167 protein-coding genes, 3 tRNA genes, 2 pseudogenes and 1 riboswitch are annotated in these 182054 nt (G+C 64.1%); of the genes and pseudogenes, 95 read left to right on the plus strand and 77 right to left on the minus strand.

From position 1 onward, the window contains the following. Nucleotides 1-108 precede the first annotated feature (108 nt). From JEQ47_RS18275 to JEQ47_RS18315, 10 genes are all read left to right on the plus strand, one after another. Nucleotides 109-615, plus strand: a complete 507-nt coding sequence (locus JEQ47_RS18275) for a hypothetical protein (protein WP_198877885.1) — start codon at nucleotides 109-111, stop codon at nucleotides 613-615. A gap of 61 nt (nucleotides 616-676) precedes the next feature. Then, the gene (locus JEQ47_RS18280) at nucleotides 677-2965 is read left to right on the plus strand and encodes a mechanosensitive ion channel domain-containing protein (protein ID WP_198877886.1); all 2289 of its coding nucleotides are present in this window, start codon (nucleotides 677-679) and stop codon (nucleotides 2963-2965) included. Between the two features lie 236 nt (nucleotides 2966-3201). Beyond that, complete coding sequence (locus JEQ47_RS18285; protein ID WP_236020968.1) at nucleotides 3202-4368, plus strand: lytic murein transglycosylase; 1167 nt, start codon at nucleotides 3202-3204, stop codon at nucleotides 4366-4368. A 178-nt stretch (nucleotides 4369-4546) separates the two neighbouring features. Continuing rightward, nucleotides 4547-5545 carry an alpha/beta hydrolase gene (locus JEQ47_RS18290; protein ID WP_236020969.1) on the plus strand — a complete coding sequence of 333 codons (999 nt, stop codon included), beginning with the start codon at nucleotides 4547-4549 and terminating at the stop codon, nucleotides 5543-5545. A gap of 218 nt (nucleotides 5546-5763) precedes the next feature. Next, the gene (locus JEQ47_RS21220) at nucleotides 5764-5847 is read left to right on the plus strand and encodes a potassium-transporting ATPase subunit F (protein ID WP_407931794.1); all 84 of its coding nucleotides are present in this window, start codon (nucleotides 5764-5766) and stop codon (nucleotides 5845-5847) included. A gap of 13 nt (nucleotides 5848-5860) precedes the next feature. Next, entirely contained in the window at nucleotides 5861-7567 is a 1707-nt protein-coding gene (kdpA, locus tag JEQ47_RS18295) for a potassium-transporting ATPase subunit KdpA (protein ID WP_198877888.1), read from the plus strand. Nucleotides 7568-7586: 19 nt separating this feature from the next. Next, nucleotides 7587-9641, plus strand: coding sequence for a potassium-transporting ATPase subunit KdpB (kdpB, locus tag JEQ47_RS18300; RefSeq protein ID WP_198878041.1), 2055 nt, complete (start codon nucleotides 7587-7589; stop codon nucleotides 9639-9641). A 13-nt stretch (nucleotides 9642-9654) separates the two neighbouring features. After that, nucleotides 9655-10239, plus strand: coding sequence for a potassium-transporting ATPase subunit KdpC (gene kdpC / locus JEQ47_RS18305; RefSeq protein ID WP_198877889.1), 585 nt, complete (start codon nucleotides 9655-9657; stop codon nucleotides 10237-10239). Between the two features lie 8 nt (nucleotides 10240-10247). Continuing rightward, a complete protein-coding gene (locus tag JEQ47_RS18310) occupies nucleotides 10248-12926 on the plus strand; it encodes a DUF4118 domain-containing protein (RefSeq protein ID WP_198877890.1) in 2679 nt (892 codons plus the stop codon). Beyond that, the gene (locus tag JEQ47_RS18315; RefSeq protein WP_198877891.1) at nucleotides 12923-13612 is read left to right on the plus strand and encodes a response regulator; all 690 of its coding nucleotides are present in this window, start codon (nucleotides 12923-12925) and stop codon (nucleotides 13610-13612) included. Before JEQ47_RS18310 ends, JEQ47_RS18315 begins: the two co-directional genes overlap by 4 nt. A gap of 14 nt (nucleotides 13613-13626) precedes the next feature. On the opposite strand, the gene JEQ47_RS18320 is transcribed toward JEQ47_RS18315, so the two are convergent. The 3 genes from JEQ47_RS18320 to JEQ47_RS20835 form a co-directional block, all read right to left on the minus strand. Then, nucleotides 13627-14040 (minus strand): VOC family protein, encoded by a 414-nt coding sequence (locus JEQ47_RS18320; protein ID WP_198877892.1) that lies wholly within the window; start codon nucleotides 14038-14040, stop codon nucleotides 13627-13629. Nucleotides 14041-14121: 81 nt separating this feature from the next. After that, nucleotides 14122-14607, minus strand: coding sequence for a bacterioferritin (gene bfr, locus JEQ47_RS18325; protein WP_198877893.1), 486 nt, complete (start codon nucleotides 14605-14607; stop codon nucleotides 14122-14124). Next, on the minus strand, nucleotides 14573-14833 hold the full coding sequence (locus JEQ47_RS20835) for a (2Fe-2S)-binding protein (protein ID WP_407931793.1): 261 nt from the start codon (nucleotides 14831-14833) through the stop codon (nucleotides 14573-14575). The genes bfr and JEQ47_RS20835 overlap by 35 nt, the downstream gene beginning before the upstream one ends. Before the next feature lie 184 nt (nucleotides 14834-15017). On the opposite strand from JEQ47_RS20835, the gene JEQ47_RS18335 reads away from it, so the two are divergent. Next, a complete protein-coding gene (locus tag JEQ47_RS18335) occupies nucleotides 15018-15896 on the plus strand; it encodes an alpha/beta hydrolase (protein WP_198877895.1) in 879 nt (292 codons plus the stop codon). Here the strand turns inward: JEQ47_RS18335 and JEQ47_RS18340 are convergent. Continuing rightward, nucleotides 15838-16551 (minus strand): DUF599 domain-containing protein, encoded by a 714-nt coding sequence (locus JEQ47_RS18340; protein ID WP_198877896.1) that lies wholly within the window; start codon nucleotides 16549-16551, stop codon nucleotides 15838-15840. The genes JEQ47_RS18335 and JEQ47_RS18340 overlap by 59 nt on opposite strands. 110 nt (nucleotides 16552-16661) lie before the next feature. Beyond that, nucleotides 16662-17699, minus strand: a complete 1038-nt coding sequence (locus JEQ47_RS18345) for an aldo/keto reductase (RefSeq protein WP_198877897.1) — start codon at nucleotides 17697-17699, stop codon at nucleotides 16662-16664. 244 nt (nucleotides 17700-17943) lie between these two features. Here JEQ47_RS18345 and JEQ47_RS18350 point away from each other — a divergent pair. After that, nucleotides 17944-18020 (plus strand) — tRNA-Met (locus JEQ47_RS18350). A gap of 44 nt (nucleotides 18021-18064) precedes the next feature. Here the strand turns inward: JEQ47_RS18350 and JEQ47_RS18355 are convergent. Continuing rightward, entirely contained in the window at nucleotides 18065-19459 is a 1395-nt protein-coding gene (locus tag JEQ47_RS18355) for an L-serine ammonia-lyase (RefSeq protein WP_198877898.1), read from the minus strand. A 140-nt stretch (nucleotides 19460-19599) separates the two neighbouring features. On the opposite strand from JEQ47_RS18355, the gene JEQ47_RS18360 reads away from it, so the two are divergent. From JEQ47_RS18360 to JEQ47_RS18370, 3 genes are all read left to right on the plus strand, one after another. Then, nucleotides 19600-20187 (plus strand): alpha/beta hydrolase, encoded by a 588-nt coding sequence (locus JEQ47_RS18360; protein ID WP_198877899.1) that lies wholly within the window; start codon nucleotides 19600-19602, stop codon nucleotides 20185-20187. 135 nt (nucleotides 20188-20322) lie between these two features. Further along, entirely contained in the window at nucleotides 20323-22020 is a 1698-nt protein-coding gene (locus JEQ47_RS18365) for a sensor domain-containing diguanylate cyclase (protein WP_198877900.1), read from the plus strand. 60 nt (nucleotides 22021-22080) lie between these two features. After that, complete coding sequence (locus JEQ47_RS18370; protein ID WP_198877901.1) at nucleotides 22081-23139, plus strand: DUF3298 domain-containing protein; 1059 nt, start codon at nucleotides 22081-22083, stop codon at nucleotides 23137-23139. On the opposite strand, the gene JEQ47_RS18375 is transcribed toward JEQ47_RS18370, so the two are convergent. Together JEQ47_RS18375 and JEQ47_RS18380 are read right to left on the minus strand one after the other, a co-directional pair. Further along, the gene (locus JEQ47_RS18375; protein WP_198877902.1) at nucleotides 23136-23432 is read right to left on the minus strand and encodes a GNAT family N-acetyltransferase; all 297 of its coding nucleotides are present in this window, start codon (nucleotides 23430-23432) and stop codon (nucleotides 23136-23138) included. The two genes, JEQ47_RS18370 and JEQ47_RS18375, sit on opposite strands and share 4 nt — an antisense overlap. Nucleotides 23433-23454: 22 nt before the next feature. After that, nucleotides 23455-24024 carry a tetratricopeptide repeat protein gene (locus JEQ47_RS18380; RefSeq protein WP_198877903.1) on the minus strand — a complete coding sequence of 190 codons (570 nt, stop codon included), beginning with the start codon at nucleotides 24022-24024 and terminating at the stop codon, nucleotides 23455-23457. Between the two features lie 139 nt (nucleotides 24025-24163). Here JEQ47_RS18380 and JEQ47_RS18385 point away from each other — a divergent pair, with 139 nt between their 5' ends. Beyond that, nucleotides 24164-24538: a RidA family protein gene (locus JEQ47_RS18385; RefSeq protein WP_211201587.1), complete on the plus strand. Its 375-nt coding sequence runs from the start codon at nucleotides 24164-24166 to the stop codon at nucleotides 24536-24538. 268 nt (nucleotides 24539-24806) lie between these two features. Here JEQ47_RS18385 and nadA read toward each other — a convergent pair whose 3' ends face one another. Next, the gene (nadA, locus tag JEQ47_RS18390) at nucleotides 24807-25874 is read right to left on the minus strand and encodes a quinolinate synthase NadA (protein ID WP_198877904.1); all 1068 of its coding nucleotides are present in this window, start codon (nucleotides 25872-25874) and stop codon (nucleotides 24807-24809) included. A 123-nt stretch (nucleotides 25875-25997) separates the two neighbouring features. Here nadA and eda point away from each other — a divergent pair, with 123 nt between their 5' ends. From eda to JEQ47_RS18420, 6 genes are all read left to right on the plus strand, one after another. After that, entirely contained in the window at nucleotides 25998-26633 is a 636-nt protein-coding gene (gene eda, locus JEQ47_RS18395) for a bifunctional 4-hydroxy-2-oxoglutarate aldolase/2-dehydro-3-deoxy-phosphogluconate aldolase (protein ID WP_198877905.1), read from the plus strand. A 160-nt stretch (nucleotides 26634-26793) separates the two neighbouring features. Beyond that, nucleotides 26794-27222: an endonuclease domain-containing protein gene (locus tag JEQ47_RS18400; RefSeq protein ID WP_198877906.1), complete on the plus strand. Its 429-nt coding sequence runs from the start codon at nucleotides 26794-26796 to the stop codon at nucleotides 27220-27222. Further along, nucleotides 27219-27587 (plus strand): winged helix-turn-helix domain-containing protein, encoded by a 369-nt coding sequence (locus tag JEQ47_RS18405; RefSeq protein WP_198877907.1) that lies wholly within the window; start codon nucleotides 27219-27221, stop codon nucleotides 27585-27587. The genes JEQ47_RS18400 and JEQ47_RS18405 overlap by 4 nt, the downstream gene beginning before the upstream one ends. A gap of 67 nt (nucleotides 27588-27654) precedes the next feature. Then, nucleotides 27655-28383, plus strand: coding sequence for a molybdate ABC transporter substrate-binding protein (modA, locus tag JEQ47_RS18410; protein ID WP_198877908.1), 729 nt, complete (start codon nucleotides 27655-27657; stop codon nucleotides 28381-28383). A 215-nt stretch (nucleotides 28384-28598) separates the two neighbouring features. After that, nucleotides 28599-29270, plus strand: a complete 672-nt coding sequence (modB, locus tag JEQ47_RS18415; protein WP_198877909.1) for a molybdate ABC transporter permease subunit — start codon at nucleotides 28599-28601, stop codon at nucleotides 29268-29270. Between the two features lie 157 nt (nucleotides 29271-29427). Continuing rightward, on the plus strand, nucleotides 29428-30609 hold the full coding sequence (locus JEQ47_RS18420; protein WP_198877910.1) for an alpha-hydroxy acid oxidase: 1182 nt from the start codon (nucleotides 29428-29430) through the stop codon (nucleotides 30607-30609). 9 nt (nucleotides 30610-30618) lie between these two features. Here JEQ47_RS18420 and JEQ47_RS18425 read toward each other — a convergent pair whose 3' ends face one another. The 3 genes from JEQ47_RS18425 to JEQ47_RS18435 are packed head-to-tail and all read right to left on the minus strand — an operon-like array spanning nucleotide 30619 to nucleotide 32341. Beyond that, nucleotides 30619-31419, minus strand: coding sequence for an anti-sigma factor family protein (locus tag JEQ47_RS18425; protein WP_198877911.1), 801 nt, complete (start codon nucleotides 31417-31419; stop codon nucleotides 30619-30621). After that, nucleotides 31416-31922 carry a sigma-70 family RNA polymerase sigma factor gene (locus JEQ47_RS18430; protein ID WP_198877912.1) on the minus strand — a complete coding sequence of 169 codons (507 nt, stop codon included), beginning with the start codon at nucleotides 31920-31922 and terminating at the stop codon, nucleotides 31416-31418. Before JEQ47_RS18430 ends, JEQ47_RS18425 begins: the two co-directional genes overlap by 4 nt. Before the next feature lie 26 nt (nucleotides 31923-31948). Further along, nucleotides 31949-32341, minus strand: coding sequence for a COG4315 family predicted lipoprotein (locus JEQ47_RS18435; protein ID WP_198877913.1), 393 nt, complete (start codon nucleotides 32339-32341; stop codon nucleotides 31949-31951). A gap of 250 nt (nucleotides 32342-32591) precedes the next feature. Here JEQ47_RS18435 and JEQ47_RS18440 point away from each other — a divergent pair, with 250 nt between their 5' ends. Next, on the plus strand, nucleotides 32592-33695 hold the full coding sequence (locus JEQ47_RS18440) for a TRAP transporter substrate-binding protein (RefSeq protein ID WP_198877914.1): 1104 nt from the start codon (nucleotides 32592-32594) through the stop codon (nucleotides 33693-33695). A gap of 169 nt (nucleotides 33696-33864) precedes the next feature. On the opposite strand, the gene JEQ47_RS18445 is transcribed toward JEQ47_RS18440, so the two are convergent. Then, nucleotides 33865-35253 (minus strand): TRAP transporter large permease, encoded by a 1389-nt coding sequence (locus tag JEQ47_RS18445; protein ID WP_198877915.1) that lies wholly within the window; start codon nucleotides 35251-35253, stop codon nucleotides 33865-33867. Beyond that, nucleotides 35253-35816, minus strand: a complete 564-nt coding sequence (locus JEQ47_RS18450) for a TRAP transporter small permease subunit (protein ID WP_198877916.1) — start codon at nucleotides 35814-35816, stop codon at nucleotides 35253-35255. Before JEQ47_RS18450 ends, JEQ47_RS18445 begins: the two co-directional genes overlap by 1 nt. Before the next feature lie 327 nt (nucleotides 35817-36143). On the opposite strand from JEQ47_RS18450, the gene JEQ47_RS21115 reads away from it, so the two are divergent. The 9 genes from JEQ47_RS21115 to JEQ47_RS18495 all read left to right on the plus strand — a co-directional run bounded on the left by JEQ47_RS21115 (nucleotide 36144) and on the right by JEQ47_RS18495 (nucleotide 45819). Beyond that, nucleotides 36144-36758: a LuxR C-terminal-related transcriptional regulator gene (locus tag JEQ47_RS21115; protein ID WP_198877917.1), complete on the plus strand. Its 615-nt coding sequence runs from the start codon at nucleotides 36144-36146 to the stop codon at nucleotides 36756-36758. 176 nt (nucleotides 36759-36934) lie between these two features. Further along, a complete protein-coding gene (locus JEQ47_RS20850) occupies nucleotides 36935-37561 on the plus strand; it encodes a response regulator transcription factor (RefSeq protein ID WP_236020971.1) in 627 nt (208 codons plus the stop codon). Nucleotides 37562-37654: 93 nt separating this feature from the next. Beyond that, nucleotides 37655-38251, plus strand: coding sequence for an ArsR/SmtB family transcription factor (locus JEQ47_RS18465; RefSeq protein WP_198877918.1), 597 nt, complete (start codon nucleotides 37655-37657; stop codon nucleotides 38249-38251). An 11-nt stretch (nucleotides 38252-38262) separates the two neighbouring features. Then, nucleotides 38263-39009 carry an SRPBCC family protein gene (locus JEQ47_RS18470; protein WP_198877919.1) on the plus strand — a complete coding sequence of 249 codons (747 nt, stop codon included), beginning with the start codon at nucleotides 38263-38265 and terminating at the stop codon, nucleotides 39007-39009. A 495-nt stretch (nucleotides 39010-39504) separates the two neighbouring features. Further along, a complete protein-coding gene (locus JEQ47_RS18475; RefSeq protein WP_198877920.1) occupies nucleotides 39505-41127 on the plus strand; it encodes an ABC-F family ATP-binding cassette domain-containing protein in 1623 nt (540 codons plus the stop codon). Nucleotides 41128-41191: 64 nt separating this feature from the next. Continuing rightward, nucleotides 41192-41566: a YbaN family protein gene (locus JEQ47_RS18480; protein ID WP_198878044.1), complete on the plus strand. Its 375-nt coding sequence runs from the start codon at nucleotides 41192-41194 to the stop codon at nucleotides 41564-41566. A 122-nt stretch (nucleotides 41567-41688) separates the two neighbouring features. Then, a complete protein-coding gene (locus tag JEQ47_RS18485; protein ID WP_198877921.1) occupies nucleotides 41689-43824 on the plus strand; it encodes a histidine kinase dimerization/phosphoacceptor domain -containing protein in 2136 nt (711 codons plus the stop codon). Nucleotides 43825-43914: 90 nt separating this feature from the next. Beyond that, nucleotides 43915-44859: a carbohydrate kinase family protein gene (locus tag JEQ47_RS18490; protein WP_198877922.1), complete on the plus strand. Its 945-nt coding sequence runs from the start codon at nucleotides 43915-43917 to the stop codon at nucleotides 44857-44859. Nucleotides 44860-44943: 84 nt separating this feature from the next. Next, a complete protein-coding gene (locus tag JEQ47_RS18495; protein WP_198877923.1) occupies nucleotides 44944-45819 on the plus strand; it encodes a c-type cytochrome in 876 nt (291 codons plus the stop codon). On the opposite strand, the gene JEQ47_RS18500 is transcribed toward JEQ47_RS18495, so the two are convergent. The 4 genes from JEQ47_RS18500 to JEQ47_RS18515 all read right to left on the minus strand — a co-directional run bounded on the left by JEQ47_RS18500 (nucleotide 45820) and on the right by JEQ47_RS18515 (nucleotide 49695). After that, on the minus strand, nucleotides 45820-47406 hold the full coding sequence (locus JEQ47_RS18500) for an L-aspartate oxidase (protein ID WP_198877924.1): 1587 nt from the start codon (nucleotides 47404-47406) through the stop codon (nucleotides 45820-45822). A 153-nt stretch (nucleotides 47407-47559) separates the two neighbouring features. Further along, nucleotides 47560-48411 carry a fumarylacetoacetate hydrolase family protein gene (locus JEQ47_RS18505; protein WP_198877925.1) on the minus strand — a complete coding sequence of 284 codons (852 nt, stop codon included), beginning with the start codon at nucleotides 48409-48411 and terminating at the stop codon, nucleotides 47560-47562. A gap of 17 nt (nucleotides 48412-48428) precedes the next feature. Continuing rightward, a complete protein-coding gene (locus JEQ47_RS18510) occupies nucleotides 48429-48866 on the minus strand; it encodes an RbsD/FucU family protein (protein ID WP_198877926.1) in 438 nt (145 codons plus the stop codon). A 79-nt stretch (nucleotides 48867-48945) separates the two neighbouring features. After that, the gene (locus tag JEQ47_RS18515; protein ID WP_198877927.1) at nucleotides 48946-49695 is read right to left on the minus strand and encodes a GntR family transcriptional regulator; all 750 of its coding nucleotides are present in this window, start codon (nucleotides 49693-49695) and stop codon (nucleotides 48946-48948) included. Between the two features lie 118 nt (nucleotides 49696-49813). Between JEQ47_RS18515 and JEQ47_RS18520 the strand changes: the two genes are divergently transcribed. Next, nucleotides 49814-51364 (plus strand): UxaA family hydrolase, encoded by a 1551-nt coding sequence (locus JEQ47_RS18520; protein ID WP_198877928.1) that lies wholly within the window; start codon nucleotides 49814-49816, stop codon nucleotides 51362-51364. Between the two features lie 191 nt (nucleotides 51365-51555). Here the strand turns inward: JEQ47_RS18520 and hpt are convergent, their stop codons facing one another. Next, the gene (gene hpt, locus JEQ47_RS18525; protein WP_198877929.1) at nucleotides 51556-52098 is read right to left on the minus strand and encodes a hypoxanthine phosphoribosyltransferase; all 543 of its coding nucleotides are present in this window, start codon (nucleotides 52096-52098) and stop codon (nucleotides 51556-51558) included. A 146-nt stretch (nucleotides 52099-52244) separates the two neighbouring features. Between hpt and JEQ47_RS18530 the strand changes: the two genes are divergently transcribed. Then, a complete protein-coding gene (locus tag JEQ47_RS18530) occupies nucleotides 52245-52487 on the plus strand; it encodes a DUF982 domain-containing protein (protein WP_198877930.1) in 243 nt (80 codons plus the stop codon). Nucleotides 52488-52841: 354 nt separating this feature from the next. Here JEQ47_RS18530 and JEQ47_RS18535 read toward each other — a convergent pair whose 3' ends face one another. After that, nucleotides 52842-54269, minus strand: a complete 1428-nt coding sequence (locus JEQ47_RS18535) for a glutamate synthase subunit beta (protein WP_198877931.1) — start codon at nucleotides 54267-54269, stop codon at nucleotides 52842-52844. A 171-nt stretch (nucleotides 54270-54440) separates the two neighbouring features. After that, a complete protein-coding gene (gltB, locus tag JEQ47_RS18540; protein ID WP_503489117.1) occupies nucleotides 54441-59150 on the minus strand; it encodes a glutamate synthase large subunit in 4710 nt (1569 codons plus the stop codon). Nucleotides 59151-59767: 617 nt separating this feature from the next. Between gltB and JEQ47_RS18545 the strand changes: the two genes are divergently transcribed. Next, the gene (locus tag JEQ47_RS18545; RefSeq protein WP_198877933.1) at nucleotides 59768-60145 is read left to right on the plus strand and encodes a VOC family protein; all 378 of its coding nucleotides are present in this window, start codon (nucleotides 59768-59770) and stop codon (nucleotides 60143-60145) included. A 163-nt stretch (nucleotides 60146-60308) separates the two neighbouring features. On the opposite strand, the gene JEQ47_RS18550 is transcribed toward JEQ47_RS18545, so the two are convergent. Continuing rightward, nucleotides 60309-60767, minus strand: a complete 459-nt coding sequence (locus JEQ47_RS18550; protein WP_198877934.1) for an Hsp20 family protein — start codon at nucleotides 60765-60767, stop codon at nucleotides 60309-60311. Nucleotides 60768-61167: 400 nt separating this feature from the next. On the opposite strand from JEQ47_RS18550, the gene JEQ47_RS18555 reads away from it, so the two are divergent. The 4 genes from JEQ47_RS18555 (at nucleotide 61168) to JEQ47_RS18570 (ending at nucleotide 64648) form a co-directional block, all read left to right on the plus strand. Next, the gene (locus JEQ47_RS18555; RefSeq protein WP_198877935.1) at nucleotides 61168-62142 is read left to right on the plus strand and encodes an alpha/beta fold hydrolase; all 975 of its coding nucleotides are present in this window, start codon (nucleotides 61168-61170) and stop codon (nucleotides 62140-62142) included. A gap of 99 nt (nucleotides 62143-62241) precedes the next feature. Continuing rightward, nucleotides 62242-63594, plus strand: a complete 1353-nt coding sequence (locus JEQ47_RS18560) for a pilus assembly protein TadG-related protein (protein WP_198877936.1) — start codon at nucleotides 62242-62244, stop codon at nucleotides 63592-63594. Beyond that, the gene (locus JEQ47_RS18565) at nucleotides 63591-64124 is read left to right on the plus strand and encodes a TadE/TadG family type IV pilus assembly protein (RefSeq protein ID WP_198877937.1); all 534 of its coding nucleotides are present in this window, start codon (nucleotides 63591-63593) and stop codon (nucleotides 64122-64124) included. Before JEQ47_RS18560 ends, JEQ47_RS18565 begins: the two co-directional genes overlap by 4 nt. Further along, on the plus strand, nucleotides 64124-64648 hold the full coding sequence (locus tag JEQ47_RS18570) for a TadE/TadG family type IV pilus assembly protein (RefSeq protein ID WP_198877938.1): 525 nt from the start codon (nucleotides 64124-64126) through the stop codon (nucleotides 64646-64648). The genes JEQ47_RS18565 and JEQ47_RS18570 overlap by 1 nt, the downstream gene beginning before the upstream one ends. 3 nt (nucleotides 64649-64651) lie before the next feature. Here the strand turns inward: JEQ47_RS18570 and JEQ47_RS18575 are convergent, their stop codons facing one another. Both JEQ47_RS18575 and JEQ47_RS18580 read right to left on the minus strand, forming a co-directional pair. Next, the gene (locus JEQ47_RS18575) at nucleotides 64652-65446 is read right to left on the minus strand and encodes an inositol monophosphatase family protein (protein WP_198877939.1); all 795 of its coding nucleotides are present in this window, start codon (nucleotides 65444-65446) and stop codon (nucleotides 64652-64654) included. 316 nt (nucleotides 65447-65762) lie between these two features. Beyond that, nucleotides 65763-66659, minus strand: coding sequence for an N-formylglutamate amidohydrolase (locus tag JEQ47_RS18580; protein WP_328769593.1), 897 nt, complete (start codon nucleotides 66657-66659; stop codon nucleotides 65763-65765). 258 nt (nucleotides 66660-66917) lie between these two features. On the opposite strand from JEQ47_RS18580, the gene cpdR reads away from it, so the two are divergent. From cpdR to JEQ47_RS18595, 3 genes are all read left to right on the plus strand, one after another. Then, nucleotides 66918-67277, plus strand: coding sequence for a cell cycle two-component system response regulator CpdR (gene cpdR / locus JEQ47_RS18585; protein ID WP_046105558.1), 360 nt, complete (start codon nucleotides 66918-66920; stop codon nucleotides 67275-67277). Between the two features lie 140 nt (nucleotides 67278-67417). Beyond that, nucleotides 67418-67492: transfer RNA gene (locus tag JEQ47_RS18590), tRNA-Val, on the plus strand. Between the two features lie 28 nt (nucleotides 67493-67520). Further along, nucleotides 67521-67595: transfer RNA gene (locus JEQ47_RS18595), tRNA-Val, on the plus strand. A gap of 54 nt (nucleotides 67596-67649) precedes the next feature. On the opposite strand, the gene JEQ47_RS18600 is transcribed toward JEQ47_RS18595, so the two are convergent. After that, nucleotides 67650-67883, minus strand: coding sequence for a hypothetical protein (locus JEQ47_RS18600; protein WP_198877940.1), 234 nt, complete (start codon nucleotides 67881-67883; stop codon nucleotides 67650-67652). Nucleotides 67884-68072: 189 nt separating this feature from the next. Here JEQ47_RS18600 and JEQ47_RS18605 point away from each other — a divergent pair, with 189 nt between their 5' ends. Continuing rightward, nucleotides 68073-70028: a hybrid sensor histidine kinase/response regulator gene (locus JEQ47_RS18605; RefSeq protein ID WP_198877941.1), complete on the plus strand. Its 1956-nt coding sequence runs from the start codon at nucleotides 68073-68075 to the stop codon at nucleotides 70026-70028. Nucleotides 70029-70035: 7 nt separating this feature from the next. Here the strand turns inward: JEQ47_RS18605 and JEQ47_RS18610 are convergent, their stop codons facing one another. Further along, nucleotides 70036-70662 carry a pyridoxamine 5'-phosphate oxidase family protein gene (locus tag JEQ47_RS18610; protein ID WP_198877942.1) on the minus strand — a complete coding sequence of 209 codons (627 nt, stop codon included), beginning with the start codon at nucleotides 70660-70662 and terminating at the stop codon, nucleotides 70036-70038. Between the two features lie 136 nt (nucleotides 70663-70798). Here JEQ47_RS18610 and msrB point away from each other — a divergent pair, with 136 nt between their 5' ends. Next, nucleotides 70799-71203, plus strand: a complete 405-nt coding sequence (gene msrB / locus JEQ47_RS18615) for a peptide-methionine (R)-S-oxide reductase MsrB (protein ID WP_198877943.1) — start codon at nucleotides 70799-70801, stop codon at nucleotides 71201-71203. Between the two features lie 211 nt (nucleotides 71204-71414). Here the strand turns inward: msrB and hrpB are convergent, their stop codons facing one another. Beyond that, nucleotides 71415-73859, minus strand: a complete 2445-nt coding sequence (gene hrpB, locus JEQ47_RS18620) for an ATP-dependent helicase HrpB (protein WP_198877944.1) — start codon at nucleotides 73857-73859, stop codon at nucleotides 71415-71417. Between the two features lie 77 nt (nucleotides 73860-73936). On the opposite strand from hrpB, the gene JEQ47_RS18625 reads away from it, so the two are divergent. Then, nucleotides 73937-74836, plus strand: coding sequence for a DUF72 domain-containing protein (locus JEQ47_RS18625; protein WP_198877945.1), 900 nt, complete (start codon nucleotides 73937-73939; stop codon nucleotides 74834-74836). Nucleotides 74837-74932: 96 nt separating this feature from the next. Then, complete coding sequence (locus tag JEQ47_RS18630) at nucleotides 74933-75799, plus strand: aldose 1-epimerase family protein (protein ID WP_198877946.1); 867 nt, start codon at nucleotides 74933-74935, stop codon at nucleotides 75797-75799. A 145-nt stretch (nucleotides 75800-75944) separates the two neighbouring features. Here the strand turns inward: JEQ47_RS18630 and JEQ47_RS18635 are convergent, their stop codons facing one another. Then, nucleotides 75945-77468: a helicase HerA domain-containing protein gene (locus JEQ47_RS18635; protein WP_198877947.1), complete on the minus strand. Its 1524-nt coding sequence runs from the start codon at nucleotides 77466-77468 to the stop codon at nucleotides 75945-75947. Between the two features lie 126 nt (nucleotides 77469-77594). Further along, the gene (locus JEQ47_RS18640) at nucleotides 77595-78218 is read right to left on the minus strand and encodes a class I SAM-dependent methyltransferase (RefSeq protein ID WP_198877948.1); all 624 of its coding nucleotides are present in this window, start codon (nucleotides 78216-78218) and stop codon (nucleotides 77595-77597) included. Nucleotides 78219-78327: 109 nt separating this feature from the next. Here JEQ47_RS18640 and JEQ47_RS18645 point away from each other — a divergent pair, with 109 nt between their 5' ends. Further along, a complete protein-coding gene (locus JEQ47_RS18645; RefSeq protein ID WP_198877949.1) occupies nucleotides 78328-79200 on the plus strand; it encodes a LysR family transcriptional regulator in 873 nt (290 codons plus the stop codon). 292 nt (nucleotides 79201-79492) lie between these two features. Here JEQ47_RS18645 and JEQ47_RS18650 read toward each other — a convergent pair whose 3' ends face one another. Both JEQ47_RS18650 and JEQ47_RS18655 read right to left on the minus strand, forming a co-directional pair. After that, complete coding sequence (locus tag JEQ47_RS18650; RefSeq protein WP_198877950.1) at nucleotides 79493-82042, minus strand: ABC transporter permease; 2550 nt, start codon at nucleotides 82040-82042, stop codon at nucleotides 79493-79495. Beyond that, nucleotides 82042-82758, minus strand: a complete 717-nt coding sequence (locus JEQ47_RS18655) for an ABC transporter ATP-binding protein (protein ID WP_198877951.1) — start codon at nucleotides 82756-82758, stop codon at nucleotides 82042-82044. The genes JEQ47_RS18650 and JEQ47_RS18655 overlap by 1 nt, the downstream gene beginning before the upstream one ends. Before the next feature lie 175 nt (nucleotides 82759-82933). Here JEQ47_RS18655 and JEQ47_RS18660 point away from each other — a divergent pair, with 175 nt between their 5' ends. After that, on the plus strand, nucleotides 82934-83446 hold the full coding sequence (locus JEQ47_RS18660) for a hypothetical protein (protein WP_198877952.1): 513 nt from the start codon (nucleotides 82934-82936) through the stop codon (nucleotides 83444-83446). 149 nt (nucleotides 83447-83595) lie between these two features. Beyond that, complete coding sequence (locus JEQ47_RS18665; RefSeq protein ID WP_198877953.1) at nucleotides 83596-83940, plus strand: endonuclease domain-containing protein; 345 nt, start codon at nucleotides 83596-83598, stop codon at nucleotides 83938-83940. A 73-nt stretch (nucleotides 83941-84013) separates the two neighbouring features. Here JEQ47_RS18665 and JEQ47_RS18670 read toward each other — a convergent pair whose 3' ends face one another. Then, entirely contained in the window at nucleotides 84014-85294 is a 1281-nt protein-coding gene (locus tag JEQ47_RS18670; RefSeq protein ID WP_198877954.1) for a Gfo/Idh/MocA family protein, read from the minus strand. A 252-nt stretch (nucleotides 85295-85546) separates the two neighbouring features. On the opposite strand from JEQ47_RS18670, the gene JEQ47_RS18675 reads away from it, so the two are divergent. From JEQ47_RS18675 to JEQ47_RS18685, 3 genes are all read left to right on the plus strand, one after another. Beyond that, nucleotides 85547-86212, plus strand: coding sequence for a GntR family transcriptional regulator (locus JEQ47_RS18675; RefSeq protein ID WP_198877955.1), 666 nt, complete (start codon nucleotides 85547-85549; stop codon nucleotides 86210-86212). Nucleotides 86213-86332: 120 nt separating this feature from the next. Then, a complete protein-coding gene (locus JEQ47_RS18680) occupies nucleotides 86333-87307 on the plus strand; it encodes an aldo/keto reductase (RefSeq protein WP_198877956.1) in 975 nt (324 codons plus the stop codon). Between the two features lie 169 nt (nucleotides 87308-87476). Next, complete coding sequence (locus JEQ47_RS18685) at nucleotides 87477-90383, plus strand: insulinase family protein (RefSeq protein WP_198877957.1); 2907 nt, start codon at nucleotides 87477-87479, stop codon at nucleotides 90381-90383. Between the two features lie 110 nt (nucleotides 90384-90493). Here the strand turns inward: JEQ47_RS18685 and JEQ47_RS18690 are convergent, their stop codons facing one another. Beyond that, the gene (locus JEQ47_RS18690) at nucleotides 90494-91501 is read right to left on the minus strand and encodes an alpha/beta hydrolase (protein WP_198877958.1); all 1008 of its coding nucleotides are present in this window, start codon (nucleotides 91499-91501) and stop codon (nucleotides 90494-90496) included. A gap of 197 nt (nucleotides 91502-91698) precedes the next feature. On the opposite strand from JEQ47_RS18690, the gene JEQ47_RS18695 reads away from it, so the two are divergent. From JEQ47_RS18695 to JEQ47_RS21225, 3 genes and pseudogenes are all read left to right on the plus strand, one after another. Continuing rightward, nucleotides 91699-92703: a ligase-associated DNA damage response exonuclease gene (locus JEQ47_RS18695; RefSeq protein WP_198877959.1), complete on the plus strand. Its 1005-nt coding sequence runs from the start codon at nucleotides 91699-91701 to the stop codon at nucleotides 92701-92703. Continuing rightward, nucleotides 92700-94265: a cisplatin damage response ATP-dependent DNA ligase gene (locus tag JEQ47_RS18700; RefSeq protein ID WP_198877960.1), complete on the plus strand. Its 1566-nt coding sequence runs from the start codon at nucleotides 92700-92702 to the stop codon at nucleotides 94263-94265. The genes JEQ47_RS18695 and JEQ47_RS18700 overlap by 4 nt, the downstream gene beginning before the upstream one ends. Nucleotides 94266-94462: 197 nt before the next feature. Then, nucleotides 94463-94555, plus strand: a pseudogene (locus JEQ47_RS21225) (UvrB/UvrC motif-containing protein); the annotation flags it as partial. A 188-nt stretch (nucleotides 94556-94743) separates the two neighbouring features. Here JEQ47_RS21225 and JEQ47_RS18710 read toward each other — a convergent pair. The 4 genes from JEQ47_RS18710 to JEQ47_RS18725 all read right to left on the minus strand — a co-directional run bounded on the left by JEQ47_RS18710 (nucleotide 94744) and on the right by JEQ47_RS18725 (nucleotide 97526). Then, nucleotides 94744-95013, minus strand: coding sequence for a Txe/YoeB family addiction module toxin (locus JEQ47_RS18710; RefSeq protein ID WP_198877962.1), 270 nt, complete (start codon nucleotides 95011-95013; stop codon nucleotides 94744-94746). Next, nucleotides 95006-95260, minus strand: coding sequence for a type II toxin-antitoxin system Phd/YefM family antitoxin (locus JEQ47_RS18715; RefSeq protein WP_198877963.1), 255 nt, complete (start codon nucleotides 95258-95260; stop codon nucleotides 95006-95008). The genes JEQ47_RS18710 and JEQ47_RS18715 overlap by 8 nt, the downstream gene beginning before the upstream one ends. Nucleotides 95261-95418: 158 nt before the next feature. Further along, the gene (locus JEQ47_RS18720) at nucleotides 95419-95814 is read right to left on the minus strand and encodes a MerR family transcriptional regulator (RefSeq protein WP_198877964.1); all 396 of its coding nucleotides are present in this window, start codon (nucleotides 95812-95814) and stop codon (nucleotides 95419-95421) included. Then, nucleotides 95811-97526, minus strand: coding sequence for a long-chain-fatty-acid--CoA ligase (locus tag JEQ47_RS18725; protein WP_198877965.1), 1716 nt, complete (start codon nucleotides 97524-97526; stop codon nucleotides 95811-95813). The genes JEQ47_RS18720 and JEQ47_RS18725 overlap by 4 nt, the downstream gene beginning before the upstream one ends. A 388-nt stretch (nucleotides 97527-97914) precedes the next feature. Here JEQ47_RS18725 and JEQ47_RS18730 point away from each other — a divergent pair, with 388 nt between their 5' ends. The 9 genes from JEQ47_RS18730 (at nucleotide 97915) to JEQ47_RS18770 (ending at nucleotide 109720) form a co-directional block, all read left to right on the plus strand. Continuing rightward, on the plus strand, nucleotides 97915-100377 hold the full coding sequence (locus tag JEQ47_RS18730) for an acyl-CoA dehydrogenase (protein WP_198877966.1): 2463 nt from the start codon (nucleotides 97915-97917) through the stop codon (nucleotides 100375-100377). 159 nt (nucleotides 100378-100536) lie between these two features. Continuing rightward, nucleotides 100537-102498 carry a 3-hydroxyacyl-CoA dehydrogenase NAD-binding domain-containing protein gene (locus JEQ47_RS18735; RefSeq protein WP_198877967.1) on the plus strand — a complete coding sequence of 654 codons (1962 nt, stop codon included), beginning with the start codon at nucleotides 100537-100539 and terminating at the stop codon, nucleotides 102496-102498. Nucleotides 102499-102688: 190 nt separating this feature from the next. Continuing rightward, on the plus strand, nucleotides 102689-103975 hold the full coding sequence (locus JEQ47_RS18740; protein WP_198877968.1) for an acetyl-CoA C-acetyltransferase: 1287 nt from the start codon (nucleotides 102689-102691) through the stop codon (nucleotides 103973-103975). Continuing rightward, nucleotides 103972-104133, plus strand: coding sequence for a hypothetical protein (locus tag JEQ47_RS18745; protein WP_198877969.1), 162 nt, complete (start codon nucleotides 103972-103974; stop codon nucleotides 104131-104133). Before JEQ47_RS18740 ends, JEQ47_RS18745 begins: the two co-directional genes overlap by 4 nt. Before the next feature lie 308 nt (nucleotides 104134-104441). Further along, nucleotides 104442-106058 carry a peptide ABC transporter substrate-binding protein gene (locus JEQ47_RS18750; protein WP_198877970.1) on the plus strand — a complete coding sequence of 539 codons (1617 nt, stop codon included), beginning with the start codon at nucleotides 104442-104444 and terminating at the stop codon, nucleotides 106056-106058. 110 nt (nucleotides 106059-106168) lie between these two features. Continuing rightward, nucleotides 106169-107092 (plus strand): ABC transporter permease, encoded by a 924-nt coding sequence (locus JEQ47_RS18755; RefSeq protein ID WP_198877971.1) that lies wholly within the window; start codon nucleotides 106169-106171, stop codon nucleotides 107090-107092. After that, nucleotides 107092-108012 (plus strand): ABC transporter permease, encoded by a 921-nt coding sequence (locus tag JEQ47_RS18760; RefSeq protein WP_198877972.1) that lies wholly within the window; start codon nucleotides 107092-107094, stop codon nucleotides 108010-108012. Before JEQ47_RS18755 ends, JEQ47_RS18760 begins: the two co-directional genes overlap by 1 nt. Nucleotides 108013-108014: 2 nt before the next feature. Next, entirely contained in the window at nucleotides 108015-108857 is an 843-nt protein-coding gene (locus JEQ47_RS18765; RefSeq protein ID WP_198877973.1) for an ATP-binding cassette domain-containing protein, read from the plus strand. Beyond that, nucleotides 108854-109720, plus strand: coding sequence for an ABC transporter ATP-binding protein (locus JEQ47_RS18770; protein ID WP_198877974.1), 867 nt, complete (start codon nucleotides 108854-108856; stop codon nucleotides 109718-109720). The genes JEQ47_RS18765 and JEQ47_RS18770 overlap by 4 nt, the downstream gene beginning before the upstream one ends. 114 nt (nucleotides 109721-109834) lie before the next feature. Here the strand turns inward: JEQ47_RS18770 and JEQ47_RS18775 are convergent, their stop codons facing one another. Further along, a complete protein-coding gene (locus JEQ47_RS18775) occupies nucleotides 109835-110335 on the minus strand; it encodes a response regulator (RefSeq protein WP_198877975.1) in 501 nt (166 codons plus the stop codon). A 181-nt stretch (nucleotides 110336-110516) separates the two neighbouring features. Between JEQ47_RS18775 and ykgO the strand changes: the two genes are divergently transcribed. After that, nucleotides 110517-110642, plus strand: a complete 126-nt coding sequence (ykgO, locus tag JEQ47_RS18780) for a type B 50S ribosomal protein L36 (RefSeq protein ID WP_046105532.1) — start codon at nucleotides 110517-110519, stop codon at nucleotides 110640-110642. 64 nt (nucleotides 110643-110706) lie between these two features. Here the strand turns inward: ykgO and yddG are convergent, their stop codons facing one another. The 4 genes from yddG to JEQ47_RS18800 all read right to left on the minus strand — a co-directional run bounded on the left by yddG (nucleotide 110707) and on the right by JEQ47_RS18800 (nucleotide 114464). Next, complete coding sequence (yddG, locus tag JEQ47_RS18785; protein ID WP_198877976.1) at nucleotides 110707-111603, minus strand: aromatic amino acid DMT transporter YddG; 897 nt, start codon at nucleotides 111601-111603, stop codon at nucleotides 110707-110709. A 65-nt stretch (nucleotides 111604-111668) separates the two neighbouring features. Next, nucleotides 111669-112361: a L,D-transpeptidase gene (locus tag JEQ47_RS18790; protein ID WP_198877977.1), complete on the minus strand. Its 693-nt coding sequence runs from the start codon at nucleotides 112359-112361 to the stop codon at nucleotides 111669-111671. A gap of 127 nt (nucleotides 112362-112488) precedes the next feature. Further along, a complete protein-coding gene (pyk, locus tag JEQ47_RS18795; protein ID WP_198877978.1) occupies nucleotides 112489-113928 on the minus strand; it encodes a pyruvate kinase in 1440 nt (479 codons plus the stop codon). Beyond that, nucleotides 113925-114464, minus strand: coding sequence for a DUF1036 domain-containing protein (locus tag JEQ47_RS18800; protein ID WP_198877979.1), 540 nt, complete (start codon nucleotides 114462-114464; stop codon nucleotides 113925-113927). Before JEQ47_RS18800 ends, pyk begins: the two co-directional genes overlap by 4 nt. Nucleotides 114465-114761: 297 nt before the next feature. Between JEQ47_RS18800 and JEQ47_RS18805 the strand changes: the two genes are divergently transcribed. Continuing rightward, a complete protein-coding gene (locus tag JEQ47_RS18805) occupies nucleotides 114762-115025 on the plus strand; it encodes a DUF2312 domain-containing protein (RefSeq protein ID WP_198877980.1) in 264 nt (87 codons plus the stop codon). A 182-nt stretch (nucleotides 115026-115207) separates the two neighbouring features. Here the strand turns inward: JEQ47_RS18805 and JEQ47_RS18810 are convergent, their stop codons facing one another. Then, nucleotides 115208-115435, minus strand: a complete 228-nt coding sequence (locus JEQ47_RS18810; protein WP_198877981.1) for a flagellar basal body rod C-terminal domain-containing protein — start codon at nucleotides 115433-115435, stop codon at nucleotides 115208-115210. Between the two features lie 86 nt (nucleotides 115436-115521). Next, nucleotides 115522-116232 (minus strand): aspartate/glutamate racemase family protein, encoded by a 711-nt coding sequence (locus JEQ47_RS18815; RefSeq protein ID WP_198877982.1) that lies wholly within the window; start codon nucleotides 116230-116232, stop codon nucleotides 115522-115524. A gap of 143 nt (nucleotides 116233-116375) precedes the next feature. On the opposite strand from JEQ47_RS18815, the gene JEQ47_RS18820 reads away from it, so the two are divergent. After that, nucleotides 116376-116837: an Lrp/AsnC family transcriptional regulator gene (locus JEQ47_RS18820; RefSeq protein ID WP_198877983.1), complete on the plus strand. Its 462-nt coding sequence runs from the start codon at nucleotides 116376-116378 to the stop codon at nucleotides 116835-116837. 138 nt (nucleotides 116838-116975) lie between these two features. Here the strand turns inward: JEQ47_RS18820 and dxs are convergent, their stop codons facing one another. The 6 genes from dxs to JEQ47_RS18850 form a co-directional block, all read right to left on the minus strand. Next, entirely contained in the window at nucleotides 116976-118904 is a 1929-nt protein-coding gene (gene dxs, locus JEQ47_RS18825) for a 1-deoxy-D-xylulose-5-phosphate synthase (protein WP_236020972.1), read from the minus strand. 168 nt (nucleotides 118905-119072) lie between these two features. Beyond that, complete coding sequence (gene mepK / locus JEQ47_RS18830; RefSeq protein ID WP_236020973.1) at nucleotides 119073-120695, minus strand: peptidoglycan L,D-endopeptidase MepK; 1623 nt, start codon at nucleotides 120693-120695, stop codon at nucleotides 119073-119075. 277 nt (nucleotides 120696-120972) lie between these two features. Continuing rightward, nucleotides 120973-122670 (minus strand): L,D-transpeptidase family protein, encoded by a 1698-nt coding sequence (locus tag JEQ47_RS18835; RefSeq protein ID WP_198877985.1) that lies wholly within the window; start codon nucleotides 122668-122670, stop codon nucleotides 120973-120975. Between the two features lie 277 nt (nucleotides 122671-122947). After that, nucleotides 122948-123628, minus strand: coding sequence for an outer membrane protein (locus JEQ47_RS18840; protein WP_198877986.1), 681 nt, complete (start codon nucleotides 123626-123628; stop codon nucleotides 122948-122950). A gap of 103 nt (nucleotides 123629-123731) precedes the next feature. Then, the gene (locus tag JEQ47_RS18845) at nucleotides 123732-125216 is read right to left on the minus strand and encodes a sigma-54-dependent transcriptional regulator (RefSeq protein ID WP_198877987.1); all 1485 of its coding nucleotides are present in this window, start codon (nucleotides 125214-125216) and stop codon (nucleotides 123732-123734) included. A gap of 191 nt (nucleotides 125217-125407) precedes the next feature. Further along, on the minus strand, nucleotides 125408-125584 hold the full coding sequence (locus JEQ47_RS18850) for a YdcH family protein (RefSeq protein ID WP_198877988.1): 177 nt from the start codon (nucleotides 125582-125584) through the stop codon (nucleotides 125408-125410). Between the two features lie 152 nt (nucleotides 125585-125736). On the opposite strand from JEQ47_RS18850, the gene JEQ47_RS18855 reads away from it, so the two are divergent. The 3 genes from JEQ47_RS18855 to JEQ47_RS18865 all read left to right on the plus strand — a co-directional run bounded on the left by JEQ47_RS18855 (nucleotide 125737) and on the right by JEQ47_RS18865 (nucleotide 127706). Next, on the plus strand, nucleotides 125737-125952 hold the full coding sequence (locus JEQ47_RS18855; RefSeq protein WP_198877989.1) for a YdcH family protein: 216 nt from the start codon (nucleotides 125737-125739) through the stop codon (nucleotides 125950-125952). A 172-nt stretch (nucleotides 125953-126124) separates the two neighbouring features. Further along, on the plus strand, nucleotides 126125-126616 hold the full coding sequence (gene purE / locus JEQ47_RS18860; RefSeq protein WP_198877990.1) for a 5-(carboxyamino)imidazole ribonucleotide mutase: 492 nt from the start codon (nucleotides 126125-126127) through the stop codon (nucleotides 126614-126616). A gap of 4 nt (nucleotides 126617-126620) precedes the next feature. After that, nucleotides 126621-127706, plus strand: a complete 1086-nt coding sequence (locus tag JEQ47_RS18865; RefSeq protein ID WP_236020974.1) for a 5-(carboxyamino)imidazole ribonucleotide synthase — start codon at nucleotides 126621-126623, stop codon at nucleotides 127704-127706. A 159-nt stretch (nucleotides 127707-127865) separates the two neighbouring features. Here JEQ47_RS18865 and JEQ47_RS18870 read toward each other — a convergent pair whose 3' ends face one another. Beyond that, complete coding sequence (locus tag JEQ47_RS18870; RefSeq protein ID WP_198877992.1) at nucleotides 127866-128558, minus strand: alpha/beta fold hydrolase; 693 nt, start codon at nucleotides 128556-128558, stop codon at nucleotides 127866-127868. Between the two features lie 214 nt (nucleotides 128559-128772). Between JEQ47_RS18870 and rpsU the strand changes: the two genes are divergently transcribed. Beyond that, nucleotides 128773-129003: a 30S ribosomal protein S21 gene (gene rpsU / locus JEQ47_RS18875; RefSeq protein WP_086470604.1), complete on the plus strand. Its 231-nt coding sequence runs from the start codon at nucleotides 128773-128775 to the stop codon at nucleotides 129001-129003. A 68-nt stretch (nucleotides 129004-129071) separates the two neighbouring features. On the opposite strand, the gene JEQ47_RS18880 is transcribed toward rpsU, so the two are convergent. The 4 genes from JEQ47_RS18880 to JEQ47_RS18895 all read right to left on the minus strand — a co-directional run bounded on the left by JEQ47_RS18880 (nucleotide 129072) and on the right by JEQ47_RS18895 (nucleotide 132404). After that, nucleotides 129072-130271, minus strand: a complete 1200-nt coding sequence (locus tag JEQ47_RS18880) for a multidrug effflux MFS transporter (protein ID WP_198877993.1) — start codon at nucleotides 130269-130271, stop codon at nucleotides 129072-129074. Then, the gene (locus JEQ47_RS18885; protein WP_198877994.1) at nucleotides 130268-131080 is read right to left on the minus strand and encodes an alpha/beta hydrolase; all 813 of its coding nucleotides are present in this window, start codon (nucleotides 131078-131080) and stop codon (nucleotides 130268-130270) included. Before JEQ47_RS18885 ends, JEQ47_RS18880 begins: the two co-directional genes overlap by 4 nt. A gap of 51 nt (nucleotides 131081-131131) precedes the next feature. Further along, nucleotides 131132-131770 carry a DsbA family oxidoreductase gene (locus JEQ47_RS18890; RefSeq protein ID WP_198877995.1) on the minus strand — a complete coding sequence of 213 codons (639 nt, stop codon included), beginning with the start codon at nucleotides 131768-131770 and terminating at the stop codon, nucleotides 131132-131134. 79 nt (nucleotides 131771-131849) lie between these two features. Continuing rightward, nucleotides 131850-132404, minus strand: coding sequence for a hypothetical protein (locus JEQ47_RS18895; RefSeq protein WP_198877996.1), 555 nt, complete (start codon nucleotides 132402-132404; stop codon nucleotides 131850-131852). Between the two features lie 144 nt (nucleotides 132405-132548). Here JEQ47_RS18895 and JEQ47_RS18900 point away from each other — a divergent pair, with 144 nt between their 5' ends. Next, the gene (locus JEQ47_RS18900; RefSeq protein ID WP_198877997.1) at nucleotides 132549-132767 is read left to right on the plus strand and encodes a SlyX family protein; all 219 of its coding nucleotides are present in this window, start codon (nucleotides 132549-132551) and stop codon (nucleotides 132765-132767) included. 6 nt (nucleotides 132768-132773) lie between these two features. Here JEQ47_RS18900 and JEQ47_RS21125 read toward each other — a convergent pair whose 3' ends face one another. After that, the gene (locus JEQ47_RS21125) at nucleotides 132774-133826 is read right to left on the minus strand and encodes a helix-turn-helix transcriptional regulator (RefSeq protein ID WP_198877998.1); all 1053 of its coding nucleotides are present in this window, start codon (nucleotides 133824-133826) and stop codon (nucleotides 132774-132776) included. 218 nt (nucleotides 133827-134044) lie between these two features. Between JEQ47_RS21125 and JEQ47_RS18910 the strand changes: the two genes are divergently transcribed. Further along, the gene (locus JEQ47_RS18910) at nucleotides 134045-135496 is read left to right on the plus strand and encodes an alginate lyase family protein (RefSeq protein WP_198877999.1); all 1452 of its coding nucleotides are present in this window, start codon (nucleotides 134045-134047) and stop codon (nucleotides 135494-135496) included. A 60-nt stretch (nucleotides 135497-135556) separates the two neighbouring features. Continuing rightward, nucleotides 135557-135754, plus strand: coding sequence for a hypothetical protein (locus tag JEQ47_RS18915; protein ID WP_198878000.1), 198 nt, complete (start codon nucleotides 135557-135559; stop codon nucleotides 135752-135754). Nucleotides 135755-135881: 127 nt separating this feature from the next. Here the strand turns inward: JEQ47_RS18915 and JEQ47_RS18920 are convergent, their stop codons facing one another. From JEQ47_RS18920 to JEQ47_RS18955, 8 genes and pseudogenes are all read right to left on the minus strand, one after another. Continuing rightward, nucleotides 135882-137285 (minus strand): NAD(P)(+) transhydrogenase (Re/Si-specific) subunit beta, encoded by a 1404-nt coding sequence (locus JEQ47_RS18920; RefSeq protein WP_198878047.1) that lies wholly within the window; start codon nucleotides 137283-137285, stop codon nucleotides 135882-135884. Nucleotides 137286-137295: 10 nt separating this feature from the next. Continuing rightward, entirely contained in the window at nucleotides 137296-137598 is a 303-nt protein-coding gene (locus JEQ47_RS18925; RefSeq protein ID WP_198878001.1) for a proton-translocating transhydrogenase family protein, read from the minus strand. A 279-nt stretch (nucleotides 137599-137877) separates the two neighbouring features. After that, nucleotides 137878-139167 (minus strand): annotated as a pseudogene (locus JEQ47_RS18930) (Re/Si-specific NAD(P)(+) transhydrogenase subunit alpha); the annotation flags it as partial. A gap of 64 nt (nucleotides 139168-139231) precedes the next feature. Continuing rightward, nucleotides 139232-139396, minus strand: a complete 165-nt coding sequence (locus JEQ47_RS18935) for an aa3-type cytochrome c oxidase subunit IV (RefSeq protein WP_198878003.1) — start codon at nucleotides 139394-139396, stop codon at nucleotides 139232-139234. Between the two features lie 50 nt (nucleotides 139397-139446). Next, the gene (locus tag JEQ47_RS18940) at nucleotides 139447-141249 is read right to left on the minus strand and encodes a M3 family oligoendopeptidase (RefSeq protein ID WP_198878004.1); all 1803 of its coding nucleotides are present in this window, start codon (nucleotides 141247-141249) and stop codon (nucleotides 139447-139449) included. Between the two features lie 82 nt (nucleotides 141250-141331). Then, complete coding sequence (locus JEQ47_RS18945; RefSeq protein WP_198878005.1) at nucleotides 141332-142093, minus strand: sulfite exporter TauE/SafE family protein; 762 nt, start codon at nucleotides 142091-142093, stop codon at nucleotides 141332-141334. Nucleotides 142094-142271: 178 nt separating this feature from the next. Next, entirely contained in the window at nucleotides 142272-143003 is a 732-nt protein-coding gene (locus tag JEQ47_RS18950; protein ID WP_198878006.1) for a DUF1013 domain-containing protein, read from the minus strand. Nucleotides 143004-143119: 116 nt separating this feature from the next. Beyond that, the gene (locus JEQ47_RS18955; protein ID WP_236020976.1) at nucleotides 143120-144142 is read right to left on the minus strand and encodes an NAD(P)H-quinone oxidoreductase; all 1023 of its coding nucleotides are present in this window, start codon (nucleotides 144140-144142) and stop codon (nucleotides 143120-143122) included. A gap of 79 nt (nucleotides 144143-144221) precedes the next feature. Between JEQ47_RS18955 and JEQ47_RS18960 the strand changes: the two genes are divergently transcribed. From JEQ47_RS18960 to rcdA, 4 genes are all read left to right on the plus strand, one after another. Next, the gene (locus JEQ47_RS18960; protein WP_198878007.1) at nucleotides 144222-144404 is read left to right on the plus strand and encodes a DUF1192 domain-containing protein; all 183 of its coding nucleotides are present in this window, start codon (nucleotides 144222-144224) and stop codon (nucleotides 144402-144404) included. Nucleotides 144405-144504: 100 nt separating this feature from the next. Next, nucleotides 144505-144741: a hypothetical protein gene (locus JEQ47_RS18965; RefSeq protein ID WP_198878008.1), complete on the plus strand. Its 237-nt coding sequence runs from the start codon at nucleotides 144505-144507 to the stop codon at nucleotides 144739-144741. A gap of 38 nt (nucleotides 144742-144779) precedes the next feature. After that, nucleotides 144780-144974: a hypothetical protein gene (locus tag JEQ47_RS18970; protein ID WP_198878009.1), complete on the plus strand. Its 195-nt coding sequence runs from the start codon at nucleotides 144780-144782 to the stop codon at nucleotides 144972-144974. A 290-nt stretch (nucleotides 144975-145264) separates the two neighbouring features. Further along, a complete protein-coding gene (gene rcdA / locus JEQ47_RS18975; protein WP_236020977.1) occupies nucleotides 145265-145786 on the plus strand; it encodes a protease adaptor protein RcdA in 522 nt (173 codons plus the stop codon). Between the two features lie 6 nt (nucleotides 145787-145792). On the opposite strand, the gene JEQ47_RS18980 is transcribed toward rcdA, so the two are convergent. Both JEQ47_RS18980 and rpmE read right to left on the minus strand, forming a co-directional pair. Continuing rightward, on the minus strand, nucleotides 145793-146113 hold the full coding sequence (locus JEQ47_RS18980; RefSeq protein ID WP_198878010.1) for a YnfA family protein: 321 nt from the start codon (nucleotides 146111-146113) through the stop codon (nucleotides 145793-145795). Between the two features lie 66 nt (nucleotides 146114-146179). Next, entirely contained in the window at nucleotides 146180-146401 is a 222-nt protein-coding gene (gene rpmE, locus JEQ47_RS18985) for a 50S ribosomal protein L31 (RefSeq protein WP_198878011.1), read from the minus strand. A gap of 233 nt (nucleotides 146402-146634) precedes the next feature. Between rpmE and JEQ47_RS18990 the strand changes: the two genes are divergently transcribed. Next, a complete protein-coding gene (locus JEQ47_RS18990; RefSeq protein WP_198878012.1) occupies nucleotides 146635-148452 on the plus strand; it encodes an ABC transporter ATP-binding protein in 1818 nt (605 codons plus the stop codon). A gap of 47 nt (nucleotides 148453-148499) precedes the next feature. Here the strand turns inward: JEQ47_RS18990 and JEQ47_RS18995 are convergent, their stop codons facing one another. Next, nucleotides 148500-149207 carry a thiamine diphosphokinase gene (locus JEQ47_RS18995; protein ID WP_198878013.1) on the minus strand — a complete coding sequence of 236 codons (708 nt, stop codon included), beginning with the start codon at nucleotides 149205-149207 and terminating at the stop codon, nucleotides 148500-148502. Between the two features lie 27 nt (nucleotides 149208-149234). Then, a riboswitch (TPP riboswitch) is annotated at nucleotides 149235-149333 on the plus strand. Between the two features lie 74 nt (nucleotides 149334-149407). On the opposite strand from JEQ47_RS18995, the gene thiB reads away from it, so the two are divergent. From thiB to JEQ47_RS19010, 3 genes are all read left to right on the plus strand, one after another. Next, complete coding sequence (thiB, locus tag JEQ47_RS19000) at nucleotides 149408-150412, plus strand: thiamine ABC transporter substrate binding subunit (RefSeq protein WP_198878014.1); 1005 nt, start codon at nucleotides 149408-149410, stop codon at nucleotides 150410-150412. A 165-nt stretch (nucleotides 150413-150577) separates the two neighbouring features. After that, nucleotides 150578-152170 (plus strand): ABC transporter permease family protein, encoded by a 1593-nt coding sequence (locus tag JEQ47_RS19005; RefSeq protein WP_198878015.1) that lies wholly within the window; start codon nucleotides 150578-150580, stop codon nucleotides 152168-152170. After that, nucleotides 152154-152792, plus strand: a complete 639-nt coding sequence (locus tag JEQ47_RS19010; RefSeq protein ID WP_198878016.1) for an ATP-binding cassette domain-containing protein — start codon at nucleotides 152154-152156, stop codon at nucleotides 152790-152792. Before JEQ47_RS19005 ends, JEQ47_RS19010 begins: the two co-directional genes overlap by 17 nt. Nucleotides 152793-152804: 12 nt before the next feature. Here JEQ47_RS19010 and JEQ47_RS19015 read toward each other — a convergent pair whose 3' ends face one another. Both JEQ47_RS19015 and JEQ47_RS19020 read right to left on the minus strand, forming a co-directional pair. After that, complete coding sequence (locus tag JEQ47_RS19015; protein ID WP_198878017.1) at nucleotides 152805-154823, minus strand: hypothetical protein; 2019 nt, start codon at nucleotides 154821-154823, stop codon at nucleotides 152805-152807. Nucleotides 154824-154871: 48 nt separating this feature from the next. Next, nucleotides 154872-156161, minus strand: a complete 1290-nt coding sequence (locus tag JEQ47_RS19020; protein WP_198878018.1) for an adenylosuccinate synthase — start codon at nucleotides 156159-156161, stop codon at nucleotides 154872-154874. Nucleotides 156162-156315: 154 nt separating this feature from the next. Between JEQ47_RS19020 and JEQ47_RS19025 the strand changes: the two genes are divergently transcribed. Continuing rightward, the gene (locus tag JEQ47_RS19025) at nucleotides 156316-157266 is read left to right on the plus strand and encodes a DMT family transporter (protein WP_198878019.1); all 951 of its coding nucleotides are present in this window, start codon (nucleotides 156316-156318) and stop codon (nucleotides 157264-157266) included. Here JEQ47_RS19025 and JEQ47_RS19030 read toward each other — a convergent pair. The 3 genes from JEQ47_RS19030 to JEQ47_RS19040 all read right to left on the minus strand — a co-directional run bounded on the left by JEQ47_RS19030 (nucleotide 157263) and on the right by JEQ47_RS19040 (nucleotide 161244). Further along, a complete protein-coding gene (locus JEQ47_RS19030) occupies nucleotides 157263-158192 on the minus strand; it encodes an aldo/keto reductase (protein ID WP_198878020.1) in 930 nt (309 codons plus the stop codon). The genes JEQ47_RS19025 and JEQ47_RS19030 overlap by 4 nt on opposite strands. Nucleotides 158193-158325: 133 nt before the next feature. Continuing rightward, a complete protein-coding gene (serA, locus tag JEQ47_RS19035) occupies nucleotides 158326-159909 on the minus strand; it encodes a phosphoglycerate dehydrogenase (RefSeq protein WP_198878021.1) in 1584 nt (527 codons plus the stop codon). Between the two features lie 153 nt (nucleotides 159910-160062). Continuing rightward, on the minus strand, nucleotides 160063-161244 hold the full coding sequence (locus JEQ47_RS19040; protein WP_198878022.1) for a phosphoserine transaminase: 1182 nt from the start codon (nucleotides 161242-161244) through the stop codon (nucleotides 160063-160065). A gap of 232 nt (nucleotides 161245-161476) precedes the next feature. Between JEQ47_RS19040 and JEQ47_RS19045 the strand changes: the two genes are divergently transcribed. The 7 genes from JEQ47_RS19045 (at nucleotide 161477) to nrdF (ending at nucleotide 168442) form a co-directional block, all read left to right on the plus strand. Continuing rightward, nucleotides 161477-162313 (plus strand): N-acetylmuramoyl-L-alanine amidase, encoded by an 837-nt coding sequence (locus JEQ47_RS19045; RefSeq protein ID WP_198878023.1) that lies wholly within the window; start codon nucleotides 161477-161479, stop codon nucleotides 162311-162313. A 1-nt stretch (nucleotide 162314) separates the two neighbouring features. Then, the gene (locus JEQ47_RS19050) at nucleotides 162315-162959 is read left to right on the plus strand and encodes a hypothetical protein (RefSeq protein ID WP_198878024.1); all 645 of its coding nucleotides are present in this window, start codon (nucleotides 162315-162317) and stop codon (nucleotides 162957-162959) included. Further along, nucleotides 162956-163801: a hypothetical protein gene (locus tag JEQ47_RS19055; protein ID WP_198878025.1), complete on the plus strand. Its 846-nt coding sequence runs from the start codon at nucleotides 162956-162958 to the stop codon at nucleotides 163799-163801. The genes JEQ47_RS19050 and JEQ47_RS19055 overlap by 4 nt, the downstream gene beginning before the upstream one ends. 836 nt (nucleotides 163802-164637) lie before the next feature. After that, nucleotides 164638-164859 (plus strand): glutaredoxin-like protein NrdH, encoded by a 222-nt coding sequence (gene nrdH, locus JEQ47_RS19060; RefSeq protein WP_198878026.1) that lies wholly within the window; start codon nucleotides 164638-164640, stop codon nucleotides 164857-164859. A gap of 22 nt (nucleotides 164860-164881) precedes the next feature. Next, nucleotides 164882-165286 carry a class Ib ribonucleoside-diphosphate reductase assembly flavoprotein NrdI gene (gene nrdI, locus JEQ47_RS19065; protein ID WP_198878027.1) on the plus strand — a complete coding sequence of 135 codons (405 nt, stop codon included), beginning with the start codon at nucleotides 164882-164884 and terminating at the stop codon, nucleotides 165284-165286. Further along, nucleotides 165268-167448 carry a class 1b ribonucleoside-diphosphate reductase subunit alpha gene (nrdE, locus tag JEQ47_RS19070; protein ID WP_198878028.1) on the plus strand — a complete coding sequence of 727 codons (2181 nt, stop codon included), beginning with the start codon at nucleotides 165268-165270 and terminating at the stop codon, nucleotides 167446-167448. The genes nrdI and nrdE overlap by 19 nt, the downstream gene beginning before the upstream one ends. A 19-nt stretch (nucleotides 167449-167467) precedes the next feature. Further along, complete coding sequence (gene nrdF / locus JEQ47_RS19075; RefSeq protein WP_198878029.1) at nucleotides 167468-168442, plus strand: class 1b ribonucleoside-diphosphate reductase subunit beta; 975 nt, start codon at nucleotides 167468-167470, stop codon at nucleotides 168440-168442. Between the two features lie 45 nt (nucleotides 168443-168487). On the opposite strand, the gene JEQ47_RS21130 is transcribed toward nrdF, so the two are convergent. Then, nucleotides 168488-169594: a helix-turn-helix transcriptional regulator gene (locus tag JEQ47_RS21130; RefSeq protein WP_198878030.1), complete on the minus strand. Its 1107-nt coding sequence runs from the start codon at nucleotides 169592-169594 to the stop codon at nucleotides 168488-168490. A 276-nt stretch (nucleotides 169595-169870) separates the two neighbouring features. Between JEQ47_RS21130 and JEQ47_RS19085 the strand changes: the two genes are divergently transcribed. From JEQ47_RS19085 to JEQ47_RS19105, 5 genes are all read left to right on the plus strand, one after another. Further along, nucleotides 169871-171076 (plus strand): NAD-dependent epimerase/dehydratase family protein, encoded by a 1206-nt coding sequence (locus JEQ47_RS19085; RefSeq protein WP_198878031.1) that lies wholly within the window; start codon nucleotides 169871-169873, stop codon nucleotides 171074-171076. 44 nt (nucleotides 171077-171120) lie between these two features. Next, entirely contained in the window at nucleotides 171121-171942 is an 822-nt protein-coding gene (locus tag JEQ47_RS19090) for an N-formylglutamate amidohydrolase (protein ID WP_198878032.1), read from the plus strand. Further along, nucleotides 171939-173795, plus strand: coding sequence for a flavohemoglobin expression-modulating QEGLA motif protein (locus JEQ47_RS19095; RefSeq protein WP_198878033.1), 1857 nt, complete (start codon nucleotides 171939-171941; stop codon nucleotides 173793-173795). Before JEQ47_RS19090 ends, JEQ47_RS19095 begins: the two co-directional genes overlap by 4 nt. Before the next feature lie 9 nt (nucleotides 173796-173804). Then, complete coding sequence (locus JEQ47_RS19100) at nucleotides 173805-174848, plus strand: glutathione synthetase (RefSeq protein WP_198878034.1); 1044 nt, start codon at nucleotides 173805-173807, stop codon at nucleotides 174846-174848. A gap of 129 nt (nucleotides 174849-174977) precedes the next feature. Further along, nucleotides 174978-176279: a PQQ-dependent sugar dehydrogenase gene (locus JEQ47_RS19105; protein WP_198878035.1), complete on the plus strand. Its 1302-nt coding sequence runs from the start codon at nucleotides 174978-174980 to the stop codon at nucleotides 176277-176279. Between the two features lie 6 nt (nucleotides 176280-176285). Here JEQ47_RS19105 and denD read toward each other — a convergent pair whose 3' ends face one another. The 4 genes from denD to ftsH all read right to left on the minus strand — a co-directional run bounded on the left by denD (nucleotide 176286) and on the right by ftsH (nucleotide 181706). After that, nucleotides 176286-177275 (minus strand): D-erythronate dehydrogenase, encoded by a 990-nt coding sequence (gene denD / locus JEQ47_RS19110; protein WP_198878036.1) that lies wholly within the window; start codon nucleotides 177273-177275, stop codon nucleotides 176286-176288. A gap of 136 nt (nucleotides 177276-177411) precedes the next feature. Then, nucleotides 177412-178137, minus strand: a complete 726-nt coding sequence (locus JEQ47_RS19115) for an outer membrane protein (protein ID WP_198878037.1) — start codon at nucleotides 178135-178137, stop codon at nucleotides 177412-177414. A 172-nt stretch (nucleotides 178138-178309) separates the two neighbouring features. Beyond that, nucleotides 178310-179653 (minus strand): phosphoglucosamine mutase, encoded by a 1344-nt coding sequence (gene glmM / locus JEQ47_RS19120; RefSeq protein WP_198878038.1) that lies wholly within the window; start codon nucleotides 179651-179653, stop codon nucleotides 178310-178312. Between the two features lie 121 nt (nucleotides 179654-179774). Beyond that, nucleotides 179775-181706, minus strand: coding sequence for an ATP-dependent zinc metalloprotease FtsH (gene ftsH / locus JEQ47_RS19125; protein WP_198878039.1), 1932 nt, complete (start codon nucleotides 181704-181706; stop codon nucleotides 179775-179777). Nucleotides 181707-182054 lie beyond the last annotated feature (348 nt).

Below are 182054 nucleotides of genomic sequence, written 5' to 3' on the forward strand. Positions count from 1 at the left end.
GTCTGCCAAAAACACCCAATCTCTCAACGATAACCAAACCATCAAAAGCCCCGATCAATCGATCGGGGCTTTCGTGCATTCGGACACTGCCAGCGGGCGGAGCGCAGGTTGGACGACGTCATCTTCACCGCTGATTGCGAAAAGTGTTTCGGGCTCTGCTGTACCGCCCTGTCGTTCGAGCGCTCCAGCCAGTTCGGTCACGACAAGCTTGGCGGCGAACCCTGCCAGTACCTCGCGTCTGACTTTCGCTGCCGCATCCACGAGCGGCGGGAAGACCTCGGCTATGGCGGATGCGAGGCCTTCGATTGCATGGGTGCCGGACAAAGGGTGAGCGCTGCCTTCGCGCCGCTGAACTGGCGGCAGGATAGCGGCATTGCACGGCGGCTTCATGCGCGGTTTTCCCAGTTGCTCGCGCTGCAGGAGCTTCGCCAGGCTCTGGAGACGGCGACCAGGCTGGACCTGCCCAGCGATCTCCACACCCGCCGCCTGGCGCTGCTCCGTGACGTTGCCGAGGATGCAGACAGTCTCACAGTGGATGTGACGGCGACCGGCCAGGCCGTCCTCAACGAGGGTAGGACTTTTCTCCGGGGCCTTGCCGGTAGCGTCATCGCGTAATGCCTGCGCGACGATTGCCAGGGGTTGACCTCAACCGAGCAAACGCCATGCTTGCGGCACAATGTTTCGCCATCTCATGGGCCTCATGTTGCTGATCCGCACCCTTTTTCTCGCCCTTGTGATGCTCCTTCCTGCCTGGGCACAGGAGGCACCACCCAGTGTTGCGGCCGGTGACAGTTTGGCCGGGAGTTCGTCCGAACCGAGCGCCAACGCCGGCTCGGACGCGGCGATCCAGGATCTGATCGGAATTCTCGAAGACGATCAGGCGCGGGCGCGGCTGATCGAAACGCTCAAGCAATCTGCAGGAACCGAAGGCGCGACCGCGCCGACCGAGGCGCCGGCGGAAGCCGTCGCTCCTGCCGATGCAAGCTCGGACGTGACCATAGCGCCGCAACTGGCCGAGTACACGCAAGGGGTGGCCGAAGGCGCGGCGACAAACATAAGGGCGCTCGGCGTGGCGCTCGACAACATGCTCGATGTGCTGACCGGGCAAACGCCCGTCAACTGGGCAAAGCTGGGCGATTTCGCCATCAATATCGGTCTCGTCGTGGCCGGTCTCTTCGGCACCTATATCGTGCTGCGACTGCTCAGCGAGGCCATTGCGCGCCGCATGGTTGCCAAGTCCGACGCGGACGGGCTGTCCTGGCCGCGCAAGGTCCGGGGGCTCTTGCCACTTTTCCTCATGGATCTCGCCAGCGTCGGCATTGCTCTCGTCGTCGGGGGGCTCCTGGCCCTGTATACCGGCACCACGCCGGATGGACAGATGACCCCGAATGAAGCGCTGCTGCTCGGGGCTTTCCTCATCGTGGAAACAAGCCAGCTCGTGTTCCGCATGCTGCTGGTGCCCCGCAATCCGGCGCTGCGGCTGCTGCCGATCACCGATTACAATGCGGCCTACTGGTCGTTCTGGATGGAGCGGCTGATCTCGCTGGTGGGCTATACGTTCCTGTTCGTGGCGCCGATGCTGGCTCAGGTTTTTTCGCCGGCCGCAGGGATTGCGGCGCAGGTGCTGATCATGGGCACGGCGCTGACCGTCGTGATCGTCATCATCCTCCAGAATCGGGACGAAGTGCGAGCCTGGCTCAATGACGCTGCGATCAGGAGCAAGGGTGATGGCCTCGCGCGGTTCCTAGGCATTCTGGGAGCGCAATGGCATGTGCTGGCCATTGTCTACCTGCTGGTCCTCTTCGTTGTCTGGTTCGCCAATCCCTACGGCACGCTGCCCTTCATGCTCGGGGCGACGGTGCAATCTTTGATCGCGGTCGGCGTGGGCTCACTGGTTCTGTGGTTCATTGGCCGGTTCGTCACCGCCGGTCTCAGCCTGCCCCCGGATGTAAAGGAGCGGCTGCCATCGCTCGAAACGCGGCTCAAGTCGTTCGTGCCCGGCGTCATGATGGCCATTCGCTGGTTTGTCATGGCCGGCGTCGTCATCGCCGTCGGGCAGGCCTGGGGTCTGCTTGATTTCGTGGGCTGGCTCAGCACGGACGAGGGCATCTCGGTTTCCGGGTCAATCGTCTCGGCGGCCCTCATCATCCTCATCACCATCGTGCTCTACGTGGTGGTGGCATCGTGGGTGGAGTATCGGCTGAAGTCGCGCGAGGGCAAGGCGCCGACGGCGCGCGAAAAGACCCTGCTCAATCTCTTCAAGAACGCCTTCACCATCGTGCTGGCCGGGTTCGGCCTGATGCTGGCCTTGGCCCAGATCGGGGTCAACATCGCCCCGCTCCTGGCCGGTGCCGGCGTTGTCGGCCTTGCCATCGGCTTTGGCGCGCAGAAGCTCGTGCAGGACATCATTACCGGCATCTTCATCCAGTTCGAGAACATCATGAACGAAGGTGACGTGGTCGAGGTGGCGGGCAAGTCGGGCGTGGTGGAAAAGCTCACCATCCGCTCGGTGACCATTCGCGACATGTCGGGCACCGTGCACCTCATCCCGTTTTCCTCCGCCGATCAGGTCAGCAACATGATGCGCGGCTTCTCCTTCTATGTGTCGGAGGTCGAGATCGACTATGACAGCGATATCGAAGCGGCCAAACAGGCCATGCGCGACGCCTTCGCCAAGGTGATGGAAAACCAGGAATTCAGCGACGTCATCCTCGACGACCTCGACCTGCAGGGCTTGACGGCCATCACGCCGACCTCGGTGACGCTCCGCTCCCGCATCAAAACGCTGGCCGGCAAGCAATGGGGGCCGGGGCGTTTCTACAGCGAACTGCTGATGCATCTTTTCGCCGAGCGCGGCATCGATACGCCGACATCCAAGGTCCGCTATGTGCCGGGCAGGGGCGAAGCCAAGGGTCCGGAGCCGCTGCCTCCACCGTCGCCGCCTCCTCCTCCTGCCGGTGCCTGACGGCGATGTGATCGGGGCGCACCCCGGTGCCTTAAGGCCATCTTAATCGAATGCCTTAATGCTTTGATACGAACGCAGTCGCTCGCTGGACCAGTTCCGCCCCTCCCTGGGGACGGATCGATGATCGTCCGCAGGGAGCGGCATTTCGCGATCGTGACTTTCATGTGGTGCGTATCACGAGGCCCGAGATGATCCGAACCGGTGGTTCTTTGCCCCGAACCAAGACTTTTGCAGCCATGGTCCTGGCGATACTTGCAGGCATTGGCATGGCGGCGCCGGCCCAGGCCAACAGCGCCGATTTCGTGCGCGGCCTATGGCCCGAAGCGGAACGCGCCGGCGTCAGCCGGCAGGCCTTCGAGGCGGCTTTTGCCAGCTACAGCCCTATTCCGCAGGTGATCGAGCTCACGCGCAAGCAGCCCGAATTCACCCAGACGGTTCAGCAATATGTCGACAAGCGGGTCACTGCGGCGCAGGCCGGCAAGGGCCAGGCTATGCGCAGCGAATGGGCGCAGACGTTGGCCGGCGCTCAGCAGCGCTATGGTGTGCAGCCCGAGATCGTCCTTGCCATCTGGGGCATGGAGACCAATTTCGGCGGCTATATGGGTGGCAACAACACCATCCATGCCCTGGCCACCCTCACCGAGAACGGGTATCGCGAAAGCTTCTTCCGCAAGGAACTGGTGACGGCCCTTCGCATCGTGTCCGACGGCCATATCTCGCCGGGCTCGATGGTCGGCTCCTGGGCCGGCGCCATGGGGCATACCCAGTTCATGCCCTCGAGCTTCATGAGTTACGCCGTCGACTATAATGGCGACGGGCGCAAGGACATCTGGAACTCGGTGCCCGACGCCCTGGGCTCCACCGCCAACTATCTCAAGAGCTTCAATTGGCGCCCGGGCGAGACTTGGGGCTATGAGGTCAAGATCCCTGCCGGCTTCGATTTCGCGGCTGCCCGCGGCATGGAAAAGGCGCCGCTCAGCCAATGGCAGGCCATGGGCATTACGCGCATCTCGGGAAGCGCTTTTCCGCGCCCGACCGACATTGGCCGGCTCTACATGCCGGCCGGCGCGGCCGGCCCGGCTTTCCTGCTGCTGCCCAATTTCGATGTGATCAAGCGATACAACAATTCCGACAGCTATGCCTTGGCCGTCGGCCACCTGGCCGACCGGATCCTCGGTGGCGGTAGCTTCGTGACGCCCTGGCCCGCCGGCGACTATGCTCTCACCAAGGCGCAGCGGGGCGAGCTGCAGGCGCTGCTCGGCCGCGCCGGGTTCGACGTTGGTACACCCGATGGCGTCATCGGACCCAAGACCCGCGCCGGCATCGTCGCCTACCAGCAGGCCCGGGGCCTTGCCGCTGACGGACATGTGTCCGGCCTCTTGCTCGAACGTCTCAAGCGGTAGGAAACCGTTAACCCTCTGTTAACAAACTCGGTTCAAAATTTTCGGGCTTAAGTAGAGGGCAGGTCAGCGACCGAGATTTTGGCGCACCTGCCCTCGCCCATTTCGGCGCCTCAAAATCCCCGCCTTCCTCGTTCAAGACGCTCGCTCCCGCGCCGTCTCAACCATCAGATTTTCCGCCATGTTCGCTGCACGCTCCATCATTTCTGCCTTGCTCGCTCTGGTGCTGATCCTGCCCGCGCCGGCCTTTGCCGTCTCGATGATGGACCCATTCAACCTGCCGGCCGCGATGGATGCCGGAACGTCGAAGGTTGCCGATGGGGTGGCCTATGCCGACGGGCCGCGACATAAGCTGGACGTCTACGCGCCCGAGCAGCGCGGTGAGGCGGCGCCGGTGGTGTTCTTCATCTATGGCGGCGGCTGGAGTCGCGGCGACCGGGCCGACTACCAGTTCGTGGGCCGGGCCCTGGCCTCGCGCGGCTTCGTCGCTGTCATCGCCGACTATCGGCTGGTGCCGGAAGTGCGCTATCCGGATTTTTTGACCGACAGCGCCAATGCGCTGCGCTGGGTGCAGGACAATATCGCCAATTACGGCGGCGATCCCAACCGCCTGTTCCTCGCGGGGCATTCGGCAGGCGCCTATAATGCCGTGATGCTGGCACTCGACCCGTCCTTCCGCATGGAATACGGCGTGACTATGCCGATCCTGGCCGTGGCGGCGCTGTCGGGCCCCTATGATTTCTATCCGTTTGAATATTTCGAGGTGCAGGAAGCGTTTGGGCAGGCGCCGAACCCGCAGGGAACGCAGCCGATCAACCTGATTACCGCCAGCGCGCCGCCCATGTATCTGGCGACCGGCACCAGCGATCCGATCGTGCGGATGCAGAATACCGAGAATTTTGCCGGCCGCTTGCGGGCCCAGGGCGTGTGGGTGACGACCCAATATTACGAGGGCTTCGGGCATATGGAGCCGGTGATTGCCATGGGCGCTATGTGGCGCTGGCGTATGCCGGTGCTCGACGACATGGTGGGTTTCTTTCAGCGCTTCGGCGCCTTCCCCAGTGGCGTGCCCTATCTTGCCGTAGCGCCCGAGGCACCCGAAATGCTGCCCGACTCTGTGGCGCCGACCGAGGAAGTCATCGACAAGCTCAACGCCATGTTCCAGCCCATCGAGGAATAGGCGCCTGGCTATGCCCGCTGCCGGACTGACACCACCCTTTATGCGGGCTTTATGTCGGGCGTGATCTTCCGTATGGATATTTTACGCCGGTAAGGTGGATTGTCCGGGCCTCACTTCTGGAGGCTCGACAATGTTCGACATCTTCTTCCTGGCGCTGGGCGTCGGGTTTTTCATCCTGACTTTTGCCCTTACGCGTCTGCTGGCCCGGGTCTAGCGTCATGCTGACCCTTGTCTGGGGGCTCGGCGCCCTCGTCATCGCCGTCTACATGGGCGTAGCCCTGTTCCGGCCCGACAAATTCTAGCGGACATCCTAAAATGAACTGGCAAGGCTGGGCGGAAATCGCCCTGACCCTGGGCCTGGCCCTCGCTCTGGGCTGGCCCCTGGGTATTTTCATGTCGCGCGTCTGGAACGGAGAAACCACCTGGCTCGACCCGGTGGTGAAGCCAGTCGAGCGTGCTTTCTACGCTGCGTCGGGCGTCGATCCCAGGAAGTCGCAGACCTGGCTCGGCTATGGCGCGTCGCTTATCGCCTTCAATCTTGCAGGCTTCCTCCTGCTCTATGCCATGCTGCGGATGCAGGGCGTGCTGCCCCTCAACCCACAGGGCTTTTCCGGTGTCTCGCCCGATCTCGCCTTCAATACGGCGGTGAGCTTCGTCACCAATACCAATTGGCAGAGCTATGGCGGCGAAACCACCATGAGCCACTTCACCCAGATGGTGGGGCTGACCGTCCAAAACTTCGTCTCGGCAGCGACCGGCGCGGCTATCGCGGCGGCGCTCGCCCGCGCCTTTGCCGGTAACAGGCTCATCGGCATCGGCAATTTCTGGGCCGACCTCATTCGCACCACGCTCTATGTGCTGCTGCCGCTCTCCATCGTTCTTGCCATCGCGCTGATGGGCATGGGCGTGGTGCAGTCGCTGCAGGCTTCGGTGACGGCCACGACGCTCGAGGGCGCGAGCCAGACGATTTCGGTGGCGCCGACCGCCAGCCAGTTGGCCATCAAGCAGCTCGGCATCAATGGCGGCGGCATTTTCAATGCCAATTCCGCGCATCCCTTCGAGAACCCGACGCCGCTCAGCAACCTGGTAACGGCCGTAGCCATCAACGTGCTTGGCTGGGCCGCTTTCTTCGCCTTCGGGCGAACTGCGATTGCCCGAAAGGATATTCGCGCGCTGGCGACGGCGGCCATCGTCATCCTGGCGGCCGGTGCTGCGATCATTTACGTGTCCGAGGCTCAGCCGGCTCCGGCGCTTGTCGCGGCAGGCATCGAGAACCCGGTCAACATGGAAGGCAAGGAAACACGCTTCGGCCTCGCCTCCTCCGCTGCCTGGGCCGCGCAGACAACCGGCGCCTCCAATGGTTCGGTCAATGGCATGCTGGACAGCTTCTCACCCCTGGGTGGCGGCATGACCATGCTGCTGATGATGCTGGGCGAAATCCTGCCCGGTGGCGTCGGTTCGGGGATTGCCATCATGGTCGTCATGGCGGTGCTCGCGGTCTTCGTGGCCGGGCTCATGGTCGGGCGGACGCCCGAATATCTGGGCAAGAAGATCGAGGCGCGCGAAATCCAGTTCGCTATGGTGGCGCTGCTGATCGTGCCGCTCTCGACGCTGGGTTGGGCGGCGCTGACCGTCGCCGTGCCTGGTGGGCTCGCCAGCCTCTTCAATCCCGGCGCCCATGGCCTCAGCGAGCTGCTCTACGCCTTCACCTCGGCCACCGCCAACAATGGTTCGGCCTTTGGCGGCATCTCGGCGAACGTGCCGTGGTGGAATGGCGCTCTGGGCATGGCCATGCTGATGGGGCGCTTCGTGCCCATCGTCGCGGTTCTCGCCATTGCCGGCTCAATCGCCGCTAAACCCAAACTGGCGCCGAGCGCCGGCACCCTGCCAACCTCAGGAACGCTCTTCGTCGGCCTCCTGATCGGCATCATCATCATCCTGGGCGCGCTGCAATACTTCCCGGCGCTCGCCCTCGGCCCTGTTGTCGAGCACTTCCAGGTGCTCGAGGCACTGGCCAAGTGAGGTACGCATCATGACCACAATGGACTTCTACGCCGAGGGAAACCGCCCCAGGCGGCTGGCCGAGAGCTTTTCCCCGGCCATGCTGGGCCGGGCGCTGGGCGAGGCCTTTATCAAGCTCAATCCGCAAAAGCTGCTCGGCAATCCGGTCATCCTCGCCACGGAACTTGTGGCGGCGCTGGCCACCATCTCTGCAGCGGTGAACGTCGCCAATGGGGAAGGGGGTGGCTTTGCCGTGGCCGTGGCTCTCTGGCTCTGGGCCACTGTGCTGTTCGCCAATTTTGCCGAAAGTATTGCGGAAGGGCGGGGTAAGGCGGCGGCGGACAGCCTCCGTGCCACCCGCACCACGACCAAGGCCAAGCTGATCGTTGACGAAAAGCAGGGCCTCATCGTGCCGACACCGGCGCATGAACTGGGCCTCAACCAGGTTATTCTGGTCGAGGCAGGCGACGTCATCCCGGTCGATGGCGAGATCATCGAAGGCGTGGCCTCGGTCAACGAGGCAGCCATAACAGGGGAAAGCGCTCCGGTCATCCGGGAGTCGGGTGGCGACCGCTCGGCGGTCACCGGCGGCACAACCGTGGTCTCGGACTGGATCAAGGTGCGCGTCACCGCCCAGCCTGGCTCGACCTTCCTTGATCGCATGATCGCCATGGTGGAAGGCGCCGACCGGCGCAAGACGCCCAACGAGATCGCTCTGGCCGTGCTGCTGGCCGGCCTGACGCTGATCTTCCTGATCGCCGCCGTGACCCTCCTGGCCTTTGCCGCCTATTCAGGCATCGCGCTCGATCCGGTGGTGCTCGGCGCGCTCTTTGTGTGTCTCATCCCGACCACGATTGGCGGCCTCCTTTCGGCCGTTGGCATTGCCGGCATGGATCGGCTCTTGAAGGTCAATGTGCTTGCTACTTCGGGCCGCGCCGTGGAAGCCGCAGGCGACGTTGATACGCTGCTGCTCGACAAGACCGGCACCATCACCTTCGGCAATCGCATGGCGACAGAAGTCGTGCCGGTGTCAGGTGTGCGCGACGAGGTGGCCCTGCGCGCCGCCATCATGGCCTCGCTCGGCGACGAAACGCCGGAAGGCCGCTCGATCATTGAGCTCGGCCGCAACACGGGCATCGCCGCAGAAGCGCCTGTGGGCGGCACGGTGATCCCATTCTCCGCGACGACGCGTCTTTCTGGTCTCGACGCCGATGGCAAGAGCTGGCGCAAGGGTTCCGTCGATGCGGTGCTGAAACTCATCGGTCGCCCTGAAACCGAGCTGCCCGCGCAGTTTCGCCAGGCAGTGGACCGCATTGCCCGCTCCGGCGGCACGCCGCTGGCGGTCACCGAAGGGGGTAACCTTGTCGGGGTCATTCACCTCAAGGACGTTGTGAAGCCCGGCGTCGCGGCGCGTTTTGCAGAACTTAGGAAAATGGGTCTGCGCACGGTGATGATCACCGGCGACAATCCAGTGACCGCCGCTGCCATTGCCGCCGAGGCCGGGGTGGACGACTTCCTCGCCGAAGCCACGCCCGAGGACAAGCTGCGCCTGATCCGCGAGGAACAGGGCAAAGGCCGGTTGGTCGCCATGTGTGGCGACGGCGCCAATGACGCACCCGCACTGGCGCAGGCCGATGTCGGCGTTGCCATGCAGACCGGTGCCCAGGCCGCCCGCGAGGCGGGAAACATGGTCGATCTCGACAGCGACCCGACCAAGGTCATCGAGATCGTCGAGGTGGGCAAGCAGATGCTGATCACCCGTGGGGCGCTGACCACCTTCTCCATCGCCAATGATGTAGCCAAGTACTTTGCCATCATCCCGGCTTTGTTCATGACAGTGCTGCCGCAATTGGGGGCGCTCAATGTCATGGGCCTGTCGAGCCCGGAAAGCGCAATCCTCTCGGCGGTGATCTTCAACGCGCTCGTCATCGTGGCGCTGATCCCGCTGGCCCTGCGCGGCGTCAAATACCGGGCCGTTGGGGCAGGGGCGCTACTCTCGCGCAACCTCCTGATCTACGGCCTCGGCGGGCACGTGGCGCCGTTCATCGGCATCAAGATCATCGACATGATCCTCGTCGCCCTCGGGCTGACGTAAGAAAGGACAGAACATGCTCAACCAAACAAGACCGGCAGTGGTCTCCATGCTGCTCTTCACCCTGCTGCTCGGCGGCGTCTACCCGGCCGTGGTGACCGGGGCCGGCGGGCTGCTGTTCCCCGCCCAGGCCGAGGGATCGCTGCTGCGAGACGATGCAGGGAGGGTGGTGGGATCGCGGCTCATCGGCCAGGTCACGACGACGCCGGAATATCTCTGGCCGCGGCCCTCCGCGGCCGGCGATGGCTACAATGCGGCCGGCTCCTCCGGCTCCAATCTCGGGCCGCTCAATCCCGCACTGGCCGAACGCGTGACTGCCGATGCGGACGCGATTCGGGCCTATGCCCCGGACGGAGCTATTCCGTCCGATGCGGTGACGACCTCGGGCTCCGGCCTCGATCCGGAAATCTCGCCCGAATTCGCCGCGCTGCAGGTGGATCGTATCGCCGAGGCGCGCAGAATCGCGGCGGACGAGGTGCGAGCTGTGATCGCTGAAAATACCGAGCAGCCACTGCTTGGGTTTATCGGCCAGCCGCGTGTAAATGTGCTGCTGACAAATGTCGCGCTGGATCGGCTCCATCCGGTGGCAGCCGCGGAGTAGACTAAGGCATGGAAGAGATCCGGCGCCCTGACCCCGACAGCCTTCTGGCGGCGACGCAGAAGGCGCAGCGTGGCCGTCTCAAGGTGTTCCTCGGCATGGCGCCGGGCGTCGGCAAGACCTATGAAATGCTGCGTCAGGCCCGCCGCCGCAAGGCCGACGGGCTCGATGTCGTGATCGGTCTCGTCGAAACGCATGGGCGCAAGGAAACCGAGAGCCTGCTGCGCGGCATGGATGTGCTGCCGCGCCAGCCCATCGAACATCGGGGCCGGACCCTTCTCGAATTCGATCTCGATGCTGCTCTCGCGCGAAAGCCGGAATTGCTGGTCGTCGATGAATATGCCCATTCCAACGCGCCGGGCTCGCGCCATCCGAAGCGGTGGCAGGATGTCGAGGAACTCCTCGACGCCGGGATCGACGTCTGGACGACACTCAACGTCCAGCACCTCGAAAGCCTCGTCGATGTGGTCCTGAGGATCACCGGCGTGCGCCAGCGCGAAACGGTGCCCGACAGCGCTCTGTCGCGGGCCGACGACATCGAAGTCATCGACATAACCCCGGACGAGTTGCGCGAGCGCATGGCGGCCGGCAAGGTCTATGTCCCCGAGACAGCGCGGCTGGCGGCCGACAATTTCTTCAAGCCTGAAAATCTTACGGCCCTGCGTGAACTGGCGCTGCGCCGCGCCGCGCAGACGGTGGACGACCAGCTCAACGCGGCCATGCGGGTCAAAGGGCTCGAAGGCCCGTGGGCCGCTGGCGACCGCATTCTCGTGTTGGTGGCCGACGACGCCATGGCCTCGGCGCTGGTGCGGCAGGGTCGACGCCTTTCCGACACCATGAAGGATGCGCCCTGGATCGTCGCGCATGTGGCGCGAAGCAGGGGTGAAGACGAGGCCGCGACGACCTCCCAACTTACCGACGCTCTGAAGCTTGCCGAGCAACTGGGCGCGACGACGCTGGTGCTCAACGGCAGCGACCTCGTCGCCGCCGTGTTGCGCTATGCGGGGCAGAACAACGTCACCCAGATCGTCATCGGCAAGGGCCGGGACAGCCGGTTGCGCGAAATGCTGGGCCTGTCACTGGCCTCCGAACTACTGCGCGCCGCGCGCGGCGTCGCCATCCATGTGGTGACCGAGGGCGGCCAGTCGGCCACCCCGGCGCGGCGACGCCCGTGGCTGGGCGGCTTGCGGCGCGGCTGGCAATCCCATCTCGTCGGGCTTGTCTATGTGGGCATGGCGACGGGCATCGCCTATCTCCTCGACTTGCAATTCGAACGTGCCGACCTCGGCATGATCTATCTCGCGGCGATCCTCGCGGCCGCCATTCTCCATGGCCTGGCGCCGGGTCTTGTTGCTGCGGTCTGCGCTTTCCTGCTCTACAACCTGTTGTTCCTCAGTCCGCGCTATAGCTTCGCCATTGGCTCCCCCACCGACATCCTGACGCTGCTGGTCTTTCTCGCGGTGGCTTTGGCCACGGGCATTCTTGCCGGCCGTTCGCGCGACCGCGCGCGTGATGCGCAGCGCCGCGCCGCAGATGTCGCGTCCCTGCTGGTGGCCACGCGGGCCTTTTCACGCGCGCCGACCCGTGCCGATGCGGCCAGGGCGCTTGCTGAACAGGCCACCGCGACGACGGGAGCAAAGTCGATGGTGCTTCTGCCGCGCGAGGGTGACCTCGAGCCGGTCGCCGGCGCCCCTGAGCTGGCCCAGCTCGGCGCCGGGGCGATGGCGGCGGCACGCTGGGCCTGGGAACGGGGTGAGCCGGCGGGCGAGGGCACCGGCACCCTGCCGCAGACCAGTTGGACCTTCCGGCCGCTGCAGGGCGTGCGCAGCCGCACCGGCGTGCTCGGCGTCGAACATCTGTCCGCCCTGCCGGGTTCGGACCAGGAAAAGCTGGTAACGGCGCTGGCCGATGGTGGCGGCGTCGCGATCGAGCGGGCAGAACTGGCGCTGCAATCGGTGGAGGCCGAGGCGCTGCGCCGCTCCGACCGCTTCCGGACAACACTGCTGAACTCGGTCAGCCATGACCTGCGGACGCCGCTCTCCACGGTCCTGGGTGCATCGTCCACCCTGATCGAACTCGGCGATCGACTTGCCCCAGAGGTCAAGGACGACCTCGTCGTCTCCATCCGCGAGGAGGCCGAGCGGCTCAACCACTATATCGGCAACCTGCTCGATATGAGCCGGCTCGAAGGCGGCGGGGTAAAGCTCCGGCTCGAACCGGCCAGTGTGGAAACCATTCTGCGCACCGCCGCCAGTCGGCTCAGCCGGCGCCTCGGCGAGCATTCGGTGGCCTATGATTTCCCCGCGGCCCTGCCCGACGTCGTGGTAGATCCGGGGCTTTTGGAGCAGGCGGTGGTCAACATCCTTGAAAACGCCATAGCCTATTCGCCCGACAATACCGAGATCAGCATCGCGGCCTATGAGGACCGTGCCAAGGTGGTGATCAGCATCGAGGACGAGGGCAAAGGCATTCCCACTGCCGAGCTGGAGCGCGTCTTCGACAAGTTCCGGCGGCTTGAAGAACCGACGGATCGCGGCAAGGGTGTGGGCTTGGGCCTCTCCATCACCAGAGGCTTTATCGAGGCGATGGGCGGCACGATCGTCGCGGCCAGCCCTATTCACGGTGACAAGGGCACGCGTATGCTGATCGCCCTCAACAAGTCCGATGCCGACATCTGGAAGCCCGCGTGAACCAACCCCTTGGCCGTATTCTCGTCATCGACGACGAACCGCAGATTCATCGCTTTCTCGGCCCTGCCCTGGATGCGGCAGGGTACCAGCATCACCGCGCCGACAATGGCGTGCAGGGCCTGCGCGAAATTGCCACCTGGAGCCCGGATGTCGTGATCCTGGATCTGGGGCTTCCAGACATGGACGGCAAGGACGTGCTCGTCAAGGCACGTGCCTTCTATGATGGACCGCTCCTCGTCCTTTCGGCGCGCGACAAGGAAGGCGAAAAGATCGAAGCCTTCGAGCGCGGAGCCGATGATTATGTCGAAAAGCCCTTCGGCATCGGCGAACTGCTCGCCCGGATCAAAGCGGCCCTCCGTCACCGGTCCGGGCCTCAGCCAGTGCAATCGAAAGTTTCCTTCGGCGGTGTCGAGGTCGATCTCGATCTTCGCTACGTGACGCGAGACGGCGAGCCGGTTCGATTGCCGCCCAAGGAATATGCCCTCCTAACGCGCCTCATTTCAGGCAATGGCAAGGTGCTCACCCACAAGGATCTGCTGGTCGCAGTATGGGGGCCGGCGCATGCGGAGGACACTCAATACCTCCGCGTCGCCATCGGGCAATTGCGCCAGAAGCTCGAGGCCGACCCCGCAGCGCCTGCCCATATCGTCACCGAACCCGGCATCGGGTACCGGCTGCGGCGCTGATTGCGGCTGCGGGCCTATCTTTGCGGGGTGACGACGACCGATTCTGCCGAGCGCTTGCTGGGCCCGTGGAACACCGCCTCGATATTGTTGCCGTCCGGGTCAAGGACGAAACAGCCATAATAGCCGGGGTGATAATCCCGGGGACCGGGCGCGCCATTGTCGACGCCGCCTGCCGCCAGCGCGGCCTTGTGGAAGGCGTCGACTGTGGCCTGGTCCTTGGCCTGAAAGGCCAGGTGCACGTGGCTGGGCGTGGTCTTTGCGTCCGCCGCATCGACGAAAAGTTCATCGGCCTGGAACCAGCCCTCTCCCTTGGCGGTGATGGGAATGCCGAGCACGGCCAGCACCTTCTCATAGAAGAAGCGGGTATTGGCGAGATTGCGGGCGCGCAGATGCACATGATCGATCAGGCGGCCGGTGTGATATTGCATCGTATCTTTCCTCGGATCGGACAAGGCAAGGCCGCCCGGCATGACGACCGGGCGGCCTGGTATCGCTGAACGAACGGCGCCTTACTCGGCTTCGTCGGCCGGGGCGGAATTGAGCTGGCCGTACTTTTCCGGCCCGATCTTTTCGAGCAGTTCGAGTTGGGTTTCGAGGAAGTCGATATGACCTTCCTCGTCGGTCAGCAGTTCCTCGAAGAGGTTCTTGGAGACGTAGTCGCCCAGTTCCTCGCAGAGTTCGCGGCTGGCCTTGTAAGCCTTGCGGGCGTCGTATTCACCGGCGAGGTCGGCTTCGAGCACTTCCTTGATGGTCTGGCCGATCCGGAGCGGCGCGACGCGCTGCAGGTTGGGATGGCCTTCGAGGAAAATGATGCGTTCGATCAGCCGGTCGGCGTGATGCATTTCTTCAATCGACTCGGCGCGTTCCTTGGCGGCGAGGCGCTTGTAGCCCCAGTCGTCCAGGAGGCGGTAGTGCACCCAATACTGATTGACTGCGCCGAGCTCGAGGAAAAGGGCCTCGTTAAGCCGCTCGATGACTTGTGCTTCGCCTTTCACGACGTACTCCGTTCCGTTGCTTTTTGAGCTTTTCCAGCCCCGTCTGGAGCTCGACGAGCTCCGCTGGCTGATGGGCTTGCTGTGCTTGGTAATTTTCGGTGACGCGGACGATAATGTCCACCACATTCGGCACGCAACCCGAGCATTTCGCACGGCGGTTGAGTTCGGCGTAGACCTTGGCGGGAACCACGAGCTGCCAGGGATCGGCCTTGAGCAGGTCGAGCACGATATCCTCGATCTCCTTCGAGGTAATCATGTTGCATTGGCAGACGAGCATGGCAGGGGCCAGGAATGAGGTCTCAACGCGCCGTATAAACGCCCCTCATTCCTGAATGTCAACGTCATAAAATGCCGCAATGGGTGCTGCATGGCCATGCGAGAGGAAACCTGGGAGGAAGCCGGCTCGTTGCTTGGACAATAGCAGGGGACCGATCATCACTTTCTTCGATTTCATCAGCGCGGCTGTGCCCAAAGATCGGAGCGTGGAGCGCGTAGCCAGCGGTTTGGCCTATGGCAGTATCGAGCGGCAAAAGCTCGATATCTACCGGCCACGGCACACCGGCGGCACACCGCTGCCGGTGATAGTGTTCTTCTATGGCGGCGCCTGGAGCGATGGCACGCGACGCCACTATGGCTTTGCCGCCCATGCGCTGGCTAGTCTCGGCTACGTGGTCGTGGTGCCCGACTATCGGCTGGTGCCCAATGTCGAGTATCCCGAATTCCTGCGCGACTGCGCATCGGCCGTTCACTGGGTGAGCCGCGAAATCGCGGCCCATGGCGGGGACCCGAGACGGCTGGTGCTCGCCGGTCATTCGGCCGGCGCCTTCAATGCAGCGAGCCTGGCGCTGGACCCGCGCTGGCTCGCCGATGCAGCCGTGCAGAAGTGCATCGTGGGCGCCATCGGCCTTTCCGGGCCGTACGATTTCTTCCCCTTCGACGGTCCGATCTCGATCCGGGTCTTCGGCCAGGCGGAAGATCCCGAGAGCACGCAGCCGATCAATCACGTCGATGTCCAGTCGCCGCCCATGCTGTTGGTTTCGGGTGGGCGGGACGAGCTTGTCCTGCCCAAGAACAGTCTCAACCTGGGAGCGAAGCTGACGGCTGCCGGAGTGTCTGCGCGGGTCAGGATCTATCCCCGCCTGCGCCATGCAGGGACGCTGTTTGCGCTCAGCCTGCCGCTGCGCTGGCTGGCGCCGGTGCGGCAGGACTGCTCGGACTTTCTGGCCGAGGTTACAGCTCCCCGGATCGCGGCGAGACCGGAGCCTGCTGGCGCTGTCGCGCCGCGATGACGGCGGCCGAGGCCGCTGTGCGGTGCGAGGACGAGAAGAATTCGCGATGTGCCAGGATCAGAACCGTGACCAGGCAGGTGGCCAGGGCCAGCCATTCGGAGACGAACCAGGCGACGGTGGCAACCGAGAAATAGTAGGCGCGGATCCCGGAATTGAAATTGCGTGCGCCCAGCGCATTCATCTGGGCGATGGCTTCGATTTCCTCTTCGGTGGTGACCCGGTCGCGGTCGATGGCGCCGAGCATGATGCAGAAGTGGTTGAACTGGCGCAGCGACAGGGTGAAGGCGAAAAAGGCCATGACGAACATGGCCAGCATGACGCCGAGATGGATCTGCACGTCGAGCACGGAATACTGGCGTTCGAGCGAGAGCGATTCCAGCGCATCCATCAGCGCCGGCAATTGCCCGAAGACGGCGAACACGGCCAGCACGAGTAGTACTGAGGTGGAGGCCAGGAAGCTCACCGACCCCATGATATTGCCCGAAAGGATGGCGTCGAACGGGGATTCACGGCGTGTCGCGTTCGCCACCCAGCGCCGCCGCTGCATGTTCATGATGACCGAGAGCGACGGGCGCCGCTTTTCCACGAGCGGGACGACGATGTTGTAGGCGAAATAGGCGAGGAGCGGGAAAATGGAGATGAGCAGGGTGTTCACGCAAGGGCTCCGGGCGGCGCTGCAGGCCTCGACTATAGCGCGTGGTCAGGCGTTCGCCATGGTCATTTGCGGCCCGGCGGCTGGGTGATCGCAGCCAGGCCAAGCGACGCTCATATCGGGCGGGGATGGGCGCGAAAGGTGGCGTCGATATCGGCCAGGACTTCGGGCGCCAGGGTCAGGTCACGGGCGGCGAGGACATGGGCGAGCTGGTCCGTGCTGGTGGCGCCGATAATGGTCGAGGTCATGAAGGGGCGGCTGCGGCAAAAGGCGATGGCCATGTGCACCGGATCGAGACCGTGACGCGCAGCGACGGCGTGATAGGCGCGGGTGGCGGCTTCGCTGTACGCGTTGATGCGCCAAAAACCCTTCTGGTAGTCCTTGCGGCTGCCCTTGGGCGTGGCGCCGTCGAAATACTTGCCGGTCAGCAGGCCGCCGGCGAGCGGCGAATAAGCGAGCAGGCCCACGTCCTCATGGTGGCTCAGTTCGGCCAGGTCATGGTCGAAAATGCGGCGCAGGAGGCTATATTCGTTCTGCACCGAGACGACGCGCGGCAGGTCGAGCTGTTCCGAGAGCTTCAACCACTGGGCAATGCCCCAGGTCGATTCGTTGGAGAGACCGAATTGGCGGATCTTGCCCTCGCGCACCATGTCACCCATGGCGCCGAGCACCTCTTCCATATTGGCACGAGCGGCAGCGCGGTCCTGCTTTTCCGGGCTGAAAGTCCAGTAATTCTCGAAATTGTAGTGGCCGCGGCTGGCCCAGTGGATCTGATAGAGGTCGATATAGTCGGTCTGGAGCCGCCTGAGGCTGCCTTCGACGGCCTCGCGCACGGAGGCGGCGTCCGGCTTTCGGCCCCCGCGGATGTGGGCATTGCCGCCACCGACGATTTTTGTGGCGAGCACCCACTTGTCGCGGTCACCCTCCCGCGCGAACCAGTTGCCGATGATCTCTTCGGTGCGGCCGCTGGTCTCCGGACTGCCCGGTACTGCATAGACTTCGGCCGTATCCATGAAGGTGATGCCGGCGTCGCGCGCCATGGCGATCTGGGCGTGGCCCTCGGCCTCGGTGTTCTGGCTGCCCCAGGTCATTGTGCCGAGGCAGATGTCGGTGACCGCGATGTCGGTGCGGCCGAGGGTCTTGAATTGCATAGGAAATTATCCGTCCGGGGTGCGGGGTCCAGGTTCGGCGCGGACACTAGACGAGCGGGCGCTGGTATGGAAGACCGGCAGAGGCCCTTGCCTAGAGAGAGGCTTTTCCACAGGTCGGCACCCGGTTTGGCGCGGCAATGTGCGCAACGTTCAAAAAACCGTCACGGAGTGGGAATGAGGGGTTGAGGTCTGGGCGCGCTGCCCCTATATAGCCCTCACACCGCGCCGCAAGGCACGTGTTTGACGCGGGATGGAGCAGCCCGGTAGCTCGTCAGGCTCATAACCTGAAGGTCGCAGGTTCAAATCCTGCTCCCGCAACCAAAAAAGCCCAGTGAACCAGCCGGTTCGCTGGGCTTTTCCTTTGATCAGCACGCCACGACGTTCACAGCCAGGCCGCCGAGGCTGGTTTCCTTGTATTTTGCGTTCATGTCATGGCCGGTCTGGCGCATGGTCTCGATGCAGGCGTCGAGGGGAACGGCGTGGGTGCCGTCGCCCTTGAGGGCAAGCGAGGCGGCGGTGACGGCCTTGACCGCACCGAAAGCATTGCGCTCGATGCAGGGGATCTGGACAAGCCCGCCGACCGGGTCGCAGGTCATGCCGAGGTGATGTTCGAGCGCGATTTCAGCGGCATTTTCCACCTGTTCTGGCGTGCCGCCCATGATGGCGCAAAGGCCGGCGGCCGCCATGGCCGCGGCGGAACCGACTTCGCCCTGGCAGCCGACTTCGGCGCCTGAGATCGAGGCGCGGTGCTTGATGATGCCGCCAATGGCGGCTGCGGTCAGCAGGAAGTCGCGGATGGCGGCGTCGCCGGTGCCCGCATTGAACTGAGTGGCATAACGCAGGACAGCAGGAATGACCCCGGCGGCGCCATTGGTGGGCGCGGTGACGACGCGACCGCCTGCAGCATTCTCCTCGTTGACCGCCATGGCAAAGACCGAGAGCCAGTCATTGGCCATCAGCGGGTCGATCTCGTTGCGCTGCCAACGCTCGGCCAATTGCGCATGGATGGCAGCGGCGCGGCGCTTGACCTTGAGCCCGCCGGGCAATTCGCCGCGCTGGTCGAGGCCGCGGTCGATGCAGCCGGACATGACCGACCAGACCGTGTCGAGCCGGCGATTGAGTTCGCTGCGGGACAGACGAACTTCCTCGTTGGCGCGCTTCATGGCGGCGATGGAAAGGCCAGAGCGCTTGGCCATGTCCAGCATTTCGCGCGCATCGGCAAAAGGCCAGGGCACATCGGCTTCGGCCGGCGAGGCGGTGCGCAGAGCGTCGAGTTCTTCCGACGTGACGACGAAGCCGCCGCCGATGGAATAGTAGACGCGGCGCAACAGCAATTGACCGTCGGTATCGAAGGCCGAGAAGGTCATGCCATTGGGATGACCGGGCAGGGGCGTTTGTTTGTCGAGCACGAGGTCGACGGCGGGGCGGAAGCGATAGGTCGGATGCCCAGGGGGGGCGACGGTGCCGGTCTCGCGCACGCGGCCGATAATGTCCTCCATGGCGTCAGGGTCGACGGTCTGCGGGTCCTCGCCCGCCAGCCCGAGGATGACGGCGCGGTCGCTGCCATGGCCGATGCCGGTAAAGGCCAGTGACCCGTGGAGGCTCGCCGTGATGGCGGCGGGCCTGGCGCGGGCGGCGCGCGGCCAGGTGCCGGCAGCGAGGTCATCGAGAAAGCGACGGGCTGCCGTCATCGGTCCCATCGTGTGGGAACTCGAAGGGCCGATGCCGATCTTGAACACGTCGAATACGGACAGAAACATCGCCCCATCATAGCGACGAGGTCGCCGGACGCAATCTTGCTCCGGCCTGCCACTGTTTCCGAACGGGCAACAGTGCGTGACGTGCCCGGCGCATTGCCGGAACGGCGAAATCGTCCAATATCGGGGCAAAGGAGTTCGCCATGTCCAGCTATCAGTTCCGCGCCGACAAGACAGCCGACCCGACCGCGCCGGTTTTTTTCCTGTTTCATGGCACGGGCGGGGACGAGAGCCAGTTCTTCGACCTGGCCGGCCAGTTGCTGCCAGAAGCGCGCCGGGTGGCGCCGCGGGGCGATGTCAGCGAGCACGGGGCCCTGCGGTATTTCCGGCGCGCCGGTGAAGGCGTCTACGACATGGACGACCTCAAGCTGCGCACCGCCGCCATGGCGGAATTCGTGCGCGCCGAGAAGGGCGCGGCGTCACGGGTGATCGGCCTTGGCTATTCCAATGGCGCCAATATCCTTGCATCGGTGCAGTTCGCGGCGCCCGAACTGTTCGACGCCACGATCCTCATGCATCCGCTCATTCCGTTCTCACCGCCCGGTGCCGACTTTGCCGGACGCAAGGTGCTGATCACCGCCGGACGGCGCGATCCCATTGCTCCCGCTGCCGCAACGCAGGCCCTCGCCGACTATTTTTCGGCCCATGGCGCGGCGACGACCCTTGCCTGGCACGAGGGCGGGCACGAGCTGCGCAACGAAGAACTGGCCGCCATCCAGAGCTTCATTTGAGCGCAGAAACTGGTCGAGCGTTAACAGGATGTTGAGGCGTTCTGGCCAGAGTCTAAGGGTGAACTTCGCGGTCAGGAAGGTTCAGTCATTCCCGGGATTGGACGTAGCATCGGCGATACCCTGTCGCTGAGGGTTTTGCTCTTCGTACTGCTCGGCTTTGCCGCCGTAGCGGTGCCGGCCTTCTTCGCCTTCAACTGGGTCGTCACCTCCACCGTCATCCAGCTCGGAACGCTGTTTGCCGAAAAGCAGGTTCTCTACGACCGCCATCGTGGCCTCGGCGCGCTGGTGCGCGAAGTTTCGCTGGCCGAGACGCTGGCCGGCAGCCAGGCGATCCGCGATTGGGCGCGCGACGAGGACAATGCGATGCTGCGCCGACGCGGCATTGCCGAGCTCGAGCACTATCGGCAGAATTTTGCCGATCGTTCGTACTTCTTCGTCATCGACGCTTCGGGCAATTACTATTTCAACGACCAGGCCAATGCCTATGCCGGCGACCAGCTTCGCTACGCGGTGGAAGAGAGCAATCCACGCGACGCTTGGTATTTTTTCACCAAGGCTCTGGGCGAGGGTTGCCACCTCAATGTCGACAATGACGCCAACCTGCGCGTCACCAAGGTGTGGATGAACTGCGTCATCCGCGAAGGCAACCGCGTCCTGGGTGTGCTCGGCACAGGCATCGATCTCAGCCAATTCATCCAGGAAGTGGTCAACGTCCCGCAGCGCGGCATCACCTCGATGTTCGTGGACCGGCAGGGGCTGGTGCAGGCGCATCGCGACGAAAACCTCGTCAACCTCGCCAGCCTCTCGGCCGAAATGCGGGACAAGCGTACGGTGTTCTCGCTGGTCGACAGCGAGGCCGACCGGCAGACCCTCCATGACCTGCTCGACAGGGTAACGACCGGCGAGGCGCTGGCGCAATCGGCCTTTGTCAGCGTCGCCGGCAAGCAGACACTGGTGGGCGTGGGCTATCTCGATCGCCTGGGCTGGTACAATGTGACGCTCATGGATCTCGATGCCATCATTGATCGGCGCCTGTTCATACCCATCGGCCTGTTGCTGCTGGCGGTGATGGTGATGGTCACCGGGCTAGCCACCTGGGTGTTCAAGCGCGCCGTGCTCGACCGGCTTGCTGCGTTGGACGGGGTAGTGCGACAGGCTCGCGCCGGCCACTTTGGGCCGGCCCTGGGCCTGGAAGGCGGCCGGCAGGACGAAATCGGGCGCCTTGCCGCCTCCTTTGCCCAATTGGCGACAGCGGTGGACGACAACACCAAAATGCTGGAATCGCGGGTGCGGGAGCGGACACGCGAACTCGAGCAACTCGCCTTCAAGGACGGGCAGACGGGCATACTCAATCGGCGGGGGCTCGCCGCCGCCCATGCGGCGCTGGCTCCGGCCGGTGGATATGGCCTGCTGCTGGTCGATATCGACCGCTTCAAATCCATCAACGACCGCTTCGGCCATGCGACCGGAGATGCTGTCGTGCTCGATGTGGTCCACCGCATCCGCCAGGCGCTGGGGCCAAAGGATAGTTGCGCGCGCTGGGGTGGAGACGAGTTCGTCGTGCTGCTGCCGGAGAGCACGCCGGAAAGCCTCCGGTCGGTCGCGGCTCGCGTCATGGCGGCGATGGATGACCGCGCGGTCACCATGGGTGAGGCCGGCGCAGTTGCCGTCTCGGTCAGCGCCGGTGCATGCCTTGCCGAGCCGGGCGACAGCCTCGACGTAGTGATCGATATGGCCGACACCGCACTCTACATGGCCAAGGCCCAGGGCCGCGGCAGGGTGGTGGTGTTCGACGCCGACCTGATGATGCCGTCGCGCACAGCTCTTGGCTGATGACGCGGGCATAAGTGCAGGCTAGTCTGCCGGCCGGTTTCAAGAATTCCGAGGTCTTGTATGGTTCGCGGTTTGGTTTGCGCGGCGCTGATGGCCAGCGCGCTGTCGTCTTACTCGTCTATGGCGGTAAAGGCGGCCAGTTTCGACTGCGCCAAGGCTTCAACGCCCTTCGAACAGGCGATCTGCGGTGACGACGATCTTTCGACGGCCGATGAGCGGCTTGCCAAGACCTATGCCACGGCCATCGGCGGGCTCTCGGAATTCGCCCTCACGGAAATGCGCACCAGCCAGCGCGCATGGCTCGACTATGCGCAGCGCGCCTGCACGCGCGATGCCGAGCCCATGGCCTCGGGCACCTATGACGAGTGGGGGTTGCGCTGCCTGAGGGACGTGTTCAACGGCCGCAGCCGGGCCCTCGAGATGAGCCGGATGATCGATGGCGATCGCTACTATCCGCTTGCCCAATTTTCTGTGCAGCAGGACCCGGACGAAGCCGACAATCCCGACAGCAACTGGCCGGTGGCGCAACATGAACTCACAATGGTGCAGATTGATGGCGAAGAACCCTACGCCCGGACCTTCAATCAACTGGTGCAGGAAGAAGGCGCGCTGATCTCGACCCCGTTTGCCGCCCAGGGTGGGCCGGAAACGATGACTGACGACACCAGCAGCGACACGAGCAATTCCATCGCTGTAGAGCGGGTGGCAGGGCGCAACCTCATATCGCTGGAGGTCAACACCTATTGGTATGGTCATGGGGCGGCGCATGGCAATTATGCGATCTACTACAAGCACTTCCTCAAGGAGCAGGAGCGGTTCCTCGAGGCTGGCGACATGTTCCAGGGCAAGGGCTGGCAAAGGGCCCTGCTGGGTCTCGTGGTCGAGGCGGCCAAGGCCGAGCATGGCGACAACCTGATGCTCGACGACACGACCTATATCGCTGAATCCGTTATCGACCCGAGCCGTTGGAACCTGTCGGACCCCTATGGCCTCGTCATCCAGTTCCAGCCCTACGAGATCTCGGCCTATGCCTATGGCGCCCCGACGACGCGCGTGACCTGGGAAGCGCTGGCGCCTTATCTGACCGAGAACGCCGATCGCATCCGTCGCGGCTACTAGGCCCGCAGGTCTGCCCATTCCGGGTGGCGGCGGAACTGGGCGACGACGTATGAGCAGATCGGGGTGATCTTGAATCCCTCATTGCGCGCATCCGATATGGCTGCGTTGACCAGCTTCGCGGCGATGCCTCGGCCTTCGAATTCCGGGGGCACCCCGGTGTGATCGATGACCATGGGGCCGTCGCCGCTCCTGCGATAGGTCATTTCAGCCTCGGCGCCGGGCGCGAGACGGATAAAGTACCGGCCCCGCGTCGGGCCTTCCTCGCGGTGCACGGTCAGTTCGCCATCGATCATCGTTCTGCTGTCCTTGGTCTTTTTAACTGCGGATGGGTGGGTCGCCCAGTTCGGGGAAAAGGTTGCGCTCGGGCAGGAATGGGTGAACCTCCAACGCCTTTTCGATGGCCTCCAGCGCCTCGTCACGCTTGCCTTGGCTTTCGAGGATGAGCGCTCGCCCGGACAGGGCGCCGAAATGGCGCGGCTCGCGCTTGAGGGTTTCCTCGATATCGGCAAGCGATTTTGGGTATTCGCCGCGCATGAAATGGGCAGTGGCGCGGAGGTTCCAAGCCTCTGAATAATCAGGATAATCAGCGATGAGCTCGTCGATCAGCGGCAACTGGCTGGCCGGGCCGGCAAAGCCGCCGGCCGTGAAGATTTCCTCGACGCGAGCGGCAAGCTCAGGGTCATCGGGCGATATCCAGATGTCCCAGATCTGGTCGGCAAGGCCGCGCGCCTGGGCCTCGCTGGTCGCGGCGGATAGCTTTTGGAACAGGTCGTCGAGCGCGGCGGATTGCTTGGCGCTGACGGTATAGGGCTCGGCAAGGGCAATGGAGGCTGGCGCGGCGGACAGCAGCAGGGCGGCGATCGTGAGGCGGGTCAGGATGCGCATTTGCCTGTGAGTGTGCTCCCATGGTGCCGCATTCGCAAGCATGGGTAATTTGCTAGCAGACTGCTAACGCTTGCGGGCACATTTAGGATGCCGAAGCGAACCCAACGGGAAAACAGCCATGTCCGACCTGCTCCACTACATGATTTCATCGGGACCGCGTCCGGTCGCTCCGTTCAGTCACGCGGTCGAAGCCAATGGCTTCGTGTTCATCACCGGGCAGATGCCGACCAATCCCGATGCCCCGGACGCGCCGCTGCCCGATGGCGTCGAGGCACAGACGCGGCGGGTGATGGAGAACTTGCGGATCGTGCTCGATGGGGTCGGGCTGGGGTTTGAGCATGTGGCCATGGCGCGGATCTATCTTACGCAGTTCGAGCGCGACTATGCGGCCTTCAATGCGATCTGGCCCGGCTATTTCGAAGCCGGGAAGTTGCCGGCCCGGACCACGGTGGGCGTGACGGCTCTGGCGGTGGGGGCGCTGGTGGAGATCGATCTGGTGGCGAGACGGGGGTAGTCCCTGATCCTTTCGCGAACTCGATCCAGCACCCTCCCCTTGACGGGGAGGGTTGGGGAGGGGTGCTCCCGCACTCGAAGTCGTGGGTGTAGGCACCCCCTTCCGAGCTTCGCTAAGGCCCCTTGGGCCAAGCTTCGCTAGAACCCCGCCAAGCCAGCATAGCTGCCTTGGCCTTCTCGCCCTCAAATCTCTCCACTGGAGAGATTTGCCCTTCGGGACGGCTCAAAGCCCGTCAAGGGGGAGGTGCCGCACCGAGTGTGTTGATGGCTCAATCGCCCTTGCGGCTCAGCTCGATCATGCGTTCGACCGCCAGCCGGGCGGGAGGGATGATGTCCGCAGGGATCGTCACTTCCTCGCTCATGGTATGGAGCGACCAGAGAACGTTTTCGAGGTTGATGCGCTTCATGTGCGGGCAGATGTTGCAGCCGCGCAGGAAGTCGACGCCGGTGGTTTCGCTCGCGACATTGTCGGACATGGAGCATTCGGTGACCATGACGACGCGCGGCGGCTTGGTGGATTTGACCCAGTCGATCATGGCGGCGGTGGAGCCGGCGAAATCGACCGCGTCGATCACCTCGGGCGGGCATTCGGGATGGGCGATGATCTTGGCCGTGGGATAGGCGTGCCGCAGCTCGGAAATATCCTCGGCAGTAAAGGTCTCGTGCACCTCACAGGCGCCGGCCCAGGTGATGATCTTCTTGTGGGTCTTCTTGGCAGTATTGGCCGCCAGATACTGATCGGGGATCATGATGACGGTGTCGCCCTCGACGCGATTGACGATGTCGAGCGCGTTGGACGAGGTGCAGCAGACGTCGGTCACGGCCTTCACTGCCGCAGAGGTGTTCACATAGGTGACGACAGGGGCGCCCGGATACTGGGCGCGCATGGCCAGCACATCCTCGGCGGTGATGCTTTCGCTGAGCGAACAGCCGGCGCGGCTGTCGGGGATCAGCACGGTCTTGTCGGGGTTGAGCAGTTTCGAGGTCTCGGCCATGAAATGCACGCCGCACTGGACGATGACCGACTGCTTGACCTTGGTCGCCTCGATGGCGAGCTGCAGGCTGTCGCCCACCACGTCGGCAACGCCGTGATAGATCTGCGGCGTCTGGTAATTGTGGGCGAGGATGACGGCGTCCCTTTCCTTCTTCAGCCGGTTGATCTGGAAGATCAGTGGCGCATAGAAGGGCCATTCCACCTCCGGGATTTTGTCTCGGACGCGGTCGAAGATCTTGTCGGTGGCCATCTCCACCGAGCGCGAGAATTTCAGGTCAAAACTCTGCGCCAGAATGGCGCGCGCCTCGGCCAGCGGGGTGATCGCATTGATCGTCTGCACCATTGGGGCCTCCTCCCGGCTGACCGGGCGGAACCTAGGTATTTTCGCTCGCAATTTCAATGAATGGTCTTGCAGTAAAAACAATGGACGCCTAACGCTGTGGCCAATTCAGCCGAGGACATTTCCATGCCGCAGGACGCCAACGCCATCCGTTCCATCCTTTCGCTTGCCCCGGTCGTGCCCGTCATCATCCTCGATGACGTGGCCCAGGCTCGGCCCTTGGCCGAGGCGCTGGTGGCGGGCGGCCTGCCGGTGCTGGAGGTGACGCTGCGCACGCCCAACGCGCTCAAGGTCATGGAAGAAATGGCCAAGGTCACCGGTGCCATTGTCGGCTCGGGCACAGTGCGCAACGCTGCCCACATGAAGGCATCGGTCGATGCCGGCGGCCGCTTCATGGTCTCGCCCGGCGCCTCGCCGCGCCTGCTCGACGCCGCCGAGGACGTGGCCATCCCGCTCTTGCCGGGCATCGGCACGCCAACCGAAGCCATGGCGGCAGCGGAACGCGGATATTCGTTCCTCAAGTTCTTCCCGGCCGAGGCGCTGGGGGGCGCCCCCGTGCTCAAGGCCTTTGCTTCGCCGCTGCCCGACATCACCTTCTGCCCCACAGGCGGCATCGATCCGGAAAAGGCCAAGACCTATCTCAGCCTGCCCAATGTCATCTGCGTGGGTGGCTCCTGGATCATGCCGGCGGATGCGCTGGCCAGCGGCGATTTCGCGCGGGTGGAAGCGCTGGCTCGGGAAGCCAGCGCGCTGAGGGGTTAGGGCCAAGTCTACGCTCCCTACTTCTGGAACTGAGTGTGTTGGCACCCCCTCCCAACCTCCCCCGTTGAGGGGGAGGTGCTGGCCCGGTGTCTGCCGTGATAGTGTGCCATACACGATGCGGTACCCTCCCCCTTGCGGGGAGGGTTGGGGAGGGGGACTGGTGAGCAAGCAGCTTCGACGCAAACTGCGCGCAAACCCGACCGTGGCCGAGCGTGTGTTCTGGCAGAGCATCTATTCCCTGCGCACGAATGGCTGGCATTTCCGCAAGCAGGTTGAGCTTGGTCCCTACTATGTGGATTTCGCCTGTCTGCATGCAGGTCTTGTCATCGAGATTGATGGCCATACACACGGGCAGCGGATCGTAGAGGGCAACGATGCGACCCGCGACCGCTACCTCCCGGACCGGGGATTTCAAGTTCTGCGCTTTTCCAATGACGATGTGTTGCTGAATCGCGAAGGTGTTTACGACGCAGTTGTCGCTGCCTTGGAGACACGCCGCGCCAATCGACGCGCGAGCCCCCCTCCCCAACCCTCCCCGCAGGGGGGAGGGTGTTCGGCCGGTGGCTGTGGGGAGGGCGAGGTCGAATGACCAAACCCATTCCTCAGCACGGCCTTGGTCATCTCCGCATCGTGCTCAGTGACACCGCCTATATCGGTCCGGGCCGCGCGGACCTCCTGGAGGGAATCGCCCGGACGGGATCCATTGCGGCGGCGGGCAAGGCGATGGGGATGAGCTACAAGCGCGCCTGGGGGCTGGTGCAGGCGCTCAATGACGGATTTGGGCAGGCGCTGGTGATTTCCAGCCGGGGCGGGGCCGCGCAGGGTGGGGCCAGCCTCACGCCGCTTGGTGAAGTGGTGCTGGCGCGCTATCGGGCCATGCAGAAAAAGACCGAAGCTGCCATTGCCGAGGATGTTGCGGCGCTGCGCGCGCAGATCTCCGATATTTCCCACTGAACATATCGCTTGCATGGCGCTCCCGTAGCAGGCATCGATATGTCCCGCTGGATATATCGGAGCTATCATGACCCGCCTTGTTGTTGTCGCCCTCCTTCTTGCGGGAAGTTCGGTTTCCACCTTGGCCGAAACCGCCCATGTGGCGGTGGCTGCCAATTTCACGGCTGTCGCCGAGGAACTCGAGGCTCTGTTCGAGGCCAAAGGCGAGCATCAGCTTGAGTTGAGCTTCGGAGCCACGGGGCAGCTTTATACCCAGATCAGCCAGGCGGCGCCATTTGCGGTGTTCCTCGCGGCCGATACCGAGCGTCCGGAAAAGGCCGTGGCCGAAGGTCTTGCGGTGGATGGGAGCTTCTTCGTCTATGCCGAGGGGCGGCTGGTGCTTTATGCGCCGGGGCGCGATGTGAGCGATGGCGAGGCTGCGCTTGCCGGCGATTTTACCAAGCTCGCCATCGCCGATCCGGAAGCGGCGCCCTATGGCAAGGCGGCGGTCGAGACGCTGACAGCGCTGGGGCTTTATGATGCCATAGAACCCAAGCTGGTCATGGGCGAGACCATTTCGCAGACGCTGCAATTCATCGAAAGCGGCAATGCCGAACTGGGATTTGTCGCGGCGAGCCAGGTGCTCGACAAACCTGACCAGTGGCTGGTACCGGCAGACTTGCACACGCCGATTTCCCAAGGCGCGGTGCTGCTCAAGGAAGGTGAGAGCAATCCGGCCGCGATAGCTTTCCTCGACTTCCTGCGCAGTGATGAGGCGGTGGCGGTGATCGAGGCGGCGGGATATTCGGTGCCTTGAGTGGCAAACTCGGTGCGGCATCCTCCCCCCGACGGGGAGGGTTGAGGAGGGGTCGTCACGCAACCGAACCGAGTGCGTTGGCACCCCCACATAGCTTTGCTAGGCCCTTTGGGCCAAGCGCCGCTGCCTCCCCCGTCAAGGGGGAGGTGTGCAGGAGTCGACAGGTCCGCAATCAGGGGGCAGCGCCGAACTGACCCGGTGGATATGAACAGATCATGGACCTTGCCCCGCTCCTTTCTCCCATCCTCCTGACCCTTGCATTGGCGCTGTGCGTCACCGTGATCCTTGTGGTCGCGGCGACGCCCCTGAGCTGGTGGCTGGCGCGCGGCGCGGGCGGGGGACGCGAGGTGGTCGGAGCGGTGGTGACGCTGCCGCTGGTGCTGCCGCCAACCGTGCTGGGATTTTACCTGCTGCTGGCGCTGGGGCCGAACGGACCGGGCGGCTGGGTTGCCGGCCTATGGGGGGGGCGCACGCTGGCCTTTTCCTTTGCGGGCCTCGTCATCGGCGGCGTGATTGCCTCGCTGCCCTTCATGGTGCAGCCGCTGCGCAATGCCTTTGCCGCCATCGAAAGCGAAGTGCTCGAAGTTGCCGATACGCTGGGCGCGTCGCCTGGGCAGCGGTTCTGGCGCGTGGCCCTGCCCCTGGCGCGGCCGGGCTATCTGGTCGGGGCGATCATGGCTTTCGCCCATACGATGGGGGAATTCGGCGTGGTGCTGATGATCGGCGGCAACATTCCGGGCCAGACCAAGGTGCTGTCCATCGCCATCTACGACTTTGTCGAGCGGCTCGAATGGGACAAGGCGCATGTGCTGGCTGCGGGCATGGTGGTTTTTGGGTTTGTGGTGGTGTTTGCCACGTTGGTGGTCGGGCGACGGGCGGAGCGGTGAGGTCTTCCCGGCAGGCATCGAGCATGCCACTCGACCGTAGGTCTCGTGGCCTTCGCGGCTCAAATCGGTCCACTGGACCGATTTGCCCTACGGGACGCCTTGAAGACTAACATGTTAGTTGGTAGAGCATGCCGGACTGCATCCGGAGCGCCCGAAAATGACCGCCATCGACAAGGTTCTGACCGTTGAGGAAATGATGCGGCTGGCGCAGCGGCGCGTGCCCAAGATGTTCTTCGACTATGCCGATAGCGGCTCCTATACCGAAGGCACTTATCGCGAGAACGAGAGCGATTTTGCAAAGATCAAGCTCAACCAGAAGGTGGCCGTGAACCTCGAGGGGCGCAACCTCAAGGTGAAGATGCTGGGCAAGGAGATCACCATGCCCGTCGCCATCGCCCCGGCTGCCACTGGCGGCATGCAGACCGCCGACGGTGAGATCAAGGCGGCCAAGGCCGCCGAAAAGTTCGGCATTCCGTTTTCGCTTTCGACCATGAGCGTCTGCTCGATCGAGGACGTGGCCGAGAACACCACGGCGCCGTTCTGGTTCCAGCTCTATGTGATGCGCGACCGGGACTTCATCAACCGCCTCATAGATCGGGCCAAGGCGGCCAAGTGCTCGGCGCTGGTGCTGACCATGGACCTGCAGATCCTCGGGCAGCGGCACAAGGATATCCGCAACGGACTGTCGACGCCGCCAAAGTTCACGCCCTATTCGGTCTGGCAGATGATGCAGCACCCGCTCTGGTGCATGCGCATGCTGGGCACGCAGCGCCGCACCTTCCGCAATATCGTGGGCCATGTCGGGGGCGACCATGACCTGGCCTCGCTCTCGGCCTGGACGGCATCGCAGTTCGACCCGACGCTCAACTGGGGCGACGTGCGCTGGATCAAGGAGCGGTTCGGCGGCCCGGTCATCGTCAAGGGCGTGCTCGACGCCGACGACGCGCAGGCGGCGGTCGACAATGGCGCCGATGCCATCGTCGTTTCCAACCATGGCGGCCGGCAACTCGATGGCGCGCCGTCCACCATCCGCGTGCTGCCCGAAATCGTCGATCGGGTCGGGCATCGCACCGAAGTCTATCTCGATAGCGGCATCCGCATGGGCCAGGACGTGATCAAGGCGCTGGCCTATGGCGCCAAGTCCACTTTTATCGGGCGGCCCATGCTCTATGGCCTCGGTGCCGGTGGCGAGGCGGGAGTGACGCGCGTACTCGAAATCATCCGCAAGGAAATCGACACGACCATGGCGCTGTGCGGCGAGCGCGACATTCTCAATGTCGGGCTGCACAATATCTATTCCAACGATATTCCGCCGCGGAACGCGCCGAAGCGGGGGTAGTCGCCTGTTTCAGAGCTCACGATACTCCACGGCAGGCGCGCTGGGCGTGAGCTGGGCAAAGACGCTGTCGGCGAGGGCCTGCAGGCGTTGCGGATCCTGCGGGCCGACAATGGTGCAGGTGACGAAGTCATTGGCCCAGTAGAGGACGTTGTCGTCGCCCAGACGCAGGGTTTCGAGGGTGGGGCCGTCGATGCCCGAAGACGGGGTGATGTAGAGCGTCACCCTTTCGCCGGTGCTGTCTTCATACATCAATTGCGCCGCGCGACCGCCCGGAACGGCGGGGGCCGGCAGCAGGCGGCCGCCCAGAAAGGCCAGGCCGGAGCCGGCCAGGTCCGGCATAGCCAGATCGGTGGCGAGCCGGTTGGAAAGCCAGGTGGACAGGTGTTCCGCCTCGGCGCCGGGCACTTCCACGGCGTGGCGATTTTCCGAAACATAGACGGTGTGGGCGCTGACGGCGTCGGCGATGAGCCGGTTGTACAGCGCGGGGGCTTCGCTGGCCGGACGTACGAGCCAGCCCGCGGCCATGCCGATGCCGAGGAGGGCGACGATCATGGCGGCGCGCGCAACACCGCGCCACTGGCGTCGGGACTGCTCGAGGGCGATGCGATGAGGTGACAGGCGCGCCGGTACCGGCTCGCTGGCGACAGGGCCATACAGCGTGCGGATGGCATCGGACTGGCGCTGCAATTGGGCAAGGTCCTGGGCCAGATCGGGATCGGCGACAAGGCGGGCGTCGACCTCGGCGCGGGCCTCGGCGTCGAGCTGTCCGTCGAGATAGGCCATCAGCACATCCTGGGTGATCCCGCTCATTTGACGGTCCTCAGATGCGGTTCGTGGCTGGCGCCGGTCAGGCTGCGCAGGCTGGCGCGGGCGCGGCCGAGGCGGCTCATCAGCGTGCCGGTGGGAATGCCGAGAATGGCGGCGGCTTCGGCATAGGCGAGGCCTTCAATTGTAACCAGCAGCAGGGCCTCCTTCTGGTCGAGCGGCAAGGTGCCGATGGCGCGGTCGAGCTCGACCAGGGCCAGATGGCCCGGTTGCGACGCGGGAGTGCCGATTTCGGGAATGATGTCGATGTTCACCGCGTCGCCCCGGCGCCGGGCGGTGCGGCGGGCGTTGCGGTGGAGGTTGGTGAGGATGGTGAAAAGCCAGGGGCGCAGCGGCCCGCGCGGCCGGAAGAGGCCACGACGCGCAATGGCGCGTTCGAGGCAATCCTGCACCAGGTCATCGGCGTGGTCGGCATCGCGGGTGAGCGCGCGGGCATAGCGGCGCAGGGCCGGAATGCAGGCTTCGAGCTCATCGAGAAAATCGACCACGCCGTCTGTCCCTCAAGCGTCAGGCCTTACTCTAGTGCAAGATGCCAGACGCCGCCGACGCCGTCACCGGTGATGTCGCCCGGCGCCATATCCTCGACCCAGAAATAGAGCGGCATGCCCTTATAGGCCCACATCTGGGTGCCGTCGGTGCGGTCCACCAGGGTGAAATCGCCTTCGGGCTCGGCGCCCTCGTCGGCAAACAGCGGTGGCCACTTTTCGGCGCAGGTGTCGTAGCAGTTGGTGACGCCGGCCGTGTCCTTGTCGAAGATGTAGAGGGTCATGTCATTGGAGCCGGTCAGGACCATCTTGCCGTCGATATCGACGGACTTGACGGCACCGTCGAGATATTCGGCGGCAAAGGTCGGGGTCACGAGCATAGCCAGCGCGGTGGCGCCGGCAAGAAGCGAGGGCAGATGCATGGGAAATCCTCCAGTTGCGGGACCGCTCAGGCGGCCTCCACCGACATCAACACCGGGCGACGCGGTTTAATCCATCCCGCAAGCACGCGATTTCGGTGGAACGACGTGCACTGAGCAATTTGCTATGGCTCACAACAACCTGCTGGACAGGATCAGTTGGGATTGCTTTGTTAGCCGGGACTGATGCGTTGACCCGGGAGAGGGCGCACAGGGCTGGGCGCGGATGGCGCCTCAAAGGGAGAGACTACTTATGAAGAGACGCGAATTCTTCAAGCAGGCGTCGGTTGCCACGATCGGCGCCGCGGCCGCTGCCACCACGCTGGCCACGCCCGCGATCGCCCAGGGCAATATCACCTGGCGCATGGTGACCACCTGGCCGAAGAATTTTCCGGGCCTCGGCGTCGGTGCACAGAACCTGGCCGACCGGATCACCAAGGCCTCGGGCGGCCGGCTGACCGTGCAGGTTTTTGCTGCCGGCGAAATGGTGCCGGGACTGCAGGCTCTGGACGCCGTCATCGACGGTTCGGCCGAAATGAGCCACGGCACCCCCTATTACTGGCAGAACAAGAGCCAGGGCCTCAGCTTCTTCACTGGCGTGCCCTATGGCATGACCAGCCGCGAACTCACTGCCTGGGTGCGCTATCTCGGCGGCCAGGAACTGTGGGACAAGATCTATGACCAGTTCGGCCTCCAGGGTTTCCTGTCGGGCGATACCGGCACCCAGGCCGGCGGCTGGTTCCGCAACGAACTGACCGGGCTCTCGGACATCCAGGGTCTGCGCTTCCGCACCCCGGGCCTCGGCGGCCAGGTCTGGGCCAAGCTCGGCGCCTCGGTGACCAATCTCGCCGCGGGCGAAATCTTCGCCGCGCTGCAGTCGGGCACGCTCGACGCCGCCGAGTTCGTCGGCCCCTATAACGACCTGGCGCTGGGCTTCTACCAGATCGCCAAGAACTACTACTTCCCGAGCTTCGTCGAGCCGGGCCTCGCCACCGAAATCGTGGTCGACAAGGCCAAGTATGCGGAGTTGCCCGAGGACCTGCAGGAGATCGTCAAGGTCTGCGCCCAAGCATCCTATGACGACGTGGCCTCGGACATGTATGCCAACGATCCGCGCGCGCTCAATGCGCTGGTCACCGAGCATGGCGTCAATGTCCGCCAGTTCCCCGAGGAAATCCTCGAAGCCGGCGCCACGGCGTCGATGGAACTGATCGCCGAAATCCGCGAAGGCGGCGATGCGCTGACCAAGGAAGTGGCTGAGAGCTTCGTCTCGGCCTTCAACCTGCTGCGCCAGCGCACCGAGGGCACCGACATGCCGTTCCTCGCCGCCCGCCAGAAGTACATCAAGTACGACTGAGCGCAGGCACATCGCGAATGGCAAAGCCCGGGCTTCGGCCCGGGCTTTTTTGTTGGGTAGAAGGTCTTGCCGGCGAGTCTGGCGCTCGTGCCACCCGAGCGTAGCTCTCATGGCCTTCTCGCCTCAAATCACGCCACCGGCGTGATTTGTCCTTCGGAACGGCTCGAAGTCAGTACAGCATGTCGGGCAGCCAGGTGATGAGCTGCGGGAAGAAGAACAGGCTGATCAGCGCGATGATCTGGAGGATCACGAAGGGCACGACACCGCGATAGATCATGCCCGTGGTGACGCGCGAGGGTGCGACGCCGCGCAGGTAGAAGAGGGCAAAGCCGAAGGGCGGGGTCAGGAAGCTGGTCTGCAGGTTCACGCCCACCATGACGCCGAGCCAGATCGGATCGACGTCGAGCGCCAGCAGCACCGGCGCGGTGATCGGGATGACGATGAAGATGATCTCGAACGTGTCGAGGATGAACCCGAGGAGGAACATCACCAGCATGACGATGATGATGGCGCCCACAGCGCCGCCCGGCATGGACGAGAGGAATTCGTGCACCAGGTTGTCGCCGCCCATCATGCGGAAGACGATGGAGAACACCGCCGCGCCAAAGAGGATGATGAACACCATAGAGGTGATGGTGGCGGTGGAAATGACGGCCTGCTTGAGGATGCCGAAATTGAGCTTGCCGCGCAGCAAAGCGAGGAGCAGGGCGCCGACCGAGCCGACCGAGGCGGCTTCGGTGGGGGTGGCGATGCCGGCCAGGATCGAGCCGAGCACGGCGACGATCAGCAGCAGCGGCGGGATCAGCGCGACGACGACTTCGCGCCAGAGATGCGCCTTTTCGCTTTCCGGCACCGGGGTGGCGGGAGCGGACGTCGGGTCCAGCCAGGCCTTGACGATGACATAGGCTGCATAGATCGCCACAAGCAGCAGGCCGGGGATGATGGCGCCGGCAAAGAGCGCGCCGACCGAAACCGGCTCAGGGGCAAAATTGCCCTTTTCCATCTGGACCTGGGCGTTGATGCCCGACAGCATGTCGCCCATGAAGATCAAGACGGTCGAGGGCGGAATGATCTGGCCCAAAGTGCCCGAGGCGCAGATGACGCCGGTGGCGAGCTTGGGGTCGTAGCCGGCGCGCAGCATGGCGGGCAGCGAGATCAGGCCCATGGTGACCACGGTGGCGCCCACCACGCCGGTCGATGCGGCAAGCAGGGCGCCCACCACGATCACCGAGAGGGCGAGGCCGCCGCGCAGGTTGCCGAACAGCTTGCCCATGGTGAGCAGCAATTGCTCGGCAATGCCGGAGCGTTCGAGCATGACGCCCATGAAGACGAAGAGCGGCACTGCGACCAGCACTTCATTGGTCATGAGGCCGATATAGCGGCCAGCCAGCGAGCCATAGTTGGACGGGTCATAGACGCCCAGCCACCAGCCGACGAGGCCGAAGAGAATGGCGGTGCCGGCCAGCGAGAAGGCGACCGGAAATCCGAGCATGAGGACGCCGATGACGCCCACGAACATAAGGGCGGCGAGGATCTCGCCGATAAGGACGGGATCCATCAGTGAACTTCCCTCGTGTCTTCAGTGGGGTAGCGCAGGCCGGGCGGCAGCAGTTCTTCGCGGTTGGCGAGAACCAGGATGGCGCGGCAGGCCATGGCTATGCCCTGGAGACCGACGAGAACCGCAAAGACGATGATGAAGCTCTTGAGAACGAAGAGCCCCGGCATGCCGCCGATATTGGCCGAGCCCTCGTGATAGCCCCAGGAGCGGGCCACGGCAGGGTAGCAATAGTGGAAGACGACATACATGAAGGGCAGGAGGAAGACGACGACACCGAAGAGGTCGGCCATGGCCTTCCGCCGGATCGGGGCCGGGCGGTAGAAAATGTCGACGCGGACATGATCGTCGCGCAGCAGCGCAAAACCGGCGACGCCCGTGAACATGGCGCCGGCGACCCAGACGTAGAGGTCCTGAACCCAGAGGGTGGACGTGTTGAAGAAATAGCGCTGCACCACAACGGTGAAGCACACCAGCACGCAAACCAATGCGAGCCACGACAAAACCTGTCCGACGAGCCAGTTGATGGCACTGATCCCGCGGACCAGGAATGCAAGTCCCTGCAACGGAATTCCCCCTATTTCCCCTAGCGCCGCGCCTTGCCGGCGCTGGCGGTGTACTCCAGTTGCGATTGAACACCATCCAGCAAACCGGTCAACACGATATCGGCGCGCTTCGACAGGAGGGAGGCGGAGCTGGCGGGGCAGCAGAATATTCCGGCGGTGCCCACGCTCTACAAAAACTGCGGGGTCGGAAGCAATAACGCGCGTTAATCGGGGGCGCGGAATGTAATGGGGAATAACAGTAATATTATTTTGTCGGTGGCTGCGTTCAGGGTATCTCGCCTGTCAAGGACACCACTCTAACTGCCAGAATGGCCGCGCCACCCCCATATGATCGAAAGCGACACCTGGACGCCTGAACGCGCTTTGTTCAAGGCCGTCACTGCCAATGCCAATATTCTTGCCTGGGCCACCCAGGCAGATGGCTCCTGTTACTATCTCAGCCCGCAATGGTACCAGTTCACCGGGCGCATTCCGGGGGAATCCGAGGGCTTCAACTGGCTCATGTCCCTGCATCCCGGAGAGGTCATGCGCGTCAGCCAGGCCTTCTTCGATGCCAATGAACGGCAGGTCGCCTATGTGGTTGCCTATAGGCTGCAATGCGCGGACGGCAGTTTTCAGCCGGTATCGGCTGTCGGCCTGCCCAAGTTCAACCTGGCAGGGGTGTTCGAAGGGTTCTTCGGCATCGTCTGTCCTCTGTCGCAGTCCATGGCCGAGGGTGGCATGGTCATCCACCATTCGCGACCCGCGCAACCGGCACTCACACCGCGGGAACGCGAAGTGCTCCGGCTGATCGCTGAGGGCCAGACGACCGAAGTGATCGCCGTTTCGCTCGGTATCGCATCCAGAACGGTCGAGGCGCATGTGAGCAATGCGGGCCTCAAGCTGGGCGGTGTCAACCGGGCGCACACGGTCGCCAAGGCTATACGCTTTCAGGAGATCTAAGGCCCGCAAAGCGGTCGATTCGTCGAGCAAACGGGTCGTGTTTTGGCCTTGCGGATTTCCGCAAGGGCGCGAAGGTCGAGGCCGCCAGGATGCAGAGGACTTCTAGTCCAAATCCACAATAGTTCAGGGGTCTTCCTTCCGCCACGATACTTACGCGGAAAAGAAGGGGGGCGACATTGAACAAGTACACACTCAAGCAGAACAGACATCGTCTGGTACATGTCATCGACACAGACCGGGCCAGGCGCGAGAACCTGACCCTGCTCTTCCGGCTCGAAGGCTACGAGGCCATGTCGTCGTCTTCGGAAGCGCAGTTCGTCGAGCGGAGGGACAGGCGACCACCCGATGTCGTCGTGATCAACATGCGATTGGGCGTGGATAACGGGCTGACGCTGCTCCGGCACGTCAAGGCCAGCTATCGCGGCACAATGGCGGTGATGATCGGCGACGCACCCAGCACCGACACAGTGGTGGCGGCGATGAAACTGGGAGCGGTCGATGTGCTGGCCATCCCGGTCGACCACGAAAACCTGCTAAGGGTCGTGCGCGAGGGGTTGCAGGCGGATGTTCACTTCCATGCCGCCAAAGGCGGACGCCGCGCGGTCGACGTGCTGGGCTTCAGCGAGTTGACCTCGCGCGAGCGCGAGGTGCTGCAGATGGTGGCCGACGGCCAGTCCAACAAGGAAACCGGACGGGCGCTCAAGATTTCGCCGCGCACCGTGGAAGTGCACCGGGCACGGGTCATGGCCAAACTTGGAGCGCGGAACGCGGCCGACCTGATGCGGATCGTGCTCACCACCTGATCTCTCCTCCGTTTCGGCGAACCGGCAGGACCCTATGCACATCCTGATTTGACAAATTGATTTGTCTATTGGAGTGTGGGGCCGGGAGTGGTCATGGCCGGTACTGAGCAGACAGCACTGATCGAGGATGCGGACCGGGCGCTGCTGGCGCTGTCGCCGGTCAAGCGCCGCCTGCTCGAAGCGCTGCGCGAGCCGGGTTCGGCGGCCAGTCTTGCCAAGCGCCTGGATATGCCGCGCCAGCAACTGGGCTATCACCTGCGGGCGCTGGAAGCGGCTGGCCTGGTCAGGCTGGTTGAGGAGCGGCGCCGGCGCGGGTTCACCGAGCGGGTCCTGGTTGCGGCGGCCGGTGCCTTCGTGCTCGATCCGGCCCTCCTGGGCGGTGCAAGGCACGCGGCGCAGGACCGTCATGCCGCCGAGCACCTGGTGGAAGCCGCCGGCACGGTGGTGCGCGAAGTGACGCGGATGCGCGGCGCGGCCGAGGCCGCGGGCCAGCGCCTTCTCACCCTCACCATGGAAGCCGAGCTCGGCTTCGAGAGGCCACAGGATTTCGAGGATTTCGCCAAGGCCCTGGGCGAGGCCGTCGCGGAAGTGGCGACGCGCTACCGGCCCGGCCAGGGCAAGAAGGGCTATCACCTGATGCTGGGGGTCCATCCTGCGGTCGCCGGCACCTCAACCAAACCGATCAACTAGGGACTGTCCGAATGAGCGAGAAATCCGATGCCCGTCAGGTCGTGGTCGACATCACCATTGCGGCGCCCATCGAAGCCGTCTGGGAAGCGTTGCGCGACCCCAAACTGATCAAGACCTGGTTCGGCTGGGACGCGCCGAGCCTGGCCGACGAAATCAAGTTCATCTTCATCGACCATGCCACGCCGGACGAGGCGCGGCGCGTGGTGCAGTTCGGGGAGTGGGAAGGGTCGAGCGACGCCATCGAACTCACCCAGACCGGTGGGGGCACGCGGCTGCGGCTGATGCGCTCCGGCGGCGCACCGCTCGATTGGGACGGCGTCTACGAGGACATTCGCGAGGGCTGGGTCAACTTCTTCCAGCAGTTGCGGCTGGCGCTGGAGCTGCATGAGGGCGAGGGGCGGAGGACCATCTATCTGTCCGGCGCGGCAAAGCCAGGCGTGGGTGAACCAAGTGCAGAACTGGGTCTTGATGGGCCCATCGCCTACAAGGCCGGGCGGCCCTATACCGCGTCGCTGGCGCCTGGCCTCAACGCCCGCGGCCTCGTCTGGTACACAACGCATTACCAGACCGGCCTCGTGGTCGAGCAGTTCGGCAACGGGCTGATCGTGGTGTCCGACATGGGCGTGTCGCCCAAACGGCCCAATGGCGGGGGCTCGGTGCTGATTACCACCTATGGCCTGTCGGATAGCGAGTTCGCGACGCTGGAAACGCAGTGGAAGGGCTGGTGGGACGAGCGCTATGGCAAGGCGGAGGAGTAGAAGCTCATCCCCCACCATTGTTGCCAAACTTGAGCCAGCCGGCCACCACGCTCACCAAAGCCATCAGAGTTTTGGGCCAGTGGCTGGATGGAGGTGCAGGTGGAGGCGGGTTGTTGATAACGACCACAATCGGACGTTGCAGGCGACGGACACGGCGGCTGTTGGTTCCCATTCTTGGGCTCCGAAACGTTGCGATGCTTAGGGCTTGAACTATTTTTGGTGCAGGAGTCTCGGACCAACTACGCCGGCGTGTAATGAGCGTGGTTGTTTGCTGTGAACACTGTGAACTACGGGGAATGAGGTTTTCCTCACTCGACGCCACCTGGCGCTGATTCTCCTGGATCACGCATAGCTGACGTTATCGTGGTGGGCTTGCCGGGATAGGCGCGGGATGCTTTAGGAGCGCAGACTTTCTCCGCAGTGTCGGACCCCCACCCAACCTCCCCTTGAAGAAGGGGAGGGCGACGGGCCGATTGTTCAGTTCAGGCCGCCTCCATGATCCGTCTCGAATCCATTTCCAAGCAGAACGGCAAGCAGATCGTCTTCATCGAAGCGTCGGCGTCGCTGCAAAAGGGCGAGAAGATCGGGCTGGTGGGCCCCAATGGCGCGGGCAAGACGACGCTTTTTCGCATGGTCACCGGCGAGGAAGCGCCGGATGAAGGCCAGGTCTCGGTCGATCGCGGCGTCTCCATCGGCTATTTCAGCCAGGATGTCGGCGACATGGAGGGCAAGCCTGTCGTTGCCGAGGTGATGAACGGGGCCGGGCCGGTCAGCGAGCTGATGGCAGAAATGGCCGTACTGGAAGCCGACATGGCCGATCCGGACAAGGCCGACGAGATGGACGCCATCATTGAACGCTATGGTGAGGTGCAGGGGCGATTCCAGGAACTGGACGGCTATTCGCTCGATGGCCGCGCCCGCGAAGTGCTCGCCGGCCTCGGCTTTTCCAATGAGATGATGGATGGCGATGTCGGCGCGCTCAGTGGGGGCTGGAAGATGCGCGTGGCTTTGGCCCGCATCCTTCTCATGAAGCCCGACGTGCTGCTGCTCGACGAACCCTCCAACCACCTCGATCTCGAAAGCCTGATCTGGCTCGAGAACTTCCTCAAGGGCTACACCGGCGCGCTGCTGATGACCTCGCATGACCGCGAGTTCATGAACCGCATCGTCAACAAGGTGCTCGAGATCGATGCCGGCACGCTGACGAGCTATACCGGCGACTACGATTTCTACCAGGCCCAGCGCGAGATCGCCGACCGGAACCAGCAGGCGCAGTTCGAGCGGCAGCAGGCCATGCTAGCCAAGGAAATCGCCTTTATCGAGCGGTTCAAGGCGCGCGCCAGCCATGCGGCGCAAGTGCAGAGCCGGGTGAAGAAGCTCGACAAGATCGACCGTGTCGAGCCGCCCAAGCGGCGGCAGGTCATTGCCTTCGAATTCCGCCCGGCACCGCGTTCGGGCGAGGACATCGTGCGTGTCGAAGGGGTCAAGAAAGCCTATGGCAGCCGGACTATCTATGACGGGCTCGACTTCCATGTGCGGCGGCGCGAGCGCTGGTGCATCCTCGGGGTCAATGGCGCGGGCAAGTCGACGCTGCTCAAGCTCGTGGCCGGCGCCTCGGACCCGGATGCCGGCTCGGTATCGCGAGGCCCGAGCGTGAAGCTGGGGTATTTCGCCCAGCACGCCATGGATGTCATCGATGGCGACATGACGATTTTCCAAACGCTGGAAGCTGCCTTTCCCCAGGCCGGACAGGCGCCGCTGCGGGCATTGGCGGGATGCTTCGGCTTTTCGGGCGACGATATCGAGAAGAAATGCCGCGTGCTGTCGGGCGGCGAAAGAGCGCGCCTGGCCATGGCTCTCATCCTGTTTGACCCGCCGAACTTCCTCGTGCTCGACGAGCCGACCAACCACCTCGACATCCAGACCAAGCAGATGCTGATCGAGGCGCTGAGCAATTTCGAGGGGACGATGCTGTTTGTCAGCCACGACCGACATTTCCTCGCCGCGCTTTCCAACCGCGTGCTGGAGCTGACGCCGGAAGGCGTCCATGCCTATGGCGGCGGCTATAGCGAATATGTCGAGGCCACCGGCCAGGAAGCGCCGGGCCTGAGGAGCTGAGGCAACTCGACGGCGGCGGAAGAAACCTGATAGACAGGCGCAACTCCAAGCGCAGGTCAGCCAAATTCTCCGTCCCGCCTATTTCGTCCTCGGCTGCCTCCTCGTCGCGCTCGGCATTATCGGGGCCTTTGTGCCGCTGATGCCGACGACGTCGTTCCTGATCCTGGCTGCATGGTGTTTTGCCCGCTCGTCGCGGCGGGCGGAGGCATGGCTGCTCAATCACAAGCGGTTCGGCCCGGCCATTCGCGCCTGGCGCGAAAGCGGGGCGATCGCCCGGCGGCACAAGCTTTATTCGCTGGGTGGCATGACGCTGGGCTTTGCCATGTTCTGGTTTACGGCCAAGCCCGACTGGTGGCTCGCGCTTCTGGTCGCGGCCGTGTTGCTGGCCATTGCGGCCTTTGTGGTGACCCGGCCGGAGCCCGTTCAGCCGCAAAGCTGATCACTTTTTGCCCGCGGGGCCGTTTCGAGAACGATTGCAGTGCCTTGCCCGGTTGACCGCACGGGGGCAGATGGTCACGGTGCGCAAAAGCACCGGCAGAAGCGCGGGCAGGAGACCAGGACATGGACGACTTTTCCGCCGCGCTGACCAGTTGTGACCGCGAGCCCATCCATATTCCCGGCGCCATCCAGCCCTTCGGAGTGATGCTGATTGTCGACGATCAGGATGTGGTCGTGGGCGAAGCAGGCAGTCCCGTTGCCGTGCTCGGGGAAAGTCTCGAACGCCTGATCGGCAAGCCGGGCAGCGCGATCGCGCCGGGACTGCCGGCATCCGGTATCCTGGTTGTGGGTGAAGTCTCGTTCAACGGCGGGATCAAGGACTGCGTGGCCTATCGCAGCGGCGCGCACCTGGTGGTCGAGCTCACCGACAAGACGCCGGGCGAAATGCTCGATGCCGCATTTCTCGCCCAGATCGAGACACTGGGCGGCTGGCTGGAACAATCCACCAATCTTGAAGACCTCAGCACCCAGGCGGCCAAGGTGTTCCAGGAGCTGACCGGCTATAGCCGGGTAATGGTCTATCGCTTCATCGATGGCGATGCCGGCGTCGTGCTGGGCGAGAGCATTTCGGACGACTCATCGAGCTTTCTCAACCATCACTTTCCTGCTTCGGACATCCCCAAGCAGGCGCGGGCGCTCTATGTGCGCAACAAGGTGCGGGTGATCGCCGATGTGCATTATACGCCCGCGCCGGTGCGCAGCGCCTCGACCGACCTCAGTGAGATCGACATGAGCGATTCCACCGTGCGCAGCGTATCGCCGGTGCATCTGCAATATCTCAAGAATATGGGTGTCGGGGCCTCTGCCTCGATGTCGATCGTCAATGACAACATGCTCTGGGGCCTCATCGCCTGCCATCACCACGAGCCCCGGCCGATGTCGCTGACGACGCGGCTGGCCTGCCAGGCGGTGGCGTCGGCGCTGGCGCGTCAGGTCAAGGCACGCGACGACCGGCAACTGTTCCGCGAACGCATTCGCCTGCGTGGACAGGAAGACGTGGTCGTGGCGCGGCTCGGCTCGGACGAGCGACTGGTGGATTTTTTCGCCGGCTCGGGCAATGAACTGGCCGGCCTGCTGCAGGCCGACGGCTTTGCGGCCGTGCAGGGCAAGGATCTTTTCTGCATCGGCAAATGCCCGGCGGAGGCGCAAGTGCGCGCTGTCGCCGAATTTGTGCGTGAGCCGGGCGCCATCCGGCCGATCGTGACCAGCAGCCTCGGCGGCATGCTGCCCGAAGCCAAGGTTTATGCCGATGTGGCCAGTGGCCTTCTAGCCGTTACCATGTCGACCGAAGTGCCCACCATTCTCATGTGGTTCCGCGCCGAACAGTTGCAGGTGGTGAAATGGGCCGGCAACCCGCACAAGGACGTCGCCCACTCGCCCGATGCGCAATTGCAGCCGCGTACGTCGTTCGAGGCCTGGTCCGAAAGCGTCAAGGGTCGCTCGAGCGAATGGACGCATGCCGAGGTGGAATCGGCGCAGCGCATCGTCCGGCTCATGCTCGAGGCGCGCAACAACCGGCGCATGCGCCAGCTCAATCGCGAACTGACCACGAGCCTGCGGGAAAACCAGATCCTGGTCGAGCAGAAGGACTATCTGCTCAAGGAAGTGAACCACCGCGTGCAGAACAGCCTGTCGCTGGTGGCGGCCTTCCTGAGAATGCAGGGCCGCACCGCCGGCCCCGAGGCGCGCGAGCAACTTGAAGCCGCCGAACAGCGGCTCATGGCGGTCGGGCTCGTCCATCGCCGGCTCTACCAGGATGACAGCGTGCGGGTGGTGGACCTGTCGCGCTATCTGACGGAACTGGTGGCCGAACTGCAGACCAGCCTCGATGATGGCTGGAGCGACACTCTCGAAACCGATCTGGCGCCGGTGCTGATCAGCACGGACAGAGCTGTGCGGGTGGGTCTCGTGGTCAACGAACTCATCACCAACGCCACGAAATACGCCTATGACGGACGGCCAGGACCGCTCCATATCAGGCTCGACCAATTCCGCGACAGTCTGCGCCTCGTCGTGTCCGACCGTGGCAAGGGGCCGGCCGCCGAGACGCAGGGGACCGGGTTCGGGTCGCGCATGCTGGCGTCGCTGGTGCAGACCCTGAGCGGTACGATCGAGCGCGAGGACAACCGGCCCGGGCTCAAGGTGTCGCTGACGGCGCCGGTCATGGAACCCATGCCGGTAACGCCCGACCCGGACTAGGCTCACCTTCGCGGAACCGTCGTCCCTCTGGCGGCGGCTCGGGCGAAGGTGCTATGCAGCCGCCCGAATGAGTGCTCGGGGAGGAATGGCATGTTCGTGGTGGGTGGCGAAAGCCTGATTGATCTGGTGCCGGTTTCGGCCGCCGAGAATGCTGAGCGCATGGCGCTGGCCGGCGGGTCACCGTTCAACTGTGCCATTGCGCTGAGCAAGCTGGGCAATGACACCGGCTTTCTCTGCCCCATCAGCCAGGACGAGTATGGCGACCTGCTGCTCAGGCCGCTTGCCGAGGCGGGTGTCGAGGTTCTTCTCAAGGACAGGGTGCCCGAGCCGACGACCAAGGCTATCGTCAGCTTCAACCAGAAGATGCAGGCGAGCTACGTGTTCGAGCGCCATGCCGACCGCGCCTTTACCCGCGAGGGGCTGCTGGCGGCGCTGCCGCAGACCGTCGAGCTCTACCAGATCGGTGGCTTTTCGCCGATCCGGGCCGACGATGCCGCCATCTGGATGGCCGTGGTCGAAGCCGTGGCGGCGCGCGGCGCCGCCATCTCCATCGACATCAATGTCCGGGACAAGCTGATCGACGATGAGGCCGGATATCGGACCCGTCTCAGTGCCTTCCTCGATACGGCGCACCTGGTCAAGCTTTCTGAGGAAGATCATGACTGGCTGATGCCTGATATGAGCATCGAGGACCATGCGGCGCAATTGCTGGCGCGGCAGAACTGCGAACTTGTGGTGGTGACGCTGGGCGAACACGGCAGCCGGGCCTTTACCCAGGCGGGCAGCGCGACGGCGCCGATCTATGCGCCGCCGGTCTTCGGCGACACGGTGGGCGCGGGCGACAGCCTGATGGCGGGCATTCTCACCTGGCTGAATGAAGCGGGCGCGCTGAAGCCGGGCGCCTTGGGCGGGCTCGATGGTGCGCAGCTTGAACAGATGCTGCGCTTTGGCGCCGTGGTGGCCGGGATCAATTGCGGCCGCAAGGGCTGCCAGCCGCCCAACCGAGCCGAAGTCGACGCCGTGCTCGGCGTTTAATCCCGGGAAAAGCGCTAACATTTCCGTCAGTTGCCAGCCGCATGCGGCTCTGCTCTGATCCCGCGCAAGGCAGAGGGCGTCGACATGCGGAAAAGCTGGTTTGCATTGTTAGCACTCACGGTGCTGGGTGCGGCAGGGGCGGTGTATTTCCTCAAGCCTGTCACGGGACCCGCGCGCGACCTGACGCTGACCGGCGATGCAGAGCGCGGCGCCTATCTCATGCGCCTTGGCGGCTGCGTCGCCTGCCACACCAATGCCGCAGCCGGTGGCGCGGAACTGGCGGGTGGCGTCGGGCTCGTCACCCAGTTCGGCACCTTCGTGCCGCCCAATATCACGTCGGATCCGGATGCGGGCATCGGTGGCTGGACCGTGCAGCAGTTCTCCGATGCTATGAGCAATGGCATGGGGCCGCAGGGGCACCTCTACCCGACCTTTCCCTATGAAAACTACACGCTGATGAGCGATCAGGAGATCGTCGATCTCTATGCGGCGCTGATGGCAACCGAGCCGGTGCCGACGCCCGCGGCGGCAAGCGACATCCCGTTCCCCTTCAACATCCGGCTGGCCATGGCGGGCTGGCAGAACCTCTTCTTCCGTCCGGCGCGGTTCGAGCCGGAGGCCGGACGGGACGAGATCTACAATCGCGGCAAGTATCTGGCCTATGGCCCGGCCCATTGCGTTGCCTGCCATACGCCGCGCAATGCGCTCGGCGCCCTGGAATGGGATCAGGCCCTGACCGGGTCCCCCGGTGGCACCGGCGGACGCGCTCCCGCGCTGGCCGCAGCCGCGCTGACCGACGAGGGTTATGACGTGCCGACGCTGGTGCAGACGCTCAAGGACGGGTTCACGCCTGGCTTTGACGTGCTGGGCGGGTCGATGGCCGAGGTGATCACCGATTCCACGTCGCATTGGACCGACGAGGACCTGACGGCGCTGGCCACCTTCCTCCTGACGGAGTGATCAGGCCCCGGCGCGGATGGCGAGGGCTTCCCCCAAAGTCATTTCCGTGTGGTGTTCCCAAGCCTCGCTTGGCTCAGGAAAATCGGTGCGGAAATGGCCGCCGCGGCTTTCCGTGCGTTTGAGGGCGGCAGCGGCGACCAGGGTGGCCGAAGTGGTCATGTTGAGATAGGCCGACGTGACCTGTTCGGCCGTGATTTCGAGATGGGCGATGCGGCGAAGGGCTTGTTTCAGTCCATCGGCATCGCGCTCAACGCCGACGAGGTCGGTCATCACCTGGCGCAGGTCCTGCACGGCCACGGTATTGCGCAGCACCGTCTCGGCCCGGTTGCCCTCTTTCTCGTCCCATTCGATGCCCTTGAACGGCGCCAGGTCGCGCTGTGGCTCGAGCCCGCCAATGTCCTCGGCGATGCGGGCGCCATAGACCACGGCTTCGAGCAAGGAGTTGGAGGCCAGGCGATTGGCGCCATGGAGGCCGGTGCAACTAGCCTCGCCGCAGACCCAGAGGCCGGGTAGGGAGGAGCGGCCGCGCTCGTCGACCTTGACGCCGCCCATGTGGAAATGCGCGGCCGGGGTCACCGGGATCATCCCTGCCACCGGGTCGATGCCGGCATCGTGGCAGTATTTTGAAACGGTGGGGAAGCGGGTGAGAATGCTCTCGCCAAGGGCTGCGCGGGTATCGAGGAAGACTTGGCGGCCCGACTGGATCTGGCGGAAATTGGCGCGGGCGACAACGTCGCGGGGGGCCAGTTCCGCGTCGGGGTGGATGGCGGGCATGAAGCGCTCGCCGAGGTCATTGACGAGAATGGCGCCTTCGCCGCGCAGGGCTTCGGTGGCCAGCGGGGCCGGATCGGCATTGGTCAGAATGGCGGTGGGGTGAAACTGCACGAATTCGGGATCGGCGATGACGGCGCCGGCCCGTGCCGCCATGCCCATGGCGTGGCCGCGCACGCCGGGCGGATTGGTGGTGACGGCATAAAGCCCGCCCAGCCCGCCGGCCGCGAGCACGGTGGCGCGGGCGCGGATGAAGATAGGCTCGGAATAGCGATCACCGAGCCTGCGGCAGTAGACGCCGACGATGCGGCCATTATCACGGGCGAGGCTGAGGGCCGTAATGCCCTCGACGACGCGGATCGACGGCGTCCTGCGCACCTGGGCGATGATGGCCTGCATGATGGCCCAGCCGGCGCGATCGCCCTCGACCTTGACGATACGATTGGCCGAGTGGGCGGCTTCGCGGCCAAGCTCGAAATTGCCGAAATCGTCGCGGTCGAAAGGCGTGCCCCAGCGCGCCAGGTCCTCGATGCGCGCCACGGCTTCAGCGGTGACGCTTTCGGCTATGCCATGATCGACAATGCCCGCCCCCGCCATTTCGGTGTCTACGGCATGGGCATGGGACGAGTCGCCCTTGCCGATGGCAGCGGCGACGCCACCTTGCGCCCAGGCGGACGAAGCGCCCGTGCCGAGCGGCTTGGGTGAGAGCACGGTGACCGGTCGCGGCGCGAGCTTGAGCGCGGTGAAGAGGCCGGCAAGGCCAGCGCCGACGATGAGGGCACCATCGGCGTTCAGCGTGTTGTCAAAGGTGGTCACAGGCTCCTCCCTGGGATGGGAGGGGCATACAAGGCAAGCCAGTGGCTTGCAACATCCGACACCCCTCCCCAGCTTTGCTACGGCCCATTCGGGCCAAGGGTCGCTACCCTCCCCTCAAGGGGGAGGGTGACGAAGGAGCCGTGTCATCGAAGATCAGGCCGAGTAGGCCTTGACGTTCTGGCGCTGTTCGCCGAGGCCTTCGATGCCCAGATGCATGACATTGCCGGGCTGGAGCCAGACGGGATTGGGCTTGATGCCCATGCCGACGCCGGGCGGGGTGCCCGTGGTGATGACGTCGCCGGGCTGCAGGCTCATGAAATGGCTGACATAGGAAACGATCTTGGCGACGCCGAAGATCATCGTCCGGGTCGAGCCGTTCTGGTAGCGGTGCCCGTCGACTTCAAGCCACATGGCGAGGTTCTGCGGGTCGGGTACTTCGTCCCTGGTCACGAGCCATGGGCCGATGGGACCAAAGGTGTCGGCGCCCTTGCCCTTGTCCCAGGTGCCGCCGCGCTCGGTCTGGAAATGCCGCTCGGAGACGTCATTGCAGACGCAATAGCCGGCTACATGATCCATGGCATCGGCTTCCTCGACATAGCGGGCTTCCTTGCCGATGACGATGGCCAGCTCGACTTCCCAATCGGGCTTGATGGCGTTCTTGGGGATGATGACATCGTCATTGGGGCCGATAATGGCGCTGGTCGCCTTCATAAAGATGATCGGCTCTTCCGGGATCTTGGCGCCGGTTTCGGCGGCATGGTCGGCATAGTTGAGGCCGATGCAGATGAATTTTCCCACGTTTGCCACGCAGGGGCCGATGCGCTCGGCGGCGGAGAGGGCGGGGAGAGCGTTGAGGTCGGTGGCGGCGATTTTCGCGAGACCCTCGGGCAGGAGGGTGGCGCCGCCGATATCGGAGACGACGCCGGAGAGGTCGCGGATCGTGCCGTCAGAGGCGAGAATGGCGGGCTTTTCAGCGCCCTTGGCGCCGACGCGAAGCAGTTTCATTGCGGTCTCTCCCTGGTTCAGGCCGATGCGGGGCGGATGACGCCCTTCTTGAGAATGATATTGCCATAAAGGCGCGCTTCGCCGGTCTGGATGACGGCGGCGGCCTTGCGGGCGCGGTCGTAAAAGGCGAAGCGCTCGATGGTGGAAAAGCCCTGGCCGGGTTCGTGGCGGGCCAGGAGGGCCTTGAACTCCCCAAAGATCGGCGGTTCCGCAGTCAGGTCGCCGACCACGGCCATGCTGATGGCGGCTTCGTCGACAAAATCGTCGAGCGGCATGACGGTGAGGATCGCGTCCACGATATCGGTGGCGGAAATGCCGTCGGCGCGGATCACCAGCGGCCCCAGAAATTCAGCCGGAAAATTGGCGTCGGCAATGACGATCTCGTCACCATGGCCCATGGCGCGGAGCGTGGAGAGCAGTTCGGGGCCAAGGAGGGGCGGGATGTTTTTCAGCATGTTTGGTCTCTATGTTCTCTTGTTCTCGCGTTGCCGAAGCGCAAAACCGTTGCCACTTTTGCTGGCAACGCTCGGTGTGTCAGCCGAAGGGAAAGTCGTTGTCTTCGGCGGTGAAGTCATGGCCATCGGCAAAGAGCGAAGGACGCTCCTGGGCGAAGGCAAAGAGCTCGATCATGACCGCGTCGATATGGGCGCGGATGGCGCGGGCCGCCTGGGCCTGATCCTGCGCCAGGATGCCGTCGAAGATCGCCTGGTGCTCGGCAATGGTGTCGGCGAGGCGGCGCGGGGTGATGATCAGGCGGCGGGCGCGGTCGAGATTGGCGCGGGCCTTGTCGATGATCGCCTTGACCTTGGTCAGCCGCATGGAGCGGAAGATGATGTCGTGGAATTCGACGTCAATCTGGTGAAAGGTTTCGGCATCGTCGCGTGAGGCGGCTTCGCGCTGCGCTGCCATATTTGCGTGGAGCGCGGCGATGACATCGGCGTCGCGCTTGCCGATCAATACGCGCAGGGCCTCGCTTTCGAGGCCTTTGCGGATCAGCATGTATTCGCGGACGTCGGCGATCTTCACGAGGGAAACGGTGGAGCCGCGCTGGGGGGCGATGTACACCAGACCTTCATCGGCCAGGCGCGCCAGGGCTTCGCTGACCGGGAAGCGGGAGACGCCGAGCTGGGCACAGATGGCCGACTTATCGAGCGTAGTGCCGGGCGGCAAAGCCAGGGTGACAATGCCGTGGCGCAGGGCATTGGTGACGTCCACGGTGACCGTGCCACGCGAGAAATCGCCCGATTGGCCGAGAAATTGGTAGGGACTGGCTTCCGTTTTCATGCTAACATGTTAGTTAGTGTGGCGTTGAATGACAATGCCGGTCCTCCCGTTTGCGGCTGCAATCTGGAGAGAAAAACCGGCGGCGTAAAGCGCCCGAACCACTGCCAGGACCCCCTTGATGAACGAACATGTCATCCAGCCGCAAGGCAAAACGCTCGTGCTCAATGCCGCCGACAATATCGGCGTGGCGCTGGCCAATCTCGACGTCGGCACCGAGACCGCGCAGGGCGTGAGCATCGTCCGCCGCGTGCCGCGCGGGCACAAATTCGCGGTCCGTCCCATAGCGGCGGGCGAGGCGGTGATGAAGTTCGGGCAGATCATCGGTTTTGCCAAGGAAGGCATTCCCGCCGGCGACTGGGTGCACGAGCACAATTGCGGCATGGGCGGCGCCGATGGCTCGCTGACGCATGACTATGCCTTTGCCGAAGGCGCGGTGCCGGTCGAGATGCTGGCCCCCGCCCAGCGCGCGACCTTCGAGGGCTATCGCCGCGCCAATGGCGATGTGGGGACGCGCAACTATGTGGGCATCCTCACCTCGGTGAATTGCTCCGCGACGGTCGCAAAATTCATGGCCGAGGCCATCAACAAGTCGGGCATTCTCGACGACTATCCGGAAATCGACGGCGTCATTCCCTTCGTGCACGGCACGGGCTGCGCCATGGATCTGACGGGCGAGGGCTACCAGATCTTCCGCCGCACGCAGTGGGGCTATACGTCAAACCCGAACCTGGGCGCGGCGCTGCTAGTGGGCCTGGGCTGCGAGGCCTTCCAGATCGACAAGATGAAGGAAGCCTACAATCTCAAGGAAACCGACACCTTCCAGACCATGACGATCCAGGAGATCGGCGGGACGCGGAAGATGATCGATTGGGGTGTCGAGAAGATCAAGGACATGCTGCCGATCGCTGCCAAGGCGCGGCGCGAAACGGTAGACGCATCGCACCTGACGCTGGCGCTGCAATGCGGTGGCTCGGATGGCTATTCTGGCATCACCGCCAACCCGGCATTGGGCGTGGCGGCCGATATCCTGGTCGAGAATGGCGGCACGGCCATTCTTTCGGAAACGCCGGAAATCTACGGCGCCGAACACCTGCTCACCCGCCGCGCCGTCAACCGCGACGTGGGCGAAAAGCTCATCGAGCGCATCAAGTGGTGGGAAGACTATACGGGCCGCAATGGCGGCGAGATGAACAACAATCCCTCTCCGGGCAACAAGCTGGGCGGTCTCACCACCATTCTGGAAAAGTCGCTGGGCGCAGCGGCCAAGGGCGGCACCACGCCGCTGACGGCAGTTTATGAATATGCCGAAAAGGTCACCGAGAAGGGCTTCGTGTTCATGGACACGCCCGGCTTCGATCCGGTCTCGGCCACGGGCCAGGTGGCGGGTGGCGCGAACATCCTCGCCTTCACCACGGGCCGTGGTTCGGCCTATGGCTGCAAGCCGGTGCCGTCGATCAAGCTGGCCACCAATTCGGACATGTATGCGCGCATGACCGAGGACATGGACATCAACTGCGGCGATATCGTCGAAGGGGTGAGCATCGAGGCCAAGGGTCGCGAGATTTTTGATCTCATGCTGCGGGTGGCGTCCGGCGAGGAGACCAAGTCGGAAGCCTTGGGTTATGGCGACAATGAATTTGTGCCGTGGCAGGTCGGGGCGGTGATGTAGTTCCGGGCCGAGCGCTTTGCGCAAAATCTCTCCGGTGGAGAGATTTTAGGCGAGGAGGCCATGAGAGCTGCGCTCGAATGGCGGTCGGCAGATAGCGCGACACCCCCACCCTGCTCGATAACGGACTTAGCAAACGCTAAGTCCTATCTCGCTTCCCTCCCCTCAAGGGGGAGGGTGGCAGGAGCCGATGGTCAGCTTTCCACGAACCGCACCTTGCCGATATGGGGTAGGTTGCGGTTGCGCTGGGCGTAGTCGATGCCGTAGCCGACGACGAATTCGTCGGGGATGTCGAAGCCGATCCAGCGGGCGGGGACTTGGGCCTCGCGGCGGCTGGGCTTGTTGAGCAGGGCGCAGACTTCCATGCGGCGCGGATGGCGCGTCTCGAGGATTTCGAGCACGTGCTTGAGCGTGTGGCCGGTGTCGATGATGTCTTCCACCACCAGCACGTCGCGGCCGGCAATCTCGCCGCGCAGGTCCTTCAGAATGCGCACTTCGCGGCTCGATTCCATGCCGTCGCCGTAGGACGAGGCTGCGAGGAAATCGACCTCGACCGGCAGATCGATCTCGCGCACAAGGTCGGCGATGAAGATGAACGAGCCGCGCAGGAGGCCGACGACCACGAGCTTGTCGGTATCCCTGAAGGTCTCGGTGATTTCGGCGGCCAGTGCCTCGACGCGGGCGGCAATGGCCTTGGCGGAGATCAACTGGTCCACGATGTAGGGCGCTTGGGGCATGGGCAACTCGTCCGGAACGTTCAGGCGCAGTTGAAGCATCGCTGGATTGCCCGGACAAGCCGGGCAATGAGGTAGACCCGAAATATCGGGGGAACTCCGTCGCTGAGGCCACCGTTGGCGGCGGGCAGTTGCTTTGGAGTTTACCCATGCTCGACGCAATCCACACCTGGGACAGGCCGATCACCATCACGCTCGGCGGCGAACAGCTCGTGGTCCACACCCCGACGCAGGCCCGCAATATCCTGCTGATGGACTGGCCGACGGAGCGCACCGACAAGCACAAGATCGCCAGCGACCTGTGCCTGGCGGCCATGGAGGGGGCGGCGCCAGAGGCATCGTGGCTGGCCTTCATGGACGTGGCGCTGGAGGCGGGGATTTTCGTGGAGTGAGGGGTGAGGCGCTGACCTCCCCTAACCTTCCCCTGAAGAAGGGGGAGGGACTGATCGAGTGCGTCGATAATGCGCGCAATCCTGGTGAAAGTCAGGGCCCAGCTTGGGACGCCTGAAGCAGGAATGCGGACCAACCAGGCGCTGGCATGATCCCTCAGCGCTCGTCACCACCCGGCTTGTCCGGGTGGTCCATTCTTCCGCAAGATGGATTGCCCGGACAAGCCGGGCAATGACGGCTTCTGGAAGAACAGAGGTTCCCCGCTTTCGCGGGGGTGACACTGGATGGTGTGGTGAGGTCGGCGGACTTTGGCTTGCCCTCGGGTCAAGCCCGAGGGCGGGCCGAGCGTGTGGCTACTACCTCGGCAGATCTGTCTTGCCCATGAGATCGAAATCGATCGAGCGGGCGGCCTGGCGGCCTTCGCGGATGGCCCAGACGACGAGGGACTGGCCGCGGCGCATGTCGCCGGCGGCGTAGACCTTGTCGACGGTGGTCTTGTAGCTCATCGTATCGGCAAAGAGATTGCCGCGCTTGTCGTACTGGGCGCCGAGCTCGGTGAGCATCCCCTCCTGCACCGGACCGGCAAAGCCGATGGCGAGCAGGACGAGATCGGCCTTGATGATGAATTCGGTGCCCGGAATGGCCTGACGCTTGCGATCGACGCGGGCGCATTCGACGCCGGTGACGTGACCCTTGTCGTCGCTGATGATCTTCATCGTGCCGGCGGAAAATTCGCGGATGGCGCCTTCGGCCTGCGAGGACGAGGTGCGCATCTTGACCGCCCAGTTTGGCCAATTGCTGAGCTTGTTTTCCAGTTCCGGCGGCATGGGGCGCACGTCGAGCTGGGTGACGGCAATGGCGCCCTGGCGGAAGCTGGTGCCCACGCAGTCCGACGCAGTGTCGCCGCCGCCCACGACCACGACATGCTTGCCGGCAGCCGAAAGCTGGAATTCGCCCGAGACATCCTCTCCGCCGACGCGGCGGTTCTGCTGCACGAGGAAGGGCATGGCGAAGTGGACGCCAGCAAAGGTCTTGCCCTCGACATCGACATCGCGCGGCTTTTCGGCGCCACCGGCCAGCAGCACTGCGTCATGGTCGCGCTGCAGATCGGACAGCGGCGTGGTGACGCCGACATTGACGCCATAGTGGAAGGTGACGCCCTCGGCTTCCATCTGCTCGACGCGGAAGTCGATATGGTCCTTTTCCATCTTGAAGTCGGGAATGCCATAGCGCATGAGGCCGCCCGCCTTGGGCTCGCGCTCATAGACGTGGACATCGTGGCCGGCGCGGGCGAGCTGCTGGGCGGCAGCAAGGCCGGCCGGGCCGGAGCCGACCACCGCAACGCGCTTGCCGGTCTTCGTCGCCGGCACCTGCGGCTTGATCCAGCCGGACTTGATGGCCCGGTCGGCAATGGCCTGCTCGACGGTCTTGATGGCGACCGGCGTGTCCTCGAGGTTCAGCGTACAGGCTTCCTCGCAGGGAGCGGGGCAGATGCGGCCGGTGAATTCGGGGAAATTGTTGGTGGAATGGAGGTTGCGGGCAGCCTCTTCCCAGTCGCCGTTATAGACGAGGTCATTCCAGTCGGGGATCTGGTTGTGCACCGGGCAGCCGGTATCGCCATGGCAGAACGGAATGCCGCAATCCATGCAGCGCGCCGCCTGGTCGACCACCTGCGCCTCGCGCAGCGGAATGGTGAATTCGCCGAAATGGCGGATGCGATCGGAGGCCGGCTCGTAGCGGGGCTCTTCGCGTTCGATTTCGAGAAAGCCGGTAACCTTACCCATGGCTCTGCTCCTTGGAATTCTGGATCGGAGCCTGTGGCTCCTGCGCACCCTCCCCCTTGAGGGGAGGGCTGGGGAGGGGGTGGTCTTGTGGTCCGCTGACGGACCCCCACCCTCGGTCCCTCCCCTCAAGGGGGAGGAAGGCGACGGAGCCGCCGGACGGGTGAAGCATCATCATTCTGCCGCCGCCATGCCCATGCCCGCACGCTTCTTTTCCATCTCCTTGATGGCGCGGCGGTATTCGAGCGGCATGACCTTGACGAATTTGGGTCGCATCTCGGCCCAGTTGTCGAGGATCTGCTTGGCCTTGGTCGAACCGGTATAGTGCAGGTGGTTCGAGATGAGTTGGTGCAGGCGCTCGTCGTCATGCTTGGTCATGTCGCCGGAAATGTCGACGCGGCCATGCCATTCGAGATCGCCACCATGGTGGTGGATCTTGCGCATGAGGTCTTCTTCCTCCTGCACCGGTTCGAGATCGACCATGGCGAGGTTGCAGCGCGACCGGAAGGTCTCGTCCTCGTCGAGCACATAGGCGACGCCGCCCGACATGCCCGCCGCGAAGTTGCGGCCGGTCTTGCCGATGACGACGACGAGGCCGCCGGTCATGTATTCGCAGCCATGGTCACCCGTGCCCTCGACCACGGCAATTGCGCCCGAATTGCGCACCGCGAAGCGTTCGCCGGCGACGCCGCGGGCATAGAGTTCGCCGGCGGTAGCGCCATAGAGCACCGTGTTGCCGACGATGATCGAGTTTTCGGGGACGAAAGTCACCTTCTCGGAGGGGCGCACGACGATGCGGCCGCCGGAAAGGCCCTTGCCGACATAGTCATTGGCGTCGCCGATCATGTCGATGGAGATGCCCTTGGCGAGGAAGGCGCCGAAGGCTTGGCCGGCCGTGCCGCGGAGGGTGATCGAGACCGTGTCCTCGGGGAGGCCATTGTGGCCGTACTTCTTGGCCAGGGCACCCGAGAGCATGGCTCCGGCCGAGCGGTCGCGGCTGCGGATGGGCAGCTCGATCTGCACGGCCTTGCCGCCTTCGAGAGCAGGCGCGGCCAGTTCGACCAGCTTGCGATCGAGCACGGCTTCGAGGTGATGGTTCTGCGTTTCCGAGTGGTAGAGCGTGTCGCCGCCCAGCGGCTCGGGCTTGTAGAACACCTTGGAGAGGTCGATGCCTTCGCTCTTCCAGTGGTCTTCGGCGCGACGCTGATCGAGCAGGTCGGAGCGGCCGATCAGTTCGTTGAGCGTCCGCGCGCCAAGCTGGGCAAGGAGGCCCCGCAGCTCTTCGGCGACATAGAAGAAGTAGTTGATGACGTGCTCGGGCGTGCCCTTGAAGCGCTTGCGCAGCACCGGGTCCTGGGTGGCGACGCCAACCGGGCAGGTGTTGAGATGGCACTTGCGCATCATGATGCAGCCGGCCGCGATCAGGGGGGCAGTCGAGAAGCCGAACTCGTCGGCGCCGAGCAGGGCACCGATGAGGACGTCGCGGCCGGTCTTGAGGCCACCATCGACCTGGAGGCGGACGCGCGAGCGGAGACGGTTGAGCACCAGGGTCTGGTGCGTTTCGGCGAGGCCGATTTCCCAGGGTCCGCCGGCATGCTTGAGCGAGGTCAGCGGCGAGGCGCCGGTGCCACCGTCATAGCCCGAGATGACGATATGGTCGGCGCGCGCCTTGGCGACGCCGGCGGCAACCGTGCCGACACCGACTTCGGACACGAGCTTGACCGAGATGTCGGCCGCTTCATTGACGTTCTTGAGGTCGTAAATGAGCTGGGCGAGATCTTCGATCGAGTAGATGTCGTGATGCGGCGGCGGGGAGATGAGGCCCACGCCGGGCGTCGAGTGACGGGTCTTGGCGACGATCCAGTCGACCTTGTGGCCGGGCAACTGGCCGCCTTCGCCGGGCTTGGCGCCCTGCGCGACCTTGATCTGGATCTGGTCGGAATTGACCAGGTATTCGGTGGTGACGCCGAAGCGGCCGGACGCCACCTGCTTGATGGCAGAGCGCAGCGGGTTCTGCGAGCCATCGGCCAGGGGCTTGTAGCGATCGGGCTCTTCGCCGCCTTCGCCGGTGTTGGACTTGCCGCCAATCCGGTTCATGGCGATCGCCAGGGTCGTGTGCGCCTCGCGGCTGATCGAGCCGAAGCTCATGGCGCCGGTGACGAAACGGCGGACGATCTCGGCCGCGCTCTCGACCTCGTCGAGGGCGACGGGCGCGCCGACGGGCTTGATGTCGAAGAGGTGGCGGATGGCGAGATAGCCGTTTTCGCCCGAGTTCACGCGGGCAGCAAAGCTGTCATAGCGCTCCTGGGCGGTTTCCGGGCTTTCCTCGGCCGTGCGCACGGCGTGCTGCAGGTCGGCCACGACATCGGGCGACCAGGCATGCTTTTCGCCACGGATGCGGTAGGCGTATTCGCCGCCCACATCGAGCGCCTTCCTCAGCACCGCATCGTCGCCAAAGGCGTCGGCGTGGCGGCGGACGGTTTCCTCCGAGACTTCGGCCAGGCCTACGCCCTCGATCGAGGTGGCGGTGCCGAAGAAGTACTTCTTCACGAAATCGGTGTTGAGGCCGATGGCGTCGAAGATCTGCGCGCCGCAATAGGACTGGTAGGTCGAAATGCCCATCTTGGACATGACCTTGAGAAGGCCCTTACCCACCGACTTGATGTAGCGGTAGACCACTTCGTCGGCCGAGACTTCGGGCGGATATTCACCTTCGGCGTGGAGCGCGGCGAGCGCCTCGAAGGCGAGATAGGGGTTGATCGCTTCGGCGCCATAGCCGGCGAGCATGGCGAAATGGTGCATTTCGCGGGCTTCGCCGGTTTCCACCACGAGACCCGAGGAGGTGCGCAGACCCTTGCGGATCAGGTGGTGATGGACGGCGGCCGTCGCCAGCAGCGCCGGGATGGCGATACGGTCGGCGGCGACGAGGCGGTCGGACAGGATGATGATGTTGTATTCGCCGGCAATGGCGGCCTCGGCCTGCTGGCTGATGCTTTCCAAAGCGGCTTCCATGCCTGCCGCGCCGGTATCAGCGGGGTAGGTGATGTCGATGGTCAGCGTCTTGAACTGGTTGGTGTCCATGTCACCAATGGCGCGGATCTTTTCGAGATCCTCGTTGGTGAGAATGGGCTGACGCACTTCGAGGCGCTTTTCGCGGCTCGAGCCTTCGAGATCGAGAATGTTCGGACGCGGGCCGATGAAGCTCACCAGCGACATGACCGATTCCTCGCGGATCGGATCGATCGGCGGGTTGGTGACCTGCGCGAAGTTCTGCTTGAAATAGGTGTAGAGGAGCTTGGACTTGTTGGAGAGCGCCGAGATCGGCGTGTCCGTGCCCATCGAGCCGACGGCTTCCTGGCCGGTCGTGGCCATGGGCGCCATCAGGAGCTTGATGTCTTCCTGGGTATAGCCAAAGGCCTGCATGCGATCGAGCAGCGATTCCGAGCTCTTGGGGGCCTGCGGCTCGGTGGGCGGCAGGTCTTCGAGCACGATCTGCGAGCGGGCGAGCCATTCGGCATAGGGGTTCTTCGTCGCGAGCGCCTTCTTCACTTCCTCGTCGGAAATGATGCGGCCTTCTTCGAGGTCGATCAGCAGCATGCGGCCCGGCTGCAGGCGCCAGCGCTCGACAATGTCCTCGTCGGGAATATCGAGCACGCCGGACTCGGAGGCGAGGACCACGTGGCCTTCCTTGGTGACAAGGTAGCGTGCGGGCCGGAGGCCGTTACGGTCGAGGGTCGCCACGACATAGCGGCCATCGGACAGCGACATGGCGGCCGGACCGTCCCAGGGCTCCATGAGGGCCGCGTGATACTGGTAGAAGGCGCGACGCTCTTCATCCATCAGAGGATTGCCAGCCCAGGCTTCGGGGATCAGCATCATCGCGGCATGGGGCAGCGAATAGCCGCCGCGCACGAGGAATTCGAGCGCGTTATCGAAGCAGGCAGTGTCCGACTGGCCTTCATAGGAAATCGGCCAGATCTTGGTGATGTCGTCGCCGAACTTGGGCGAGGAGACTGAAGCCTGGCGGGCGGCCATCCAGTTGACGTTGCCACGGATGGTGTTGATCTCACCATTGTGGGTGGTCATGCGATAGGGGTGCGCCAGCTTCCAGGACGGGAAGGTATTGGTCGAGAAGCGCTGGTGCACCAGGGCAATGGCGCTTTCGAAGCTCTCGTCGTGGAGGTCGGTATAGAAGGCGCCGAGTTGGTCGGCGAGGAACATGCCCTTATAGACGAGCGTGCGCGCCGACATGGACACGACATAGAAGCCGTTGTCGCTGTCGCTCTCGGGAACTTCCTTATAGACGGTGTTGGAAATCACCTTGCGCACGATGAGGAGCTTGCGCTCGAACTCGTCGAGGCTGAGGCCATCGGGACGGGCAATGATCATCTGTTCGATGGCCGGCTGAGTGGCGATGACGCCTTCGGAAAGCTTGCTGTTATCGGTCGGGACGACGCGCTCGCCGAGCAGTTCGAGGCCTTCCTGCTCGAGGCAGCGGCGCACCACGGCCGCACAGCGATCGCGCAAAGCCGGGATGTTGGGATAAAAGATCATCGCCACGGCATAGGCGTGCTTTTCGGGCAGCGCGAAGGGTAGGACCTTGGCGAAGAAAGCGTGCGGGGTCTGCACCAGGATGCCGGCGCCATCACCCATCAGCGGGTCGGCGCCCACGGCACCGCGGTGTTCGAGGTTCTCGAGGATTTCGAGACCCTTCTCGACCACTTCGTGGCTGGGCTTGTTCTTGATGTTGGCGATCATGCCGATGCCGCAGGCGTCGTGCTCGTGCGCCGGGTCATAGAGACCCTGAGCTGCGGGGCGGCCAGTAACTCGCTTGCCATCCAGAATCAGGGTTTTGCGATTGGCTTGTTCCGTCTGGGCGGGAATTCCGGTCCGTACGTTTGCCATGGCTCAACCTCGTTCTGTTCGCGCCCGCATTGGGGGCTCAATGGTTCGTTTGCGCATCCTGGTGTTGCCGGTGGGGCCGGCCGGGCGGATGCATAGGTCCTCTTCGGGCGCAGTACTCAGCCGGGTCGTACTACACAGTACGGCTCGAATGAGCAATCGCGTCCATGCGTGGGGAGCGGCACTGCATCCAAATGGCCGCTCATAATTCGGGCTGGATTGTGCATCTCCCGCCTCTTGCGCGACAGATACCAAGCCATCTTCACCCCGCCTGTCCGTTTCCACTCTCGACGAGCGGGCCAGCCGGACCAGCGTGCGCGCTGGCCGCGGAGAGCGGGGCGACGCGTTAGATAGGACAGACATGCTGCCCTAACCCGTTCACATTTGCATAATTCAAAACTAGGGGCAAGCGGTTTTGCCACCACTCGGCCACAAAAAATAGGAGTTTAGTGTCTCTGGCTATAGGAAAGCGTAGGAGTTTGCATCAGTTTCAGCGCGTGCAGCTTTCAAATCACCGAGCTTTGCGTAGAAATTTCCAATCTTATCCTATCGGCAACCTTTGCCGCCATTTTGCACTTGGTTGCACACAGGAGGATCAGATGATCGATCATGTCTCGCTCGGGACCAATGATGTCGCTCGCGCCAAGGCGTTCTACGATCCGGTACTGGCAGTGGTGCAGATGACGCTGCAGGCGGAAACAAGCAGCGAACTGCTTTATGGGGCCGGGAGCTTCATGATCAGCATCGTCGTGCCGCTCGACGGCGAGCCGGCAACGCCGGGCAATGGCACTCACATCGCGTTTGCGGCGCGCGATCGCGCCATGGTCGATCGTTTTTATGAGGTCGCACTCGCCAATGGCGGTACGAGCGATGGCGCCCCGGGGACGCGGTCTGAATACGACGCTCATTATTACGGCGCGTTTGTCCGGGATCCCGATGGCAACAAGATCGAAGCCGTCACCATGATGTCGGGATGAGTAAGGCGCGGTCCTTGCGGAGCCGCGCCTTTCGTCGTCAGGATCGTGCGTGTTGTGAACCCGGGCCATTCGACCGTAGGTCTCACGGCCTAGCCATCTGAAATCGCTCCACCGGAGCGATTTCGCCTTCGGCCGATGTCTACCGACGCCGAAGACGGCGCGGTTAGTTGACCGACTTGTCCTCGATGGACGGCTGGGTGCCACCGGTCACGGCGATGGTGCGCGGCTTCTTGCTTTCGGGCAGTTCGCGCTTCAGCTCCAGGTGGAGGAGGCCGTTTTCGAGGGTCGCGCCCTGCACCTCGACATAGTCGGCAAGCTGGAAGCGCAGCTCGAAGGCGCGCTCGGCAATGCCGCGATGGAGGAATTCGCGCTTGCCTTCACCAGCTTCGGCGGGCTTGGCACCCTTGACCACAAGGCTGTTTTCCTTGGTTTCGACGGCGATGTCGCCATTGGAGAAACCAGCCACGGCGATGGAGATGCGATAGGCATCGTCGCCGGTGCGCTCGATATTGTAGGGCGGGTAGGTCTTGGTTTCCTGGGTGCCCAGGCTGTCGAGGCGGTTGAACAGCCGGTCAAAGCCGACGGTGGAGCGATAGAAGGGGGAAAAATCGATGGTCTGCATTTTCACATTCTCCAATGAGCAACGTGGTTGATGTCGACCGGAGCTGCGGGGCGTTCCCGATGTGGCGAACGCTGTGGGCAGGGCCGGTTGTCCCCGGCTTTCCGGCGGACAGTGTTGATGTAGGTGAGGAAGTTTTGCGTTCAAGGGGTGTGCGGAACCCCACCAGATGAACGGCAGATGAACGCTGCGGTCCGGCCCGGTTCAGGGGCGGGGCGCTAGAGGTTTGGTCATGGCGGAACCGGAGCGATCCGGTCACGCCATGGACCCGACGGCTCTTCAACCCGCCCCCCGCAAGAGCCGCACGGACAGAAAAGCCAGCGACCATCCCGGTTGCTGGCTTTTCTTTATTAATGCCGCCTGCTTATGGTCGCCGACAGAGAGTGCGTTGCGAGGCCGTGACTTGACCGCCCAGATCGATCCCAATGGACCCCGGCTCGTATCGGTGCCGTCCAACCCGGTGCCGGAGGGCGCCCAGGTGGGCTATTTCACCACGACCGACAGGGTGCGGCTGCGCTATGCACGCTGGCTGCGCTCGGAAGGGCCGCAGCGCGGCACGGTGTGCCTGGTGCAGGGCCGTACCGAGTATATCGAGAAGTACTTCGAGACCGTGGCCGATTTCCGCCGGCGCGGCTTTGCCGTGGCGACCTTCGACTGGCGCGGGCAGGGTGGTTCGGACCGGCTGATCGGCGACCGCACCGTGGGCTATGTCGACCGCTTCGACGACTATTGGACGGACCTCAGAAGCTTCCACGCCGATATCCTCCTGCCCGACTGTCTGGGGCCCTTCTATCTCGTGGGCCATTCCATGGGCGGGCTGGCAAGCCTTTCGGCCGCGACGCGCGACCGGATGATGTTCGATCGGGCTTTCCTTTGCGCGCCCATGGTCGGCCTTCATGGCATGGAAGACAGCCTCGGGCGTACCGCCGTCATCGCCGAGACGGCGAGTTTTCTCGGCCTGGGCAAGGTGCCGTTCAAGCGCCGCGCCGACCGGCGGCCGGACGAGGCCATGTTTCCCGACAATCCGCTGACCTCGGACCTTTTGCGCTACAAGCGCATGGTCGACACGGTGCGCGCCGATGACGGGCTGTATCTGGGGTCCCCGAGCTTCCGCTGGCTGGCGGCGGCAATGCGGGCCATGCTGGAAACAAGGCAGGAGCGCTTTCCTTCCGAAATCCGCATTCCGCTCCTGATCCTTGCGGCGGCGCGCGACCGGATCGTCTCCACCCCCGCCATCGAGCATCTGGGGCTGAGGCTGAGGACCGGCCGCCACATGGTGATCGCCGGAGCCCGGCACGAAATGTTCATGGAAAGCGACACCATCCGCGGGCAGGTGCTGGCCGCGTTCGACGCCTTCATCACCCAGCAGAGCAGTTGATCACGATTGCCGCGGCATCGATTGCGCTAAAGCTTTAGTAAGCATCCAGAACGTATTTTCCCCAAGGGCCAGAAGGGCCTGGCGGGGAGTCCGAAGACAGTGCGCATCGTTGGCCGATTCCTCAGGAATCGCGACGGAAATGTCGCGGTCATCGTCGCCTTCCTGATCCTGCCCATGCTGGTGCTGGCCGGTGGCGCTACCGATATCGCCCGCTTCGAGGCGCATCGGGCGCAGTTGCAGGATGGGGTCGACCGCGCCGTGCTCGCCGCAGCGTCGCTGCAGCAGACGGTACCCGTTGAAACCACCGTCGCCGACTATCTCAAGACGCTCAGCTTCGTCGACGATGTCGATCTCGACTATGACTATACGACCGGGCTCAACGCGCGCACCATCAAGGTGACGGCGAGCTATGTGATGCCGACCGGTTTCCTGCCGCTGATCGGCATCAACGAACTCAATGTCGTGGTCGCGGCCACCGCGCAGGAAAAGCGCAGCAATATCGAGATGTCGCTGATGCTGGACTTTTCGGGGTCGATGGCGGGTAGCAAATATACCTCGCTCAAGTCTGCGGCCACCCAGTTCGTCAACACGATGATTACTCCGCAGACATCGAGCTTTACCTCGCTCAACATCGTGCCCTATGCCGGGCAGGTCTCGGTAGGGCAGACCATATTCGACGCGATGCACGGCGCGCGCTCGCATTACAACTCGTCCTGTTTCCTCCTGTCACGGCCCGACTATGGCGCTGGCCTCATCAACCTGGCCGGGCGCGCGCAGGTGCCCCATTTCACCCGGTGGAATGGCTCGGACGAGAAGCCGACCCTGCCGGCAAACATGAATCCGGGCTGGTGTCCTTCGGACAACACCGCGATCACCTTTATGTCCAACAACCGGACCGATCTCGTGAACAAGATCGCCGGCTACCAGATGTATGACGGGACCGGCACGGCCATTGCCATGAACTGGGGCCTGATGCTGCTCGATCCGGCGCTGCGCCCGCTCATCATGCAGGCGGTGGCCCACGGCATGGTGCCCGCCGCTTTCGCCGGCCGGCCGGCCGACTTTCACAGCGCCAATACGCTCAAGGTGCTGATCCTGATGACCGACGGCGCCATTACCGAGCAATTCACCGCCAAGGATCCCAGCAAGGATGTGCGCACGGGAGCCAATTGGAAGCTTCTGCGCGACACCACCTACAATACGGACCAGACGACCACGGAGACCAAGAAGCATTTCAATACGGTCTGCGCGGCGGCCAAGACTCACGGGGTGATGGTCTTCACCATCGGCTTCCAGCTCAGCGACAGCGATGCCAACCAGTTGGCCATGAAGAACGAGCTGCGCAATTGCGCCTCCAGCGCTTCGCATTACTACGACGTGCAGGGGCTCAACATCGCCGCAGCCTTCAGCGCGATCGCCACCACCATCCAGAAGGTCAAACTGACGCAATGACGCCGCCGCGCACCCTTCTGCGACGCTTTCTCGGCAATCGCCTCGGCTCGGCAGCGATCGAATTCGCGCTGGTGCTGCCTTTGCTCGTGGTGCTGACGGCCTCGACGCTCGAGGCCGGCTGGATCATGGTGCAGACCATCATGCTGGATCGGGCGCTCGACCAGACGGTGCGGGAATTGCGGGTCGGCACCTTTGCCAATCCGACCCAGCAGACCATGCGGGAGCAGGTCTGCGCCCGCGCCGTGGTCCTCAATGACTGCGAAAACACGATGGCGCTGGAACTGTTCGAGATCACGCCCGCAGGCGCGGGTTATCCGACGGACAGCTCCCGCTGCGTCAATCGCGACAGTCCGATCGCGCCGGTGCTGCGCTTCACACCTGGGGGCCGGTCGACAATCATGTTCGTGCGCGCCTGCTTCGTCGTCTCGCCGCTGACGCCAGGACTTGGCCTTGGCCTGGCGTTGCCCAAGGATGCGAGCGGCGCCATGCGCATCCTGGCCAAATCCGCCTTTGTCAACGAGCCAATCTGATGCGCAGGAGGCACGTAGCGGCAGATCTGGTCCGCAACGAGCGTGGCGCCTCGATCATCGAGTTCGCCCTCCTCGCGCCCGTGCTGCTGTTTTTGCTGCTCGGCACGGTGACGCTGTTCGACCTCTTCCGGACGCTGCAGAACGTTGAGAAGGCGACCTTCACCGTGGGTGACATGATGTCCCGCGAGAACGCGGCGATGACCCAGGCCAAGCTCGATAACATGTTGACGCTGGTGCGGCAGATGTTGCCCACGGCCAATGATGGCGGGCTACGGGTCTCCAGCATCGTCAAGCAGGGCGGGCTCCTGGTGGTGAAGTGGACCAAGACGGTGGGCAGCAATGTGCCGACGACGGCGCTGCCGGCCTCGGTGATCCCCGATGTGGCCGAGGGGGATTCGGTGATCCTCACGGAGAGCTTCGTGCCGCATCGTGCTGCCTTTGGCCTCTTCGGGGCCGATTCAGTGGTGTTCGGCGCCCAGGCCGCGCATCGGCCGCGCTTCGTCTCGGCGATCGCCTTCCAGTAAGGCTCAGGCGGCGTTGACGAGCTTGAGGGTGTTTTCCAGCAGTTCCGGGGTCGCCGCGGCCACGACATTGCCGCCGCCGGTGGGGTCCGAGCCGTCCCAGCGGGCGATGGCACCCCCAGCCTCGCGGATGATCGGCACCAGGGCGGCTATATCGTAGGTATTGAGGTAGGGCTCGATGACGAGATCGGCCTGCCCGGCGGCGAGCAGGGCATAACCATAGCAATCCATGCCGAAGCGTTGGAGGCGCGTGGCGCTTTCCACGGCCGCCCACTTATCCCAGAACTCGCCCTTGAACAGGTTGGGCGTCGTGGTGAAGACCTTGGCCTGGCCCAGCTTGGTCTGGCCGCTGGTGCGATTGGCTTGGGTGACATCGCCACGGCGGTAGGTGGAGCGGCCCGGCACGGCCAAGAATTCCTCGCCGATAAAGGGCTGGCTCATGAGCCCGGCCACGGCGACGCCGTCGACGGCAAAGCCGATCAGCGTACCCCAGACCGGTGCACCGGAAATGAAGGCGCGGGTGCCGTCGACCGGATCGATGATCCAACTGAAGCGGCTCGTGCCTGAAACGCCCCATTCCTCCCCGATGATGGCGTGATCCGGAAAGGCATCGGCAATGATGCTGCGGATAGCGGTTTCGGCGCCCTTGTCGGCCTCGGTGACCGGATCGAACCCGCCTTCGAGCTTGTTGTCGATGGCTAGCGGCGTGCGAAAAAGCGGCAGCGTCAGGCGGGCAGCGGCCTCGCCGGCCGCGCGCAGCGTGGTTTCCACAAGGTCAAAATCAATCTCGGCAACACTCATGGGAGGACTTTCCGGCTCGTGGCCAAGGCAAGGCGTTGAATTCATGGCAGATAAAGCAAGACATCGATAAGTTGAAGACGCCAATTTGCCGTTAGCCAGGACGTGATGCTGTCTCGTTCCTGATTCATTTTTGCAACATGGCCGGTTTGATCTGTTGTGGATCGCGGTGATGCCGCTTGTGAACCCGGACAAATCCAGTCATCCCGGAAGGGCATGGTGCGTTGCCGGATGCCTGGCCTAGGCCGCCACATCCGGTAAACATCGTTCCTCCCTTGACTGGGGCCGTCTTTGGGGACGGCCCCTTTTTATTGGGAAGTTACTCGGCAGCCGCCTGTTCCTGCATCGGCGCGAGCCCAGCAAGGGCCACGAGGTCGAGCCCGACCAGGGTCAGGATCAGTCGCTCCATTAACGCCTTCACGGCGTCAAAGCCCGCATGCTTTTCCAGTGTCACCTCGTTCATATAAAGGTGGCGGCTGATTTCGATCTGCAGGGCATGCACGCCATGCTGCGGCCGCCCATAGGCGCGGGTGCAGAAGCCGCCGGCATAGGGACGGTTGCGCGCGACCTTAAGGCCGGCGGCGGTGAAGACCGTTTCCACCAGATCGACCAGCGGCGTGGCGCAGGTGGTGCCGTAGCGGTCGCCCAGCACGATATCGGGCGTGGCCCGTTCGCCATGGCGACCGATACGCGGCATGGAATGGCAGTCGATCAGCACGGCGAGGCCAAAGGCCGACATGCTTTCGGAGAGGAGTTTCTGCAGCGCCGCGTGATAGGGGTGATAGATGCCCTCGATGCGCATGCGCGCATCTTCGAGCGTCAGCCGCTCCCGATAGATGGGCTTGTTCTCGGCGACGACGCGCGCCAGTGTGCCGAGGCCTGCGGCGACGCGCGGCGAAGTGGTGTTGAACCGGTCCGAGAGTGGCTCGACGAACATGGTGGGGTCGAGTTCCCAGGGCTCGCGATTGACGTCGAGATAGGCGCGCGGGAAATGCGCGCGCAGCAGCGGCGCGCCCAGATGCGGCGCCCGGGAATAAAGCTCGTCGACAAAGGCATCTTCGGACTGGCGGATGGAGAGGTGGTCGAGCCTCGCCATGGACAGGAACCGCTCGGGATAGACGCGGCCGGAGTGAGGCGAATTGAACACGACCGGTGCCACCAGACGCCGGGGGCGGATGGTTTCGAAGGCCGGTTGATCCCAATAGTCGGATCGCACGCAGTGTCCCCCAATACGGCGGCCCAAAGCCCGCCGACGGTGTTTATAGCCGGTGTGCACCGGGCCAAATCGCGAAGCAGTTCGGCCCGATGCAACAGTCTCGCGCGGCACGAGAAAATTGTCCAGTTTCGTCGCAATTGGGCAAACAGCGCGGAAAACCGAGCCCGGAGGACTGTCCGGGTGTTGCGTCTGGCCCAAGGTGGCATAAACATCGGCCCCAGTACCGACTCACTCCCGCAACGCCCAAGGGACCAAGAGATGAAGCGAATCCTTCTCGCCGAAGACGACAACGACATGCGCCAGTTCCTGACGCGGGCGCTCAAGAACGCCGGCTATGAAGTCGTGTCCTTCGACAATGGCCTTTCGGCTTACGAGCGGCTGCGCGAAGAGCCGTTCTCGCTGCTGCTGAGCGACATCGTGATGCCGGAAATGGATGGCATCGAGCTGGCGCGGCGCGCCACCGAGCTCGATCCCGACCTCAAGGTCATGTTCATCACCGGTTTCGCCGCCGTGGCACTCAATCCCGACAGCGACGCCCCCAAGGATGCCTCTGTGCTGTCCAAGCCGTTCCATCTCAAGGATCTCGTCAACGAGGTCGAGCGTCTGCTGGCGGCCTGAGTTTTCCACATGGCGGGGCCAAATTGCCCTCCCAAAGCAATTTGCCCGCGGCGCGCATCAAAGGCCCTTGACCCCCAGATAGGTTTTATGGTCTATCCGCGCCACCGGAGACGCCCCAGGGCGTTCCGTCCCGGAGAGATGGGCGTGTAGCTCAGCGGGAGAGCACTACGTTGACATCGTAGGGGTCACAAGTTCGATCCTTGTCACGCCCACCATCTCTCTTTCTTCCCTGCCTCGGGCAGCGGGTGCGTAGCTCAGCGGGAGAGCACTGCCTTCACACGGCAGGGGTCACAGGTTCAATCCCTGTCGCACCCACCATCTAGTTCTCTGAAATCGAAGGTTTTTTAGTCCCAGCCTGCTGGCCGGGCGCGCTCAGGTCGTCTCGCCGAAGGGTGGGCCGCCGAGGGGGACGTGGTCGTCGGCCAGCTCGCTGGCGCCGATGCCGGCGGCTTGCTGAGCGATCTTGGCGTGGACCTGGCCAATGGTCGAGACCGTATGGCCGCAGGCGCTGCAGGCGATCTTGGTGAGCTCGTCGGCGTCGTCCTCGACGACGACCTGGTTGTCGGCCCCGCAATGGGGGCAGGCGAGGGTAATCTGATTGTTCATGACCGGGCTCCTTCCAAACTATGAATCCCCGATGGGCACAAGCGTTCCAGCCGGAGCGATTGCGCGTTACGATTCCGGTTGCGCGCCGTGGGCTTTTTCCGGCTGGCAAGTTTTATACAGGCGCATGCAACCATTGGCGGGTGAGGTCGTTGGCACTGCCGGGGAAATGCGTGTTGGGAGCGGTCGCGGATGGAAGACGGTATCGGCCAGGCCGATGAAGAGACTGCAAACGCCCGCTTCAGGCTGCTCGTCGATTCGATCACCGATTATGCGATTTACATGCTCGATGCCCACGGCGTGGTGACCACTTGGAACCGGGGCGCCGAGCACATCAAGGGCTATAGTGCCGCCGAAATCATCGGCCGGCATTTTTCCGCTTTCTACAGCGAGGAGGACAGGGCCAAGGGCGTACCGGCTCGGGCTCTGGAGCTGGCTGCCCGCAATGGCAGCTTCGAGGCCGAAGGCTGGCGGCTGCGCAAGGATGGCAGCCGCTTCTGGACCAATGTGGTGATCGATGCCATCCGGGGTGCTGACGGCGAGCTGATCGGCTTTGCCAAGATCACCCGCGACCTGACGGAGCGCCGGGCGGCGCAGCTCGCCCTGACAGAAAGCGAAGAGCAATTCCGCAGGCTGGTGCTCAACGTCACCGACTACGCCATCTACATGCTGGATGCGGGCGGGGTAGTCGCCAGCTGGAACCAGGGCGCCGAGCGCATCAAGGGCTACACGGCCGCTGAAATCATCGGCAAGCATTTCTCGCACTTCTATCCCCCCGAGGACCGCGAGCGCGGCATGCCCGACAGGGGGCTTGAAACCGCGCGGCGCGACGGCCACTTCCAGGCCGAGGGCTGGCGGCTGCGCAAGGACGGGTCGCGCTTCTGGGCCAGCGTGGTGATCGATGCCATCTACAATGAAGAGGGCGCGGTGATCGGCTTTGCCAAGATCACCCGCGACGTCACCGAGCGGATGGAACAGCAGAAGCGGCTCGACCAGACGCGCGAGGAACTGTTCCAGGCGCAGAAAATCGAAGCCATCGGCCAGTTGACCGGTGGGGTGGCGCACGACTTCAACAACCTGCTGATGGTGGTGCTGAGCAGCCTCGACGCCCTCAACCGACGGCTGACCCTGGATGAGCGCAGCGCGCGCCTGCTCAACAATGCGGTGCAGGCGGCCGAGCGTGGCGCCCATCTCACCCAGCGCATGCTGGCCTTTGCCCGCAAGCAGGAGCTCGAACAGCGCGAGGTGGACCTGGTCGAGCTGGTGCGCGGCATGAGCGACCTGCTGGCGCGCACGCTGGGCCCCTCGATCCAGATCGAGACGCGCTTTCCGCTGACCCAGCCGCGCATCTGGGCCGATCCCAACCAGCTCGATTCGGTGCTGCTGAACCTGGCCGTCAACGCCCGTGACGCCATGCCCAATGGTGGTTCGCTGGTGATCTCGTCGCGGCAGGCCGAGGCCGGCGCCAACCAGTCCCAGCTCGCGCCCGGGCCCTACGTCGTCCTGACCGTCGCCGATACCGGCGAAGGCATGGATGCCGAAACGCTGGCGCGGTCCGCTGACCCTTTCTTCACCACCAAGGGCGTTGGCAAGGGTACGGGGCTGGGCCTTTCGATGGTGCAGGGGATCGCCCAGCAATCGGGCGGGCGCCTGGTGATCGAGAGCCAGCCCGGCAAGGGAACAAGCATCGAAATCTGGCTGCGCGCCGTGGAGAAGTCCGCCCAACCGGCCAACCCCGCTCCGGTTCGCGTGGAGGAAATGGCCGCGCCGGGGCGGCGCCTCAAAGTGCTGGCGGTGGACGATGATGCGCTGGTGCTGATCAACACCGTGATGATGCTGGAGGATTTGGGGCACCAGGTGGTCGAAGCGCATTCCGGCGACAAGGCCCTGCAGATGCTCGAAGCGGGCGGAGACTTCGACCTCGTGATCACCGACCAGGCCATGCCGCGCATGACCGGCATGGCGCTGGCTGCCGAGATTGCCCGGCGCTGGCCGGAGCTGCCCGTCATCCTGGCCAGCGGCTATGCCGAAATCAAGGAAGGGCAGGACCTGCGCCTGCCACGGTTGGCCAAGCCCTTCGGTCAGGCGGAACTGGCTCGCGCGCTCGCCAAGGTCTGCGACAGCGAGGGATTGTCCCAGGCGGTCTGAGCGGAAACTACCACATGGTGGCCTTGGCGCGTTCCGGCCAGGCTTTGTCATAGGCTTCGCCACCCACCTGGTTCCCGGTCATGCCGGCCAGGATCTGCCCGGGTGTCGGCAAGCTCGCCGGATCGACGTGCCGTGCGGGGTTCCACAGTTCCGAACGGATGATAGCCCGGGCGCACTGGAAATAGAGTTCGTCGATTTCCAGCACGATGACCGAGCGGGGCGCCTTGTCGTCGACGGCAAAGCTTTCGAGCAGGGCTGGGTCGATGGAGAGATGCGCCCGGCCATTGACGCGCATGGTCGTGCCCGAGCCGGGGATCAGGAACAGAAAGGCGCAACGGGGGTCGCGCACGATGTTCCTGAGACTATCGATGCGGTTATTGCCCCGCCGGTCCGGCATCATCAGCGTCGTGTCGTCGTGAATGCGGACAAAGCCGGCCTGGTCGCCGCGAGGGGAACAGTCGATGCCCTCCGGCCCAACGGTGGCAAGGGCGGCAAAGGGGCTGGCCTCGATCAGGCGCCGGTAGTCCGGTGTCATCGCGCGGGCCACCTTGGTGGTTGAAGCGGCGACCGGAGCGGGGAGATAGAGCGCTTCGAGCTGGTCGATGGAGCTGATCTGGTGGGGGCGGGCGGACATGACCTTCACTCGGCGCGTGATGGAACAAAACTGGGTGTTTGGCTGTAACTATGACTATATGTCAGGCGAATGAAGGATCGACTGCGACTTTCGAATGGTCGCACCTTCCCATCCCGCACTTGCAAGGAGTTCTCCCATGGACGGCCATGCCTTCCCCGTGACTCGCACCGATGCCGAATGGCGCGCCCGGCTCAGCGAGGAGCAATATTACATCATGCGCCAGCATGGCACCGAGCGACCCGGCAGTTGCGCGCTGCTCTATGAAAAGCGCCAGGGCACGTTTTCCTGCGCCGGTTGCGACACGCCGCTCTTTGCCTCGACGCTGAAGTTCGAAAGCGGCACCGGCTGGCCCAGCTTCAACGACCCGATCCCCGGCTCGGTGGAGACCACCACGGACCGGAGCCACGGCATGGTGCGCACGGAAGTGCATTGCGCGACCTGCGGCTCGCATCTGGGCCACGTGTTCCCGGATGGGCCCCCGCCGACCGGGCTGCGCTATTGCATCAACGGCGTCGCGCTGAATTTTACCCCGAATGAGTGATGAAGGCCCCGGACGAGAGTCCGGGGTTTTTTGTTTGTGCGGTGATGCAAGCGGCCGGGGCGCTGGCTCCAGACGGAAGGCCCCCTCACCCGGCCCTGCGGGCCGACCTCTCCCCCAGAGGGAGAGGTGTCGATCCGCGACTTTGGTAAACTCCCACCTCTCCCTTGGGGGAGAGGTCGACGGCGCAGCCGGCGGGTGAGGGGGCCCTGCCTCAAGTGCCCCTTGGTTTTGCCCTGTTTGTTGCCGGAGCGGCAATGGGGTCGTCGGGCCAAGGGTGGCGGGGATAGCGGCCTTTGAGGTCCTTCTGCACGTCCTTCCAGCTCCCGCGCCAGAAGCCAGGCAGGTCGCGGGTGGTCTGGATCGGCCGGTGGGCAGGGGACAGCAGCACCAAAAGGAGCGGGAGCCTGCCATTGGCGACGGCAGGGTGGCGGTCGAGGCCGAAGAGTTCCTGCACGCGGATCTCGAGGGCCGGGCCGTTCTCCGCCGCGTAGTCGATCGGCAGGTGGCTGCCCGAGGGGGCGTGGAAATGGCTGGGAAGGAGCGTGTCGATCTCCTGTCGTCTGGCCCAGGGCAGGAGCGTATCGAGCGCCGCGCCCAGATGTTCGGCCGTGATGGCGGCAAGGCGCGTTTCGCCCGTTATATGCGGCACGAGCCAGGCGGGGTCGGCGGCCAGCGCGGCGTCGGAAAGATCCGGCCAGTTCCCGCCCAGGGTGTGGTGCAGAAAGGTCGCCCGAGCGCGCACGGCCTTCTGGTCGCGGCTCCAGGGCAGGTTTTCGGGTCGCTTCAGCGCGGCTTCGGCCAGCAGCGCCGCCGCCGCTTCGAAATCGGTGACGGGCGCGGTGTCGTCGGCCAGTTTGAGCGCATCGAGCCGGCGCTGGCGGCGGGCGCGGACCGAGCCGGTCTGGGCGTCGAAGGCGAGAGTGGTTTCGCTTCGGACGTGTGCGGCAAAGAGGGTTTCGAGGTCAGCGGGGTCGAGGGCGGCGGCCGAGCGGATGCGGCCCTGGGTGGCGCTGCCGGTGAGGTCGGCGACCACCAGCAACGGCGCCCCGGCCAGCGCATGGGTCTCGTCGAGCTGGGCCTGGCGGCCATTGGCGAGGCGGAAGCGGCCGCGGGGGCCGGCAGGCTGGGCGACACGGTCGGGGAAGGCACGCGCCAGGTGGTGGCCGGCGGCAAGCGCTTCGCCAGCGGCGTCGCCCACCAGCTTGCTCCAGCGGCTGGCCATGGCGCGGGCATCATCGGCGCGGCGCGAGCGGTCGGCGCGAAAGCGTTCGAGGCGGCGGGCGATATCGGTATCGTCTCCGCCAAGGCCACGCTCGGCCAAGAGCACGGCCAACTCGGTGGCGGTGCGGGCATCACCATCGGCGGCGCCCGACACGACCATATGGGCGAGGCGTGGATGGAGCGGCAGTTTTGCCAGCGCCTTGCCTGCCGGTGCGAGCCGGCCCGCCGTGTCGATGGCATCGAGCCGGACCAGCAGCGCCCTGGCTTCGCTCCAGGCCGGAGCCGGTGGCGGGTCGAGAAACGGTAGAGCCTTCGGGTCCGTGACGCCCCAGGCGGCCAGGTCGAGCACGAGGCCGGCAAGATCCGCGGCCAGGATTTCCGGCGTGTCGAAGGGGTCGAGCGCTGCCGTTTGTCCCTGGTTCCAGAGCCGGATACAGACGCCCGGCGCGGTGCGGCCGGCGCGGCCGCGGCGCTGGTCGGCCCCGGCGCGCGAGACGCGGCGCGTTGCGAGCGTGGTCATGCCGGTAGCCGGCTCATAGACCGGCACGCGGCGGAAGCCGCTATCGACGACGATACGCACGCCCTCGATGGTCAGGGAGGTTTCGGCGATGGAGGTGGCGAGCACGACTTTGCGGCGGCCCGCCGGAGCCGGCTGGATGGCGCGATCCTGCTCGGCGGGGGTCAGCTGACCATAAAGCGGGGCGAGATCGGTGTCGGGGGGCAGGCGGGTCGCGAGCCGCTCGGCGACACGGGTGATCTCCCCTTGGCCGGGAAGGAAGACGAGGGCGGAACCCTCGTGTTCCCAAAGGGCCCTGAGCGTTGCCGCAGCGACCTGGTCCTCGAGCTTTTGCAGCGGATCGGGCTCGGCATGGAGCGTTTCGACCGGAAAGGTGCGGCCCGGACTGTCGATGACCGGGGCGTCGCCCAGCAACCTCGCCACGGCGGCACCATCGATGGTGGCGGACATGACGAGGAGCCTGAGGTCGGGCCGCAGGGCGCGGGCGTCGAGGGTGAGCGCCAGGCCCAGATCGGCATCGAGGCTGCGCTCGTGGAATTCGTCGAAGATGACGGCGGCGACGCCTGTCAGTTCCGGGTCGTCAAGCAGCATGCGGGTATAGACGCCCTCGGTGACTACCTCGATGCGGGTGCGGGCCGAGACCTTGGTCTCCATGCGAACGCGGTAGCCGACGGTTTGGCCGACATCCTCGCCGAGGAGCTTTGCCATCTGCCGCGCGGCGGCGCGGGCGGCGAGGCGCCGCGGCTCGAGCATGACAATGCGCCCGTCGCCGCGCCAGGGCGCATCGAGCAGGGCGAGGGGTGCACGCGTGGTCTTGCCGGCGCCGGGCTGGGCGACGAGGACAGCCGCCGTGCCACCGGCCAACGCCACCTGGAGGGCGGGCAGCGCAGCATCGATGGGCAAGGGCGGGAGCGACATGACGGTGGGATAGCGGGGGTGGCCGATAGGGGCAAGAGGCGAGGAAACGCGAAGGCTGTTCCCGGCGTTGGCCGGGCATGAGCAAGCAGGGCAAGATCAGCATCGGCGTATCGGGCTGGACCTACCAGCCATGGCGGGGAAACTTCTATCCACCAAAACTGGTGCAGCGGCAGGAGCTGAGCTTTGCGGCAAGCCGCTTCAACGCACTTGAAATCAACGGCACTTTCTATGGCATGCAGACGCCACGGGCATTCCGGAGCTGGACGGAGGCGGTGCCGGAGGGTTTCGTCTTTGCCGTGAAGGGGCCGCGCTACCTCACCCATATGCTCAAGCTCAAGGAGCCGGAGGGGCCGCTGGCCAACTTCTTCGCGTCGGGTCTGCTGGCCATGGGCGACAAACTCGGGCCCATGCTGTGGCAATTTCCCGAGCGGTTCGTCTTCAACCCCGAGCGGATCGAAGCCTTTTTCCGGCTGCTGCCACGCGATACTGCACAGGCAGCCGCGCTGGCGCACAGGCATGACCGGCGGCTGCGGGCGCCCGCCCACTATGGCGACGGGGTAAATCGGCCGATGCGGCATGCCATGGAAATCCGGCACGAGAGTTTTCGCGATCCGGCCTTCATCGATCTCTTGCGCAAGCATGACGTGGCGCTGGTCTGCGCCGATACGGTGGACTGGCCGCTGCTGATGGATGTGACGACAGACTTCATTTATTGCCGGCTGCATGGCTCGGTGGAGCTTTACAATTCAGGCTATTCCGAAGCCGAACTGGACCGCTGGGCCGAGCGGGTCCACAACTGGTCGCGCGGGCAGGCGACGGACGGCAATTTCGTGACCGGGACAACGGCAGACGGCGTCCGACGAGATGTCTTCGTGTTTTTCGACAATACCGACAAGCTGATGGCGCCGGGCGATGCTACGGGGCTAATGCGGCGGCTGGAGGTGGATTGGGCGCAGCGCCATCCATGGCCGCATTGAGGACTTGTTCACCCCGGTGGGGCTTGGGAGTTCTCCCAAGTGCGATAATGCTTTAGCATGCGCGCCATCATCACAGAGGCCTGTCTGGAGCTGCGCATGCAACTGACCCGTATCGCCAATGACCAGGTGACTGTCGATGTCGCGGCGCTGGGCGCGGAAATGCAATCCATGCAGACCCGCGACGGCCGCCACTGGCTCTGGCATGGCGACGCGACCTATTGGACCGGCCGCTCGCCCATCCTCTTTCCGATCGTGGGCAAGGCGCCCAATGACAGCCTGACCATTGCAGGCGAGCGCTACCAGATGAGCCAGCATGGCTTTGCCCGGCGCAGCAATTTCGAGCTGGTGACCGAGGAAAGCGATCGCTGCGTGTATCGCCTCACCGCCTCGGAAGCCAGCAAGGCCATGTATCCATTCGATTTCCAGCTCGATGTCGAGCACCGGGTCGAAGGGCGGGCCGTGGTGGTGAGTGCCGAGGTGACCAATCGCGACACACGGGTCATGCCCTATGGCATCGGCTTTCATCCCGCCTTTGCCTGGCCGCTACCGGGCGCAGCCGGGCAGGTGCATAGCGTAACCCTCGAAGATGGCGGGGAGCCCGCTTTGCACCGTCTGTCGGGCGGGCTGGTGACCCCCGAGGCGCTGGCCTCGCCGTTCGTCAGGGGACGCCTCGAGCTGCGGCACGACGACTTTGCGCAGGACGCGATGGTATTCCCTGAGGGCGCGGGCGCCGGCCTGCGCTATGGGCCCGAAACGGGACCGAGCATCGAATTCATCTGGGAAAACCTGCCCAATCTGGCGCTCTGGACCAAGCCCGGCGCGGGCTTCATCTGCCTTGAGCCCTGGCACGGGACGGCGGCGGAAGTGGGGGGTTCGGACGAGCTCAGCGAGCGGCCCTATTCGGAACTGTTGGGGCCGGGCGCGGTGGCGCGCTATAGCTTCAGAGCGGAGCTCAGGGGCTAGGTTCAAGTCTCCATTGCGGCCAATGCGGCGGCGTCACCCCACCCTCATTCCCTCCCCATCAAGGGGAGGGAGGCGCAGGCATCGGGAGACCGTGTTCACTGTCTCCCTCCCCCTTTTGGGGAGGGATCAAGGGTGGGGGCTCTCGTTATTCCGCCGCGCCGCGTTCGTCTGCGAGCGCATCGGGACCGGCGGGATCGCCGGGCGCGGTTTCGGCGCCGAGGTCCGGGAAGGCGGCGATGCGCGCACCCCGAAAATCGGTGCGCAGCACGATCAGGCCCCGTTCCTCGAACCAGGTCAGCAGGCGCCGAGCGCGGCTTGCCGAATGGGTGCCGTAGAGGCGGGCCAGCGTCGCGTCGGACGGGCAGGGGGCGCCGGTCAGCGCCGCCTGGGCAATGACCAGGAATACGCCCTGCACGTCGTCGGTCAGAGTTTCGGACAGCGTCAGCGCCTGCTGCCAACCGTCGGAGGCCGCGGTCTCGGCGTCCGGGGCAACCCGGGCAACGGCGAGGAGGCGCTTGAAGGCGGGCAGCGCCGGCGGCTCGCCCGGCACGCGGCGGATGCGGCAGCGCACCAGAAAATCCTGATAGAGCTGGGCGGTGGTGCGGAACCCCGCATCGGGATCGCTCATCAGCTCTTCCATCACCGCGGCGACCATGGCCTCGCGCTCCGCCGCGTCGATCTCGGGGAAAAGCGAGACCGGCTCGGCGGGAGCCTCGGCGCGGGCCCGGGCGCGGGCTTCGGCGACCTGGGCAAGCAGTTCATTGGTGGAAGGCGGCGGCGGCGGGGGCGGGCGGCGCACCATCGGGCGCGCCAGTTCTTCCGGATCCTGGGTGAAGATCAGGTCGGCGGCGTCGACGGGCGCCTCGGGCAGCGGGGTCAGCTTGGGGCTGGTGGAGCGGGCCGAGGTTTCGACCGCGCCAATGGTGATCGGCAGCGGGCGGCGCGAAATGGCGGGGCCCAGGGCAACGAAATGGCCGCGGGCGAGGTCGCGGAACTGCTCGGCCTGGCGCCGGTCCATGCCCAGGAGATCGGCGGCGCGGGCCATGTCGATATCAAGAAAAGTGCGGCCCATCAGGAAGTTGCTGGCTTCGGCCGCGACATTCTTGGCGAGCTTGGCCAGGCGCTGGGTGGCGATGACGCCGGCCAGGCCGCGCTTGCGGCCGCGACACATCAGGTTGGTCATGGCGCCAAGGGACAATTTGCGTGCTTCATCAGACACTTCGCCTGCCGCGGCGGGGGCAAAGAGCTGGGCTTCGTCGACCACGACCAGGACCGGATACCAGTAGTCGCGATCGGCATCGAACATGCCGCCGAGGAAAGCGGCGGCGGCGCGCATCTGCTGCTCGACATCGAGGCCCTCGAGATTGAGGACGACCGAGACGCGGTGCTGGCGGACGCGGGCGGCGATGCGGGTCAGCTCGGCCTCGGTGCGGGTCGCGTCGACCACCAGATGTCCGTAGCGCTCTGAAAGCGTGACGAAATCGCCCTCGGGATCGATGACGCATTGCTGCACCCAGGGGGCGGATTGTTCGAGCAGGCGGCGCAAGAGATGCGACTTGCCGGACCCGGAATTGCCCTGCACCAACAATCGGGTAGCCAGCAATTCCTCGAGATCCATATGGGCGGCGCCGTCCGTGCGGCTCTGTCCCATGTCGATGGCGACCTGCATCTTTTCTCCGGCTGGATGCGTCCCGTTTCCAGCGGAAGGCTGACGCACGGCTACAATTTGCTAACGGACTGTTAGCACGAACCGCGGCGATTCGAGTGTCACGCTAAAGCCGGTTCCACAAATTGATCAGCCCGGCTTGCGCGCGATGATGAAAACCGCGGCCTTGGGGTTGGGCTGCCAGTCCTGCTCGATGACGAAGCCGGCGCGCGTCAGGGTGGCGCGGAGGTCGTCGTGGCTCATGAAGCCGATCTGCGGGAGCTTGCCGAGCAGCTTGCCCAGGGCAGCCACCGGGGCCAGGAGTTTCAGCGGCCCGCCCATGCAGGCAGTGCTGGAGACGAAGCGGCCGCCGGGCTTGAGCATGGCGAAGACCCGGTCGACGACGGCGTCGCGGTCCTGCATCAGGTGCAATATGGAGAGGCCAAGGACCATGTCATAGCCGGCGGCCGGCAGCGGCATGGTGGTGATGTCGCCCTGCTCGAAGCTGACATTGGTGACACCGGCGGCGCGGGCCTTTTCGCGCGCCTTGTCGAGCATGCCGGCGGAAAAGTCCACGGCGCGGACCGAGCGTACGAAGGGGGCGTGAGTGATGGCGGTGCCACCGGTGCCGCAGCCGAATTCAAAGATGTCCATGTCGGGGGTGAAAAAGGCCTGGGTGCGCGCCAGCTTGGTGCGATAGGCCTCTTCGTCGGCAATGGGCTGGGCCGCATACTTGTCCGCCAGCCGGTCCCAGAACGCGCTCATTTCAGCCATGGCAAAGCCTCTGCTTCTCAACTGCGTGAAGATTAGCGCTGGCCGCACAAGAACGAAATTGAAGAAATTGGCAGTTTCGTTATGCTTTTTTGCATAAGGGAGACGTGTTGTGCCGTCGGACTGGAACCAATTTCGAGCCTTGCTGACCACGGTGGAGGCCGGATCGCTGTCGGCGGCGGCCAAACGACTGGGCCTGACGCAGCCGACGCTGGGCCGGCAGGTCGCGGCACTGGAGGCGGAACTGGGGCTAGCGATTTTCGAGCGGGTCGGGCGGCGGCTTGTGCTGACCGAGGCCGGGCAGTCGCTGGTTTCCCATCTACGGGACATGGGTGAAGCGGCCGAACGCGTGGCGATGACGGCCACCAGCCAGTCGCAGGCGATCGAGGGCGTGGTGCGGATCACCGTCGCCGACATCTATGCCGGCTATGTGCTGCCGCCCGTGCTCGAGCGCATCAGGCGGGAGGCGCCGGCCATTCGCATCGAGGTGCTGGCGACCGGCTCGATCAGCGATCTCATGCGGCGCGAAGCCGACATCGCCATCCGCCACCTGCGGCCCGAACAGGACGGGCTCATCGCCCGGCGCTGCAAGGATACCGATGCCTTTATCTATGCCGCGCCTGACCTGCTCGAGCGGATGGGAAATCCAAGGACCGGGGAGGACCTGGCGCGCGGGGATTTCGTGGGTGGCATGGGGGACAATGCGGACTTCATCGCCATGGTGCGGGCCCGCGGCGTGCCGCTGGGCCAGGCCAATTTCCGGCTCGTGACCCAGAGCGGCATGACCGGCTGGGAATGGGTGCGCAAGGGCCTGGCCCTGGGCGGGATGGTGGAGGCGGTGGGACGGCTGACGCCTGACGTCGTGGTGGCGCTGCCTGACCTCGAGCCGATACCCGTGCCAGTCTGGCTGGTGACGCATCGGGAACTGCATACCAGCCGGCGGATCCGGCTGGTGTTCGACATGCTGGTGGAGGCGTTTTCGTAAGAACGTCGAGGGTGCGAGATGGATTGCCCGGTCAAGCCGGGCAATGACGACGGAGGGGAGACGCCATTCAGGCACCCAGACCGAAGCCTACACACGGAGCCGCCCTCGGACTTGATCCGAGGGCCAGCCAAGGCGACCGCGATGTGGCGAGTGGCCATCGGGTCGAGCCCGAGGGCGGCGCGGGGTGCTGGGCTAATTTTCGAACAGTGCGTTGTCATCGCGGCCTTGAGCCGGAGCCATCTTGCGATCTCAGGGTGGGCCCCGGCTTTCGCCGGGGTGACAGCCTGCGGGGTTAAAGATCGCGCAGCAGCAGAGCGGGTCTTGTCGAGACGGCGCGCCAGATGGTCATGGCGCCGAGAATGGCGGTGATGGCGATGGCCACGGCCAGAACAACGAGGACGATGTCGAGCTTGATGGTGAAATCCACGGCCAGCATCAGCTCGCTGACCACGCGGCCGAGGCCGAGCCCGAGGATGAGGGCAGGGATGGCGGCCAGCAGCGCCAGCAGCAGGTATTGCAGACCTGCCGTGGCGATGAGATCGAGGCGGGTGGCGCCGAGGACCTTGGTGATGACCGCATCGGCCTCGCGCTGGCGGCGGCCGGTCGCGAGCGAGCCGATCAGCACCAGCAGGCCATTGCCGACTGCCAGGCCCCCGACGAGGCTTGCGGCAAAGGAGAGTTGGCCCAACGCGTCGGTCACCTGTTTGAGCGTATCGCCCACCGAGATGAAGCGAATATCTGGGAGTTCGGTGGCGAGGAACCTGCCGACCGCCTCTTCCTGACCCGGGGCAGCGGTGACGGCTGCAAAAAGCGTCGTGGGATAGTTGTCGATGACCCCGGGCGAGAAGGTGGCGAGGAAGTCGATGCCGCCCTGCCAGGAGTAATCGCGGAAGCTGGCTATGGTGACGGTGACCTCTTCGCCGAAGATCGAAAAGGTGAGCGTATCGCCCAGATCGACGCCCAATCCATTGCGGAGGCTCTGGTGGAGGCTGACGAGGCCGGGGCCGGTATAGTCGGAGGGCCACCATGCGCCGGCGGTGATGCGGGACGTGGTCGGTAGATTGGTGCGGAAGGTCAGCGGCACTTCACCGGCGAGAAGGAAGGTCGCTTCCGGGCCGCGGGTGACGAGCTGGTCAGCCGGGGTGCCGTTCACATCGACGAGCGCCCCGCGCAGCATGGGGGTGGACACGAAACGGGCAAAGCCATTGCCCTCGGCGGCCAGGCCCTCCAGGTGCTCGACTTCATCGGGGAAAAGATCGGAACCCACCAGGGTGGGAGCGTCGAAGGCCGAGGCGCCCAGGAATTCCTGCTGCAGGTTGGTCTGCATGACGAGGACGATGACGAGCATGGTCAGCGCCATGCCGGCCGAAATGGCGACGGTGGTGGCATTCTGCCCGGCGCCGGCAATGGCGTGGACGGCATGGCGCCAGATCCGCGGCCCGGCCTCGGGCAGGCGCCTGAAGACGGCCTGGGCGAGGCGTATGAAGAGATCGAACAGGCCCGCACCCAGCGCGGCGGCCAGGCCAAATGCGGCGACCAGCGCCGCATCGCCCGTCATCAGCCAGGCGAGGCCGAAAAAGGCGAGGATAGCCACGACCAGTGGCAGCACCTGCCAGGAGAGCAGCAGCGCCGGCCAATCCACCGGCGGAGCATCGAGGCCCTTGGAGCGGAACAGGAGGACCGGACGGATGGTCTGGGCCTGCTGCAGCGGCAGGTAGGCGAAGGCGAAGGCGGTGACGAGGCCGGTGCCGGCGGCGATGACCAGGGGTTCGAGATAGATCGCTGGCGCCAGGGGGATGCCCACGGCCGCGCCGATAAAGGGCAGGATCAGCCAGGCGGTGCTGGCGCCGATGACGAGGCCGATGACGACGCCGACCAAGGCAAGGGCCGCGACCTGGGCGAAGAAATGGATGAAGACGCGGCGGCGGCCGGCGCCGATGGAACGCATCACGGCGATGACGCCGGACCGTTCGGCGATATAGGCGCGCATGCCGGTCCAGACGGAAACGCCGCCGATGAGCAGCGAGCCCAGGCCGACAATGACGAGGAAGCGCATGAAGAGATCGTAATAGCGCACCATCTGCCCCAGGCTGTCGCGCGCGGTGCGGATGGTCCAGCCGCGTCCCTCGAGCGCCATGACCACGGCGTCGAGGCCCGCCTCGAGATTGCGATCATCGAGCACGAGCTTGTAGCGATACCATGTGCCGAGGCCGGGCAGGGGCGAGGTGCGGTCGCTGACGACACCAAAACCGTCGCTGGAAATCAGCGTCGGCATGCCGAGGCGGAAGCCACGGACGGGACCATCGGGCAATTGCTGGAGCGTGCCGCGGACGATGAATTCGGTGCCCCCGAGGCCAAAACTGTCGCCCACCGATATGCCGAGCTGGTCGAGCATGATGCCATCGATGAGGGCACCATGGCGGTCCTGGTCGTCGGGGGCGAGCAGGGTTGCAAGGTCGGTGCCATCAGTCAGTTGCGGGCTGCGGACGGCGCCAAGCAGGGGGTAGCCCCCGCCCACGGCGCTGACATCGGCAAAGGCCTCGCTCTCGAAAGTTTCGGCGCGCAGATTGGTGTCGATGACGGCGACGACATCGCCGAGCTGGTCGAGCGCGGCGATTTCATCAGGCGTGGCGAGCCGATCGGCGCGGGAAATTTCTATATCGCCGCCCATGATTTCCGCCGCACCCACTTCGATGGCGCGGGTGATGCTGGTGCCGACAGAATTGACGCCGGAAATCAGCGCGGTGCCGACAGCGAGACAGACGACCAGCAGCAGGAAGCGGCGAAGATCGCCGCGCATATCCAGAAGGCCGGTGCGAATGGAGAACCAGAGCGAACCCATCAGAGGCTCACCGGCGCGGTCTTGGCGGTGGTTTCGGTGAGCTGGCCCTGGGTCATGGTGAAGACGCGGTCGGCGCGGGCGGCCAGAGCGGGGTCGTGCGTGATCATGACGACGGCGGTCCGGTTGCGGCGGGCCAGATCGAACATCAGGTCGACGACCACGGCGCCGGTCTTCTGATCGAGATTGCCGGTGGGTTCGTCGGCAAGGAGCAAAGGCAGGTTGGCGACCGTGGCGCGGGCAAGCCCGACGCGCTGCTGCTCGCCGCCCGACAGCGCGGTGGGGCGGTGATCGAGGCGGTCGCCGAGGCCTACGGCGGCAAGCGCGGCGGCGGCCTTTTCGCGGACCTGGGCCATGCCGAGGTTAGGCTCGGCGATTTCGAGCGCCAGGCCGACATTGTCGAGCGCGGTGAGCGAGGGAATGAGGTGGAAGGACTGGAAGACAATGCCGAGGGTATGGCGGCGGAAACGGGCCAGCTCATCCTCGTTCATGGCGCCCAGATCGCTGCCATTGACTGCGACCACCCCGCCGGTGGCCCTTTCGAGGCCGGCCAGCAGCATCAGCAGCGAAGTCTTGCCGCTGCCCGATGGGCCGACAATGGCGACCACTTCGGACGGCAGCACGGTAAGGGACACCTTGCGCAGGATGTGCAAGGGACGCCCGGCAATCTCCAGGCTGTAATCCACATCGCGCGCATCGATAATCGGTCCGGAATTCATAACCCGGCTCTCCCCTCATAACCCATTGCAGGCAAACCTGCGTCCCCACGCGGTTTTTTACTCGATAGTGGGTGATTGATTCGTAACAATCCCGTCAATTTCTTCTTGTTTTTACTGGTATGGTGCAAGGCTTGCTGGCAGAGATAGGCGCAATCGCCGGTTTGAGGGGAAAAACGTGACGAATTGGCTGCGGGCGGCGTTGGTCGCATTGATGGTTTTGGGTTCTGCGGCCGGATCGGCCGCCGCGCAAGGCGAACTCGATCTGCTGAAATCCTATATCGGCAACTGGAGCGGCGAAGGCGCGCTGGTCGGCGGCGACCAGCCCGAACCCTTCCGCTGCCGCCTCGGCGTTTCCGAGGGCAATCTGGGCAAGATCAACTATACCGGCCGCTGCACGCTGGTGAATGCGACGCTCTCGATCAGCGGCACCATCGCCTTCAACGAAGCCGACCGGAAATACGAAGCGGCGATGAGCTCCAATGCCGGCTATACCGGCCTTGCCGTCGGGCGCCAGTCGGGCGACACGATCAGCTTCGACCTGCGCGAGCAGCAGAAGGACCGGGCCGGCAGCGACGTGCGCATCGGCGCCCGCATCGTGCTGGTCAATGACAGCATCACCGTCGACTTCGAGGTCGAGTTCAACAATTCAGGTGAAGTGCTGACCGCAAGCGTGCCCTTCGGACGGTAGGGGGATTTCCGCTGGGTACGCTCTGTTAGGGCAGGTTCACCCCCTCCCTAGCTCTGCTAGGGCCCAAGTGGGCCTAGCGTTGCTACCCTCCCCCTTGAGGGGAGGGTAGCTGAGCCTGCCGGAGGCATAGCGCAGCTTGGGAGGGGGTTTTGTCTCAACTGGCGCGAAAGCTCCGAAGGAACCCAACTCCGGCAGAAATCCGGTTCTGGAAGATCATCGAGAGCCTGCGCAGGCAATACCATTTCCGCAAGCAGGTGCCGATGGGGCCATATGTCGTGGACTTCGTCAGCCACAAGGCGCGGGTGGTTGGGGAGATCGATGGGGAAACCCATTTTGTGGGCACTGGGCCCCTCCGGGATCAGGTCCGCGACGCTGCACTGGCAGCTCAAGGATATCGCGTCCTGCGCTTCACCAACGAGCAAGTGATGCGCCATGCGGATGGGGTGTTCCAGGTGCTGATCGAGGCGCTAACTGACAACCAACCCCCTCCCTAGCTTCGCCAAGGCCCTGCGGGCCTAAGCGTCGCTACCCTCCCCTCAAGGGGGAGGGTGACGTCTGCGGTTGTTGCTAGAACTTCACCAAGGTCTTCACGTCGACCGGCAAGCCGGTGGCAAAGCTCTTGTTGGCGGCGATGCCGGTGAGGATGGAGAGGGCGCCGTCGCGGTGGTTGGCGCCGTAGCCGGGGCGCGGGGTGGCGTTGCCGAAGATTTCCTCGAGCATGATCTTGTCGCCGCCGCCATGGCCGCCTTCGCCATGCTTGACGGGGACGACGCGCGGTTCGCCGTGGAGCGGGAAGTGATAAAGCTTTACGCCCTTGGCGGCGCCTTCGGTTTCGGAGCCGGCGCCGGCATTGATGTAGGAATTCTCGTGCACAGTGAGCTCGAGGCGGCCGCCGGTGCCGTTGATGGCGACGTTGAAGCCTTCCCAGGGGGCATAGGCATAGAGCGAATAGGTCATCACCGCCTTGTTGCGGTAGCGGACCATGACATTCATCGTGTCCTCGATGGAAATGCCATCGCCAAAGACGTTCTGGTCGCGCTGGTACCCGTCTTCCTTCTCGCCATCCCAGTAGAGACCCTTCTGCACAGGATTGGCGGTGAGATCGATGGCGAACTTGTCGCCCTTGGCGGCCTCGACGCCGGTGGTGCGGGTATAGGGCGTGAAGACGCCCCGTTCCTCGGCATTGGCGCGGCCGTAGAATTTGAGGTCACCCATGCCGAATACGGTGTCGGGTTCGGTGCCGAGCCAGAAATTCACGAGGTCGAAATGGTGGGTCGACTTGTGGACCATGAGGCCGCCCGAATTGCGCTTGTCGCGGTGCCAGCGGCGGAAGTAGTCGGCGCCGTGGCGGGTATCGAGCAGCCATTCGAAATGCACCGAGGTGACCTTGCCGATGGCGCCTTCGGCGATCAGTTCGCGCAGCGCCGAATTGTGCGGGGCATAGCGGTAGTTGAAGGTGACGCGGACCTGCTTGCCGGTACGCTCGACGGCGTCGAGGATGGCCTGGCACTTTTCCGGATCCGTGGTCATCGGCTTTTCGGTGATGACGTCGCAACCGGCTTCGAGCGCGGCGATGATGTACTGGTGATGGGTGCGGTCGATCGAGGTGACGATGACGGTGTCGGGCTTGGTCTCGGCAATCATCTTGCCGAAATCGGCGGCCTTGTAGGTGGGGACGGCCTCACCCTTGAGCTCGCCGGCGATCACGGCATTGGTGAAGTCCATGCGCACCTGGTTGGTGTCGCACAGGGCCACGAGCCGGGACTGTTCGCGATGCGGCCCCAGGATCGCCTCGTAGAACATGCGTGCGCGTCCACCGGTGCCCACAAGCGCGTAGGTCTTGGCCATTGGTTCAGTCTCCCAGTCTCGACATAAAATCAGGGCGCCGCCTCCTCCGGCTGCGCGCGACAGTCATCTACCATACAAGATTGCGGAAATGTACTGTTTCTTTGTACAATTCTCGGGCGGCACGCGGTGCGCAGGGCAGCGCGTTGCGCGGATTGGGGCCAGAAAGCTGTGGAAGACACGAAACGAGACCATCAGCCGAACGGCCATTCGTCCCATGGTCCAGAGAGGGAATCACACCGGAACGGAGCCAAGGTGGGCGACGCGCTCGAAGGGACCATTGCACTGCGCGTCGTCGTGGCGCTGCGCGACGACATCGTCAGCATGGCCCTCAAGCCCGGCGACGTGATCTCGGAAAGCGACATTGCCGGGCGCTATGGCGTGTCGCGCCAGCCGGTGCGCGAAGCCTTTATCCGGCTGGCGCAGCAGGGGCTGCTGCTGATCCGTCCCAAGCGCGCCACGGTGGTCAAGAAGATTTCGCCCGATGGCGTGCGCCAGAGCCGGTTCATCCGCGAAAGCATCGAGGTGGAGATCATCCGCCGCGTCGCCAGCCATCCCGGACCCAATGTGGGGGATGTGCTGGGCAAGCTGATCGCCGACCAGGAAGCGGCCTCGTCCGCCAATGACAGCCGCCGCTTTCACAAGCTGGACGAGCTCTTCCATCGCACGCTGGCCCGGCTGGCCGGCGTCGAATATGCCTGGCAGCTCATCGACGACCATAAGATGCAGCTCGACCGGGTACGCTACCTGACGCTGGGCGTATCCTCGAGCCAGCGCGCCATTGCCGAACACAAACAGATCGCCGAGGCGGTGGGCAAGGGCGATGTCGAGGCCGCCGAAGCGGCGATGCGTGCGCATCTGGGCCGCGCCGAAGTGCTGCTGACCCAGACGATCGAGGATTTCCCCGATTATTTCGAGTGAGACCGGCGTCCGGCGCGTGGAACCGGCGCGGATGGACGCATGTTCCCCTCTCGGCCTTGTTCTCGCGGGGACGCACCCCTAGGGTGCAGCCAAGGCCAAGGGCCAACAGGAGAATTATGCATGAAGACGCGGCGGCTGGGCAGGACCGGATACGAAGTAAGCGAAATCGGTCTCGGCTGCTGGCAGTTGGGCGGCGATTTCGGCCCGGTCGACGACGACACCTCTGACTCGATCCTGACCCATGCGCTCAATGCCGGCGTGACCTTCTGGGACACGGCCGACGTCTATGGCAACGGGCTCTCGGAAAGCCGGATCGGCGCCCATGCCAAGGGACCCAATGTTGTCGTCGCCACCAAGCTCGGGCGCGCCAGCACGCTTTACCCCAACAAATATTCCAAGCAGGCGCTGCGCGACAGCCTCGTTGGTTCGGCCAAGCGGCTGGGCGTGCAGGCGCTGGACCTGGCCCAGCTTCACTGCGTGCCGGGCGAAGTGCTGCGCGACGGCGCCATTTTCCGCTGGATGGATGAATTGCAGGCCGAGGGCCTGGTGCGGCACTGGGGCGCCAGCGTCGAAACCATCGAAGAGGGCCTGCTCTGCCTCAAGCAGCCGGGCTGCGCGACGCTGCAGATCATCTTCAATCTCCTGCGCCAGGATGCGGCCAAGGACCTGCTGCCCCAGGCGGCGGCGCAGGACGTGGGCATCATCGTGCGCCTGCCCCTGGCCAGCGGCCTGCTCAGCGGGAAGTTCGACAAGAATACGCGCTTTGCCGACAGCGACCACCGCAACTACAACCGCGACGGCGCAGCCTTTTCGGTGGGCGAGACCTTTGCCGGCATCCGCTATGAAAAGGGCGTCGAACTGGTGCAGACGCTCAAGGGCTTTGCGCCAGAAGGCCTGCCGATGAACCAGTTCGCACTGCGTTGGGTGCTGGACCATCCGGAAGTGTCGACCGTCATTGCCGGCGTGTCGAAGCCCGAGCAGATTGCCGAGAACGTCGCGGCGAGCGAGCGCAAGAGCCTCTTCCCGGCGCTGATGAAGCAGCTCGGCGAATGGTACGAGGACAATGTGAAGCCGGAAATCCGCGGCGGGGTGTGACGGTCTCGCACACGCGTGCTCAATGCCTATGGCAGCGGAATGGATTGCCCGGACAAGCCGGGCAATGACGGTTTTCGAGGGTGCAGCGTTTCAATCGCACGCGTTGGTACTGGCGGTTGGGCCCTGCCGCACCTAGGTTAGGCGGCCAAAGAAAAGAAGAGTGCCAACAATGTCCCACCCTGCGTTCGAGCTTGTCCGCGACGAGACCATTGCCGAGATCAATTCGCAGGCGCTGCTCTATCGGCACAAAAAGACCGGGGCGGAGGTGTTGAGCCTCGTCAATGCGGACGAGAACAAGGTCTTCGGAATTACCTTCAAGACGCCGCCGGAAGACTCGACCGGCATCGCGCATATCCTTGAGCATTCGGTGCTGTGCGGCAGCCGGAAGTATCCGGTGAAAAAGCCCTTCGTGGAGCTGTTGAAGGGTTCGATGCACACCTTCCTCAACGCCATGACCTATCCCGATAAAACCGCCTATCCGGTGGCCAGCCAGAACCTCAAGGATTTTTACAACCTTGTGGATGTGTACCTGGATGCGGTGCTGTTTCCGCTGATATCGGAGGACACGTTCAGCCAAGAAGGCTGGCATTACGAGCTCGAAAGCCTTGATGCGCCGCTGGTCTACAAGGGCGTGGTGTTCAACGAGATGAAGGGCGTCTATTCCTCGCCCGACTCGGTGATGCATACCCAGACGCAGACGGCGCTTTATCCCGACACCACCTATGGCAAGAGTTCGGGTGGTGATCCAAAAGTCATTCCTGACCTCACCTACCAGCAGTTCAAGCGCTTCCACGAAACCTTTTACCACCCGTCCAATGCGCGCGTGGTGTTTTCGGGCGATGACGCGCCGGAGAAGCGCCTCGACATTCTCGACAGCTATTTCAGCCAGTTCGATCGCATCGACCCTAAGTCGGATGTGGCGCTGCAACCGCGCTGGAACGCGCCGCGCCAGGTCAGCGGCACCTATGCCGGTACGGTCGATCCTGAGAAGCGCCGCGATGGCATGGTCTCGGTAAACTGGCTGATCGACCCGCCCGAGACGCGCGAGGAGACGCTGAGCTTTGGCCTTTTGAGCTACCTTCTGGCGGGCAATGCCGCCGCGCCCCTGCGCAAGCGGCTCACCGAAAGCGGGCTGGGCGAGGGCATGATCGGCGGTGGGATTTCCACCCATCTGAGGCAGCCCATGGGTGGGTTCGGGCTCAAGGGCGTCGATCCCGCGAATGCCGAAAAGGTCGAGGCGCTGGTGCTCGATGCGCTCAAGGACATCGCCGAGACCGGCTTTTCCGAGGAGCAGCGAGCCGCCGCGATCAATACGTTCGAATTCAACCTGCGCGAGCAGAATACCGGCGGCACGCCGCGCGGCATGACCTACATGTTCACCGCGCTCGGCGGCTGGCTGCATGGCGGCGATCCCCTGGCGCCGCTGGCCTTTGAAGAGGCCCTGCAAAGCCTCAAGGACAAGGCGGCGAAGGGGCATTTCGAAAGCGAAATCCGGCGTCTCTTCCTCGACAATTCGCATCGCCTGACCTCGAAGATCGAAGCGGATCCCGAGCAGGGTGCGCGCGAGGCCAAGGCCGAGGCGGACCGGCTCGCCACAGTGCGGGACGGGCTCGACGCGGCGGACCTTGAGGCAGTGCTGGAGCGCACCGAGCGCCTCAAGGCGTTGCAGGAAAGCGTCGACCGGCCGGAAGACCTGGCCAAGATTCCGACGCTGACGCTGGACGATCTCGACCGCGACATCCGCACCGTGCCCACCGAGGAGAGCCGGATCGCGGGGGCGCGGACGCTTTACCACGACCTGCCGACACTGGGCATTCTCTACCTCGACGTGGGGTTCGATCTCCACGCGGTGGACAAGAACCTTTTGCCCTACCTGCCGCTGTTCGGGCGGGCGCTGCTGCAGACCGGGACGAGCACGGAAGATTTCGTATCGCTGACGCAGCGCATCGGCCGGACCACCGGCGGGGTCGCGCAGCATCGGGGCCTCGCCACCCGGCAGGATGGCCAGGGCACGGCAGCCTGGTTCTTCCTTTCAGGCAAGTCGGTGCCCGACAAGTTCGGCGCGATGCTCGATATTCTCGGGGATGTGCTGCTCGATGCGCAATTGTCCAACAAGGACCGTTTCCGGCAGATGGCGCTGGAGGAAAAGGCCGGCTTCGAGGCGCGGCTGGTGCCGGCCGGCAATGCCTTTGCCGATACCCGCATCAAGGCCGGCCTGACGGAAGCGGGCTGGATTTCCGAAGCGATGAGTGGCGTCAGCTATCTCGGCTTCCTCAAGGATCTGGTCAAGCGCGTGGATACGGACTGGGCCGGGGTCGAGGCAGCGCTCAAGCGCATCCGCGACCTGCTGTTCAACCGCGACCGCATGGTCATCAATCTGACGGCGGATGGCAGCCTCTGGAGCGAAGCGCGGACGGCGCTGGAAGGCTTTGTCGACCGGCTGCCGGACGCCAAGCATGCCGATGCTGACTGGACCCACAGCCTGACGCCCAAGAACGAGGGCCTCGTGATCCCGGCGCAGGTCAATTATGTGGGCAAGGGCGCGAACCTCAAGGCGCTGGGCCTCCAGCTCAGCGCGGCCTCGGCAGTGGCGCTACGGCTGCTCAACACCACCTATCTCTGGGACAAGGTGCGAGTGCAGGGCGGCGCCTATGGCGGATCGAGCCGGTTCGACCTCAGTTCGGGCAATTTTGCCTTCCTGTCCTATCGCGATCCGAACCTGCTCAAAACGCTCGACGCCTATGACGGCGCTGCCAAGGCGCTGCGGGCGGAAATCGGCGACACCGACCTCGTGCGCTCGGTAATTGGGGTGGTCGGCGATCTCGACCGGCCAGAATTCCCCGATGCCAAGGGCTATTCGGCGATGTGGCGCATTCTCAACGGCACGAGCGACGAGTTGCGCCAGCAGCGGCGCGACGAAATCCTCGGCACCAGCCGGGCCGATTTTCTGGCTCTTGCCGACGCCATCGACCTTGTGGCCGAAAAGGGCCATGTCGTGGTGCTGGGCGGAGAAGCGGCGATCAATGCCGCCAATGAAAAGCGCCCGGGACTGCTCGATGTGAGCAAGGTGGCTTGAGGCGGTATTCTTCTCACCACCGGCTGTCATCCCGGCGAAAGCCGGGATCCATCTTGAAATCTCAGGATGGGCCCCGGCTTTCGCCGGGGTGACATCCATGGGTGATCGAACTAGTTGCTCAAAATTTCCGCCAAATAGGGCAGGCTGACATCCATGCGGTAGTCGACGCCGGAATGGTTGTCTGGAAATTCCTCGTAGCGGTGGCTGATGCCCTGGCGCTCGAGCTCGCGGTGGATGCGGCGGGTGCCGTAGAGGATTTCGTATTGGTCCTCGGTGCCGCAATCGAGGAAGAAGCCCTTCAATTTGCTGATGCTGCCGGCCTGGGTCTTGGCCATCTGCGCCGGGTCCCATTTGAGCCAATTGGCCCAGCGGTCCTCGATGATTTCACAGGTGTCGAGCGTGACCGGCAGGCGGAGGCCGAGAAATTCTCCGGGCGCGGGATCGAAGCTGGCGGCCTGGCAGAGGAACATCAGGATATGGGTGTCCTTGCCGTCGAGCTTGGGCTTGGCTTCGAAGGCGGCCATCCATTTTTCGATGGAACTGTCTTGCTTGGCGAGGGCGCGCAGCACGTCGGGAAAGCCGCCGAGATAGAGGTTTTCAAAGCCGGCATCGCCCGAATGGCTGGCGGCGGCGGCCCAGACATCGGGATGGCGCATGGCATGGACCAGGGCGCCGAAGCCGCCCGAGGATTTGCCGAAAACGCCGCGCCGGCCGGAGCCGCCACAGGAGAATTTCTGTTCCACAGCGGTCAGGACCTCGGCGATGAGGAAATCCTCGTAGTTCCCGAGAACGGGCGAGTTCACATATTGATTGCCACCGAGGCGGGAAAAGCAGTCGGGGAAAGCGACGACGACCGGGGCCATCTTGCCCTCGCCGATCAGCCGATCGAGGCGCTCGGGAACGTTCTCGGTAAAGCTCTTCCAGGCGGTGTGGGCGGGGCCGCCGGCGGTGTAGCCGACGAGATCGACGAGCAGGGGCAGGTTTTTGCCGTCGTGGCCATGGGGCACATAGACGTCGACGATGCGCGTAGTTGGGTCACCGAGCAGGTTGCCCTTGAGGGCTTGGCTATCGATGGTGAGGCGATGGACGGTGCCGGCGGGGTGGGTGGTCTTGCGCATGGGGGGCTCCTCGGGTTGGTCTTCTTTTAGGAGACACAGCCGCTGATGCAAGCCTTGGCCTCCCCCTCACCGACCCGGCTGCGCCGGGCCACCACTCCCCGATGGGGAGAGGAATTGAGGGGCTGGTGACATGGGATGACACCGAGCCCCTCTAATGTCGGGTGAACCGGACTTCTTCCAGAGTCGTTGTGCGCAACATGGTACAGCCCATCCTCAACCGCGATCTCTATGTGCCTGCCATCGACGCCTGGATCGACCCGTCGACGCCCAGGCCACGCGCCATCATCACCCATGGTCATGCCGACCATGCCCGCTCGGGGCATGGGGCGGTGCTGGCGACGCCGGAAACCATTGCCATCATGAAGGTGCGCTATGGCGAGGATTGCGCCGGGCAGTTTCAGAGCCTGCCGCTGGGCGAGCGGCTGGTGATGGACAATGCGGTGGTGAGCCTCCATCCGGCCGGGCATATCTTGGGATCGGCGCAGGTGCTGATCGAAGCGCAGGGGCAAAGGGCGCTGGTGACCGGCGACTACAAGCGCCTGCCGGACCGGACCTCGGAGGCGTATGAAAAGGTCGATTGTGACCTGATGGTCACCGAGGCAACGTTCGGGCTGCCAGTGTTCCAGCATCCCGATCCCAAGGACGAGATTGCGCGCCTCCTCAAATCGGTGGCCGACCAGCCCGAGCGCTGTCACCTCGTCGGATCCTATGCCCTGGGCAAGGCGCAGCGGGTGATCGCGCTGTTGCGCGATGCCGGCTGGGACAAGCCGATTTACCTTCATGGCGCCATGATCCGGCTTTGTGAGCTTTACCAAGAGCTGGGCGTTCCCTTAGGCGAACTGCTGCCGGCGACGGGCATGCCGAAGGCCGCCATGGCGGGGCAGATCGTCATTGCGCCGCCTTCGGCGATCCGCGATCGCTGGAGCCGGCGCTTTCCCGACCCCGTCGTGTGCCAGGCCTCGGGCTGGATGAGCATCAAGCAGCGGGCGCGGCAGGCTCTGGTGGAACTGCCGCTGGTGATTTCGGACCACTGCGACTGGCGCGAGCTCAATCAGTCGGTGCTGGAAAGCGGGGCAGGGACCATCTGGGTGACGCATGGGCGCGAGGATGCGCTGGTCTATTGGTGCCGGCAGCAGGGGCTGGAGGCCGAGCCGCTGGCGCTGCCGGGGCTGGATGACGATGGCGGGGAGGGTGGGGAATGAAGCGTTTCGCCGATCTGCTCGAACTCCTTGCGCTGACCCCGTCGCGGACGCGCAAGATCGCGGCGCTGGCGCAGTATTTTGCCGAGGTGCCGGATCCCGACCGCGGGCTGGCGCTGGCGGCGCTGACCGGGGAAATGGATATTCGCAACGTCAAGCCGGCGCTGTTGCGGGACACGGTGCTGGCGGAGGTGGACGCGACGCTGTTTGCGTTGAGCTACGACTATGTCGGGGACCTGGGGGAAACCATTGCGCTGATCTGGCCCCATCATGGAGAGGGTGAACTGCCGCGCCTCAGCGAGGTGGTCGACATTCTCAACCGGACCAGTAAGGCCGAGCTGCCAAGAGTGATCGGCGGCATGCTGACCCAGGCGGCGATCCACGAACGTTGGGCGTTGGTGAAGCTCGCCACCGGGGCGCTGCGCATCGGCGTTTCGGCGCGCCTCGCCAAGACGGCGCTGAGCGAAATGAGCGGCGTCGACGTGCAGGAGATCGAGGAAGTCTGGCATGGGCTCAAGCCGCCTTATGGCGAACTGTTCGCCTGGCTCGAAGGCAGGGCGGCGCGGCCCGACATCGACCATACGGCGCGCTTCCACCCACTGATGCTGTCCAATCCGATCGAGGAGGGCGATTTTGCCAAGCTCGACCCGCGCGATTTTTCCGCCGAGTGGAAATGGGATGGTATCCGCGTGCAACTGGTGCTGGGCAAGGATGGCGCCTCGCTGTTCTCGCGTACCGGCGACGATATTGCTGCGAGCTTTCCCGATGTGGTCGAGGCGGCCATGGGCCGCGCGGTGCTCGATGGCGAGCTGCTGGTGGGGCACGATTTCGAGGCGAAGAGCTTCAATGACCTCCAGCAGCGGCTCAACCGCAAGGTCGCCCAGGGCAAGCAGATGGCGGAGCTGCCGGCCTTTGTGCGGGTCTATGACATGCTGTTCGATGGTGACGAGGATATCCGCGCGCTTGGCTGGGAGGGCAGGCGCGAGCGGCTCGAAAAATGGTTTGCCAAGAATCCGCAGACGCGGCTCGACCTGTCCGAAGTGCTGAGCTTCGGCGACTGGGACGATCTCGGTCGGCTGCGGCGCATGGGCGCCGACGAGCATGGCCATGAAGGGGTGATGATCAAGCTGCGGACCGCGCCTTATGTGCCGGGGCGGCCGAAAGGCTTCTGGTTCAAATGGAAGCGCGACCCGAATGTGGTCGATGCGGTGCTGATGTATGCGCAGCGCGGGCACGGCAAGCGTTCGTCCTTCTATTCGGACTATACGTTCGGCGTGTGGAAGGGCAACGAGATCGTGCCCATCGGCAAGGCCTATTTCGGCTTTACCGACGAGGAGCTGAAACAGCTCGACCGCTGGATCCGCGCCAATACCATCCAGGCCTTCGGGCCGGTGCGCGAGGTGAAGAAGGAACTGGTGTTCGAGGTGGCCTTCGACTCGGCGCAAAAAAGCGGACGGCACAAGTCGGGCGTGGCGCTCAGGTTTCCGCGGATCAACCGGATCCGCTGGGACAAGCCGGCCAACGAGGCGGCGCGGCTCGAGGATATGGATGCGTTTGTGGGGTAGGCTCACTCATCTTTCGTCATTGCCCGGCTTGTCCGGGCAATCCACCCTTTCTTTGACGGCGACAGGTGGATCACCGGGACAAGCCGGTGATGACGATGAACAGGCAACCTCAAGATGGGCCCCGGCTTTCGCCGGGGTGACATCGTGTGAGTGTGAAGATCGGAGGCAATATGTCATCGCGAAGCAATCACCAGCGGCTGGTAGCGCTGGAAAAGCAGATGGACGCGGCGGCGGCCGATTTCGATTTCGAGAAGGCGGCGGCGCTGCGCGATGAGATTGCGCGGCTCAGGGGCGAGTATGGCGACGCGACCGAGGTCGTCGGCGAAGACGGGGAGACAGTGAAGGTGGTGGTGGGGCAGGCGCCGCCGGGGCAGATCGGGCTCGGCTCCAACGCGCCGCTCCGGCAGCCGCCCAAGGGGTGGGTGAAGCCAAAAAAGCCGCCAACGCTAACGAAGAACCACAAGCCCAGAGGCGGACGCTAGCCTTTCCGGTAGTGATAGCGACATTGCGCTATTTCGAGGGAGTGTTCGTCCGCCCGATAGACCAGGCGGTGCTCTTCGTCGATCCTTCTCGACCACCAACCTGCATATTCGTATCGCAGCAGTTCAGGCCGTCCGGACCCCGACTCAGGAGTGCGTTGGCACTCTTTGATCAACGCATTGATCTTGCGCAGGACCTTGCGGTCGCTTTCCTGCCAGAAAAGATAGTCCTGCCAGGCGTCGTCCGAAAATGTGACGCGCCTACTCAATCAGCTTTCTCTCCACACCCTTGCCCGCATCCAGGTCGGCTATCGATCGCCGAAGCCTTTCGGCATTGGCAGGGCTACTGAGCAGATATGCCGTTTCTTGCCAGGCATTGAAATCCTCGAGCGACATGACAACGGCAGCGTCCTTGCCGCCGGGGCGCGTAATGATCAGAGGCACATGGTCCTCAACCGCTGCGTCGATGTCGGCTGCGATATTCTTACGGAAGTCAGAAATGGACTTGGCGCGCATTGAGGGTCTCCTTGAAATTAAGGTACGAAATTACGTACAAAAATTCAAGGAGACCGCTTCTGCGCGCTGTGAGATGGTTCACCCGGTCGAGCAGGGTGGTGATGAAGGCCCCCTCACCCGGCGCTGCGCGCCGACCTCTCCCCGAGAGGGAGAGGTGACTACCCCGCCTTCTTGGTGAGCCTTTGTTCGGCGAGCTGCTTGATGTCGCGCAGTTCGTTTATGGTGGTTTCGAGGTCGTTGCGTTGGCGTTCGAGGAGGGCGAGGCGCTCGTCGACCTTGCCGGCGAGGAGGTTGACCTGCTGGGCGCGGTCGGCGTCGTAGAGGCTGAGATAGTCCGAAATGTCGCGCAGGGTGAAACCCAGGCGCTTGCCGCGCAGGATGAGGATCAGCCGCGCGCGGTCACGCTTCCTGAAGATGCGGGTGGCGCCGACCCGCTCGGGGGAGAGCAGGCCCTTGGATTCATAGAAGCGGATGGCCCGGGTCGATATGCCGAACTCGCTGGCGAGGTCGGCAATCGAAAACAGGTCCTGGTTTTCCGCGTCGGGACGGGTCACGACTTCCTGCCTTTTGTTTGCGCGTATTCCTCGCGCAGTTCCTTCTTGGAGAGCTTGCCGATCAGGGTCTTGGGCAGCGCATCCTTGAAGATGATTTCCTTGGGCATCTCGATCTTGTTGAGCTTGCCGGCAAGGAAGGTCTTGAGGTCGGCCTCGGTCACCGATTGGCCCGCCTTGAGCTTGACGAAGGCCACCGGGGCCTCGCCGCGATATTCGTCCGGCACGCCGATGACGTTGACCTCCTCGACGGCCTCGTGGGTCATCGTCGCTTCCTCGATGGTGCGCGGATAGACGTTGAAGCCCGAGCAGATGATGAGATCCTTGATGCGATCAACGAGGAAGACGTAGCCGTCTTCATCCATGTGGCCGACATCGCCGGTGCGCAGCCAGCCATCCATGAAGGCATCCTGGCTGGCTTCGGCGTTCTCGTAATAGCCGGCCATGACCTGGGGACCCTTGACCTGCAGCTCGCCATTCTCGCCGACGCCCACGACCTTGCCCGAATCCACGTCGACGAAGCGGATGTCGGTGCCGGGCAGCGGCAGGCCGATCGACATGGGCTTGGAGGCCTTGCGCAGAGCCGCGCAGCAGACCACGGGCGAGGCTTCGGTAAGGCCGTAGCCTTCGGCGAGCAGGGCCTTGGATTTCTTGGCGAAGGCGCTGCGGACTTCGTCGGGCAGGGCAGCGCCGCCGGAAATGGCGACCTCGAGGCTCGAAAGCTGTTCGGCCGTTGCGGTGTCGGCGCGGGCAATGGCGTTGAGCAGGGTCGGAACGGCGGGAAGCACATTGGCTTTGGTGCGCGTGAGGAGGTTCAGCAGAGCCTTGAGTTCGAAGCGCGGCAGCATGACAACGCGCGTGCCGTTGCTGAGCGGCACGTTCATGCAAACGGTCATGGCGAAGATGTGGAAGAAGGGCAGCACGGCCACGACGGTGGAGCGCGGCAGGAACAGGCCGTCACCCCATTTGTCGATCTGGCTCATATTGGCCGAGATATTGGCGTGGGTCAGCAGCGCACCCTTGGGAATGCCCGTCGTGCCGCCGGTATATTGCTGGACGGCGATGTCCTTGGAGGGATCGACGGTCACCGGCGAAGGAGAATCCTTGCGGGCGAGCAGGTCCTCGAAACTAGTGATGACCCCGGCATGAGGCGACTGGCTTACCTTGGCCAGGTCCTTGCGCTTGGCCACCGAGAACAGGATCTTCTTGACCAGCGGCAGGGCATTGGGGAAATGCGCCACGATCAGCTTCTTGACGTGGCCGGCCTTGAGCAGGGCCTCGCCCTTTTCAAAGATCTGCTGGAGATCGAGCGTCACCATGATGTCGGCGCCGGCATTGGCGGTGATGTGCCCGAGCTCGGCCACAGTATAGAGCGGGTTGCAATTGACCACCGTGCCGCCGGCCCGGAGCACGCCGTAATAGGCGATGGGATAGAAGGGTGTATTGGGCAGCATCAGCGCGACACGGGTGCCCTTGGTGACACCGAACTGCGATTGCAGCGCGCCGGCAAAGGCGACGATGCTTTCGGCCAATTCGCCGAAGCTGGTGGTGCCGCCCAGAAAGTCGAGGGCAACGGCGCCGGGGTTCTTGGCGCAGGCGGCCAGCACCTGTTCATGCACGGGCGTGGTATCGATCACGTCGTCCCAGACGATGCCGTCGGGGTAGCTGGCGATCCACGGGCGAAGGCCTTCATTGCTGGCGGCAGGCGTGTCCATGCTGTTCTCCTCCAAGTGCCTCTGGGGCAGGTGGGTATTCCCCTCGATCGGTATCGGCGGGTCCTTCAGGGGACCGACGCTTGAAGCGTCCTGACGTTCCGGTACCACGCGAAAATATGTCATGACCTTACGTTAGCGTCAATTTGCTGCCGATGGCGCCGCAACCCGATCTGCTCATTCCGCATTGTGGACGCAAAGGGGCTCTAGTTGACGTATACGTAAACTTCGGTAAACTGACCTCTACATATCCCGAGCCCTCGCGCTATGGTGCGGGCAAGCATGGGGAAGGCCGGGCCGATTCTCTCGTCGGCAACCGGTCCGGCATTTGAGGAATGGCGGGCATCGTCCCAAGTCTTGCGGGTCGATCCTGTCCTAGGAGGATAGGGGCATGACCCTTTTGCTGATCGCGATCAGTCTTGTCGTCTTCGCAACGCTGGCCATGCGGGAAAGCCCGATCTGGCAGTGGGGCGCGGCCTTCGTGGCCATCGGGCTTCTGTCCGGTCTGGACTTCACCGCCACCGGTGCCGCCTACGCGCTGGGCTGGTTCTCCTGGGTGCTGATCGTTTTCGGCATTCTCCTCCTGATCCTCTCGATCAAGCCGATCCGCATGGTGGCCCTGACCACGCCGGTCTATGGCGCGGTCAAGTCCATCCTCCCCAAGGTCAGCCGAACCGAACAGGAAGCGCTGGATGCCGGCACGGTGGGCTGGGATGCCGAGCTGTTTTCCGGTCGCCCCGATTGGGACAAGCTGACAAAGATCCGCCCGCTGACCCTGACGGCCGAGGAACAGGCCTTCCTCGATGGTCCGGCGACCGAAGCGGCGCGGATCATCGACGACTGGGATATCCGCCACAACCGCGCCGACCTCAGCCCCGAACTCTGGCAGTTCCTGAAGTCCAAGGGCTTTCTGGGCATGCTGATCGGCAAGGAGCATGGCGGCCTCGGCTTTTCGGCCCAGGCGCAGTCGATGATCGTGTCCAAGATCGCCAGCCGCTCGGTGGCCGCCGGCATCACCGTCATGGTGCCCAACTCGCTGGGGCCGGGCGAGCTTCTGGAAAAATATGGTACGCCGGCGCAGAAGGACAAATATCTCCATCGCCTGGCCAATGGCCAGGACGTGCCGTGCTTTGCGCTGACCGGGGTGCATTCGGGCTCGGATGCCGGCGGCATGCGCGATATCGGCGTGGTCAAGAAGGGCATCTATAACGGCCAGGAAGTGCTGGGCGTCAGCCTCAGCTTCGACAAGCGCTACATTACCCTCGCGCCGATCGCGACTCTGGTCGGCCTCGCTTTCATTCTCAAGGATCCGGACAATCTGCTCGGCCGCGGGCCGGAAATCGGCATCACGCTGGCGCTGATCCCGCATGACCATCCGGGCCTCGATATCGGCCGCCGCCATTATCCGGCACGGCAGGCCTTCATGAACGGCCCGGTGCGCGGCAAGGACATGTTCATCCCCATGGATTTCCTGATCGGCGGCACCGAGTATGCCGGCCAGGGCTGGCGCATGCTGATGGAATGTCTCTCGACCGGCCGCGCCATTTCGCTGCCCGCCATCGGCACCACCTCGATCAAGCAGACGCTGCGCGCCACCTCGGCCTATGCGCGAGTGCGCCGGCAGTTCGGCATTCCCGTGGGCATCATGGAAGGCGTGGCCGAGCCGCTCGGCGAAATGGTCAAGCGCGCCTATATGTATGAAGCGACCCGCCGCCTCACCGCCTCGATGGTGGACGAGGGCCAGCGCCCGGCGGTGATTGCGGGCCTCCTCAAGTACACCACGACCGAAGCCATGCGCGACAGCATGGACGACGCCTTCGATATCCAAGGTGGCCGCGCCATCCAGGACGGGCCGGGCAATTACCTGTTCGGCGCCTACCAGTCCATGCCCGTGGCGATCACGGTGGAGGGTGCCAATATCCTCACCCGCACGCTGATGACCTTTGCCCAGGGCGTGTTGCGCGCGCATCCCTATCTGCTCAAGGAAATCCAGGCGGCGCAGAACAAGGACAAGAAGGCGGGCCTCGATGCCTTCGACTCGGCTTTTGGCGGCCATACCAAGTTCATGCTGCGCAATATCGTGGCGAGTTTCCTCCATGGCCTTTCCAATGGCGCCTTCGCCTCTTCGCCTAATCAGGGGGCGATGGCCAAGTGGTACCGGCGCCTCCATCGCTACTCGCAGGATTTCGCCCTCGTGGCCGACTGGACTACGGTGGTGCTGGGCGGGGCGCTGAAGCGCAAGCAGAAACTCTCGGGCCGCATGGCGGACCTCTTGGGCGACCTCTACCTGATGTCGGCGACACTCAAGCGCTTCGAGGAGGAGGGCTCGATCCCCGAGGACAAGGAACTGGTCGAGGCCATCATGGCCGACCGCATCGCCTCGCTGGAAGCGACCTTCGACGAAGTCTTCGCCAATTTCCCCAACCCGGTCTTTGCCACGGCCATGCGCGTGCTGTGCTTCCCGCTGGGGCGCCACGCCAAGCCCGCCTCGGATCGCGTCAACTACCGCTTCGTGCGCTCGGTGCTGCGCCCGGGCGCCTTCCGCGACCGCCTCACCACGGGCGTTTATGTTTCGATGGACCCCAATGACGTCACGGGCGTTCTGGAAGATGCGTTCATCAAGGTGACCGAGGCCGAGGAGATCGAGGCCAAGTTCGTCAAGGCATCGCGCAAGGGTGTCTTCGAGCGCCGGCTCGACCGCGACGCCATCGCCGATGCGGTGGCAGCGGGTGTGCTCAACGACAACGAGGCGGGCATCATGCGCGCCGCCGACGAGGCGACCGACCGGGCCGTGCATGTCGACGATTTCGCCATGGACGTGCTGAAGCCGACGGTGACGCAGGCGGCGGAATAGGGGGGCCCGCCACAACCCAGGTCGTCACCCTCGGGCTTGACCCGAGGGGACTGAACTGGGCGGAGGAATTGAAAAGTGCAGAGCCCTCGGGTCAAGCCCGAGGGTGACGCGCGGTGGAGTGGGGCGGATGATGCGCTCAACTCCGGAAGAGGAGCAAAGATGATCGCCCCACAGGCAACCGAGACGAAACACTGGAGCTTCCACACCGATCTCGAAAAGATCGGCTGGCTGACCATCAATACGCCCGGCGCATCGGTGAATACGCTGAGCCGTGAAGCCATCATGGAGCTCGAAACGCTGGTGGCGCGGTTCGAGGATCTGGCCAGTTCCGGAGAACTGGTGGGTGTCGTGATCCTCTCGGGCAAGGATTCGGGCTTCATCGCCGGCGCCGATGTTTCCGAATTCGACGCGATGAGCGATTTCTCGGTGCTGCCGGAGGCGCTCAGGCGCACGCATGCGCTGTTTGCGCGGATCGAGGCGCTGAAAGTGCCAGTGGTTGCCGGCATCCATGGCTTCTGCCTGGGTGGCGGGCTCGAGCTGGCGCTGGCCTGCCACTACCGGATCGCCGTCAATGACGACAAGACCCGCATCGGCTTTCCGGAAGTGAACCTCGGCATCTTCCCGGGTTTTGGCGGTACCGGGCGCTCGATCCGCCAGGCGGGACCGGTCGATGCCATGCAGATCATGCTGACCGGCAAGATGCTCAAGGCCGGCGCGGCGCGCGGGCTCAATCTCGTCGACAAGCTGGTGCGCCATCGCGACATGCTGCGCTGGGAAGGCCGCAAGGCGGTCCTCCAGAAGCGCAAGGCCAGCGAGGCGTCCTGGAGCAAGAAGCTGATGGCCCTGCCGCTGGTGCGCGAGGCCGTTGCCAACCAGATGCGCAAGCAGGCCGGCAAAAAGGCCCGCAAGGAACACTTCCCGGCCCCTTATGCGCTGATCGATCTGTTCGAAAAACATGGCGACGACTGGAAGGCGATGATCCGCGGCGAGGTCGATGCCTTCGTGCCGCTGATGGGCTCGCCGACGGCCACTAATCTCCGGCGCGTCTTCTTTCTTTCCGAAGGGCTCAAGAAGCAGAGCCTCAAGGGCGCGAAGTTCTCGCGCGTGCATGTCATCGGCGCCGGCGTCATGGGCGGCGACATCGCCGCCTGGTGCGCCTATCGCGGCATGAGCGTGACGCTGCAGGACCTCGACATGGAGCGCATCAAGCCAGCGCTCGACCGGGCCAAGAAGCTGTTCGGCAAGCGCTTCAAGAAGAAGCGCGAGGTCGACGCGGCCATGCTGCGGCTGACGGCCGACCCGAAGGGGACCGGCGTGTCGCGCGCCGACGTGATCATCGAGGCGGTGGTCGAAAAGCTCGAGGTCAAGCAGGCAATCTTCTCGGGTCTCGAAAACAAGATGAAGCCCGGTGCCATCATGGCCACCAATACGTCCTCGATCGAACTCGAACGCATTGCCGAGGCGCTCAAGGACCCGGCGCGGCTCATCGGCCTCCATTTCTTCAACCCGGTGGCACAACTGCCGCTGGTGGAGGTGATCCGCTCGCGCTTCAACACCGACGAGGAAATCGGCAAGGGGGCAAGCTTCGCGCTGGCCATCGGCAAGTCCCCGGTCGTGGTCAAGTCGGCGCCGGGCTTCCTCGTCAACCGTGTGCTGATGCCCTACATGCTGGGCGCGGTGGAGCGGGTCGAGCGCGGCGAAAGCAAGGAACTGCTCGATGCGGCCGCGGTAGCCTTCGGCATGCCGATGGGGCCGATCGAACTGATGGACACAGTGGGGCTCGATGTCGGCAAGTCGGTGGCAACCGAGCTAGGACATTCGGTTCCGGCGGAAAGCCGCTTCGCCCGGCTGATTGCCGAGGGCAAGCTCGGCCGCAAGAGCGGCGAAGGCTTCTACAAGTGGGAAAACGGCAAGGCCATCAAGGGCGAAGCGCCGGCCCATGCCGATCTCGCCGGCCTCGGCCGCGAACTGGTGAAGCCTCTGGTCGACATGACCGAAGTTGTGGTGGGCGAAGGCGTCGTCGCTTCGCCCGAACTGGCCGATATCGGTGTCATCATGGGGACGGGCTTCGCGCCATTCCTGGGTGGACCGATGAAGGCGCGTGCGGATGGACGGGCGTGATGGTGGAGGGCTTGTTCACAAGTCTCGCGGTCAGCGCCTCCCTCCCCCTTGAGGGGAGGGAACGAGGGTGGGGGTGGTTGAGTGGTTCATCGATGGCCCCCCACCCCCAGCCCCTCCCCTCAAGGGGGAGGGGAGCTGCCGCGTGGCAGCATCAGCGCACAACATCAATTTCCCCTTCGGGAGCAAATCAATGACTGAACTCAAGCGCGTTGCCATTGTCGGCTCGGCCCGTATTCCCTTCGCTCGTGGCGGCACGGCCTATGCGGATGAAACCAATCTCTCCATGCTCGGCACCGTGCTGGGCGGGGTGGCCGACAAGTATGGCCTCAAGGGCGAGAAGGTCGACGAGGTGATTGCCGGCGCGGTGATCAATCATTCCCGCGACTTCAACATTGCCCGCGAGGCGCTGCTCGATGCGGGTCTGTCGCCGCGCACGCCGGGCACGACCATGCAGATCGCCTGCGGCACGAGCCTGCAGGCCGCTCTCGTGCTGGCCGGCAAGATCGCCTCGGGCCAGATCGAAAGCGGCATCGCTGCCGGATCGGACTCAGTCAGCGACAGCCCGATCGTCTTCGGACCGAAATTCCAGCATCGGTTGCTTGGCGCCAATGCCGCCAAGACCACGGGCGACAAGGTGAAGGCCTTCACCAAGGGCTTTTCCTTCGGCGAACTGACGCCGGTGGCGCCTTCGGTCAACGAGCCGCGCACCGGTCTTTCCATGGGCCAGCACTGCGAGCTGATGGCCAAGGAATGGGGCATCACGCGGCAGGAGCAGGATGCCCTGGCCGTGGCCAGCCATCGCAATGCGGCGGTGGCCTATGACGAGGGCTTCCACGACGACCTCCTCGTGCAATGCGCGGGGCTTGTGCGCGACAACAATGTGCGCGCCGATGCCAATATGGAAAAGATGGCGACGCTGAAGCCGGCCTTCGACAAGACCTCGGGCCTCGGCACGCTGACGGCAGGCAATTCGACGCCGCTGACCGACGGCGCTTCGGGCGTGCTGCTGGCATCGGAAGAGTGGGCGCGGGCGCGCGGCCTGCCTGTTCTTGCCTATCTCACCACCGGCCGCGTCGCCGGCAATGACTTTGCCCATGGCGAAGGCCTCCTCATGGCGCCGACCATTGCCGTGTCTGAAATGCTGCGGAGGGCCGGGCTTGGCTTTGCCGATATCGACTATTTCGAACTGCACGAGGCTTTCGCGGCGCAAGTGCTGTGTACGCTCAAGGCCTGGAAGGACCCGGCCTACTGCAAGGACGTGCTGGGGCGCGACTCGGTGCTGGGCGAGGTCGATCCGGCAAAGATCAATGTGAAGGGATCGAGCCTTGCCTATGGCCATCCCTTCGCGGCGACCGGCGCGCGCATCCTGGGCCTGACCGCCAAGCTGCTCTCGGGTCAGGCCAACAAGCGGGCGCTGATCTCGGTCTGCACCGCCGGTGGCATGGGGGTCGCCGCTCTGGTAGAAAGTGCGGCATGAGCGACAATGTCATCAAATTCCGCAAGCCGGAAAAGAAGCCGGAAGAGCCCAAGAAGCAGCGTCCGCGCCGGCCGCTGCCGAACTGGGCGCCTTTTCTGGGGCTGCTTATCGTCGCACTTGTGATCTTTTTTGTGCAGCGCGGTGGCGGCACGGCATAGTGTTCGGGGCCGGAACATTTAGGACCAGCTTGCGCACCGCCGCGGCGACTGCCGCGCCGCTTAGTATTTGAATCCTTTTCACCGAACAGATACAAAAATTCGTACCCTAAACCGGCGACAAATGGGGATGTCCACAATGGACGGCCCGGTGACGTTTAGGTCAATCTTTTGCTTGTCAGTAGACGGAATTGCGTAATACCGTCCAGCAATCTTGGGCGCCGGTATCTGCCGGCGACGAGGGCAAAATAGCCGTGCCTCCAAGCCCGGCACAAAGACTTTCAGGAATTCCACAAGGAGATGGGACGAGAATGAAGTTCACCACAGCCTTCAAAGCGGTAGCGACCGCCGGCGCCATGGCGCTGATGATGAGCACGGCGGCCTCGGCGGTGACGCTGCAGCTGCACAATGGTGGCGATCCGGGTACCCTCGATCCGCACAAGGCCTCGGGCGACTGGGAAAACCGCGTCATCGGTGACTACATCGAAGGTCTTCTGACTGAAAACGCCAAGGCTGAAGCCATTGCCGGCCAGGCCGAAAGCTGGGAAATCTCGGAAGACGGCACCGTCTATACCTTCACCCTGCGTGACGGCATCCAGTGGTCGGACGGCGAACCCGTCACCGCCGGCGACTTCGTCTATGCCTTCCAGCGCCTGTTCAACCCGGCAACTGCGGCCGACTATGCCTACCTGCAGTTCCCGATCAAGAACGCCGCCGCCATCAACTCGGGCGAGATCACCGATCTCAACGAGCTGGGCGTCAAGGCCATCGACGACAAGACCCTCGAAATCACCCTCGAGGCGCCGACCCCCTTCTTCCTCGACGCTCTGACCCACTACACTGCCTATCCGGTGCCGCAGCACCTGGTGGAAGAGCTGGGCGATGACTGGACCAAGGTCGAGAACATCGTCGGCAACGGCCCCTACCTGATCAAGGAATGGCTGCCGGGCTCCTATGTCCGTTCGGAAAAGAACCCGGACTATTATGACGCCGCCAATGTCCAGATCGACGAAGTCTTCTACCATGTGCTCGAAGACCAGGCCGCAGCGCTCAACCGCTACCGCGCCGGTGAATTCGACATCCTGACCGACTTCCCCGCCGACCAGTATCAGTGGCTGCAGGACAACCTGCCGGGCGAAGCCCATGTGGTGCCGTTCCTGGGCGTCTACTACTACGTGATGAACCAGGAAGAGGGCGAAGTCCTCTCCGACGTCCGCATCCGCGAAGCGCTCTCGACCACCATTGTGCGCGAAGTTATCGGGCCGGACATCCTGGGCACTGGCGAACTGCCGGCCTATGGCTGGGTCCCGCCGGGCACCAACAACTATGTCGAAACCGCCTATGCTCCGGAATGGGCCGAGACGCCCTATGAAGAGCGTGTCGAAAAGGCCAAGGCGCTGATGACCGAAGCCGGCTACGGCCCGGACAATCCGCTGACCCTGCAGCTGCGCTACAACACCAATGACAACCACCAGCGTATCGCCGTGGCGATCGCCGCCATGTGGGAGCCGATCGGTGTCAAGGTCGAACTGTTCAACGCCGAAACCGCCGTTCACTACGACGCCCTGCGCGCCGGTGACTTCGCTGTCGGCCGCGCCGGCTGGCTGCTCGACTACAACGATCCGTCCAACACGCTCGATCTGCTGAAGACCGGCGTCGACCAGGACGGCACGATGAACTGGGGCAACAACTATGGCCGCTACTCGAACGAAGAGTTCGACGCGCTCATGACCCAGGCCTCGACCGAACTCGATCTGGTTGCCCGTGGTGAACTGCTCGCCCAGGCCGAAAAGATCGCCATGGACGAGTTCGCCGCGATCCCGATCTACTGGTACGTGTCCAAGGACGTCGTGTCGCCCAAGATCTCGGGCTTCGAAGAAAACGCCAAGAATATCTTCCGCACCCGCTGGCTCTCGAAGTCGGAATAATCGGAAGATCGAATGCGATCGTGGGGGCCCCGGCCCCCACGGTTCTTTTGCGGCCCATGCGCCCTGCGGCAGATCCGCACCTGGCGAACCGGCCAAGGAGTCCTTGAAACATGCTGGCTTATGCCTTTCGGCGCGTGCTTTCGGCCATTCCGATTGCACTGATCGCCGTTACGATCTGCTTTTTCATCCTGCGCCTGGCGCCGGGTGGTCCGTTTGATGGCGAACGCGCCCTGCCGCCGACCGTGCTGGCCAACCTGCGCGCCCATTACAATCTCGATCAGCCCTTGATCGCTCAGTATTTCATCTATGTCGGACGGCTGTTGCAGGGCGATCTCGGCCCCTCGATGGTGATCGACGGCTTCAATGTGTCCGATCTCATCCGCATCGGCTTCCCGTTCACGCTGACCATGGCAATGTTCGCCTTCGTCATCGCCACCAGCATCGGCATCGTGGCCGGCGCGGTTGCCGCCGTGAACCAGAACAAGTGGCCGGACTATGTGCTCGTGCTGGCCGTGATGCTGGGCGTCGTCGTGCCCAACTTCCTGATGGCAGCGCTGCTGCAGCTCTGGTTCGGCGTTTACCTGGGCTGGCTGCCGGCCGGCGGCTGGGTCACCGGTTCGCTCTGGCACCTGGTGCTGCCCGTCACGGTGCTCGCCTGGCCGCATGCGGCCCGTATCAGCCGCCTGATGCGTGGCTCGATGATCGAAGTGCTCGGCAGCAATTATGTGCGCACCGCCCGCTCCAAGGGCCTCAGCGAGCGCATCGTGCTGGCCCGCCACGCCATCAAGCCGGCGCTGCTGCCGGTCGTCTCCTATCTCGGACCAGGCCTGAGCTACCTGCTCACCGGTTCGCTGGCCGTCGAGCAGATCTTCGGCCTGCCCGGCATCGGCAAGTACTTCGTCCAGGCCGCCCTCAACCGCGACTATGGCATCGTCCTGGGCACGACCATCCTCTACATGTTCATCATTCTTGCTCTCAATCTGATCGTTGACCTCATCTATGCCTGGCTCGATCCCAAGGTGAGGTACCGCTGATGCCCGGGATCACTGGCAAAGATCAGGTCCTGACGACCTACGCCAACAAGCTGGCGACCCTCGACCCGGTCAAGGGCCGCTCGCTGACTCAGGACGCCACGCGGCGACTGGTGCGCAACAAGGCCGCGGTGGCTTCGATCATCGTCGTGGTTGTGATCATCCTCGCCGCCTTTATCGGCCCCTATTTCCTGCCCTGGGGCTTTTCCGAGGTCGACTGGTCGAACATCCGCAAGCCGCCCAATCCCGAGGCCGGGCATTATCTCGGCACCGACCAGAATGGGCGCGACATGCTGGCCCGCGTGCTGCAGGGCACGCAGATGAGCCTCATCGTGGCCTTCGTCGCCACGGTGGTCTCGGTGACGATCGGCGTGATCTATGGCGCGATCGCGGGCTATTTCGGTGGTCGCGTGGACGCGATCATGATGCGCATCGTCGACGTCATGTATGCGCTGCCCTACATCCTCTTCGTCATCATCCTGATGGTGATGTTCGGGCGCAATCCGGTGCTGCTGTTCGTGGGCATCGGTGCCATCGAATGGCTGACCATGGCCCGTATCGTGCGCGGCCAGACCCTCTCCATCAAGGAGAAGGAATTCGTCGAGGCGGCCCGTGCCAGCGGCGCGAGCTCGTGGACCATCATCTTCAAGCACATCGTGCCGAACCTGACCGGTCCCGTGGTGATCTACGCCACGCTCACCATTCCCGAAATCATCATCGCGGAAAGCTTCCTTTCCTATCTGGGCCTGGGCGTCCAGGAACCGCAGACGTCGCTTGGTACGCTGATCTCCGCCGGTGCGCCGGTGGCCGAAGTGCTGCCCTGGATGCTGCTCGGACCGGCCGCCGTGCTGGTCACGCTGCTGCTCGCCCTCACCTATATCGGTGACGGCCTGCGCGACGCCCTCGACCCCAAGGACCGCTGATCATGGCATTGCTAGAAGTCAAAAACCTCAAGGTCGATTTCCAGACCAATGACGGCGTGGTCAACGCCGTGCGCGACCTCTCCTATACGCTGGAAAAGGGCAAGACCCTGGCCATTGTGGGCGAAAGCGGCTCGGGCAAGACCCAGGGCGCGTTCGCGCTCCTCGGCCTCCTGCCCAAGAACGGCAAGGCCTCGGGCTCGGTGATGTTCGACGGCAAGCAGATCCTCAATCTGCCGCTCAGCCAGCTCAGGGCCTATCGTGCCGCCCGCATCGGCATCATCTTCCAGGATCCGATGACCTCGCTGAACCCCTATCTGCGCATCTCGCGCCAGATGACGGAAGTGCTCGAGCTGCACAAGGGCATGACCCGCAGTGCCGCCCTGGCCGAAAGCGTGCGGTTCCTCGATGCAGTGCGTATTCCCGATGCCAAGAACCGCGTGCACATGTATCCGCACGAATTTTCGGGCGGCATGCGGCAACGCGTGATGATCGCCATGGCGCTGCTGTGCGGGCCGGAACTACTGATCGCCGACGAGCCGACCACGGCCCTCGACGTCACCGTGCAGGCCGGCATCATCGATCTCCTGGTCGACCTGCAGGAGGATTTCGGCACCGCCATCATCCTCATCACCCACGACCTGGGGATCGTCGCGGGCACCTGCGAGGACACGCTGGTGATGTTCGACGGCCGGGTCATGGAATACCGCAAGACCGAAGAGCTGTTCGCCAGCCCGGCGCATCCCTATACGCAGGGGCTGCTGGCGGCGGTGCCGCGCCTCGACAAGCCGGTCGAACGCCTTTCGACCGTCTCCTATGAATTCATGAGCCAGCGGGGCGAAGCATGACCGAGCAGAAACCCATTCTCCAGGTCCGCAACGTCTCGGTGGATTTCAAGATTCCGGCTGGCGGGATGTTTGGCGGCAACAAGATCCTGCATGCGGTCAAGGACGTGTCCTTCGACCTGCACCAGGGTGAAACGCTGGGCATCGTGGGCGAAAGCGGCTGCGGCAAGTCGACCCTGTCGCGCGCCGTCATCAAGCTGATCCAGGCCACATCTGGCGAGTCGCTGTGGATGGGCAAGGACATCCTTAAGATGAGCCCCAAGGAACTGGTGAACCTGCGCAAGGATATCCAGATGGTCTTCCAGGACCCGCTGGCCTCGCTCAATCCGCGCATGACCGCCGGCCAGATCATCGCCGAGCCGCTGCTGATCCACTATCCGGAAGTCAACAAGACCGAGCGCATGGCGCGCGTTGTCGAGATGATGGAAAAGGTCGGCCTCTCGGCCAACATGATCAACAAGTATCCGCACGAATTCTCGGGCGGCCAGTGCCAGCGCATCGGCATCGCCCGGGCGCTGATCACCAAGCCCAAGCTCATCGTCTGCGACGAGGCCGTGTCGGCCCTCGACGTGTCGGTGCAGGCTCAGGTCATCAATCTGCTGATGGACCTGCAGAAGGAATTCGGCATTTCGCTGCTGTTCATCGCCCACGACATCGCCGTGGTGCGCCATATCGCCCAGCGGATCATGGTGCTCTATTTCGGCGAAGTGGTGGAAATCGGCGAGAGCGAGCAGGTGGTGATGCAGCCCCGGCACGACTACACCAAGAAGCTCATCGCTTCGGTGCCGGTGCCCGATCCCAAGGAAGAAATGCGTCGTCGCGAACTGCGCCGGCGCCTCCGTCGCGAGGCAGCTGCTGCAGCGTAGTCCCACTATCGAAAAACTGGATTGTCACCCCGGCGAAAGCCGGGGGCCCATCCTGAGATCTCAAGATGGATCCCGGCTTTCGCCGGGACGACAGCCGGTGGGCATGAGGGCACCTCAGCCTTCGCCTGGCTCGTGGCCGCGCCGGTCGGGCGTGCCGATCTCCTGGACGCGGCGGCGGCGGTCGGGGCCGGCATAGGTCGTGGCGTCGATAAAGGGACGCGGCTGGCCGGCAATGGCGTCGAGCCGCGACTTGAGGTGGGCCGCGGCAAAGGGCTTGCGCAGGAATTCGGTGACCCCGGCATCCCGGGCCGCGGCAATGCGAGCGGCATCGGGGGCCGCCGCCATCATGATGATGGGCGTGAGGCGATTGGGCGAGGTGGCGTCGGCCCGCAGGCGCCGCACCAGCTCGACGGCGTCGGGTCCGGTCAGCGCATCGTCGATGATGATGACCTCATAGGCCCTGCGGCGCAGCTCGTGCTGGGCCTGGTTGCCGTCCCAGGCTTCGCGGATGTCGCGACGTCCGAGATTGCGCAGCATGTCGGCCACGAGGGCTGCCATGTTGGCCTGCGGGTCGATGACGAGGGCGCCGGGTTTGCTGGTGTTTTCGCTGGGCATCGGGTTCAATGGCTGGGCGGTTTCGGCCCATTCTAGGGCCCGGCCATAACCTCGGCGTTAACACCGGCGCAATGGGGAAAACCGGTATGATTGCGCGTTGACAGGCTGGGTCTCTTTCCTTATGTAGAGGCCAGTTTTCGGGCGCCTCAGCGCCCATTTTGTTTGACCAAGGATTACACAGATGAAGATCCGCAACTCGCTGAAGGCGTTGATGACTCGCCACCGCGCGAACAAGCTCGTCCGCCGTCGCGGCCGCGTTTACATCATCAACAAGGTGGACAAGCGCTTCAAGGCTCGCCAGGGCTGAGCGTTTCGCTCCTCGAATTCCGACAAGGCCCGCATGCAGATGCGGGCCTTGTTGCTTTTGGCGCCTATTTGCGGGTCGCCAGCCAGCAGACCACCGAGCCGGCGCTGACCATGGCCGCACCCTGCCAGAAGGAAAGTGGCAGCGCCGACTGCAGCAATGCGGCGGCAAAGGCGGCCGACAACACGGGGGTGAAATAGGAGGCCGTGGCAAGTGCCGTCGCATTGCCATGGAGGATGCCGACGTTCCAGGCGGCATAGGCAAAGCCCATGGCGGCGGAAGCGAGGACGAGCATGACGATGTCCACGAGGCCGACGTTCCAGGAGATGTCGCCCGTGAAGGCAAGCTTGGCCCAGAGCGCCATGGCGGTAAAGGCGAAGAACAGCGTGGCGCCGTTGCGGCCGTTGGCCAATTTGGGGGTGACCACGCAATAGGCGGCCCAGATCAGCGCACCGGCCAGCGCGAGGCCGTAGCTCAGCGGATTGAGCCGGACATTGTCCAGCATGGCGGGCAGGGAAAAGCCTGCATCGCCGCCCAGCACCCAGACAATGCCGATCATCGAGAGGAGGAGGCCGGGGACGATCCAGATCCTGACCGGTCGCCGATTGAAGACCACGGTGCCGACCAAGGTCAGCGTCGGCCAGAGGTAGTTGACCATGCCCACCTCGATGGCCTGGCGCGGCGTAGTCGTATAGCCGATGGAAAGGGCAAGGCAGAGCTCGTAGCTGACAAAGAGCAGGCCGCCGACCACGAGATAGCGGCGCGGGAAAGTGCGGAGGTCGCCGAGCCCGAGGCTGAGAAACAGGAAGACGCTGGCCAGCGAATAGATCAGCGCGGCGCCGCCGGTGGCGCCAAAGCTGGATGAGACCGACTTGATCATGCCCACGACCGAGGCCCAGAGCAGGACGGCGACAAGGCCCGTGGCGGTGGCGCGAAGGCTCGGCTTGGTGGCGGCGATGGTCATGCAGGGTCTCTACAACAAAAAGGCCCCGACTTCATCGGGGCCGTCCTGTGTTGCGTGGCTTGGGCTCAGGCCTTGAGCACGATCACCTTGGTATTGACCGGAGTGCGCTCGTAAAGGTCCATCATGTCCTGGGTCAGGAGACCGATGCAGCCCGAGGAAATGCCGTTGCCGATCGTCTCGGCCTGGCGGGTGCTGTAGAGGGTGTAAAGCGTATAGACGCCATCCTGATAGAGATAGAGCGTGCGGGCGCCCAGGGGATTGTCGAGGCCCGGCGCCATGCCGCCGGCATATTTGGCGACTTCGGGCTGGCGCGCGATCATTTCGCGCGGCGGGGTCCAGACGGGCCATTCGGCCTTGCGGCCGATATAGGCATCGCCGCTCCACAGGAACCCGGCGCGACCGACGCTGACGCCATAGCGGGTGGCGACGTTCTGGCCTTCGACGCGATAGACATAGTGGTTGCGCGGATCGACCACGATGGTGCCGGGCGCTTCGGCGCTGTCATAGCGCACGGTGCGGCGCCAGTATTTGGGATCGACCTTGCTGAGATTGACCGCCTCGACCGGGAAGCGCTCGTTGGGCAGCGGACCATAGACCTCTTCGGCCTCGGCCATGCTCAGCGCCTTGATGGTGCTGCTGCTGCAGCCGGCAAGGGCCATGGTGCCCAGCGTCGCCGCAGAGCCAAGGAGGAAGGCCCTGCGGCCCATGGCGCCGGCTTGCCTCGGTTGGTCGTCAGTCAGTGCGTCACTCTTGTGCATGGCACCCGTCCCTGTTTCCCACTGGGCCGATCCTGATACTTGTCCGATTGGGCCGCAAGCGCCGCACAAAGAAAGAAGGCCCCGACATGGTCGGGGCCCTCGGGAGTGGTGCTCTTGGGTGACACCCTCAGCTCGAGCCGGCGCCATCCTGACGAACAAAGGCGATGCGCAGCATGTTGGTGGCGCCCGGTGTGCCCAGCGGCACGCCGGCAGTGATGGCGATGCGGTCGCCGGGGCGTGCAAAGCCTTCCTGGTAGGCGATGACACAGGCCCGATCGACCATGTCTTCGAGGCTCACCGCGTCTTCGGTCTGCACGCAATGGATGCCCCAGACCACCGACAGGCGGCGGATGGTCCTGAGATTGGGCGAGAGGGCGATGATGGGCTTCGATGGCCGTTCGCGGGCGGCGCGGATGCCGGTCGAGCCCGAAGCCGTATAGGTGACGATGGCAGCCAGATCGAGCGTTTCGGCAACCTGGCGCGTGGCGGCCGAGATGGCGTCGGCAGCGGTGGCTTCCGGCTCGGTCTGGGCGGCCTTGATGATGTTGCGGTAGTTGGCGTCGCTCTCCACCGCAATGGCGACCTTGGCCATGGTGGTGACGGCTTCGACCGGATACTGGCCGGAGGCACTTTCGGCCGAGAGCATGACCGCGTCGGCGCCTTCGAAGACGGCGATGGAGACGTCGCTGACTTCGGCGCGGGTCGGGACCGGCGCGGTGATCATCGATTCGAGCATCTGGGTGGCCACGACCACCGGCTTGCCGTAGCGGCGGCACATGCGGATCATGCGCTTTTGCAGGCCCGGAACCAGTTCGAGCGGCAGTTCGACACCGAGATCGCCACGGGCGACCATGATGGCGTCGGAGAGTTTCACGATCTCTTCGAGCCGCTCGATGGCCTGCGGCTTTTCGATCTTGGCCATGACGCCGGCGCGACCCTGGACGATCTTGCGCACGTCGATGATGTCCTCGGGGCGCTGCACGAAGCTGAGGGCGATCCAGTCGACCTCGGCCTTCAATGCCTCGAGCAGGTCCGCATGGTCCTTCTCGGTCAGGGCGCCGGTGGGCAGCAACGTATCGGGCAGGGAGACGCCCTTCTTGTCGGAGAGTTTGCCGCCATAGACCACTTCGGTCTCGATGACACCGCCTCCGACTTTAGTCGCCTTGAGCTGCAGCTTGCCATCGTCCAGAAGGAGACGGTCGCCGACCGAAACGCTTTCGATGATTTCGGGATGCGGCAGGTAGACGCGATCGGCATTGCCGGTATCGTTCTGCTCGCTGTCGAGTGTGAATTTCTGCCCGGCGACGAGGTTGACCGAACCGCCGGCAAACTTCCAGACGCGGAGCTTGGGGCCCTGCAGGTCGGCGAGGATGCCGATGGGGTGCTTGAGACGAGCCTCGACCGAGCGAATGCGCTTAACGGTCTGGTGCATGAGCTCATGGCTGGCATGGCTCATATTGATGCGGAAGACGTCGGCGCCGGCCTTGGCCAGTTCCTCGATCATCGATTCCTCGTTGCTGGCAGGGCCGAGCGTGGCGAGGATCTTCGCGCGTCTGATCCGTCTCATTGCGTATCCGTATTGTCTGGCGTTGTGGTGTCTGCGGGGTCGTCTACCAGGAAGGCCGGATCTTCAAGATCTTCGCCCAGATCCGGACCGACGACGCTTGGCTCGCCGGCATTTTCGGTGAGCTGCAGGGTCCAGTCGGAGCGGTTCTGTGTATCGATTTCAAAGAACCCGGTGCGCTCATAGCCCCGGGCGAGGCAATCCTCAACCCCGAATATTGTGAAGGTTTCGTCACGGGTGCACATGAAGACCTGGCCATCCCAGGCGCCCCCGCCAATGTCGTCCACGGCATAGAGATAATAGAAGCGCCGCTGCAGGTCGCCCTGGTAGAGGGTGCGGCAATCGCCCGGAGGGGCCTGCCACCAGCCTTCGCTCATCCAGCCGCGTTCGGCCCGGTAACCCAGGGCCACGGAAATCAGGTTCGCCGTTTCATTGCAGACGCGCAGCTCGGCCTGGGCCGGGGTCACGGCAGCCATGGACATGAAGGCGCCGAAGCCCGCAAGCAGAAGGGTCGTGCCGAGGCGGATTGAATTCAACATTGCGCCGGAAATCACCGAGAAACGTGCCCTTCTTTGATCGTATGGCAGGGGGGAGGTCAATGGCTAAAGCCCGGTTTTGACGGAATTGCGGGCAGGTTCGGCCACCTGATCAGAAAAGTGGCGAAGCCGGACGGCGCCGGTTTTCCACGAGCGCGGCGCAGGGTGTGGATTGGACCACAAAAGGGTTGAACCAAACCGGGCTCTGAGGTTGATGGGCACCGGACAATTCCCGTTTCGTTTACGTGCCGGTGACCGGGCCCAAGGGCTGTTGCCGGCGGCAGGCAAAGAGGCAAAGCCATGGCCGTTGAAGACAGCGTCGCGCAGGACCAACTGCGTGCTTTCATCGAGCGCATCGAGCGCATGGAAGAAGAAAAGGCGGCCATTGCCGCCGATATCAAGGAAATCTACGCCGAAGCCAAGGGCAATGGCTTCGATACCAAGATCCTTCGCAAGATCGTGACCATCCGCAAGCAGGATGCCAATGAGCGCATGGAGCAGGAAGCCCTGCTCGAGCTCTATATGTCGGCCCTGGGCATGGTCGAGGCGCCTTCGGATCTCTGAGGATTGCCTGGGTGCAGGGTGAGGCGCGGCGCCTGAGTTCCAGGCTGAACTGTTTCCAATCTCGATGTCGCCCCGGCGCAAGCCGGGGCCCATCCTGACATCTCAAGCTGGATCCCGGCCTTCGCCGGGATGACAGCCGGTGGGGGTTTGAGGCAATGCGCCTCGGGCCGGGCTGAAGTTCCCTAAACCAAAATATCGAGCAGGACTTTCGACATGTCGGAGGCCACGCCGACCACCTTGGCCGAGGCCTTGAAGTTGGCTTCCGCCTGGATGACGTTGACCATTTCGGTGGCGATGTCGACGTCATTGCCTTCAACGCCGATCCGGGCGATGCGGCTGGCGCTGGTTTCGAGCTGGGCGCTGGCGCGGTGCATGCCCGCTGCGCCGATGGAAATGCTGGAAATGGCCAAGGGCCGACCTCGCTGGTTGCGTCACCAGCAAGGCGGCAAATGTCTCAACAAATCGTTAGAAAGCGCGGCGCAAGACGGCGTGAAAGTCACGCGGCCTGGGACAGGTTCTCTCCCAAGGCGAAGCGGACGGCGGCATCGGCATGGATGGTCGTCGAATCGTAGCCGGGCAGGGGCAGGGCTTCGGGATCGAGCAGCAGGCCGATCTCGGTGCAACCGAGGATGACCGAGTCCGCCCCGCCGGCGCGCGCCTTGTCGATGATCGAGAGATAGGCTCGACGCGACGCGTCGCAGACCTCGCCCTGACACAACTGATCGAAGATAACACTGTGGACCAGGGCCCGCTCGTCGGCTTCCGGCACCATGACGTCGAGGCCGAGGGTCTTCATGCGGCTGGTATAAAAGCCATGTTCCATGGTGTAGCGGGTGGCCAGCAGCAGCGGGCGGCGGCGGCCATCGGCGCGCAGGGCGGCAGCGGTTTCGGTGATGATGTCGATCAGCGGCACGCCGACCATTTCGGCCACCGGCTCGGCGACCAGATGCATGGTATTGGTGCAGATCAGCATGCAATCGGCCCCGGCACGGGCAAGACCGGCACCGGCTTCGCCGAGCATGGCGCCGGCAAGGTCCCAGCGGCCCGCCTTCTGCAGGGCGACCACTTCGGTGAAATTGAGCGAGCGCAGGGCGATGTCGGCCGAGGCCAGGCCGCCGCGCAGGCGCCGCACCTCCTGATTGATGTGGCGATAGTAAACGGCAGTGGATTCCCAGCTCATGCCGCCGATCAGGCCAATGGTCTTCATCGCATCCTCCATGTCCAACCAGTGTGCCGCGCTTCGAGAGATGTTCGGATGCAGAGATAGGCACCAGCCCGGCCCAGGACGCCTCGTGATTGCATGAAATCGGCATTCTGCGCTACGGATGTGCGACAGTTGGAGAGTTGCCGATGCTGGATGATCGTGACCGGAAGATCCTGAGCCTCTTGCAGGCGGATGCGGATATGCCGGTGACGGAGATTGCCGCCAGCGTGGCGCTTTCCGCTTCGGCGTGCTCGCGGCGGATCACCAGGCTCAAGGAAGAAGGCTATATTGCCCGCACCCTGGTGGAGCTGGACCGGCGCAAGGTCGGGCTGCCGACGACGGTCTTCGTCATCGTGCGCACCGGCAGCCATGCGGCCGACTGGCTGGAGAAATTCCATGCCGCGGTCAATGCCGTGCCGGAAATCGTCGAGGTGCACCGTCTGACCGGCAATTTCGACTACATCATCAAGATCGTGCTGCCCGATGTGGAGCATTATGACGTGGTCTACAAACAGCTCGTGAGCCGCATCGAGCTCTTCGACATGTCGGCCTATATCTCGATGGAGACGGTGAAACAGGCCAAGGGCGTGCCGACGAATTATGCGTGAGGCACCGTCGTCCCCCACGCGGTTCCGTCCTCGGGCTTGACCCGAGGACCACTCAACGGCCCAAAGAGATGTCGGTGGGGTTGGATAGAGGCCCTCGGGTCAAGCCCGAGGGCGGTACGGTGTTTGTTGATCCGCGGGTCAAACCTTCGCCAGAGCCGCCTGCATGGCGGCCTGGTCGTAGCCGAGGGCGGTGAGCGCGGTGGCGACGATGCCTGAGCGGTCGAGGCCGGCGGCAGCGTACATGTCGGTCTGGGAGGCGTGCTCGACAAAGGTGTCGGGGATCATCAGCGGCCGCAGGCGCAGCTTGCCGTCGAGGAGGCCGTTGGACGCAAGGAAGGTCGCGACATGGCTGCCGAAGCCACCAAGGCCACCTTCCTCCGTGGTCACCAGCACGTCGTGAGTCTGCGCCAGCCCGGCAATCAGTTCCTCGTCGAGCGGCTTCATGAAGCGCGCGTCGGCAATGGTCGGGTTGAGGCCCAGGGCCGCGAGCTTGTCGGCGGCGGCGAGGACTTCGCCCAGGCGCGTGCCGTAGGAGAGGAGCGCAATGGTCGAGCCCTGGCGCAGGATGCGGCCCTTGCCGATGGGCAGGATCTCGCCCCGCGCGGGCATGTCGACGCCCATACCGTCGCCGCGCGGATAGCGGAAGCTGATCGGACCCTGGTCGTAGGCCGCGGCAGTGGCCACCATGTGGCGGAGCTCGGCCTCGTCGGCGGCGGCCATCTGCACGATGCCGGGAATGGCGCCGAGATAAGCATTATCATAATTGCCGGCATGGGTCGGGCCATCAGCGCCCACATAGCCGGCCCGGTCGATGGCGAAGCGCACCGGCAGGCCCTGGATGGCCACGTCGTGGATCACCTGGTCGTAGGCACGCTGCAGGAAGGTGGAGTAGATGGCGCAGAAGGGGCGTGCGCCTTCGGAGGCCATGCCGGCGGCAAAGGTCACGGCATGCTGCTCGGCAATGCCCACATCATAGATGCGCGTGGGAAAAAGCTCGGCGAACTTGTCGAGGCCCGTGCCCGAGGGCATGGCGGCGGTGACCGCGACAATGCGCGGATCGGCTTCGGCTTCCTGGATCAACGAGGAGGCAAAGACCGAGGTATAGGAAGGGGCGTTGGACGGCGCCTTGGCCTGGGCGCCCGTGATGACGTTGAACTTCGATACGCCGTGATACTTGTCTGCCGAGCTCTCGGCCGGGGCATAGCCCTTGCCCTTCTTGGTGACGGCGTGGATCAGGATCGGGCCCTGGCCGAAATCGCGGACGTTTTCGAGGATGGGCAGCAGGTCGTCGAGATTGTGCCCGTCGATGGGGCCGACATAGTAGAAGCCCAGTTCCTCGAACAGCGTGCCGCCGGTGAAGAAGGAGCGGGCGAATTCCTCGGTACGGCGCGCCGGTTCGTGCAGGAACGGCGGCAGCTTGTGAACGATGTTCTTGGCCGCCTCGCGGGTGCCACGATAGACCGGGCCGGAGACCAGCCGCGCCAGATAGGTGCGCAGCGCCCCGGTGGGCGGGGCGATGGACATGTCATTGTCGTTGAGAATTACAATGAGGCGCGCGTCCATGGCGCCGGCGTTGTTCATGGCCTCGTAGGCCATGCCGGCCGACATGGCGCCATCGCCGATGACGGCGATGACATTGCGCGGCGTGTCCAGATGCTTGCTGGCCTCGGCCATGCCGAGACCTGCAGAAATCGAGGTCGAGGAATGGCCGGCGCCGAAGGGATCGTATTCGCTCTCGGCGCGGCGGGTGAAGCCGGAAAGGCCGTCCTTCTGGCGCAGCGTGCGCATCCGGTCGCGCCGGCCGGTCAGGATCTTGTGCGGATAGGCCTGGTGGCCGACATCCCAGATGATGCGGTCGTGCGGCGTGTCGAAAATGGCATGGAGAGCCACGGTCAGTTCGACCACGCCCAGCCCGGCGCCCAGATGCCCGCCGGTCACCGAGACGGCGTCGATCATCTCGGCGCGCACTTCGTCGGCCAGTTGCCGCAGATTTTCGCGCGGCAGGGCGCGAACATCGGCAGGCGTATGGACGGTGTCAAGCAGCGGCGTTTCGGGCTTGTCGGCCAAGCGGGTCCCCATGAAAGACTGGTTCGACCCTGTTTAGGCGCAGGGTCCGGGCTTGGCAATGCCATCACACCGGTTGCGGCGAAGGGTCCGCCAGATGTGACGACGCATTCGGGCTTTTGCGGGGCGAAGCCACTGGTGATCCGGCGGTCTGGTCGCCAGATCCGGGCGTCACTGCGGCGTGCGGGTGAAGCGGTTGTGGACCGGCAGGATATCGGCGCCGCCCAGGGTCTTGACCGCAACATGGGCGCCCATTTCCGGGGTCGGGTCGAAATCGGCCACGTCATGATCGAAGATCACGGCATAGCGTCCCGAGGTGAGGGCTGCCGGATCGGTGAAGATATCGGCCACGTGCTCGAGATCGGGCGGCACCAGGTCGCGCTGGCGCATGTCGCCCGGCACCGGCTGCTTGGCCACATGTTCGGCCAGGGCTTCGGCCAGCGGCGCGGTCTGCGCGGCATCGGTGGCGCCAAACGTGCCGCTGAAGAGGCCGGTCAGCGGTGCCGCTCTATTGCCGCCCAGCGATGCGGTCTGGGTGACCGGGCTCAGTGGCGGCAGCGCCGGCAACTTGCTGGTCGGTGCGGGCGGCACGCTGGCAGTGGTCGAATTCTGGATGATCATCTCCAGCGCCTGCTGCGCGCCGGGCTCGGCGGCGGGGCCGGCAGCGGCATAGGCCGTGAGAATATCCGCCGGCGGATCGGTCATGATGACGCGGGGCGTCGGCATGGTGGGGGCGGCCAGGGCGGCCATGGCGGTGACGGCAGCGTTTTCGCGCAGGTCGGCGGGCATGCGCACCGGCAGGGTCACATTGGCGACGAGGCCCAGTTCTTCTGGGGTCAGCGGCGTGCTGCCAGCCGTGCCGAAGGGCATGGTGGTGTCCGTGAGCGAGGCCACCTGCATTTCGGCGCCGCCGAGATCGGCCGGACGGCTGACCGGCATGACCGGGGCGACCTGCGAGGATTGCTGCTGCTGGGGAACCAGCGAGGCGGTCTGCACCTGCGGCGCCGGCGCGGCCTGGGGCGCAGCCTGATCATTGCCGCCGAACAGCACGTCCATCAGGGTGCGGCCGCTGCCACCGGCGCTGGCGACCTGGGTGCCCGACGACGAGGAGCCGTTGCAAGGATAGGCGTGGCAGCGCTTCCATTCGGCCATGGCCACCTGGTAGCCTTCCTGCGACAGCGGCTTGCCGTCGGTGGGCAGGTGCATGGTGCGGCCGTCGGGGAAGATTTCCTGCAATTGCGCGCGTGTCATGCGCGGCCAGGCGCGGACCGAGCCGGTATCGAGATGCACGAAGGGACTGCCGGAGGTGGGATAGTAGCCCACACCGCCGACCTGCTTCTTCATGGCCGCGGCGCGGAGCCGCGCCAGGGGCACGCCGGGGATAAAGAAATCCATGGCGGTGCCGCGCATATGCTGGGAATTGTCGGCGACGCCCGAGGAATTGGCGGCCAGCATGGCATTGGTCTTGGGCGAGCGATAGGCCGAGACGACATTGATCGGCTGGCTGCCGCCCACTTCCTGGTAGACTTCCCAGACAAGGTCGAACAGGCGCGGATCCATGTTGGCCGGCTCGTTCTGGCGCCAGTCGCGCAGGAACTGATTGAGCTGATTGAGGCCCGACTGGACGTAGCGCCCATCGCGCTTGAAGACGATGCGGGCCGTCTCCTTGGTATGGGTATAATAGAGGTAGAGCGCGCGTTCGGTGGCGGCCTGTACCGGCGCTGCCGGAAGTGCCGCGGAAAAGGCCATCACCGCTGCGGCAAGAACCCGCGCGGCACGCCGCCAATTGATCATCCCCATAACCGCCACGCCAAACTCTGCCCGGTTCACTCGTCAGATTAATGGTGGGACGTTAGCGCCCAATTCGCACGAATTGATTAACGCTAACCAGTTGTGAACTGGCCAGCCTGACCCCCTCACACCGCTGTTACTAAGGTAAAAAGGGGGCGCAACCAAGGCGAAAGTGTAAACGCCGGGTTAAGGGTCCGAGATGTGAAGAGGCGCTGGCAACACGGCAAACAGGGGTTCCCGCTTTCGCGGGAATGACCCTGTGAAGCAATGATCGAATGGATCAGGGGGAAAGTTCGGCCGGTGCGGTCTCGACTTCGGCGACGATGGCCGGTTCGGCGACCGGATTGAGGCCGAGGGCGGCGATGAGCTTTTCGTTGTGCCCATAAACGTCGCCATAGTTTCTTATGGCGCCATCGGCATCGACGCGCAGGGTGAAATAGGCCAGGTGCACCGGGATCTGGGTCTGCGGGTTCACCCACTTCTCGTTCGGGCCGAACATGGCTTCGAGCGAGGCGCGCGAAATGGCCGGCTCGTTGGCCATCAGCGCATCGGCAAAGGCCATCGGGTCCTCGACGCGGACGCAGCCATGGCTGAAGGCGCGGAAGGAGCGCGAGAACAGCGACTTGGACGGCGTGTCGTGCAGATAAACGTCGTGCTTGTTGGGAAAGAGGAATTTGATCTGCCCCAGGGCATTGCCGGCACCTGGACGCTGGCGGACGCGGAAGGGGAAGTTGGACGAGCTGACCTGCGTCCAGTCCACCTGCCAGGGGCTGACCGGCGTGCCGTTATAGAGCAGGTCCATGTTGTGGCTGTCGGTATAGCCCGGATTGGCCAGCACCGCCGGGGCGATCTCGCCGCGGATGATCGACGAGGGCACGTTCCAGTAGGGATTGACCACCAGGTGGCGGATATTGTCGGAGAAGACCGGTGTCTGGTTGCGCGTGGTGCCGACTACGACGCGGGTCGTGTATTCGGGCTGGCCGTCGCGCTCGATCCAGAGGCGAAATTCGGGAATGTTGACGAAGACGCGGAAGTCGCCGAGGTCGGTCGGCATCCAGCGCCAACGCTCCATATTGGCGATGATGTCTTCGCGGCGCGTGGCGGCGCCGCCATTGAGGGCGGCAACGGTCGCCGGCCCGATAATCCCGTCCACTTCGAGGCCCTGGCCCTCCTGGAAGGCTTCGACCGCATCGACGGTGAGTTCGTCATAGAGTTCCGACGTCGAGGCGGTGAGCTTGAGGCGGTCGCGGATGGCCGGCAGGCGGGCGTCGGAATTGCCCGGGCGCAGCACCGGCCCGTCGCCGATCGGAGCCGGGCGGGCGGCGCTGGATTTCTCGAAGGAGGCGAGCGCCGCCTTCAGCGCCTTGAATTCGGGGTGCTGCGGCTCGAGCGTGGCGAGGATGGCGGCGGGATCGTCGCTCCCGGCCAGCTTTTCGAGCAGGGCCGCCTCGTCGATGGGCTTGGGCTTGATATCGAGCAACTCGCTGACCGAGAGCGGATCGATACGGCCGTTATGGAGGTGCTGCGCATAGCGCATCGTGGCGGCCGAAAAGGCGGTTTCAAGCGTGGCCAAAGCAATGGCGTCGCCGCCCAGTTTGTCGGAGGATATGGAGGCTGTGAGATAGTCGGACGGCCGCAGGCCCTCGGCCTCGGCATTCTCGAAAAGCGCGATGATCTTGCCGGCGGCAGGCGAGAAGCTGACCTTGCCCGCGCTATCCTCTGAGAGCCAGATCGGTTCGAAATGGCGTTGGCCATAAAGGAAATAGAGCCGCTGGGCCTCGGCATGGGCCGCCGTTTCGGCCCGGGCGCCATAATAGGCGGCCGACAGGCCGTCCTTGATGGTACGGGCCAGGTCGGTCTGGGGTGGGGCGATGACGATGCGGCTGGCCTTGATGTCGGGCGCCGGTTGAGCGACTGCCGGCCCCATCGGAGCGAGGGCGGCGAGAAGGGCGACCAGACTGACCAGAACCTTGTTCATCATTGCTCCTGACGGCGCGGCGTAGAGCTCGGCAACGGGCCGAATCCGGCCCCGTCGGGCCCGCCACTACCGTCTCAATACTCCGCAAACCTTAACGGGAGCAATTGCTCGCAATTTCGTGAAACCTGGATGTGGCAGAGCTGCAACGAAGCGTTGTTCCAGGCCCCCGACGAGGCACTGTCAGACCGAAGTGGGTGGGGCTGAAATAGTGGTGGCGATAGGCAATGGCGCTGCCCTGGGGACAGCGCCATCAAGAGCTTTCGGAAGCGGTCGAGGCCTAGAACTTGTAGTTGAGGCCGGCGCGAACCACCGAGAAGCGCTGGCCGATATCGCGATTGCCCACGGTGGGCAGGCCGTTATAGGGCTGCGCTCCGAGGTCGACATAGAGATATTCGGCCTTGAAGGAGAGGTTGGCAGTGGCCTGGGCTTCGAGGCCGACGCCCGCGGTCCAGCCGAAGTGGTTGGCGGTCTTGGTGGAGGTGATGCCGGTGTCGACGGTTGCCGAACCGCGGCCATAGGCGACGCCCAGCGTGGCATAGGGCATGACCTGGCCGATCGGGACACCGGCGCGGGCGCGGAGCGTACCGAAGAAATCGGTCTTGGCTTCGAATTTTTCGCCGCCCGGCAGGGTGTGGGTGTAGCCGATATTGGCCCATTGCAGGTCGGCTTCACCGCCCAGCACAAAGCCACCCATATCCATATTGTAGCCAGCCTGGCCGCCCAGGGTCCAACCCGAGGCGTTGTTGTCGGTGGCGCCACCGGCAAGCACCGGAGTGTTGACCGTGGTACCCCAGGCGTAGCCGCCGCTGACGCCGGCATAGAAGCCGGTCCACTGCGCGACGCTGGTCGGTGAATAGATGGGCGATGCGGGCGTGCTGCCCCAACTGTTCAGATCGGCTGCCTGGGCGTTAGCCGAGGCCAGCAGCAGGGTGGACAGCGCAAGGAGGGAGAGTCTCATATTGGCCTCGTCGTTAAGTTCAAGGCGCAAATTGCAGCCAATCTCTTAACGGCTCGGTAAGGAACAAGGTTAACGCGGGCGCCCCGCTTCAAATCCCTGTGGCTCAGGCCGCGTCGCTGATCAGGCCCTCGGCCATACCGTATTCGTGAAGCTTGCGGTAGAGCGTCGAGCGCCCGATGCCCAGCGCCCGGGCGACGCGGGACATGCGGCCGCCATGGTGGGCGATGGCAAAGGCGATGGCCTCGCGCTCGATATCCGCCAGCGCATGGAGTTCGCCGCTGTCGGACAGGAAGCGATCGCGCGCGGCGACGGCTTCCGGCTCCGGTCGCGGGCGGGCCACGGCGGTGTCGATATGCACAGGCTGGCTCGGGGCCGGCAGGCTCTGGACGGTGCGGAGCGCTTCGTCGCGACCGGACGAATGGGCGACGATCTGCAGAAAATCCTGGACTTCGAGGAAGGGGCCGTCGCTGAGCACGACGGCGCGATAGACGGTGTTTTCGAGCTGGCGGACATTGCCCGGCCAGTCATAGGCATTGAGCAGGTCCATGACGGCGGCGGATGCGCCCAGCACGCGCTTGCCGGCCTCGGCCGAGAAGCGGGCGATGAAATGGTCGACCAGTGCCTGGAGATCCTCGCGGCGCTCGCGCAGCGGCGGCACATAGATGGGAAAGACGTTGAGCCGGTAGAACAGGTCTTCGCGGAACTCGCCTGACTTGGCCAGGTTCAACAGGCGCCGGTTGGTTGCCGAAATCACCCGCACATTGACCTTTTCCGGCCTGGTCGCGCCAACCGGTTCGATCTCGCCTTCCTGCAGGGCACGCAAGAGCTTGACCTGGGTCTCGAGCGGCAGTTCGCCGACTTCGTCGAGGAAGATGGTGCCGCCATGGGCTTCGGCGAACTTGCCCGCCTGGTCGGCATGGGCACCGGTAAAGGCCCCCTTCTTGTGCCCGAAGAGCACGGATTCAACGAGATTGGGCGGGATGGCGCCGCAATTGACGGTGACGAAGGCTTTGCCGGCGCGCTCGCCCGTGCCCTGGATGATGCGGGCGACCAGTTCCTTGCCGGTGCCAGTCTCGCCTTCGATCAAGACCGGAATAGCGCTCTTGGCGGCCTTGGCGCAGAGCGAGATGACGCGGGCCATGCTGGGGGCGGCGGCGATCATGTCCTTGCGGGTAAAGGTACCGCTCTTGCGCGCCTGTTCGGCCCTGATGGCGGCTTCCAGCGCATCGAGCTTCATGGCATTGCGCAGCGAAATGACGAGGCGCTCGGGCGAGACGGGCTTGACGAAGTAGTCGGCCGCACCCTGGCGCATGGCGGTGATGACGGTTTCGAGCGAGGCATTGGCGGTCTGGATGATGACCGGGGTGGTAAGCCCTTCCTTGCGCATGATTTCCATGACCGTCATGCCATCGAGATCAGGCATGACGAGGTCGAGGATCACGGCCCCCAGTTGGGGGTCGTCGCGAAGGATGGCGAGGGCCTGTTCGCCCCCCGTGGCGGTGATCGGCTTGAAGCCGGCCCGGTTGGCAATCTCTGCGGTCAGCCGCAATTGCACCGGATCATCATCCACCACCAGAACACGCGTCATATCGGACCAATACCCCATTCTAGCGGCACGAATCGTGATGTGCCGAATTGGGAAAGACGATGCCCTCCGCTCCTTAAGAGGATGTTAAGCCTAACGATTTTCGAGCTTCCTGGCCGTCGACAGGACATTAAAAAGGGCCCCGGCTCGCGCCGTGACCCTCCAGGAAGCCTCCAAGATTTTGACTTGGCCGCCTATTGCCGCGTGGCGCCCTGGAGCTTGTAGAGCTCGTCCTTCACTTCGAGTTTCTTGCGCTTGAGCGCTGATACCATCAGGTCGTCGGCCTGCCTGTTCTGCATTTCCGACTGGATCATGCGATCCAATTCCTGGTGGCGCCGTTCCAGCGCCGCGATGTGGCCTTCAGTCGTCATGACAACTCCTTTAAGCGTGTTGGACAGGGGTATCGTCACAAATATTTCATGTGTTGTCGACGCCGTTTCCGGCAGTTCGGAAAATCAGATGCAAAAGCCTTTGTGATCGGCTAACCAAGAGGGAGAGCCAAGCCTTATTGCGCCGGTATGCGATGCTGCAGCTAGACAAGGAACAGGAAGCCCAGTTGGGGTTGGAGCTGGCGACGAAACGCCAGGAACACTCGGACCTTGACGCTGCCATCCACACCCTGTCGCAGTCGCAAATGGCCGACCGGATGCTGATCCAGCGCCTCAAGAAGCGGAAGCTTTCGCTCAAGGATCGCATCGTCCAGCTCGAAAATATCCTCTTGCCCGACATCATCGCTTGAGCCCTGCCGCGCCTTGAGTTGTGGCGAGAATTGGGCTAGAGCGCCTGACGATCCGATGAAATCGAATCGTGCGCTCTATCTTTTGTTCGCATCGGATTGTCCGAAAACCGCGTAGCACTTTCGGTCCGATGCGTGGGTTGCGCGCTTTGCGGAGCGGCACGGGGGAATCGCCATGCTCAAGCCACCGGTCGCCATCGTCATGGGCAGCCAATCGGATTGGCCCACCATGCGCCACTGCGCCGAAACCCTCGAAAATCTCGGTATCGAATATGAGGCGCGCATCGTTTCTGCGCATCGCACGCCCGAGCGCATGGTGGACTTTGCCACCAATGCCCGCGCCGAGGGAATCAAGATCATCATCGCCGGGGCCGGCGGCGCAGCCCATCTTCCGGGCATGATCGCGGCCATGACGCCGCTGCCGGTCTTTGGCGTGCCGGTGCGGTCCAAGGCGCTCAACGGGCTCGACAGCCTTTATTCCATCGTACAGATGCCGGGCGGCGTGCCGGTGGGGACGCTGGCCATCGGCGAGCCGGGCGCCATCAATGCGGCGCTTTTGGCCGCATCCGTCCTGGCCCTCCATGACGAGGACCTGGCCGAACGACTCGACGCGCATCGCGCCCGCCAGACCCATTCCGTGCCCCAGTTTCCGTCCGACCTCGAGTAGCGCCTTGACCGAACCATCCTCCTCCCTCGCCCCCGGCTCCACCATCGGCATTCTGGGTGGGGGACAGTTGGGGCGCATGCTGGCGCTGGCAGCGGCAAAGCTCGGCCTCAAAACGCATATCTATTGCCCCGATCCCCAGAGCCCGGCCTTCGACGTGACGCCGCTCAAGACCGTGGCCGCCTATGTCGATGTGGAGGCGCTGAGGGCCTTCGCGGCGCAGGTTGATGTCGTCACCTATGAATTCGAGAATGTCCCGGCCGCGACCGCCGAGGTACTGGCCGGTATCAAGCCGTTGCGGCCGGGCGCCAATGCGCTGGCGATCTCGCAGGACCGGCTGCTCGAAAAAGAATTTCTTGCCTCCAAGAACATTCCGGTTGCGCCCTATCGTGCTGTCCACAGTCTGGATGACCTCACCAGGGCCGTTGCCGAGCTCGGGCTGCCCGCGGTGCTCAAGACCACGCGCCTCGGCTATGATGGCAAGGGGCAGCGCGTCCTGCGCGAACCTGGCGATGCGGAAGCCGCATTCAACGCGTTGAAGCCGCATCCGCTGGTGCTCGAGGGCTTCGTGCCGTTCGAGAAGGAAATCTCGGTCGTCGTTGCGCGAGGACTCGATGGCACGGTGCGCGCCTTCGATGCGGCCGAGAATGTGCATCGCCACCACATTCTCCATACCTCGACCGTACCCGCCGATATTCCGCCGGGTGTCGAAAAGCACGCCGCCATGCTGGCCAAGGTCATCGTCGTGGCGCTCGACTATGTCGGGGTGCTGGGCGTCGAATTCTTCGTGGTCGGGGGCGAGCGGCAGACCCTCATGGTCAACGAGATCGCGCCGCGCGTGCACAATTCAGGGCATTGGACCGAGGCCGTGTGCCTCACCGACCAGTTCGAGCAGCATATCCGCGCCATTGCCGGCTGGCCGCTAGGCGACCCGCGCCGGATGGCCGATGTGGTGATGCAAAACCTCGTCGGCGACGAAGTGGACATCGTGCCTAGTGGGCTCGACGGAGACACCCAGCCGCATCTCTACGGCAAGGCGGAAGCCAGGCCGGGGCGGAAGATGGGGCATATCAACCGGATCGTGCGGGGCTGAGGTCATCCCTAAACCAGCCCAGTCCACCAGCTGTCATCCCGGCGAAAGCCGGGATCCACCTCGAGGTCTCAGGATGGGCCCCGGCTTTCGCCGGGGTGACAATCGCGTTTCCAATGCACGCGCGACCGTCCTTCTCCCACAAGGGCAGAAGGAAGGGAGCTAACGCCCCAACCACCTTTTCATCGCCTCTACCACCGGACCGGGATTTTCCATGGTCGGGAGATGCGCCGCGTCGGGGAACTGCACCAGCTCCGCGCCGGCAATATGGGCGGCCATTTCCTCAGCCAGTTCCGGTGGCGTCATCTTGTCCAAGGCGCCGACGCCGACCAGCGTCGGCACGTGGATGTCTTTGAGGAACGGCACCGAGTCGATGCGCGAGAGAATCGCCTTCTGCTGGCTGATATAAACGTCGCCACCCACACGCTCCGACATGGCCTGCACTTCCTCGGCCAGCGGGGTGCCCAGATGGTGGGGCGCCACGAGCTGGCCCAGGAGGCCGCGCGACACGCCGATGAACTTGCCCTCCCCAATCATCGCGATGCCCTTGCGGCGGGTTTCGCGGCGTTCCTCGGTGTCGGCGCGGGCCGACGTGTCGAAGAGCGCCAGATGGGTGACGCGCTCGGGCGCCTGACGCATGATTTCGAGGGCCACATAGCCACCCATGGAAAGTCCGGCCAGCGCAAAGCGTGGCGGCGCGGCGGCCAGGGTGCGTGCCGCCATGGCCGCGATGGTCTCATCGAGGCGCAGGTCAGCGACCATGGGTGCAATCGTCTCGGCGAGCCCGTCGATGACGTCGCGCCAGAGCCGCGCATCGCAGATGAGTCCGGGCAGAAAGACGATGGGCTGGTACATGCGGGCGCTCCTTTGGTCACGGCCAAGGGGTAGACGCAGACAGGGAAAGCCACAAGATGCCAGCACTTTTCCACCGTGCAAGTGTGGACAGGGGCAGATTGTTGGGCTATAGAGCCCGCCACGGTGACCGGCATAGCTGGTCGGCGGGGTGGTTCTTTTGGCCGCCGCGCTTCCATCCAAACAAATTGCATAGCTCTGAAAGGGCGGTTGACCTTTGCAAGTAGTCGTTCGCGATAACAATGTTGACCAGGCGCTGCGCGCACTGAAGAAGAAGCTGCAGCGCGAAGGTGTCTTCCGCGAAATGAAGCTGCGCAACTATTACGAAAAGCCCTCTGAAAAGAAGGCTCGCCAGAAGGCCGAGGCCGTGCGCCGCGCCCGCAAGCTGGCCCGCAAGCGCGCCCAGCGCGAAGGCGGTATCGTCGCAGCTCCGGGTCGTCCGAGCTAAGACACGCTTCAACAGCGTCGAGATTTCAACGCCGTCCCTCCGGGGCGGCGTTTTCGTTTGCCGTCAGTTCAGCGCCGCCGCCAGCGGTCGGCCAGGGCCACGCCGACCGTCAGGGCGGCGACGACGGGGAGCTGGATGGTGAGGGCCGTGCGGGCATCGGGAAACAGCGTGCCGGCCGCTAGGGATCCGGCGAAGCCGCCGCCCACCTGGAAAAAGCCGGTCAGGGCGCCGGCCGCGCCGGCTATGGCGCCGAAGCCGGCCATGGCCGCCGCTGTGGCACTCGGGCTGATGAAGGCGAGGCCGAACATCCAGACGCCCACCGGCACCATGATGGCGATGACCGACTGCGGATAGAGCACCGGTAGCACGGCAAAGCCGATGCCGCTGACCACCAGCGAGACAAGCGCGATCGTGACAAGGCGGCTGGGCGGTACCCGCGACGAGAGGAAGCCGGTCGCCAGATTGCCGGCAATGAAACTGCCGGTCTGGGCCAGCATGGCCATGGCGAACTGGAATGGCGTGAGGCCCATGTCATCGATGAAGATAAAGGGCAGGAGCGCGGTAAAGCCGTGAAAGCCGGAAAAGGTCAGCCCCAGCAGCAGCGAGGGAAACAGGAAATCCGGTGAGGACAGCAACTGGCGATAATTGCCGAAGACAATGCCGGGCCGGAACGGCACGCGATTCTCGGGTGGCAGCGTTTCGCGCGCGCCCCAGGAGAGCAGGGCTAGGATGGCGAGGCCGAACCCCGCCATGACGAGGAACATGTGGTGCCAGCTCCCCATGAGCAGGATCACGCTGCCCAGGGTGGGCGCCACGGCGGGCGTCACCGTCAGGATGAGGTTGATGAGGGTGAGGATGCGGATGGCCTCGCCGCCCACAAACTGATCCCGGACCATGGCGCGCGACAGGGCGACGCCGGCCGACACACCAAAGCCCTGGACGAAGCGGCCGAGAAACAGGATTTCGAGGCTGGGGGCCATGGCGCCGATCAGGCTGCCGAGGACATAGATGGCAAAGAAAGCCAGACCAACGGCGCGGCGCCCGTAGCGATCCGAAAGCGGGCCGCAAATCAGCTGCGCCAGGGCGAAGGCCGCGAAATAGACTGTCAGCGTCAGCTTGCCGGCCGCGTCGGTCGTGCCGAAGTCGGCCACGATGGTGGGCAAGGCGGGGGAATAAAGGGTCAGGCTCAAGGGGCCGGTGGCCACCATGAGCCCGCCGATAATGGCGGTACGCCGGGCCGACATGCCCAGCATGCTGGGTGGCTTCACGGGCTTAAGGCACTTTCGAAGAAGGGTTCAGCGTGGCCCCAGATGCCGGCATCCCAGAGGTCGGAATGGTCGGCGCCCTCGACGATCCAGAGTTCATTCTGGTTGGGCGCTAGGGCATAGAGGCGCTCGCCATTGGTTACGTCGATGGTGCGGTCCGCGGTGCCATGGGCGACCAGCACCGGCTCGGAGACGTCCTTGATCCAGAGGTCGTTGCGGAACTGATCCTGCATGACAAGTCCGACCGGCAGGATGGGGTAGCGCTCCGCCGCCACATTGACCGCCGAGAGGAACGGGGTTTCGAGCAGGAGAGCCGCCGCGTCGCGCTGGCTGGCGACATAGGTGGCCGGGCCAGAACCAAGCGAGCGTCCCCAGATCAGAATCGGCGCGTCGGTCAGGGCATCGAGCCAGTCATAGGCGGCGATGGCGTCATCGAGGATGTTAGCCTCGGAAATGTCACCGGGCGAGGCGGGAAAGCCGCGATAGTCGAAGGCGAGGAAGCCATAGCCATCGGCAACGAACTGCTGGTAGCGCTCGTATTCCTCCGAAAAGCTCTTGGAATTGCCCTTGTAGTAGAGAATGACCGGCTTGCCCGGCGCCGGCGCCTGATACCAGCCATTGACCACCGAGCCGCCGCTATCGATGGCGACGTCGCCCGCATCGGTCAGCGTGGTGTCGGCCAGGGCAAAGACCTGGCCCTGGGCGCTGTATTGCAGGGCGCGCTGGTTGAAGAACATGTAGGCGACCACACCTCCATAGCCCAGGACGACGAGGACGAGGAGGGCGATGAGGAGGTTGCGCAGCAGTTTCAAGGAGCGAATCCCGGGTGGTCGTTGCCCGCCACTATAGCAGCGGGGTTCGGCTCAGAGCTCGGAAATCGTCTTGTCGAGCGCCTGGGCGAACACCTCGTCGGGCTGCGCACCTGACAGGGCGTATTTCTCGCCGAAGACGAAAAACGGCACGCCGCGAATGCCTTGCTGGGCGGCGCTGGTCGCCAATTGCGCGGTGATGGCCAGTTCGTTCTCGTCGTTGATGGCGTCGAGGGCGTCGCCGCGGTCCCAGCCGAAGTCGGCGGCGATATCGACCAGCACATTGTCGTCGTTGATCTGGCGGTGGCCGAGGAAATAGGCCTCGGCAATGGCATTGGCCAGTTCGTGCTGGTTGCCATTGGCCTTGGAGAGCCGGGTCAGCGTATGGGCCTTGGCGGTGTTGAACATGCGCGGCTGCTGGCTGAGATCGAGAGTGATACCGGCCTTCTTGGCCTCGCCTTCGACCCGCGCCCACATTTCGGCGGGGTCGCGGCCGTATTTTTCGCGCAGCATCTCCCCGACATCGACACCTTCGGGCGGCACGCTGGGATCGAGATAGAAGGGATGGTTTTCCACCTCCACCTCGACATCGTCGGGCAGATTGGCAAGGGCCTGATCCAGCCGCGCCGAACCCACCAGACACCAGGGGCAGACCACATCGGTGAAGACGTCGATCTTAAGCAGCTTGGGCATGGATCACTCCGAAAACGAAACCTCCCGTCCAGATGGCGCTCTGGGCGGGAGGTGGCAAGAGGGTACTTGGAGGTAACTGTCAGGCGGCAGGTGCTGCCTGGTTCACCTGGGTGATGGCAAAAGGCGGGGCATAGGCCGCCGAAATGGCGAGGCCCATGACAGAGCTCAGGCCCAGCACGGCCATCAGCGGGGCCGTGAGCCAGCCGGCCAACGGCGACACAGCGCCGATACGGGTAGCGGTGGCGATGGCCAGCAGCATGAGACCGGTGCAGACCATGCTCAACTGCAGGGAATCGAGCGGCGGGGTCACGAAGGGCAGGGCGATATAGGCGGCGATCAGCGCCATCAGCCAGAAGCGGCTGCGCGTATGGAGGTCGCGCTGCGTCAGAGCCCAATAGGCGCTGCCGAGGAGAGCGAGCTGGGCGAGATGCGCGACCGCGCCGGCCCAGCCGGGAAGGCCGAAGGGCGAGAAATAGAGCGGCAGTATCCCCAGAGCCTCGCCGAGGAGGTTGGCAAGGCCGAAAAGACCGACGGGTAGGCCGGTCAGAGCAAAAAAAGCGAGGACACTGTCACGGGTGCCGCGGGTGGCGTCGCCGCGGGGGCGGGCAATGTCGAACTGGGCTGTGGTGGCCATATAAGCGGCTCCCAATGGCGTTTTATTGCTATGTCAATCCCCCGATCCGCAAACAGGTTCCGCTTGCGTCAACACTCCCGTGCTAGACTAGGGCATGCGGGAGCGCCTATTCCCCACCTGTTTCAATGGGTAAACGAAGAGGAAATGGCCTTGGCAGACCCCGATCACAATCAGCGGATCGATGCGCTGGAAACCCGCATCGCCTTCCAGGACCAGACCATCGAAGAGCTCAATGCGGCCCTCACCGAGCAGTGGAAGACCATCGATCTTCTGAGCAAGAAACTCGCCATGCTGGAGGAGCAGGTGCGCTCGGGCAGCTATATCGCCGATCCGTCGACCGAACGGCCGCCGCCGCATTATTGAGAGTGGTCAGCTTACCAGAAACTGTCGCATCAGCAGGGTGAGTTCGACTTGCCGTGAGCAGCCGGTCTTCTCCATGGCCGACTTGATCTGGTTGCGCACGGTTGCGATGCTCCGGCCCAGCCGCTGCGCGATTTCCGCCGGTGCCTCGCCCGTAGCGACGGCCTGCGCGACGGTAATTTCAGCGGGTGTCAGATCGAACAGGGACCCGATCAGTGCTGCGTTGGGAATTCCGGCGCCGGGCTCGCTGAGGACGGCGATGGCCGACGTCTGCCCGAAAAGGTCGCGCGCAGAGCCGCGGATCGGAACGAGGTGGATCACCGCGACAATGCTGCCATCCTCGTCGCGCACTGGAACCGACATGGGGCCGACCTGCTGGTCGATCACTGCGAGCCGTTCCTTCAGCATGGAATCGGCCTTGCGGTCGTAGAGCGAAACCTGCTCCTGACCGCGTGTCGTCCAGATATGCGACGCCTCGGCGAAGGCATCGTTGGCCAGGAGCACTCTGCCGGACGGCGTCAGGGCCACAGCCGCCAATCCTACGGCGGTCAGGGTGTCGATCGCTGTCCTGATGCGCTCGAAGGCGATCCTGTTGGACAGGAATGCCGCCCGGGCGAGATGCGGTCGCAGGAGATTGAGGCGGGCGACAAGGTCCGCGTCGCCGGGGCCGTCCGCCAGACGCCGCTCGGCATGAAAGATCATCACATCGCCACTGGGCGTATAGATATGGCTTGCCACACCCCATCCGAGCCCGCGGGGCACCCAGAAATTGGAGCGAATAGGGTCGTTTTCCCACTCCTCGGCGCTGAACACGTCCAGATCGCGCACGAAGCCGGGCTGGTTCGCGGCCACCAGCCTTATAGTTCTCTGGTCGGCCTGGTTGTGCCCAGCGGCCAGGTATTGCTCGGCATGGTCCTGAAAGCTCGGGGATGCCCGCCAGCGCAGCGTTTGCCCCTGCAATGCCATCAGCACGGCCCCGTGGGCCCCGGCGGTCCCGGCAAAGCGCGTGAGAACTGCCGGCCAGAGGTCCGGCACTGCGGCTGCCTCGTAAATAGCATCCACTAAACTGTCATCAATCAAGGCAATTTCCCCCGCCCGAAGCCATGATGCACGGGCGCAAACGGAATGCCAATCACGAAGCCGGTCTGTTGAGGCCCCATGATCAATGTGGACCATGTCAGAGGGACCGCTCTCTACTAGGTAAAGCGTGGGGGATCACATCTCGATATTGGTGCTGGTCCCGTCGGATTGATTTGCAGGACTTATTGGGGGGACTATTCATGTTTCGATTTGCTCTGGTTGCGGCCGTGTTCCTGGCCGTATCACCGGCGCTGGCGCAAGCGCCGGCCTATCATGCCGATACGGTCAAGGCGGCGCAGGAAGCCCTGGCGCGGCTGGGATACGATGTCGGCACGGCCGATGGAGCCTGGGGGCCGAAATCGCGCGCGGCGATGAATGAGCTGCGCGCCGAGCATGGTCTGCCGGAAGCCGAGGATTTCGTGGGGTCGTCGCTGTGGCTGGTGCATCGGGAATCGCCGGGCGAGACGACGCTGGCCGATCCGGGGCTCGACCTTGTCGACCTCGTGGAGCGACGCGCTGAGGTGGAAGCCAATCCGCAGCTCGATGCCCTGTGCCGCATGCCTGTCGGTATCGGTCGGGCTCCGCGGTCGGTGCCGGCGCCCGATGTGGTGTCGCCGATCGCCATTCCCGACGGCTTCATCGCTGACGACGACGATTGGTACAGCGCCATTCAGGAAGGCCTTGTCATGGCGCAGGGCCAGTGCCTTGCCGGGGCAGCCGGCGCTTGCCGCGGCATTGTCCAGATGGCCACAACCTGGGCGGAAGCCGATGCCCTCGAGCCTGGTGTCTCCCGCAACCACGAAATGGCGGAAGACGTCTATTGGATCGCCAATGCCCTGCTGCGCGATATAACCTTCGCCTACAGTACGGCCATCGCCTTCGAGGAGGTCGAGCCCGTTGCCCATGCGCATGTGCTCGACTGGCTGAAGCGCCGGATCGATCAGTATCACTTTGCGCGCCGCGGTCCCTCCGAAAGCAGACCTGGCGACGCCAACTACTTTCCGGGCTCCAATCACGCGATGGCGCATATGCAGCCGGCCATGGCTTTTGGTGCCATGGTGGGCGACCGCACGATGATGCAGCCTGCCTTCGACCGCTGGGAAACCGTGCTTGGTTCGATGCGCAATGACGGGAGCCTGCCCACGGAGACGCGGCGTGGCGCGCGCTGGCTGCACTATTCCTTCGTGCAGATGTCGCAGCTGCTGGCCACTGAACTGGTGGCTAAGCGGCACGGAATCGAGCTTGTGCCACCGTCGGAAAACCAGTCGGTGCCCAACCTGCTGAGCTTCGTGACTGCCGGTCTCGCCGATTTTGACCTGGCGGTCCCCTATGCCAAGGCCAATGCCGGCCCGGGACCGTCGGAAGACTTTACCGTGCCATGGGTGCGAAAATTCTACTTCGGCGTCATTCCCGGTTATCGCGAGCTCTATGGCGAGGACGAGGCCTTTGTGGCCTTTCGGGACGGCACGGTGGACGCGGACCTCTGTAGCACCGAGCCACGGCTCGAGCGGAAGCTCAAGGAGTGCAACCGGTTTGACGAGGGGCCGCAGACCATTGCCGAACTGGTCGATACCATCGGCACCGAGCCTTTCCACTCCATGTCGCTGCCGGCCGGATGCTTCTTCAGCGACGTGATCAATCCGCTCGAATAGTCGGCGGCGGAACGTCACGCTCCTCTCTGCCGTTGGAATCCAGCGGAAGGAGGAAGCCAGATGGTCAAGATCAATGACACGGGACCGGTCGAGGACGACCGGTCCGAACGCAGTTCGGAGACGGCGGCGCTGGTCTATCGGGATAAGGATGGGCGCCCGCACATCGTGCCGGAGCAGGAACAGGCGGCCCACGACGCCCAGCGCAGCGAGGAGCGCAAGCCGGACCTTCCGCTCAACGTGCCCTCGGCACCGGATTGAGACAAAGAAAAAGGCCCGCCGGAGCGGGCCTTTGTTTTGGGAAAGAGCCCCGCCACTCGACCGTAGGCCTCGTGGCCCCCTAGCCTAAAATCTCCCCACCGGGGAGATTTTGCCCTGTCGGGCCCGACTAGTGGCCCAGTGCCTTGACGATGTCTTCGGTCATCTTCTTTGCGTCGCCGAACAGCATCATGGTGTTGTCGCGATAGAAGAGCTCGTTCTGGACGCCGGCATAACCGGCGGCCATGCCGCGCTTGATGAACAGTACGGTCCCGGCATCCTCGACATTGAGCACGGGCATGCCGTAGATCGGCGAGGTCTTGTCGGTCTTGGCGGCCGGATTGGTCACGTCATTGGCGCCGATGACGAAGGCGACGTCGGACTGGGCGAACTCGGAATTGATGTCTTCGAGCTCGAACACTTCGTCATAGGGCACGTTGGCCTCGGCCAGGAGCACGTTCATGTGCCCCGGCATGCGGCCGGCCACCGGATGGATGGCATACTTGACCTCGACGCCTTCCTTCTTGAGGAGGTCGGCCATTTCCCGCAGCGCATGCTGGGCCTGGGCCACGGCCATGCCATAGCCAGGCACGATGATGACCTTGCCGGCATTTTTCATCAGGAACGCCGCGTCGTCAGCGGCACCCTGCTTGACCGGGCGATCATCCTCGGCGCCGCCGGCGGCCGATGACGTATCGCCGCCAAAACCGCCCAGGATCACCGAGATGAAGCTCCGGTTCATCGCCTTGCACATGATGTAGCTCAGGATCGCGCCGGAGGAGCCGACCAGCGCGCCGGTGATGATCAGTGCCGTATTACCGAGCGTAAAGCCGATGCCCGCGGCGGCCCAGCCCGAATAGGAATTGAGCATCGAGACGACGACCGGCATGTCGGCGCCGCCGATGGGGATGATCATCAACCCGCCCAGGATCAGGGCGAGGATGGTGATGGCCCAGAACAGCCACGGATTGCCGGTGACGGTGAAGGCCCAGACCAGTGCCACGATGGCCACGCCGAAGCCGATATGGATGAGATGACGGGCCGGCAGAAGGATCGGTTTGCCGCTCATATTGCCGTTGAGCTTGGCAAAGGCGATGACCGAACCGGTGAAGGTAAAGGCGCCGATGGCGGTGCCGATCGACATTTCGATCAGCGCCTGGGCATGGATATGCTCGAGCGTGCCGATGCCGAAGGCTTCGGGCGCATAGAGCGCAGCCGCGGCCACGAAGACCGCGGCGAGGCCCACCAGCGAGTGGAAGGCTGCGACGAGCTGGGGCATGTCGGTCATCTTGACCGAGCGGGCGATATAGGCGCCGATGCCGCCGCCCAGCGCCAGGCCACCCACGATCAGCAGCCAGCTCAGCCAGTCGGTCGGCGCAGCCACCATCAGCGTGGTGACCACGGCAATGCCCATGCCGACCATGCCGAAGAGATTGCCCTGGCGGGCCGAGCGCGGGCTCGAAAGGCCGCGCAAGGCCAGGATGAATAGAACGCCCGAGACCAGGTAGAGAAGGGCGGCGATATTTGCGTCGATCATTTCGAGATCAGCCCTTCTTCTTGTACATGGCCAGCATGCGCTGGGTCACGAGGAAGCCGCCGAAGATGTTGACGCTCGCGAACACCAGGGCGATGAAGCCGAAGACCTTCGAGGCCCAGCCGGCATCGTTGACCATGTCGACGCCGACGGCGAGCAGGGCCCCCACCACGATGACCGAGGAAATGGCATTGGTGACGCTCATCAGCGGCGTGTGCAAAGCCGGGGTGACGCTCCAGACAACGAAATAGCCCACGAAGATCGCCAGCACGAAGATGGCGAGCCGGAAGGTGAAGGGATCGATCGCTTCCATTTAATTGTCCCCCTTGGATGCTGCCGGTTTCCTGGCTGCCGGTTTCTTGGCGGCAGGCTGTTTCGCGGCCGGTTTGGCTGCAGCCGCCGTTTCCGTGACAGGCTTTGCGGTGGTGGCCTTGCGCGGCGCAGGTTTCTTGGCGGAGGCCGCCGCGTCGATCAGCACTTCGGCCTTTTTCACGCGGGCGCGCTTGGCTGGGCTGACCGGCGCTTCGGCAGCGGCCGGGATGGATTGCTCGACGCCGGGGGCGGCCTTTCTGGGCGTATCGGCCATGGCCGGCACTTCCGCCTTCGTGGCGGCAGGCTTTTTGGCGACAGTGCGCGTGGCGGGCTTGCCGGTAGCGCCGGTCTTGGCCGGGGCGGCCTTGGCCTCGACGGTACGAACCGGAGTTGCGGGCTTGTCCTTGGGCGTTGCCACCGGCTTCGACTCGGGGGCCGGCGCGGCCTGGAAACTCGGATGGACGACCGCGCCATCGCGCGTCAGGACGGTGGCCTTGACCAGTTCGTCATCCCAGTTGATGGCGAGCTTTTTCTCTTTCTTGTCGATCAGGGTCTCGATGAAGGCGAGCAGGTTGCGCGCATAGAGCTGGCTGGCCGTGGTCGGAATGCGCCCCTGCACATTGGTGAAGCCGATGATCTTGACGCCGTTATGCTCGACGATGCGGCCGGGCTGGGTCAATTCGACATTGCCACCGCGTTCGGCGGCGAGGTCGACGATCACCGAACCGGGCGCCATGGACTCGACCATTTCGCGGGTGATGAGGCGCGGCGCGGGACGGCCGGGGATCAGCGCCGTGGTGATGACGATATCCTGCTTGGCGATGTGCTGGGCGGTGAGCTCGGCCTGCTTGGCCTGGTATTCGGCGCTCATCTGCTTGGCATAGCCGCCGGCGGTCTCGGCCTGCTTGAACTCGTCGTCCTCGACAGCGATGAACTTGCCGCCCAGGCTTTCCACCTGCTCCTTGGCGGCGGGGCGCACGTCGGTGGCCGAGACCACGGCGCCGAGGCGCTTGGCGGTAGCAATGGCCTGCAAGCCGGCAACGCCGGCGCCCATGACGAAGGCCTTGGCCGGGCGCACGGTGCCGGCGGCGGTCATCATCATCGGCATGGCGCGGTCGAACACCGTCGCCGCCTCGATGACGGCCTGGTAGCCGGCGAGGTTGGCCTGGGAGGAAAGAATATCCATGACCTGCGCGCGGGTGATGCGCGGCATGAATTCCATGGAGACGGCGGCGACGCCGGCCCGGGCGAGGGCGGCGATGTCGGCTTCGTTGCCATAGGGATCGAGCGCGCCGATCAGGAGGGCGCCCTTGTTGACGCCGGCGAGATCGGCAGCGGCGGGGCGGCGCACGCAGAGCACGATATCGGCGCCCTTGAGCGTGGCGGCGGCAGTGGCGCCAATGGTCGCGCCGGCTTCGGTGAACTGCCCGTCGCCGATACGAGAGCCGTCGCCGGCCCCCTTCTCGACGGTGACGTCAGCGCCGAGGCCGATCAGCTTGGTGACCGTTTCAGGGGTGGCGGCCACACGGCTTTCACCCTCGAACCGTTCGCGCAAAACGGCAATCTTCATGCAAACCCTCCTGCCCGCCTGCCAGCGGGCAGGCTCGTTTCATGTGCCTGCTAGTCTGATCGGATCAGGGATTGACCACGAAGTAGAGGATCACCAGCAAGGCCGCGGTGCCATAGACCGACCACTTCACGCCGGTGATGAAGCCGTTATAGGTCTTTTCATGTTCGGCATAATCCATGGCGGATTCCAGGATCGGCTCGGGATGGTATTCTGGGCGGGTTTTGGCCATCAGGTCCTCGAAAGTATAGTCGTCTCTTCGTGTTAAGCCGAACGCTGCCCCTAGGGGGACGTGGCTTCCAGCTCGTCGATCAGCCGCTCGATCATGGAGAGGCCCAGCGACCAGAATTGGGGATCCTTCGCATCGAGACCGAACGGCCTCAACAATTCCGAATGATGCTTGCTACCCCCTGCCTTGAGGAGCTCGAAATAGCGCTCCGCAAAGCCTTCGCTGGATTTCTCATACTGTGCGTAGAGCGAGTTCACAAGGCAATCGCCGAAGGCATAGGCATAGACGTAGAAGGGCGAATGGATGAAGTGGGGAATATAGGCCCAGAAGGTCTCGTAGCCTTCATTGGCGATGATGCCCTCGCCCAGGGATTCGGCCTGCACTTCGAGCCAGAGCGCATTGATTTCCTCGGTGCGCAATTCGCCCTGGCGGCGGGCAGTGTGGACCTTGCGCTCGAAGGAGTAGAAGGCGATCTGCCGCACCACGGTGTTGAGCATGTCCTCGACCTTGGAGGCGAGGAGGGCAAAGCGCTGCTTTGGATCTGTCGTCTGGTCGAGGAGCGCCCGGAAGGTCAGCATTTCACCAAAGACCGAGGCGGTCTCGGCCAGGGTCAGCGGCGTGTTGGCCAGGATGGGTCCCTGCGCGGCGGCGAGGCGCTGATGCACGCCATGGCCCAGTTCGTGGGCCAGCGTCATGATATCGCGGGTGCGGCCGAGATAGTTGAGCATCAGATAGGGATGGGCGCTGGGCACGGTGGGATGCGCGAAGGCGCCCGAAAGCTTGCCATTGCCGGTCGGCGCGTCGATCCAGCCGGAATTGAAGAACGGCTTTGCCACATCGGCGAGTTCGGGCGAGAAGCGCCCATAGGCGCCGAGCACGGTGGTGACGGCGGTGTCCCAGTCCCAGATGCGTTCGTCGCTGGTGGGCAGCGGCGCATTGCGGTCCCAGGCGTTGAGCTTGTCCTTGCCGAACCAGCGCGCCTTCATCTTGTAGTAGCGGTGCGAAAGGCGCGGATAGGCTGCCTGCACGGCCGACTGGAGCGCGTCCACGACTTCGCGCTCCACCGAATTGGCCATGTGGCGGCTGTCGGCGATGTCCTCGTAGCCGCGCCAGCGATCCGAGATTTCCTTGTCCTTGGCCAGCACATTGGTGATGTGGGTGAAGAGCCGCCCATTGGCGGCCAGCACCTTGGCCAGGGCCTTGAAGGCGCTTTCGCGCTTGGCCGGCTCCCGTTCGGACAAAAGGTGAAGCGTCGATTCGAGGTTCAGCACCTCGCCGCCGACCTCGAATTCGAGGCTGGAGAGGGTTTCGTCGAAAAGCCGGTTCCAGGCCGAATAGGCAGTGACCGACTTGTCGTGGAACAGCTCTTCGAGCTTGTCGTCGAGCTGGTAGGGCTTTGCCTTCCGCAGGTCGGCGAACCAGGTCTTGTAGCGGCCGAGTTCGGGATCCTTGTCGAGCGCCGCGTCGAGATCGGCATCGGCGATGCGATTGAGTTCGAGTTCGAAGAACAGCACGCGGGTCGAGAGCGTGGTCAGCGCTTCGTTGGTATCGCCCATGAATTTGGCGCGGTCCGGGTCGGTCGACTTCTGCGCATATTGCAGGAACGAGAACGAGCCGATGCGGCCGGTGATGTCGCCCAGCTTTTCGCTGTCCTTGATGGCCTCGATGAGACGGCCGGCGGCGGTCAGCTCGGCCAGCTTGCCCTTGTACTTGGCCTCGAAATCGGCGGCCATGGCCTTGGCTTCGCCAAGCGCGGCCTTGAATTCGGCGCTGTCCTTGCCCGGATAAAGATCATCGAGATCCCAGACCGGCAGGTTGCCGAACTGGTTATGGCCCTTCTGAGCGGTGGCGGACATGAACGCGACTCCCGAAACTGTTTTCGGGGCGGACCTTAGCGAGGGGGAGGGATGCTGTGAAGGGCGGTGGATGTCGCGGCGCCTAGGCGCCAGCCATGATACCTGCCACCCCGTCCCAGACCAGCTTCAGGGCCAGCAGGAAAACCAGCCAGTAGGCGATGCGGTAGAAGAGTTTCGCGTCGATGCGGCGCACCAGGTAGACGCCGATGAACACGCCGACCACGCCGACCGGCGCGAGAGCGGCCGACAGCGTCAGGTTCTGCACGTTGAGCTGGCCGAGGAAATAGTAGGGCACGAGCTTGGAGGTGTTGACGATGGCAAAGAAGAAGGCCGAGGTGCCCGCATAGATGGCCGGGGCCATGCGCCGGGGCAGGGTGTAGATCTGGTAGGGCGGGCCGCCGGTATGGGAGATGAAGCTGGTAAAGCCAGCCACGGCGCCCCAGAACACGCCCCAGGGTTTTGATGGCGGCAGGCCTTCGAGCTTCTTGCGCAGCGGCAGGATGGCGTCGATGACGAAGAGCAGCGTCACCACGCCCACCATCAGCAGCACGACTGCATCGGTGACCACGGCCCAGAGCGCCCAGCCGAGCAGCGTGCCCACGGCGGCGCCGGGCAGCATGATCCTCAAGAGGCTCCAGTCGCATTCCTTGCGATACATCCAGATGGCCACGGCATCCATGCAGAGCAGCACCGGCAACATCATGCCGGCGGCATCGCGCGGCGCCATGATCAGCGTGAGCAGCGGCACGCCAACGACGCCAAGACCACCGAGCAGGCCGGCTTTCGACAGGCCAACGATAAGCACGGCGGTGACGGCGATGGTGATGGAAAGCGGATCGAGCATGGAAAACCGGCGGAGTTGGAAACCCCCACCCGGCCTCCCCCCTGCAGAAGGGGAAGGAGCAGGTTCGAGTTCATCGAAACTTTAGAGGCAGACTGGATAGGTCCCTCGCCCTGACTAGGGGGAGGCTAGGTGGGGGTCTACGGAAACAAAAATCCCCGCCGGAGCGGGGATTGAAAGCTTACTTTTCTTCGCTGTTGCCCTTGAGGGACTTGAGCTTGGCAAAGACCGAATCGGCGTCGAGTTCGTCGTCGGCGGAGGGGGCGCGGTGGCCGCCTTCGCCTTCGTAGCCGGCGTCGCCTTCGGGCGCGAGGCGGGCCGTGGCGCGGGCCAGGGCTTCCTCGGCGGTGAGGAGCGTCGTGCCTTCATTGAGCTCGTGCTGGGCCGGGGCATCCTTGGAAGCGCGCTTGACCTCGAGATCGAGGTCGATCTGGCTGCAGAGGCCCAGCGTCACCGGATCCATGGCGGTCAGGTTGGCCGAATTCCAGTGAGTGTTCTCGCGCACCGATTCAATGGTCGACTTGGTGGTGCCGACCAGGCGCATGATCTGCGCATCCTTGAGTTCGGGGTGGTTGCGCACCAGCCACTTGATGGCATTGGGGCGTTCGTTGCGGCGCGAAATCGGGGTGTAGCGCGGGCCCTTGCGCTTGACGGCCGCGACGCGAACCTTGGGTTCACTGACCTTCATGCGATAGTTGGGATCGGCCTCGGCCTTTTCGATCTCCTCGCGGGTCAACTGCCCGTTCTGGACCGGATTGACGCCCATGATGCCGCTGGCTACGTCACCGTCGGCAATGCCCTGCACTTCGAGCGGATGCAGGGTGCAGAAGGCGGCAATCTGCTCGAAGGAGAGGGCGGTATTGTCCACGAGCCAGACGGCGGTCGCCTTGGGCATCAGAAGGGACTGGGACATAGTTACATTTCTCCTGCTGGCGCGGCCGGCTTTCAACCGGGCCGCTCCGCCTCTTGGCTAATTGCTGAGGGGGAACTGGAGACCAATATAGGCAAAATGCCGCGCAATCGCAACGGCTAACTCGCTTTCTCCCCGGCTCCGAAGGCGGTGAGGAGGACCAGCTTGCCACGGTGGTGCCGGCTTTCCATCGCCGCATGCGCCCGATGCGCCTCGGCGAGCGGAAAGGTGTCGATATCGGGCTTGATCCAGTCCGGATTGCCCAGCGCGGGCAGGAAGTCGGAGCGGATGCGGGTGGCAATGGCGGCCTTGGTGGCAGCGCTCTGCGGCCTCAGCGTCGAGCCGGAAAGGGTCAGGTCCTTGGCCATCATGGTGCGCAGGGGCACAGTGGCGCTGGCGCCTTCCAAGGTAGAAATCTGCACAATATGGCCGCCGCGCGCCGAAGCGGCGACATTGACCGCAGTCAGGGCTCCCCCCACGAGATCCACCACCCGATCGGCGCCATGTCCGTCGGTCAGCGCCATGACGCGTTCGGCGATGTTCTCCTGCGTGCGGTTGATCGCGGCGAGTGCCCCCAGGTTCTGGCAATAGTCGGCCTTGTCCTCGTTGGAGACCACGGCAATGGCCCTGGCCCCCGCGATGGCGCAGATCTGGATGGCCGCCCCGCCAATGCCGCCGGCCCCGCCATGCACCAGCACGGTCATGCCGGGCGCCAGCCCGGCACGCATTACCAGCGTCTGGGTCACGGTGAACCAGGTTTCAGGCAGGGACGCGGCCTCGACAAGGCTCCAGCCATCGGGGATGGGCAGGACCTGCCCGGCGGGCACGGCTGCATATTCGGCATAGCCGCCGCCATTGGTCAGCCCCATGACGCGGTCGCCTGCGGCAAAGCCGGTTACCCCGGAGCCGATGGCGGCAATTTCGCCGGCCACTTCAAGTCCGGGCAGCGGCGAAGCGCCCGGCGGCGGCGCGTAGTGGCCGCGCCTCTGCGCCAGGTCGGGTCCGTTGACCCCGGCAGCGGCAACGCGGATCAGCACATCGCCGGGACCGGGCACGGGCACTGGCTGGCGCACGGGCACCAGCGCTTCGGGTCCGCCCGGGGCGGCAATGGCAATGGCAAGCATGTCGCTGGGAATGGTCATGGCGCCATGCTGGCGCAAGCCGGCTTGCCCGGCAAGGGGAGTGGGCTACACTCGCGATCCAGCGACGAAGGAGACCAAGATGGACGAAGACATTCGCAAGCCGAAGCTGACCCACGAACTGGGCATGGGTCTCGACAGTCTCTCCGTGACCGAACTCGAGGAGCGAATCGGCCTGCTCGAAGCTGAAATTTCGCGCCTGCAGGCCGCCATTGCCGCCAAGGGGGATTCGCGCAAGGCCGCCGAGGCCGCGTTCAAGTTCTAGTCCCGAGTACGAGGCCGGCTGTTAGTGTTAACAAGCGGTTACTGTCGCTTTTTCTCCGCTGCCGGGTAGGTTTTGTCCATTGCGGTTGGGGAGTTGCGGAGTGGATTGGAATCTTCTGGGCGTGGCCCTGCTTTTGACTTTGAGCGGCCTCTATTTTCTTGAGACAGAACTGACGCGGGCACCGCTGCAGGAATTTCCGGCGCGTGTCCTGCAGCCGGCGCGCACGGCGCTGGAGCGGGCCTGGCAGACCGAGCCGGTGCAGGTCTTCATGCGCCAGTTGCTGGCGGCGCGCCATCGCCGCTCCGACCTTTGGCTTATGGACAAAGCCCGGTTCTGAACCGCATTTCGCGACCCTGTCCTGGGAGGAGATGGAAGATGCGAGAGAACGACCTGATATTGGAAGGCGCGACCGATCGGGACGTGGCGGCGCTGCGGGCCCTGGCAAGGGGCGGTGCCGGACCGGCGCCCGGCGACATCGCGCCGCTTCTGGCCAAGGGCTGGGTCGATGTCATTGGCAAGGATACGATCATTACCCTGACCGGCCGCACCCTGATCGAGGGCCGGACTTAGGGTTGCGGCCAAGTCAACGGGCAGGGTTAAGAAATCTCTGCCTGTTAAGAGCGAATTAATCTTTGGGCGTTAGGGTGTCATTATTCAGATTTGTTCTGGATTTTCAGAGTGGTTTCTCCCTCTGTTTGACGCCTCCCTGTTAACTTCGAGAGCTGCAGCTTTGCGGCTCTTTTTCTTTTTGGGACCGGCATTTGGTGGTCACGCTTCCACCACAAAATTAACAATACTGGGACCTGTGAGGTGACCATGACGCTGCCCGGCGTTAACATGGATCAATCGGAGGGGCATCCTTGGCCGACAGTGGCGAAACCAGGCAGGCAATATCGATCGGTCCGCGCATCGTGGCGTCGGGCGGGTTCGACGCGCTTTATCGCGAAGGCATGGGCCTGATCGAAGCCGTGGCCGCCTATCTCGACGCCGAAGGGCGGCTGGAAAGCCGCGTGCTGCCGCGCGAAGCGGGGTTCCTCTACGCCACCGAATCCATGCGCCTCACCACCCGCCTCATGCAACTGGCCTCGTGGCTGTTGTTGCAGCGCGCCGTCAATGAGGGCGAAATCTCGCGCGACAATGCCCGCTCCGAAAAGGAGAAGGTCAAGTTTTCCGCCACGCCGTCGCAACGCGGCGGGCCGGGCTATGACGAACTGCCGCTGACGCTGCGCACCTTTATCGACAAGGGCGATCGCCTGTTCGAGCGGGTGATGCAGCTCGATGCCCTGGAGCGCGGCAACCTGCCCGACGTCACCCCGGGCGTTGCCAATGGTGTGGCCGATCAGCTCTCGCGCCTCAAGGCCGCCTTCGCCCGCGCCGAATAGGCCGGCTCACGCACCGCGCGGCGCAAAAAAGATCACCGCCGCCCCCGCCAGAGCCGGGGCGCTGCCGATCAGGTCCCAGCGATCCGGCCGTATTCCCTCGATGCCGGCCATGAAGGCAACCGAGGCCAGGATATAGATGCCGCCATAAACGGCGAAGGCGCGACCCGCACTGTCCGTGCCGGTCAGCGACAGCAGGTAGCCGAAAAGCGCCAGCGAGGCGATGGCGGGCAGCCAGAGCCAGGGCTGGTCCTGGCGCATGGCCAGCCAGACCAGGTAGCAGCCCAGGATCTCGAAAGCCGCAGCGGCCAGAAAAAGAAGAAAGGTCATCGGCGGCGTCCCGAAACAAAAAGCCCGGCACATTGGCCGGGCTTTTCGAAAAACTGCAAGGCTGGCTTAGATACCGAGGCCCTTGAAACGCTCCTTGAAGCGCGAGACGCGACCGCCGCGGTCCATCAGCTGGCCCGTGCCGCCGGTCCAGGCGGGATGGGTCTTGGGGTCGATGTCGAGCTGCAGCGTGTCGCCTTCCTTGCCGTAGGTCGAACGGGTCTGGTAGGTGGTGCCGTCGGTCATGACCACGGTGATGGTGTGGTAGTCGGGATGGATGTCGGTCTTCATCTCTTGCCTCAAATCAAACGGGCGCCGCGGCGCCCGGAGAGCATCAATCTGGTGTTGGGCGGCTTCCTACAGCAGAAGAACGGGTTCTGCAAGGCCTCGGAATGCCTTGCGGTGAACAAGTGGCGCGGCAATATTGCCTGCCGCAGCGCGGTTGCGGGCTTCAAGACCAGCCCTTATATGGGTGCGACCGCCGGCCCAGGTCGGCTCACCAGCAGAAGCGGCGCGTTTCACCCATGACTGACCAGGCCGTTTCGGCAGCATCCGACCCTGAAAAGATCGTCGAGGACGTCAAGGCCGCGCCCCGGCAGTTGCAGCCGCTGCGACGGCTGCTGCCATTCCTTTTGCGCTACCCGCTGCGCCTGACCCTTACAATCCTGTTCCTGCTCGTCTCCGCCATCTCGTCGCTGGCCATTCCGGCTGTGCTGGGCGGCGCGATCGACGAGGGCTTCATCGCCCAGAACCTTGAAGTGGTGGGCCAGTATGGCTGGCTGATCGTCGGCATCGCCGTCATCATGGGTGTTGCCAGCGGTGCGCGGTTCTATTTCATTTCCGTGATCGGTGAACGCGTCGTCGCCGATCTGCGGCAAGCGGTCTTCGCCCATCTGCTGCGGCTCGATGCGCGCTATTTCGATACGCATCGCGTTGGCGAGCTGACCAGCCGGCTCAATGGCGATACCAGCGTCATCAGGGGCGCCGTCGGCTCCAATCTGTCGCTGGCGCTGCGCTCGCTAGTTACCATCGTGGGCGCGCTGGTCATGATGCTGCTGACCAGCCCCTTGCTGACCCTGGGCGTCGTCGTCGCCCTGCCGGCCATCCTGATCCCGGTCATGGCCTATTCGCGGCGGCTTCATGGCATGTCGCGCCGGACCCAGGACGCGCTGGCCGAATTGTCGGCCATGAGCACCGAAATGCTGGGCGCCAACCGCACGGTCAAGGCCTTCACCCAGGAAGAGGTGCAGTCCGCCCATTATCGCCACAACAGCGAAGCCAGCTATGTCGCCGAAACCCGTCGGCTGGGGGCCCGTGCCTTCCTTGTGGGCATGGTCATCTTCCTTGGCACAGCGGCGCTGGTGGGCCTCGTCTGGTGGGGAGCACGGTCGGTTTTCGAAGGCACGGTGACTGCCGGGCAACTGGCGCAGTTCCTGGTCTATGCGCTGATGGCTTCGGGGGCGCTGACCAACCTGTCGGAAGTGCTGGGGTCGCTGCAGACGGTGGCCGGCTCCACCGAGAGGCTGATCGAAATTCTCGATACCGAGCCCGAAATTGTCGATCCCGTCCATCCGGTCGTCCTGCCCGCCACCCCCTTGGGGACCGTAGATTTCGAGAATGTCAGCTTCTCCTATGGCGGCCCGGGCGGCGACATGGTGCTCAATGGCGTGAGCTTTGCCGTGGGCAAGGGCGAGACCGTGGCGCTGGTCGGGCCCTCGGGCTCGGGCAAGTCGACGACGCTTTCGCTGTTGCAGCGTTTCTACGACGTGACCGGCGGCGCCATCCGGGTCGATGGCGTCGACATCCGCGACGTCACCATGACCGATCTCCGGCAGCGCTTCGCCTATGTCGAGCAGGAGCCGATCATCTTTGCCGGAACGATCGCGGACAATATCCGCTTCGGCAAGCCCGATGCCGGCATGGACGAGGTGGTGGCGGCCGCCAAGGCGGCGCTGGTCGATGATTTCGTCGCCGACTTGCCGCGGGGCTATGACACGGTGGTGGGCGAGCGCGGCGTCATGCTTTCGGGCGGGCAGAAGCAGCGCCTCGCCATTGCGCGCGCCATTCTCAAGAATGCCCCGATCCTACTGCTCGACGAAGCCACCTCGGCGCTCGACGCCCAGTCCGAGCGGCTGGTGCAACTGGCGCTCGAACACCTGATGGCGGGCCGCACCACGCTGGTCATCGCCCACCGGCTCGCCACTATCCGCGATGCCAATACCATCCTCGTGCTCGAGGGCGGCGAGGTCATTGATCGGGGCACCCATGACCAGCTCGTCGCCAAGGGCGGCCGCTATGCCGAACTGGCGCGGCTGCAGTTCCGCCTGGCCGAAGCGGTCTAAGGGGCGCATTTACCCCCAACCCGGCCTCCCCCTTTTTCAGGGGGAGGTTAGGTGGGGGTAATGCCACCCCTCAGACACCCCTCCACCAAGTCCCACAGCCTTTCCCGGCCGAGGATCAGCAGCCAGGGCGTCCTATCCCTGGGCACAATTTCGACGTGCCCGCCTGTACCCTCGTTGGAGGTGCCAAGCCGCCCCGCGGGATCGAGCAGCAGGTCGTTCATCGGGTAGTAGAGGCCCTCGGTGCGTTCAAAAATGATCGGCACCAGCGGGTGGACCGATATGCGCTCCTTGCGCGCGGCTTCAAAGGCGAACGGGCCGGATACGGCCAGGGCCACGTCCACCTCGTCGACCAGGATCACCTTGCGGTGCTGCGCCACTTCGTGGAGGGCACTGAGCGCGGCGAGGGTGTGGTCGAGCCGTTTGCCGGTCATGCCCAAGGCCAGCGTTACGGGCGCCGCTGTCGAGTAGAGCGCCTTCTGGAAATCGGTGGTGATCTGTTCGGGGATGTGAATGACGCGGGTGCGTTTTTCCCACCCGGCGCGATCCTCGAGCGAATCAAGATCGCCCAGGATGGCTTCGGGAACGAGACCGGCGGCACCGATGGCATTGCCGCCTCCATCGGCTCCGACCAGGGCGACGTTGCGCGCCACGAGCTCGCGCAAAAGCGCGCTATCCGTGGTACCGCCGCCGACAATGGCCAGCGGCCGGTCGAAGCTCAGCAGGGGTTTTTCGGTCGGCTGAATGGGGGATTGCACTCTTGGTTCACTCTCAATAAGGTCCGCACCGTCTCGCTGGGGTGTTCCGGTTGCCGCCGGAGCTGAGAGTTACCCATAGAACCTGAACCAGGTCATGCTGGCGGAGGAAGTTCGAGATGGCAAGGGTGCCCTCGCGCGTCCGCACGCCATTGACACATCCCTTCACCCATGGCCGCAACTGATTGAAGGGATGACCGGTCATGGTCAAGTTTTCCTCCGTCGCGCTTGCGGTCCTTGTTGCCGGATTTTCCGGCGGTGCGTTCGCACAGGACAAGCCCACGCTCACCATCTACACCTATGACGGCTTTGCCTCCGAATGGGGGCCGGGCGTGCCGCTCAAGGACGGCTTCGAGGCCACATGCAATTGCACCGTCAACTTTGTGGCGGCCGACAGTTCCATCGGCACGCTGCGCAAGGTGCAGCTCGAGGGGGACACCACCGAAGCCGACATGATCCTCGGGCTCGATACGGCCATTGCCGGGGAAGCCCGCGCCACCGGGCTCTTTGCCGACCACGGCCTCGACCTCGGCCACCTGGCTTTGCCGACCACCTGGACCGATGCGCAGTTCGTGCCCTTCGATTATTCGCACTTCGCCTTCATGCACGATACCAACACCATGCCGGTGCCGCCGACCTCGTTCGAGGAACTGATCGCCCTTGATGACGACATCAAGATCGCCATCCAGGATCCGCGCTCGGCTACGCCAGGCCTCGGGCTGCTGGTCTGGATCAAGGCCGCCTATGGCGACCGGGCGCCCGAAATCTGGGCCGGTCTCAAGCCGCATATCCTCACCATCACCCGCGAATGGAGCGAGAGCTATGCGCTCTTCCTCGAAGGGGAGGCGGACATGGTGCTCTCCTACACTACCTCGCCGGCCTACCACATCTTCGACCAGGACGATCACACCATCAAGGCGGCGATGTTCACCGAAGGCCACTTCCCGCAGATCGAGGTGGCGGGAATCCTGAAGTCTTCCGACCAGCAGGAACTGGCGCGCGACTTCCTTGCCTTCCTCACCTCGGTCGAGGGCCAGAAGGCCATTCCCACCACCAACTGGATGTTCCCCGTCGTCGATCTCGGCGTCGATCTCGATGCGTCCTTCCAGGGCCTGCCGCAGCCGGAAAAGACGCTCGTTCTCGATGAGGCCGAGATCACCGCCAATTCGGCAGCCTGGATCGACGAGATGCTGGCCGCTGTGCAGTAAGGTTCGATCCGTGGATAGCTCCCCCTCATCCGGCGCTGCGCGCCACCTTCTCCCCGATGGGGAGAAGAATGGTGCGGCGCCTGCTTCTATTCCTCTCCCCATCGGGGAGAGGGTGGATCGGCCGGAGGCCGAGACGGGTGAGGGGGATGCCATGGACCGATCTCCATGCTGACCCTTCCCCACCGCCCCCTGCGCATTGCCGCCGCCACGGCGCTCACCTTGCTCATCGCGGCGTTGATCGCCGCGGTGCTCTGGGCCATTCTCGATGCCGCGACGGACGCTGCGAGCGGGTCGCGCGTCGATATTCCCCACCTCCTCAGGATGACCAGCCTCCAGGCCGGGCTCACCATGGTGCTGTCGCTGCTGGTCGGCACGGCCCTGGCCTGGGCGCTCAACCGGCTGCGCTTTTTCGGCCGCGACCTAGTGGTCGGGCTCTTTGCCGCCGCCATTGTCACGCCCGGCATGGTGGTGGCTTTCGGCCTTCTTTCCATCTGGGGCCGCAACGGCTGGATCAACCAGGCGACGGAAAGCCTGTTCGGCATCCGCTTCGACAGCCCCGCCTATGGGCTTTCGGGCATCCTGCTGGCCCATGTTGTGCTCGATGGCGCCTTTGCCGCCCGCATTCTTCTGGCGCGCCTCGACAGCATTCCCCAGAACCGGCTGAAAGTCGGCCAGTCGCTGGGGCTCTCGGCCTGGCAGCGTTTCGTGTTGATCGACTGGCCGGCGCTGCGCGGCAGCCTGCCCGGACTCGGCGCCATCATCTTTCTCCTCGCCTTCACCAGTTTTCCGATCGTGCTGCTGCTGGGCGGCGGGCCGGCCAACCAGACGCTGGAAGTGGCCATCTATACGGCCGTGCGCCTCGACTTCGATCTTGTCGGTGCGGTCCGGCTGGCGCTGACCCAGATCGCCGTTTGTTCGATTGTCATCCTCCTTGCCTCCGCCTTCACCCCGGTGCCCTCGGCGCTCAGCCGCTCGGCTCAGCCGAGCTGGCGCGATGCCGCGCCGGTGCGGGTGCTGCAATGGCTGGTCCTGGTGATCGGCACGATCGGCTTCGCCCTGCCGCTCCTTTCGGTGCTGTACGACGGGTTGGCCAGCGGGCTTTTGCGCGTGCTCGGCCAAGCCAGCTTCTGGCGCGCCACGCTGACCAGCCTCGTCATCGGCGCCAGTTCGGCGCTCGTGACGCTGGCGCTGGCGCTGATCCTGTCGCTGGGGCGGAGCGCCGCGCACCTTCCGGCTGCCCGCACGCTTTTGGGCGTCCCCGCCTATGCGTATCTGGCCGTGCCGGCGGTGGTGCTGTCGCTGGGCTTTTTCCTGCTCGTGCGGGCGCTGGGCGTGCCGGGTGGCATGGCGGCGCCCGTTGTTGTTATCTTTGCCAACAGTCTCCTGTCCTTGCCCTTTGCCATCGCAACGCTGGGGCCACCGCTCGACGCCATCCTCCGCAGCCGGGGCAAGCTGATCCGCTCTCTTGGCCTGTCCGGCTGGCGGCAGTTCGCGGCGATCGAATATCCCCTGATCGGCCGCGACATCGGCCTCATGCTGGCCCTAGCCTTCTGCTTCTCGCTGGGCGATCTCGGCGTCATCGCGCTGTTCGGGACGCAGGATTTTCAGACCCTGCCGCTGCTGATGTACCGGGCGCTCGGCTCCTACAAGTCCAATGATGCGGCGGCGATTGCCGCGCTGCTGCTGATCTTCACCATCGCCGCCTTTGTCGGGCTGCCGCGCCTCCTCGAAAGGATTGCACATGCTCCGCGCCGATGACCTCGTCTTCGCCCATCCCGGGCAGCCGGCATCCTATCGGTTTACGCTGGAAGCGGCGCCGGGCCAGGTGACGGCCATTTCCGGCGCCAGCGGCTCGGGCAAGTCGACCCTGCTCGATCTGCTTGCGGGCTTTGTCCACCCGGCCAGCGGCAGGCTCACGCTCGATGGCGTGGACCTGCTGCCCCTCGCCCCGGAAGCGCGGCCGGTTTCGCTGCTGCTGCAGGCCGACAATCTTTTCGAGCACCTGAGCGCCGAGGAGAACGCCCGCCTGGGTCTGCCGCGCGGCACGCCCAAGGCCGAGGCGCAGGAAAGGGTCGCTTCGGCGCTGGCGGAAGTGGGACTGGCGGGGTTCGCCGGTAAGCCGGCGGCGACATTGTCGGGCGGGCAGAAGCAGCGCGTGGCTCTGGCCCGTACCCTGCTTCGGGCCCGCGCAGTGTTGCTTCTCGACGAGCCGTTTTCGGCGCTGGACGATGAAACGCGCCGCACGACGCGCGACCTGGTGGGCGAACTGACACGCCGGCACGGCTGGCACACGGTGCTGGTCAGTCACCACGCCGACGACATCGCCGCACTGGCCGAGGCGCATTACCGGATCGTCGAGGGTCGGCTGGAGCGCGTCTAGCGCTCCGGGCCCTTACTCGTCCCAGGCTGCAAGCACCGTATCGAACAGGGTCTGCGCGTCCTCATCCTTTTCGAGGGTGAGGATGGCGTTGCGGCCCGTGCCATAGACGATGGCCAGATCCATCCAGCGGCGCGTGTCGAGCAGGTTGGTATTGCTGGTCAGATCATCCGGCGAGGCGCTGAGGGCGAAAAGGAAAGTGTTGCCGACAATGCGGGCGGCGGCCCCGGCCAGGGCCGTGCCGGGCACCAGTTCTTCGTCCTTGAGCAGAACGCCGGCCAGGGTCGCGATCGAGCCGCCGATAAAGGTCTCGGGCACGTCGAAGGTGATTTCCATCAGATGGCTGGCCGGCAGCACCGGGTCGTTGTTCTTGCGGATGGTGATGGCCACGCCGAGATTGCGCGCCGGAATGCTGGCCTCGCCCACGAGCGTCGGCAGGCCCAGTTCGTCCGTGCCCTGGCTCCATTCCACCGTGCCCGAGAACGGCACGGCGCCGCCCTGACCATTGGTCGAGGCTTCGAGCAGCAGCGACTGGTTGCCGGCAAGCAGCGCCGGATCGACCGTGGCGGCCGGGTCCTCGACGGCGGCGATCGAGGTTTCTTCGCCCGACAGGCGCTCTTCGCCCTTCGGTTCGGCGCCGATCGAGGGCAGGACGGTTTCATTGCCCGTCGGGGTGACGGGTTCTGGCGTCGGCTCGAGGCGATCCTCGGTCACTTCGAGGGCGCTGGTGGGCTCGGCGGCCGTGGTGGTCGCGGTATTGCCCGGGCCAGAGGCGCCTTCCTCGCTCGTGGTCGTCGCGGCCGGCGGCGTGCTGTCCATGGTCGGGACGCTGACCGGCTCGGTTTCCGTCGCCACCTGCGTCGTCGCGGGCTGGGCCCGGCCGAACATCTGGTCGAGGTCGACATAGCCTTCGCGCCAGGCCCAGAAGCCGGCGCCGCCGACACCGGCCAGGAGCACGGCAAAGACGATCAGGAAAATGGTCAGGCCCGCACCCGAGCGGCGGACTGCGCCGGCGGGCGCAAAGCCGGCATCCTCGTCCTGCGTATCGGCAGGCCTATCGGGTGCATCCGCACGATCGGGCAGGGGCTCGGTGGTTTCGCCGCGGGCTTCGCGGTCCAGCGTCTCGATGGCCCGTTCGATGGCGCCTTCGGCGGCGCGGGTGTCGTCCTGCTCGACCTCGACTTCACGCTCGGTCGAGAGGGCCGTGTCTACCTGGGCTTGCCCGATCACCACCGGCTCGGTCAGCACCGGCTGGCTAGCCAGGGCCGTGCTGCCCAGGACCGGTTCGACGCGCGGCGCCAGAACTGCAGCGGAAGCAGCGGCGCCAACGGCGACCGGCATGACTGGCTCGCTGCGCGGCGCAAAGAGCGACGGGCGGCTCGGACGCGCGGCCGGACCGGGAGCCGGATTGACCGGGCGGATTTCGAAGGGCAGCGGCTTGTTGGCGGTGGTCTCGCTTCCGGAATCGGTCGCATCATCGGCCGTGGCGGCTTCGGCCTGGGCGATGATGTCCTCGATCGAGGCGGTGGCGGCGTCCTTGTCTGCGTCAACGCTGACAGGTGCTTCCGGCTTCGGCTCGGGCAGCTTTTCAACCACGGCGACCGGAGCGGGCTCGACGGCCTTCAGGACCGGTTCCGGCTTGGGCGGGATTGGTTCGGGCGTCTTGGCTTCGACCTTGGCCACCGGCGGCGGGGCAGGGGGCGCGACGACAGGCGCGGGTGAGGGGGTGGGAACGGGAGCCGGAGCGGGCCGGGAAGGCGCCGGCGCAGGCATGGAGGACTGGCGGGCGGCCGGGGCGCCATCGCGCCCCAGGCTGATCACCGCTTCGCTGGCTTCCTGCTCGACTTGGCGGATGCAGTCTTCGAGCTGGAGGCGATGCTGGGTGATGTCACGCGCCGGCAGCGGAGGCTGGATAGCGCGCAACTGGCCGACAAGGGCCGAACGCGCCTTCTCGTAGACCGCGCGTCGCGCGGCCCCGTTGTTCTCCGGCAGCGCCGAGATCGCCCGACGCAACAGCTCCTTGTAATCCGCCATTGGCTACTTGGTACTCACTCTGACAGCGCAGTCTTTTAGCAAAAATTCTCAGTCTTGGAATGGGTCAACCACAAGGATGGTATCGGCCCGTTCGGGACTGGTGGACAAGAGGGCAACGGGCGCGCCGATCAGTTCTTCGATGTAACGCACATATTTTACGGCCTGCGCCGGCAATTCGGCCCAGGAACGGGCGCCCGCAGTGGTTTCCGACCAGCCTTCGAGCGTTTCATAGATCGGCTTAACGCGGGCCTGTGCCCCCATTGAGGCAGGCAAATAATCAATGCGTGATCCATCGAGCTCGTAGCCGACGCAGACCTTGATCTCCTTGAGACCATCGAGCACGTCGAGCTTGGTCAGCGCGATGCCGGTAATGCCGGAAGTCTTGACGGTCTGGCGCACCAGCACGGCGTCGAACCAGCCGCAGCGGCGCGGGCGGCCGGTATTGACGCCCACTTCACGCCCGACCGTTGCCAGATGGCGGCCGATCTCGTCGTCGAGTTCGCAGGGGAACGGGCCTTCGCCGACGCGGGTCGTATAGGCCTTGGTGATGCCCAGCACATAGCCGATGGCGGTGGGCCCGAGGCCCGAGCCGGCGGCCGCCTGGCCGGCCACGGTGTTGGACGAGGTCACGAAGGGATAGGTGCCGTGATCGTTGTCGAGCAGCGCGCCCTGTGCGCCTTCGAAAAGGATCCGGGCGCCTTCGCGGCGCTTGTCGTCGAGTACGCGCCAGACCTGGTCCATGAAGGGCAGGATTTCCCCGGCGATGGAGGTCAGCTCGTCGAAGATGGTCTGCGCTTCGATCTCGACGAGGCCGATGCCGCGCCGCAGCGCATTATGGTGTGCCAGCAGCCGCTCGATCTTGGGCATCAGCGTATCGGGTTCGGAAAGGTCGATGAGGCGGATGGCGCGGCGGCCCACCTTGTCCTCATAGGCCGGGCCGATGCCGCGACGGGTGGTGCCGATCTTGAGGCCGGAATTGGCGTCCTCGCGGATACCGTCAAGCTCGCGATGCAGCGAAAGGATCAGCGGGGCATTATCGGCGATGCGCAGGACTTCGGGGGTGATGTTGACGCCCTGGCCGCGCAGCTTGGCCATTTCCTGAACGAAGTGATGCGGGTCGACCACCACGCCATTGCCGATCACCGACAGCTTGCCCTGGACGAGACCGGAGGGCAGCAGCGCCAGCTTGTAGCTGACGCCATCGATGACCAGGGTATGGCCGGCATTGTGTCCGCCATGGAAGCGCACGACGACGTCGGCGCGCTCCGAAAGCCAGTCCACGATCTTGCCCTTGCCCTCGTCGCCCCACTGCGAGCCGACGACAACCACATTCGCCATATTTCAGTCTTCCCCAAAGAAGGCACAGGAAAGGGAGCCGCCAACAGACGGGTCCCTGATGATCGGACGTGAAGTCCCCCCGGCCACTTTTGTCGGGTTTGATTGTGGCCGAATAACTGTTAAGTCCGACTGTCCTTACATCACCCTGAAGACGATGACAAAGCCGCAAGAGACCCAAAGCAGCGGCATTTTCGCCAGCGTTCTGGATCAGCCCTATCTGCTTCTGGTGCTGGCGCCACTGTTCTGGGGCGGCAATGTCGTGGCGGCCAAGCTGGTGGTGGGGGAAATCGATCCCTTCCTGCTGCTCGCCTGCCGCTGCGTCCTGGCCACCGCCTTCATCATGCCCTTCGCCTTTGCGAACCTCCGGCGCGACTGGGCCGTGGTGCGCCGCACCTGGCCGGTGCTGATGGCCTTCGGCATTGTCGGCTATGCGCTGTTCAACGCCTTTCTTTATGTCGGGCTCAAATTCACCACGGCGGTCAATTCGGCCATCGAGCAGGCCTCGCTGCCGATGCTGATCCTGGGCGCCAATTTCATCGTCTTCCGGGTCCGCCCGAAGGTGATCCAGATCGTCGGCGTCATCCTGGCTATTTTCGGCGTCATCCTCACCGCTACCCATGGCGACCCGGCGCGCCTCCTGACCATGGACATCAATATCGGCGACGCTTTCGTCATTCTCGCGTGCCTCGCCTATACCGCCTATACGCTGGGGCTGCGCTTCCGGCCGCAAGTCCACATCATGAGCTTCATGGCGGTTTCCTTTTTTGGCGCCGCAAGCGCTGCCGTGATCATGCTGGCGCTGTTCGGCGGTGGGCTGGGACAGGTGGCGACGCTCGCCCATGCCTCGCCCACGGTATGGGCAGTCATCGCCTATGTGGCGATCTTTCCATCCATGTTCAGCCAGGTCGCCTATGCGCGCGGGGTCGAGCTGGTTGGCCCCAACCGCGCCGCGCCCAGCCACAATCTCATCCCGGTTTTCGGTACGCTCGGCTCGGTCGTGATCCTGGGCGAAAGCCTTCAGCCCTACCACTTCCTCGCGGCGGCCATCATCATTGCGGGCATCGTCCTGGCGGAGTGGGCGGCGCGGCGGGGTGTTGCCGCCTAAGGCAGCGTATGCCCCGCGGCGCGGAACAGCCGGTACCACTCTTCGCGGGTCAGTGGCACGGACGAGCCGGCGGCGCATTCGGCGACGCGGGAGGGCCTGGTGGTGCCCAGCACGACCTGCACGTTGGCGGGATGGCGGGTGATCCAGGCCACCGCGATGCCGGTCGGGGTGACGTCGTATTTAGCCGCCAGCTTGTCCATGACGTCGTTGAGCTCGGCAAAGTTCTCCCGGTCGCCAACGAAGACGCCCTCGAAGAAGCCATGCTGGAAGGGCGACCAGGCCTGCAGCATCATGCCCTTGAGGCGCGAATAGTCGAGCAGACCATTGTCGCGGCTGGCCGACTGCTCGAGACCGTCCATGTTGGCGGCCACTCCCTGGGCGAGGAGATTGGCATGGGGAATGCTGAGCTGGACCTGGTTGAACAGCAGCCGCTGGGTAACCGCCGTCTTGAGAAGCTCGATCTGCCCCGGCGTATGGTTGGAGACACCGAAATGCCGGACCTTGCCTGATGCCGCGAGCTTGTCGAAGGCTGCGGCCACGTCCTCGGGCTCGACCAGGGTGTCGGGACGATGCAGCAACAGCACGTCGAGATAGTCGGTGCGCAGCGCGGCAAGCGATTCATCGACCGTCCGGAGGATGTGCTCGGAGGAAAAATCGAAGAACCCCTTGCGGATGCCGACCTTGCTCTGGATCAGGATCTTCTCGCGCTCGGCGGCTGACAGCGTAATGGCTTCGCCAAAGCGTTCCTCGCAGCGATGGCGGTCGCCGCCATAGATATCGGCATGGTCGAACACGGTGATGCCGGCGTCGCGGGCGGAGCTGAACAGGGCCTGGATTTCGGCGTCGCTCATCTTGGCGATGCGCATGAGGCCAAGCACCACGCTCGACACGGTGAGATCGGTGTGCGGCACCTTGAAGGTTTTCATGAAGGCCTCGGCTTTCGGGGGGACGCGTCGTGGCGACGCAGGAAACACCGAAAGACTAGCCCGGCAATAGCGCAAAAAGAAGGCCCCGCCGGTGGTCTCCGGCGGGGCCCGATATTCGGGGTAAGACGTCTCGTCAGAAACGCAGGGCCTTGGCCTGCTTGACGCCCTCGAGGCTGCCGACCTCGGCGATCTGCTCGTCGGTCAGGCTGCCATCGATGGAAACCAGGGCGATGGCGTCGCCGCCCACCTCGGCCCGGCCGAGGTTGAAGTTGGCGATGTTGATGCCGAGCTTGCCCAGCAGCGTGCCGAGGCGGCCGATATGGCCCGGCTTGTCCTCGTTGGTGACATAGAGCATGGACGGCGAAAGCTCGGCTTCCATGTTGATGTCCTTGACCTGGATGACGCGTGCCTTGCCATTGGCGAACAGCGTGCCGGCAATGCCGCGCACCTGGCGTTCGGTGGTCACGGTCAGGCGGATATAGCCTTCATAGGCGCCCTGCTGGTCGCGGGTGGTGGTTTCCACCACGATGCCGCGATCCTTGGCGATCTGCGGCGCCGAAACCATGTTGATGTCGCCCAGCGAGGGTTTCAGCACGCCATTGATGGCGGCGGCGATCATCGGCTTGATGTTGAGCGTGGCCGGGGTGCCTTCGAACTCGATCTTGATGCCCGAAATGGCCGTTTCGGTGAGCTGGCCGGCAAATGAGCCCAGGGTTTCGGCAAGCTTGACCCAGGGGGTGATGATCGGGGCTTCCTCGGCCGAGATCGAGGGGAAGTTCAGCGCGTTGGTGATCTCGCCGGTCATCAGGTAGGCCGAGATCTGCTCAGCCACCTGCAGCGCTACGTTTTCCTGGGCTTCGGTGGTCGACGCGCCGAGATGGGGGGTGCAGATGACGTTGGGCAGGTCGAAGAGCGGATTGCTTTCGGCCGGTTCGACCAGGAACACGTCGAGCGCGGCACCGGCCACCTGGCCCGATTTCAGTGCGTCGTAGAGCGCCGCCTCATCGATCAGGCCGCCACGGGCACAGTTGATGATGCGCACGCCCTTCTTGGTCTTGGCGAGGGTTTCGGCATTGAGGATGTTGCGGGTGGCGTCGATCAGCGGCGTGTGCAGCGTGATGAAGTCGGCGCGGGCCAAGAGGTCATCGAGCTCGACCTTTTCGACGCCCATGGTCTGGGCGCGTTCCGGGGTCAGGAAGGGGTCGAACGCCACGACCTTCATCTTGAGTCCTAGGGCGCGGTCGGCAACGATAGAGCCGATATTGCCGGCGCCGATGAGGCCCAGGGTCTTGTTGGTCACCTCGACGCCCATGAAGCGGTTCTTTTCCCACTTCGAGGCACGGGTCGAAGCGTCGGCCTCGGGCAATTGGCGGGCCAGCGCGAACATCATGGCGATGGCATGCTCGGCCGTGGTGATCGAATTGCCGAAGGGCGTGTTCATCACAATGATGCCCTTCTTGGTCGCGGCCGGAATGTCGACATTGTCGACGCCAATGCCGGCGCGGCCGATGACCTTGAGATTGGTCGCCGCCGAGATGATCTTCTCGGTGACCTTGGTGGCCGAGCGGATGGCCAGGCCATCATACTGGCCGATGACTTCGAACAGCTTGTCCTTATCCTTGCCGAGGTCCGGCAGGTAATCCACCTCGACGCCATTGTCCTTGAAGATCTGGACGGCGGTGGGGCTCAGTTTATCCGAAACGAGAACTTTTGGCATTTTGGGATGGTCCCTGAATATCGATTGCGTTGATGGATCACCCCACCCTCGGTCCCTCCCCATGGAGGGGAGCGAGGCGCAAGGACTGCGCTCCGAGTTCATCGTCTCCCTCCCCCTTGTGGGGAGGGATCAAGGGTGGGGGTCGTTCAAGTCTTACGCAGCGGCCTTGAGCGCGGCCTTTTCCTGGGCGAAGGCCCAGTCGAGCCACGGGGTCAGCGCTGCAAGGTCGGAGGCTTCCACAGTCGAGCCTGCCCAGATGCGCAGGCCCGCCGGGGCGTCCTTGTAGGAGCCAAAGTCATAGCCGACGCCGAGCTTGTCGAGGCGGGCGACGATGGCCTTGGCAAAGGCGGCCTGAGTTTCATCGTCGAGCGCCACGATGTCGGGGTCGGTGATCGAGAGGCAGACCGAGGTGTTCGAGCGTTGGTCGGCCTTCTTGGCGAGGAAATCGACCCAGCCGGTCTTTTCTACCCAGTCGGCCAGCACCTTGAAATTCGCATCGGCACGGGCCTGCATGGCCTTGAGCCCGCCAAGCCCCAGTCCCCATTTCATCGCGTCGATGGCGTCCTCGATGCAGATCATCGAGACGGTGTTGATGGTTTCGGCATTGAAGATGCCCTCGATCAGCTTGCCGCCCTTGGTCATGCGGAAGATCTTGGGCAACGGGCGATCGGGCTTGTAGGTCTCGAGCCGTTCGACGGCGCGGGGCGAGAGGATCAGGATGCCGTGCGCGGCTTCCCCGCCCAGCGCCTTCTGCCAGGAGAAGGTGACGACATCGAGCTTGGCGAAATCGAGCTTCTGCGCAAAGGCGGCCGAAGTGGCGTCGCAGATGGTGAGGCCTTCGCGGTCGGCGGGAATCCAGTTGGCATCGGGAACGCGGACGCCCGAAGTGGTGCCGTTCCAGGTAAAGACCACGTCGCGGTTGAAATCGACCTGTGTCAGGTCCGGCAATTCGCCATGGGGGGCTTCGAGGACGCGCACGTCGGGAAGCTTCAACTGCTTCTGCACATCGGTGACCCAGCCGGCGCCGAACGATTCCCAGGCCAGCATGTCGACGCCCCGGGCGCCCAGCGCGCTCCAGAGGAACATCTCCACCGCGCCGGTATCGGAAGCGGGGACGATGCCGATGCGATAGTCGGCCGGCACTTCGAGCAGATCGCGGGTGAGGTCGATGGCTTCCTGGATGCGGGCCTTGGCGACCTTGGCGCGATGCGAGCGTCCAGTCAGGGCGCCAGCCAGCGCTTCAACCGTCCAGCCTGGACGCTTGGCACAAGGACCCGACGAAAAATTGGGGTTAGCCGGTTTTACCGCCGGTGCGGTCAGGGGCGTATCAGCCATCTCAAGCGGCCCTCCCAGGCCTATGCGCCTCGCGTTAGGGCGAGGTGTCCTGAGGCCGGAAATACGCCCGGGCGGGGCTGCCGTCAACGGGAATCGTCGGTCGTCACTACTTTGTCTTGGGTCGGCTTTCTTGCTGCCGCTTGGCATAACATCAAATGTTTCGGCCCGGATTGACGGACGAACAAAAAGGAGAACAGATAAGGCAGCAGTTTTTCTTCGAGAGGGGGCCTCGTTGACACTGCCTTTGAAGAGTCACAAGTTGATTGTCGACGGTCAATCCGTCGAGTTCGTCAAGTCACCGTATGTCGGTGAAGTGTTTGCTTCTCCACCAAAAATACTGGTCATGCACTTTACCTATGGCGGTACTGCTGCATCCAGTGCGGACTGGTTCAAGAGTGCCGCCAATCCAGGTTCTTCGGCCCATGTTGTCATCGAGCGTGATGGTACTGTTATCCAGTGTGTGCCGTTCAACACGGTGGCCTGGCATGCCGGCAAGTCGAAATTCCGAGATCTGGTAGGGCTTAACCACTTTAGTCTGGGGATAGAGCTGGCCAATTGGGGCTACTTGCAGCGCACGCCCGACGGTTGGCAGACCTATACTCAAAAGAAAATTGCCGATCCGATCCTGGCTATCCATCCCAATGGCAATCCGGACGGCAGTTCGACGCCCATCGGGTGGGAAGGCTATCCCGACATTCAGGTCCAGTCGGCGGCTCTCGTTGCGCGCGAACTCGTGGCCCATTACGGCATCGACACGATTGTCGGCCACGAAGAGATTTCGCGCGGGCGCAAATGGGATCCGGGTCCGGCTTTCGACCTCGATCGTTTCCGCAGCCTGGTCTTCGGCGGGCGTCAGGACGATACCAACAGCGATTTCCAGGTTTCGGCCACCGAGGGCCTCAACCTGCGGTCCGGGCCATCGACATCGGCGGCAGTCCTCAAAGTGCTGCCGCTGGGCACGTCAGTAGAGGTGCTGCAGCGCGCGGAAGGCTGGTTCCTGGTTTCGGTGCTCAATGCCAATGGCCAACCCGACATGTCGGGCTGGGTGAATGGAGCGTATCTGAGCTGAAATGACCCCAGTCCCATCCGTCGAGCCCGCTGCCCAGGCCGCCCCGATCCAGATTTCTCCGCTGGTGCGCTATATCCTGTTTGCCGGGACATTCGTCATGCTGCTCGCCATCTGGGCGGCAGTCCTTGCGGGGCTCCATGTCACCCAGACCGAACTGCTCGCCCACAGCCTAGCCGGCGTGGCTTCGTTCGCGCCAGTGGTCCTGCAGCAGCTATCCGTGACCAGCGAATTGACGCCCGCCATCCTCGGTGGCCTCCTGGCCTTTGTGGCGCCACCCCGGTCATCGACGTTCCAGACCCTCTCCATCTTGACCCTGGCGGCCCTCTGCTGGCTTGCCTATCTGCACCTGCAGATCGTCATCGACACGGTCGGCGCGCAAACGCTGTTGCTGGCGGATGTGGCGCCCGAAAAGCTCACATCGAATGTGGCGGTCCTTTCGACCATTGCGGGCAGTATCCGCTATTTTTGTGCCGTGGTCTTTGCGGCCATTGTCGGCCTGAGGCTCAACCCCGGCATCGCTGCATTCGGTCCGGCGACCGACAAGAAGGGTGGGGTGGTCAAGGCCGACGATCCCGCCCAAGCCGAGATCGTGGAACCAGCAGATGTCCCCGATCCGTCACCGGGGCAAAAGGGGCCAATGGGATGATCCGTTTCAGTATTGTCCTTTGTCTGACGCTGGCCATGGTCGCGCCAAGCGCTGCGGTGACCGTCACCCTGCGCACCTATGGCGCCTGGCCGGAGGGCCTCAAGGTCCATGTGGCCCGCGACGGCGACACGACCTTGCCTGAACCGCTCATGCCCACGGCCAACGAGGTGACCGTGGGCTTTGAGGACAATGTCACCTGGCGGTACGAGCCGACCTTCATCATCACGCTGCCGGAGCAGAAGGTGGGTGGAGACACCGTTCTGCACAACGAATTGCGGGTTGAGGTGCCGCTCAGCATCAAGCGCACATCCCTCGACCTCGTCATCCCGATAGACGTCCTGCGGGGGATAGGGAACAAGGAACGCGAGCGCATCCAGGACCTGGGAACGCATGCAGTGTTTGAGAAACTGATCCTCGCTCAGGCGCTGGCCGCGCATTATGACCGCATGCTGCCCGATCCAAGCGATCCGGCGACCAAGCGAATGGTCAACATGTGGTTCCTCGTCCTCTACGAAGCCATGACCAGCAAGTCACCGCGGCCCCTGCGTGTGGATGACAAAGTAACGGCAGCGTTTCTGTCGGCCTTTGCGACCGATCAAAAGGCCATGGCCACCTACAATGATCCGCGAAAAGGCCTGATCGAATCCGCCTTCTGGCGTGACCTGGCGGACCGCGATGCGCTCTATCGCGCCAAGGACTGCATATCCCTGCGGGCGCTGGACACCTTTCTGCGCCAGCGACACGAGCAAGACCCCGCTGCTGCCGAATTCGCCAAGACCGGGTCTCCCGATGCGCTGCTGACGCAGAACGAGGCGGCGACGGACCGGATTTGCCCGGAATAGGCCGAGCAAGCCAACAGCAAGCCCTGTTCCTCGGTCCGACTGGCAGCGCCTGACCGGTCGTTTTCGATGATCCGCCAGGGCGGCCACGGTCCTGGAGTGGGACACAAGCCGTTGCCTGTCGACCCCACTATGGGTAGACGCCGCGCCGGTCTCCCGGTGTCGTCAAAATATGGGTCCTTGACAGGGTTTTCGGCGCGCGGGATTCGGTTTCAGCGCATATGGTAAAGGACCTATTAAGGCGGCCGAACCCGCTGATTTTTCGCAGGCTTAGCACCAGTTCACGCAGCTTTTCGCAAACCTCCTTCCAGCCCCGGAATCGTGATCACTTCGGGTGCGGAAGGGCTCGGATTTGCTTGCTATTTTTCCCCGCTAATCCCATATTACGCATACCATCCCTTGCGAAAATCGAGGGGTCCGACGCTAGGTGTTGTGATTTTCTGTTGTTGACGCCAGCCCGTGAATCGCTGAATTCTGATCCTCGGTCCGGCGCTCAAAAAAAGCGTCTGACAAGCCCTCGGAACAAGCATCGGCGACACGATCGATGCAGGGCCGGGGCACGGGGCAAGTACTCTGGTCCGCCCTCCCGCGGGCCCGGGTTGGTAACAGCGTCAACGACAGACCGGACGAAGCCGGAATACGGCAGGCGAGTGCCTTCGCGCGCTCGTGACTTGGGGATGACTGAAGCGATGGTTCGCGCGTTTATCTTTGAAGCGATGCCAGGACGGCCCTTTGGGCCAAGTCGTTCCGCCGCCAGTCGGCCTGCCTTGTACCCCGACGTCCACCTGCGGATGGTTCGCGCCATCCGCGCAATGCAAGTCCTATGAGGATTTAAGACCATGAGCATCACCGTCTACAGCAAGCCCGCCTGCGTCCAGTGCACCGCCACCACCCGCGCGCTCGACCGCAAGGGCCTCGACTATACCGTGGTCGACATTTCCGCCGACGCCGACGCCTATGCGCGCGTTGAAGAAATGGGCTACCGCCAGGTCCCGGTGGTCGTGGTCGGTGACCAGCACTGGGCCGGTTTCCGCCCCGACATGATCGGCGCGCTGGCCTGATCGAGGGAGGAGGGGCGCGACCATGGGCGGCCTCGTCTATTATTCGAGCACCTCGGAAAACACCCATCGCTTCGTCGAGAAGCTGGGTGTGGGTGGTGTGAGATTGCCGGTGGACGCCGCGAGCGAGCCGCCGGTCGTGGACGAGCCCTTCGTACTCGTGCTCCCCACCTATGGCGGGGGCGGCGGCCAGGGCGCCGTGCCCAAGCCGGTCATCCGCTTCCTCAACATCGCGCATAACCGCGATCTCATCCGCGGCGTCATCGCCTCGGGCAACACCAATTTCGGCACCGGCTATTGTATCGCTGGCGACATCGTCAGCCAGAAATGCGCCGTGCCGCTCCTCTACCGCTTCGAGCTTCTCGGAACGGATGAGGATGTCGCCAATGTCAGACAGGGACTGGAACGGTTTTGGACACGCTCACACTAGACCGCACCGAAGAACGGCCGGCCGGCAAGCCATCGCAGGACAAGCATGATCAGGCGCTGGATTACCATGCGCTCAATGCCATGCTCAATCTTTACGATGACCAGGGCCAGATCCAGTTCGACAAGGACAAGCAGGCCGCGCATCAGTATTTCCTGCAGCATGTGAACCAGAACACGGTGTTCTTTCACAACCTGCGCGAGAAGCTGACCTATCTGGTCGAAGAGGGCTATTACGAGCAGGACGTGCTCGACCACTATAGCTTCAACTTCGTGCGCGATCTTTATGACTACGCCTACGACAAGAAGTTCCGCTTCCCGACCTTCCTCGGCGCCTTCAAGTATTATACCAGCTATACGCTCAAGACCTTCGACGGCAAGCGCTACCTCGAGCGCTACGAAGATCGCGTCTGCATGGTGGCACTGGCTTTGGCGCGCGGCGACGAAGTCCTGGCGAAGAACCTCGTCGACGAGATCATCACCGGCCGCTTCCAGCCCGCGACCCCGACCTTCCTCAATGCCGGCAAGAAACAGCGCGGCGAGCTCGTCTCGTGCTTCCTCCTGCGCGTCGAAGACAACATGGAATCGATCGGCCGCGCCATCAATTCGGCGCTGCAGCTTTCCAAGCGCGGCGGCGGCGTGGCGCTGAGCCTCACCAATATCCGCGAGATGGGTGCCCCCATCAAGCAGATCGAGAACCAGTCCTCGGGTGTGCTGCCGGTCATGAAGCTGCTCGAAGACAGCTTCTCCTATGCAAACCAGCTCGGCGCCCGCCAGGGTGCCGGCGCGGTGTACCTGCACGCCCACCATCCCGACATCATGCGCTTCCTCGATACCAAGCGCGAAAATGCCGACGAGAAGGTGCGCATCAAGACGCTGTCGCTGGGCGTCGTCATTCCCGACATCACCTTCGAACTCGCCCGCGACAACGAGGACATGTACCTGTTCTCGCCCTATGACGTGCAGAAGGTCTATGGCGTGCCCATGACCGAGATCTCGGTCACCGAAAAGTACCGCGAAATGGTCGAGGACCGTCGCATCAAGAAAAAGAAGATCAAGGCGCGCGAATTCTTCCAGATCATCGCCGAGATTCAGTTCGAGAGCGGCTACCCCTACATCATGTTCGAGGACACGGTGAACCGGGCCAACCCGATCGACGGCCGCATCACCATGAGCAATCTCTGCTCGGAAATCCTCCAGGTCAGCGATGCCTCGGTCTATAACGAGGATCTGAGCTACGAGCACATGGGCAAGGACATTTCCTGCAACCTGGGCTCGCTCAACATCGCCAATGCGATGGACTCGACCGATTTCGGCCAGACCATCGAAACCTCGATCCGCGCCCTGACGGCCGTTTCGGACATGAGCAACATCACCTCGGTGCCCTCGGTCGCCAAGGGCAATGCCGAAAGCCATGCCATTGGCCTGGGCGCAATGAACCTGCACGGCTATCTTGCCCGTGAACGCATCTTCTACGGCTCGGAAGAAGGCGTCGATTTCACCAATATGTATTTCTACACGGTGACCTATCACGCCCTGCGCGCCTCGAACCTGATCGCCACCGAACGCGGCGAAAGCTTCAAGAATTTCGGCAAGTCGAAATATGCCGATGGCAGCTACTTCGACAAATATACCGACAAGGAATGGGTCCCCGCGACGCCAAAGGTCGCCGAGCTGTTCGAAAAGGCCGGCATTCATATCCCGACCCAGGAAGACTGGCGCGATCTGAAGGCCAAGGTCATGATGACCGGTCTCTACAACCAGAACCTGCAGGCCGTGCCGCCGACCGGCTCGATCTCCTACATCAATCACTCGACCTCCTCGATTCACCCGATCGTGTCCAAGATCGAGATCCGCAAGGAAGGCAAGATCGGCCGCGTCTATTATCCGGCCGCCTTCATGACCAATGACAACCTGGACTATTACCAGGATGCCTATGAGATCGGCCCGGAAAAGATCATCGACACCTATGCGGCGGCTACCCAACATGTCGACCAGGGCCTGTCGCTGACCCTGTTCTTCCGCGATACCGCGACCACCCGCGATATCAACAAGGCGCAGATCTACGCCTGGAAGAAGGGCATCAAGACCATCTACTACATCCGCCTCCGCCAGCTTGCCCTTGAAGGCACCGAGGTCCAGGGCTGTGTCTCCTGCGCGCTTTGACAAAAAGGCTTCAACACCAATGAATATGCATGCCAAGCCGATTTCCAGGGTTCGCGCCATCAACTGGAACCGTATCCAGGACGACAAGGATCTCGAGGTCTGGAACCGCCTGACCTCCAATTTCTGGCTGCCCGAGAAGGTGCCGCTTTCGAACGACATTCCGAGCTGGGCGACCCTCAAGCCGGAAGAGCAGCAGCTCACCATCCGCGTCTTCACCGGCCTCACCCTGCTCGACACCATCCAGAATGGCGTCGGCGCGGTGCGCCTGATGGCCGATGCGCAGACCCCGCATGAAGAGGCGGTTCTGTCGAACATCTCCTTCATGGAAGCGGTGCATGCCCGCTCCTATTCGTCGATCTTTTCGACCCTGTGCCTGACGCCGGACGTCGACGACGCCTATCGCTGGTCGGAAGAAAACGAGTTCCTGCAGCGCAAGGCGCAACTGATCCTCGCCCAGTATGAAAGCGGCGATCCGCTCAAGAAGAAGGTGGCCTCCACCTTCCTCGAAAGCTTCCTGTTCTATTCGGGCTTCTATCTGCCCATGTACTGGTCGAGCCGCGCCAAGCTCACCAATACGGCCGACCTCATCCGCCTCATCATCAAGGACGAGGCCGTGCATGGCTATTACATCGGCTACAAGTTCCAGCGCGAAATCGAGCGCCTCTCGGACACCCGCAAGCAGGAGATCAAGGATTTCGCCTTCGACTTCCTGCTCGAGCTCTACGACAACGAAGCGCGCTATACCGAAGAACTCTACGACGGAGTCGGGTTGACCGAGGACGTCAAGAAGTTCCTCCACTATAATGCTAACAAGGCGCTGATGAACCTGGGCTACGAAGCCCTGTTCCCGCCCGAGGCCTGCAAGGTCAACGCGGCGATCCTTTCGGCCCTCTCGCCCAATGCCGACGAAAACCACGACTTCTTCTCGGGCTCGGGCTCGAGCTACGTCATCGGCAAGGCCATCGCCACCGAGGACGAAGACTGGAACTTCTGATCCCTGCAAATGGGATGGTTCAAGGGCGCCGCGAGGCGCCCTTTTTCATTTCGGCTCGCCGCCGGCGGGAATGGAGAGCTGCGTCATCAGCAGCGTCAGCTCGGCCTGGCGGCTGGTGCCGGTCTTTTCCATCACTGATTTCAACTGATTGCGGATGGTGGCGAGGCTCCGGCCGGTAGCGCCGGCGATCTGGCTGACCGACTGCCCGGCGGCGATCTTTTCAGCGACGCCGATCTCGGCCGGCGTGAGATCGAAGAGGGCATGCACCAGCCGCGCATCGGGCGTGGTGCGGGTGCGGTTGAGCACGACAATGGCCGAGGAACTGCCGAAAATGTCGTGTACGGCGCGGCGGATGGGGATGACCTGCACCACGCCGGCAATCAGGTTGCTCTGCCGATCGCGGAGCGGGATCGAGCGCTGGCCGGAATTGCCATGCACGGTTTCGAGCGCCTGGGCGAGGTTGGAATTGGCGCCGGGATCCAGCAGAGCCAGGCGTTCGCTCATCCGCGTGGTCCACACCGCGCTGGCAGAGGCAAAAAGCTCATTGGCGACGGTGATGCGGCCGGAGGGAGTCACGGCGGCAGCCGGCAGGCCCAGGTCGGCCAGGGTTTCGATCGTGGTGCGGACGCGGGCCAGGTCGGCGCGGGCGGTGATCATGGCCGATCGGGCGAAGATGGAATAAACGCCGTCGAGCGCCGCCAGCGCCTCGCCGGTGATCGGCCCCTTGTCGTAATGCTGCTCGACATTGAGGATCAGCATGTCGTCCTCGGGCGTGCGCATCAGAAAGCCCGACGCCCAGCCCATGCCGCGCGGCCGGAACACGTCGCGCACGATAGGATCGGTCATGGCGTCGTCGAGGCTGTCGTAATAGTCGTGCTCGTTGAGAAAGCGCGGCTGGCCGACCAGGCCCTTGCGCATCACCGCCTCGGCGCGGCCGCTGCGGGCCATGTAATTGCCCTCGAGGATTTGGGCCCTGGCTTCATCGAGCGAGGGTGAGCAGAGGATGTGGGCACCCCGCTCGTTGAGCGTGACGAGGCCAGTGCCCGCGGCGCCCGCGAAGCGGGAAAGACGCTCGAGAACGTCCGGCCAGAACTCGGGGAGGAGCGCTGCCTCATAGGCGCGCTGTTCGAGATCCAGCACTGCGTCCGACACGTATTACTCCCTAGTCCCCGAGCAGGCGAGCATATCCGGTTTCGCACCCATTGTAACGCCTGCGGCGCATCGCGCGGTTCCGGTGGGAAAGGAGATGACGGCGCTATTTTCGGACACAGTTCGCGCCTAACCCGACTGCTTCGCCTGCGCCGCGGCGCAAGTGCGGGGTGAGACTTAACCAAGCCTTAAGGATCGCGACGGAACGGACGGAACCGGTGAAGCCGTGTCCGCGCCCCTGCGTTGCAGCTTTGAGGGCACAACCAAAAGGAGACGGCCATGGCCCGTGTATTGGTATTGGGCGGCGACGGATTTTGCGGTTGGCCGACGGCGCTGCATCTGTCTGCACATGGCTACGAGGTCGGCATAGTCGACAATTTTTCGCGCCGTCGGATCGATGCTGAACTGGGCACCCAAGGCCTGACGCCGATCGCCTCCATGGCGGATCGCCTGGCCGCCTGGAAGGCGGTATCGGGCCAGGATATCGAATTCTTCGAGGTCGATGTGGCCCGCGACTATCGCGACCTGCTCGCCGTCATCGACACTTTCATGCCGGGCACCATCGTGCATTTCGCCGAGCAGCGTGCCGCGCCCTATTCCATGAGTACGCCCGAGCGCAAGTGCTACACGGTCAACAACAATGTCAGCGGCACGCACAACCTCCTCGTGGCGCTGGTCGAGGCCCGTCGCGACATTCATCTCGTGCATCTGGGCACGATGGGCGTCTATGGCTATGACGCGGCCGGCCTCGAAATTCCCGAGGGCTACCTGCCGGTGGTGGTCAAGGGACCGGATGGAACCGAGCATGATCGCTCGATCCTCTTTCCCACCGCGCCGGGCTCGGTCTATCACATGACCAAGTCGCTCGATCAGTTGCTGTTCCAGTTCTACGCCCGCAATGACGAGCTGCGCATCACCGATCTTCATCAGGGCATCGTCTGGGGCACGCAGACCAAGGAAACCCGCCGCGACGACGCGCTGATCAACCGTTTCGATTATGACGGCGACTATGGCACCGTGCTCAACCGCTTCCTGATGCAGGCGGTGGTCGACCACGCGCTCACCGTCCACGGCACGGGTGGGCAGACGCGGGCCTTCATCCATATCCAGGACACGGTGAACTGCGTCCGCCTTGCGATCGACAATCCGCCCCAGCGCGGCAGCCAGGTGAAAATTCTCAATCAGATTGCCGAAACCCGGCAGGTGCGCGAACTGGCCCAACTCGTGGCCACCATGACCGGCGCCGAAATCGCCTTTGTCGACAATCCGCGCAAGGAAGCGCCGGAAAACACGCTGCGGGCGTCCAATGCCACGTTCCGGGCGCTGGGCCTCGAGCCGATCCGCCTCGACGATCGCCTGCTCGAAGAGACCATGGAGATCGCCCAGCGTTTCAAGGGGCGCTACAATCCCGCCATCGTCCCGGCGCGCTCGCTCTGGACCAAGGCGCAGCGGCCTGGGCTCGCGCCGGAGGATCGAGGCGCCTAACCCCGCACGGGAACCCACAATTCATGCCGCACGTTTAGAGCGGCATGAATACAAGCGTCACCTCTCCTATCGATAGCCGGCAATCCGCCCTGTGGTCCTTCGAGCGCGGCCGCTCGCCGCTTGTGGGCACCGCCATCCATGACGGCCACCATGTCTGGCCGGACCTCATGGAGGCCATGGCGCTCGACGAGGCCGGGCGCCTGCGCGAGGAAGATCCGTTTACCGCGGAGATGATCGCGGACATTGCCAATCGGGTCGTGGTGCATCGCTCGCGCTTTGAGGTCGATCTCAATCGTCCGTCTGAAGGCGCGGTCTATCTGACGCCCGAGCAGGCCTGGGGGCTCCAGGTCTGGCGCTCCGCGCCCGAGGGAGAACGCCTCCAGGCGCTCCTTGCCCAGCATGCCGCCTATTACGCCATGCTGAAGGCCTTTCTCGAGAGCATCGTGGCCGAGCATCATCGCTTCGTGCTGCTCGACATGCACAGCTACAATCATCGCCGGGACGGCGCCGATGCCGCGCCCACTGATCCCGACAAGGCGCCGGTCATCAATATCGGCACCTTTTCCATGGACCGGGCGCGCTGGGCCCATGTGCTCGACCCCTTCATGGACGCGTTGCGCGAACAAACCGTCATGGGCCACAAGCTCGACGTGCGCGAGAATATCGCCTTCGAGGGGCGGGGCGAACAGACGCGTTTCGTGCACGAGCATTTCCCCGAGACCGGCTGCGCCATTGCGGTCGAGTTCAAGAAGGTCTTCATGGACGAGTGGACGGGTGAGCCCGATCGCATGGTGATTGCCGAGCTGCGCGCAGCGATCGCCGCGAGCCTGCCCGTTTTGGTCGAGGCGCTGGGAGCCCGGCCATGAGCGGCCAGGCCGGGACGGCCGGCCTTGATCTCGACGCCATTGCCAAATGCCTTGAAACCGATGGTCCCATCCGGCTCGATCTCGGGGGCCGCGGGCGGCTCTATATGGATCGTCCCATGCCCTTCCTGGCCGTGCATGTCGGCCGGCGCGCCGACCCGGTGGCGCGGGCGGCGGCCATGGCCAATTCGGCCCACCTCCTGGTGCGCAACCTCCAGGATGCCACGCGGGTCATCAATCTGGTCGGTCCGGTCATGCAGGAGCGCTTTGGCGGCTTTCTGGTCGTCGACCTGGGCGAACTGGCCGCAGACGACCGCGCCGAGGATGCGCCCTATCTTGCCCCCTTCGAGGTCAGCGTTTCCGCCACTGCGGGTGCAACCATGCAGGCTGCGCTGGCCGATTTCGTCGCCGCGTTGGAAAAGGTCGACCTGCGCTACCGCGCGCCGCATGTGACACGGCGCGAGATGGTCGAGGATCGTCATGCCGGCCTCGCGCAGAGGTTGCCGAAATATCCGGTGCTGACGGTGCGCTTTGCGCCGATCTACAAGGTCCCCAAGTCCCGCGACACCTATCCCGAACTGCGCGAGCGGCTGGTCGAAGCGATATTCGACGGCGTGCTGCAGGCCACGGCGAGCTTCATTCGCGCCGAAACCAGCCTGTCGCCGGTGAGCCATCGCTCGCTCGGCCGCCGCGTCTTCATCGATGCGGTCAGCCGTGCCGACAGGGCGGTGGACGAAGTCGCCTCGCGCTTCGACTTTCTCCTCGCGGTCACCCCGATCAATGCCGAGCCGGCCTGGCAGGAATTCAACGCCGCCGGCTTCAAGCGCAAGCCGACTTTTCTCTACCGACCGCTGACCGTCGATATCGCGGAAAGCAAGCGGGCGCTCTGGACCATCAAGCTCGATCATTTCGAAGACCCGGTGCTGAGCGCCCTTTATTCGGAAAAGCAGCAGGAGCTGGACCTGCAATTGTCCATGCTCGCGGCGCGCGGCACGCGGCGCTTCCGGGAACTGGGAAGGGCGCTTTATCGCTCGGTCGAGCCGCGGCTGCTCAAGGCAGCCGAGGAGATCATGACGGCGACAGCCTCGAGCCGCAGTAAGAACGAGGCCGAGAATGTCGACTATCGCTTCGTCGAGCGTCGGGCCCAGGCGATGATCGAGCGCTATGCCGGGCAGTCGAGCAGCTTTGCCGCGCGCATCGAGGTGCGTGATGACTTGCCAGCCGGCATGATGGTGTCCAATGGAAGGCTGCTGATTTCGCGCAACACCGCCATGGCGAAGGACCGGGTGGAGGCGCTGCTCAGCCACGAGGTGGGTGTGCATCTCCTCACCTATTACAATGGCTCGGGTCATGGCCTGCGGCTGTTTCGCGCCGGCCTTGCCGGCTACGAGGGCGCGCAGGAGGGGCTGGCCGTCCTTGCCGAATATTTAGCCGGCGGCATGACCGTGCCGCGCCTGCGGCTCATTGCTGGGCGGGTGCTGGCGGTATCGGCCATGCTTGATGGCGCGAGCTTCGTCGATGTCTATGCCAGCCTCACCAGGGATCATGGCTTTAGCGACCGCACCGCCTTTACCCTGGCCCTGCGCGTTTATCGCGGCGGCGGCCTCGCCAAGGATGCCATCTATCTGAGGGGACTGCTCGAGCTACTCCGTCACCTCGAGGGTGGCGGTTCGCTCGATCCGTTCTGGCTGGGCAAGATTGCCGCCGGCCATATCGGGGTGATGCAGGAGCTGACGACGCGCGGTCTGCTCAAGCCTCCCGTCGTCACCCCGCAGTTTCTCTCCATCAAGGGCGCCGATCAGCGCCTCGACCGGCTCAGATCCGGTCTTTCTCCCATTGACCTCGTGGCTGCCTAGGAGTTCCGCATGCGCATCGCCTTCTTCGTCAACGCCATCGAAGACGAGACCCCCAATTTCACCACTACCGTGCTGGCGCTGGCCGCGCTCAATCGCGGCCACGACATCTGCTACGTGACCCCCAGCGATTTCGTGCTGCGGCCGGACGACAGCCTGTCCGTGACCGGGCTCGTGCTGCCGGCCAGCAACTACAAGAAGCCCGAAACGCTGTTCAAGGACCTACAGGCGAGCAAGGAAAAGAAGACCTTCGACGCTTCCGAGATCGACGTGCTGTTCCTGCGCAACGACCCGTCCCAGGACGCGTCCGACCGCCCCTGGGCGGCCAGCATCGGCACCATCTTCGGACGCCTGGCGGCCGATCGCGGCGTGCTGGTGGTCAATGATCCGGAAGGCTTGGCCAAGGCGCAGAACAAGCTCTACTTCCAGGATTTCCCGACTTCGGTGCGCCCCACCACGCTGATCTCCAAGAATATCGAGGAAATCCGTGGCTTCATCGACAGCCAGAAGAAGGGCGCCATCATCAAGCCGCTGCAGGGCTCGGGCGGCAAGAACGTCTTCAAGATCGCCTCGCCCAAGGACCAGAATCTCAACCAGATCTTCGAGGCGGTGAGCGGCGAGGGCTATCTCATTGCCCAGGCCTTCATGCCCGAGGCCGGGGAGGGGGATGTGCGCTTTTTCCTGATGAATGGCAGGCCGCTGATGCGCGAGGGCAAGTATGCAGCCTTCCGCCGGGTGCCCGCCAAGGGCGAAATCCGCTCCAATGTGCATGTCGGCGGCGGCCCGGCCCCGGTCGAGGTCACGCCGACCATGCTCGAGATTGCCGATGCGGTGCGGCCCAAGCTGGTGCAGGACGGCATGTTCATCGTCGGGCTCGACATCGTCGGCGACAAGATCCTCGAGATCAACGTCTTCACCCCCGGCGGGCTCAACAATCTCTCCGAAATGTACGAGACCAATTTCTCTGACACCGTGATCGTGGCGCTCGAAGAAAAGATCGGCATCCGCAAGGCCTATGGGCGGGCCATCAGCAATCGCGAGCTCGCGACGCTCTGACCTGGGGCGGCGAGCCCCGGGGGATGCGATTGATGTGATAATTGCAGGCCTGGTCTGGCCCTCGCGCGGCAAAGGCACTAGCGTGGCGCTCCTGCCTTTGTTTCCTTCCGCGCTTGTTCGAGACGATCCATGGCCCAGACCAGCCTTTTCGCCCGCCTTGTTGCCCTTGTCGGCGGCGCCGCCGTCGCCATCCGCCATTCCGGCGATGGCCCGCGTCCACCGGCCTATGGCACCGCCCCTGCCATTCCCGATCCCAAGCCCCAGGGCAAGATCCCGACCCTCAAGATGCCGACGGCAGAGGGCTGGAAGGGCGATCACAAGCCGACCCCGGCGCCGGGCCTCAAGGTCAATGCCTTTGCCCGCGATCTCGTGCATCCACGCAATGTCGTCGTGCTGCCCAATGGCGATGTGCTGGTCGCCGAATCCATGGGTGAGGATGGCAAGCCGTCCGGCCTCTTCAACCACGCCATGGCGGCGACCATGAAGAGGGCCGGGGCCCGTGGCGACAGCCCGAACCGGGTGACCCTGCTGCGCGACGCCGATGGTGACGGGGTGGCCGAAGAGCGCCATGCTTATATCGAGAATGTGCGCCAGCCCTTTGGCATTGCGTTGGTCGGCTCGACGCTCTATGTGGGCGCATCCGACGCCGTCCTCGCCTATCCCTATGTGGCTGGCGCCAACAAGATCACGTCGCCCGGCAAGAAGCTGATGGACCTGATCCCCGGCGGGCACTGGACGCGCAATCTCATCGCGTCGGCCGATGGCACAAAACTCTATGTGGCCGTTGGCTCGCTGAGCAATATCGGCGATGCCGGCATGGCTGCCGAGGAAAACCGCGCCTGCATCCACGAACTTGACCTCGTCACCGGCCAGTCGCGCATCTTCGGCGCTGGCCTGCGCAATCCGGTCGGCATGGCCTGGGAGCCGGTTGGCGGGAAGCTCTGGACCGTGGTCAACGAGCGCGACGGCCTCGGCGACGAAACCCCGCCCGACTACCTGACCTCGGTCATCGACGGCGGCTTTTATGGCTGGCCCTATTGCTACTGGAACCGCGTTGTCGACGATCGCGTGCCGCAGGATGCAGCCAAGGTGGCCTCGGCTCTGCAGCCCGATTATGCGCTGGGCGGCCACACCGCCTCGCTCGGCCTCTGCTGGCTGCCCGAAGGCACGCTGCCGGGCTTCCCTTCCGGCATGGCCATCGGCCAGCATGGCTCGTGGAACCGCTCGAAGCTCTCCGGCTACAAGCTGGCCTTTGTCGAGTTCCAGAATGGCAAGCCGGTGGGCATGCCGCGCGAAATCCTCAAGGATTTCCTCTCGGCCGACGAGAAATTCTCTTATGGCCGTCCGGTGGGCGTGGCGCTGGCCAGCGATGGCGCGGTGCTGATGGCTGACGATGTGGGCGACGTCATCTGGCGGGTGACCGGCGCCTGAGGCCGGTCAACCCAGCGGAACGCGGCCGCCCAGCTCGTCCTCGATATGGGCCCGCACGATATCGTCGAAGCTGGTTTCGGCGCGAAAACCCAGTGACAGCGCGCGCTGCGCGCTGAAATTCTGCGGCCACCCGGCGACAATGCGGCCGATGGTTTCGTCGGGCGCGCGGCGAACCAGCGCAACGACCCGCTTGCCGCCAAATCGCTCGAGTGCGGCGAGTTCCTCGGCGATGGTGGCCGAGAGCCCGGGCATGGTGAGGTTGCGCCGCTGTTCCAGGGCGGCAGCATCGAGCTCTGCCGCATGTATCAGGAAGCCCACGGCCGAGCGTGGCGAGGAAAACCAGTGGCGGACGTCGTCGGCGACCGGGAGCACCGCCTCCACGCCATTGAGCGGCTCGCGGATGATACCCGAAAAGAAACCCGAGGCCGCCTTGTTGGGCGCGCCGGGGCGCACGACGATGGTGGGCAGGCGAATGCCCACGCCGTCAAAAAATCCGCGCCGCGAATAGTCCGCCAGCAGTAGTTCGCAGATGGCCTTCTGCGTGCCGTAGCTGGTGAGCGGCGTATGCGCCATGTCGTCGGGAATGGACGCGGGCAGGGGCGTACCGAAGACGGCGATCGAGGAGGTGAAGACGAGGCGCGGACACCAGGGCGCGACTAGGCCCTCTCGCCGAATTGCCTCGAACAAGAGCCGCGTTCCGTCGAGATTAATGGCATAGCCCTTCTCGAAGTCGGCCTCGGCTTCGCCCGAGACGATTGCGGCCAGATGAAAGATCACGTCCGGCCGGCTGGCGACCAGCACGTCTGCCGCGCCGGGCAGCGACAGGTCCGCGGCCACTACCGAGACATGAAACGGCGCCAGCGTCAGCATCGGGGCCTCGACATCGGCCAGGGTCAGTGCCGTGATCGGTTTGCCGCCCAGTTCCCCTGCCGCGATCAGCGCCTCGGTGAGCTTGCGTCCGACCATGCCGGCCGCACCAATAATGAGAATATGCACGCCAATCCTCCCTGGCTATCGCCGCCAGTTGAGCACTGGCCGGAGGGTAACGTCCAGCAAAGAGAAAAGGCCGGCGTCGCGAGGCACCGGCCTTTATTGGTATACGCGGCGGTCGTGGCGGGCCGCCACGACGCGCTTAGTTGAAGCGGTAGCGGACGGTGCCGCGGATTTCGTGCGCCAGCGAGTTGTTGACCTCGTAGGTGGAGGCCGCAACTTCGTTGCGGATCGAGTTCACATAGATGCCGCGATAGCCGATATCGGCGACGAGATCGCCATAGTCGACACCGAAGCCCACCATGAGCGCGGCTGCGGGGCTGAGATTGTGCCCGACCGAATCCTGGGCACCGGTGCCCGGAGTGGTGGTGTAGATATAGTGGTTGTTGGCAAAGCCGACGCCGGCACCGCCATAAACAAAGGTACCTTTGCCCGGGCCGTCACCGCTCAGGTAATAGTCGTAATAGGCGTTGGCCAGGACGATGGTCGAGCGCAGGTTGAGCGAATGCGGGCCGGCGGTCAGCGTGGTGCCGGTGGGCACTTCGCCGGTCATGCCGTCATTGCTGAACGTGTCTGCCGTCACGTCGAAGCGCAGGCCGTTGCCCAGTTCGTAGCCGACGCCGACGCCCAGCGACAGGCCGCTGCCGCCGCGGGTGACCGGCACGTCGACATTGAGATCGGGGTGACGGCTCGTATGTGCCCACATGCCGTTCATGGCCACGCTGCCGCGCAGGTAAAAGGCGCCGCCGAGGCCCGCATCAACGTCCGGGATCTCGATGACCGGGGGATAGAACATATCGGCCGCCAGGGCCGGCGCTGCAATGGCCGAGGCTCCTGCCATCAGCACTGCTGCAAAGAGGCTACGCATAACGAAGTTCCTTTGGTTGCCACGACACCAGGTCGATTGCAGCCAATATCAGGCAAACTTCTTAAAGTGCGCTTAACCTAAAAATTTAACCCTACTGCACAGTCAACATCAGTGGTTTACGAGCCGTTACTTCACGGCTCGGTAGTTACACTCTGGTAAGGACTTGTGCGTGTCAGGCGACCTGGCGAATGGCGGATTCCACCTGCCCGACCACGGTCTCGACCAGGGCCGCATCATCGGCCTCGCCCATGACGCGGATGACGGGTTCCGTGCCCGAGGCGCGGACCACAAGGCGCCCGCCCTTGCCCAGCATGGCCTGGCCATCGGCAATGGCCTGGATGACCTGCTGGTGCTCGAGCGGCTTGCCGGACTTGAACTTCACGCTCCTCAGGAGCTGCGGCACCTTTTCGAAGCGGGCGCAGATTTCCGAGATCGGGCGGTCGCGCTGCTTGAGCACGGAGAGCAGTTGCAGCGCCGCGACGAGGCCATCGCCCGTCGTGGTGAAATCCGACAGGATGATGTGGCCCGACTGTTCGCCGCCGACATTGAAACCCTTGGCGCGCATGGCTTCGAGCACATAGCGGTCGCCCACCTGGGTGCGTTCGAGGGTGAGGCCGAGCCCGGTCAGGTGGCGCTCGAGACCCAGATTGGACATGATGGTGGCGACGATGCCGCCACCCACCAGCATCTGGCGCTCCAGCCAGCTCTCGGCGATCACGGCCATGAACTGGTCGCCGTCGACCACATTGCCCTTTTCGTCGATGATGATGACGCGGTCGGCGTCGCCGTCGAGGGCAATGCCGATATCGGCGCGCACTTCCTTGACCTTGGCGGCCACCGCTTCGGGGGCGGTCGAGCCCACCTTGTGATTGATGTTGAAGCCATCGGGTTCACCGCCGATGGTGAAGACCTCGGCGCCCAGTTCCCAGAGGGCTACCGGGGCGACCTTGTAGGCCGCGCCATTGGCGCAGTCGAGCACGACACGCAGGCCTGTCAGGTCGATGTTCCGGGGCAGGGTACGCTTGGCATATTCGATATAGCGGGTGCGTGCTTCCTCGTCGCGATGGGCGCGGCCGATGTCGCGGCCACGGGCTAGGTGCTTGGTCATGTCGCTGTCGATCAGCGCCTCGATCTCAAGTTCCAGCTCGTCGCTGAGCTTGTAGCCGTCGGGACGGAACAGCTTGATGCCGTTGTCGTCAAAGGGGTTGTGGGAGGCCGAGATCATGACGCCGAGGTCGGCGCGCAGCGAACGGGTCAGCATGGCCACGGCGGGGGTCGGCATCGGCCCGAGCAGATAGACGTCCATGCCAACGGCGGTGAAACCGGCGGTCAGCGCCTGCTCGATCATATAACCCGAGCGGCGGGTGTCCTTGCCGATCACCACGCGGTTGCGGTGGTCGCCGCGCACGAATTTGGTGCCGGCCGCCATGCCCACCTTGAGGGCGAGCTCGGGGGTGAGTTTGTCGCCATTTGCGAGACCGCGAATGCCGTCAGTGCCGAAATATCTGCGGGCCATGTCTCAATCCCCGTTTCACTGGTCTTGGAAGTCTAATACCACTTTGCGCAGCTTTATCCGAGTGTCCGGCAAAGCGAAAGGGTCGCCTTGCGGCGACCCTTAACTGGACTGCTTAACGCCGTCAGCTCTCGGGCTGCGGCTCCATGCCGGGCTCGGGCGGGCTGTCGGGGCGCTTCTTGCCCGTCTTGCCGGCCGAGGGCACACCGGTGGCCTTGGGCGCGGCCGGGCCGCTGTCATCAGGACGCATCGGCTGCTTGCCGTCCATCAGGGCGCGCAGTTCGTCGCCGGTCAGCGTCTCGAACTCGAGCAGGGCCTGAGCAATGGCTTCCCACTGGTCGTTGTAGGTGGTCAGGATATGGCGGGCCGAGGCTTCGCCGTCCTCGATCAGCTTGCGCACTTCCTCGTCGATCAGCTTGGCCGTCTCGTCGGACATGTTCTGCGACTGCGTCACCGAATGACCGAGGAACACTTCCTGGTCATTGGAGCGGTAGCGCACGCGGCCGAGCCGTTCGCTCATGCCCCATTCCATGACCATGGAGCGGGCGAGGTTGGTCGCCATCTGGATATCGCCCGAGGCGCCTGATGTGACCTTTTCCGGACCGAACTTGATGATCTCGGCTTCGCGGCCGCCGAACAGCATGGTGAGACGGGCCAGGGCCTTTTCACGGCTGAACGAATAGCTGTCGGTCTCGGGCAGGGTCATCACCATGCCCAGCGCACGGCCGCGCGGGATGATGGTGGCCTTGTGGATCGGGTCGATACCGGCAACCTTGAGGGCGATGATGGCGTGGCCGGCCTCGTGATAGGCGGTCAGCTTCTTCTCGTCGTCGGTCATGGCCATGGTGCGGCGCTCGGCGCCCATCATGATCTTGTCCTTGGCGTCCTCGAATTCCTGGTGGGTGACGAAGCGCTTGTTCTTGCGCGCCGCCATCAGGGCCGCCTCGTTGACGAGGTTCATCAGATCCGCACCGGAGAAACCGGGCGTCCCGCGGGCCAGCACCTTGAGGTCGACGTCGGGGGCCAGCGGCACCTTGCGGACGTGGACCTTGAGCACCTTTTCGCGGCCCGAGACATCCGGGTTCGGCACGACGACCTGGCGGTCGAAGCGGCCCGGACGGAGCAGGGCCGGGTCGAGCACGTCGGGACGGTTGGTGGCGGCGATCAGGATGATGCCTTCATTGGCTTCAAAGCCGTCCATCTCGACGAGGAGCTGGTTGAGGGTCTGTTCGCGTTCGTCGTTACCACCGCCGAGACCCGCGCCACGCTGGCGGCCGACGGCGTCGATTTCGTCGATGAAGATGATGCAGGGTGCGTTCTTCTTGGCCTGCTCGAACATGTCGCGGACGCGGCTGGCGCCGACGCCGACGAACATTTCCACGAAGTCGGAACCGGAAATGGTGAAGAAGGGAACATTGGCTTCGCCGGCGACCGAGCGAGCCAGCAGCGTCTTACCGGTACCGGGAGGGCCGACCAGCAGCACGCCGCGCGGGATGCGGCCGCCCAGGCGCTGGAATTTTCCGGGATCGCGGAGGAATTCGACGATTTCCTCGAGATCCTGCTTGGCTTCGTCGACACCAGCGACGTCTTCGAAGGTCACCTTGCCCTGAGTTTCCGTCAGCAGCTTGGCGCGCGACTTGCCAAAGCCCATGGCGCCACCGCGGCCACCGCCCTGCATCTGGCGGATAAAGAAGAACCAGACGCCGATGATGACGATGAACGGCAGCCAGCTCGAAAGCAGGATGGACCAGAATGGGCTCGATTCCGGCGCGCGGGCGGTGATCGCCACATTGGAGTTCTCGAGCTTGGTGATCACGTCGGCGCCATCGGGAATGATGGTTTCGAAGCGGGTTCCGTCGCTGAGCTGGCCCGAAACGACATTGTCGGTGATGGTGACGGAAGAGACGCGGCCCGCCTCGATATCGCTGACGAACTGGCTGTAGGTCTTTTCGCCCACGGACATGGTGCGCGTGGAAGACTGGAAGACCTGGAACAGGCCCATCAGCATAAAGAGGATGACCAGCCAGATGGCGAAGTTGCGGAAATTTCCGTTCATCAAATCCTGTCCCGGAGAGGCCGGCGCATGGCACGCGCCAGTGTTGGGCGAATGTAAGACCCTCATTGGGGCGTTACAAGGGCAAGACCTCGGCTCTTCGGGCCTTTCCGTCCAGTCATAATGTCGCGATGGGGTTAATACGCGGTGGCGAGCAAAAGGATGCAATGGCAGCGGTCTTGTCCGGTCGGCTGTCGGCCTCCGGTTGGACTATTGACGGACCCCGAGGCGGCTGGCGCCTCATGAGATTAAAAATGCGAGACGCATACCGCCCCGGGGCGCCGGTTTTTGGAACTGTCCGGCGGCGGGGGATCGCTCGTCCCGTCGCGGCCGGACTGGAACCTGTGGGAC

This window comes from Devosia sediminis, assembly GCF_016411825.1.
Lineage (GTDB): Bacteria > Pseudomonadota > Alphaproteobacteria > Rhizobiales > Devosiaceae > Devosia > Devosia sediminis.

Bases quoted from the DNA above. Each gene is read 5' to 3' on its own strand.
- JEQ47_RS19040 (WP_198878022.1), bottom strand. From the start codon at position 161,244: ATGGCTGATACGCCCCTGACCGCACCGGCGGTAAAACCGGCTAACCCC.
- JEQ47_RS18385 (WP_211201587.1), top strand. From the start codon at position 24,164: ATGATTTCATCGGGACCGCGTCCGGTCGCTCCGTTCAGTCACGCGGTC.
- JEQ47_RS19055 (WP_198878025.1), top strand. From the start codon at position 162,956: ATGATCCGTTTCAGTATTGTCCTTTGTCTGACGCTGGCCATGGTCGCG.
- JEQ47_RS18610 (WP_198877942.1), bottom strand. From the start codon at position 70,662: ATGTCCGCCCGCCCCCACCAGATCAGCTCCATCGACCAGCTCGAAGCG.
- JEQ47_RS18940 (WP_198878004.1), bottom strand. From the start codon at position 141,249: ATGTCCGCCACCGCTCAGAAGGGCCATAACCAGTTCGGCAACCTGCCG.
- JEQ47_RS18485 (WP_198877921.1), top strand. From the start codon at position 41,689: ATGGACGACTTTTCCGCCGCGCTGACCAGTTGTGACCGCGAGCCCATC.
- mepK (WP_236020973.1), bottom strand. From the start codon at position 120,695: ATGATCAATTGGCGGCGTGCCGCGCGGGTTCTTGCCGCAGCGGTGATG.
- JEQ47_RS18835 (WP_198877985.1), bottom strand. From the start codon at position 122,670: ATGAACAAGGTTCTGGTCAGTCTGGTCGCCCTTCTCGCCGCCCTCGCT.
- JEQ47_RS18815 (WP_198877982.1), bottom strand. From the start codon at position 116,232: ATGAAGACCATTGGCCTGATCGGCGGCATGAGCTGGGAATCCACTGCC.
- JEQ47_RS18290 (WP_236020969.1), top strand. From the start codon at position 4,547: ATGTTCGCTGCACGCTCCATCATTTCTGCCTTGCTCGCTCTGGTGCTG.
- JEQ47_RS18955 (WP_236020976.1), bottom strand. From the start codon at position 144,142: ATGACCATTCCCAGCGACATGCTTGCCATTGCCATTGCCGCCCCGGGC.
- JEQ47_RS18640 (WP_198877948.1), bottom strand. From the start codon at position 78,218: ATGGCTGAAATGAGCGCGTTCTGGGACCGGCTGGCGGACAAGTATGCG.
- JEQ47_RS18545 (WP_198877933.1), top strand. From the start codon at position 59,768: ATGATCGATCATGTCTCGCTCGGGACCAATGATGTCGCTCGCGCCAAG.
- JEQ47_RS19105 (WP_198878035.1), top strand. From the start codon at position 174,978: ATGGCCCAGACCAGCCTTTTCGCCCGCCTTGTTGCCCTTGTCGGCGGC.
- JEQ47_RS18700 (WP_198877960.1), top strand. From the start codon at position 92,700: ATGAAGCGTTTCGCCGATCTGCTCGAACTCCTTGCGCTGACCCCGTCG.
- JEQ47_RS18635 (WP_198877947.1), bottom strand. From the start codon at position 77,468: ATGCAGGTCGCCATCGACATGGGACAGAGCCGCACGGACGGCGCCGCC.
- JEQ47_RS19025 (WP_198878019.1), top strand. From the start codon at position 156,316: ATGACAAAGCCGCAAGAGACCCAAAGCAGCGGCATTTTCGCCAGCGTT.
- JEQ47_RS18805 (WP_198877980.1), top strand. From the start codon at position 114,762: ATGGCCGTTGAAGACAGCGTCGCGCAGGACCAACTGCGTGCTTTCATC.
- JEQ47_RS18650 (WP_198877950.1), bottom strand. From the start codon at position 82,042: ATGGGTTCGCTCTGGTTCTCCATTCGCACCGGCCTTCTGGATATGCGC.
- JEQ47_RS18770 (WP_198877974.1), top strand. From the start codon at position 108,854: ATGACCGAGCAGAAACCCATTCTCCAGGTCCGCAACGTCTCGGTGGAT.
- JEQ47_RS18910 (WP_198877999.1), top strand. From the start codon at position 134,045: ATGTTTCGATTTGCTCTGGTTGCGGCCGTGTTCCTGGCCGTATCACCG.
- rpmE (WP_198878011.1), bottom strand. From the start codon at position 146,401: ATGAAGACCGACATCCATCCCGACTACCACACCATCACCGTGGTCATG.
- JEQ47_RS18980 (WP_198878010.1), bottom strand. From the start codon at position 146,113: ATGACCTTTCTTCTTTTTCTGGCCGCTGCGGCTTTCGAGATCCTGGGC.
- JEQ47_RS18510 (WP_198877926.1), bottom strand. From the start codon at position 48,866: ATGCTGAAAAACATCCCGCCCCTCCTTGGCCCCGAACTGCTCTCCACG.
- ykgO (WP_046105532.1), top strand. From the start codon at position 110,517: ATGAAGATCCGCAACTCGCTGAAGGCGTTGATGACTCGCCACCGCGCG.
- JEQ47_RS18495 (WP_198877923.1), top strand. From the start codon at position 44,944: ATGCGGAAAAGCTGGTTTGCATTGTTAGCACTCACGGTGCTGGGTGCG.
- JEQ47_RS18475 (WP_198877920.1), top strand. From the start codon at position 39,505: ATGATCCGTCTCGAATCCATTTCCAAGCAGAACGGCAAGCAGATCGTC.
- JEQ47_RS18915 (WP_198878000.1), top strand. From the start codon at position 135,557: ATGGTCAAGATCAATGACACGGGACCGGTCGAGGACGACCGGTCCGAA.
- JEQ47_RS18375 (WP_198877902.1), bottom strand. From the start codon at position 23,432: ATGATCGATGGCGAACTGACCGTGCACCGCGAGGAAGGCCCGACGCGG.
- JEQ47_RS18790 (WP_198877977.1), bottom strand. From the start codon at position 112,361: ATGCACAAGAGTGACGCACTGACTGACGACCAACCGAGGCAAGCCGGC.
- JEQ47_RS18755 (WP_198877971.1), top strand. From the start codon at position 106,169: ATGCTGGCTTATGCCTTTCGGCGCGTGCTTTCGGCCATTCCGATTGCA.
- JEQ47_RS19005 (WP_198878015.1), top strand. From the start codon at position 150,578: ATGCTGACCCTTCCCCACCGCCCCCTGCGCATTGCCGCCGCCACGGCG.
- modA (WP_198877908.1), top strand. From the start codon at position 27,655: ATGACCCGCCTTGTTGTTGTCGCCCTCCTTCTTGCGGGAAGTTCGGTT.
- JEQ47_RS18605 (WP_198877941.1), top strand. From the start codon at position 68,073: ATGGAAGACGGTATCGGCCAGGCCGATGAAGAGACTGCAAACGCCCGC.
- JEQ47_RS18685 (WP_198877957.1), top strand. From the start codon at position 87,477: ATGTCCCACCCTGCGTTCGAGCTTGTCCGCGACGAGACCATTGCCGAG.
- hrpB (WP_198877944.1), bottom strand. From the start codon at position 73,859: ATGTCGCTCCCGCCCTTGCCCATCGATGCTGCGCTGCCCGCCCTCCAG.
- JEQ47_RS19015 (WP_198878017.1), bottom strand. From the start codon at position 154,823: ATGGCGGATTACAAGGAGCTGTTGCGTCGGGCGATCTCGGCGCTGCCG.
- JEQ47_RS18690 (WP_198877958.1), bottom strand. From the start codon at position 91,501: ATGCGCAAGACCACCCACCCCGCCGGCACCGTCCATCGCCTCACCATC.
- JEQ47_RS18725 (WP_198877965.1), bottom strand. From the start codon at position 97,526: ATGGACACGCCTGCCGCCAGCAATGAAGGCCTTCGCCCGTGGATCGCC.
- JEQ47_RS18310 (WP_198877890.1), top strand. From the start codon at position 10,248: ATGGAAGAGATCCGGCGCCCTGACCCCGACAGCCTTCTGGCGGCGACG.
- JEQ47_RS21115 (WP_198877917.1), top strand. From the start codon at position 36,144: ATGATCGAAAGCGACACCTGGACGCCTGAACGCGCTTTGTTCAAGGCC.
- kdpA (WP_198877888.1), top strand. From the start codon at position 5,861: ATGAACTGGCAAGGCTGGGCGGAAATCGCCCTGACCCTGGGCCTGGCC.
- JEQ47_RS18420 (WP_198877910.1), top strand. From the start codon at position 29,428: ATGACCGCCATCGACAAGGTTCTGACCGTTGAGGAAATGATGCGGCTG.
- purE (WP_198877990.1), top strand. From the start codon at position 126,125: ATGCTCAAGCCACCGGTCGCCATCGTCATGGGCAGCCAATCGGATTGG.
- JEQ47_RS18775 (WP_198877975.1), bottom strand. From the start codon at position 110,335: ATGCCCAGCGAAAACACCAGCAAACCCGGCGCCCTCGTCATCGACCCG.
- JEQ47_RS19050 (WP_198878024.1), top strand. From the start codon at position 162,315: ATGACCCCAGTCCCATCCGTCGAGCCCGCTGCCCAGGCCGCCCCGATC.
- eda (WP_198877905.1), top strand. From the start codon at position 25,998: ATGCCGCAGGACGCCAACGCCATCCGTTCCATCCTTTCGCTTGCCCCG.
- JEQ47_RS18550 (WP_198877934.1), bottom strand. From the start codon at position 60,767: ATGCAGACCATCGATTTTTCCCCCTTCTATCGCTCCACCGTCGGCTTT.
- JEQ47_RS18730 (WP_198877966.1), top strand. From the start codon at position 97,915: ATGACCCTTTTGCTGATCGCGATCAGTCTTGTCGTCTTCGCAACGCTG.
- JEQ47_RS18680 (WP_198877956.1), top strand. From the start codon at position 86,333: ATGAAGACGCGGCGGCTGGGCAGGACCGGATACGAAGTAAGCGAAATC.
- JEQ47_RS18820 (WP_198877983.1), top strand. From the start codon at position 116,376: ATGCTGGATGATCGTGACCGGAAGATCCTGAGCCTCTTGCAGGCGGAT.
- JEQ47_RS18855 (WP_198877989.1), top strand. From the start codon at position 125,737: ATGCTGCAGCTAGACAAGGAACAGGAAGCCCAGTTGGGGTTGGAGCTG.
- JEQ47_RS18715 (WP_198877963.1), bottom strand. From the start codon at position 95,260: ATGCGCGCCAAGTCCATTTCTGACTTCCGTAAGAATATCGCAGCCGAC.
- JEQ47_RS18405 (WP_198877907.1), top strand. From the start codon at position 27,219: ATGACCAAACCCATTCCTCAGCACGGCCTTGGTCATCTCCGCATCGTG.
- JEQ47_RS18445 (WP_198877915.1), bottom strand. From the start codon at position 35,253: ATGGATCCCGTCCTTATCGGCGAGATCCTCGCCGCCCTTATGTTCGTG.
- JEQ47_RS18320 (WP_198877892.1), bottom strand. From the start codon at position 14,040: ATGCAATATCACACCGGCCGCCTGATCGATCATGTGCATCTGCGCGCC.
- thiB (WP_198878014.1), top strand. From the start codon at position 149,408: ATGGTCAAGTTTTCCTCCGTCGCGCTTGCGGTCCTTGTTGCCGGATTT.
- JEQ47_RS18695 (WP_198877959.1), top strand. From the start codon at position 91,699: ATGGTACAGCCCATCCTCAACCGCGATCTCTATGTGCCTGCCATCGAC.
- JEQ47_RS18960 (WP_198878007.1), top strand. From the start codon at position 144,222: ATGGACGAAGACATTCGCAAGCCGAAGCTGACCCACGAACTGGGCATG.
- JEQ47_RS18745 (WP_198877969.1), top strand. From the start codon at position 103,972: ATGAGCGACAATGTCATCAAATTCCGCAAGCCGGAAAAGAAGCCGGAA.
- JEQ47_RS18370 (WP_198877901.1), top strand. From the start codon at position 22,081: ATGGTTCGCGGTTTGGTTTGCGCGGCGCTGATGGCCAGCGCGCTGTCG.
- JEQ47_RS18515 (WP_198877927.1), bottom strand. From the start codon at position 49,695: ATGAAAACGGAAGCCAGTCCCTACCAATTTCTCGGCCAATCGGGCGAT.
- JEQ47_RS18520 (WP_198877928.1), top strand. From the start codon at position 49,814: ATGAACGAACATGTCATCCAGCCGCAAGGCAAAACGCTCGTGCTCAAT.
- JEQ47_RS19100 (WP_198878034.1), top strand. From the start codon at position 173,805: ATGCGCATCGCCTTCTTCGTCAACGCCATCGAAGACGAGACCCCCAAT.
- JEQ47_RS18990 (WP_198878012.1), top strand. From the start codon at position 146,635: ATGACTGACCAGGCCGTTTCGGCAGCATCCGACCCTGAAAAGATCGTC.
- cpdR (WP_046105558.1), top strand. From the start codon at position 66,918: ATGAAGCGAATCCTTCTCGCCGAAGACGACAACGACATGCGCCAGTTC.
- JEQ47_RS18890 (WP_198877995.1), bottom strand. From the start codon at position 131,770: ATGCCCAAGCTGCTTAAGATCGACGTCTTCACCGATGTGGTCTGCCCC.
- JEQ47_RS18760 (WP_198877972.1), top strand. From the start codon at position 107,092: ATGCCCGGGATCACTGGCAAAGATCAGGTCCTGACGACCTACGCCAAC.
- nrdF (WP_198878029.1), top strand. From the start codon at position 167,468: ATGAATATGCATGCCAAGCCGATTTCCAGGGTTCGCGCCATCAACTGG.
- JEQ47_RS18505 (WP_198877925.1), bottom strand. From the start codon at position 48,411: ATGAAACTGCTTCGCGTCGGCGCCAAGGGCGCTGAAAAGCCCGCCATT.
- JEQ47_RS18895 (WP_198877996.1), bottom strand. From the start codon at position 132,404: ATGGCCACCACAGCCCAGTTCGACATTGCCCGCCCCCGCGGCGACGCC.
- JEQ47_RS19020 (WP_198878018.1), bottom strand. From the start codon at position 156,161: ATGGCGAATGTGGTTGTCGTCGGCTCGCAGTGGGGCGACGAGGGCAAG.
- JEQ47_RS18285 (WP_236020968.1), top strand. From the start codon at position 3,202: ATGGTCCTGGCGATACTTGCAGGCATTGGCATGGCGGCGCCGGCCCAG.
- serA (WP_198878021.1), bottom strand. From the start codon at position 159,909: ATGCCAAAAGTTCTCGTTTCGGATAAACTGAGCCCCACCGCCGTCCAG.
- JEQ47_RS18840 (WP_198877986.1), bottom strand. From the start codon at position 123,628: ATGAGACTCTCCCTCCTTGCGCTGTCCACCCTGCTGCTGGCCTCGGCT.
- JEQ47_RS18570 (WP_198877938.1), top strand. From the start codon at position 64,124: ATGCGCAGGAGGCACGTAGCGGCAGATCTGGTCCGCAACGAGCGTGGC.
- JEQ47_RS18900 (WP_198877997.1), top strand. From the start codon at position 132,549: ATGGCCTTGGCAGACCCCGATCACAATCAGCGGATCGATGCGCTGGAA.
- JEQ47_RS18945 (WP_198878005.1), bottom strand. From the start codon at position 142,093: ATGCTCGATCCGCTTTCCATCACCATCGCCGTCACCGCCGTGCTTATC.
- JEQ47_RS18380 (WP_198877903.1), bottom strand. From the start codon at position 24,024: ATGCGCATCCTGACCCGCCTCACGATCGCCGCCCTGCTGCTGTCCGCC.
- JEQ47_RS18425 (WP_198877911.1), bottom strand. From the start codon at position 31,419: ATGAGCGGGATCACCCAGGATGTGCTGATGGCCTATCTCGACGGACAG.
- kdpB (WP_198878041.1), top strand. From the start codon at position 7,587: ATGGACTTCTACGCCGAGGGAAACCGCCCCAGGCGGCTGGCCGAGAGC.
- JEQ47_RS18440 (WP_198877914.1), top strand. From the start codon at position 32,592: ATGAAGAGACGCGAATTCTTCAAGCAGGCGTCGGTTGCCACGATCGGC.
- JEQ47_RS18360 (WP_198877899.1), top strand. From the start codon at position 19,600: ATGTCCAGCTATCAGTTCCGCGCCGACAAGACAGCCGACCCGACCGCG.
- JEQ47_RS21220 (WP_407931794.1), top strand. From the start codon at position 5,764: ATGCTGACCCTTGTCTGGGGGCTCGGCGCCCTCGTCATCGCCGTCTAC.
- nadA (WP_198877904.1), bottom strand. From the start codon at position 25,874: ATGGTGCAGACGATCAATGCGATCACCCCGCTGGCCGAGGCGCGCGCC.
- yddG (WP_198877976.1), bottom strand. From the start codon at position 111,603: ATGACCATCGCCGCCACCAAGCCGAGCCTTCGCGCCACCGCCACGGGC.
- JEQ47_RS18765 (WP_198877973.1), top strand. From the start codon at position 108,015: ATGGCATTGCTAGAAGTCAAAAACCTCAAGGTCGATTTCCAGACCAAT.
- JEQ47_RS18625 (WP_198877945.1), top strand. From the start codon at position 73,937: ATGAGCAAGCAGGGCAAGATCAGCATCGGCGTATCGGGCTGGACCTAC.
- JEQ47_RS18535 (WP_198877931.1), bottom strand. From the start codon at position 54,269: ATGGGTAAGGTTACCGGCTTTCTCGAAATCGAACGCGAAGAGCCCCGC.
- JEQ47_RS18870 (WP_198877992.1), bottom strand. From the start codon at position 128,558: ATGTACCAGCCCATCGTCTTTCTGCCCGGACTCATCTGCGATGCGCGG.
- JEQ47_RS19010 (WP_198878016.1), top strand. From the start codon at position 152,154: ATGCTCCGCGCCGATGACCTCGTCTTCGCCCATCCCGGGCAGCCGGCA.
- JEQ47_RS19085 (WP_198878031.1), top strand. From the start codon at position 169,871: ATGGCCCGTGTATTGGTATTGGGCGGCGACGGATTTTGCGGTTGGCCG.
- JEQ47_RS18950 (WP_198878006.1), bottom strand. From the start codon at position 143,003: ATGTCCCAGTCCCTTCTGATGCCCAAGGCGACCGCCGTCTGGCTCGTG.
- JEQ47_RS18530 (WP_198877930.1), top strand. From the start codon at position 52,245: ATGCTCGACGCAATCCACACCTGGGACAGGCCGATCACCATCACGCTC.
- JEQ47_RS18925 (WP_198878001.1), bottom strand. From the start codon at position 137,598: ATGGAAGCGATCGATCCCTTCACCTTCCGGCTCGCCATCTTCGTGCTG.
- JEQ47_RS18655 (WP_198877951.1), bottom strand. From the start codon at position 82,758: ATGAATTCCGGACCGATTATCGATGCGCGCGATGTGGATTACAGCCTG.
- nrdH (WP_198878026.1), top strand. From the start codon at position 164,638: ATGAGCATCACCGTCTACAGCAAGCCCGCCTGCGTCCAGTGCACCGCC.
- ftsH (WP_198878039.1), bottom strand. From the start codon at position 181,706: ATGAACGGAAATTTCCGCAACTTCGCCATCTGGCTGGTCATCCTCTTT.
- kdpC (WP_198877889.1), top strand. From the start codon at position 9,655: ATGCTCAACCAAACAAGACCGGCAGTGGTCTCCATGCTGCTCTTCACC.
- JEQ47_RS18470 (WP_198877919.1), top strand. From the start codon at position 38,263: ATGAGCGAGAAATCCGATGCCCGTCAGGTCGTGGTCGACATCACCATT.
- nrdI (WP_198878027.1), top strand. From the start codon at position 164,882: ATGGGCGGCCTCGTCTATTATTCGAGCACCTCGGAAAACACCCATCGC.
- JEQ47_RS18280 (WP_198877886.1), top strand. From the start codon at position 677: ATGTTTCGCCATCTCATGGGCCTCATGTTGCTGATCCGCACCCTTTTT.
- JEQ47_RS18850 (WP_198877988.1), bottom strand. From the start codon at position 125,584: ATGACGACTGAAGGCCACATCGCGGCGCTGGAACGGCGCCACCAGGAA.
- JEQ47_RS18435 (WP_198877913.1), bottom strand. From the start codon at position 32,341: ATGCATCTGCCCTCGCTTCTTGCCGGCGCCACCGCGCTGGCTATGCTC.
- JEQ47_RS18740 (WP_198877968.1), top strand. From the start codon at position 102,689: ATGACTGAACTCAAGCGCGTTGCCATTGTCGGCTCGGCCCGTATTCCC.
- JEQ47_RS19030 (WP_198878020.1), bottom strand. From the start codon at position 158,192: ATGAAAACCTTCAAGGTGCCGCACACCGATCTCACCGTGTCGAGCGTG.
- JEQ47_RS18465 (WP_198877918.1), top strand. From the start codon at position 37,655: ATGGCCGGTACTGAGCAGACAGCACTGATCGAGGATGCGGACCGGGCG.
- JEQ47_RS18600 (WP_198877940.1), bottom strand. From the start codon at position 67,883: ATGAACAATCAGATTACCCTCGCCTGCCCCCATTGCGGGGCCGACAAC.
- JEQ47_RS18355 (WP_198877898.1), bottom strand. From the start codon at position 19,459: ATGTTTCTGTCCGTATTCGACGTGTTCAAGATCGGCATCGGCCCTTCG.
- hpt (WP_198877929.1), bottom strand. From the start codon at position 52,098: ATGCCCCAAGCGCCCTACATCGTGGACCAGTTGATCTCCGCCAAGGCC.
- JEQ47_RS18750 (WP_198877970.1), top strand. From the start codon at position 104,442: ATGAAGTTCACCACAGCCTTCAAAGCGGTAGCGACCGCCGGCGCCATG.
- modB (WP_198877909.1), top strand. From the start codon at position 28,599: ATGGACCTTGCCCCGCTCCTTTCTCCCATCCTCCTGACCCTTGCATTG.
- JEQ47_RS18970 (WP_198878009.1), top strand. From the start codon at position 144,780: ATGCGAGAGAACGACCTGATATTGGAAGGCGCGACCGATCGGGACGTG.
- msrB (WP_198877943.1), top strand. From the start codon at position 70,799: ATGGACGGCCATGCCTTCCCCGTGACTCGCACCGATGCCGAATGGCGC.
- pyk (WP_198877978.1), bottom strand. From the start codon at position 113,928: ATGAGACGGATCAGACGCGCGAAGATCCTCGCCACGCTCGGCCCTGCC.
- JEQ47_RS19095 (WP_198878033.1), top strand. From the start codon at position 171,939: ATGAGCGGCCAGGCCGGGACGGCCGGCCTTGATCTCGACGCCATTGCC.
- JEQ47_RS18845 (WP_198877987.1), bottom strand. From the start codon at position 125,216: ATGACGCGTGTTCTGGTGGTGGATGATGATCCGGTGCAATTGCGGCTG.
- glmM (WP_198878038.1), bottom strand. From the start codon at position 179,653: ATGGCCCGCAGATATTTCGGCACTGACGGCATTCGCGGTCTCGCAAAT.
- JEQ47_RS18630 (WP_198877946.1), top strand. From the start codon at position 74,933: ATGCAACTGACCCGTATCGCCAATGACCAGGTGACTGTCGATGTCGCG.
- JEQ47_RS18935 (WP_198878003.1), bottom strand. From the start codon at position 139,396: ATGGCCAAAACCCGCCCAGAATACCATCCCGAGCCGATCCTGGAATCC.
- JEQ47_RS18670 (WP_198877954.1), bottom strand. From the start codon at position 85,294: ATGGCCAAGACCTACGCGCTTGTGGGCACCGGTGGACGCGCACGCATG.
- JEQ47_RS18565 (WP_198877937.1), top strand. From the start codon at position 63,591: ATGACGCCGCCGCGCACCCTTCTGCGACGCTTTCTCGGCAATCGCCTC.
- JEQ47_RS19115 (WP_198878037.1), bottom strand. From the start codon at position 178,137: ATGCGTAGCCTCTTTGCAGCAGTGCTGATGGCAGGAGCCTCGGCCATT.
- JEQ47_RS18490 (WP_198877922.1), top strand. From the start codon at position 43,915: ATGTTCGTGGTGGGTGGCGAAAGCCTGATTGATCTGGTGCCGGTTTCG.
- JEQ47_RS18345 (WP_198877897.1), bottom strand. From the start codon at position 17,699: ATGCAATTCAAGACCCTCGGCCGCACCGACATCGCGGTCACCGACATC.
- JEQ47_RS18575 (WP_198877939.1), bottom strand. From the start codon at position 65,446: ATGAGTGTTGCCGAGATTGATTTTGACCTTGTGGAAACCACGCTGCGC.
- JEQ47_RS18800 (WP_198877979.1), bottom strand. From the start codon at position 114,464: ATGTTGAATTCAATCCGCCTCGGCACGACCCTTCTGCTTGCGGGCTTC.
- JEQ47_RS19090 (WP_198878032.1), top strand. From the start codon at position 171,121: ATGAATACAAGCGTCACCTCTCCTATCGATAGCCGGCAATCCGCCCTG.
- JEQ47_RS18735 (WP_198877967.1), top strand. From the start codon at position 100,537: ATGATCGCCCCACAGGCAACCGAGACGAAACACTGGAGCTTCCACACC.